Genomic DNA, 228,706 nt, shown 5'->3' with positions numbered 1-228,706 from the left:
CGGCCCTGGACGAGCTGAACACGTCCGGGCTGCACGACCCGGACGCCCTCGTACTCCTCTACACCGCGTCCATCGCCCCCTACATGGACATGGGCGCCCACGCGCGCGCCGCCCAGGCCGCCGAACTGGCCCTCTCGCTCGCCCCGCACGTCGGCGACCCGGCGCTCGTCGCGCAGATGCACCGCTCCGTGGCCCGCACCCTGCTCGCCGAGGGCAAGGTCGCCCAGGCCGACGCGTCCCTGGCGAAGGCGGCCGAGCTGTACCAACAGCTCCAGATCCGCACCGAGTTGGCGCACTGTCACTGGATGCGCGGATACGTCCACGCGCAGGCGGGCCGGCTCGACGACGCGGAGAGCGAACTGAGGACCGCGCGCGACATGCTCTCCGCCAAGCGGGCCGCCCTCTACACGCAGCAGGTCGAGGTCGAACTGGCCGATGTGCTGAGGCGGTTGGGCCGCGCCGAGGAGGCCGAGCGGATGCTCCGGGCGCTGCTCGGCGTGATCGGTCCCGAGCGCGGCGCCGTGCACGCGGCGGGCGCGCACCGCATGCTCGGCCTGATCGCCCAGGAGTCGGGCGGCACCGAGCGCGCCGAGGAGCACTACGTCACCGCCCTCAGCCTGCTCGAACGCGCGGGAGCGGCGGGGGACCTGGCCGACCTGTGCCGGCTGCTCGGCGACCTGTACCGCCGCGCGGGCCGCATCGAGGCCGCCCTGGACACCTACCGCACGGGCCTCGGGCACCGCGCGGCGCCCGGCACCACGACCCTGGGCCCGGCCCCGGCCCGGCCGCCGCTGTGATCCGGCCGCCGCTGTGATCCGGCCGCCGCTGTGATCCGGCCGCGCGGATAAAAGCGGACAGATATATGCGCCGGGTATTCCTGGGCGGGCCGCACGGGCGTACATTCCCTTCACCGTCGGCGTACTCCAGGGCACGGATGAACCGCGTCGGTGCTGTTCATCCCCCGCGCACCCGCGCGACGCCGATGGCTGACGGCAGGCGAAGATCCAGCGGGAGCACCTGCGAGAACCTGCCGCCCCTGGACGGGCCCGGCCGCTCCCCTCGACGCACCACACGGCCGGGCCCCGTCGGGGCCCCACCCGCCCGGGGACGAGCGGTCAGCGGTTGCCCTGCCTGCGGGCCTGCGCCTTCTGCTGCATGCCGCGCGACTTCGCCGACACGGAGTCGAGGTTCCTCCTGGCCTGCTGCGCGCGCTGCTCGGCCGACCCCGAGACGGACCTCTCCACTCTGCCCCTGCCCGTCGGGTTCGGCATCCGGGAGACTGGGCCCATGGGAATAGCCGTGATGGTGACGCTGCCGGGGCTGGTGATCGTGCTGACCGTGATCGCCTTCGTGGACCAGGGGCTGCGCCTGGCGGGCCGCCGCAGGAGGCGGAGCCAGATCTCGGCCACCGGGTTCGAGCAGCTGCACGCCACGTTCTCGCCGGGCAAGCAGAGCGAGCTCAAGGAGCGGCAGAGCGCGCTGGTGCTCCGCGACGACGAGGAGGACGGGGCGCCGCCGTCCCGGTCCCGCGTCGACCTCGACGGCGGTCGGGCCGTCATCCGGATCCGGGGCGTCTGAGCCCGGACCGCGGGGCTCCGCCGCCGGATCGCCGCGAGCGCCCGGCCGTCCCAGGCACTATGGGGCCATGACGAGTCAGAGCAACGGGTCCATGCCCGACTGGGAGAAGCGTTTCCGGGCGCCGCGGGTGTCGCTGCCCGACTGGGCTGAGGACGCGCCGGACCGCTCGCTGTTCGTGTCGAACGCGACAGGGACGTACGAGCTGTACGCGTGGGACAGGGCCACCGGCGAGCAGCGCCAGGCGACGGACCGGGCGAACGGGACGACGGACGGGGTGCTGTCCCCCGACGGCGCGTGGATCTGGTGGTTCAGCGACAAGGACGGCGACGAGTTCGGCGTCTGGCTGCGGCAGCCCTTCGCGGGCGGCCCCGACACCGAGGCCGTCCCCGGGCTCGCGCCCTCCTACCCGGCCGGGCTCGCCCTCGGCCGCGACGGGCACACCGCGGTCGTCGGCCGCTCCACGGACGAGGACGGGACGACGATCCACGTCGTGGCCCCCGGCTCCGACGGCCCCGTCGAGATCTACCGGCACCGTGAGTCCGCCGGCGTCGGCGACCTCAGCCACGACGGCACGCTGATCGCGATCGAGCACACCGAGCACGGCGACGCGATGCACTCGGCACTGCGTGTGGTCCGCCTCGACGGGTCGACGGTCGCCGAGCTCGACGACACCGAGGGCGGCGAGCGGGAGCTGGGCCTCGAAGTGCTCGGCTTCGCGCCCGTCGAGGGCGACACCCGGCTGCTCGTCGGGCACCAGCGGCGCGGCCGCTGGGAGCCGATGGTGTGGGACACCGCCTCCGGCGAGCAGACCGATCTCGCCCTCGACCTGCCGGGCGACGTGTCGGCGGAGTGGTACCCGGACGGGTCCGCGCTGCTGATCGTCCACGAGTTCGAGGCCCGCGGCGACCTGTGGCGCTACGAGTTCGCGACCGGCGCCCTCACCAAGGTCGACACCCCGCTCGGCACGGTCTCCGGCGCCTCGGCCCGCCCCGACGGCAGCGTCGAGTACCTGTGGTCGTCGGCCGCGCAGCCACCGGTCGTCCGCTCGACCAGCGGTGCGGTCGTCCTCGACCCGCCCGGCATGAAGGCTCCGGCGTCCGTGCCGGTGGAGGACGTGTGGGTGGAGGGTCCCGGCGGCCGCGTCCACGCCCTCGTACAGAAGCCGGCCGGCGCGACGGGACCGCTGCCCACCGTCTTCGAGATCCACGGCGGGCCCACCTGGCACGACTCGGACTCGTTCGCGGCGGGCCCGGCGGCCTGGCTCGACCACGGGTTCGCGGTGGTCCGGGTCAACTACCGGGGCTCGACCGGCTACGGCCGCGAGTGGACCGACGCCCTCAAGCACCGCGTCGGCCTGATCGAGCTGGAGGACATCGCGGCCGTCCGCGAGTGGGCCGTCACCTCCGGCCTCGCCGACCCGGACCGGCTCGTCCTCGCGGGCGGCTCCTGGGGCGGCTATCTGACCCTCCTCGGCCTCGGCACCCAGCCCGGCGCCTGGGCCGTGGGCCTCGCGGCGGTCCCGGTCGCGGACTACGTCACGGCGTACGAGGACGAGATGGAGGCCCTCAAGGCGCTGGACCGCACCCTGTTCGGCGGCTCCCCCGACGAGGTCCCGGACCGCTTCACGGCGTCGTCCCCGCTCACGTACGTGGACGACGTGAAGGCCCCGGTCTACATCTCGGCGGGGCTCAACGACCCGCGCTGCCCCATCCGCCAGATCGACCACTACGTGGACCGGCTCGCCGCCCGCGACGCCGTGCACGAGGTCTACCGGTACGACGCCGGGCACGGCTCGCTCGTCGTCGAGGAACGCATCAAGCAGGTCGCGCTCGAACTGGACTTCGCGAAGCGTCACTTGCCGAGCTGAGGCCCACGGGGCGGGGGGCGCGGAATCGGCCTTTACATCGGACCCGTACCTTTGAAGGCGTGTACCGGTTCCTGCTGACCCCCCGCTGGTGGGGGATCAACATCTTCGTCCTGCTGGCGATCCCCGTCTGCGTCTACATGGGCTCGTGGCAGCTCAGCCGTTTCGAGGACCGGGTGCAGGACCACCGGACCGCGAGCGAGCGCAGCACGGCCAACGAGAAGGCGGCCCCCGAGCCGCTCGCCTCGCTGCTGCCGGTCGACACGAACACCTCGGGCAAACGCGCCACGGCGACCGGCCGCTACGACAAGCAGCTCCTGGTCCCGGACCGCGACCTCGACGGACGAACCGGCTTCTACGTCGTGACGCTCCTGAAGGTCGACGGCACCGGCACGGCGCTCCCCGTCGTCCGCGGCTGGCTGCCCGGCGCCGCCACCGCAGCGAAGGCGCCCGCCCCGCCGAAGGGCGAGGTCACCGTGGTCGGTGCCCTCCAGGCGTCGGAGTCGGCGGGCTCGAACGGCGTGACGACGGCCGGTGGCCTGCCCTCCGGACAGGTCGGCATGATCAGCGCCGCGTCCCTGGTGAACGTCGTCCCGTACGACGTCTACGACGCGTGGGTCACCCTCGACCGGGCGGACGGGGCGATGACGGCGGTCCCGGCCACCACCCCGCAGGGCAGCGGCCTCGACCTGAAGGCGTTCCAGAACCTCGGCTACACCGGCGAGTGGTTCGTCTTCGCGGGCTTCGTCGTGTTCATGTGGTTCCGCCTGGTGCGCCGCGAGGCGGAGGCGCTGCGCGACGCCGAACTGGGCCTCACCGAGGCCGGGGAACAGCCCGCCTGATCACGACGCGGGCAGGATGCCCGTGCGGTACAGCGTGCCCGCGCACGCGTCCGGGATCTTCGCCGTGACGACGGGCGAGCCCGGCTCCGGCGTGTGCGAGACGACGATGCTGCCGTCGGCGGTGTCCTCGTGACCGAGCTGCGTCGACAGACCGGAGTCCGTGCTGTCGCCGGTGGACGTCGCCGTGTCCCCGGTCGGCGTCGGCGTCGGCGTGGGTGTGGGGGACGCGTCGCCGCCGGAGGAGCCGTCGCCGCCACCGCTGCCGCTGTCGCCGCCGCTCGAACCGCCACCCGTCGAGGGGCAGCTCGCGGACGGCACCCAGGCGAACTTCACCTCGTACGCCATGCCGGGCTCCAGGATGAGCTGGCTCGGCTCGGTGGACGGGTCGGGCAGGCCGGTCGCCGGGTCGCCCGACGTGTGGTCGATGACGCCGACCTTCGCCGGGTCGGCCGCGCCCTGCGCGATGGTGGAGACGCTGCCGGGGCTGTCGATCGTGCAGTTGGCGTTCGAGACGTTCGTGACGCGGAACGTGCCGTAGACCGTGCCCGAGCCGTCCGGGGCCGAGACGCTCGGCACGGGCTGGCCCAGTTCGTTCGCGGCGCAGACCGGGGAGCTGGCGGCGGCCGTCGACGCGGGATCCGTACCGGCGGTGGCACCGCCGGAGGCCTTCCCCTTGTCGCCCTTCTTGCCGTCCCCGTCCTTGCCCTGGGACGCGGACGGCGAGCCCGCGCCGGCACCGTCGGAGCCCTTGCCCGCGTCGACGCCGCCATGGGTCTTCGAGCTGCTGCCCGCCATCCACGGCCGGTCGCCCGCTGCGCCGGAGCTCGTCACGTGCAGTACCGCGGGCACCGCCATCGCGACGAACACCCCGGCGGCGACGGCGCCCACGGCGGCCTGCCGCTTACGGGCCCGGCGCGCCGGAACCGCCCGGCGCAGATGGTCGAGCACCTCGTCCGCCGGCTCGATCTCGCGCACCGCCTGGCGCATCATGCGCCGCAGTGCCAGCTCGTCGCTGCCGAGGCCGGTGGCTCCGAGGGTGTCGGGGCCGCTCGCGTCGTCGGCCGCCGCATCGGCCGGACGGCGGGGTCCGTCGTTCACAGTTGCGTTCCCAGCGTGCTCGTCCTGCTTGCCCTGCTCGTGTTGCTCATGTTGCTCGCCCTGTTCGCCCCGCTCGGACTTCTTGAACAGGTCGTCGGGGCCGCGGCCCGGGAGGCTCATACCGGCTCCTCCATGGCGACCCGCAGAGCCGCTATGCCGCGAGACCCGTACGCCTTCACCGAGCCCAGGGATATCCCCAGCGCGTCGGCGACCTGCGCCTCGGTCATGTCCGCGAAGTAGCGCAGCACGAGCACCTCGCGCTGGCGCCGCTGCAACCCCTTGAGCGCCTTCTTCAGGGCGTCCCGCTCCAGGAGGTCGTACGCCCCCTCCTCGGCGCTCGCCATGTCGGGCATCGGCTTGGTGAGGAGCTTCAGCCCGAGGATGCGGCGGCGCAGGGTGGACCGCGAGAGGTTCACGACGGTCTGGCGCAGGTACGCCAGCGTCTTCTCCGGCTCCCTGACCCGCTTGCGCGCCGAGTGGACGCGGATGAACGCCTCCTGGACCACGTCCTCGCAGGAGGCGGTGTCGTCGAGGAGGAGTGCCGCGAGCCCGAGGAGCGATCGGTAGTGGGCCCGGTAGGTCTCGGTCAGGTGGTCGACGGTGGTGCCTGCTGCCTCCATCGCCTCGTCAGCGCCCTGCGCCTGCGCCGGTACACGCGTCGGCCGCGTCGCTGGCATGGGGGCGATCACCGGCATGCCGCCGGCCGCGCCCCCACGGGGCCGACGCGTTCCGAGGGGAGCGAGGTGCGGACGAAGGGCCGCGCCCCTCGCCTGTACCGCTGTGAAGTCCAGTACCTCTGCCACGCCTGTTGGACACGCTTCCCCCCGTCAGGGTTGTACGCGTCCGGCGCCCCATTTGCGACAGACTTCGTCATCCCCACCGATGACGATGCGTCAGTTGCCGACATGCGTACCTGCTCTTCCCCTATGCCCCAATTAGTCCTTGTGGCCCGCGCCTCGAAGAGCCGGCACCCCCTGAAAGGCCACCGCCCCTCACAAGGGCTACCGCAATGACGCTCCCCGCCCTGCGTGCGGTTGCAGGACGGGGAGGGAATCTCCTGGGAATCTTCGAACATTCAAGGACCCGGGTTCAAGTGGTTCAGACCAACGCCGGAGAGACGTCACCCACACAGAACTCACACAGATCCTACGAGGGGATCCGGATATGTGAAGGGCCCGACCGCTAAGCGAACTCCCCCGCGACCAACTCGGCGATCTGCGCGGTGTTCAAAGCGGCGCCTTTACGGAGATTGTCCCCGCACACGAAGAGTTCGAGCCCGGTCGGATCGTCGAGCGAGCGCCGGACGCGCCCCACCCACGTCGGATCGGTGCCCACCGCGTCGGCCGGCGTGGGGAACTCACCGGCGGCCGGATTGTCGAAGAGCACGACACCGGGCGCGGTCGCGAGGATCTCGCGGGCCCGGTCCACGGTGACCTCGCTCTGGAAGCGGGCGTGGACGGTCAGGGAGTGCGTGGTGACCACCGGCACCCGTACGCAGGTGACGGCGACCGGCAGAGCGGGCAGGCCGAGGATCTTGCGGGACTCGTCCCGCACCTTCATCTCCTCCGACGACCAGCCGTCCTCCCGGAGCGATCCGGCCCACGGCACGACGTTCAGCGCGACCGGCTCGGGGAACGGCCCGGTCTGATCACCGACGGCCCGCCGCACATCACCCGGGCTGGTCCCCAGCTCCGTACCGGCGACGAGGGAGAGCTGCGCCCGCAGCGTCTCGACCCCGGCGCGCCCCGCGCCGCTCACGGCCTGGTAGCTCGACACCACCAGCTCGCGCAGCCCGAACTCGGCGTGCAGCGCGCCCACGGCCACGATCATCGACAGGGTCGTGCAGTTGGGGTTCGCGACGATGCCGCGCGGCCGCACGCGCGCGGCGTGCGGATTGACCTCGGGGACGACGAGCGGCACGTCCGGGTCCATCCGGAAGGCGGCCGAGTTGTCGACGACCACCACGCCCTTGGACGCGGCGACGGGCGCCCACTGGGCGGAGACGTCGTCGGGCACGTCGAACATCGCGACGTCGACCCCGTCGAAGACCGACTCCTCCAGGGCGACGACCTCGACCTCCTGGCCGCGCACGCTGAGCTTGCGGCCGGCCGAGCGCGCCGAGGCGACCAGGCGGATCTCACCCCAGATGTCCGCGTGCTGCGACAGGATCTGGAGCAGAACGGCACCGACGCTCCCGGTCGCTCCCACGACCGCGAGCGTCGGACGCCGCGCGGAGGACACAGCCATCAGCGGCCGGTGCCTCCGTAGACCACGGCCTCGTCGGAGTCCGAGTCGAGCCCGAAGGCGGAGTGCACGGCGCGCACCGCCTCGTTCACGTCGTCGGCCCGCGTGACCACGGAGATGCGGATCTCGGACGTCGAGATCAGCTCGATGTTGACGCCCGCGTCGGTGAGCGCCTCGAAGAACCCGGCCGTGACACCCGGGTTCGTCTTCATACCGGCGCCGACGAGGGAGATCTTGGCGATCTGGTCGTCGTAGCGCAGCGAGTCGAAGCCGACGTTCGCCTTCTGCTTCTCCAGGGCGTCGATGGCCTTGCGGCCCTCGCTCTTGGGGAGCGTGAAGGAGATGTCGGTCAGTCCGGTGGAGGCGGCCGAGACGTTCTGGACGATCATGTCCAGGTTGATCTCCGCGTCCGCGACGGCCCGGAAGATCTTGGCGGCCTCGCCCGGCTTGTCCGGGACGCCGACGACGGTGACCTTCGCCTCGGAGGTGTCGTGCGCGACACCGGAGATGATCGCCTGCTCCACGGGTTCGTCCCCTTGCTGCTTCACGAGCGGTTCGTTGCTGACCCACGTGCCCTGCAACCCGCTGAACGAGGACCGCACGTGGATCGGGATGTTGTAACGGCGGGCGTACTCCACGCACCGGTGGAGCAGCACCTTCGAGCCGGAGCTCGCGAGCTCCAGCATGTCCTCGAAGGAGATCCAGTCGATCTTCCGCGCCTTCTTCACGACGCGCGGGTCGGCGGTGAACACACCGTCGACGTCCGTGTAGATCTCACAGACCTCGGCGTCGAGCGCGGCGGCAAGAGCGACGGCGGTCGTGTCCGACCCACCACGGCCGAGCGTGGTGATGTCCTTCTTGTCCTGCGAGACGCCCTGGAACCCGGCGACGATCGCGATGTTGCCCTTGTCGAGGGACTCGCGGATACGCCCCGGCGTGACGTCGATGATCCGGGCTTTGTTGTGGACGGAGTCGGTGATGACGCCGGCCTGACTGCCCGTGAACGACTGCGCCTCGTGGCCCAGGTTTTTGATCGCCATGGCCAGCAGTGCCATGGAGATACGCTCTCCGGCGGTCAGCAGCATGTCGAACTCTCGTCCGGCAGGGATCGGGGATACCTGCTCGGCGAGATCGATCAACTCATCCGTCGTGTCACCCATCGCGGACACCACGACAACCACCTGGTTGCCGTTCTTCTTGGCGTCGACGATCCGCTTGGCGACCCGCTTGATGCCCTCGGCATCTGCAACGGAGGAGCCTCCGTACTTCTGCACGACAAGGCCCACGTGCGCTCCTCGCTCAGTCCGTCTGTCACCGCATGTACGTATGCGTACTGCGGTCGGCTCAGTCTAACGAGCGGCCGAAATCCACCCCGGCCATATCGCATCGTGAGATGTCCCGCTCACGACGTGATCACCGGGTTTTCGGGTACGGGGTCGGCCGCTCCGAACGAGCGCATGCCCACGCGCTCACGGGACAACCGGGAAAGTGGGCCAGGTCACTTCCTGGATCACTTCACGGATCACTTCGCGGATCACTTCACGGGGCGAAGGCCCAGCGGGCCCGCGATCTCCTCCGCCATGACCTTCCCGGCCTCCTCCTCCAGGGAGCCCTCGGCCGCCGAGAGGTCCTCGTCGGTGTCGAGGCCGTCGAGGTCGTCGAGCGGCTGGTTGAGGCGGACGTGCGCCACCAGGGACTGCAGGGCGCGCAACGTCGCCGAGGCCGTCGAGCCCCAGTTGGAGAAGTACGAGAACTGCCACCACCACAGCGCTTCCGTGACGCGGCCCGCGCGGTAGTGGGCCATGCCGTGGCGCAGATCGGTGACCACATCGGCCAGGTCGTCCGAGATGCGGGCCGCGACCGGCGCCTTGCGGGGCTCGTACGGGTCGAAGACCTCGGAGTAGACGTCGACCGGGTCGAGGAGCAGCGCCAGCCGCTCGCGCAGTTCGTCGGCCTCGTCGGCGGCGGCCTCCGGGCCCAGGTCGGGCTCGTAGCGCTCGTCCGGGACGATGTCCTCGTGCGCGCCCAGCCGGCCGCCCGCCAGCAGCAGCTGGGAGACCTCGAGGAGCAGGAAGGGCACGGCCGAGTCCGGCTCGTCACCCTTGGCGACCTCGGTCACGGCCACGATGAACGACGCGACCTGGTCCGAGATCTGGACCGCGAAGTCGTCGGGGTTCTGCGTCGTGGCGTGCAGGGTCGCGTCGCCGGACCCCTTGGCCGGGGACACGGCGGTCTCGGTGGCGGTGTTCGTCGTCTCAGACATCTAGCAGTCGTCTCCCCTCGAAGGCGCGGCCGAGAGTGACCTCGTCCGCGTACTCCAGGTCGCCCCCGACGGGGAGGCCGCTGGCCAGGCGGGTGACCTTCAGGCCCATGGGCTTGATCATCCGGGCGAGGTACGTCGCCGTGGCCTCGCCCTCCAGGTTCGGATCGGTGGCCAGGATCAGCTCCGTGACCGTCCCGTCGGCCAACCGCGCGAGAAGTTCTCGTATACGCAGGTCGTCGGGACCGACACCCTCGATCGGGCTGATCGCCCCGCCGAGCACGTGGTACTTCCCACGGAACTCACGGGTCCGCTCGATCGCCACGACGTCCTTGGGCTCCTCGACCACGCAGATGACGCTCAGGTCGCGGCGCGGGTCGCGGCAGATGTTGCAGAGCTCTTCCTGCGCCACGTTGCCGCACGTCGCGCAGAAGCGGACCTTCGCCTTGACCTCCATCAGGGCCTGCGCGAGACGCCGTACGTCCGTGGGCTCCGCCTGGAGGATGTGGAAGGCGATCCGCTGCGCGCTCTTGGGACCGACGCCGGGCAGCCTGCCCAACTCGTCGATGAGGTCCTGGACCACGCCTTCGTACACGGATTGCCTTCCCTGCTGCCTGCGGTTGTCGCTCGGTACGTACGGTAGTCGGCGCCGGGCCTAGAAGGGGAGGCCCGGGATGCCGCTGCCGCCGCCCAGTCCCTGGGCGAGCGGGCCGAGCTTCTGCTGCTGGAGCGCCTGCGCGTTCTCGTTGGCCGCCGCGACCGCCGCGACCACCAGGTCGGCGAGGGTCTCGGTGTCGTCCGGGTCGACCGCCTTGGGGTCGATGACGAGGCCGCGAAGCTCACCCGAGCCCGTCACCGTCGCCTTGACGAGGCCGCCGCCGGCCTGGCCGTCGACCTCGGTCTGCGCCAGCTCCTCCTGGGCCTGTGCGAGATCCTGCTGCATCTTCTGGGCCTGCTGGAGCAGCTGCTGCATGTTGGGCTGGCCACCACCGGGGATCACGATCAGCTCCTTTTCCGGTCCGTCTGAGGTCCGCTTCCGAGGGTCCTGAGGGGGGCCGTGGCCCCTCAAACGAGCCTACGTGGTCCAGGGGACGCCCGCCCCGGCACCTCACACTGCACTCTTTCGAGTGAGATACGCGGAAACAGCCCGCTTTCCTATACCTGATGAAGGCCCACTTCTGGGCGGAAAACCCGCGAAAACGGGTCCTTGGCCACCCATTGGGCGGTAGGAAGATGCTGCACATTCAGCCCCAGCCGTACCAGTCGAGGGAGTGCCGGGTGAGCCAGCCGGATATGCAGCCCGAAGGGCCGCCCCAGGAGGGGGCAGGCCCGGGTGAGAACGGCGACCGGGGCACGCGCGACCTCAGCGGGCGGGCGTTCCCGCTCGGCGACTGGGGCGAGCCCGCCGAGCGGCTCGACGAGCTGTACCGGTGGGTCGAGCAGGGCGCCCTGCGGACGGCGTCCTGGTACCTCGCCGACCGGCTGCGGAAGCGGCGGGGCGCGCGGGCGCTGCGCGGGGCGCGGCGCTCGGAGCGTTGTGCGGAGGCGTGCTGCCGCTGCTCGACCTGACGGACGCGATGCCCGGGGTGGCTCCCTGGGGGTACCTGGCGCTGCTGCTCGCCGTGGCCTGCGTCGCCTGCGACCGCTACTTCGGGCTGACCTCCGGCTGGATAAGGGACGTCGCCACCGCACAGGCCGTGCAGCGGCGGTTGCAGGTGCTCCAGTTCGACTGGGCGTCGGAGAGCGTGCGCGAGGTGCTCGGGCCGACGGAGGGGACGGCGAGCGAGGCCGCCGAGCGGTGCCTGGGCGTGCTGCGGCGGTTCACGGAGGACGTGACGGAGCTGGTGCGCTCCGAGACGGCGGACTGGATGGTGGAGTTCCGGTCCGGTCCCGCGCCGCTGGTCATGCAGTCCACGGTGCCCGGCGTCCCGCGCCCCGCGGAACCGCCGCACGGCCGCTTCCCGCTGCCGCCCGGGACGCGCCCGAACATGCCGCGCCAGCGCCCGCCCGAGCCCCGCTAGCTCTTCGAACGGCTTCGGGGCGGGGCGCGGCTAGGGTGGCCGGACGAACATCGCCCAGCCGAACCGGGGGAACCGACCCGTGCCGCCCGTTCCCGACGGTCCCGCCGTCACCCGCAACACCCTGCGCCGGCAGATCGCGGACGCGCTGCGCGACGAGATCCTCGGGGGGCGCCTCGACCCCGGCCAGGAGTTCACGGTCAAGGAGATCGCCGAGGGGTACGGGGTGTCGGCCACGCCGGTCCGCGAGGCCCTGGTCGACCTCACCGCGCAGGGCCTGCTCGATTCCGCCCAGCACCGCGGCTTCCGCGTCCACGAGTACTCGCTCGCCGACTACCGCGCCATGATCGAGGCCCGCAGCCTCGTCGCGGACGGCATCTTCCGCGGCCTCACCGAGAACCCGCCGGAGAACCCCGGCACCCCGGCCGCCCTGGCCGGCGTCCGGCGCCGCGGCGAGGAGGCCGCCCGCGCCGCGAGCGCCGGCGACCTGAACGTTCTCATCGGCTACGACCTGCGCTTCTGGCGCGAACTGTCCGCCCTGTTCGGCAATCCGTACCTCTCCGACTTCTTCCACCGGCTGCGCGTCCAGTCCTGGATGTGCGCCGTGCCGGTGCTCCGCCGGGCCGGCGACCTCCGGGGCCGCCTGTGGTCCGGGCACTGCGATCTGGTGGACGCGCTGAGCCACCGGGACGCCGCCGCCGCGCACGCGATCATCGCCTCGTACAACACGGACTCGCTCGCGCTGATCGAGCGCCTCTCGGACCGATAGCGCGGGCCGCTCAGCGGGTACCTGCAAGGCAGGGCTGTGCCGGGACACCGCGCATTACCCTGACGTACGCCGCGAACACGCCCGCGCAACCGACCGGACTCTAAGGAGCCCCCTTGGCCTGTGACCTGTGGCTCGTCCCCCTCGTCGACGTACTGTGCCACAGCCCCGACAACCCCTTCGCCGAAGAACTCGCCCTCTACGACAAGGCGTTGCACGAGGCAGGACTGCCGCCGGTGCCGGTCTACGCGTACATGCCGGGCCTGTCCGGCGACGTGGCGCCGGTCGCGGGGTTCGACTACGACGCGCTGCACTTCCTGCGCCGCGCGTATCTCCTGCAACTGTGCGGACTCGCGGTGACCCCGGTCGACGAACTGGGTGGCGACTACGAGCAGTTGCTGGAGATGTTCGAGTCGACGGCGCAGAGTTCGCACCTGGTGTGGCACTACGACCACGCGGGCGCCTACGTCCCCGTGGACTTCACCGAGCCACTGTCCAACGACGAACTCCTCGCCGGGGGCGGCCCGTTGGGCTCGTCCCACGCGCTGCTGCGCGAACTGGAGTACGTCGCCCCGTCGATCGGCATAGACGCGGCCAACCCCCCGCTGCCGCCGCCCGCACCCCCCGCGCCCACGTCCCTGGAGGAGCCGGCCGCGCCGGTCCCGCCGGGCGACAGCCCCTTCGCACGTGAGCGTCACGTCTGGCTGGGCCTGCACCAGGCGGCCACGCGCAGCCTGGCCCAGGGTTCGATGATCATCTTCAGCTGAGGCGGAGTTCCGTCACCCGGCGGCGGGGCCCCGCGGGCAGAGCACAGCCCCCGCCCCGCCGCCGACCTCGGCAGGCGTCACGCCACGACGTGCTCGTCCGCCACCGAGAGGGCCGCGTCCAGCGCCGCGAGACCCTCCTTGGCCTCCGCCTCGGTGACGTTCAGCGGCGGCACCACGTGGGTGCGGTTCATGTTGATGAAGGGCCACAGGCCGTGCGCCTTCGCCGCCGCGCCGAACGCGGCCATCGGGGCGTTCGCCTCACCGGTCGCGTTGTACGGCACCAGCGGCTCGCGCGTCTCCCGGTCCCGTACGAGGTCCAGGGCCCAGAACATGCCCACGCCGCGCACCTCGCCGACCGACGGGTGCCGCTCGGCGAGCTCGCGCAGGGCGGGCTCGATGATCTCGGCGCCCGTCCTCGCGGCCTGCTCGACGATGCCCTCCTCCTCCATCACGTTGATGGTGGCGACGGCGGCGGCGCAGGCCAGCGGGTGGCCGGAGTAGGTGAGACCGCCCGGGTAGGGCCGCTTCGCGAACGTCTCGGCGATCGCGGCGGAGATCGCGACACCGCCGAGCGGCACGTACCCCGAGTTCACGCCCTTCGCGAACGTCATCAGGTCCGGCGTCACGTCGTACAGGTCGGCGGCGAACCACTTGCCCGTACGGCCGAAGCCCGCCATGACCTCGTCGAGGACGAAGACGATGCCGTAGCGGTCGCACAGCTCACGGACCCCGGCGAGGTACCCGGCGGGCGGCAGCATGATGCCGGCCGTGCCCGGGACGGTCTCCAGGATGATCGCGGCGATCGTCGCCGGACCCTCGAACTGGATCGTCGCCTCCAGGTGCTCCAGGGCACGCGCGCACTCCTGCTCCTCCGTCTCGGCGTAGAAGCGCGAGCGGTACAGGAACGGCGCCCAGAAGCGGACGACGCCCGCGCTGCCGCTGTCGTTGGCCCAGCGGCGCGGGTCACCGGTGACGTTGATCGCCTGCTGGGTGCCGCCGTGGTACGAGCGGTACGCGGAGAGCACCTTCGGACGGCCCGTGTGCAGACGGGCCATGCGCAGGGCGTGCTCCACGGCGTCGGCGCCGCCGTTGGTGAAGAAGATCTTGTCGAGGTCGCCGGGGGTGCGCTCGGCGATGAGGCGTGCGGCCTCGGAGCGCGACTCGATGGCGAAGGCGGGCGCGAACGTCGTCATCGTCGCGGCCTGCTCCTGGATCGCTGCGACGACCTTCGGGTGCTGGTACCCGATGTTCGTGTAGACGAGCCCGGAGGTGAAGTCGAGGTAGCGGTTTCCGTCGTAGTCCCAGAAGTACGAGCCTTCGGCACCGGCGACGGCCAGCGGGTCGATGAGCTCCTGTGCGGACCAGGAGTGGAACACGTGCGCACGGTCCGCGGCCTTCACGGCGGCGCCGACCTGGGGATTCGGCTGAGGGGTCATGGGGCCGAGGGTAGATCTCCCGTGCCCCGGGAGACCATCGGCGTCCTGTCTGTGGGATGCGGACGAACGCGACAGTCTGTCGCCCCGGAGGCCGGGAACCGGGGACCGGGGCGACCGGGGACGTGGGACCGGGGATCGGCGGATACCGCCGGGGTGTCGCTGGAGTGCAGCCCGGGATACCCACGGGATGCCGGCGCGAGCGAGCCGACGGGCGCGCGCGGGAACCGGTGGGACGCCGTCTCGTCCGTTACGGAACCGTAGAGGCCGGAACCGCCCTCTCTGTCGTATGTCCGCACTATTCTCGGGTAGTTGCTCACACACGGGGGAGGGTGGCGCGACATGGAGAGACTGGAGGCGCTGGGGCCGGGAGACCCGCAGCGCATCGGTGCGTACCGGCTGCTGGGGCGGCTCGGCGCGGGCGGCATGGGGCAGGTGTACCTGGCGCGGTCGGAGCGGGGGCGCACCGTCGCCGTGAAACTGGTGCGCCAGGAGCTCGCGGAGCAGGAGGAATTCCGGAACCGCTTCCGGCAGGAGGTGCGGGCCGCGCGGCGGGTCGGCGGCGCGTGGACGGCGCCCGTCCTCGACGCGGACACGGAGGCCGACATCCCGTGGCTGGCCACGGGCTATGTGGCGGGTCCCGCCCTCCAGCAGGTCGTCTCGCACGACTACGGCGCGCTGCCGGAGCGTTCCGTGCGCATCCTGGCCGCCGGGCTCGCCCACGCCATCAAGGACATCCATGCCGCGGGCCTGATCCACCGCGACCTGAAGCCGTCGAACGTGCTGGTGACCATCGACGGCCCGCGCGTCATCGACTTCGGTATCGCGCGTGCCCTGGAGACCGTCACGGACGGCGGTCTGACGCGCACCGGAGCGCTCGTCGGATCGCCCGGCTTCATGGCCCCGGAGCAGGTGCGCGGCGACCGGATCACCCCGGCGTGCGACGTGTTCTGCCTGGGGTCCGTCCTCGCGTACGCGGCCACCGGCGCGCTGCCGTTCGGCACGTCCAACAGCGGGGTGCACGCCCTGATGTTCCGCATCGCCCAGGAGGAGCCCGACCTGTCGGAGCTCCCCGAGGGCCTTCAGGATCTCGTACGGGACTGCCTGCGCAAGCAGCCGGAGGACCGGCCCTCGCTCGACGAGCTCCTGGAGCGGACCGGCGCCGAGGACACCCTGGGCGACGGCGGCCGCACCCGCGACCCGTGGCTACCGGGCGCACTCGTGGCCCAACTCGGGCGTCACGCCGTGCAGTTGCTCGACTCGGAGGACCCGGAGCAGGCGTCCGCGCCCGCGCCTCCCCGCTCCCGCCCGCGCTACCCGTGCCTCCCGCGCCGCCCGCCGAGGAGCCCGGGAAGCAGCCCGGGAGAGCGTCCCGCCGCCGCCCGGAAAGCCCGGCGCGGCCCAGTTCGACCACCTGCCCACGATGGTCGTCGGCCCGGACACCCCGGCCCCGGCGCCCGCCCCGGCGGCCCCGGCCGCATCCGCGTACGGCTACCCGCACGCCCAGCCGCAGCCGCCCTCCTACGGCTATCCCCAAGGGAGTTGGGGCCATACCCCGCCCTACGGTCCGGGGGTGGCGCCCCTCGGCGCGCCGCAGCAGGAACCACCGCGCCGGGGCCGCTCCACCGCCGCGCTGATCGTGGTCGCCCTGATCGTGGCGATCGGCGCGGGCGGCTCGGTGTACGCCCTGATGAAGGGCGACGGCTCGTCGCCGAAGGCGTCCGACGACCCCAAGCAGTCGGTGTCGGCGCCGGTCCCGTCCTCCTCCGACCCGGGCGGCACCCAGGACGGCTCCCCGTCCACGCAGCCGGCGTCCTCCTCGCCGCAGGAGACCCCGCAGTCGGCCGCGGGGGACATCCCCACGAAGTTCCTCGGCCACTGGGCGGGCGCGATCGACAACGCCAGCGGCCACCACCCGCGCGAGATCACCATCCAGCAGGGCGGGCCGGGCGACACCGTCCTGTCCATGACGGCCGACGGCACGCAGAACAACGGCGTGCCCTATCACTGCGTCTTCCAGGGCACGCTGACCTCGGCCACGGAGTCCACCCTGCGCATCGGCGGCACGCAGCCGGTGGTCGCCGAGCCCGCGTCGGCCTGCACCCCCGGCAAGTCGAGCACGATCACGATCCTGCCGTCGGGCCAGTTGCGCCGCGTGATGCCGGGCCTGGACGGCAAGCAGCAGACGCTCACCTACGACAAGGAAGGCTGACCAGGCGCGGAACCGCCCTTGACGGGGCCTCAGCACTGCATCAGGCTGCCGCCACGGAACCGTGGTGCCTGCACGCACCACCGCCGTACACCAGACCTGCCGCACCTCGGGGGGACACCTTGGCACGCTCCAGCGACGACGCCGACGCGACGGCGCCCACGCCCGCGCCCGCGCCCGCGCGACGGCTGCGCCTCGGTCTGACACTGAGCGTGGCCGTGGCGGCCGTCGTCGGACTCGGTATCGGCGTCCCCGCGTTGGCCGGCTCGGCCGATTCCGCTGACACGGCGGGCTCGGCCGGGCGCTCGGTGGCGCCCACGCCCGAACTGCCCGGCAAGGAGCTTCCCGGCACCCCCGCGGGCACGCAGTTCGGGGGCGCATGGACGTCGTTGCTGGACGAAACCGATGCCCCGTCGATGATGCGTCTGGACATCCCCGCGACCGCCACGAAGGGCGACGCGGTCCGTGTCCTCGTCGGCAGGTCCGGCGCGTTCTGCACCGCCGAGGGGCGGATCACCTCGCGCAAGAAGCACCACATGACGGTCGACACCGCCCCGCGGAGCGACTGCCTGCCCGAGCCGGTCACCCTGGAGAACCTGGCGGGCACCGTCATGTGGCGTGCCTCCGCGGACCATTCGATCCAGATCGACCGGGCGAGCGGCCCCACGTCCCGCGTGCCCGCGGCCCTGGTGGGGACCTGGCGCGACGGCGACGACACCGTGCGCGTCACGAACGGCGGCATCGGCGACACGGTCGTCAGCGGTACCCGCACCGTCGACGGAACACGCTGCTCGTGGTCGGCGAGACTGATGGACACCGCACCGTTCCAGTCGTCCCCGACCACCCACCCGATCGCCCTCGCCCCCGCGATCTCCACGACCCCCGCCTGCAAGGCCCCGTACCAGGCCTACCGCCTCCAGGTGGAGGACGGGGAACTGACCCGCTGGAGCACGGCGACCACCCGCGAGGACCACTTCGCCCGCGTCGAGTGACTCCGGTCCTCAATTCCGCCGTCGTGCGCGCGAGGTGACGTCCTGCCTGAACCCTCAGCGCGGAAAAATGTCGCACCGACACGTGTCAGTGCGACATTGTTTTGACCTCACACCTTCGGGCGGCCTGCCGGGCAACCGGCCGACGGCGGTCACCACGTCGCGCGATGCTGCTCGCCATGACGCAGAACGAGAACCGGCGCCGAACAGGCCCGCCCAGCGCCTCGTCCGTGTACCGGGCCGTCATCGAGGTGGCGGGCCGCAACGGCCCCCGCCGCGTACAGCGCACCGAGGTCGCCGAACTCGCCCGCACGGACCGCCAGTTCCTGCGCAGGAACTGGCCCGACGTCGATGCCTTGACCCTGCTGTCCGCAGAGGTCGAACTGGACCGCGTACTGAACGGCGTGGCGGCTCGCGTCGGGTTCTCCGGCCCGTCGGATCCGGCGTGCCGGCTGTCGGAGACGCTGGTGCTCGCGGCCCGACGGGTGCGCGAGCACCCCGTGATCCGAGCGACCGCCCGTACCGACCCGGGGTTGTTGAGCTCCGCCTCGGTGCGCTGGGACAGCAAGCTGCACGCCAGAGCATGGGACTGGACGCGCACTCAGATCCAGTTCCTGGAGCCCGACCGGCGCAGGGCGACCGTGGCGCTCACCTACCAACTCTTCGCTGCCACACTGCAGTTCGCGCTCGGCCAGACTTCGGGCGGCGACGACGTACAGAGCCGGATCGACGCGCGCCTTCGCTCACTCACCCATGCCTGCCTGACCGGCACCACGGACTGCCCGTCACCCCACGAGCAGACCTACACCCGCCCATGAGCCGGCCCGGAAACGACGTTCCCCGCACAGGCATGCCTGCGCGGGGAACGTCGTCGTCCTACAGGAACGAGTTGATCTCGATCGTCTCGGTGCGGCCGGGGCCGACGCCGATCGCCGAGATCGGAGCGCCGGACATTTCCTCCAGCGCCTTCACGTACGCCTGCGCGTTCTTCGGGAGGTCGTCGAAGGTCTTCGCCTTCGTGATGTCCTCCGACCAGCCCGGCAGGGTCTCGTAGATCGGCTTCGCGTGGTGGAAGTCGGACTGCGAGTACGGGAGTTCCTCGACGCGCTTGCCGTCGATCTCGTACGCGACACACACCGGGATCTGCTCCCAGCCGGTGAGGACGTCGAGCTTGGTGAGGAAGAAGTCCGTCAGGCCGTTCACGCGGGTCGCGTAGCGGGCGATGACCGCGTCGAACCAGCCGCAGCGACGGTCACGGCCGGTGGTGACACCGCGCTCGCCACCGATGCGGCGCAGCGCCTCGCCGTCCTCGTCGAAGAGCTCCGTCGGGAACGGGCCCGCGCCGACACGGGTCGTGTACGCCTTCAGGATGCCGATGACGCGGCTGATCTTCGTCGGGCCGACACCCGTACCCGTGCAGGCGCCGCCCGCGGTCGGGTTCGACGACGTCACGAAGGGGTACGTGCCGTGGTCGATGTCGAGGAGCGTGCCCTGGCCGCCCTCGAAGAGGACGACCTTGTCCTCGTCCAGCGCGTTGTTCAGGATCAGGGTGGTGTCGGCGACGTAGCCCTTGATCTGGTCCGCGTAGCCGAGCAGCTCCTCGACGACCTGCTGCGCCTCGATGGCGCGGCGGTTGTAGAGCTTGGTCAGGAGCTGGTTCTTGACCTCGAGAGCCGCCTCGACCTTTTGGGTGAGGATCGACTCGTCGTAGAGGTCCTGGACGCGGATGCCGACCCGGTTGATCTTGTCCGCGTAGGTCGGGCCGATACCGCGGCCCGTGGTGCCGATCTTGCGCTTGCCGAGGAAGCGCTCGGTGACCTTGTCGACGGTCACGTTGTACGGCGTGATGATGTGCGCGTTACCGCTGAGCAGGAGCTTGGACGTGTCGACGCCGCGCTCGTTCAGACCGCTCAGCTCGGAGAGCAGGACCGACGGGTCGACGACGACTCCGTTGCCGATGACTGGCGTGCACTCCGGGGAGAGGATTCCGGAAGGGAGGAGATGCAGCGCGTACTTCTGGTCGCCTACGACGACCGTGTGACCGGCGTTGTTGCCGCCCTGGTAGCGCACCACATAGTCCACGGATCCACCGAGCAGGTCGGTGGCCTTTCCCTTGCCTTCGTCACCCCACTGAGCACCGAGCAGCACAAGTGCGGGCACAGGCGTACACCCCTTCCGGGCGGGGCATGTCCAAGGTCAGGGGCCGTAGCCGCGGCTGTGCGGCGAGCCTTCGTAAGCCTTGGGGTGCCCCGGAATAGACGAAGCCCCTGGCGCAATAGCGCAAGGGGCTCTTGCACAAAGATGCTACCCGAGGAAGCGAGGCAAGGCCGAGGTGGCGGCTTTGGACCATCCATCTGACCGTGCGGACGGCGCGGGAGCGCGGCTGTCACGGCAGCTTCTGGTGATCGTCGATCCGGTCGCCCGGCGTGCGGACGGGGAGTCCGTGCGGATCGCGAAGGACGTGCTGTGCGCCGGTGCCACGGCGAAGATCTGCCTGCCCGAAGGGCCTACGGAGTTCGCGAAAGCCCTGGCCAGGAGGGGTGCGCGGCGTCCGGTGGTGATCGGCGACGACCGGGCGCTGTTGCGAGCCGTGTCCCTGCTGCACCGGGAGCGCGAGCTGTCGGGGGCGGTGCTCTCGATGGTCCCGGTGGGCGGCGCGGTGTCGCTGGCGCACTCGCTCGGAATTCCCGCCGGAACCGTCGCCGCGGCGCGCGCCGCGCTCGACGGGACGGAGCGGCGGCTCGATCTCCTGGTCGACGACAGCGACGGAGTGGTGCTCGGGAACCTGCGCATCCCGCCCGTCGCGGAGACCGCCGGGGAGACGCCCGGGGAGCGGGACGCGGCGCGGCCGTGGCTGCGGACGTGCCGCTCGCTGGTGCGCACGCTGGACCCGAGGCCGTCGCGCGGCGCACCGGCGGACGCCGGGGTCCCCGCGCGGCTGCGGATCGAGGCGGACGGGGTGACCCTCGTCGACCTCGACCAGCCGCTGACCGGGGTCTCGGTGGGGCCCGCCACGGGGACGGGCCTGGCCCGGGTCGAGGTACGGCACGCGTCGGCCGACGGCCGGGCGGCGCCGGTGTGCACCCAGGCCCGCACGGTCACGGTGTCCGGGGCGGACTTCCGGTACCGGGCGGACACGGTGACGATCGGCGGGCCGGTGCGCCGACGCACGTGGACGGTCCGGGTGGGGGCGTGGGGTCTGGCGCTGCCCTGAGGCGGCGCCCGCGACGCCCGGTCAGCCCAGGTCGAGCGTCTTGCGGTGCTCGCGCCAGCGGTCCATCATCGCGCCCAGCTCCACCTCGACGAACTCGAAGAACGCGAGGGTCTCGGCGATGCGGCGGCCGGCGGGGCTGCCCACGCCCAGGGCGGCGACGCCCTCGCGCAGGGCGTCCTCCCAGCGCTTGAGGACGCTGTCGCGGTTGGTCAGCGTCTCGTACCACTGGTTGTCGTGGACCCGGAAGATGTCGCGCCGCGTCCCGGGCTCGCGCTCGCGGGTGACCATGTGCTGCTGGCTCAGGTAGCGCACCGCCCCGGAGACCGCCGCGGGGCTGACCTTCAGCTGCTCCCCCAGCTGGGCCGAGGTGAGCGCGCCGGAGTCGGAGGCGAGCAGGGCCGTGAAGATCCGGGCGGGCATGCGTGTCATGCCGGCCTCGACGAGCTGGGCCGCGAACCGCTCGACGAAACGGGAGCGCGCCGCCTCCGTCGAGTCGATGGCCGTCGCCGACTCGGTCTCGTCCGTACCCATGTCCCGATCATCTCCCCATGCGCCGCATGCCCGTTCCGCGCCATCGAGTTTATACGCTTCCTTAACTTCACAAGTTTGTGAATGCCGCGTAGTTTCAGAAGTATGACGAAGGCAATCACGGTCTCCGGACTGCACAAGTCGTTCGGCAGGACGCACGCCCTCGACGGTCTCGACCTCGACGTCGAGACCGGTGAGGTGCACGGCTTCCTCGGGCCCAACGGCTCCGGGAAGTCGACCACCATCCGGGTCCTGCTCGGACTCCTGCGCGCCGACTCAGGCGCCGTGCAGCTGCTCGGCCGCGACCCCTGGGCCGACGCGGTCGAGCTGCACAAGAAGGTCGCCTACGTCCCCGGGGACGTGACCCTGTGGCGCAACCTGAGCGGCGGCGAGGTCATCGACCTGTACGGACGCCTGCGCGGTGGCCTCGACAGGAAGCGCAGGGCCGAGCTCCTCGAACGGTTCGAGCTCGACCCCACCAAGAAGGGCCGCACCTACTCCAAGGGCAACCGGCAGAAGGTCGCGCTCGTCGCCGCCTTCGCCGCGTCCGACGTGGACCTGCTGATCCTCGACGAACCCACGTCCGGGCTCGACCCGCTGATGGAGGAGGTCTTCCAGTCGTACGTCGAGGAGGCCACCCGGGAGCGCGGCCAGACGGTGCTGCTGTCGTCGCACATCCTGAGCGAGGTCGAGGAGCTCTGCGACCGCGTCAGCATCATCCGCAAGGGGGCGACCGTCGAGAGCGGGTCGCTCGCCCAGCTGCGGCACCTCACACGGACCAGCGTCACCGCCGAACTCGCCGCAGCCCCCGACGGGCTGGCGTCCCTGCCCGGGGTGCACGACCTCGACGTCCAGGGACACCGGGTCAGGTTCCAGGTCGACACCGACAAGCTCGACGCCGTCCTGCGGTCCCTCACGGAGTCGGGCGTGCGGTCGCTCACCAGCACGCCGCCCACCCTGGAGGAGCTGTTCCTGCGGCACTACCAGGACGACGTCCGCGGGGCCGAGAAGGAAGCGGTGGCGCGATGACCACGCTCGGCGGCACCTACGCACCCCGGATCGGCGGCGGACGCCACCTCGCGGGCACCGGCGCCCTGCTGCGGCTCGCGCTGCGCCGCGACCGGGTCCTCATCCCCGTATGGATCGCCCTCGTCGCGATGATGGTCCTCTCCCTGCCGAACTCGCTGAGCAGCGTGTACGCCACGGACGCCGAGCGCGCCGACGTCATGCGCACCATGAACACCAACGGGTCGATGCGGGCCATGTACGGGCCGGTCTTCGCCGACTCGCTCGGCGCGCTGACGGCGTGGCGGATCGGGACGTTCGCGGCGGTGCTCGCCGCCGTGATGAGCCTGCTCGTCGTCGTGCGGCACACCCGCGACGAAGAGGAGAGCGGGCGGCAGGAACTGGTGTCGTCGGCCGTGGTGGGGCGGCGGGCGCCGCTGACCGCCGCGCTGCTCGCGGCGCTGGTCGCCAACGGTGTCCTCGCCCTGCTCATCGCGGGCGGGCTCGCGGCCCAAGGGGCGCGGGCGCGGTGGCGTTCGGGCTCGCGGTCGGCGGCGCCGGGACGGTGTTCGCGACGATGGCGGCGATCGTCGCGCAGTTCACGGAGAGCGCGCGGCTCGCGCGCGGGCTGACGTCGGCGGTGCTCGGCCTCGCGTTCGTGCTGCGGGCGGCCGGCGACTCCGGCACCGCCGACGGCTCGTCGCCGCTGACCTGGATCTCGCCGATCGGCTGGGTGGAGAACGTACGGGCCTTCGCGGGCGAACGCTGGTGGGTGCTGCTGCTCCTGGCGGGCGCGATCGCCGTGCAGGGTGCCGTCGCCTACGCGCTCGCCGGGCGGCGCGACATCGGCATGAGCTTCCTGCCGAGCCGGCCGGGGCCCGCGGACGGGCGCCTGGGCACGGCGTCCGGGCTCGCCTGGCGGTTGCAGCGCGGCAGTGTGCTCGGCTGGTCGATCGGGTTCCTCGCGGCCGGTGTCGTCTTCGGCGGCATGACCAAGGGGGCGACCGACCTCGTCGGCGACAACCGGAACACCATCGAGATCATCGAGCGGATGGGCGGCCGGTCCGGCATCACGAACGCCTTCCTGGCCTCCATGGTCGGCATGCTCGGGTTGGTCGCCGCGCTGTACGTCGTCCAGTCGGTGCTGCGGCTGAACGGCGAGGAGACCTCGCAGCGCGCCGAGCCGATCCTCGCGAACGCGGTGGGGCGGCTCGCCTGGGCGGGCGGCCACCTCGTGATCGCCTTCGCCGGTGCCGCGCTCATCATGCTGCTCGGCGGCCTCGGGCTCGCGGTCGGGTACGGGCACGACGCGGGGCCGATCCTGGGCGCGTCCCTGGTGCAGCTGCCGGCCGTGTGGACGCTCGGCGGGACGGCCGTGCTCCTGTACGGGCTCGTGCCGCGGGCCGCCGTCGCCGCGTGGGCCGTGGCGGGCGCGGCGCTGCTGCTCGGCTGGATCGGGCCCGCGCTGAAGGTGCCGCAGGCGGTGATGGACCTGTCGCCCTTCGGGCATCTGCCGAAGCTGCCGGGCGGGGACATGAACGCGGCGCCGGTGCTGGTCCTGACGGCGCTCGCGGTCGTCCTCGTGGCGGCGGGGCTGGCCGGGCTGCGGCGGCGGGACATGTCGAGCTGAGCCCGCGGCCGTCACAGTTCCACGGGCAGGCCCGCGAGGCCCCGGATGACGAAGGCGGGCTTGCGGACCGGTTCCGCCGCGAGCCGCAGACCGGGCGCCCGGGTGAGCAACGCCCGCAGGGAAGCGGCGAGTTCGATCCGGGCCAGCGGCGCCCCGATGCAGTAGTGGAGCCCGGCCGAGAAGGAGATGTGGGGGTTCTCGGCGCGGGTCAGGTCCAGGCGGGCCGGGTCGGTGAAGACCGCCGGGTCGTGGTTGGCCGAGCCGAACAGGAGGGCCACCTCGGAGCCCCGGGGGATGGTCGTGCCGTCGACCTCGATGTCGTCGAGCACCCAGCGTTCGAAGAGCTGGAGCGGGGTGTCGTAGCGCATCAGTTCCTCCACGGCGGACGGCACGAGGGAGTGGTCGGCACGCAGGGCCGCGAGCTGGTCGGGGTGGCGGAACAGGGCCCACCAGCCGTTGACGGTCGAGTTGACGGTGGCCTCGTGACCGGCGTTGAGGAGCAGGACGCAGGTCGAGATCATCTCCTGCTCGGTGAGCCGGTCGCCCTCGTCGTACGCGGCGATCAGGCCGGAGATCAGGTCGCCGCCGGGGGTCACGCGCCGCTCCGCCATCAACGCGCGCAGATAGTCGCTGAACTCGACCGACGCCCGCACGGCGGCGCGGGCCGTCTCCTCCGGCGGATTCAGCTCGTACATGCCGCAGATCGCCGCGGACCAGGGGCGCAGCAGCGGGCGGTCGGCCTCCGGGATGCCGAGCATCTCGGCGATGACCGCGACCGGGAGGGGTTCGGCGACGTCGGTGAGCAGGTCGCCGCCGCCGTCGGCGACCAGGCCCGCCACCAGCTCACCGGCCAGGTTCTCGACGTAGGGGCGCAGTCGCTCGACCGTGCGGGGCGTGAACGCCTTGGAGACGAGGCGGCGGATGCGGGTGTGGTCCGGCGGTTCGAGATCGAGCATGCCGTGGTCGTTGAGGGTGTGGAACGGCTCCTGCTCGGGCGGCGGCGCCGTGCGGCCGAAGTCCTCGTGGGCGTACCGGTGTCGGTAGGTGCGGCCGAGACGGCGGTCGCGCAGCAGCGCCGAGACGTCGGCGTGGTGCGGGATCAGGTACTGGTTCGTGGGCTCGAACCGGTGGACCCGGCCGGCGTCGCGCAGCGCGGCGTAGGCCGGGTACGGGTCGGCGAGGAAGGTCGGGGACCAGGGGTCGAAGGCTCCGGTGCGGGCGCTGCCGGGGGCGGTGGCTTCCATGCGGGGACGTTAGTCCTGGTCACCCCGGCGTGACCAGACGTGCCTCGTACGCGAAGACCGCCGCCTGCGTGCGGTCGCGCAGCCCCAGCTTCACCAGGACGCGGCTGACGTGGGTCTTGATCGTCGACTCGGCGACGACGAGCCGCTCGGCGATCTCGGCGTTCGACAGGCCCTGCGCGATGAGCACGAGGACCTCCGTCTCGCGCTCGGTCAGCTCGCCGTACGCGTCGGCGTGCCGGCCCGCGAGCGGCTTCGGGGCGTCGGCGAGCTTCGAGAACTCGGTGATCAGGCGGCGCGTCACCGTCGGCGCGAGCAGCGCCTCGCCGGACGCCACGATCCGTACGCCGTCCGCGAGTTGGCGGGCCGAGGCGTCCTTGAGGAGGAACCCGGAGGCGCCCGCGCGCAGCGCCTGGTACACGTACTCGTCGAGGTCGAACGTGGTCAGGACGAGGACCTTCGCGCCCTCGTCGGCGGCGACGATCGCACGGGTCGCCTCGATGCCGTTCAGCTCCGGCATGCGGATGTCCATCAGGACGACGTCGGGGCGCAGTTCGCGGACCTTGGTGATCGCCTCACTGCCGTTGACCGCCTCGCCGACGACCTCGATGTCGGGCATCGCGCCGAGCAGCACCGAGAAGCCCTCGCGGACCATCATCTGGTCGTCGGCGATCAGAACCTTGATCATGCGCCGGCCTCGTCGTGCTCGTCGTGCTCGTCACGGGCGATCTCGCGGGCGGCGACCGGCAGGAAGACGGTCACCTCGTACCCGCCGTCGGGCGTCGCCTCCGTCGTCATCTCGCCGCTCAGCATGGCGACGCGCTCGCGCATGCCGGTGATGCCGTGCCCGGCGCCGGGGCTGGGCTTGACCAGGCCGGTCGAGGGCCCGTTGACGACGCGCAGGCCGATGCCGCCGAGGACGTACGCCACCTCGACGGCGGCCGGCGCGCCCGGTGCGTGCCGCAGCGTGTTGCTCAGGGCCTCCTGCACGATCCGGTACGCGGACAGTTCGACCCCGGGCGGCAGTTCACGGACCGCGCCGGTGACGGTCCTGGTGACGGACAGGCCCGCGTCCCGCACGTTCTCCAGGAGCCGGTCGAGGTCGGCGAGCGTGGGCTGCGGGGCGTCGGGCGCCTCGTAGTCCTCGGCCCGTACGACGCCCAGGACGCGGCGCAGTTCGGTGAGGGCCGCCACCGCGTTCTCCCGGATCGTGACGAAGGCCCGCTCCAGCTCGGGCGGCGGGTTCTCGACGCGGTAGGGCGCGGCCTCCGCCTGGATGGCGACCACCGACATGTGGTGCGCGACGACGTCGTGCAGCTCGCGGGCGATGGTGGTGCGCTCTTCGAGGAGGGTGCGGCGGTCGCGCTCGACGGCGGTGGAGGTGCGCTCCTCGACGACCTGGCGCCTGGTGGTGCGGTTGGCCTGGCCGAGCGTGACGAGCGCGACCGCGACACCGGAGAAGAGCAGCATCGGCACGGCGTCGCTCCCGAACCACCCGCCGAAGGCGTTCGCCGCGAGGAACGAGTACACCGCGCTGAGGATCCACATCCAGGCCGCCGTACGCGGCCGGGTGCGGGCGGCGACGATCGTCATGACGGCCGTGTGCCCGGCGATGCTCCCGCCCGACCAGGGGTAGAGGTCGGCTCCGGCGAGCATGACGGCGATCGGCGCCGCGGCCAGCGACAGCCACCAGGCGAGCACCGGGCGGAGCAGCGTGAGTCCGACGGGCAGCGCCACGATCAGCCCGCCCATCAGCGCGACCGGGGCACTGTCGGTGGGCCCGGAGAGGCTGATGGCGAAAGTCACCAGCGCGAGGCCCAGGACGCCGAGGTGGGGCAGCAGCCCCGCTTCCTCGCGCGGCCCCGCCGGTATCAACTCCCACGCCGGCCCCTCGGTGCGCATCCGCGGCAGTGGCCGGTAGGCGGACACGTCCCGGAACAGGTCCGCGCGCAGGCCGCGCAGCGACTGTCGGGCGAAGCGCGACTCGGGGCCGCGCTCACGCGAACCCGGCACAGTGGTGGTCGTCTCGGTCATGGCACGACCGTACGGCTCGGGGCGGCCCGGGTCGTCCCTAGGAAGTCGGGTCTCGGGCCTCCGTCGTGAGTACTACATCGGGCCGTTCGCGGTCGCGACAAGCGTCGCGTGCGGGCCGCGTGCGCGGTCGCGTCAGGTTCCGCCGGAGCCTGCGCGCGGCGGTCACGGCCGCCCGGGCCGCGGGGCGGGGCCCCGGCGCCCCGTCCCGCCGGGCCGGTCGTGCTCACCAGGCCAGTTGCGCGATCTCCTCGGCCACCACCGCGCACGCGTCCGCCGCCGGGTCGATCAGCGGGAAGTGCCCGACCTCCTGGAGGAACGTGACGCCCACGACCTCTCCGGCCCTGGCCGCCGCGTCCGCGTACGCCTCGGCCATGGCGAACGGCACGGTCGTGTCCCTGCGCCCCTGGACGAGGGTCGTCGCGATGCCCGTCGGCAGCAGCAGCGCGGGGTCGGCCCACGGGCGTCGCTGCTCGCACAACGCGTCGTCGCCGCCGAGGAGTTGGTCCGCCGCGCCGCCGCACACCCCAGCTCCCGCGCCAGCGCGAAGTCGGCGATCGGCGCGAGCGCGACGACGCCGCGCAGGGCGGGCGGGGCCGGGGTGAACCAGGGCGCGTCCGCGGGCAGCACGTTCCGGGCCGCGAGCCACAGGGCGAGATGGCCGCCCGCCGAGTGCCCGGTGACGACGGTGCGGCGGGCGTCCGCCATGGGGAGCAGCTCGGCGACCAGGGCGGGCAGCGCGTCGAACGCGGCCGCCACGTCGTCGAACGTCTCCGGCCAGCGCCCGGCCACCGGCCCGTCGACGCCCTGGTGCGGCACGCCCCGGGCCCGCGCCGGTACTCGACGTTGGCGACGGCGAACCCGCGCCGCGCGAGGAAGTCGCAGAACGGGCTCAGGTGCGCGCGGTCGTACGGGGCCCGCCACGCGCCGCCGTGCAGGGCGACGACCAGCGGGGCCGCGGTCGAGCCGTCCCGGGGGGCGTAGAAGTCGACGACCTGATCCGGGTGATCTCCGTACGCCGCGGTGACGTCCGGCGGTACGGCGGGGTGCGAGAAGGCGGATGCCTCCTCCGCCTCGTCACGGGCAGCGGCGTCGTCCGGCATGCTCCAACCTCTCGAAGTCGCAGGTGAATTGGCCCGAAGGAATCAGAACCGCAGGGTAAGCGGACGCTACCAGTCCCATGACGTGCGCCGACACGCACAGTGACCGAATTAACGGTTCTCCCGTGCCGTTACCCTGGAGGGCATGACGGCCCCGAGCAGCGACCACCGCAGCGATCCCGGCAGCGACCCGGAACCCGGCACCCTCCGCCCCGGCGGCCGCACCGCCGGGTCCGCGCGGCGGTGCTGGCCGCCGCGGGTGACGTGCTGGCCGAGCAGGGCTTCGACCGGCTCGACCTCGCCGACATCGCGCGCCGCGCGGACGTCGGCAAGACCACGGTGTACCGGCGCTGGGCGTCACCGACCGGCCTGGTCGCCGACCTGCTCGCCGAGATGGCCGAGGAGTCGCTGCCCCGCTCGGCGACCGGCTCGCTGCGCGGAGACCTGACCGCCAACGCCGACCTCGTGCGGCGCACCCTCGCCGACCCGCGCCAGGGCCCGCTGTTCCGCGCGGTGATCGCCGCCGCGACCTGCGACGACCGGACGGCCCAGGCCCTCGCGCGCTTCTACGAGGTGCGGGTCGCGGAGTGGGCGCCGGTCGTCGAAGAGGCCGTCGCCCGGGGCGAGTTGCCGTCGGGCACGGACGCCGCGGACGTCGTACGGGCCGTCTCCGCGCCGCTCTACTACCGGCTCCTGACCACCGGGACCGCGCCCACCGAGGCGGACGCGGCCCGTGCCGTCGAGGCCGCCCTCGCGGCGGCGGCGGCCGGCGTCTACGTCAGCTGAGCTCGTCGGCCAGCACCCGCGCCGCCCGCTCCACCTCGGCGAAGCCCAGGTACAGCGGCGTGAACCCGAACCGCAGCACGTCCGGCGCCCGGAAGTCGCCGACCACGCCCGCCGCGATCAGCCGGCCCATCACCTCGCCCGCGTCCGCGCACCGCAGCGCCACCTGGCTGCCCCGCTCGGCGTGGGCACGCGGCGTCACGACCTCGACCCGGCCCTGCGGCACGTACGCGGCGACGCACTCCAGGAAGAAGTCCGTCAGCGCGAGGGACTTGGCGCGCACCGCGTCGACCGAGACGTCCGGGCGCCGCCACACGTCGAGCGCCGCCTCCAGGGCGAGCATGGACAGGATGTCGGGCGTGCCGACCCGGCCGCGCACGGCGCCGTCCGCGGCCTCGTACTCCGGGCGCATCCCGAACGGCTCGGCGTGCGAGTTCCACCCCGGCAGCGGCGAGTCGAACCGGTCCTGGAGCTCACGCCGCACGTACAGGTACGCGGGTGAACCCGGGCCGCCGTTCAGGAACTTGTACGTGCAGCCGACCGCGAGGTCGACGCCGTGCTCGTCGAGCCCGACCGGCAGCGCGCCCGCGCTGTGGCACAGGTCCCACACCGAGACGGCCCCCGCCGCGCGGACCGCAGCCGTCAGCGACGGCAGGTCGTGCAGCCGTCCGCTGCGGTAGTCGACGTGGTTCAACAGCACCGCCGCCGTACGGGAGTTGAGTGCGTCCGGCACCTCGCCCGGCTGCACGGCACGCACCTCGCAGCCGGTCAGCCGCGCGGCGGAGGCGGCGATGTAGCCGTCCGTGGGGAACGTGGCGGCGTCGACGAGGATCTCGTCGCGCCCCTCGTCCGCGAGCCGCGCGAGCCGCACCGCGCCCACAAGTGCCTTGAAGACATTGACACTTGTGGAGTCGCCGACGACGATCTGCCCGGCCGCCGCGCCGACCAGCGGGGCGATCAGGTCGCCGATCCGCTCGGGCGCGGTCCACCAGCCGGACTCGGTCCACGAGCGGATGCGCAGCTCGCCCCACTGGCGGCGGACGACGTCCTCGACCCGTCCGGGCACGTGCGCGGGCAGCGCGCCCAGCGAGTTCCCGTCGAGGTAGACGCCGTCGCCGAGGACGAAGTCGGCGCGGACAGCGGCGAGTGGGTCGTCGGCGTCGAGTTCCCGCGCCCGCTCGTACAGGTCAGACATGGGACCTCGCCGTCCACAGCTCGGGGAACACGTTCTTCTGCGCGCGCTTCTCCAGCCACGCCACACCGGCGGAGCCGCCCGTGCCGGTCTTGGCGCCCATCGCGCGGCGCGTGGCCACCAGGTGGTCGTTGCGCCAGCGCCACACCAGCTCGGCGACATCGGTCAACGCCTCGCCGAGCCGGGCGAGTTCGTCGCTCTCGTCACCGGCGTACAGGGCGGTCCACACGGCCTCGACCTCGGGGGACGGCTCGTACTTCCGCGACACGTCACGGTCGAGGACGGCGCGCGGTACGGCGTGGCCGCGCCGGGCGAGCAGCCGCAGCACCTCGTCGTAGAGGCTCGGCTCGTGCAGCGCCTTGTCGAGCTCGGCGTACACGCGCGGCGCGCCCCGGTGCGGCACCAGCATCGACGCGGACTTGTCGCCGAGCAGGAACTCCATGCGCCGGTACATCGCCGACTGGAAGCCGGAGCCCTCGCCGAGGGCCGAGCGGTAGGCGTTGAACTGGGCGGGGGTGAGCTGTGCCAGGGGCCGCCAGGAATCGTTGAGCGCCTGGAGCTCCCGTACGGACCGCTTGAGGGCGGCCACGGCGGTGGGCACGTCGTCGTCGGCGAGAGCCCGGGTCGCGGTCTCCCACTCGTGCACGATGACGGTGAACCACAGCTCCATCACCTGGGTCGTGACCAGGAAGACCATCTCGCCGGGGTCGTCCGAGCGAAGGTGCTGGAGGTGGGTGAGGACATCGGCCTGGACGTAGTCCTCGTAGGGCGTGGTGCCCGCGAAGTCGAGATGCGGGGTCGCTGGTGCTTCCGCGTCGTGGGACATCGCTGTCTCCTGTTGCGTACTCCGGGTAGCGGTCCGCCCTGCCGTTACCGGCACGGGGCCCCGGTCCCCACCGTGCATCCTCCGCAATCGTCCCCCGAAACAGCAAGGCCCGCCCGGTCACACCGGGCGGGCCGTACCGAAACCCCTGACAAAGGGGGACGAAAAGGGGACTAGCCGAGCGTCTGCGCGGCCGTCTCCGAGGAGTCCTTGAGGAACTGGCTGCAGCGCTCGTACTCCTCCTGCTCGCCGATGGACCCGGCGGCGCGGGCCAGCGCGTGCAGGGCGCGCAGGAAGCCGCGGTTCGGCTCGTGCTCCCACGGCACCGGGCCGTGGCCCTTCCAGCCGCTGCGCCGCAGGGCGTCCAGGCCCCGGTGGTAGCCGGTACGGGCGTACGCGTACGACTCGACGACGCTGCCCCGCTCGAACGCCTCGTCGGCGAGCTGCGCCCAGGCGAGCGAGGAAGTCGGGTACTTCGCGGCGACGTCGGCGGGGGCCGTGCCGTTCGCGAGCAGCTCACGCGGCTCCGGGTCGTCGGGCAGGTGGGTCGGGGGCGGTCCCCCGAGGAGGTTCTCGTGAAGGCTCATGGGTTCCAGTGTGCCGCGCCTACCCGGCGACCCGGCGCGCGGCCCTGATCAGCGCGCCCACCCCGGCCTCGGCCTTGGCCCGCGGACAGCCGACGTTCAGCCGCACGAAGCCCGGCGCCCCGTACGTGCCGCCGGGCATGACCGCCACCTTCTCCTGCTCGACGAGGACCCGCTGCATCTCCGCGTCCTCCTCGATGCCGAGCGGCCGCAGGTCGATCCAGGCGAGGTACCCGGCCTGCGGCGGCCGCCAGCCCAGCTCCGGCAGCCCCTCCGCGAGCCGCTCCTCGACCATCCGCAGATTCCCGTACGTGTACGCGCGCAGGGCGTCCAGCCACGCCCCGCCCTCGCGGTACGCGGCGATGTGCGCGGTCAGCGACAGCACGGCGGGCGACGCGAGACCCTCGCCGGTGTCCATCCTGCGGACGAACTCGGCGTGGTCGCCCGGATCGCCCACGAACCCGTAACTCCCGCTCAGCGCGGGGAAGTTGAAGGACTTGGTGGCCGAGGTGACGAGCGCCCAGCGGAGCCCGTCGGCGTACCGCGGGAACGGCAGGTGGACGTACCCGTCGTGTGTGAGATCGGCGTGGATCTCGTCGCTGACGACGGCGACGTCGTAGGTCCGCGCGAGGCCGGCGAGGCGACGCAGTTCGGCGTCCGTCCACACGTGCCCGGTCGGGTTGTGCGGCGAGCAGAGCACGAGCACCCGGCTGTCGGGGCGCGCCAGCTCCCGCTCCAGGCCGGCCCAGTCGTCGAGCCCGACGGCCCGCAGCTCGCGCCCGAGGCCGGTGACGGCCTTGCGGAACCCGTCGTACGTCGGCGCGTGCAGCACGACCCCGTCGCCCGGCGCGGTCCACATCCGCAGGAGCTGCGACACCTGGTTGAGCACCGACGGGGCGTACACCAGCCGGTCGAGGTCGACCTCGGTGGCGTACCGGCCGCGGAACCAGTCCCGTATCGCGCCCCGGAAGTCGTCGTTGCGCCAGTCCGTGTACCCGAAAACCCCGTGCGCGATACGGGAGTTCAGTGCGTCCAGCACCTCGGGCGCGCACGCGAAGTCCATGTCGGAGATCGTGAACGGCAGCAGATCGGGCACGGGGAAACGGTCGGTGATGCCGTCCCACTGCACGGACCAGGTGCCGTGCCGGTCGACGGGTATGTCGAAGTCGTACGTGGCTGAAGACATCGGAAGACCTCCGGGCACGGCACGGGCCCGGCGCCCCGAGGGGACGCCGGGCCCGTGCGCGACAGCTGCTTACTTGATGCGGGTACCCGTGGAGCGCAGGTTCGCGCAGGCCTCGACGATGCGGGCGGTCATGCTCGCCTCGGCCTTCTTGCCCCACACGCGCGGGTCGTACGTCTTCTTGTTGCCGACCTCGCCGTCGACCTTCAGGACGCCGTCGTAGTTCTCGAACATGTGGCCCGCGATCGGGCGGGTGAAGGCGTACTGGGTGTCGGTGTCGAGGTTCATCTTCACGACGCCGTTCTCCAGCGCGGTGGTGATCTCCTCGATCGTGGAGCCGGAGCCGCCGTGGAAGACGAAGTCGAACGGCTTGGAGCCGGCCGGCTTGCCGTACTTCGCGGCGATGCCCTCGTTCAGCTCGGCGAGCAGGTCGGGGCGGAGCACGACGTTGCCCGGCTTGTACACGCCGTGCACGTTGCCGAAGGAGGCGGCCAGCAGGTAGCGGCCCTTCTCGCCCAGGCCGAGGGCCTCGACGGTGCGCACCGCGTCGTCGACCGTGGTGTAGAGGTTGTCGTTGATCTCGTGCGAGACGCCGTCCTCCTCACCACCGGTCGGCGTGATCTCGATCTCCAGGATGATGTTCGCGGCCTTGGCCTTGGCGAGCAGCTCCTGGGCGATCTCCAGGTTGTCGGCGAGGGTCTCGGCCGAGCCGTCCCACATGTGCGACTGGAACAGCGGGTGCTGGCCCTTGGCGACGCGCGCGGCGGAGATCTCGAGCAGCGGGCGCACGTAGCCGTCCAGCTTGCCCTTGGGGCAGTGGTCGGTGTGCAGCGCGATCTTGTTCGGGTACCGCTCGGCGGCGACGTGCGCGAACTCGGCGAGCGCCTGGGCGCCGACGACCATGTCCTTCACGCCCTGGCCCGACAGGTACTCGGCGCCACCGGTGGAGATCTGGATGATGCCGTCGCTCTCGGCCTCGGCGAAGCCCTGGAGGGCCGCGTTGAGGGTCTGCGTCGACGAGACGTTGATGGCCGGGTAGGCGAACTTCCCCGCCTTGGCCCGGTCGAGCATCTCGTTGTACTGATCCGGGGTTGCGATGGGCATCTGCCGTCTCCTCGTAAAGCGCGTGATTGCGGGTTCGGGTTGCTGTTCTGGGTGACCCTCACCAAGGGGGTGACATCATCGTCGACCCCATCTTTCCAGACTTGTGCGAATGCTCCAGTCCGGCGAAAGTCCCGAGTTCACGGACGGGTCCCGGACAGGTCCCGTGCGGGCCCCGTCCGGGTCCCGGACGGAGCTCAGTCGAGACCGAGCTCGTCCTTCGAGAAGGCGAAGAGGTACGGCACGCCCGCACCCTCGGTGATCTTCTCGGCGGCGCCGGTCGCCCGGTCCACGATGGTGGCGACGCCGACGACCTCGGCCCCGGCCTCGCGCACCGCCTGGACGGCCTCCAGCGGGGAGCCGCCGGTGGTGGACGTGTCCTCGACGACCAGGACGCGGCGGCCCTTGATGTCCGGGCCCTCCACGCGGCGCTGCATGCCGTGCGCCTTGGCGGCCTTGCGGACGACGAACGCGTCGAGGCGCTCGCCGCGGGCGGCGGACGCGTGCAGCATCGCGCCGGCGACGGGGTCGGCGCCCATGGTGAGGCCACCGACCGCGTCGAAGTCCAGGTCACGGGTCAGGTCGAGCAGCGCCTGGCCGACGAGCGGGGCGGCCTCGCCGTCGAGGGTGACGCGGCGCAGGTCGACGTAGTAGTCGGCCTCCAGGCCGGAGGAGAGCGTCACCTTGCCGTGCACCACGGCCTTGTCCTTGATCTGCTGGAGCAGCGCGTCACGCACGTCGTTCGAAGTCATGGCTACGAGCTTAGAGCCTGTGTTTGCGGGGCCGGATCCTTCAGCCGCCGCCATGACCAGGTGGTGCTCGCCTCGATCGGCTCGACGGGGGTGACGAGGCGCGGCGCCGTGTTCAGCCCGTTCGGCGGTCCGGTCTGCGGCTCGACGCACACGGCCGCCTCCTGCTCGTCGTAGACGACGACCCACTGCTCACGGCTGGCGACCTTCACCTCGATCTCGCCGGGCCAGGTCAGCGTGACGTCGACGCCGTCGGGCATCCCGAAGCAGTCGTCCCACGGCTGCGGCTGTACGTCGATGCGCTTGCCGGTGGGCAGGTGGTCGGCGCCGCGCTCCTCCTGCCAGGCGGCGTCGAAGGCGATCTCGACCGAGGAGTCGCCCAGCCGCCGGTTGAACCAGGGGTGCCAGCCGGCCTGCGCCGGGAACGAGTCGCCGTACGTCTCGACGCCGAGCGTCAGGGTCAGCGCGTCCTCGGTGAGCGAGACGATCTGCGTGACCCGGCCGGGGTAGGGCCAGGGCTCGGTGAGGTCGTACGTGAACACGGCCTCGGTGTCCGTGACGCGCGCGGTGGTCCACTCGGCGCTGCGGGCGAAGCCGTGGATGGCGTGCGGCGGGGAGTTCAGCGGCATCTGGTGCGTGTGGCCGCCGTCCCGGAACCGTCCGTCGCGGATGCGCCCGCACCAGGGCACCATCGGGAAGCAGCCGTACTTCTCCCCCTGCCGCAGCAGTTCGGTACCGGCGATCTTCAGGCTGCTCACGCGGCAGCCGTTCGCCGGCGCCACGGTCACTTCCGCGTCGCCCGCGGTCAGCGTCGTTTCCTGTGTCGTCACGACCCCTGACCCTATGCGGCCCCGGACTACTGGCGCCTGCGCAGGGCCCTTCCGACGACGATCGCCGACGCGAGGGCGACCGCCGCGGCGGGGGCGGCCCAGCGCAGGGTGGCCCGCGCGGTGGGGCCGTCGGGTACCGGCACGGGGCGTAGCGGCCGCGCGGCGGCGCGTGGTCGACCTCTTCGGCGCTGCGGCCGATCATGGTGCGCCGGGCGTGCGCGGCGAGCGGCTCCGCCGGGAGGCCGGTGTCCTCGTCGAGGTCCTCGTCCACGTCCTCGTGCAGCGCGATGTGGACATCGACACCGTCCTCGACATCGGCTTCCGTGTCCGCATCGGCGTCCCCGTCGAGGTCTTCGTCGAGATCTCCGCCGAGGTCTCCGTCGAGGTCCTCGTCCGGGGCGAGGGACGGCGGCGGGACCTCGGTGTCGAACACGGAGACGGGCTCGGCCCGCTCGTCGTCGGCGTCCTCCGAGCCCGGCTCCTGGCCCGCCGCGCCGAGGTTCCCCGCGAAACGGTTCAGCAGTCGGTGGGCGGCCGATTCCACGGCTTCGTGCGGGAGCTCGGCGACCCGGCCGTCGCCGGACGCGGTGCCGGTGAACGTGAGCGTGGACCCGCCGTCGGCCGCGGCCACCCGGGCGGTGAGCGCGAACTTCACGCCTCCGGTGCCCCGGACCTCGGTGCCGTCGCCGGTCACGGCGAACGACCCGTCGCCCGCCTCGGCGACACGGACGCTGCCGCGGTACGTGATGGTGTGGCCGCCGACCCGCACCTTGAGGCGGCCTCCCTCACCGGCGGCGTCGCGCTGGAACCCGGGCAGCGCCCGGGCGACGCCAAGGGGGTCGCAGAGAACCGCCCGCAGGGACTCCGCCGGAACCGGAACGAACACCTCATGCTCCATGTCACCCGAGCGTAGCGACTCCGCCCGGAACGTGGACCCTCTTCGCCGGTGCGGTGTCGATTCACTTCGGCCGCCGGTCCGTGAGGGGGTGACCGCACGGTTCCCCTCCCCCGCACCCGGGTCAGTAGCGCGGATGCACCAGCGTCGACGGGGCGTACCCCGGTACCGGACCGGCGTTCCGCCACCCCGTGCCCGGGGTGAGACCCGGTCGGCCCCGGCCCGCGAGGACGAAGCCCGCACCCCCGTCGCCCCGGTACGCCACCACCCGCAGCCCCGCGGAGCGCACCGTCGAGGCGACCGTCCAGAAGCGGCGGCCCGACACCGCGCCGCCGTGCACCACGACCCGGCCCCGCTCCCCGAGCACCCGCCCCACGAGCCCGTAGAACTCCTGCGAGTACAGCTTCGTGCTCGCCGTGCGGCCCGGGTCGGGCAGATCGCAGATCACCACGTCGTACGGTCGCGCCGGCCCCCGGACGGCGCCGCGCAGCCAGCCGAAGACGTCCCCGTCGCGACCCGCACCCGCGCGTCGCTCAGCGCCCGTCCGTTCAGCCCGCTCAGCGCCGGGTCGGTCCTGGCGAGGCGGACCAGGCCGGGGTCGGGGTCGACGACGTCGACGGAGCGCACCCCGCGGTGGCGCAGCACCTCGCGCGCCGCGAGGCCGTCGCCGCCGCCGAGCACGAGGACCCGCCCGTGCGGCCCGGCGCCGAGCGCGGGGCGGACGAGCGCCGCGTCGTAGCGGCCCGCTCCGTGGCCGCCCACCCGCAGCTTCCCGTCCAGGTAGAGGCGCACGGGCCGCCCGCGCTCGCCGCCGGTGACGACGACCTCCTGGTCGCCGGTCTGTACGGCGGCCCGCACGTGCGGGCCGAACATGGCCTGGCGGGCCGCCCGCTCGAAGTCGTCGACGAGGACCCACGCGGTGGCGAGCAGCCCGAGCGCGAGCAGGTTGACGAACAGCAGCAGCCAGCGGCCGCGGGCGCTCAGGTCCCGCAGGAACAGGCCGAGGACGAGGGCGCCCCCGGCCACCGCGTTGACCGCGCCGGTCAGCAGCGCCCCGGTCAGCTGGCCGAGCAGGGGGAGCAGCAGGAAGGGGAAGGCCAGGCCGCCGACCAGCGCGCCCACGTAGTCCGCCGCGAAGAGGTCGGCGACGGCCCCGCCGGGGTCCTGACGGCGGATCCGCTGGATGAGCACCATGAGGAGCGGGACCTCGGCGCCGATCAGCACGCCGATGGCCAGGGAGAACGCGACGAGCAGGTAGCGCGGCCCCTCGGTCCAGGCGCCGCCGCGGTCGCCGGTCCACGCGAACACCGCGTACAGCGCCATCGCGCTGCATCCGCCGACCAGGGCGAGCGCCGCCTCGACCATGGCGAAGCCGACGGCGGCCCGGTAGCGCAGCCGCTTGGCGGCGAGCGAGCCGAGGCCCATCGCGAAGACCATGACGGAGAGCACGACGGAGGCCTGGGTGACCGAGTCGCCCATCAAGTACGAGGCGAGCGCCACGAGTTCGAGCTCGTACACCAGTCCACAGGCCGCGCAGACGAAGACGCCGACGAGGACCAGGAACCGGCCGGTGCCCGGTTTGACCGGGAGCGGAGCCCGGCCCGGTCCGCCGAAGTGCCGTGGGGCCCCTCCGGGCGGGGCGGGCGCGTGCGGTTCGATCACGCCTGGAACGCTACGTCACCGCCCGACTCCGCCCGGTCACCCACACGTGTGGAACCGGCGCACCGCACGCATACCCCGCCGGACGATGACCTGACGAAGACCTGACGAAGACCTACGGACAGGGGCTCAGAGCGCGGCACCGGCCGGCACCCGCACACCCACCCGGCTGCGGGTGGCGACGAGTTGACCGTCCTGCGGATAGGCGTGCCAGGTGCGCCAGTGCACCTGCCCGTCGTCGTGCCGCTGGGCCAGCATCGCCGTGAAGGCGTGCGGGCTGCCGGGAAAGACTCCGGCGAGTCCGTTCGGATGGTCGGCGACCAGAGCGAGCAACTCCTGAGCGCGCCCGGCGAATTGACCGGCTGTCAGTTGTTCGACGCGCGCGGCGAATTCGTACTCCCAGTCGCCGACGCGTTTCGCGACGCCGAGCGGGAGCGGGGTGCTGCTGCCGGGGATGCAGGCCACGGTCTCCGAACAGCTGCCGTGCTCCTCTTCGAGAAGCACCTGGTGAGAGGCGCCGAGGAGCCTCAACTGGAGAGTGGCGCCCGCGAGTTCGAGGTCGAGGGTGGCGAGCGCGGGCAAGGGCTCCCGGCCCAGAGCCCAGGCCAGATCGGCCGCGCTCGTATCGGTGTAGGCGGTGTTCAGGGTCGTGAGCATGGGTCGGCTCCGCTAGCACGCATAAGGAGGTGAGACCGGCTTATGTCCAAAAGGGACCGGCTCGCGCCCACGCGAACGTGTCGAGTACGTCAGGGTCAGGGTACGTAGGCCGAGTACGTCGAACGAGGGCTGTTTTTGACGGTTGAAAGGGAATCATGGGCGGTGTCTTCGCCACAGCGTTTTTACCCAACTTCGGAGGGTTTCCATCCCCCCGAGGGCTGCACAGCTCAACTGTTCAACTTCCACGGCCACCTTTCGCGCCCGGCGCACAACTTCCGGGGGGACACCCGGACATGCGTGCGGCCCGCGCGGACCGACTGCCCCGTGTCAGTCGCCTCCCCGCGGGCCGCACGCCTCAGGTGTCAGCTGCCGCCGCCGCAGCCGCCGCCGCCACCCCCGCACGACGAGCCGCCCCCGCAGGAGCTGCCGCCACCGCACGAGGAACTGCCCCCGCACGACGAGTGGTGGTGTCCGGACGACCCTCCGGAACAGGACACGCCGCCGGACGCGGCACCGCCCGCCCACCAGCTGCCGCTGCCGCCGCCGCTCTTCTTCGTGGACGTCCGCCGGTTGCTCCCGGCGTTCCGCGGCGCGAGCGGGTCGCCCCGCCCGCCGGAGGCCGCCATGACGACGACCACGACGACGACCACGATCCCTACGGCAATCGCTCCCACGATCACGGCACTCACCCGCTTTCCGGTTCCCCCGTGCCCCCGTGTCCCCCGAGGGGCGCCCCGAGCGGGGCGTGTGAGGGGGATGCCCGTGCCCGCACGCGGCCAAAGCAGAGTTGAGGAAGTCCAGAGGTTCGGCGCAGGATGGCCGGCATGACCTCCCCGAGCCCGTCCCGCGCGCGCCCTCTGCTCAACCGCCGACTCGCCGAGTTCGGCACGACGATCTTCGCCGAGATGTCCGCGCTCGCCACGGCCACCGGCTCGATCAACCTCGGCCAGGGGTTCCCCGACACCGACGGCCCCGAGTCGGTGCGCGAGGCGGCGGTGCGGGCGCTGCGCGACGGGCGCGGGAACCAGTACCCGCCGGGCCCCGGCGTCCCCGAGCTGCGCACCGCGATCGCCGCGCACCAGGAGCGGCGGTACGGCATCACGCTCGACCCGGACGCCGAGGTCCTGGTCACGGCGGGCGCGACGGAGGCCATCGCCGCGTCCCTGCTGGCCCTGGTCGAGCCCGGCGACGAGGTCATCGCGTTCGAGCCGTACTACGACTCGTACGCGGCGAGCATCGCGCTCGCGGGCGGCACCCGGGTCCCGGTGACGCTCCGGCCCGACGGCGCGGCCTTCCGGCTCGACCTCGACGAGCTGCGCGCCGCGGTCACCCCCCGCACCCGGCTGCTCCTCATCAACACCCCGCACAACCCGACGGGCACCGTCCTCACCCGTGCCGAGCTGACCGCCGTCGCCGAGCTCGCCGTCGAGCGCGACCTGCTCGTCGTCACCGACGAGGTCTACGAGCACCTGACCTACGGCGACGCCGAGCACATCCCGCTGGCCACCCTGCCGGGCATGCGCGAGCGCACGGTGACGATCTCCTCCAGCGGCAAGACCTTCTCGTTCACCGGCTGGAAGGTCGGCTGGGTGACGTCCACGCCGGAGCTGGTCTCGGCGGTCCGCTCGGCGAAGCAGTTCCTCACGTACGTCTCCGCGGGCCCCTTCCAGTACGCGATCGCGGAGGCGCTCGCCCTCCCCGACTCCTACTTCGACGACTTCCGCGCCGACATGACGGCCAAGCGGGACCTGCTCACGGCGGGCCTCAGGGACGCGGGCTTCACGGTGTTCGAGCCCGCGGGCACGTACTTCGTGACGACCGACATCCGCCCGCTCGACCCGGCGGGCGACGGCTTCGCGTTCTGCCGGGAGCTGCCCGAGCGGTGCGGGGTCGTCGCCATCCCGAACGCCGTGTTCTACGACGACCGGGCGGCCGGGGCGCCCTTCGTGCGGTTCGCGTTCTGCAAGCGGGAGTCCGTGCTCACGGAAGCGGTCGGCCGGCTCAAGCGGCGGTAACCCCCGGCCGTACGCCGGTCGGCGGCCCCCGTCTGGCCCCGCCCAACTCGCGGGCGCGGCACGGGCATCGCAGGGTTCGGATGTGACCGAGCCGACCGCCACCGTTCTTGACGGCCCCTCAGCCCCCGGTGCCCCCTCCTCCGGAGCCCGCGCCGCGTCCTCGCCGCGGGCTCTGCCGCGCCCGGCGGCCGGGGCCGCGAAGGCACTCGCGGTCTTCGCGGCGGCCCGGCTGACGGGCGTGCTCGCGGTCGCCGCGGGCGCCTGGCTCACCGGGCAGAAGCCGCTCGCGCTGCTCGGCCGCTCCTGGGACTCCCTGTGGTACGAGGGCATCGCCGCGCACGGCTACGGCGTGCGCACCCTGCACTTCGGCGACGGCGTCGTCCACAGCGACCTCGCGTTCTTCCCGCTCTACCCCGCGCTGATCCGGGCCGCGCACACGGTGCTGCCGCTGAGCACCGGGGTGTGCGCCCTGCTGATCGCCTGGGCGGCGACGCTCACCGCGGCCGTCGGCATCCACCGCATCGGCGCCCGTCTGCACGGCCCCGCCGTCGCGACGGCCCTGGTCGTCCTGTGGGGCCTGCTCCCGCACTCCGTGGTGCTGTCCATGGCGTACACGGAACCGGTGCTCACGGCGCTCGCCGCCTGGTCCCTGTACGCGGTCCTGACCGGGCGCTGGCTGTGGGCGGGTTCCCTCGCCGCGCTCGCCGGCCTGTCCCGCCCGAACGGCTTCGCGGTCGCGGCGGCCGTCCTGTCCACAGCCGTGTACGAGATCGTGCGGCACCGCGGCCGGGTTCCCCACAGGCTGTGGACGGGCGCGCTGCTCGCGCCGCTCGGCTGGGCCTCGTACGTCCTGTGGGTGGGACGGCACCAGGGCGATCCGCTCGGCGGCTACTTCGCGGTGCAGCGCGGCTGGGGCTCGACGTTCGACTTCGGGGTGGGTTCGGCCCGGTTCGTGAAGAAGATGCTGCTGCACGGCGACCGCTTCGTCTTCCCCATGACGCTGCTGATCGTGGCGGCGGCCGTGCTCCTGTACGCGTTCCTGCTCCTGGACCGGGCGCCGCTGCCGCTCGCCGTCTACACCGGCGTACTGCTCCTGATCGCCGTCGGCGGCTCCGGCTTCTTCGAGTCGAAGCCGCGCTTCCTGCTGCCCGCGTTCCCGCTGCTGCTGCCGCTGGCCTGCGCGCTCGCCCGTACGGCGAGAGCCCGGCCCGCACACGCCGTCCTGGTGACGGGCGTACTGGCCGGGCTCTCCCTTGCGTACGGGACGTATCTGATCGTCTACGCCCACACACCGCTGTGACGGGCGGAACTACTCCGCGTCGTCACCGGGCTTCTCGTCGGTCTCGGCGGAGTCGACGTCGGTCTCCAGACCGAGCTGCTCCACGAGCCAGCGGTCGAACTCGATCGCCGCGCGGACCCAGCTGACGGTCGACGACACGAAGTGCTCCAGCGAGACGCCGGTGCCGATCAGCATCTGGGCCTCGCCGATGAGGCGGACCGTGCCGTCGTCGTGGGTGTGGCTGTAGACCTTGGGCCACAGGGTGCGCCGGTTCCAGTCGTCGATGGACTCCAGGAGCTGCGGCTTCACCTCGATGGTGTGCGGCCGGTCGTAGAACGTCCGCACCGAGAAGACCTGCTGGTCGCCCTCGCCGCGGAACATGAAGTACGTACGGAACTCCTCCCACGGAGCCGCGAGGTCACCCTCCTCGTCGGTGACGTACTTGAGCTCCATCTGCTCGAGGAGCTGCTTGACCAGGTCCTGGTCGGGAATGACGGGGCCCGCCGGTCCCGCCCCCTGCTGCGGTTCGGGCTGTCCCCCGAAGTTGGGAATCGAGGACGGATCGATAGACAAGGTTCCTGCTCCTGACTGACTCTGGTTTCGGCCCATCGTACGGACCTCCCCGCGCTGCCAGGGTGCCCAGTGCGATGCATTGGCAGCCCCAGCCTCGCATCTTTGCGCCCCCGGGGAAACGCCCGTCCGCACGACCCCGCGAAAGCGCTGTCGCCCGCCCGCACGGCCGCATGCCGGAGGTCCCCCGCGCCGACGGCGCGGGGGACCCCTGACGCGGCGGTTACAGCGTCTTGCCCGTGGCCGCGCCCACGATCAGCCCGTCGCCGAAGGTGTCGACCTTGACCGTGTCCCCGTCCACGACCTCGCCGGACAGGATCTCCTTGGCGAGCCGGTCGCCGATCGCCGTCTGGACGAGCCGGCGCAGCGGCCGCGCCCCGTACGCCGGGTCGTTGCCCTCGGTCGCCAGCCAGTCCAGCGCCGCGTCGCTGACGTCGAGGGTCAGCCGGCGCTCGGCGAGCCGCTTCGCGAGGCGCCCGATCTGGAGCGAGGCGATCCGGCGCAGTTCGTCCTTCTCCAGCGCCGAGAAGACCACGAGGTCGTCGAGCCGGTTCAGGAACTCGGGCTTGAAGGACGCCCGTACGACGTCCAGGACCTGCTGCTTCTTCTCCTCCGCCGAGGTCAGCGGATCGACCAGGTACTGCGAGCCGAGGTTCGACGTGAGGACCAGGATCGTGTTGCGGAAGTCGACCGTGCGACCCTGGCCGTCGGTCAGCCGTCCGTCGTCGAGCACCTGGAGCAGGACGTCGAAGACCTCCGGGTGCGCCTTCTCGACCTCGTCGAGCAGCACCACGCTGTACGGGCGACGGCGCACCGCCTCCGTGAGCTGGCCGCCCTCCTCGTACCCGACGTAGCCGGGCGGCGCACCGACGAGCCGCGCGACGCTGTGCTTCTCGCCGTACTCGCTCATGTCGATGCGGATCATGGCCCGCTCGTCGTCGAAGAGGAAGTCGGCGAGCGCCTTGGCGAGTTCGGTCTTGCCGACACCCGTCGGACCGAGGAAGAGGAACGAACCGGTGGGCCGGTCCGGGTCGGCGATACCGGCGCGCGTACGGCGTACGGCGTCGGAGACGGCCTGGACGGCCTCGCTCTGCCCGATGAGCCGCTTGCCCAGCTCCTCCTCCATCCGGAGCAGCTTCTGCGTCTCGCCCTCCAGGAGGCGTCCGGCGGGGATGCCGGTCCAGGACGCGACGACGTCGGCGATGTCGTCGGGCCCGACCTCCTCCTTGACCATGGTGTCGCGCGCGACCTCCTCCTCGGCCTCGCTGGCCTCCTCCAAGTCCCTTTCCAGGGACGGGATCTCGCCGTAGAGGAGCTTGCTCGCGGTGTCGAAGTCGCCGTCGCGCTGGGCGCGCTCGGCCTGCCCGCGCAGCTCGTCGAGCTTCTCCTTCAGCTCACCGACGCGGTTGAGGGACTGCTTCTCCTTCTCCCAGCGGGCGGTGAGTCCGCGCAGCTCCTCCTCCTTGTCGGCGAGATCGCGCCGCAGCTTCTCCAGGCGCTGCTTGCTGGCGGGGTCGGTCTCCTTGCCGATCGCCAGCTCCTCCATCTTCAACCGGTCGACGGCGCGCTGGAGTTCGTCGATCTCGACGGGCGAGGAGTCGATCTCCATCCGCAGCCGCGACGCGGACTCGTCGACGAGGTCGATGGCCTTGTCGGGAAGGAAGCGGGAGGTGATGTACCGGTCGGACAGCGTGGCCGCGGCGACCAGCGCGCTGTCGGCGATCTGGACCTTGTGGTGGGCCTCGTAGCGTCCCTTGAGCCCGCGCAGGATCGCGATCGAGTCCTCGACGGACGGCTCGGCGACCAGCACCTGCTGGAACCGCCGCTCCAGCGCCGGGTCCTTCTCGATCCGCTCGCGGTACTCGTCGAGCGTCGTCGCGCCCACCATGCGCAGCTCACCGCGCGCGAGCATGGGCTTCAGCATGTTCCCCGCGTCCATGGCGGAGTCCCCGCCGGCGCCCGCGCCGACGACGGTGTGCAGCTCGTCGATGAACGTGATGATCTGCCCGTCGCTCTCCTTGATCTCGGAGAGGACGGTCTTCAGGCGCTCCTCGAACTCGCCGCGGTACTTCGCGCCCGCGACCATCGCACCGAGGTCGAGCGAGACGAGCCGCTTGTTCTTGAGGCTCTCCGGCACGTCCCCCTTCACGATGCGCTGCGCGAGACCCTCGACGACGGCGGTCTTGCCGACGCCGGGCTCGCCGATGAGCACGGGGTTGTTCTTGGTCCGCCGGGACAGCACCTGCACCACGCGCCGGATCTCCTGGTCCCGCCCGATGACGGGATCGAGCCGTCCCTCGCGCGCGGCGGCGGTGAAGTCGGTCCCGAACTTCTCCAGTGCCTTGTACGACCCCTCGGGGTCGGGTGTCGTCACCCGGCGCCCTCCCCTGATCTTCGCGAAGGCCTCGGCCAGCTTCTTCGCACTGGCCCCATTCTCGTTCAGTACCTCACCGGCGGCCCCGCCCTTGGCGGCAATGGCGATCAGCAGGTGCTCCGTGGAGAGGAACTCGTCGCCCAGTTCCTTCGCGCGCTCACCGGCGTCGGCGATGACCGCCAGCAGGTCGCGGCTCGGCTGCGGCGGTGCGACGGTCGACCCGGTGACACTGGGCAGGCCCGCGAGCACGCGCTCGGCGCCCTCCCGCACCCGTACCTGATCGGCGTCGACCGCGGCCAGCAGGTCGGTGATGTTCGCGGTCTCCTCGGCCCGCCCCTCCAACAGGGCGAGCAGCAGATGGGCCGGGGTCAGATCCGGGTGGCCCCCGGACACGGCCCGGCTGCTTGCCGCGTTGATCGCGTCGCGGCTCCGGTTCGTCAGCTCGGCGTCCACGTGCCTGTTCTCCTCCACGTACGTATGTCTGCGTCAATCCTGACCTGTCCAACGTACACAAAGTTGAGTCTATTCCACTCAAGGTGGCGTGAGCGGCCTGAGCGGCCCCTCACGGACAGGCCCCGGACGGACAGGTCCGATAAATTCGGCGCCATGGCCAAGCGGATCGACCTCCACCACCCCGACGCCGACTTCCTCACCTTCTGGCAGGAACGGCATCTGTGCACCCTGACGACCCTGCGCCCGGACGGCACACCGCATGTCGTGCCGGTCGGCGTGACGTACGACGCCGAGCAGCGGGTGGCCCGGGTGATCACGAACAAGGCCAGCCGGAAGATCGCCCACATCCTGGAGGGCGCGCCGTCGGCCCGGGTCGCCGTCTGCCAGGTCGACGGGCGGCGCTGGGCGACGCTGGAGGGCACGGCGACGGTCCGCACGTCACCGGACGACGTGTCCGACGCCGAGCGCCGCTACGCCGAGCGCTACACGCGCGCCCCGCGCCCCAACCCGGACCGGGTGGTCATCGAGATCGCGGTGGACCGGGCCACCGGCAACGGTGTCTTCACCGCCGGGTAGCCGCACCGGCTCGGCACAAACTGCAGCGGCGCCACCGTGTTTCAGGTCCACGGTGACGCCGCTGCGGGGGGAAGCACCTGCGCGATTTACAACGACGGGGGAATCGCGTCAGGCACTGCGGGGGGTGGCTGTGGTGCGGGACGGGACATCGGAGGCCTCGACCTCGGGTCCCGCGTCCCCGACCAGCTGGTGATCCCGCTGGTCGAGATTGACGAAGATCATTCCGTACCGGACGACGGTCCGCACCGGCTGCGGCGCCCCACGGGGCCGGCGCAGACACCGGTAGGCCCGGATGTCGTCCCCCTCGTCCCTCGCCACGATGATCGGCTCCCCGAAGAGGGTGACCATCAGCGAGTCGCCGGGGTTCGGGATCGCCGTCACGAGATCGATCGTGTGCCAGCCGGAGCGGTAGGCGATCGCGAGTTCGCGGCGGAGTGATCTGTCGTCGGGTGGGGTGATCATGCGGCTACGTCCGTCTTGCTCTCCGAATCGATCACCGGGGCGCCGCCCCAGTGCAGATCCGGGGGTGCGATGGCCTGCACACCCGTGGCGCTGCTGCCCCAGTGCAGGTCGAGCGTGCTGACAGCACCCAGCGCGACCCCGACAGAGAAGGCAAGAGCGAGCGCTGACCGAACCATCTTCTTGCACATAGCGGGCCTCGTCCTCACTTCCATGGCTACTCTCCCCCGGCACTCATGACGATGACTCATTCAGTCACGCAAACACCACAGAAGCGATGCATCATGTTCCTGCACGTTCAGGACCCTGGGGGGTGGAGGAATGAGACCAGAAGACGCAATTCAGACACATCCTCATCCGGTGACTGAACTGTGCGGGGAGGGACGACGCCTTTACGCCAGTGCACTCCAGTCTGGGCGCATCTCCCGCGAAGAGGCCACCACAGCACCATGCCTCATGGAGTTCGCCCTCCTGCACCCGGATCCGGACGACGCGGAGTGGCTGCGCCCGGTTCCCCCCACGGCGGCGCTGACCCGACGCCTGCAACCGCTCGAAAGAGAGATTCAGGAGCGCCGGACGCTAGCGGTCGAACTCGCCGATGCCTTTGAGCCATTCATGGCCATCAGCGCGCAGGGGCGTCCGACGGCTCACTCCATCACAGTGCTGGAGGGATTCAGCCGCATCAACGCGGCCATAGAACTCGCCACGACCGAGTGCGAGTCAGAGATCCTGACCGTGCAGCCCGGCGGCGGCCGCAGCGAGTACGCGCTGACCGAGGCCATGAAGCTCAGCAAAGGCGTCCTGGAACGCGGGATCACCATGCGCACCCTGTACCAGCACACAGCGCGCCACAGTCAAGGGACGTTGGCGTACGCGCAGGTCATGGCGGAGGGCAATGTCGAGATCCGCACGCTGGAAGAGCTCATCGAGCGGTTGATGATCTTCGACAGGACCGTGGCGTTCATCCCCGCGTCCGACGACCGCGACACCGGCCTCCAGGTCGCCCTGGAACTGCGCCATCCCGGTCTCGTCGCGTACTTGGCGAAGGTCTTCGAACAGCTCTGGCAACGCGCGGTGCCGATACTGGAGGACGCGGCCCCCTACGCCCCGCCCATCGACGGCGTCACCGGAGTCCAGCGCTCCATAGCCAAGCTCCTGGTCGAAGGGCACGTGGACGAGGCCATCGCCAGACGTCTCGGCATGAACGTACGCACCTGCCGCGCCCACATCGCCAAGATCGCAGCGACTCTCGGCAGCGGAAGCCGTGCTCAACTGGGCTATCTGATCGCACGATCGGGGATCCTCGACCAGGAGCCCGGGACGCCGAGCAAAGAGAGCCACACGTGATGGTCGAACCCCACACCCACGCAGCGGGAGAACTGTGCGACGCGGCCCTGAGCGTGTACTCGCGGGCACTACGAGAAGGAAGAGTCGCCGCCAGGGAGGCGGACCGAGCGCCGTGTCTCAGATCGTTCGGACTCCTCAAACAGGACGCCGACGATCCGCAGTGGATGCGCCCCGTCCCGCCGGCCGTGGCACTTCCCGGTCTACTGCGGGCGGTCGAGGAGAACATCACCCTTCAGCGCACCCGGGGTGAGAAGCTCGCGGCGTCGTTCGCCCCACTGATCGCTCTGGACGCGCAGCGCGCCGCCGTCCCCGACGGGCCGATGGTCAGCATCGTGCTGGGCCTCCACCGGATCAACGACGCCATCCAGGAAGCCTCCGAGGAGTCCTCCGAGGAACTCCTGACCATTCAGCCCGGCGGTCCGCGCCCCCCGGAGCTCCTGGCCAGTAATCGACCTCGCGAGCAGCGACTCCTGGACAGGGGCGCACGCATGCGGACGCTGTACCAACATCCCGCCCGCCACTACCCGTCGACCCTCGCCCACTTCGAGCGGCTCAGCGGCGACGTCCAGGTACGCACCCTCGACGAGGTGACGGAGCGGCTCATCATGCTGGACCGCAAGGTCGCCTTCATCCCGGCCAATTCCGACCGCACCGTCGCCATGGAGATCAGGCACCCGGCACTGATCTCCTATCTGGCGACGACCTTCGACCGGCTGTGGCGGCTGGCCACACCGCTGTTCCCTCAGGACGCGGGTGAGGAGTCGACGCCGGGGGAGATCACCACGCGGCAGCGGACCATCGCCACCCTGCTCATCGAGGGACACACAGACGCCGTCATCGCCGAGCGCCTCGGGATGAACATCCGCACGGTCCGCGTCCACATAGCCAAACTCGCCGCCACCCTGGGCAGCGACAGCCGGGCTCAACTGGGCTACCTCATCGGCCAGTCAGGGATTTTGGACGAGACGAACTGACGAATCGCACCAGCCCCGCCCGCACGGCGGCGGGCTGCCCCTCCGCCTCGTCCTCAGCCCTCCGTAACTACTTCGTCAGACCCGCCTCCGCGCACGCCGCCTCGTACTTCGGCGTGCAGATCTCCTTCACCGAGAAGATGCCGTCCTTGATCACGGTGCTCTTGATGTTCTTGCGGGTCAGCGCGACCACACTGACGCTCGCCGTGCGGATCTGCTTCGTCGTCGGGCTGTCCGTGGCGTTCATCGCGAGCGCCTCGAACTCGATCGAGCGGCCCTGCGCGATGCGCACCGCCATCTCGGCCGCGGTGGCCGCCTCCTCGGGGTACGGCTTGTAGACGCTCATGTACTGGTCGCCCACGAGAATCCGCTGCACCGCGGCGAGTTCGGCGTCCTGGCCGGTGATCGGGGGCAGGTCGGTGACGCCCGCGTTCTTGAGCGCGGTGATGATGCCGCCGGCCATGCCGTCGTTCGCGGAGTAGACACCGGCGATGTGGTCGGCGCCGATCGACGTGATGGCCTGTTCCATGGCCGTCTGCGCGTTCTTCGGCTTCCAGCCGACGATGTCGGACGACTTGGCGATCGTCACCGCGTCGCCGAGCTCCGCGCGGGCGGCCTCCTTGAAGACCGCCGCGTTCGGGTCGGTGGGCGCGCCGTTGATCATCACGATCTTGCTGCTCTTGGTGGCGCCGGAGCCGAGCGCCTCGAGAAGGGCCTTGCCCTGGGTCTGGCCGACGAGCTCGTTGTCGAAGCCGACGTACGCCTCGACCGGGCCCTGCGCGAGACGGTCGTACGCGATGACGTGGATGCCCGCGTCCTTCGCCTTCTGCACCGACGCGGCGATGACCTTGGAGTCGACGGCGTCCACGAGGATGGCGTCCACCTGGGCGTCGATCATGTCCTGCATCTGCCGCTTCTGCAGGAGCGCGTCTTCTTTCGCGTTCTTGTAGATCAGCGTGCCCTTGCCCGAGGTCAACTTGGCCACCGTCTTCATGATGATGGGGTAGTCGAACTTCTCGTAGCGGGCGGTCTCACGCTCCGGGAGGAGCAGACCTATCTTGACATCGTTGCCCTTGCGAGCAGGCGTGTCGGAGTCGCTGCCCCCGCCGGGCAGCACACCACCGCAGGCCGAGAGCGAGACCAGCAGGACGGATGCGGCGCCGACCATGGCGGCGGATCGCATTCGCGTGTTCATTACGGATACCTCCCTGACGTGGCCGCGACGATGCGACCGAGGTGGCTCGAAGCCAACTCGGCCGCCCACGCGGGGTCAAGAGATGAAGCCACACCGCAACGAAACCGGATCCGTTACTTCCCCACATGAAGCCAGATACAGCGGATTTCGGACATCCGGCTTCTGTCGTCACCAGTCCTTCACGCTTCGGACACCTCGGCGGCCTCGGATGCCTGCGCCGGCACCCGGTCGAGGAATCCGTGGACCGCACGGATCCGGCCGTCCTCGGCGAGCTCGACCACGTCGAACCCGGCGACGGGCGCCGACCCGTCCGCCCGCGACACCAGCTCCCAGCCGAACCGCGCCAGCCGGTGGTGCCCGTCCACCGCGCCGAGCCGCCGGAAGGCGAACCCCGGGAACTGCTCGTGCGCGGCTGCGACGACGGCCGCGATCCCCTCGTGCCCCGCGACCTCCGCCAGCGGGTCGGTGTAGCTGCCGTCCTCGGTCCAGGCGGCGGCGACCGCCTTGGCGCGCTCCTCGGACGTACGGGCGTTCCAGGCCTCGAAGTAGCGGGCGACGGCGGTGTCGTGAGCGTTCATGGCGAAAGCCTCCAGGGATTCCGTGTCCGGGACCCGGAGCCCGAGCGGAGTGCGCCGCCCGGGTTCCGGTGACTTCAGAGTGCCGGGGCGGCGTGCGGGGCGCGATTACGTGCCAGGTAATGCCCGGTGCGCGCAGGCCCGGCGCACGCACCGGCCGCCGCACAAGGGCCGTACCTGCCTCGTACAACCAACCCGCCCCGCCGCACGTCTTCTCCTCGCCCGGACCGAGATCCGGCTCACCTGCCTGGAGAACCATGCGCATCCGTACGGCCGCCACCGGTGCCCTCGCCGCGAGCGGCACCCTCGCACTGCTCACCCTCCTCGCCCCCGCCGCGCAGGCGGACACGCACAAGGGCGACACCACGTTCACGTCGGTGACGTTCAGCACGTCGACCGTGAACGTGGGCGTCAGCGCCGCGCGGTCGCTGACCGTCGTGGCGACCGCCAAGGACGACTCCGGGATCAAGGGCATCTACGGCGGCAAGCTGATCAGCCCCGACGACCACATCGCCTTCCCCCACGCGGCCACCTGCACCCGGCCCACGTCGACGACGATGAAGTGCACCTGGACGTACTCCTTCGACGCGAACGACAGCGACGACTACGCCGACCTCCAGAACACCCGGGCGGGCACCTGGCACCTCGACGCGGAGGCCGCGGCCTACGACACGGACTTCTACACGCTCGACAGCAGCAGGTCGGTGAAGGTGAAGCGGTACGCCAAGCTGACCACCACCCAGGCGAGCCCCGAGCCCGTCGCCAAGGGCCGCACCCTGACCGTGACCGGCGCCCTGACCCGCGCGAACTGGAACACGAACGTCTACGCCGGCTACACGTCCCAGTCCGTGGCCCTTCAGTTCAAGAAGTCCGGCTCGTCGACGTACGCCACCGTCAAGAACGTGACGACGGACAGCGCGGGCAAGCTGAGGACGACGGTCACGGCGAACGCGGCGGGCACCTGGCGCTGGAAGTTCGCGGGCACGAGCACCACGAGCCCGGTGACGGCCACCGGCGACAGCGTCGCCCTGAAGTAGCCCTCCCACGTCACACGGTCCTCGACGCGGCGGGGCCGGCCCCGGGAATCCCCCGCTGTCGGGCCCAGCCGCACCCCGCCCCTACTCCGGCGCCGGGCGCGCCTGGGGTCGGGCTGTCGGGCGGGGTGGGGGCGTGGTCCCGCGGGGCCAGGCGGGGCGGTGCGGCATGAGGTCGCGTACGTTCGCGTCGGGGACCGTCGGGAGCGGGGCAGGGCCGCCCGTTCCGGGTTCCACCGCGTCGTCGTAGCGGTCGTGGCGGGGCTCCTCGACTAAGTCGGGGGCGCGCTCCGGGAACGTCAACAGCCGTGCGGGGACGGCGTTCTGGGCGGGTGGGGCCGGGGGCTCGCCCGCCGCGTGGCGGGCGTGCTCCTCCCAGCCGAGGCGGAACCAGACGACCTGCTCGCGCTCCATCTCGTCGACCGTGACGATCCGTACCGCGCGTTCGCCGAACTCCGCTATCTTGCGGCCCAGTTCGACCAGCAGCTCCCCCGTGAGGCGTGCGGCCCCGTCCGTGGCGCCCGTGTCGGACGAGTCCCCCGTGCCGCGCGTGGACGCGTCCGTCCGTGCGTCGACTCTGTCGCGCCCCATATGTCCCCACCCTTCCACCCCTCCCCAGGGGCGGTCACCTGTTCATCGAGTCACCGCCCGGCAGGAACTGCTTCGCCACCCTGACGAACGTCTCCCGCAATTCGGGCGGTACGCCCATTCTGCGGGCAGCCTCCTCGGGCGTCAGACGCGTCCCTTCAGCGGACCCGTTCCCTGGATTCCCTTCCTGCGTCCCGCCAACCGGCAGATCCTCCTCGGAGAGCCGGCCGGAGCGGATCAGTACGTCGCGCAGCGGCACCCCGAGCGCCACGGCCAGGCGGCGCATGGTCTCCAGGTCGGGCATGCTCTGCCGCTGCAACAGCCTGCTGACGGCCGCCCGGTGCACCCCGGCGTCGTCGGCCAGGCGGGAACGGCCGCCGCCGCGCGGGCTGTCGATGGTGTAGCCGCGCTGCCGCATCAGGTCCTCGATCCAGCCCGCGAACGCGTCGAGCCCGGCGCGCGCCGCCTCCTCCGCGTCGTCCCGTTGATCCGGGTCGGTGTGGGCGCGTGCCCACGAACTGCTGCCCATGACGTTGATCTCCCCTCGTCGCGGGCACAGCGTACCGAGCGCGCACGCACGATAGGTGTGCGCACGCGCACGCAGAGGGAGACCTTGACACCAACTCCATTAGCGGAAGCCTCTTTTGGCGCTCACACCTCGCTCCTCTCCTTCGTCTCTCGACTCCCTGTAGTCGCTTGCGCACGCGCACGCATCATGCGACTCTGATCGCGCGTTCGCTTTTCTCGAACAAATGTTCCCATACGTGGGGAGGCGCTGCACGTGTTCAGCCCTGCAACTTCTTCGAAACCCCTATTGAGCAGGGGTTTTCCACTTCACGACGACGAGCTCGACTGGCGCAGATCCGCCGCCTGCGCGTCCCTCCCCTCCCACTACGTCTTCACTCGCGACCCCACCGACGCCGCCCATACGTTGCGAGCGTGCAACCAATGTGCGATCCGGGAGCTGTGCGAGGCCGTGGTCGACCCCGCGCACACCTGGTTCGACGGGGTCAGCGGGGGCCGGCTGTGGCGCAACGGACGCGAGGTGCCGGTACGGAGCGCAGAGGAGGATGTGCGATGAGTGGCTCCGCCGCGACGCTGTGGCTGCACACCCTGGCCGAGCGATTTCCGCTGCTGCTCGCCGAGTTGGCGCCCTCCAGCGGCCGCACCCTGCGCGAGCGGAGCGGCCCGGACTCCGGCGGCGGTCGCGCACCCGTCCGGCTCTACGTGTCCGACGCCCTGCGCGACATCACCGACGGGGTCGTCGAACTGGAGGAGGCCGTGCGCGAACGGCTCGGGCTGCGGCCCGCGCGGCCCGCACCCGTCGTCGTACGGCTGCGACGGCTCGCCGATCTCGCCGGGCGCGTCGCCGAACTCCCGGACCTGGACGCCCACTTGGTCAGCGAGGCACGGCGGATGGCCGCCCGCTGCGGACGCGCCGTCGGCGACCCGGAGCAGCTCGTGCGGATCGCCGGGCGCTGCCCCGCCTGCGATTCGGTGTCCCTGCGGGCCCTGCCGGAGCGGGCCGTGGTGATGTGCGTGAACCCCGTGTGCCGTCAGGAGGTCCGCGCGTGAGCTGCTTCATCACCGGCGAGCTCGCCGCCGCCGAAGCCGGCGTCGCGCCCGCCACCATCCGCAAGTGGGTGCAGCTCGGCCATCTCAAGGCCGCCGGGAGACAGGGGCGGCGGCTCATGTACCGGCTTGAGGACGTGTTCGCCGCTGAGCGGATCGCGCGCGGCAGAAACACCGACACCTCCGCCTGACACTCAACCCACCGCGACAAGAGGGCCCGCTGACGTCATTCGTCAGCGGGCCCACTCGCGTTCCCGGGCCCCCAACAAGGGCTCTGAGTAGGCGAGTTGCGGGATCCGGGGCCCCCGATCACACTGGGAGCAGCGGCAGAGCTGCGCCCGGAACCCCGGGCGGCGGACCTGCCGCTTCGTGTTGCCCGGACCCCTCGTCGCAGTCGCGGTCCGGAGCGTGCAGGCCTGCGCGTACACCGCCCAGCACACCTCGACTCCCCCTTTTGACGGGAGCTTTCATGTGTCCGTACTGAACTTTCCCGACGTCGAACGTCTCGTCGTCGACTTCCTCAAGACCCGGGCCGAACTGACGGGCACGACGGTCGACAACCGGCCGCCCGCCGGGTTCGACGGCACCCAGAAGGTCGTCCTCGTCTCCCGCACCGGCGGGACCTGGATCGACGACCTGTACCTCGACCACCCCGTGGTCGACCTGGAGGCGTACGCCGCCGACAAGACGGTCGCCCACACCATCGCCCTCGCCGCCCGCGCCTGCGTGCACGAGTTGCAGGGCACGGCCTACGGCACGGCGGTCGTCACCGACGTGACGGAGGTCGAGGGGCCGCGCTGGCTGCCCGACTACAACCGCCCGGCCGCCAGCCGCTACCTGACCCGCCTCCAGCTCTCGATCCGTCCCGCCTGACCTACGAAGGAGCCTTCCATGCCTTCTCCGAACACCAGCTCCCAGATCCGCGTCCCGGGCACCGGCAAGGTGCTCGTCGCCGCCTTCAACGCCGCCACCCCGATCGCCGCTCCGGCCGACACCAGCGTGGCCTGGCCGACCGGGTGGACCGAGCTGGGCTACACGTCCACCGACGGCGTCAAGCTCGCCAAGAAGGACAAGATCGACCAGGTGGACGGCTGGCAGTCGGTGAGCGCGCTGCGCTACATCTACTCCGACCGAGAGCTGACGCTGAAGTTCCAGCTGATGCAGTTCAACAAGAGCACCCTGCCGTTCTTCATGGGCGGCGGCTCCACGGCGACCGTGGGCACCCCGGCCGAGGCCGGCACGTACAAGTACGACCTCACCACCAACCCGGGCGCGGACGAGCGCTCGCTGGGCATCGAGTTCACCGACGTCCAGAACGGCACGGCGGTCGTCTACCGGCTGATCGTCCCGCGCGGCCAGGTCACCGAGACCGAGGAGATCTCGATGACCCGCACCGGGGCCATGAAGCTCGGCGTCACCTTCACCGCGTACGCCCAGGACGACACGTCGAAGCCGCTGGCGACCTGGCTGATGAAGGACGGCGCCTACGCGTAAGGGCGCGTAACGGCACCACCAGCACCACCAGTCGGACCGGCGCGCGCGGCTCGCGCGCGCCGGTCCGTCCCCTCCCACACTCCCCCGTCCTCCTCAACTTCCCCATCAGGAGCACCTCATGGCAGGTTTCAACGTCAACGCCGCCCGCGCCCAGCGCCTCGAAGCGCTCGGCCGGGCCTGGACCTTCCAGCTCGACGACGACACGTTCGAGCTGCCGACCGAACTCGGCCGCGGAGTCGCCCGCAAGCTGCGCGCCCTCGACGACAACGACGTGGACGGACTGCTCCACATCCTGCTCGGCGAGAGCCAGTTCGCACGGTTCGAGCGGCACGACGTCACCGTGCAGGACATCGCCGCGATCCTGGAGGCGTACGGCAAGGAGACGGGGCTGGGCCTGGGGGAAGACTGAGCCTCGGCGAGCTCGTGGAGGAGCACGCCGAGGCCATCGAGGCCGATCTGCTGCGCCATTACGGCGTGGACCTTCTCGACTGGCACCGGGGGCAGCTGTCGTCCCGGCGGCTCGCGATCCTCGTCCGGCACCTGCCGCGCGACGGCGCCTTCGCCCACGCTCTGCACGGCGAGGCCGCCACCTGGGGGGTGACGGACCATCTCCTGGCGCACATGATCGACCAACTGGCCGAGTCCAACTGGATGTTCGCCGTGGTGAATCAGGGCGAGGACGCCGATCCACCGGAGTTCCCGACCCCGCTGAAGCGGCCGGCCGACCGCCTCGCCGCGGAGAGCGAACCGGCCCCCGCGGACGCCGGCCGCGCCGGTCTCCCCGCCCCGGAGGAAGTACTCCGGTTCCTCTCGTGAGGAACGGCTAGGCGGTGATGAACATGAGAGCGGCCAGCGCGAGCAGCACGCAGGCGAATCCCATGAAACCAATGGCGAGTTTCCCGCTGGACATCTGTTCCGGCGTCTCGATATTGGTCGGGTCCTGCGGGTCGTAGACCACGGTGAGCGATTCCCCGCGCCGGGCCGGCGGAAAACTGAATGGGCCGACACTGGTCACCAGTTCCCGGTCCTCCACCGGGAATTGGACCTGTAGGAATGTGCCGCCCTTCGAGGAATTGTCTTCATTCACGCATGCCGCGGAGACCCTGATCCCGCGCGTGCGCAGCGCCCGCCCGCGCCGAAAGATTCGTACAGCGGCATAGAGCACGGCGAGCGCGAAGGCCGCCACCAAACCAGCTAATCCGTACATTTCCCCCACCCGAAGAAACACCGGCGATCAATCCGCGTATCACTATCCGGGCCGCCACACAAGCTGTCAAGAGAGCTTGAAGGGAACTCCATGCCCAGCCACACGATCGACGAGGTCTACACCGAAGTAGCCGCCATAAAGAAGAAATTGGAGGACAAGGGGACCGGGGCTTCCAAGGAATACATCGACCAGAAGTTCAAGGAGGCGAAGGAGGAACCGACCCAGGCGGAGAACTGGGCCAAGTCCCTCGGGTTCGGCCTGGACGAACTGGTGAAGTCCTTCAAGGACTTCAAGGGCAGCTCCGTCGTCGCCTGGTCCGCGCTCGGCGCCGTCATCACCGGCTTCATCGTGAGCAACTTCGTCGACACCGACAAGTCCAAGGCGAAGGTGATGGACAAGATGGGGCTCGCGCACGGCGAGACCGGTCTGCCGCGCCGGAAGAAGACGCTGGAGGCCAGGGCCACCGCGAACCGGCTTCCCCCCGTCCCCGTGACCAGCGTCGACCCCGAGCGTCTGAAGAGCATGCGCAAGGCGTCGATCGAACTGGCCCGGTCCCTCCACGACCTCACCTCCGATGTCAGCCGCGCGGCCCGCGCCATCGCCTGACGAGAACGGGAGTTGCCATGACACTCGCTCGCAGTTCGACCACCGCGGCCGGACACCTCGCCCGCTTCCGCAGCGCGGCGGCCCAGGCCTCTTCGGCCGCCCGCCAGCTGCGCGGCTCCGCGGCCAACGCCTCCTCGTCGGTCGGCAAGGTCGGCAGCGGCGCGGGCAGCGCCGGAACCGCACTCGGCCGGTCCCGAGCCTCCACCGACAAGTTCAAGTCCTCCCTCGACCACCTCAAGTCGTCCTCCGGCAAGGCGAACACGGCCCTGCGCGACGTGAAGCGGCAGTCCGACGCCGTCGAGAAGTCCGTCGGCAAGGCCGGGAAGACGGCCACCGGCGGAGGCAAGTCCATGGGCGGGCTCGGCAAGGGGCTCAAGGGCGCCACCCTCGCCCAGAAGGGCCTCAACACCGCGATGAAGGCCAACGCCCTCGGCCTCGTCATCTCGCTGCTCGCGCCGATCATCAGCCAGTTCATCAACATGGACAAGGTGTCCAAGGCGCTGGCCGCCGGCGTGAAGTGGGCCTGGAACGCGATCTCCGGGGCCATCCGCTCCCACGCCGGGCCCATCAAGAGCATCATGAAGGGCCTGGTCAACGGGTTCACGGCGCTGCCGCGCGCCTACATCGGCGGCATCAACGCGATGATCCGCGGGCTCAACTCCATCCACGTGAAGATCCCGGGCTGGGTCCCGGTCGTCGGTGGCAAGGAGTTCGGGATCCATCTGCCGCAGATCCCGAACATCCCCACCCTCGCCGAGGGCGGCGTCGTCCAGGCCCGCTCCGGCGGCCGGCTCGCGCTCATCGGCGAGGGCGGCGAGAACGAGGCCGTCATCCCGCTGTCCAAGCTCAGCCGCATGATGGGCCACCACCCGGGCAACGCCGCCACGCTCGCCCGGCTCGCCGCCGCCGTCGAGGCGATGGCCGCACGGCCCGTGCACGTCGCGGTGGACTCCCAGGTCATCGCCCGCGCCGTCCAGGTCGGACAGCGCCAGCTCGCTCGGAGGTGAGGAGCACCCCATGATCAGAAATCTGTGGATCGGAAAGCCCGGCCTGCTGCGCGAGATACCGCAGGCCGCCAAGAGCTGGGACCGCACCGCCGACCTGAACGTCACGGAGTTCAAGTCCCTGGAGGGCGCGGTCACCACCGTCGCCCCGCCGCGCACCCCCCGCCGGCTCAAGTTCTCCTGGGACCTGCTCCCGCCGGACGAGGCCCAGCATCTCGTCCGGCTCGCCCGCCGGGTCAACGGGCCGGGTCTGCAAGGGAGTTCGTCCCCGTCGTACGGGCCGCTCGCCCTGCTCGACCCGGCCTCACTGAACCTGCTCGACCCCTACCAGGCCGCCGCGCAGTCCAGCTCGCCCAGCGGCGGCGACCACTGGTTCACCATCGTGGGCACGATGGTCGTCAGCCCGGCCGTCGGCGACACCGTCGTCGCGCAGTTCCAGGACGTCACCCGGATCGGCTGGCGGCACGGCACCTGGCCGGGCTGGCCGGTCGCCCCCGGCATGCGCGTGTCCTGGCTGGTGCCGCCGGACTGGAGCGCGGCGACCGCCACCGCGCAGCTGGACTGGAAGGCCGCCGACGGGTCGTACCTGTCCACGTCCTCCGCCGCCGGGTCCACCGTGACCGGCACCGCACCGGCCGACGCCGCCTACGTCACCCCCGTCGGCGGCCCCGGAGCGACCGGCCTGTTCGGGCTGGCCGGCGCCTGTCTGACGATCGGCGACACCCCGGTCGCGTACGCACTGGGCGACGGCTGCCCCGCGATGAGCGTGACCGCGTACAGCGACGCGCCCGCGAACCCGCTGCCGTACCGCAACGTCAGCATCGATCTGGTGGAGGTGCGCGGTGCTGAACTCTGACGACACCGAGCTCGACGGCGCGCTCGCCGCGCCCGAGCGGGCGCCGGCCCACGCCACCCGCTTCGGAGGCAGGGACCTCGGCGAACAGGTGCAGTCCTGGAAGGTGGAGCGGGCCTACGCCACCGACCTGCCGGACGCGATGCGCGCGGTCTCCGGCAGCGCCTCCGCACAGCTGGAGGTGGAGCTCGGCGGCGCCGACGGCACACCCGCGCCGCGCCTGTACTCGGCCTGGGCGCCGCGCGCCACGTCCGACGCGGTGCGGCCGGGCCAGTCGGCGGTGCACGAGGCGGGCCTGTCCGGCCGTACCGTGCCCGCCTTCCGCGGCACCGTGCGCTCCCGGACCGCCGCGTCCGGCAGCGACACCGTCACCGTGCAGGCCCTGGACGGTGCGGAGCGGCTGCGCGGCCCGGCTCAACTGCCGCGCCCGTACCAGGGGTTGCTGTACGGCAAGCCCGTCGCGACGACCGCCTGGTGCGTGGACGAGCTGCTGCGCCAGGGCGGCATCCACACCTGCCCGCCGCCGCGCGCCCCCGCGGTCGCGGCGAGCCTCGACCAGCCGTTCACCGCGCTGTACGCATCGCTGCACGGCGGGTTCAACGCCACCTACGGCCAGCCCGAGACACTGCCCGACCCGTCCGCGTACTCCTGGATCAGGGACGGCGCCCCGTACGAGATGGCGCTGATGCCGGCCGCCGCGCGGCTCGGTGTCTCGTGGATGCCGCGCTCGCGGTTCGCCGTATCGGGGAAGGTGTTCCAGGCCGAGGCGTACGTCAACACGGCGCTGGCCAAGGACAGCATCGTGGAGCTGAAGCTGGTCTTCGACCGCAGCGCCGGCAAGTACGGCTACTACAACGCGGTCTTCGACATCTCCACCGGGCAGGTCAAGGTCGGCTCGGGCACGGTCGACGGTTCGGGCTGGCTGTTCATCTGGACCTTCAGCAAGCTCGCCTCGCTGCGCGGCGCCTGGCACCTCGGCTTCGCCGTGGACACCAGGGCGGGCGGCTCGCCGGTCATGGCGACGGTGAAGCCGCGCCTGACGGCACCGGACGGCGAGTACCTGGCGGGCGGCCCCGGCACCTATGTGGACGCCTCCGCCGGGCAGCCGCCGTCCGAGCTGCACCGCGTCGACCTGATCACCGACATGGCCGTCGAGTGCGTGCAGGTCACCGACCGCTCGTGGACCGACCTCGACTCGTACAACGCCAACGAGTGGGATATGAAAGGCCGTTGGCGCAAGGGAGCGGTCCTCGACGAGGCCGACATCCCGCTGTACGACGTCCCTCAGGTGTCGGGGTCGCAGTGGGACGCCCTCACCGAGATCGCGCGCGCCACCATGTCGACCGCCGAGTTCGACGAGCAGGGCGTCTTCCGGTGGCACGGGCCCGCCCGGTTCCGCACGGTCCCGCCGCGACCCGATCTGACGGTCACCACCCGCCGCTCGGTCTCCGCGCTCACCGTCTCCGAGGAGATCGACGCCTGCCGCAACTACTGCCAGCAGCCCTACGCCGACTGGACCGGCATCAAGAGCGTCAACGGCGAGACCGTCACCGACACCGTGGTCCGCAGGATCGACCCCGGCACCGTGGTGGAGGTCCGGTACGCCATCGCCGAGGACGAGAACGACATCGGCCCGCTCCAGATCGACGACGACGCCGCGCCGATCACCGGCCACAAGGTGCGCTTCGGCAGCGCCGCCACCGGCGGCACCTCGGTCAAGGGCAGCGTCACGGTCAGCTCGCTGCGGGACGGCCCGGACTACGTGGTGCGGTTCATCAACCACGGCACCGCCACCGTGTGGACCGTGACCAAGGACGGCAAGCCGTCGGTGCAGATCATCCCGCAGGTCCGCTCGGGACAGTCCCGCCAGCGCACCTTCGCCTGGTACAACACGACGAGCCAGGCGTACTACGGCAAGCAGGTCTACGAGGCCGCCGCCTCCGCCTGGGTGCAGTCCCGGCAGTCCGCCGACACCCTCTCGCACGCCATGCTCGACGCCGGACGCTTCCCCGTCCCGGTGCTCGGCGAGGTGGAGGTGCTGCACGATCCGCGCATCCAACTCGGCGACGTCGTACGGGTGGTGGACGTCACCGGCGCCGCGCTCGACACCCTCGCCTGGGTGGTCGGCATCCGCACCACCTGCCAGGCCGGCGCCGCACCGCAGCAGACGCTGACCCTGCGCGGCACGGCGTACAACGGCGTCCCGCTCGACCCCGGCCTCGTCCCCGACCCGCCGGTCGACCCGGAGTACGGCACACAGCGCACGTACGCGGAGATCACCGCCGGGTACCCGACGCTCGACGCGCTGACCACCGCCGGGTTCACCTACCGCGCCCTGCTGGCCTCGACGGGAGGCACGTCATGACGGAACCGCTCCCCGAGATCCCGCCGGTACCGGCCGAGGAGCCGGCGCCGGACGACGGGAACGTCGCGCTGCCCGTCCCGGTCGACAGCGCCGCCGGCACGGCCGGCGACGGAGGCTCGTCCGCCGACACCCTGCCGCCGTCCCTGCCCGGATAGCCCTGCCAACTGACCGTGTCGGCCCGGATCAGTACCGCCCGGATCGTCACGGCCCGGACAGCCCTGCCGGCTGATCGTCACGGCCCGGACAGCCCCTGGACAGTCCTGCCAACTGACCGTCACGGCCGGATGTCCCCTGCCCGCACCCGCACCGCCCGGACAGCCCCCGCCCGGATCGGCGCCGCCCCGTCAGGTCAGTCACCCCAGAACCGGAGGACCCCGCATGTCCCTGCTCACCCCGCTCGGCGGCCTGCCCTACCCGCAGCCCGCCGACGCCGCGAACATCCCCCTGCACCTCCAGTCCCTGGCCGAGGCGGTGGACGGCCGCACCGTCCTGCGCTTCGCCGACCAGGCCTCCCTCGACGCCAAGGTCCCCGCCCCGGTCGCCGGGATGCTCGCCTTCCTCACCACGCCGAAGCAGTACACGTACTACAACGGCACGAAGTGGGCGGTCCTCGCCCCGGGCCCGGTGCACGGCGCCAACACCGGCTCGGGCACCACGACGTCCACGGCCTACGTGGAGGCGCTGACCGGCTCCACGGCCACGACGGTGACCTTCACGGCGCCGCCGTCCGGCGCGGTCCTGCTCACGGTCGGCGCCCGCGGCGGCAGTTCCGCCGCGACCGCCGTGTACGTCTCCGCCAACGTCAAGAACGGCACGACGGTCGTCCTCGCCGCCGCCGACACCCGCGCCGCGATCGTCACCGGCACGAGCGCCTGCTCGGCGACGACCCAGTTCCAGGTCACGGGCCTGACCGCGAACACCGCGTACACCGCGACGCTCGCCTACAAGTCCGCGGCCACCACCAGCACCGCCACCTTCGCCAACCGCTTCGTCACGGTCACCCCCGTGTGACCCCCGCCCCGAGCACCTAGGGAACCGCCCATGGCCACACCCCTGACCGCGTACGCCCTCGCCCGCGCCCTGCGCGACGAGGGCGTACGCGTCTTCGAGCACCCCCGCTGGCAGACGCGCAACCGCAACCACAAGGGCCCCTGGGGCCCGGTCCACGGCGTGATGCTGCACCACACCGCGGGCCGCGACAGTCTCACCCTGTGCCGCGACGGCACCGCCACCCTGCCGGGACCGCTGTGCGTCGGCCTGATCGCCAAGGACGGCACGGTCCACCTCGTCGGCTGCGGCCGCACCAACCACGCGGGCGCCGGATCGTCGGCCGCGTACGACGCCGTACGCGCCGAACGGCCGGTGCCCGCGGCGCCGGGCCCCGACGCCGTCGACGGCAACACCCATTTCTACGGCTTCGAGATCGAGAACCTGGGCACGGGCAAGGACCCCTACCCGGCCGTCCAACTCGCCGCCGTGGAAAGGGTGTCCGCCGCCCTGTGCCGCGCCCACGGCTGGTCGGCGGCGAGCGTGATCGGGCACAAGGAGTGGACCCGACGCAAGATCGACCCGTCGTTCTCGATGGCCGGGATGCGCACCCGTGTCGAGGCCCGGCTCGGGGTGCGGCCGGTCCCGGCACCGGTCGGGTACGCGCCCTTCCCCGGCGCGGACTTCTTCGTGCCGGGCCGCCGCAGCGAGCTGTGCACCGCCGTGGGGCGGCGCCTGGTCGCGGAGGGCTGCGGCCGCTACCGCGTCGGGCCGGGACCGGTGTGGGGCGAGGCGGACGTGCTCTCGTACGCGGCCTGGCAGCGCCGGCTCGGGTACGTGGGCGCGGCGGCCGACGGAATCCCGGGACGCGCCAGCTGGGACCGGCTGCGCGTACCGCGCTCCTGAGGAGGTGATGACGATGAGCGAAGCCGCACGCAGAACCCTGCGCACCGCGGTCCAGACCGTCCTCGCGCTGCTGCCCCTGCTCGCCGACGGCGGCGCCGCGGACGTGCCCGCGCTCGCGGGGTCGTCGCCGTGGCGGCGGCCGTCACGCGGGTGATGGCGCTGCCGGAGGTGGACCGGCTGCTGCCGCGCTGGCTGCGCAAGGGGGACGGTTCATGACCGATATCGAACAGGCCGGTGTGGCGCTGGAGTTGGAGCGACTGCGGCGCTCCGTCGACGTCGGCTTCGCCACCACGCAGGGCAACCTCGCCCTGCTCCTGCAACGCGCCGACCAGACCGACAAGACCCTCGACGAGCACGAGGCGCGCCTGGACTCCCTGGAGCGGGCCCGCTGGCCGCTGCCCTCCCTGGCGGCGATCACCTCGTGCGCGGCGCTGGCCGTGGCGGTGTGGGAGTCGGCCACGCGCTGAGCCGCGCGGCCGGGCCCTACCCCTGGTACTCGGTGAGGTCGATGGCGTACAGCCGTGCGCCGTCGGCCTCGCCGGTGAGCTCCATGCCCAGCTTGTCGAGGACCTTCGCCGACGACGTGTCGCCGTGGGCCGTGACGGCCACGACCCGGTCGATGCCCCGGTCCTGGAGGGCGAACTCCAGCGTGGCCTGGGCGGCCTCGGAGGCGTAGCCCTGGCCCCAGAAGACGCGGCCGAGCCGCCACTGGATACCGATGTGGCCCGCGACCTGCGCCGGAGCGTCGGGGACGTAGAGGCCGATGGCGCCCACCAGTTCGCCGGAGCCGAGCAGTTCGACGGCGAAGAGGCCGAACCCCTCGTCGTCCCACTCCTCCTCCCAGCGCTCGATGTCCTCGGCACTCTCGTCGAGGGAGCGCGGCTCGCCGTCGCCGATGTGGCTCATCACCACCGGGTCGGACTGGATCTCGGCCAGCGGGCCCAGGTCGTCGTCGGGGTGCCAGCGGCGCAGCAGGAGTCGGGGGGTGCGGATCTCGGTCATGCGTCCATCCTGCGCCATGCGCGCGGGCCCCCGCGCCACAGCGCACCCACAGGTAACTCTCAGGTCAAGATCGCCGCACGGAGGGCAACCCCGCCCGTGTCCCAGCGGTCACCGTGGCGTCCGAGCAGACCTCCCTTCCTGTCCGAGGAGCCGCTGAACCCCATGCGCAGAACCATCGCCGTCCCCCCGCGCCGCACCCGCGCCGCGGCGACCCTCACCGCCCTCGCGGCCGCCGCCCTGCTGACCGCCGCCGCGGCGGCCCGGCCGTCGCCGACGACCCGGTCGCGAACGACGCCCTGTGGATATCGGCCCCCTACGACCTGGTCCTGCCCGGAGCCGACTCCGACGGCCACACCGCCACCCAGTCCGTGGACGTGCAGATCTCCCACGACAACACCGACAACTCGGTCTCCGGCGGCACGCTCACCGTCGACGCGGGCGAGCTGGCCGGTATCGCGGCCGTGACCTGGCCCGCCAACTGCACCGAGGACGCCGCGAGTGCGCTGAGGGCGACCTGCTCCTTCGGGACGCTCGACGGCAGCCCGTGGATCACCGCCGCCACGCTCGGCGTCCACGCCGAGGCGGGCGCCCCCGCCGACGCCTCCGCGTCCCTGCACTACTCGGCGACCGCCGACAGCGCCTTCGGCCCGCTCGACGCGTACCCCACCGACACCCGCATCACGGTCGCCAACGGCCCCGACCTGGGCCTGAGCGAGCTGCCCTTCAACACGAAGGTCGCCGTCGACAGCGACGTCGCCCAGCCGGTGCGGCTGACCAACTCCGGCAACCGGACGGCCGACCGCACGATCCTCACCCTCTTCGCCTCGCACGGCCTGAACCTGGCGCACCGCTACGGCAACTGCACGTACCTGGAGGCCGACCAGGTCTCCAACTCCACGGGCACCACCGCCGTCTGCGTCCTGGACCAGGCCGTCGCGCCGGGCCAGACGTACGACCTGTCGCCCGCGACCGCCGTGCGCACCACCGCCGCCGCGCTGTACGAGCGCTTCGACTACCAGGTGACCCCGTACACCGACGAGGCCTACGAGCAGGCCCTCGCCGGGCGCCCGTTCGTCCAGGGCACCGGGGACGCCTTCGTGCCGGCTCCGGTCGCGTCGCTGCGCGCGGCGTCGGGCACCGACGACCTCAACCTCGCGGACAACTACCGCATCGCGACGTACACCGCGGCCAACACCGCGGACCTGAAGGCGATCGGGAAGAGCGTGTCGGGCGTCGCCGTCGGTGACACAGTCACCGCCCGCGTCGGCGTCCGCAACAAGGGCCCGGCCTGGGTCGCGTCCCTCGGCGCCGGCGCGAGCGTCGCCACGATCGACGTCACCCTGCCCGTCGGGACGACCGTCACCAAGAAGCCCGAGATGTGCGACGAGGCGGACGGCCGGCACTACGTGTGCCGCACGCCGATCCTGCTGTGGGAGAACGCCCGTACGGTCTTCGACTTCAAGCTGCGCGTGGACAGCGTGAGCGCGGCCGGCGCGACCGGCACCGTGGCCACCCGCAACGAGGACCCGGAGCTGCGCATCAGCGCCTTCGACCCGAACCTGAGGAACAACAGCACCACGTTCACGATCAGCGGCTGACACGCGTGAGGGCCGGGTGGCCGACACGGATCGTGTCGGCCACCCGGCCCTCGGCGCGAACGGGCTCAGTCGTGGGGCCGCTTGGGCCGCCACACCACCAGCGCGCTGGTCTGCTGCACCTCCTGGTACGGGACCAGGTCGCGGCGGTACGAAGCGTGCACCGCCGCCTCACGTTGCTGCATGGTCGCGGCGGCTCCCTCCACGGCGGCGGAGAGCTCCGCCACACGGGACTGGAGCGCGGCGACCTGGTTCTCCAGCTCGATGATGCGCTTGATGCCGGCGAGGTTGATGCCCTCGTCCTGCGACAACTGCTGGACGGTGCGCAGCAGTTCGATGTCGCGGGCCGAGTAGCGCCGGCCCCGGCCGGCGGTGCGGTCGGGGGAGACCAGACCCAGACGGTCGTACTGACGCAGCGTCTGCGGGTGCAGGCCGGACAGCTGGGCCGCCACCGAGATGACGTACACCGGGGTCTCGTCGGTCAGTTCGTACGGGTTGCTCCGTCGACGGCCGTCCATGTGGCTCAGGCTCCCTTCGCGGCCTGGAACAGTTCTGCCCGTACATCGGTGTCCTCAGTCGCCTTGGCGTACGACTCCAGGGCCGAACGGGCCTCGTCGGTGAGGTCCTCGGGCACCGCCACCTCGACGGTGACGAGCAGGTCCCCGCGCGTGCCGTCCTTGCGGACCGCGCCCTTGCCGCGGGCCCGCATCGTCCGCCCGTTCGGCGTGCCCGGGGGCAGCTTCAGGGTGACGGCGGGACCGCCGAGCGTGGGCACCTTGACCTCGCCGCCGAGCGTCGCCTCGGGGAAGGTCACCGGGACGGTGACCGTGAGGTTGTCGCCCTTGCGGCCGAAGACCGGGTGCGCGTCGACGTGGACCACGACGTACAGGTCGCCCGCCGGACCGCCCCGCTCGCCCGGCGCGCCCTTGCCGCGGAGGCGGATGCGCTGGTTGTCGGAGACGCCCGCGGGGATGCGGACCTGCATCGTGCGCGAGGACTTCGCGCGGCCCGAGCCCTTGCAGACCTCGCAGGGGGTCTCGGCGATGAGGCCGCGGCCCTTGCAGTCGACGCACGGGTCGGTGAGGGAGAAGCCGCCACCGCCGCCCCGCGAGACCTGACCGGTTCCGACGCAGGTCGGGCACACGCGCGGCGTGCCGTTCTTGTCGCCGGTGCCGGAGCACGCCTTGCAGGGGGCCTGGGAGGACATCCGCAGCGGCACCGTCGCGCCGTCCACGGCCTCGGTGAAGCTCAGCGTCACCTCGGACTCGATGTCCTGGCCGCGGCGCGGCTGGGTACGGGTGCCCGTGCCCGCGCCGCCCCGGTTGAACAGGCCTCCGAAGACATCGCCGATGCCTCCGCCGAACCCGCCCTGGCCGCCCTGCCCCTGGGCTCCCCCGCCGAAGAGGTCACCCAGGTCGAAGTTGAACGAGCCGCCGCCCGCGCCGCCGGGACCGGGGCGGTAGCCGCCGTTCCCGAAGAGCGCGCGGGCCTCGTCGTACTCCTTGCGCTTCTTGGGGTCGCCGAGGACGTCGTTCGCCTCGGAGATCTCCTTGAAGCGGTCCTCCGCCTTGGGGTTGCCCTTGTTGGCGTCGGGGTGGTTCTCGCGGGCGAGCTTGCGGTACGCCTTCTTGATCTCGGCGTCGGTGGCGTCCTTGGGGACGCCGAGGACCTTGTAGTAGTCCTTCTCGATGAAGTCCTTGGTGCTCATCGGCCTCGACGTCCCTCCTCACTTGCCTCTGTCACGCGTATGCCGTCAGCCCTCGTCCGGGCCACCGCTCTCCTTCTCGGCGTCCTTCTCCGGAGCCTCGGCAGCACTCTCGGCCTTGCCCTGCGCGCCCGGCTGCGGCTCGGCCACGGCCACCCGCGCGGGGCGGATGGTGCGCTCGCCGATCCGGTAGCCCGGCTGAAGGATCGCCACGCAGGTCGTCTCGGTGACGTCCGGCGCGTAGCTGTGCATCAGGGCCTCGTGCACGGTCGGGTCGAAGGGCTCGCCCTCCTTGCCGAACTGCTGAAGACCCATCTTGGCTGCGACCGTCTCCAGCGACTCCGCGACGGACTTGAATCCGCCGACGAGTTCGCCGTGCTCACGGGCGCGGCCGATGTCGTCGAGGGTGGGAAGCAGCTCGGTCAGGAGGCTCGCGACGGCGATCTCCTTGACCGTGACGCGGTCCCGCTCCACCCGGCGACGGTAGTTCTGGTACTCGGCCTGAAGGCGCTGGAGGTCCGCGGTGCGCTCGCCGAGGGCGGTGCGCACCTGGTCCAGCTGTGCCGTCAGGGCCACATCCTGTGGGCTTGAGGCTGAGTCCCCGGCCGGGGCCGCCCCCTCGCCCTTGTCGGGCGAGGGAGCGGACTTCGGCTCGGCGGCGGCGTCAGCGGCGTCCGCCGGGGTGCCGGAGGGGACGTCAGGCTCTTCGCTCTCGCTGAAGCCCGGGGTCTCCTCCGTCACGCGGCACCGTCCTTACGGTCCTCGTCGACGATCTCGGCGTCGACCACGTCGTCGTCGGCGGCCTTCTCGGCGCCGGGGGCGTCGCCCTGCGGGGCGTCACCGGCGGCCTGCGCGCCCTGGGCGTCGGCGTACATGGCCTGGCCCAGCTTCTGCGAGACGGCGGCGACCTTCTCCGTGGCGGTGCGGATCTCGGCCGAGTCCTCGCCCTTGAGCTTCTCCTTCAGCTCGGAGACGGCTTCCTCGACCTCGGTCTTCACATCGCCGGGGACCTTGTCCGCGTTGTCGGCGAGGAACTTCTCCGTCTGGTAGACGAGCTGCTCGCCCTGGTTGCGGGACTCGGCGGCCTCGCGGCGGGCGTGGTCCTCCTCCGCGTACTTCTCGGCCTCTTCGCGCATCCGGTTGACCTCGTCCTTCGGCAGCGAGGAGCCACCGGTGACGGTCATCTTCTGCTCCTTGCCCGTGCCGAGGTCCTTCGCGGTCACGTGCATGATGCCGTTGGCGTCGATGTCGAAGGCGACCTCGATCTGCGGGACACCGCGCGGGGCCGGCGGCAGACCGGTCAGCTCGAACATACCGAGCTTCTTGTTGTACGCCGCGATCTCGCGCTCGCCCTGGTAGACCTGGATCTGCACGGACGGCTGGTTGTCCTCGGCCGTCGTGAAGATCTCGGAGCGCTTCGTCGGGATCGTGGTGTTGCGCTCGATGAGCTTCGTCATGATGCCGCCCTTGGTCTCGATACCAAGCGACAGCGGGGTGACGTCGAGGAGCAGGACGTCCTTGACCTCGCCCTTGAGGACACCGGCCTGGAGCGCGGCGCCGATGGCGACGACCTCGTCCGGGTTCACGCCCTTGTTGGCCTCGTTGCCGCCGGTGAGCTCCTTGACGAGCTCGGCCACGGCCGGCATACGGGTCGAGCCACCGACGAGAACGACGTGGTCGATCTCGGAGAGCTGGATGCCCGCGTCCTTGATGACGTTGTGGAACGGCGTCTTGCAGCGCTCCAGCAGGTCGGACGTGAGCTGCTGGAACTGGGCGCGCGTGAGCTTCTCGTCCAGGTGCAGCGGGCCCTCGGCGGAGGCCGTGATGTAGGGCAGGTTGATCGTGGTCTCGGTCGAGGACGAGAGCTCGATCTTCGCCTTCTCGGCGGCCTCGCGCAGGCGCTGGAGCGCCATCTTGTCCTTGGACAGGTCCACGCCGTGGCCGTTGTTGAACTGCTTGACCAGGTAGTCGACGACGCGCTGGTCCCAGTCGTCACCACCGAGGTGGTTGTCACCGTTGGTGGCCTTCACCTCGACGACGCCGTCGCCGATCTCCAGCAGCGAGACGTCGAAGGTGCCGCCACCGAGGTCGAAGACGAGGATCGTCTGGTCGTCCTTGTCGAGGCCGTACGCGAGAGCGGCGGCCGTCGGCTCGTTGACGATGCGCAGGACGTTCAGGCCCGCGATCTCGCCGGCCTCCTTCGTCGCCTGACGCTCCGAGTCGTTGAAGTACGCCGGGACGGTGATGACCGCGTCCGTGACCTTCTCGCCCAGGTAGGACTCGGCGTCGCGCTTCAGCTTCTGCAGGATGAAGGCGCTCATCTGCTGCGGGTTGAAGTCCTTGCCGTCCAGGTTGATCTTCCAGTCAGTGCCCATGTGGCGCTTGACCGAGCGGACCGTACGGTCCACGTTCGTGACCGCCTGGCGCTTGGCGACCTCGCCGACCAGCACCTCGCCGTTCTTCGCGAAGGCGACGACGGACGGCGTGGTCCTGGCGCCCTCGGCGTTGGTGATGACGGTGGGCTCGCCGCCTTCCAGAACGCTGACGACGGAGTTAGTCGTGCCCAGGTCGATGCCGACCGCACGTGCCATTTCAAATCCTCCAGCTAATACTTGAGTGGAACTGACTCAAGACTGCAACACCACCCCCCTCCCCGTCAACAGACCTGAGTCACCTGCACTCAACTTTTATCCTGCGCTTATGTGCAGTTTGATGATCAAAAGGCTCTGACCAGCTCTTTTACGAGGAAGGAGCCTCCCGTGGAGCCGCCGAGACCGCCCCGCATCGCCGTCCTGATGACCAGCCACAACCGGTGCGCGACCACGCTCGCCGCCCTCGACGCCCTCGCGGCGCAGCGCGGACTGCCGCGCGGCACGTCCGTCCGCGTCCATCTGGTCGACGCGGGCTCGACGGACGGCACCCCGGACGCGGTGCGCCGCGCCCACCCCGGCGCGCAGGTGACCGTCGTCGGACCCGACGTGTTCTGGGGCCACGGCATGCGCCTCGCGAGCCGCAACAGCCGGGCCGCCGGCATCCACGAGCCGACGCACCAGCTGTGGCTCGGCCACGACGTGCGGCTCGCGCCCGACGCGCTGGCCCACCTCCTGCGCGCGTCCCGCGGCTTCGAGGACACGGCCGTCGTCGTGGGCGCCGTCCGGCACGACGGCGTCACCACGCACTCCGGGCGCCGGCTGCGCGGCCGCGCCCTCGTCCTCGTCGAGCCGACCGGGCGGCCCGAGCCCTGCGACACGTACGACGGCCGCGTGGTGCTGCTGCCGTGGGCGGTGCGCGAGCGGGTCGGCGACATCGACAAGGTGTTCCGGCACGGCATGGGCGACCACGACCACGGGCTGCGGGCCCGCCACGCGGGCATCGCCGCGTACGTCGCGCCGCGGCACGTCGGCGACTGCCCGCCCGACCCGCTGCTGCGCGGCTCGCGGGAGCCCGGCATCGGGGTGCGCGAGGCGCTGCGCCGCAGGGTGTCGCAGCGCGAGCTGCCGGTGCGGCAGTGGTGGGTCTACTGCGGGCGGCACGCGGGGGTGCGGGCGCCGGTCCTGATGGTGTCCCCGTACGTGGTGACGGTGGCCCGCGCTCTCGCGGCGAGCCGCACGTCACCGTGAAGGACCGCCGACTCCCCTGTCACAGCTCGTCGTTGTCCGGGTCGTACGCGTTGTAGAGGTGCGCGGGCAGCGGCTCGTCCTCGCGCAGCGCGTCGAACAGCGCCTCGGCCTGGTCCTCGACCGGTGTGTAGCGCCCCCAGTAGTCGGGGTGCTCCACGCTCGGAACGGTGACGATGGCCGTCCGCCCCTCGGGCACCTGGCCCGCGCCCTCCGCGAGCCCGTACAGCTCGCTCAGCGAGTCGAGCCCCTTGTCGGCGGTGAGCGCCGACGTGACGGCGTGCAGGACGGGGTAGAGCCGGGTCGTGTGGTCGAGCAGCCCGGCCTCCCGCACCTGCCCGAGCAGATCCCGCACGAACTCCTTCTGCCGCTCGATGCGTTGCAGGTCGCTGCCGTCGCCGACGCCGGTACGGCCGCGTACGAAGACGAGGGCCTCGGCGCCGTTCAGGTGCTGCTCGCCCTTGTGCAGGACGAGGTCGCCGTGGGGCACCTTCATCCGTTCGGGCACCTTCACGTCGACGCCGCCGAGCGCGTCCACGACCGTCTTGAACCCGGTGAAGTCCAGGACCAGGTGGTGGTCGACGCGGACGTCCGTCAGGTCCTCGAAGGTACGGATCGCGCAGGCCGCGCCGCCGCGCTCGAACGCCCAGTTGAACTGGGCGTACTCGGGCTCGCTGCGCTCCCCGTCCGGCAGCCGGCAGGCCGGGATGTCGACCATCAGGTCGCGCGGCACGCTCACCAGGGCCGCCCGCTTCCGGTCGGCCGACAGGTGCAGCAGCATCGTCGTGTCGGAGCGCTGGCTGTCCTTCGTGGCCTCGATGTCCGAGCCCATGATCAGGATGTTCTGCGCACCGGACCTGAGCGCGGCGGGCCGTCTGCCGTGGTCGGCGTCGAGGGCCTGGTCGGTGGCCTCGTCGGTGCGGATGTTGCCGTCGAGGCGGGCGTAGGCCCAGGCGCCCGCGCCGAGCGCGACCGTCAGGAGCAGACAGACGCCGAGGAGGGTGCGCCGCACCCAGGGCCGGGACGGGACAAGATCACGTAGTGCCATGCAGGACCCCTTCCACGCCGTGCCCGGACCGAGCCGCCGCGTCCTCGGCCGGTAACCGCTGCGCGTCGGCGCGGCAGGCCCGGCGCAGACACGCCAACCGGCGTGGCCGGGTGAGGAGTTCGGCGACCGCGTCGGCGTAGGCGCCCCGGTCGTCGGGGGTGACGACGGCGTTGCGGCCGTCATCCAGACAGCCGAACTCGGGGGCGTGGACCGGCCACCGCGTCGTGACCAGCGGCGTGCGCAGCGCGAACGCGTCGGCCGCGCACGGCCCCACGAGGCCCGGCATCAGCATCACGTCGGCCGCCGCGCCGAGCAGCGCCTTGTCCGGCCCGTCGACCGGGCCCACGGACACGACGTGCGGCCCGTGCCGCTCGACCGCCGCGCGCCGCTCCCCGTCACCGGCGACGAGCAGCCGGAACCCGGGCAGCCGGTCCGCCACGGCGTCGGCGGCGGCCAGCAGGAACGGGACGCGCTGTGCGGCGTCGAGGCCGCCGACGTAGAGGCCGGTGAGGCCGGGGGTGAGCCCGTGCCGGGTCCGCAGCTCCCGCACCTGCTCGGCGGTGACGGCGTCGCGGGCGGCCGCCAGGGCGCGGGCGCCCAGGCGGTCGTGGGGGACGGTGCCCCGCGCGCCCCTCACGCGAACTCCCGCGCACCGGCCCGCACCACGGCGGCGTACAGCCGCTCGGTGCCGGTCACCCACTGGGTCTCGCCGTACGTCTCCTCGTACCGCGCACGGCAGTGCGCGCGCAGGGTGGGGAACACGAGGGACGCGGCGCGCAGGGCCGCGGGGAGCGAGGCGTCCCAGGAGGCGACCGTGCCGGTGCCCTCGGCGCGGACCGTGCGGGCCGTCGGGGAGCCGTCGAAGGCGAGGACGGGCAGGCCCGCGGCGAGCGCCTCGGAGTAGACGAGCGGGAGGCCGTCGTCGAAGCGGCCGGGCAGCACGAGGCCCTGGTAGCGGCCGAGGCGCCGGACGAGGCCGGCGTGCTCCACGACCCCGCGGAACGTCACGGAGTCCGGGGCCGCGGCCCGGCACTCGCGTTCCCGGGGCCCGCCGCCGAACACGTCGAGGCGCTGCCCGGCGGGCCAGCGCCGCAGGAGTTCGGTGATGCCCTGCTCCTGGGCCAGCCGCCCCGCGTAGACCCAGACCGGCTCGGGGCGCATGGCGCCGCGGGTGCCGTCGGGCACGAAGTGCGGCACGAGCGCGAGCCGCTCCGGCGCGACACCGGCCCGCGTGTACCGGGCGCGGCTCGTCTCGGACAGCACGATCAGCCGGTCGGCCCGTCGCAGCAGCGGGTCGTCGGCGGTCCCGCCCCGCGACGCCCACGCGAGGGGCAGTCTCGCGCCCCGTGAGCCGCCGTAGCGGCCGTCCCGGTGCAGGCCGGCGGAGGCGCACGGCGGGTGGTGGTCGTGCAGCGTGGCGACGAGCGGCCCGGTCCAGTCGGCGACCCAGGAGCGGCCGGGGTCGGCGGAGACGTGGTGGACGTGCACCACGTCGGGGCGCAGCGCGCGCAGCGCCGCCACCGGGTCTCCGCCGTGCCCGGTCGTCACGGTGACGGTACGGCGGGCGGTCGCGTATCCGGGCGTGCGGCGCAGGTCGTCGGCGTCGGCGGCGACGAGGTGCACGTCGTGGCCCGCGCGGCCGAGGGCGGCGGCCTGGCCGAGCACGGCCTCGTCGTCGCCGCCGCGACGGTGCACGAACGCGATCCTCACGCGAACACCTCCCCCGACCGTACGAGGGTCAGGTCGTCCCCGAACTCCCCTGCGCCGGCGAGGACTTCGGGCAGTTCCGGCACGTGGTCGACCTGGAGCAGCACCCGCTCGCCCGGCGCCACGACGTCCTCCCACACCCCGTCGAGCCGCCGGGTCCACTGGCGGTCCCGCTCGCCGAGCGCGTACGGGAGCACGCTCCACTCCAGGTCCCGCGCGGCGAGACGGCGCACTTTGGCGCGCGGCCCGCCGAACGGCTGGAAGGAGACGATCCGTCCCCGGTACCCGGCCCGGCGCAGGCCGCGCCCGAAGCGGCCGTGGTGCGCTCCGGAGTCGAGCACCAGGTCGATCTCGTAATGGGTGAGCTGGCGCACCAGTTCAGCGGTCCGGCCGATGCCGATCATCTTCGTTCTCCCTCGCGCGTACGACATGTGCGGCCGCCCGTGGCCGCTCACCGCGGTGCCGGCCACGGTCCGGGCCGTGGCGGTCACCTCTCTCAACCCCGCACCAGATCGACGGAGTGGGGCGCCTCGGCGGCGCGCACCCGTCGCCGCGCCGCGTACACCGGCACCCGCAGCAGCAGGCCCACCGCCACCGCGGCGGCCCCGCCCAGCCACCACACCACCGAGGCGCCGACCGTGCCCCGGTGCAGCAGCACGCCGGTGACCGTGCCGAGCCCGGCGGCGGCGCCGAGCACGACCGCGACCCCGGGCACGGTCAGGCCGAGCCGCCGCAGCCGGTGCGCGATGTGGTCCGAGCCGCCGCGCAGCAGCCCGCGCCCGGCCCTGCGCCGGGACACCAGGACGAGCACGGCGTCGGCGCTGACCACGACGGTCAGGGCGAACAGCGCGGCCGGTGAGGCGGGCGCGTCGTGCCCGGCGTTCACGAGCAGCGCCGCGCACGCGATCAGGAACCCGGTGGACAGCGCCCCGCAGCCGCCCAGGAGCATTCGCGCCGGATGCCAGTTGTACGTCAGGAACCCGGTCAGCGCGGCGGCGAGCAGCCCGAGGAGCACGGCGAGCGAGCCGGTCCCCTCCGCCCCCGCGCACACGCACAGGCCGAGCGAGGTGACGACGCCGACGGTGCCCACGGCCCCGTCGCAGGTGTCGAGCACGTGGAAGGCGTTCGTCACGAAGACGATCCACAGGACCGTCAACGCACCGACGAACAGGCCGAGTTGGGTGCCGTGCACGACGACGGTCGCCGCTCCCGCCTGCACGATGATCCGCGCCCGCGCGCCCACCGGCCGCAGGTCGTGCAGCAGCCCGAGCAGGGCGACGGCGCCGGTGGCGAGCAGCAGGGTGGCGGTGGTGGAGCCGAGCGGGGCGAGCCCGGTGAGGGCGCCGGCCGCCGAGACGCCGCCGGTCGTGAGCGTCACGGCGAGCCCGCCGAGGTGCGGGACGGGCCTGGTGTGCGGCGTGCGGGCGCCGGGCCGTACGACACCGAAGGACGTGCGCAGCGCGAGGACGCGCAGCGCGGCGGTGAGGGCGGCGGCGAGCAGCAGGGCGGTCGCGGCGGCCGCGATCCCGTACAGCACGCTCATACCCGGGCCGGGGCGGGCGGGAAGGACAGCGGGGCGCCGGGTCCGGGGAAGCCGCCTCCGGCGTCGACGAGCGCCGCGTCGACGATGTCGGTCAGTCCCGACCGGGGTTCCCATCCGGTGAGCGCGCGCAGCTTGCGGGTGTCGGGGACGCGCCGCTCCGGGTCCTCGAACCCGTGGCCGGCCGCGGCCACCTCCTCGTACGGGACGAACCGCAGCGGCGACGGTGAGCCCGCGCGCTCGACGATCAGGCCCGCGAGGTCGCCGACGCTGGTCTCCTCGGCGCTGCCGACGTCGAAGACCTCGCCGACGGCGCCGGGGTGGTCGAGCAGGCGCAGCAGCGCGTCGACGACGTCCGCGACGTGCGTGAGGCAGCGCCGCTGGGTGCCGTCGCCGTGGATCGTGAGCGGCAGGCCCGCGACGGCCTGCGCGGCGAGCCGCGGGACGAGCGCGCCGTGGGCGGGCGACTGGCGCGGGCCGGCGGTGTCGAAGAGGCGGGCGATCGTCACCGGCAGGCCGTGCTCGCGGTGGAAGCCGAGGGCGAGGATCTCGTCGGCGGCCTTCGCGGTGGCGTACGACCAGCGGGCGACCGTCGTCGGGCCGAGGACGCGGTCGGCGGCCTCGGCGACCGGGCCCGCGCCGTTGCCGCCGTAGATCTCGCAGGACGAGGCGAGCAGCAGCGGGCGGCCGTGCCGGTGCGCGGCCTCGACGACGGTCTCGGTGCCGCGCACGTTCGTGGTGAACGACTTCAGCGGCTGTTCGGCGACGAGCCGTGCGCCGACGGCGGCGGCCAGGTGCACGACCCGGTCGCAGCGGCCCATGAGTTCGTCGACGAGCCGCGCGTCGAGGACCGAGCCGCGCACGAAGCGGAGCTTCGGGTCGGGCCAGGCGGTGGCCAGGTTGGTGCGGTCGCCGGTGGAGAGGTCGTCGAGCACGACGGCGGTGTGGCCGTGCGCGAGCAGCGCGTCGGCGAGGTGCGAGCCGATGAAGCCCGCGCCTCCGGTGACCAGGTACGTCAGGGGTGCGGTCATCGTGGGCCCCTCGGTGAAGTTGCGGTATCGGGGTGACACCGGTGGGGCACGCCCGTCCGGAGCCCTACATAAGCTATTCCGTTATGTCCAAATATGGAGCGAATAACACGATCTGCTTTGGCGTCGGACCCACCGGACCGCACCCCGGAACGACCCTGATCAGCCGCGCGCGGCGCCGTGAGGGTTGCCTCAGCGACGCAGATCACGAACGCGACGACTACATTGCGTCTCCGTAAGTGGGTAGTCTCAGACGGACTACATAAGTTACCGCTTAGTAATCAGGCTGATGGGAATCCCGACCCCTCATCAGCCGTCCTCAAAGACTCCCCTCGCAGGCCCGAGGAGCCCTCAAATGCAACTCGCCGCGATCATCGTGTCGCTGGTTACGATCGTGGTCGGCGCGGCCCTGTTCGTCCGCGCCCTCCTTCAGATCTACAACTTCATGCGGCTCGGCCAGAACGTGCCCGCGGGCACCCGCACCGACGAGCCGGTGCAGCGCACCGTCACGGTGGCCAAGGAATTCCTCGGCCACACCCGGATGAACCGCTGGGGCATCGTCGGTGTCGCGCACTGGTTCGTGGCGGTGGGCTTCTTCTCGCTGCTGCTGACGATCGTCAACGCCATCGGCCAGCTCTTCCAGGCCGACTGGCTGCTGCCGATCGTCGGCGAGTGGGCCCCGTACAACATGTTCGTGGAGCTGATCGGCACCCTGACGGTCATCGGGATCGCGGTCCTGATCGTCGTCCGCCAGCTGTCCCACCCGCGCAAGCCGGGCCGCAAGTCCCGGTTCGCCGGCTCCAACTTCGGCCAGGCGTACTTCGTCGAGGCCGTCATCCTCATCGTCGGCGTCTGCATCTTCCTGCTGCACGCCCTCGAAGGCGCCCAGCACCACGTGGACAGCTACGAGGCGTCGTTCTTCATCTCGTACCCGGTGGTCTCCTGGTTCGAGGGCATGGACACCTCCACGCTCCAGAACCTCACGTACTTCTTCGCCGGCCTGAAGATCGCGACCTCCTTCATCTGGATGATCACGGTCGCCCTGAAGACCGACATGGGTGTCGCCTGGCACCGCTTCCTCGCCTTCCCGAACATCTGGTTCAAGCGGAACGCGCGGGGCGACGTGTCGCTGGGCGCCCTGCTGCCGATGACCTCGGGCGGCAAGGAGATCGACTTCGAGGACCCGGGCGAGGACGACACCTTCGGCGTCAGCCAGATCGAGCAGTTCAGCTGGAAGGGCCTGCTCGACTTCTCCACCTGCACCGAGTGCGGCCGCTGCCAGTCGCAGTGCCCCGCGTGGAACACCGGCAAGCCGCTCTCCCCGAAGCTCCTCATCATGTCGCTGCGCGACCACGCGCACGCCAAGGCCCCGTACCTGCTCGCCGGTGGCGGCAAGTCCATGGAGGGCGAGGAGAAGGCGACCGAGGAGCAGCTCAAGGACGTCCCCGCGGCGGCCCTCGCCGAGGCCGAGCGCCCCCTCATCGGCACCGCCGAGGAGAACGGCGTCATCGACCCCGACGTCCTGTGGTCCTGCACCACCTGCGGCGCCTGCGTCGAGCAGTGCCCGGTCGACATCGAGCACATCGACCACATCGTCGACATGCGCCGCTACCAGGTGATGATCGAGAGCGCGTTCCCGTCGGAGGCGGGCACGATGCTCAAGAACCTGGAGAAGAAGGGCAACCCCTGGGGCCTGGCGAAGAAGCAGCGCCTGGAGTGGCTCAAGGAGCTCGACTTCGAGGTGCCGGTCGTCGGCAAGGACATCGAGGACCTCACCGAGGTCGAGTACCTCTACTGGGTCGGCTGCGCCGGCGCCCTGGAGGACCGCGCGAAGAAGACCACCAAGGCCTTCGCCGAGCTGCTCAACATCGCGGGCGTCAAGTTCGCGATCATGGGCGGCGACGAGAAGTGCACCGGTGACTCCGCCCGCCGCCTCGGCAACGAGCCGCTGTTCCAGCAGCTCGGCCAGGAGAACGTCATGGCGCTCAACATGGCGTTCGGCGAGGAGCTCGACGACGACGGCAAGGTCGTCCCCGAGTCGGCCAAGCCGAAGTCGGCGAAGAAGATCGTCGCGACCTGCCCGCACTGCCTCAACACCATCGGCAACGAGTACCCGCAGCTCGGCGGTGATTACGAAGTAATCCACCACACCCAGCTGCTCCAGCACCTCGTCGACGAGGGCAAGCTCGTCCCCGTCACGCCGGTCGAGGGCATCATCACGTACCACGACCCGTGCTACCTGGGCCGCCACAACAAGATCTACACGCCGCCGCGCGAGATCATCGGCAAGGTCCCGGGCCTGCGCAACGAGGAGATGCACCGCCACAAGGAGCGGGGCTTCTGCTGCGGCGCCGGTGGCGCGCGGATGTGGATGGAGGAGCGGATCGGCAAGCGCATCAACAACGAGCGCGTCGACGAGGCCCTCTCCCTCAACCCGGACATCGTCTCCACCGCCTGCCCGTTCTGCCTCGTCATGCTGACCGACTCGGTCAACGGCAAGAAGAACGACGGCAAGGCCAAGGAGTCCATCCAGGTCGTCGACGTCGCGCAGCTGCTGCTCGACTCCGTCAGGACGCCGGTCGACCCGGCGGGCGACGAGGAGTCGGCGGACGCCCCGGAGCCGGAGCCGGTGAAGTAGTCCGGCCCCCGTCCCACCCACGGACCCCGTCCTCCGCACCGCGCGGAGGGCGGGGTCCGTCGTCCGCCACGGGGGAACCGGCCACGAATCGGCCACACAAAGCCGCGATCCCGTACGGAACACGCGGCTGCGCGCACGGTCGGCCTGGACCCCGGCGAGGACGGGCACGTCGCTCCGGAGTCCGCCACCACCGCCGACTTCGACGGGGACGGGCGCGCGGGTGTTCCTGTCGAACCACTGCGTCGACCACGAGGACGAGACGACGCCCCCGTGCGCCGCGCTGCTCAGCCGCGAGGAAACCGCCGAGGGACAGCTCGCCGAGGCGCCCGTCCCGGACACCCACGACTTCGCCAACGGGCCGATCACCGACGGCCGCCACTCCCCGGACGCGGGCGACGCCGACGGCGACGGCGACGGCCTGGCCGATCTCCTCGTCAAGGACAGCGACGGCGACGGCCGCGACGACGTGGCCCTCTTCCTGCCCCCGCACGAGCGCCGCACAGACATGTACCTGGTGCTGCACGGCGGCGCCGACGGCCCGTCCGCCTCCCGGACCGCCCCCTTCGCGACCACGGACGTGGGGGTGAGCCGCACCCCGGCCGACGGACGGTGAACTCGCGGCGTCCTGCGTACAACCACCAGCCCAGCCCCACGCGTCACACCAGTGAACCGACGCAACATCCGTTCTTCCCCCTGGAGTTGACCGTGCGCATCAGGAAGCTGGCCGTCGCCATAGGTGTGGCCGCCCTCGCCGCAGGCGGCCTCACCCTCCCCCTCGCGGGGACCGCGTCCGCCGCGAGCACCCTCAAGGACGACTACAACGGCGACGGGTACCGGGACCTCGCCATCGGCACGCCCAAGGCCAACTCCGTGACGATCACCTACGGTTCGGCCTCCGGCGCCGGTCCCGCCAGGTCCGTCACCGTCACGCAGGAGAGCGCCGGCGTCCCCGGTGTCACCGAGCCCGAGGACGAGTTCGGCGAGAACGTCTCCAGCGGCGACGTGAACCACGACGGCTACGCCGACCTGATCATCGGCGCCCCCGGCGAGCAGGTCGCCGACTGGGCGTCCGGCGCCGTCACCGTCATGTGGGGCGGCTCCGGCGGCCTCACCCACGGCGCGCAGGTCTACCACGCGCCGACCGCCGACGACGAACGGTTCGGCGAGGGCACCGTCTTCGTCGACCTCGACGGCGACGACTGGGCCCAGCTGTCCGTCGTGAGCGCCAAGAAGTGGTGGTGGTACGGGGACGGCACACCGGCGACCGCGTACGCGCCCGAGGTCGAGTTCGTCCCCGACGACGTGACCCTGGAGGGGCAGACGGCCGCGCAGTTCCACGGCGTCGGCGTCGGCGAGACGTACACGTACGTCCTCTACGGCAAACACGCCGACGGCAGCCCGTACACCGGCTGGGTCAACGGCGGCGCCGGCGACATCGGTTACTACTCCGGGCAGATCGACGGCAACTACACCGGCTCCACCACGGAGGCCGCCGCCACCGGCGACGTCAACTGCGACGGCTACCCCGACCTGGTCACCGGACAGGCCGACGAGAACTCGATCTGGGTGTTCTGGGGCGGCTCCACCATCTTCGGCGACGAGATGGAGGGCATGGACAAGGTCACCCAGGACAGCGGTGACGTGCCCGGCGCGACGGAGACCGAGGACCGCTTCGGCGCGTCCGTCGCCGTCGGCGACCTCGACAACGACGGCTGCGACGACGTCGCCGTCGGCGCGCCCGGCGAGACCGTCGACGGCATCAAGGGCACCGGCTCCGTCGTCGTCCTCAAGGGCAGGACCGGCTCCCTCACCACGGGCCGCGCCTACCACCAGGCGACCACCGGGGTACCCGGCACCGCCGAGACCGGCGACGCGTTCGGCTCGTCGCTGCGTTTCAAGGACATCAACGGCGGCGGCCGCGCGGAACTCGCGATCGGCGCGTCCGGCGAGGACATCGGCACCAAGGCCGACGCGGGCGCCGTCACCGTGCTGCGCGGCAGCTCCCCGTACCTGACGACGACGTCGGCGACGTCCTTCAACGGCGCGGACTTCGGACTCCCGAGCGCGGGCATCCGGTTCGGCACCACCCTGCGCTGAGCGGCCGGACCGGGCGGCGGGCGGTGAACGTGACCAACCCGGCACCTCCCGCCCCTTAACGATCCCCCGCCCCGTCGGCATCATGAACCGCAGGACACAGTTCGCATACGGAATACGGCTGACGGCGGGGCGGGGCGGGACATGGCGACAACGGGCACACACAGACACGGCTGCCGAGCCGGGGCACTGGGCGCCGCGCTGCTCGCCGCCACGCTCACCGCCTGCGGCGGCGCCTCCCCGCCGGACGCCGCCGCCTCGCACAGCCCCGTCGCACTGGCGAACAAGGACGCCGTCGCCGCCGCGCAGCCGATCCCGCGCGGCACCGGCGCCACGCCCCCGGCCGGCACCCCGGACTTCAACGGCGACGGCGCCCCCGACCTCGTCCTCGACGACCTCGCGCACGACGACGGCGGCGACGACCCCGGCATCGGCATCGTCTACGGGAAGAAGAAGCACGGACTGGTGCCCGCGGCACGGCAGTTGCTGTCCCCGGCGAAGTACGCGGCGCCGACGAAGGGGCAGACCCCGGCGGCGTTCGGCTCCGAGGCGGCCTGCGACCTGAACGCGGACGGCTTCTCCGACCTGGTCGTCTCCACGGACCCGCCCTACGACGGCCAGGGCATGCCCCCGGTCCCGCTCCAGCTCCTGTTCGGCTCGCCGAAGGGGATCGCCGGGCAGGGCGTGAAGCTCCGCATCCCCGCGCAGGCACGTTTCGGCAACGACTGGCCGGACCAGCCGGTGTGCGGCGACTTCGACGGCGACGGCAAGGACGACCTCGTCGTCCACGCGAGCGGCGGCCGACTGACGTACCTCCCGGGCCCGTTCACGCGCGCGGGCGCGTCGCGCGGGACGCCCCGCGTCGCACAGTCCTCAGGAAACGTTCCGGCAGTCGCCGCCGACGTGAACGCGGACGGCGCCGACGACGTCCTGGTCCGCGCCCACAACGGCACCGCCCGCTCGGCCGTCGTCCTCGGCGGCCCCACCGGACCCGGCCGCCCCGGCGCGGCCTACCCGGCGGGCACCGACGCGGCGTTCGGCGACTTCGGCACGGCCGTCCTGACCCCGAGCGGCCTCAAGGTCTACGCGGGCCAGGGCGCCGCCGCCCGCACGGTACGGGTCGACGGCAGCGCGCTCGACACGGGCGACCTCGACGGCGACGGCCGCACCGACCTCGTCGTCTCGGGCGACGGCACCGACATCCGCCTGGTCGGCGGCGGCACCCGCCCGGTCGCCGGATCACCGGGCACGGGCCGCGTCGTCGCGGTGGCGGACTTCGACGGCGACGGCCGGGACGACGTGGTCCTCCAGCGCACCTCCGACGCCTCACCCGGCAAGGACTCCGTGGTGGTCCTGCCCGGCAGCGCCACATCCACCCTGCTGGCAGCCGCCCCGCAACTCACCTTCAGCACCACGCAGTTCACACCCCGCTGACCCCATCACCAAGACCGCGCAAAACTCACCTGCCCCGTACAACCATCGCGTCACACCAGGTGTCTCCTGTTCGCCAACCGGCGGGCTGCGTCCGGGACAACTCCCGGCAAACGCGTGCCAAACGGCACTCCGCCGACGGGATGTCCGCCAGACATCCCCCTCTTCCCGCAGGAGCCACCACATGGGCAAGCACAGACGCCTCCCCACCCCCTCCCCGACCCGCATCCGCCTCGCCACCGCGACGGCCACCGCAGCCGCCGTCACCGGCGGCCTGCTCGCCGCCTCCGCGGGCAGCGCCGGCGCGGCCGACTCGATGACGCACCAGGAGGCCGACTTCAACGGGGACGGCTACGGCGACGTCGCCTTCTCCGCCGGGAACGCCACCGTGGCCGGACAGAAGGGCGCCGGCCAGATCGTCGCCCTCTACGGCTCGGCGAGCGGCATCACCTCCACCAAGCGCGCCACCATCAGCCAGAACACCACGGGCATCCCGGGCACCTCCGAGACCAACGACGCGTTCGGCTGGGTCAGCGCCTACGGCGACTTCAACCACGACGGCTACGACGACCTCGCCGTCTCCGCCGAGCACGAGAAGGTCGGCACCGACGCCGACGGCGGCACCGTCGCCATCCTGTGGGGCTCCGCCTCCGGCCTGACCAGCGGCACCACCCTCGCCGACCCGGCGGTCTCCTCGCACGACCGGTGGGGCCGGACCCTCGCCGCGGGCGACTTCGACGGCGACGGCGTCGAGGACCTCGCCGTCGGCTCGTCCGCCAGCACGGTCTACGTCTTCAAGGGCGGGATCTCCAAGTCCGGCACGGCGGGCGGCCGGTACACGATCAAGCCGAACATCCAGAGCGGCGTGCCCACCGGCCCCCTCATGCTGTTCGCCGGTGACGTCAACGGCGACAACAAGACCGACCTCGTCGTCGACGGCTACGAGACCGACAGCGACTACGGCTGGAACACGAACTACTACGTCCCCGGCTCCGCCTCCGGCCTGACCATGACCGGCGCCAAGGAGCTCAAGCGCGGCGTCATCACCGGCATCGGCGACATCAACGGCGACGGCTTCGGCGACATCGTCACCGGCCAGGACTGGGACCCCGCCAAGTCCGGCGACTCCGAGCCCTCCGTCCCCGAGTCCGTCATCGGCGGCCAGGTCCACGTCAGCTACGGCTCCACCACGGGCCCCGGCGCCTTCGCCAACGTCACCCAGAACACCGGGAACGTCCCCGGCGGCTCCGAGCGCGGCGACGGATTCGGCGGCGAACTCTCCCTCGGCGACATCAACGGCGACGGCTACGCCGACCTCGCCGTGGGCGCCATGGGCGAGGACCTGAACGGCATCAGCAACGCCGGTTCCGTCACCGTCCTCTACGGCTCCGCCACCGGCCTCAACACCACGTCCGGCACCCAGTTCCTGGCCCAGTCCACGCCCGGCGTCCCCGGCTCGGACGAGACGGACGACTCCTTCGGCAGCGAGGTCAAGCTCACCGACGTCAACAACGACGGCAAGGCCGACCTCACCGTCGCCGCGTACTACGAGAACACCGGGAACGGCGCGCTGACCTACCTGCCGTCCGACGGCACGCAGATCACCACCACCGGTTCCCGCGGCATCGCCCCGTCCGCCGTCGGCGTCGACACCGCGGGCCAGCCGATCTTCGGCGGCAACGCCGCCAACTGACGCTCCCCGAGCAGCAGTTCCCCCCGCACCACCGGTGCCGTGCCCGCTCCCCGGGCCCGGCACCGCCCCCTTCCTCGGGTGACTCGCCCCCTAAGGCCCACCCCGTAAGGGATGTCACAGCTCAGCCGCAATGCCGGGCCCGATCCCCCGGGCCCGGCATCGGCCCCCGTAAAACCAGGTACGTTCGAGTACGTGGCTGGATTCAGGAACGGACGCGGCCGGGACAACCGCGAAGCGCCCCCGCAGTACTACGGGGGCCAGCAGCAGTGGCCCCAGAACAACGGCGGCAACGCCCACGGCGCGTACGGGGCCCAGGGGGGACACGGCGGACACGGCGAGCCCGAGTACTTCGGCGACCCGCACACACCCCACCCCCAGGGCGGCTACGACCCGTACGCGGCGAACAACCCCGGCCACACCCAGGCGTTCTCGGTGAACCCCGACGACCCCGACCCCTACACCCAGGGCTCCACCTACCAGGCGGGCTCGGCCCCGGCCGGGCCGATCGGCCCCCGCCTGCACTGGAAGCAGCTCCTGAGCGGGATCGTGCTGCGCCCGGCGCCCACCTACCTCCAGATGCGCGACTACGCGATGTGGGCCCCGGCCCTCATCGTGACGTTCCTCTACGGACTGCTCGCGATCTTCGGCTTCGACGGCGCCCGCGAGGACGTGATCAACGCCACCCTGTCGTCGGCGATCCCGTACGTCCTGACGACCGGCGTCGCCGTCACGATCAGCTTCTTCATCCTCGGCGTGGTCACCCACACGCTGGCCCGCCAGCTCGGCGGCGACGGCGCGTGGCAGCCCACGGTCGGCATGTCGATGCTGATCGCGTGCCTGACGGACGCGCCCCGCCTGCTCGTCGGCATGTTCCTCGGCGGCGACGAGATGTTCGTGCAACTCCTCGGCTGGGCGACCTGGCTCGCGGCCGGCGCGCTGCTCACCACGATGGTCTCCAAGTCCCACGACCTGCCGTGGCCGAAGGCGCTGGCGGCATCGGCGATCCAGCTGATCGCGCTGCTCTCGATCATCAAGCTCGGCACGTTCTGACCCGCACGACCCGCACCGACGCGAAAGGGGCCCGGCACCGTTCGACAGTGTCGGGCCCCTTCCTTATCGGAATCGGACCGTCAGGCGCGCGCTCCCTCAAGACACCACCCGCAGCCTCGCCCTGAGCGAACCAGCCAGCGCACCCTCAAACGCGTCGCTGATCCGCGCCCCAGCCCCTTCCACCAGGTGCGCATACACCTCTCGGTCACCTTGGTGGAACTGTGTCCGAGCCATCGGGAGACCTCGTACAGCGGAACCCCCGCGGCAAGCGCCATCGAGGCGAAGTAGTGCCGCAGACTCTTCGGCGTATAGCCGCGCGCCACAAGCCCTGCTTTGTCCACCGCCGCCTGCCACTTGTCCGAGTAGTGGGTGCGCGACGGGTGCCTCCCCGCATAGACCGGAGACTCGTAGAACCACCCCTCCTCCCCCCAGGGCGTCCAGGTCTGGCGATGGAGATCCAGCACTTCGGCCACCGACGGCGGCACCGGAACCCAGCGGCCGCTGCGGCTCCACTTGGGCTCGTTCTTGATCTCAATGCTGCGGCCCGCGCCGTCGTTCAGACCAAAGGTCGTCAGTTGGTTCTGAATGAAGTACCAGCCTTCGCGCAGACCAGCGTGTGACTCCGAGAACGCGAGTGCTTCGCCGACCCGGTGTCCGCATCCCGCCTGAATCCACACCGTCGACTTGTAATGCGGCCACATCGCGCCGTAGATGGCCATCACCTCGGACGTGGTCGGCACCTCGGTGGGGCTCACGGCGCGATAGGCCGCGTCCTTCCGGCCACCCACCTTGGGGGACTTCCCTGGGTACGAGGTGATCGCTCCGGTCTCACAGCAGTATCGGAGGAAGGACTTCAGCACGACCGCTCTCCCCCTGATTCCCGACTCCGCGTAGCCCCGCCGCCGTTGGTCGTCCTCCCAGAGTCCGATGTCCTGCGCGGTGATGGCGGCGACGGGCTTCCAGCCGAACCATCCCGCGAAGTGATGCTTGTAGATGCTCCGGTACTGGATGAGTGAGGACTTTTCCCGGGTTCCGAACCCCATCCACTCCTCCCAGCAGTCCGCGAAGCTGCGCTCCGTCGGCAGCGCCCAACCGTTGTCGACCAGGGGGTTCACCGACGCCATCGAGCCGTCGTCCACCATGCGATCTCACCTCTCCATACCTGCGCGTACCCGCACGTACCCGCACGTACCCAGAGATTAGTAAGGGTGCGCGCAGCATGGAGGCCGATTAGGATTTCTGGCGTGACCTACGACATCGACCGGACCCACTTGGTGTGGCAGCAGGTGGCCGCGGCGGTCGCGCATCGGATCGCCCTGGGCCGGTACACCTCGGCAGACCGACTCCCGTCCGTGGCCGAACTCGCGGCAGAGTTCGGCATCGCAACGTCCACTGCCGACAAGGTCATGGCCCGCCTGAAGGAGGCGGGGCTGATCCGGCGCGTCAAGGGCCTGGGAACGTTCATCGCCGATGGCGGGGTCTCGTTGGCGAAGGAGCAGCCGTTCGGCCCTCCGCCGCGCCAGACTCGACGGTGAAGAGCCGCAAGAGAAACCCGAGGCCCCGCACGCCTGGCGCGTGCGGGGCCTCGTCCGTTTCACCGGCTTCAGGCGTCCAGGACCTGGCCGTCACGTCGCACGACGGGAGGCAGAACCGACCACGGGAAGTTGATCCAATCCTCTGTGCGCTTCCAGACGTACTCGCACTTCACGAGGGAGTGGGACTTCTCGTAGATGACTGCGGAGCGCACCTCCGCCACCTCGTCGAGGCAGAAGTCATGGACCAGCTTGAGCGTCTTGCCGGTGTCCGCGACGTCGTCCGTGATGAGGACTTTCTTGTCCTTGAAGTCGACGACATTCGGCACCGGCGCGAGCATCACCGGCATGGGCAGCGTCCGCCCGACACCTTCGTAGAACTCCACGTTGACAAGGTGAATGTTCTTGCAGTCCAGCGCATACGCGAGCCCGCCCGCGACGAACACACCGCCGCGCGCGATGCTCAGCACGATGTCGGGCTCGTAGCCGTCGTCGGCGATGGTCTGCGCGAGTTCGCGCACCGCGACCCCGAACTTCTCGTACGTAAGGTTCTCGCGCACGGGGCTGACGTCACTCATGTCGCTGCTGCTCACACCTGGGTCCGATGGAAATTGAGGAAGGAACGGGAGGCGGTCGGTCCGCGCTGCCCCTGGTACCGCGATCCGTAGCGCTCGCTGCCGTACGGGTGCTCGGCGGGCGAGGACAGCCGGAACATGCACAGCTGCCCGATCTTCATGCCCGGCCAGAGCTTGATGGGGAGCGTCGCGAGGTTCGACAGCTCCAGCGTGACGTGCCCGCTGAAGCCCGGGTCGATGAACCCGGCCGTGGAGTGCGTGACGAGCCCGAGGCGGCCCAGCGAGCTCTTGCCCTCCAGGCGCGAGGCGAGGTCGTCGGGCAGTGTGATGACCTCGTACGTAGAGGCGAGCACGAACTCCCCGGGGTGCAGGATGAACGGCTCGTCACCCTCCGGCTCCACCGTGCGCGTCAGGTCGGCCTGCTCCACGCTCGGGTCGATGTGCGGGTACTTGTGGTTCTCGAACACCCGGAAGTAGCGGTCGAGCCGCACATCGATGCTCGACGGCTGAACCATGGATTCGTCATAGGGATCGATCCGGACCCGCCCGGCGTCGATCTCGGCCCGGATGTCCTTGTCTGAGAGAAGCACGTAGCGAGGATACGCAGAGCGCGCGGGCCCACCACAATCGGCGGGCCCGCGCGCTTCACCTGGTCCGTACGACTACGGCTTATGCGATCCCACAGGAACGGCGTGCCGCAGTCGGGCGCACCGCGGACACCGAATGAGCCGGCCGGGACCGAGGCGGTCCGCCTGCTGCATCGGGAACGTAGCGGTGCTGAAAACGTGCCCTTCGGCACAACGGACGACGGTGCGTTCCATCGAGTCCATCAAGTCCCGGAGTCCCTTCCCCACGAAGCCATTGGGCCAGTTTCCTGACCGACGACGAGGGGTCACATTACGGGATGAAAGGGACGCCGAGCCAGGCGACTCCCCGACCCTGGACAGCCCTCTCGCGGTGCCCCCACCGTACGCCCCAACTCCCTTCACCCGCAGTCACTTCCGCCCCCACACAACGCAGCCGGGCCCCGGCGCTCCAGCGCTCGGGACCCGGCATGAGGTACAGTGTCCGGCAGTACGGATCGCTTCAACGGCCGTACCACGCGGGTGTAGTTTAATGGTAGAACATAAGCTTCCCAAGCTTAGAGCGCGAGTTCGATTCTCGTCACCCGCTCCAGAGTGTGTCGCACAGCCAAGGCCCCAGGTCATCGACCGGGGCCTTTTCGCTGTCCTCTTCCAGGTGCGTCGTGACGTGGCCGAGCCCCCGGGTCGGGGAGGACCGGGGGCTCGGGTGGGTGGGTGAGCGGGGTGCGGTTACGGCCTGCGGGACGCGCGGCGGGCGAAGGCTCCGCCGATCAGGGTCAGGGCCGCCATCAGGACCGCGAAGACCGTCCAGTTCCAGGAGGAGCCGGTGTCGGCCAGGTGGCCCTTGCCGTGGTCGGAGGGCTCGTCCGGGGTGGGGACGGGCTCGTCGAAGGTGTTGGTGATGTCGACCGAGGTGGCGCCGTCGACCGTGACCTCGCCGTCGTCACCGCCCTCGGACGTGGTGTACGTGACAGTGTCCCCGGTCGGGACGTCCGTCTCGGTCACCGTGCAGGCGGCTCCCTTCGGGACGCTGATCGTGCGGCTCTCGCCGTCGCTCAGCTCGAACGCGCTGTCCTCGGGGGCCAGCGGCACGTCGCCCTGCTCGGTGGTGCAGTTGAGGGCGAAGTCGTAGGGACCCGCGTCGCCGTTCACCACGTGCTTGGTGACGGTCAGTTCGGCGGCCGGGAAGGTGTTGGTGACGGAGATGGTCGCCGTGTCACCGCTGCCGTCGGCCGTGATCACCGCCGGGTTGTCCGCCGAGCCGTGGTCGACGACCGCCTTCTCGGCGCCGCCGGTGTCCACCTCCTCGGCCCAGCACTGGGAGTTGACCGGAAGCGGCTTGATGGTGACCGGCTCGTCCGCGGTGACCTGGTACGTCTTGCGCAGGATGCGGTCGGTGGGCTTGCCCGCGGCGTTCGGCAGGGCGCAGGAGACCTGGACGCCGAAGGCGCGGCCGTCCGCGTACTGCGCGGCATCGCCGTCCACCGACTTGACCAGCTGCAGGGCACCGAACTCGAAGGAGTTGGTGATCCGCGTCGTCTCCACGGTGTTCTTGCCGTAGCCCGGCTCGACGGTGAACTTCACCGGGTCGCTCTCGGGGTGGTCACTCGCCCCGCCGCGGGCCGAGGTCTCCCACACGGTGCACTCGGCGCCGGCCGGAATGCCCTCGACGGTGACGGGCTTGTCCACGGAGACCCGGTAGTCCTCGTTGACGACGACCTTCGGCGGCCGTCCCTGCGGGTGGATGACACAGGTGACGTGGAACGGGAACGGCACCTTCTTCAGCGCGCTGTCCAGCGCGTCGGGGTGGGCGCCGAGCCGCTTGACCAGCTTCAGGTCGCCGTAGGCCAGGGCGACACCGACCTGGATCGGCTCGTTGGGCTGGAGCACGCGCGGCGAACCGGCGCGTTCGGTGGTCTCGTTGTGGGCGTAGGAGTTCCAGGCGATGGTCGGGTCACCGTTCTTGGTGACGTCGAGCGGGGCGTCCATGGACCAGCCGATGTTCACCGTGCCGCCCGGCGCGAGCGCGGGGGCGAAGGTGAGCCGCAGCCGCATGCCGCGCGCGTCGTCGCTGAAGGCGTCGTCCCAGGTGCCGGAGCCGCACTCGGGGTCGCTGGATCCGGCGCCGCCCATGTCGAGGTCGTCGGTGCACAGCGGCTCGTCGTTCTCGTAGGCGACGTCCATCGTGCCGGGCCCGTCGAGGACCGGCGGCGTGGCGAGCGTGGGGCGCTTGTCCCAGGCGGTTCCGCGGTCCTGGTCGAGGATGACGCCCTTGTCGCCCTGGACGGGGAAGCGGTCGACGATGCGCATGGCCGTACCGGACTCGGTGCCGGCGTTCTGGATGCGCATCAGGTACTTGTAGCGGTCGCCCGGGTTGACCAGGGCGATGCACGGGTTGGTGGTGTACCGCTGCCCCGCCGCGTCCGTGGTGGACAGGCAGGAGTCGTCGCCCACGGGCACGACCTTGCCGCTGTTCTGGTTGTACCAGCCGAGGCTGTCGTTGCCCGAGACCCACTTACGGGCCTGGAAGGCGGCGCCGGACTTGGCCGTCAGCGTGGCCGGGTCGGTGCAGTAGAGACCGGAGCCGAAGCGGCCGCCCGTCTCCGGGGTGCCGCCGTCGCAGGCGAAGTCGGGGTCGGAGGAGGTCGCGCCCATGGTGTTGGTGACGACGTCGTCGGCGTTGATGCCGGGCTCCAGCGTCACGTGGATCTCGATGGTGAAGGTGGCGCCGGGCGCGAGCACCCAGGCCTTGCCGTCGGCGTCCTTGGAGAAGTCCCAGGTGAGGCCGGAGACCCGGTCACCGCTGTTGACCTGGTTGAAGACCGGGGTCGGTACGGCGGGTGTCCCGTTCGGCACGCTCTCGTCGATGATCTTGTACGGTCGGCCGTCGTCGCCCTGGAAGGTGTCGAGGAACTTGATGCCCTGGGGCAGTTCGTCCTTGACGACCAGGTTCGGGATGTTGGCGGTGCCGGTGTTGGTGACCTTCAGATAGAACGGGGCGTCCTCGCCGGGCGCCAGGGCGGTGTTCGGGGTCTTGTCCACGGCCAGCTTCGGGTCGCCCTTGACCAGGTCGAGGGTGGCGCTGACGGGGTCGATGGCCTTCGGCTTGTCCGGGTCCTCCAGCTTGGTGAGGAATTCGCCGCTGACCGTGTCCTCCAGATGGCTGGGCACGGGCTCGCCGTTGCTGCGCAGCGCCGGACGCGGGCTGACGTCGAGGACGAGGATGCCGTAGCAGCTCGACGTGGTGCACTCGGGCTTGATGACGTAGCCGTCGTTGGCGGTGTCGGTCGAGGAGTAGGTGACGCGGAGCCCGACGACGTCACCGGCGCTGACTCCCGAGGGGAGTGCGGCGCTGGAGGAGGGCGTGCCGTTCACCCAGGCCCCGTCGACGTAGGCGTCGATCTGTACGCGGTTGGCGCCGGCCGGCATCTGGTTGGACTTGATGGAGACGAGGTCGACGGCGTCGAAGAAGTCGTCGTCCTTGTCCGTCATCTGCAGGTACTTCGCCGACATGTTGCCGGTGTTGGCGACGGTCAGCGACATGTCGGCGTGCTGGCGCGGCAGCCCCGGCACGTACTCGGGCAGTGTGCCCGGGCTGATCGACTTGTTCAGCGACGCCGAGTCGGAGGCGGGGGCGGTGTCCATCGAGGGACCGCAGACCGGGGCGCCCGGCGTGTAGTCGCCGCCCGCGTCGATCGAGTAGCAGTTCTGCAGGGTCGTACCGTCGGGCACCCCGGGACGCCGCTCGGCGACGACCGTGATGGTGAACGAGGTCTGCGGGGACATCTCCCCGTCGTAGGAGCCGCGCACACCGGTGGCCCGCTCCAGCAGGGCGGCGTCGTTCGCGTCGTACGGCACCCAGGAACCGCTGCCGCCGTTCGCGTCCGGGTCCCACAGCTCCAGCTTCACCGGGGCGTCGGACGGACTGACGGTCACGGACGTGATCTGTACGACGTCGAACGGGTTGTTCGTCGTCGAGGGTGAGCCGTCCGGGTTGGCCGTCGGGTCGGTGATCACCGGGGACACCAGCGGCTTGTTGCCGTTGTTGGTGACCTTGAGGTTCATCGTGACCGGCTGGTCGGCCGGGATGTCGTTCTGCGAGGAGTCCTTCGTGCCGCTGCCCGAGGTGTTCGGTGCCTCGATCGGCAGGTTCTTGCAGGCGTTGCCGGAGGCGGTGCCGCTGCCGTCGGTGCGGCCCGCGTCACCCTTGTACCCGGCGCAGTTGTCGACGCCCGGGCTGGTGCCGCTGGGCAGGTCCTCCGCGGTGACATCGTCCGTCAGCGTGCCGTGCAGGTCGAGTCCCGCGGTGGCGCTCTCCGTGATGGTCGGGTTCCCGTCCGCGTCCATGCCCGTGTAGGTGACCTCGACCTTGGTGACCTGTTGGCAGGCCCCGGGAACGTCGTAGGTCGCGTTCTGCGTGTAGGTCTCTTCCTCGGTGGACCCGTCGGCGCAGGTGACGGTCAGCTTCGCCTCGGTGGCCCCCTCGGGGAAGCGCAGCCGCACCTTGGTGACGTCGAGCTTGTCGAACTCGCTGGTCGTCTCCGCGGACGGCTCCGTGATGGTGATCGACTTCACCGGGAACGGAGAGGCGTTCTTCACGTCGACCTCGGTGCTGACCGGCGAGTTCTCGTCGAGCACCGCGTGTTCACCGGTGTCCTGGCTGAAGTTGCCGTTGGTGTCCGGGTAGAACCGCTTGGTCGGCTGGAGCACCAGGATGTCCGGGAGGATGTCGTACGTGTCGCAGGCCTGGTCCCCGTCGACGTCGCCGTCCGTCTTCTCCTTGGCCGACGGCACAGCGCAGTTGTTGACGGTGATCTTGTCGGTGGGCTCCAGCTTGTCGCCGCTGGAGCGGTAGGTGTCGCGCAGCTTCATCGTGACTTCGACGGTGCCGCCGTCGCTGTCGTACGGCAGCGGATCACCGTTGCTGTTGGTGAAGACGACCTCGAACCCGACCACGTCGCCCGGGTCGACCCCGGCGGGCATCGGCAGCTCGCCCGGCGAGGTGATGTCCGCGCCGGTGTGCGTCTGCCCGTCCGCCGTGGTGACCACCAGGTGGGCCTGGTCGGCGCCCTTGGGGAACGCGGTCACCGTCGCCGACTCGAAGTCGAAGTGCTCGAAGGTGTCCTCGGTGGTGTCGGACACCGACAGCTCGGTGACCTCGGCCGACGACGAGGAGTTGTTCCGTACGTTCAGCGTGATCGTGGACTCCTCGTCGCTGAGCGCGACGGCGGAGCCGTCCTCCCACGTCTTGGTCGTCACCGGCTTGACCACACGGGGGATCTCGACGGTGACGTCGGTGGAGGAGTCCTTGGGATCGGCGTTCTCGGCGTCGACCGTGGCGGTGTTGGTGACGGTGGCGCCGTCCTCCAGCTGGGTGTCGGTCGGCACCCGCATCCCGATCTCCACGGAGCCGGCCTGCCCGGCCCGCAGACCGGTCTTGCCGGCCGGGTTCTGCAGGTTCTGCTTGTAGACGACCGTCAGCAGCCGTGTGCTCTCGTCGTACGTGACCGTTCGTGTGGTCGTGCTCTGCGGCAGGCTCGTGACCTCGAACTCGGCCGGCAGCGTGTCCGTGACGGTGAAGTCCACGCAGTCCACGGTCAGCCCCGAGCACTGGCCGGTGAGCGTGTAGATGAACTCGTCGCCCGGCTCCAGCGGCCCGCTCGCGTTGTTCGTCTTGGTGATACCGACCGAGCTCATGGGGTCGTCCGCGACCGGTGCCAGGGGGACCGCGGCCGCCTGTGAGCCGAACAGCAGGCTCATCGCGGCCGCGGCGGCCACCGGCCACCGCATGGGGCCGTACCGATGTCTGGACATGGGGCAGCCGTCCTTCGTCTCCGTCGTACGAGGTCACGGCGACCGTAGGAGGCGCGGCGCGGCCCGAGCGGCGGTCCACGCCGAAAAGCTGATGATCCGTCATACAGTTGGTTCGTTCGGCCCACACGGTGCGGCCGGACGTGGTCTCACGCCACGTCGGACGTCACCGGAGGCCGGACCGTGGCACCGCGTCCGGGCTGTCGCTGGGCCGGGACGGCTGGTGGGCGCAGGCGGGCGGCCGTGCGGAGGTAGGCGTGGATGACCGAGAGCATGGCCAGGATCAGGAGCGGTCCGGCGAGCCAGGGGTGGTGGGCCATCGGGACCGGCAGGTAGCGGTAGGTGAGCAGGAGGGCGGCGAAGACCATCGCGCCGTACGCGGTCGTGCGCAGGGCGGGGCGGTTCCAGCCGGCGTCGTAGGCGCGCAGGCCCGCCTCGACGGTGAGGGTGAAGACGACGCCGGCGATGAGGTCCACGCCGTAGTGGTAGCCGAAGCCGAGTGTCGCGGTGAGCGTGGCGATCAGCCAGAACGTGCCCGCCCAGCGCAGCGCGCGCGGGCCCCGCCGGGAGTGGATGAAGATCGCGGTGGCCCAGGCCGTGTGGAGGCTGGGCATGCAGTTGCGCGGGGTGACCCCGTCGAAGGGGATGGGGTGCGGGGTGGTGAGCGGGGGTGCGGTCGTCGGCCAGATGTCGGCCACCGCCCAGTTCCCGGCGGCGTGGATGTCCGGGGCCCACAGGGCGATCGGCGCCCAGTGCTCGGTGCCGGAGCCGAAGGCGAAGAGCGGCCCGACCACGGGGAAGATCATGTAGAAGGCCGGTCCGACGAGGCCGATCACCAGGAACGTACGCACCAGGTGGTGGCGCGGGAAGCGGCGCTCGGCCGCGACGTGGCGGAGTTGGTAGAGCGCCACGACGACCGCGGCGACGGCGAGCTGTCCGTAGACCGTGTCGAGGATGTTGAAACCGACGGAGCCGGTCGCGGTGACGAGACGGCCCACCAGCCAGGACGGGTTGCCGAGCGCGTGGTCGGCGGTGGCGACGTACTCGTCGAGCACGGTGGGGCGGGTCTGCGAGGTGAGGAAGAGCCAGGTGTCGCCCGTCTTGCGCCCGGCCATCAGGAGCAGGCCGAGGGCCACGCCCTTGAGCAGCAGCGTCCGCTCACCGCCGGTGCGGCGGGTGAGGGCGATGACCGCCCAGCCGATCAACGCCCACAGGGCGCCGTTGCCGAACGGGTGGCCGCCGTGCGTCCCGGTGCCGGCCGCCCAGCGGACGAGGAGGAACGCGAGGTCGATGCCGACCGCGGCGGCCAGCGTGAGCCACCGCTGCCGCCAGGTGAGGACCAGCATCGTCAGGGCCAGGGCCGCGTAGAGCATGCCGCCGGAGTCGGGCGGCATGACCAGCTCGCGCAGCTGGTTCGTGAGCGGCCCGGCCTGTCCGTGGCTGCGGGACGCGTATTCGAGGGCCGCGAGGAACCCGAGGGTGACGACGGCCGCCACGACCCCGAGCACCACCCGCGTCCGCCCGCTCACCGACGACCACGTTCCACCGTACTGACGCTGCTCCACCCCGCACGCCTCCCCCAGGCTCAGCTCCCGAGCGAAACACGGCGGATCTCAGCAGGTCAAGGGGTGTACGGACAGCGGTCCCGCCGCGCCGGTCACGGCACCGCGCGTCCCACCGCCCGCACGGGCGTCGTGGTGGTCCGGCGACTCGTCTCCGCAGGCGCCAAGTTCAGGTAAATGAACGTGTAACACATACGTGACTCTTGACGTGCTCTCCTCAAAGTCCCTACGGTCCCGGCAGACAGCGCTTTCCATCTCCCTCTCATGGTGCACGGATGACCGCGCGAGTTCACGTACCCGAATCGGCCATCCTGCGTACCGCCCGTCGGACGAGACCCTTCCTGACCCTCACCTGGAGCCGAACGAACGATGGAACTCAGACCCCCCGCCCTGAAGCCCCTCGTGGCGACCGCGTCCGCCACCGTCGTGGCCGGCGCCCTGATCGCCCTGACCGGCGCCCCCGCGCAGGCCGCGACCACCCGCTACGAGGCCGAGACCTCCCCCGCGGTCTGCACCGGAGTCGTCGAGACCGAATGGTCCGGCTACTCCGGCGGCGGCTACTGCAACGCCACCAACTCGACCTCCGGATACGCCCAGTTCACCGTGACCGCACCCGCATCGGGCACGGCGACCGTGGCCGTCCGCTTCGCCAACGGCACCACGACCGCCCGCCCCGCGACGGTCGTGGTGAACGGCTCGACCGTCACCACCGCCTCCTTCGAGGGCACGGGCGCCTGGACGACCTGGTCCACGAAGACGATCACCGTGCCGGTGACGGCGGGCAGCAACACCGTCCGGCTCACCCCGACCACCGCGAACGGCCTGCCCAACGTCGACTCCCTGGACGCCACGACGACCGGCGACACCACCACCCCGCCCGCCGGCGGCGCGATCTACGCCTCCCCGACGGGCACCGACTCCGCCGCGGGCACCCAGTCCGCCCCGACCACGCTCACCGCGGCGATCAGCCGCGTCACCGCCGGGGGCACGATCTACCTGCGCGGCGGCACCTACGCCCAGTCCTCGACCGTCACCATCCCGGACAGCGCCGACGGCACCGCCGCCGCCCGCACCACGCTCGCCGCCTACCCGGGCGAGAAGCCGGTCCTCAACTTCTCCGCGCAGAGCGAGGCTTCGACCAACCGCGGCATCCAGCTCTTCGCCTCGTACTGGCACATCAACGGCATCACCGTCGAGCGCGCGGGCGACAACGGCATCTACATCGGCGGCAGCGACAACATCGTCGAGAAGACCGTCACCCGCTACAACCGCGACACCGGCCTGCAACTCGGCCGCATCGCCTCCACCTCGCCCGCCTCCTCCTGGCCCGCCGACAACCTGATCGTGAGCGCCGAGTCGCACGACAACGCCGACTCGGACGGCGAGGACGCCGACGGCTTCGCCGCGAAGCTCACCACCGGCACCGGCAACGTCTTCCGCTACGCCGTCTCCCACCACAACATCGACGACGGCTGGGACCTGTACACGAAGACCGACACCGGGGCGATCGGCCCGGTCACCATCGAGGACTCGCTGTCGTACAACAACGGCACCCTCTCCGACGGCACCGTGAACACCAACGGCGACCGCAACGGCTACAAGCTCGGCGGCGACGACATCGCCGTCGACCACATCGTCAAGCGCTCCATCGCGTTCAAGAACGGCCACCACGGGTTCACGTACAACTCCAACCCGGGCTCGATGGCCCTCTCGAACAACCTGAGCGTCGACAACGCCGAGCGCAACTACTCGTTCGACGCGGGCACTTCGGTGTTCAGCGGCAACACGTCGTGCCGGTTCGCCGTCTCCGGTTCCAACGACAAGACCATCGGCACCGCGGACTCCACGAACCAGTTCTGGACCGGTACGAACGGGTCCCGCTGCGGCTCGTACAGCGGCGCCCTGGGCTGGTCGTTCGCCTCGGACGGCAAGCTCGTGGTGACCCTGGGCGGGAGGACCGTGACCCTCTAGCCCCGCACGCCGGTGGAGCCCCGGGCCCCGCGCCCGGGGCTCCACGCCGTCCGAGCGCCTCTCACCGCGCGCAGGCGGCCACCTCGACCGTCAGATGCTTCATCAGCGGCTGATCGCTCTGCGCGCTGTAATCACCCAGCGGACACAGGGAGTTGAGCTCCGGCATGTAGCCGATGGCGCAGCCGCGCGGCAGGTCGTAGGCGAGGACGCGGTAGTCGCGCACGGAGCGGCGCGTGCCGTCCTTGGCGAGGCTCGTGATGTCGACGTGGTCCAGGTCGGACAGGCCGCGCTCGCGCATGTCGTCGGCGTTGAGGAAGACCAGGGTGCGCAGGTTGCGCACACCGCGGTAGCGGTCGTCCGACGAGTAGATCGTGGTGTTCCACTGGTCGTGCGAGCGGACCGTGGCGAGGGTGAGCAGGCCCGCGCCCGGGGTCGGGTCGGGCAGCGCCGCGAGGCTGAACTCGGCGCGCCCCGACGGGGTCTGGAAGATGCGCTCGCGGGCCGGCTGGCGCAGCCGGAAGCCGTGCGGGCCGCGCACCCGCCGGTTGAACGCCTCGAACCCGGCGAGGGCGTGCTCCATCGTGTCGCGGATCCGGTCGTAGTCGCCGACGTACGACTCCCAGGGCGTCGCCGAGCCGGGGAGCGTGGCCCGCGCCATCGCGGCGATGATCGCGGGCTCGGAGAGCAGGTGCGGCGACGCGGGGCGCTTCATGCCGCGCGACAGGTGGACCATGCTCATCGAGTCCTCGACGGACACGGACTGCTCGCCCGCCTCCTGGAGGTCGCGTTCGGTGCGGCCGAGGCAGGGCAGGATGAGGGCGCGGCGGCCGTGGACGATGTGCGAGCGGTTCAGTTTCGTCGACACCTGGACCGTCAACGCGCAGTTCCGCATGGCCTGTTCGGTGAACTCGGTGTCGGGGGCCGCCCGCACGAAGTTGCCGCCCATGCCGACGAAGACCTTCGCCTCGCCGCTCGCCATCGCGGAGATGGCGTGCACGGTGTCGAGGCCGGGCTCGCGCGGCGGGTCGATGCCGCACGCCTCGGCGAGCCGGTCGAGGAACTCCTTGTTCGGGCGGTGGTCGACGCCGCAGGTGCGGTTACCCTGGACGTTGCTGTGGCCGCGGATGGGGCAGGGGCCCGCGCCCTCGCGGCCGATGTTGCCGCGCAGCAGGAGGACGTTGACGATCTCGCGGACCGTGTCGACGCCGTGCTCCTGCTGGGTGATGCCGAGGCACCAGCTGATGATCGTGCGGAAGGAGCCGAGATAGATGTCGCCGGCCGCGCGGATCTCCTCGCGGGTCAGTCCGCTCGCCGCCTCCAGGTCCTCCCACGGGGTCGCCGCGCACAGGTCGCGGTAGGCGTCGAAGCCCTCGGTGAAGCGGGCGAGGAACTCCTCGTCGATCGCCTTCGGGTCCTTCTCGGCCGCCTCCAGGACGTGCTTGGCGATACCGCGCAGCAGGGCGAGGTCGCCGCCGATGCGCGGCTGGAGGTTGAGGGTGCCGGTCGGGGTCGCCTTGAAGGTGGCCATCGCGCCGAACTCGTGCGGCACGATCGTGCGCCCGGCCGCGGCCTCGACCAGCGGGTTGACGTGCACGACCTGGGCGCCGCGGCGGTACGCGTCGGCGAGGGCGGTGATCATGCGCGGGGCGTTCGAAGCGGCGTTCACGCCCATGACGAAGAGGGCGTCGGCGGTGTCGATGTCGTTGAGGTCGACGGTGCCCTTGCCGGTGCCGATCGCGGCCGTCAGGGCGCGGCCGCTCGCCTCGTGGCACATGTTGGAGCAGTCGGGGAGGTTGTTCGTGCCGTATTCGCGGACGAAGAGCTGGTAGAGGAACGTCGCCTCGTTGCTGAGCCGCCCCGACGTGTAGAACAGCGCCTCGTGCGGGGAGCCGAGGCCGCGCAGGGTCTCGCCGACCAGGGCGAAGGCCCGCTGCCAGGAGACGGGCACGTAGTGGTCGGTCTCCGGGTCGTAGGAGAGCGGTCCGACGAGGCGGCCCGCGCGCTCCAGGTCGTGGTCCGGCCATGTCGCCAGCTCGGAGACGGTGTGCGCGGCGAAGAACTCCTTGCCGGCGCGGTCGGGCGTCATCTCCCAGGTGGCGTGCTTGATGCCGTTCTCGCACAGGTCGAGCTTCAGGCCGTGCAGATCGTCGGGCCAGGCGCATCCCGGGCAGTCGAAGCCGCCGTCCTCGTGGTTCATCACCGTCATCAGGCGGGTGCTGCTGACCGGCTCCTTGGCGCGGGCGAGCACCTTGCCGACGGACTTCGCCGCGCCCCAGCCCGCGGTGGGGTGCTCGTAGGGCTCCCGGGAGGGCTCGCCGCCGGAGGGGCCGTAGCCACCGGCGGGCGTGGGTGCGTCGGGGTCGTGGTCGCGGGGTGCGCTGGTCATCGTCGTCCGGACCTTTCACGCGGGGGCTCGTGCCGTGCCGTGTACCTCGTACGCCCCCTTTCGAACGTACGCGGGCGGGGGGCCGCGCGCGCGGCGGGCGGCGCCCAGGTGGCCGTTGTGCGGCATTCGTTCCTACGGTGAGCAGTGCAGGCGAGCGGTGCTCATGACGCAGAAGGGCGGCCCGTCCCATGACCGACATCCACGCCGAGCTCGACCGGCGCGCGGCCGACGTCGCCGACCAGGTCGTCGCCTGGCGCCGTCACCTCCACCGCAACCCGGAGCTCTCCAACCGGGAGGCACGGACGGCCGAGCTGATCGCCGACCACCTGCGCTCCCTCGGCCTGGACGAGGTGCGGACCGGCATCGCCGGGCACGGGGTCGTCGGGGTGCTGCACGGTGGGGCGCCGGACGAGGGCCGGGTCGTCGCCCTGCGCGCGGACATCGACGCGCTGCCCGTGCCGGACCGGTGCGGCGCCGACTTCGCCTCGACGGTGGTCGACGAGGACTATCCGGGCGGCCCGTTCCCCGTCTCGCACGCCTGCGGCCACGACTGCCACACGGCGATGCTGCTCGGCGCGGCGACGGTCCTGGCGGGGGCGCGCGACCGGCTGCCCGGCACCGTGCTGTTCGTGTTCCAGCCCGCCGAGGAGGGGCCGCCGGTCGACGAGTCGGGCGGCGCGCGGCAGATGCTGGCCGAGGGCGCGCTCGACCCGGTGCCGACCATGGCGTTCGGAATGCACGTGACGCCGTATCCGAAGGGCTGTGTCGGCTACCGCGTCGGCAACCAGTACGGCGCCTCCTGCCTGGTCAGGATCACGGTGCACGGCAAGCAGGTGCACGGTTCGACCCCCTGGCTCGGCGTGGACCCGATGCCCGCCGTCGGCGCCGTGCTCACCGGCATCGGCCAGCTCTACCGGCAGATCGACGCGTTCGCCCCGGTCACGGTCTCCATCGGGCACGTCGAGGACGTCGGCCGGTTCAACATCATCGGCGAGACGGTGACGCTGTGGGGCACCATCCGCTGCGCGGTCGAGGCCGACATGACCGACGCGCGCAAGCGGCTGGCCACGCTCGCCGAGCACTCGGCGCGGGCGTACGGCTGCACCGCGACGACCGACTTCCTCCAGGACGTGCCGGCCGTGCACAACTCCGAGGAGTGGGTGACGGCCGGGCTGCCGACCTTCCGCCGGGTCGTCGGCGACGACAAGGTGGTCCGCTCGGCCGCGACCCTCGGCTACGACGACGTCTCCGAGTTCGTGAACCGCTTCGGCGGCCTGTACGTGATGTTCGGCGTCCAGGACGCGGAGTTGACCGCGGACGGCGCTCCGGTCCCCACCCCCGGCGGGCGCGGCCTCGTCCCCAACCACAACCCGCGCTTCTACGCCGACGACGCGACCCTGGTCACGGGGGTGCGCCTGCACGCGCAGGTGGCGTACGACCATCTGAGCGGGGCGCTGCGACCGTAGCGGCCGGGGGCCGGTCCTTCGGGGACCGGCCCCCGGCCGCTCGCCGTGTCCCGCGCCGCTCAGGCCGCCGCGCGGGGCGCCAGCTCCGCCCGCCCGAACAACAGGGCGTAGCCGGTGGGGAGTCGGGCCAGGACGTCGTCCATGACGTCGTCCGGGACGGTCCGGGCCAGGGCCGTCAGGACGGTTCCCGCGTCCCAGCGGGCCGTCGCCGCGGTCGCTCCGGAGGATCGGGCGGCGAGATCCTCCACGAACTCGGCCCCGGTACGCGGTTGCCGGTGCGGGACGTCGGAGACGAACGCCACGGCCGCCTCCCGCGGCAGCGCACCCGCCAGCGCCACCCGCTCGGGTCCGGTGACCTGCCGTCCGAACTCCGCCAGGACCCGGCGGACGGTGGCGTCGGCCCGGGACCGGGACGGGTAGAGGCCGTCCACGCGGGCGGCTTCGACGAAGTCGCCGTAGGCCGGGCGGCTCACGCGGTGATCTGGCGCCGGTCGTCCCGGCCGCCGGTGATCGAGATCTTCCGCGGCTTGGCGTGCTCCGACACCGGCAGCCGCAGCGTCAGCACGCCCGCGTCGTACGAGGCGTCGATCCGCTCGGTGTCGAGGGTGTCGCCCAGCAGCAGCTGGCGTGAGAACGACCCCGTGGGCCGCTCGGACATGAGCACCTCGGCGCCGTCGGGCGCCGCGGCGGGCCGCTCGGCCCTGACGGTCAGCACGTTCCGCTCGATGTCCAGGTCGATGGTCTCCGGGTCGATCCCCGGCAGGTCGAACTGCACCACGAACTCGTCGCCCGTGCGGTAGGCGTCCATCGGCGCCATCGCGGGGCGGGCGGGGGTGCCCAGCATCTGCTGGGTCAGTCGGTCCAGTTCACGGAATGCGTCGGTACGCATGAGCATCACAGTCACTCCTTCCGTTCGGCTAGGTGCGATGCCCTGGGAGGTGTCTGCTTTCTTATATAGCTCGGGACCCAGAAAGTTGACAAGCTCGGGCTCAACTGAGGTCGGTACGCGCACCCTTGTCCCCCACCACCCCGTCTGCTTGACTCCGGGCGCGCCGGTCCCACCACCGATCACGCGGAGGCAGTCCGATGGAGAGCCACGAGATCACCCGCAGACGTCTGCTCACCGCCCTCGCCGCGACCGGCGTCCTGGCGACCGTCCCCACCGGGTGGGCGAGCGCCGCCGAGGTCGACGCGGGGGTCGCCCGGCTCGTCCGGAACACGGTGACGGTGTTCGCGGGGGACACCGCGTCCAACTCCCGGGCGGAGACGGCCGCCAAGATCGCCGCGATCGAGAGGACCGCCCGTACGAACCTGGCCGCGCTGGACGCGGCGAGCGGCGACGGCGAGCTGTTCGCGGGCGTGCCGCTCGGCACCAGCGACCCGAACCTCAGCGCCTCCTTCCAGCGCCTCTACGAGGTGGCGCTCGCGACGCGGACGCCGGGCGTCGCCCCCGATCTGTACGGGAGCGCGGCCGTGCAGGACCGGGTGTTCGACGGCCTGGCGTGGCTGCACGCGCAGTACTACGGGGACCAGGCGAAGGGCTACTACGGCAACTGGTTCACCTGGGAGATAGGCATATCGCAGTACGTCAGCAAGACGCTCGTGCTGCTCGCCGAGCGCGCGCCCGCCGAGCTGGTGCGCACGTACATCGCCTCCATGGACGCGTATCTGCGCAACGGCAGGGACGGTGACGTCGACCTCGACTCCCGGTTCCACACCGGCGCCAACCTCGCGGACATCACGACGAACCGCATCCTCCAGGGCGCCCTTACCGCCGACGAGCCGCGTATCCGCAAGGCGCTCACCGACCAGCTGACAGTGTTCGCGGCGGTCGACCCCTACCACCTGGTCCACGGCGTGACGGACGGGTACTACGCCGACGGTTCGTTCATCCAGCACGCCTCCGTCGCGTACACGGGCTCGTACGGGAAGGGGCTGCTGACGCGGGTCGTGCAGACGCTGAAGATCCTCGACGGGACCGGGTTCGCGCACGGCGGGGAGCTGGTGCCGACCGTGTTCGGGTGGGTGCGGGACGGGTTCGCGCCGCTGATCTTCGAGGGCTGGATGATGGAGGCGGTGAAGGGGCGGGCGGTGTCGCGCACCGGCACCGGGTACGCCGACGTCGCCGTCATCGTCGAAGCGGCCGTGGACCTCGCCTCCCTCGCCGACGCCGAACCGGCCACAAGAAAGGCGGCAGCCGCCCTCACGTCCTATGTGAAACACGTGCGTTCGACGTCACGGGCCGCGCTCGATCCGACCGCCTTCGTGTCGCCCGTCAGCATCGTCCGCTACGCCGACATCCTCGCCGACGCCTCCGTCCCGGCCGCCGACCTCAACCCGCCCGCCCGGTCCGTCGCCTTCAACGCGATGGAGCGCACCGTGCACCGGCGGCCCGGTTACGCGTTCACGCTGGCCCGCAGCTCGCGGCGGATCAGCCGGTACGAGTACATGAGCGGCGAGAATCTGCGGCCCTGGTTCCAGGGCGACGGCGCCCACTACCTCTACCTGTCGGGGCAGGACCAGACGCAGGCGTACGGCGTCGACTACTTCACCACGGTGTCGCCGTACGGGCTCGCCGGGGTCACCGCGCCGGTCGAACTCCGGCGCACCGTAACGGAGTTGTACGGACTCCCCTACTACGACAACCCCACCCACCCGCTGAACTTCACCGCGTCCTCCGAGTCGCAGAACACGTACGTGTACTTCCCGACCGCCACCCAGGCGTACTCGGGCGGCGCGGTGCTCGGCGCGTACGGGGCCGTCGGCTGGGTGGCCTCCGACGACGTGCCCTGGCGGGACAAGCGGGCCGGGGTCCTGCCGGACGACTTCGTCGCGTACCGGGGCGCCCGCGCCACCCGGTCGTGGTTCCTCCTCGACGACGAGATCGTGGTGCTCTCGGCCGGGGTCGGGGACGCTCCGGGCGGCGGCCGGGCCGTGACGACGACGGTGGACGCGCGCACGGCCGCCGCCGACGACCGGGTCGACGTCACCGAGGGCGAGGGCTGGGTGCGGTACGCGAACGTCACGCGCGGCGCCGCCGTCGGATACGTACGGCTCGACGGGCCCGCGCCGCAGGTGCGGCTCGACACGGTCACGCGCAGCCGCCGTTTCGTACGCACCGCGAACCCCGACACGTCCGTGACCCGGCAGGTGTTCTCGGTCACCGTCGAACAGGAGGCGGGAGCCGAACTCGCGGCGTTCGCCTGGGCGTTGCTGCCGAACGCGACGGACGCGGCCGTGCGCGCGCCCGCCGCCGTGCGCGTCCTCGTCAACACCCCGCGCCGTCAGGCCGTCCGGCACCAGGGCCTCGGCCTGACGGCCCTGAACACCTTCACGTCCGGCGACCACCACGTCGCGGGGCTCAGCGTCGACGGCCCGGCCTCCGCCCTCGTCCGCGAGCGCGACGGCGTCACGACGGTCGCGGTGTCCGATCCGACGACCGAACGGGACACCGTCTCCGTCGTGCTGCGCGGGCGGACCCTGCGCAGGGTGTCCGGCGACGACACGGTCCGGGTGAGCCCCGTCCCCGGCGGGACGCGGGTCGAGGTCGCCACGCGGCACGGTTACGGGCGCAGCCACCAGGTCAGCCTGCGGTAGCCGCGCCCGTCCGCTCAGTTCGTCGAGTACAGGTACTTCCAGCTGCCGTACTTCGTCGTGTTGACGTTGTCGCCGGAGGTGCCGTTGATGTAGTCGGCGCGGATGCGGAACTTGTAGCCCGCGCTGCCGATCGCCCCCATGTTCACCTTGGTCGTGCCGTCGCTCTCGAGCGTGAAGTACTGGCTGTCCGACGAGCGCCAGGCGCCGCCCGCGTAGACCTGGAGGTCGAGGCGGAACTTGCGGCCCTTGTAGTAGTTCATCGACCCGGTCGCGTAGACCGTCGAGCTCTTGTGGAAGTAGTAGTACGTGTGCGAGCCGATGGTCCCCGTCTTGTAGTGGTTCGAGGGTGCGATCGAGGCGCGCGCCCGGGTGTAGACGGTGTTGCTGACCGTCTTCGGCTTGTAGCGGGCGTCGCCCGCGAAAACGGCGGAGAGGTTGACGTCGCGGGTCAGGTCGAGGGTCACGGAGAGGTTGCCGCTGGAGTTGACCGTGCCGGACTTCACCAGCGTCTTCGGCTTGTCTCCCCCGTACGGGTCGGACCAGATCTCGACCTTGCGGTTCTTGTACGTGGTGCCCAGGTGGGCGGTGAACGTGACGTCGGAGCCGTAGTCGTAGACGCTCTTGTTCTTGTTGAGCGTCAGCGTGGTGCTGCTCCGGGAGACCTCGACGGTGTCGGTGGCACTGACGGCGGCGCGCTCGGCGTCTCCGGCGTAGGCGACCTTGTAGGCGACCTTGCCGCCGACGGCCGGGGTGTCGGTGAAGGAGTACGTGCCGTCGGCCGCGGTGGTGACGGTCTTGAGGACCTTGCCGTTGGGGTTCTCCAGGTCCGTCTTGCTGACGGTGAGCTGGACGGGGGCGGTCAGCGGCGCCACGGGGCTGCTGATTCTTCCGGTGACCTTGAGGGAGGCGGCGCGGGTCGCGGTGGACGGGGCGTTCACCGTGAGGACGGGGGCGACGAGGTTCGGTTCCGTGTAGGTGTGGAGCCGGAACTCCCCGTCGTAGTTCTTGGAGACCGCGAACAGCAGCGCGCCGTCCGGGGACCAGGCCAGCACCCCGTCGTCGAGCGTGTCGCCGGTGGTGGTGGAGGAGGTGTTGCCGAACTCGTAGGTACGGATCGGTTCGGTACCGCCCGGCCGGTAGAGAAACAGGTCGGCCCTGCTCCCCGAGGTGCCCGCGGCGACCGTGCCGGAGGAGGAAACGGCCACGCCCGCGCCGCCGTCGCCCGCCGTCGGATAGGTGTGCACCCGGCTGAGGTCGGTGGTCGAGTACACCGGGAGTTCGTACGGGGATCCGCTGGCCGTGACCAGTTGCGTGCCGTCGGGGGAGAAGGCGAGCTGGTCGTAGAGGCCGCCGACCTGCGGGTCGCCGAACACGCGCCGCGTAGCCGTCGTCCCCGACAGGTCGTACAGCATGAGGGCGGCGTTGGTGGTGACCATCTCGCCCGCAGCCAGCTGCTTGCCGTCCGGTGACACAGCGATCCTCGGCGCCGCGGAGAAGAAGCCGCCGGCCTGGCCGACGGCGGGCGTCGGCTGCTCCTGTGCGGGATCGATCGCACCGAGGTGGCCCCCGCTGTCGTTGTAGCTGAACCACACCGTGGAACCGGCGACCGCGAGGTCGAACGGGGCCTTGCCCTCGCCGAGATCGTAGGTGGCGACCTGAGCGTTGTTCGCGGTGTCGATCGCGACGATGCTGTCCTTCTCCGTGACAGCCGCGTACAGCCTGCTGGAGTCGGCGGACAGCGCGAGGCCGGTGACCCAGTCGAGACCGGTGATGCGCTGGACCTCGTTGCCCGAGTAGTCGGTGACGACGATCGCGTCGTTCTCCGGGTCCGAGAGGTAGACCCGCTGGTGCGCCCCGTCGACAGCCATGTCGGCGACGGACGTGACATGGAGCGCCGCGGCCGAGTCGGCCACGGCGGTGCCGGACACGGCGACGCTGAGCGCGGCCGACCCGGCGAAGACCGCGAAAGCGGTCGCGATGGTGAGAGCGCGTCTGCGCAAAGGTGTGGAACCCCCTGGGAGGACCGGCAGCCGGGCGGCCGGTACTGCGGTGGAAGCACGCGGACGTCCGGGCCCCGGAGGTACCCCCCACCGGGAAATCCCCTGGTCAACGCGGGCTGGAAGACGGCTGCATCGTAAGTCACGCAAGGGGCCCACGGGTAGGGAGTTGTGTCGCGGGAATCCCGCTCACGCGGGCGGGCGGCCGACCAGGACGAGCAGGGTGTCGTCGGCCGGTGCGCCGCCCGCGTGGGACCGCATCCGGTGGCCCAGTTCCGAGACGAGGGCGGCGCCCGTCAGGTCCGTGAGGGACGCCGCCTCCTCGGCCACCGGGAAGAAGCGGCCGGCCGGGTCCCTGCACTCGGTGACCCCGTCGGTCATCAGCAGGATCCGGGCGCCCGGCGGGAACGGCAGATACGTGGACTCCGCCCAGGAGCGGGCCAGTTGCCCGAGGCCGAGCGGCGGCTCGGGCGGGATGGCGTCCGCCCACGCGGCGCTGCCGGGGCCGAGGACCATCACCGGTGGATGGCCGCAGCGCACGATCTCGCAGCCGCCGTCATGACGGAACGTCAGGAGGACGGCGGAGACGAAGAGTTCGGGGTCCTCGGAGCCGGCGAGGTCGTCGACGCGGCGGTCGAGGCGCAGGGCGATGCCGCGCAGCGTGGACTCGCGGCGGCTGATCTGCCGCCAGTCCTCGACGACCCGCCGCGCGGTGCGCGCCGCCGCGGGGCCGCAGCCCCGTACGTCCCCGACGATCATCCGTACGCCGGTACGGGTCGGCACCGCGTCCCAGAAGTCGCCGCTGGGCGGGGCGCCGCCGTCGTCCGGCGCCGCCTGGTCCGCCGCCCGCGCGTACACGTCGATGCTCAGACCGGGGCACGACGGTGCGCTCCGCCCCGTCGTGCAGTGCCTGATCCGAGGGCCTTGCATGGCCTGGACCCCCTGGTGCCGATGCCCCGCCCGGCCCGGTGTCGACGGGAACGCGGGCGAGCGTAGCGAAGCGGGGGAGCGTGCACCGGCGGATGCACCCGCAAACCACTCGTACCGGTCAACCGGCCCTCATCGGCGCCGGTGACCGGGTCGGAGCGGCTACGCCTCCTCCTCCAGGTCGCCCTCGGTCTCCAGGTACACCTGGCGCAGGGCTTCCAGGACCTGCGGGTCCGGCTTCTCCCACATGCCGCGCGACTCGGCCTCCAGCAAGCGCTCCGCGATGCCGTGCAGGGCCCACGGGTTGGCCTCGGAGAGGAACTGCCGGTTCGTCTCGTCGAGCACGTACGTCTCGGTCAGCTTGTCGTACATCCAGTCGGCGATGACCCCGGTCGTCGCGTCGTAGCCGAACAGGTAGTCCACGGTGGCCGCCAGTTCGAAGGCCCCCTTGTAGCCGTGGCGGCGCATCGCCTCGATCCACTTGGGGTTGACGACGCGGGCGCGGAAGACGCGGGACGTCTCCTCGACGAGGGTGCGGGTGCGGACCGTCTCCGGGCGGGTGGAGTCGCCGATGTACGCCTCGGGGGCGGTGCCGCGCAGCGCGCGGACGGTCGCGACCATGCCGCCGTGGTACTGGAAGTAGTCGTCGGAGTCGGCGATGTCGTGCTCGCGGGTGTCCGTGTTCTTGGCGGCGACCGCGATGCGCTTGTAGGCCGTCTCCATCTCCGTACGGGCCTGGCGGCCGTCCAGACCGCGGCCGTACGCGTAGCCGCCCCACACCGTGTAGACCTCGGCGAGGTCGGCGTCGGTGCGCCAGTCCTTGGAGTCGATCAGCTGGAGCAGGCCCGCGCCGTACGTGCCCGGACGCGATCCGAAGATGCGGGTGGTGGCCCGGCGTTCGTCGCCGTGCTCGGCGAGGTCGGCCTGGGCGTGGGCCCGTACGTGGTTGACGTCGGCGGGCTCGTCGAGCGACGCGGCGAGCCGGACGGCGTCATCGAGCAGCCCGATGGTGTGCGGGAACGCGTCGCGGAAGAACCCGGAGATGCGCAGGGTGACGTCGATCCGGGGGCGGCCCAGCTCCTCGTACGGGATCGGCTCCAGGCCGGTGACGCGGCGCGAGGCGTCGTCCCAGACGGGGCGCACGCCGAGCAGCGCCATCGCCTCGGCGACGTCGTCGCCCGCCGTGCGCATGGCGCTGGTGCCCCACAGGGACAGGCCGACGGAGGTGGGGTAGTCGCCGTTGTCGTCCTTGTAGCGGGTCAGGAGGGACTCGGCGAGGGCCTGGCCGGTCTCCCACGCGAGGCGGGACGGGACGGCCTTCGGGTCGACCGAGTAGAAGTTCCGCCCGGTCGGCAGGACGTTGACGAGGCCGCGCAGCGGCGATCCGGACGGGCCGGCGGGCACGAAGCGTCCCTCCAACGCCCGTACGGCGTTGCCGAGTTCGTCGCCGGTGGCGTCGAGCCGCGGCACGACTTCACGAGCGGCGAAGTCAAGAATGGCGCGAACCGCCTCAAGCTCCTCCGGCGATTGAGGAGCGGGGTCCGGGGCAGAGCCCCGCGACGTGGAGTCGACGACTCCGCGCACCGCATCCGGGTCCCAGCCGGCCGCCTCCATCCCCTCGACCAGCGCCCGCGCCGCCGCCTCCGCCGCGTCCGCGTCCGTACGGGTGGCCGCCGACTCGTCCAGCCCCAGCGCCTCCCGCAGCCCCGGCAACGCCTGGTTGCCGCCCCAGATCTGCCGCGCCCGCAGAATCGCGAGGACCAGATTGACCCGGTCGGCGCCCGCCGGCGCCTGCCCGAGGACATGCAGGCCGTCCCGGATCTGGGCGTCCTTGACCTCGCACAGCCAGCCGTCGACGTGCAGCAGGAAGTCGTCGAAGCCGTCGTCGTCCGGGCGGTCCGCGAGCCCGAGGTCGTGGTCGAGCTTCGCGGCCTGGATCAGCGTCCAGATCTGGGCGCGGATCGCCGGGAGCTTCGCCGGGTCCATCGACGCGATCTGCGCGTACTCGTCGAGGAGCTGCTCCAGGCGCGCGATGTCGCCGTACGAGTCGGCGCGCGCCATCGGCGGCACGAGGTGGTCGACGAGCGTGGCGTGGACGCGCCGCTTGGCCTGGGTGCCCTCGCCCGGGTCGTTGACGAGGAACGGGTAGATCAGCGGCAGGTCGCCGAGCGCCGCGTCCGGCGCGCACGCCGCCGACAGGCCCGCGTTCTTGCCGGGCAGCCACTCCAGGTTGCCGTGCTTGCCGAGGTGGATCATCGCGTCGGCGCCGAAGCCCTGGTCGTCGGCGGCCGCGGCGATCCACCGGTAGGCCGCCAAGTAGTGGTGGGACGGCGGCAGATCGGGGTCGTGATAGATCGCGATCGGGTTCTCGCCGAAGCCGCGCGGCGGCTGGATGAGGATGAGGAGGTTCCCGCGGCGCAGGGCGGCGAGCACGATGTCGCCCTCCGGGTTGCGGGAGCGGTCCACGAACATCTCGCCGGGCGGCGGGCCCCAGTGCCGCTCGACGCTCTCCCGCAGCGCGGCGGGCAGCGTCGCGTACCAGCGGCGGTAGTCGGCGGCCGGGATGCGCACCGGGTTCCTGGCGAGCTGCTCCTCGGTCAGCCACTCCTGGTCGTGACCGCCGGCCTCGATGAGCGCGCGGATCAGCTCGTCGCCGTCCCCGGAGACAAGACCGGGGATGTCGGCGCGGTCGCCGAAGTCGTAGCCCTCGTCGATGAGGCGGTCGAGCAGCGCGACGGCGGAGGCGGGGGTGTCCAGGCCGACCGCGTTGCCGATGCGCGAGTGCTTGGTCGGGTACGCGGACAGGACGAGCGCGATCCTCTTCCCGGCGGCCGGGATGTGCCGCAGCCGCGCGTGCCGGACGGCGATCCCGGCGACGCGGGCGGCGCGCTCGGGGTCGGCGACGTACGCGGGCAGCCCGTCCTCGTCGATCTCCTTGAAGGAGAACGGGACGGTGATGAGCCGCCCGTCGAACTCGGGCACGGCGATCTGGCTCGCGGCGTCCAGCGGCGAGACGCCCTCGTCGTTCTCCTCCCAGGCGGCCCGCGACGACGTCAGGCACAGGGCCTGGAGGATCGGCACGTCGAGCTGGGTGAGGGCGCCCGCGTCCCACGACTCGTCGTCCCCGCCGGCGCTCGCCTCGGCCGGGCGGGTGCCGCCGGCCGCGAGCACGGTCGTGACGATGGCGTCGGCGGGCCGCAGCGCCTCGACCAGCTCGGGCTCGGGGCCCGCAGCGACGCCACGTACAGCGGGAGCGGGCGGGCCCCGGCGCGCTCGATCGCGTCGCACAGGGCGTGCACGAAGGCGGTGTTGCCGCTCATGTGGTGGGCGCGGTAGTAGAGCACGGCGACGGTCGGGCCCGCGGCCTCGACGGGTGTGCGCTCCAGGGCGCCCCAGCTCGGCGCGGGCGCCGGGGGCTCGAAGCCGTGGCCGGTGAGCAGCACGGTGTCGGAGAGGAAGCGGGCCAGCTGCTCCAGGTTGGCGGGGCCGCCGTGCGCGAGGTAGGCGTGCGCCTCGGCGGCGATACCGATCGGCACGGTCGACGTCGCCATCAGCTGGGCGTCGGGGGCCTGTTCACCGGTGAGGACGACCAGCGGGATCCCGGCGGCGGTCAGCCGGTCGATGCCGTCCTGCCAGGCGCGGACGCCGCCGAGGAGGCGGACGACGACGAGCGCGACGCCGTCGAGGAGCGCGGGAAGTTCGGTGTCGACGTCGATCCGGGAGGGGTTCGCGAAGCGGTAACCGACCTCGGCGCCCGCGGCGTTCGCGGCGCGGGCGCTCAGCAGGTCGGTGTCGGAGGTCGACAGGAGCAGGAGCTCACCGTGGGGCGTGGGCTGCGACTGCTGGGGCTGCTCAGGCATGCGTCGTCTGGCCTTCCTCGGGGTGTCCGCGCCCCGGGTGGTCTGGACGGCAGGAGTTCCTGACTCACCCCGTGGTGGTGTCCACGGAGTTCACAGTGGCGGGACCGCGCCGGATTCGCACCGGCTTCCTCCCCTGTCGCCGTCGCTGGCGATGTGGCGACCCGGGCTCGGGCCGCCGCGCGTTCATCGTACGGGTCGGGGTGCGAGGGCGGTACGGGACGGTGGCCGGGGTCACGGGGCCGGGCCCGCGCCCCGGCCCGGACCGTGGTCTGCGTCACGGAGGCCGGGCAGGCCCCCATGGGTATGCTCCCCGGCATGTCCCCCGCCCCCATATCCGACCGATCCCCTGGTCCGGCCGCCTCCGGCGACGCCTGTCCCGGTGCGCTGCGGCTGCACGCCGCCGACGACGGGGGACTTGCCCGGATCCGGGTCCCGGGCGGGGTGCTTCCGGTCGGCCGGGCGCGGGCGCTCGGTGCCGCGGCGGCCCGGTTCGGGGACGGCGTGGTGCGCATCACGTCGCGCGGCAACGTGGAGGTGCGCGGGCTCGACCCGGCGTGCGGCGGCGCGTTCGCGGCCGCGCTCCAGGAGGCGGGACTGCTGCCGTCGGCCGCGCACGAGCGCGTGCGCAACATCCTCGCGTCGCCCCTGTCGGGCCTCGACGACCGCGGCGCCGTGGACGTACGGCACTGGCTGCGCGACCTCGACCGGCTGCTGTGCGCGAGCCCGCGGACACCCGCGCTCAGCGGCAAGTTCCTCTTCGCCCTCGACGACGGCCGCGGCGACGTCGCGGCCCTCGGCGCCGATGTGCTCCTGCGCGGCGCGTCCGACGGCTCCGCGATGCTGCGGCTCGGCGCCGAACCGTACGCGCTGCGGATCGCGTACGAGGATGCCGCGCGGGCCGCGGTGAGCGCGGCGGAGGAGTTCGTCGAGGCGGCCGGGCACGACACGGGGCGTGGCTGGCGGGTCGCCGAACTCGACGCGCCGCCGGGCGAGTTGACGCGCCGGGTGGCGCACCGCCTGGGTCTCCCCGTCGAACCGTGCTCCACGTCCCCGATCACCGGGCCTCCTTCCCTCGGTCCCGTGACCGACGGCTCCGGCGCCGTGCGCGCCTGGTCCGTGCTGGCGCCGTTCGGTGCCGTGTCCGCCGACGCGTGGGCGGCGCTGCTCGCCGCGGCCGACGGGGAGTTGCGCCTCACCCCGTGGCGCGGGGTCGTCCTGCCCGGCGCGACCGCCGCGCGGCGGGGACAGCTCGCCCGCGCGGGCCTGGCCACCGACGACGCCTCGCCCTGGACGCGGGTGAGCGCCTGCGTCGGCAGCCCGGGGTGCGCCAAGTCCCGTACGGACGTGCGCGCTCACGCCGCCGACGCGGTCCGCACCGGCGAACTCCCCTCGTCCGGAAGCCCTTGGTACTGGTCGGGGTGCGAGCGCCGCTGCGGCCGCCCGAAGGGCCCGCACACCGACCTCGTGGCACGGGAGGACGGGACGTACGACGTGCGGCGGACCGACTGACGTACGACGGCGGGCCGTTGTCGTCTTCTTCGCCGACCCGGCCGCCGACCTCTGTGGAACCACACCAGACACCACCAGCCCCTGAGCACCCCGTGAGAGAGCCGATCCCCGTGTATGCATACGAGAAGGACGGCGCGGCGATCTACCGCGAGTCCTTTGCCACCATCCGCGCCGAGGCGGCGGACGGCCTCGCCGGTCTGCCGGCCGACGTCGCCCAGGTCGCGGTCCGCATGATCCACGCCTGCGGCCAGGTGGATCTCGTCCAGGACATCGGCCACTCGTCCGGCGTCGTGGCCGCGGCCCGCGCCGCCCTGCGCGCGGGCGCCCCGATCCTCTGCGACGCCCACATGGTCGCGAGCGGCGTCACGCGCAAGCGGCTGCCCGCCGACAACGACGTCGTGTGCACCCTGCGCGATCCCCATGTACCGGCGCTGGCAGCCGAGTTGGGGACGACCCGCAGTGCCGCCGCGCTCGAACTCTGGCGCGAGCGCCTCGACGGTTCCGTCGTCGCCATCGGCAACGCGCCCACCGCCCTGTTCCACCTCCTGGAGATGATCCGCAAGGGCGCCCCGCGTCCGGCGGCCGTCCTCGGCATACCCGTCGGCTTCGTCGGCGCGGCCGAGTCCAAGGACGCCCTGGCCGCGGACGCGGCCGAGCTGGGCCTGGAGTACCTCGTCGTACGGGGCCGGCGCGGCGGCAGCGCCATCACGGCGGCCGCCCTCAACGCCATCGCCACCGAGGCCGAGATCCTGGAGGACCGCGCATGAGCGGCAAGCTGTACGGGGTCGGGCTCGGCCCCGGCGACCCGAACCTGATGACGGTCGCCGCGGTGAAGGCCATCGCCGAGGCGGACGTGATCGCGTACCACTGCGCCCGGCACGGCCGGTCCATCGCCCGCTCGATCGCCGCGGAGCACATCCGCGAGGAGCAGATCGAGGAGCGGCTGATGTACCCGCTCACCGTCGAGACCACGGATCACCCCGGCGGCTACCGCGGGGCGCTCGACGACTTCTACGCCGAGGCCGCCGCGACGCTCGCCGCGCACCTCGACGCGGGCCGCACGGTCGCCGTCCTCGCCGAGGGCGACCCGCTGTTCTACGGCTCGTACCAGCACATGCACAAGCGCCTCGCGGACCGCTACGACACCACGGTCATCCCCGGCGTCACCTCGATCAGCGCGGCGGCGGCCCGGCTCGGAGAGCCGCTCTGCGAGGACAAGGAGACGCTGACGATCATCCCGGGCACGCTGCCCGAGGACGAGCTGACGGCGCGGATCGCCGCCGCCGACTCCGCGGTCGTCATGAAGATGGGCCGTACGTTCCCCAAGGTCCGCGCGGCGCTGGAGCGTTCGGGCCGGCTGGACGACGCGCGGTACGTCGAGCGGGCCTTCATGGCGGGCGAGCGCACCGGCGCTCTCGCCGACGTCGACCCGGACTCGGTCCCGTACTTCTCGGTCGCCGTCCTGCCGTCGCGGATCGACGCGGCACCGGCGCAGGCGCCCGGCCGCGGGGAGGTCGTGGTCGTCGGCACCGGGCCCGCGGGCGCGCCGTGGCTGACGCCGGAGTCGCGCGGCGCCCTCGCCAACGCCGACGTCCTCGTCGGCTACACCACCTACCTCGACCGGGTGCCGGTCCGGCCCGGCCAGGTGCGCCACGGCTCGGACAACAAGGTCGAGTCGGAGCGCGCCGAGTTCGCCCTCGACCTGGCCCGGCGCGGTCACCGCGTCGCGGTGGTCTCCGGCGGCGACCCGGGCGTCTTCGCGATGGCGACGGCCGTCCTCGAAGTGGCCTGCGAGGACCGGTACACGGACCTTCCCGTACGGGTCCTGCCGGGCGTGACCGCCGCCAACGCGGCGGCGGCGAAGGCGGGCGCCCCGCTCGGCCACGACTACGCCACGATCTCCCTCTCCGACCGGCTCAAGCCGTGGGAGGTCATCGCGGAGCGGCTGCGCGCGGCCGCGGCGGCGGACCTGGTCCTCGCGCTGTACAACCCGGGGTCGCGCAGCCGCACCTGGCAGGTCGGCAAGGCCCGCGAACTCCTCCTCGAACTGCGGCTGCCCGACACCCCGGTCGTCCTGGCCCGCGACGTCGGCGGGCCCGAGGAGTCGGTGCGTGTGGTGAAGCTGGCCGACCTCGACCCGGCCGTCGTCGACATGCGCACGCTCCTGATCGTGGGCTCGTCGCAGACGCGGGCCGTGGCGCGGGGCGACGGGCGGACGATCGCGTGGACGTCGCGCCGCTACCCGGAGACGACCGGCTCCTGAACCCAGGCCACCGCCTCCTCGACGGTGGCGGCCACGGGCACGCCCTCCGGCACCGGCGGCCGCCGCACCACGACCACCGGGAGGCCCGCCTCCCGGGCGGCGGTCAGCTTCGGGGCGGTGGCCGCGCCCCCGCTGTCCTTCGTCACCAGCACATCGATCCGGTGCCGGGCGATGACCTCCCGCTCTCCGTCCAGCGTGAACGGGCCCCGGTCGAGGAGCACCGCCATGCGCGGCGGGAACGGCGGCTCCGGCGCGTCGACGGACCGGACGAGGAAGAAGGCGTCGTCGACCCCGGCGAACGCGGCGAGGCCCATCCGCCCGGTCGTCAGGAAGACCCGCCCGGCGCCGGACACGGCCCGCGCCGCCTCGTCCAGGGACGCCACCTCCCGCCAGTCGTCGCCGTCCCCCGGCACCCAGCCGGGCCGGCGCAGCGCCAGCAGGGGAACATGGGCGGTGGCGGCGGCCCGCGCCGCGTTGAAACTGATCGTCTCCGCGAAGGGATGGGTGGCATCGATGACCGCGTCCACCGCGTGCTCACGCACCCACGCCGCCATCCCCTCGGCCCCGCCGAACCCGCCGATCCGCACCTCGCCGGGCGGCAGCCGGGGCGCGGCGACGCGGCCCGCGAGGGAACTCGTCACCCGGACGCGGGGATGCAGCACCTCGGCGAGCCGCCGGGCCTCGGTGGTACCGCCGAGAACGAGAACGTGCATCGGAGTGCTCCATGACTTCCACGAGTGAGCCGAAAGGGGGGCGCGGCGCCCAACTCAAGCACACCGGTCTGCGCCCCGGCTGGACGACCGGCGCCTGTGCGACGGCCGCGACGACGGCCGCGTACACGGCGCTCCTGACCGGCGACTTCCCCGACCCGGTGACCATCACGCTGCCCAAGGGGCAGACCCCGTCGTTCGCGCTCGCGGTCGAGTCGCGGGACGCGGGGTCCGCCACGGCCGGGGTGGTCAAGGACGCGGGCGACGACCCGGACGTCACGCACGGCGCGCTCGTCCGGTCCACGGTGCGCGCGCTGCCGCCCGGCTCGGGGGTGGTGTTCCGCGCGGGGCCCGGCGTCGGCACGGTCACCCGTCCGGGCCTGCCCCTCCCGGTCGGCGAACCGGCGATCAACCCGGTCCCGCGCGAGATGATCCGCGCACACGTGGCGCGGGTCGCGGCGGCGCACGGCGGCAGCGGCGACGTCGAGGTGACGCTCTCCATCGACCACGGCGAGGAGATCGCCCGCTCCACCTGGAACCCCCGCCTGGGCATCCTCGGCGGCCTCTCCGTCCTCGGCACGACGGGCATCGTCGTCCCCTATTCGTGCTCGGCGTGGATCGACTCGATCCGCCGGGGCGTCGACGTGGCACGGGCGGCGGGCCGCACCCATGTGGCGGGCTGCACCGGATCGACGTCCGAGAAGACGGTCGTGCGCGAACACGCCCTGCCCGAGGACGCGTTGCTCGACATGGGCGACTTCGCGGGGGCCGTCCTCAAGTACATCCGCCGCCACCCCGTCGACCGCCTCACGCTCTGCGGCGGCTTCGCGAAACTCTCCAAACTGGCGGCGGGCCACCTCGACCTCCACTCCGGCCGCTCCCAGGTCGACAAGACCTTCCTCGCCGAACTGGCCCGCAGGGGCGGTGCGTCGCGGGAGCTGGCTGCCGAGGTCGCGGCGGCCAACACGGGCCTCGCGGCACTCCAGTTGTGCACCGCGGCCGGTGTCCCCCTCGGCGACCTGGTGGCCGAGGAGGCCCGCGACCAGGCCCTCCTCGTCCTGCGCGGGGCGCCGGTGGCGGTGGACGTGATCTGCATCGACCGGGCGGGGGATGTGGTGGGGCGCAGCGGGATCCGGTGAGACGGCCTCAACATCCCCTGCGAGAACGCCACGGCTGAGGAGTACGGCGTGGCCCGGCGGACGGCCCGACGTGCCGCACAGGAGCTCCGCGAACGCGGCCTCATCGTCACCGTGCGCGGCAAGGGCTCCTTCGTCGCCGAGGAGTCATGTGGGTGGTGCACGCCGGACACCGGTCGACCGTCGACGACACCTGAGGACCGGTCGGTTCAACAGGCGTGCCGGTCCCGTTCCGTCGAGTACAAGTGACTGTCGCGGAACTGGGACGCCGCCAGGGTGCGGCCGACCAGGATCACCGCCGTGCGGAGCACCCCGGCCGCTTTGACCTGGTCCGCGATGTCGCCGAGCGTGCCGCGCAGGACGAGTTCGTCCTCGCGGCTGGCGTACGCGACGACCGCCGCCGGGCAGTCCGCGCCGTAGTGCGGGGTCAGCTCCGCCACGATCCGGTCGACGTAGCGCGCGCCGAGGTGCAGGACCAGGAGGGCGCCGCTCGCGCCGAGCGTGGCGAGGTCCTCGCCGGGCGGCATGGGCGTGGCCTGCTGGGCGATGCGGGTGAGGATGACCGTCTGGCCGACCGTCGGGATCGTCAGTTCGCGCTTGAGGGCCGCCGCCGCCGCCGCGAACGCGGGGACGCCGGGGACGACCTCGTACGGGATGCCGTGCGCGTCGAGGCGGCGCATCTGTTCCGCGACGGCGGAGAAGACGGACGGGTCGCCGGAGTGCAGGCGCGCCACGTCGAGACCCGCCTCGTGCGCCGCGACCAGCTCGCGCTCGATGGCGTCCAGGTCCAGGTTCGCCGTGTCGATCAGGCGGGCGTCCGGCGGGCACTCGGCGAGGAGCTCGCGCGGGACGAGCGAACCCGCGTAGAGGCACACCTGGCAGGACGCGAGGGTGCGCGCGCCGCGCACGGTGATCAGGTCGGCGGCGCCGGGGCCCGCTCCGATGAAGTGGACGGTCATCGTTCCTCAGCCTCAGTTCTCGTTACGGACCATTGCGTGACCGGCATCGCCTGCCGCCATCCCGTGAAGCCGCCGACCGGCACCGCGTGCGCGACGGAGAGCTTCGTCAGGTCGCCGCCGTGGCGGCGGTACCAGGTGGTGAGCAGCGCCTCGGATTCGAGCGTGACGGTGTTGGCGACCAGGCGGCCGCCCGGAGCCAGCGCGTCCCAGCAGGCGTCCAGGAGACCGGGGACCGTGAGCCCGCCGCCGATGAACACCGCGTCGGGGGAGGGGAGTCGGGCCAGTGCGGCGGGGGCCGCGCCGGTCACCACGGTGAGGCCGGGGACGCCGAGGCGCGCCGCGTTGCGCGCGATGCGGTCCGCGCGCTCCGGGGACCGCTCGACGGCAACGGCGCGGCACGACGGGTGCGTGCGCATCCACTCGACGCCGATCGAGCCCGAGCCGCCGCCCACGTCCCACAGGAGTTCGCCGGGGGCGGGTGCGAGCGCGGCGAGGGTCGCGGCGCGGATGTGACGCTTGGTGAGCTGGCCGTCGTGCTCGTACGCGGCGTCGGGCAGGCCGGGGACGGCGCCCAGGCGCAGGGCGTCGGGGGCGCGGCGGCAGTCGACCGCGACGACGTTCAGGGGGTCGCCGGGGGCGGCCTTCCAGTCCCGCGCCACCCCGTCGTACGCCGCTTCGGCCTCCGCGCCGAGCTGTTCGAGGACCGTCATCCGGCTGGGCCCGAAGCCGCGGTCGGTGAGCAGCGCCGCGATCTCGGCGGGGGTGTCCGCGCCCGCCGACAGGACGAGGACCCGGCGGCCGTCGTGCAGCGCGGCGGCGAGCCGGTCCACGGGCCGGCCGACCGCCGTGACGACCTCGGTGTCCTCCAGGGGCCAGCCGAGACGGGCGCAGGCGTAGGAGACGGAGGAGGGGTGGGGCAGGACGTGGACCACGTCGGCGCCCGCCGTCTCGACGAGGGTGCGGCCGATGCCGTAGAACATCGGGTCGCCGCTGGCCAGGACCGCGATCCGGCGTCCCGCGTGCGCGGCGAGCAGGCCCGGTACGGCGGGGCGCAGCGGCGTCGGCCACGGGACGCGTGCGCCCGCGCAGTCCGCGGGCAGCAGCGCGAGCTGGCGCGGTCCGCCGAGCACGACGTCCGCGGCGACGAGGACCGTACGGGAGGACTCCGGCAGCCCCGGCCAGCCGTCCGCGCCGATCCCGACGACGGACACCACGGGCGTGTTCTCGGGAGTCACTGCCTGGTACCTCGTACGTGGTGCGTCATGCTCGGGAGGGTTACGTGAAGTCACGGGAGCCGCACTCTATCGGGCGACATCGGCTCCCCCGCCGACGCCCCTGGAGCGCCGATGCCCCGCACCCCTCTCACCGGCCGCCTCGCCCCGATCATGCCGAGCCGCGACCTGGCGAGCACGATCTCCTTCTACGCCGGCCTCGGCTTCACCGTCGACGGTCACTATCCGGGCGACGGCTATCTGATCCTCGTACGCGACGAGGCCGAACTGCACTTCTTCCAGGCTCCCGGCACCGACCCCCTGAGCACCGCGCACGCCGTGTACCTGCACCTGGACGGCGGGGCGCACGTCGTCGACGCCGTGCACGCCGAGTGGCTCGGCACCGGCCTGAGCGAGGACCCGTACGCGACGCCGCGGCTCGTCGAACCCGACGACACGGTGTACGGGATGCGGGAGTTCGCGCTCGTCGACCCCGACGGGAACCTGCTGCGGGTCGGATCGGTCCTGGAGGCCGTCGAGGGGTGACGCCGACGCGCCGCCGGGCCGCGCGGTCCCCTCGGCGGCCGCCCGCACGGTGTTACCTCAAAGGCGGGTGACACCGATCGGATCGGAAGGTACGGGACGACATGACGGGATACAGGGCGGCGCGGGCCTGGGTCGTGTCCGCCATGGTGCTGGGGGCGTCGGCGCTGCCGGGCACGGGGGCTCGGGCGGCGGACGGCGACCCCGTGCACGCGGCCGTCGTGTGGCCGGTGACCGCGACCCCGCACATGACGGCGGCGGCCCTCGGCTCGGGGTCCGGCGCGCAGGCGGTCCTCGACGACGACACGCTCGCCGATCTGTTCGCGGACGGCGGGCGGCTGCGCGAGGTCGTCGACGCGGGCAAGGGCCGCGAGGTCAGCTGGGTCCTCGACCCGGATCTGGTGATCACCGCGCAGGCCATGGCGAACGGCTACCGCGTCGCCGGCGGCGACGGCTCCAGCAACCCGCAGAACAGCACCCAGGGCACCGGGCAGAGCGCGGCGCGGTCCTGGCTCGCCGCCCTCAAGGACGCCGTCGAGGGCCGTGACGTCTGGCTGCTCCCGTACGCGGACACGGACATCGCCTCGCTCGCCCACCACCCCTCCGGCGACACCGACGATCTGACGGAGGTCGTCGCGGGGCTCGCGGACGGGGCGAAGGAACGGGTCGACCGGATCCTCGGCACCGGCACCCGGACCGGGCTCGGCTGGCCGGCGGACGGCGCGCTCGACTCCCGGGTGACGGCGCTGGGAGCGAAGTTGGGCATGACGCGGGTCCTCGCCTCGGGGCCGGGGCTCACTCCGGCCGACGGCGACCCGGTGACGCTGGGCGGCGACGACGCGCCGCTGACCGCGCTGCCGTACGACGCGGACCTCACGACGGCGCTGGCCCGGATCGAGGACCCGGACGAGACGGCGTCCCCGTCGGCGTCGGCCTCCGCCACCGGGTCCGCCACGGCCTCCCCGTCGCCGTCCCCGAGCGGCTCCGGTGACGCGGACCCCGACGACACCCCCGACCCCGACACCGTGACCCGGCTCGCCACCCTCCTCAAGGACACCACCCGCCCCGTCCTCGTACCGCCCCGCGACCTGTCCGGCACCGCGGCGAACGCGCTCGGCGCCGCGCTCGACTCCGGCACCGAGGAGGGCTGGCTGGACCTGGAGGGCATCAGGACCGCCGACAACGACCCGGTGGCGGGCGAGGCCGGCGCGGCCTCCGCCTCTCCGGCGCGCCTGCGCTCCACGGAACTGACCTCCGCCCAGCTCACGGACGTGGCCGGGAGTCTGGACGGACTCGCGACCCTCTCGAAGGTGCTCGCCGACCCGAAGACGACCACGGCGTCCGTGCACGCGGCGATGGCGCGCGCCCTGTCGACGGCCTGGCGGAGCCGGGACGACGCGGCGCAGGAGGCGTTCCAGGAGCGCACGACCGACTTCCTGGACACGTCCATGGAGTCGCTGCGGCTCGTCCCGAAGACGACCGTCACCCTCACCTCGGGCGACGCGACGATCCCGGTGACCGTCGACAACGGCCTCCAGCAGCAGGTCTCCGGCCTCGAACTGCGGCTCACCTCCAGCGACTCGGAGCGCCTGAAGGTCAACGACCCGGAGCTCTCCGTGGAGGCGGCCGGGTCCGCGAGCCACACCGCCCCCATCGGCGTCACCGCCAAGGCCAACGGCAAGGCGGAGCTCACGGCGCAGCTCTACACGACGAGCGACGGGAAGCCGTGGGGCGACCCGATGACGTTCGAGGTCGACGTCACGTCGGTGTCGTCCGGGGCGATCGCGGTGGTGGCGGCGGGGGTCGGACTGATCGTGCTGGCGGCCGCGTTCCGGATGCGGCGGGTGCGCAGGCGGCGGGGGCCCGAGGAGCCCCCGCAGGAGTGACGTCGTTCAGTCGTCCTCGGCACCTCGGGCACCCTGGTCGTCTCGGCCGTCCTCGGGTGCCCTGGTCGTCTCGGCCGTCCTTGGGTGCCCTGGTCGTCTCGGCCGTCCTCGGCCGTCTCGACCGTCCTCCGCCGTCCTTGGTCGTCTCGGCCGTCTCGGCCGTCCTTGGTGGCCTAGTCGTCCTTGTCGTCCGCCTTCTTCACGGCCGCTTCGGCGTCCACGATGCCCAGGCCCAGCTTGGAGAGCTTCTTCGGGTTGGTGGCGGTCTCGCGGATCGTCGCCATGATGTCGTCCGGGTTCAGGCCCTCGTCGTGCAGGAGCGCGGCGAGCGCGGACACGTAGGGCGCGGCCATCGAGGTGCCGGACAGCTCGCCGTACCCGGAGGTGTCCTTCAGCGTCTCCTTCGTCCGGTACGTGGGGAGCGTCGAGAGGATGCCGTCGCCGGGGGCCGAGACCGCCTGCTCCGCACCGAAGTTGGAGAAGCTCGCCGCCGTGCCCTGCCGGGTGCTCGCGCCGACCACGAGGACCGGCGTCTCGACCTTGTACGGCTGGGTGTCGGCGCCGTCGTTGCCCGCGGCCGCGACGACGACCGCGCCCTTGTCGTGGGCGTGCTGGATGGCCTGGTTGAGGATGCCGCCCTGGAGCAGCTTCGTCATCAGTTCGCCCTCGCCGAGGGAGAGGTTGATGACGTCGGCGCCGTGGTCGGCGGCCCAGACGATGCCCTTGGTGATGTTGCCGTTGGAGCCCGAGCCGTCGGCGCCGAGCACGCGGACCGGCATGATCTTCGCGCCGGGGGCGCCGCCCGCGATGCCGACGCCGTTGTCGGTGTGGGCGGCGGCGATGCCGGAGACGTGCGTGCCGTGGCCGTTCAGGTCCTTGGGCTCGTCGTCGTTGTCCACGAAGTCGTAGCCGTCGACGAAGCGGCCCTTGAGGTCCGGGTGGTCGAGGTCGGCGCCGGTGTCGACGACCGCGATGACGGTGTCGTCGCCCTTCGACGTGTCCCAGGCGTCCGGCAACGCGATCGCGTCCAGGGCCCATTGGTCGTCCCGCATGGGATCGGGCTTGCTGTCGTCCCCGCAGGCGGTGGCGAGGAGGAGGGTGGCGACGGTCGCGGCGACGAACGGAGTACGGATGCGCATGGTTCGAGCCTGGGGGCGGGGACGGCGTCACGCATGTGGGGGCGGGCCGGGTGGGCTACCCGGGCGGCCCGCCCGGGTCCGCGCCACGACCCGCCGGACAGGCCCTAGTTGTATTGACCCGCAGGGTTGTTGACGCGGGTGATGGGTGGCTGGCCGCCGAGTGCGGTGTGGCTGCGGTGGTGGTTGTAGGTGTGCAGGAAGTCTGCCAGGGCCGCGGTGCGTTCGTCGTTTGAGGTGTAGAGCCGCAGGTAGGCCCATTCCTCGAGCAGGGTGCGGTTGAAGCGTTCGACCTTGCCGTTGGTCTGGGGCCGGTAGGCGCGGGTGAGCTTGCCACTCGCGCCGAGTTCGGCCAGGACGTTCTTCCAGGCCAGGCCCTTGCGGTAGGCCCAGGCGTTGTCCGTCAGCACGCGTTCGATGCGGGTGATGCCCATCTCGGCGAAGAACGCGGCCGCGCGGGTGAGGAAGGCCGCGCAGGTCGCGGCCTTCTCGTCCGGGTGGATCTCGCTGTAGGCGAGGCGGGAGTGGTCGTCGACGGCCGAGTGGATGTAGTCGTAACCCATGTTGTTGCGGGTGACGCGGCCGGCCTGGCGGCCCAGGGCCTTGTGGCCGCCGCCGTCGGGAATCCGGCCGAGTTTCTTCACGTCGATGTGGATCAGTTCGCCGGGCCGGTCGCGTTCGTAACGGCGGATCACGGTGCCGGTCGGCCGGTCGATCCAGGACAGCCGGTTCAGCCGGTGGCGGGTCAGAACGCGGTGCACGGTCGAGGCGGGCAGTCCCAGGATCGGGCCGATCCGGGCCGGCCCGAGCTTGCGGTCGGTCCGCAGCCGGCAGACGTCGGCCTCGATACTCGCCGGGGTCCGATGCGGTGTCGTCAAAGGCCTGCTGGAGCGGTCGGCCAGGCCCGCCCCGCCCTCGGCTCGCCACCGCCGGAGCCATTTATGGGCGGTCGCCCGCGAGATGCCCATCTCGGCGGCGACATGGGCGACGGGACGGCCGGACGCGACACGTTCGACCAGCAGGCGCCTGCCGTGCACGGTCAGCCGGGCATTACGGTGGGACACGAAGACCTCCGTGTGGTGCAGTCCTAGACAGCTCCACCACACCGGAGGTCTTCGCCATGATCAAGACCCGCCAGTGTCAACAACGCTCGTGATCAATACACCTAGTCCCAGGCCGGTGTCCAGCGGCTGTCGTCGCCCGGCCGGCCGTCGTACGCGTCCGTCAGATACGCGCGCAGCGCGGCCAGTCCCGGGTGCGGGTTGTCGTCGCGCCAGAGCAGGGAGTGCGGGTACACCGGCGTCGGGCCGTGCACCGGGACCGTACGCAGGTCCAGGCCCGCTGGGTACGCCGGCGGGGTGCGCGGCCCCATGAACGTGGCGGCCGTCGTGGACTCGGCCACCGTCCGCAACAGGTAGTCCGCGCCGAACGACGGACCCGACGTGTCGATGTCGAGGCGGAACACCCGCGCCAACTCGGCGTAGTAGGCAGCCCATTCGCTCCCCTCGGCGAGCCCCGGCATGAGGATGCGCCGCCCGGCGAGGTCCGCCGGGGTGACCGCGTCCGCGTCGGCCAGGGGATGCCCGGCCCCCGTGACCAGGAGCATCGGCTCGTCGTAGACGCGGGCGCTGCGCACGCCGGGCGGCAGCCGGTCCTCGGGCACGCGCCGCGCCCAGAATCCGGCGTCCACACCGCCCTCCCGCACGGCGGCGAGCACGGCCCGCCCGTCCCCCTTGGTCGCCACCACGTCGAGCGGGACGTCGGGGTGCTCCCGGTGGAAGTCCTGGACCAGGCCCGCGACGCTGACCCGGGTGCCCATCACGTCCACGCGCAGCGGCCGCCGGCCCGGCCGCACGGACGCGGCGGCCTTGTCCACGGCCCGCAGGACGGTCTTCGCGTGCGGCAGGAAGGCCTGGCCGTCGAGGGTGAGGCGGGCGCCGCGCGGGGTGCGCGTGAACAGCCGCACCCCGAGCCGCCGCTCCAGGGCGGCGATCCGCTTGGAGGCGGCCTGCTGGCTCACCCCGAGCTCCTGCGCGGCGATCTGTATCTGCCCGTGCTCGGCGACGGCGACAAAGGTGCGTACGGCCTCGACATCCACCTCGCCATACAACCACGGGTTGTATGGCGAGGGCGCGTCGGTTGTTTGATCGGACCCCGCCCGCACCGCTTGGATCGCAGGTCATGACGGGTAAGAGGGACGACGGTCCGGGGCGGGACTTCGGGTGGCTGTGGGCCGCGTACGCGGCGAGCACGGCCGGGTCGGCGCTCGCGCTCGGCGCGTTCCAGCTGATCGCCGTCCTCGCGCTCGACAGTTCACCGGCGCAGGTGTCGTTCCTGGCGGCGGCCGGGCTCGCGGTGGGGGCGGTGGCGGCGGTGCCGCTCGGCCCGTGGGTGGAGTTCCGGCACAAGCGGCCGGTGATGATCGGGGCGGATCTGGCGCGGTGCGCGGCGCTGCTCAGCCTGCCCGCCGCGTACGCGCTCGGTTCGCTCACGTTCGCGCAGCTCGTGCTCGTCTCCGTGGTGGTCGCGGGCGCCGACATCGTCTTCAAGGCGGCGAGCGGCGCGCACCTGAAGGCGCTCGTCCCGGCGGGGAGCCTGATGGCCGCCAACTCCCGCTTCGAGAGCACGATGTGGACGGCCACCGCGCTCGGCCCGCCGCTCGGCGGCGCGGCGATCGGCGTCTTCGGGCCGCTGACGACGGTCGTCGCGGACGCGGTCAGCTATCTGTTGTCGGCGCTCGGCGTCCGGGCCATCAGGGCGCCGGAACCCCCGCCGCCGCGCCGGGCGCGGGAGCGGATCGGCGCCGCGGACATCGCCGAGGGTGGCGCCGCATCTGGGGCGACGCGCGGCTGCGCGGACTGTTCCTCAATACCGTGCTGTTCAACGGGCTCGTCATGGCGGGCGCGCCGCTGCTCACCGTGCTCCTGGTGGGCGACCTGGGGTTCGCGCCGTGGCAGTACGGGCTCGCCTTCGGCGGTCTGCCGTGCCTCGGCGGCCTGCTCGGGGCCCGCCTGTCCCGGCCGCTGGCCGCGCGCTTCGGCGCACGCCGCCTGATCGTGGCCTCCGGGACCGCGCGCGCCGTCTGGCCCGTCGGCCTCGCCTTCATCGGTCCCGGTCCGGCGGGACTCACCGTCGCCGTGCTCGTCGAGTTCGGGCTCGTCACGTGCTGCGGCCTGTTCAACCCGGTCTACGCGACGTACCGGCTGCGGCGGACCGAGCCGGAGCGAGTGGCCCGGATGCTGTCCGCGTGGTCGGTCACCAACAGCGCGGTGACCGCCGCGACGACCGCGCTGTGGGGTGCCGTCGGCGTCCTCGCCGGGACCCGCGAGGCGATCGCCGCCGCCGGACTGCTGATCCTCGCGACGCCTCTCCTACTGCTGCCACTGCGCCGCGCGGAGCCGGTCGACGCCCAGGTCCCCGAGCCCCAACTCCCCGCCACCTGAACAGTCCTCAGCGGATGCCGCCCGCCCCCGCCCTGTGCAGAGTGACGGCATGGCCGCCTCCTCCTCCCCCTACGGCGCCGTCCCCCTGGTTCCCGGTGCCGAACCGCTGCCCGAGCTCGACGTGCCGCCGCCCGGACGGCAGAGCCGGTTCACCGTCCTCGTGCGGCTGCTCCTGCTGCTGCCGCACGCGGTGATCCTCGCGCTGCTGTCCGCCGCGATGCTCTTCGTGACGGCGGCCGCCTGGTGCACGGCGCTGCTGTTCGGCCGGGTCCCCGATCCGCTGGAGCGGCTGCTCGCCGAGTACCTGGGGTACGAGACCCGGGTCAACGCCGCCGCGATGCTCCTGACCGACCGCTACCCGCCGTTCCAGCTCACGGCGACGCCCGGCTACCCGGTGCAGGTGCGGCTCCGCTCGACCGCGCAGAACCGGCTCGCCGTCCTGTTCCGGCTGCCGCTCGCCCTGCCCGCCCTGGTGCTCGGCGCGCTGGCCCTCGCCGGATGGTGGGCGGTGTCGTGCGTGACGTGGCTGGTCGTGCTGGTCCTGGGCCGGATGCCGCAGCCGCTGTTCGAGGCGACGGCGGCGGTCCTGCGGTACCGGATGCGGGTCGCGGCGTACGTGCTGCTCCTGACGTCCTCGTACCCGAAGCGGCTCTTCGGCGACCAGGCGGCGCCGGACGCGGTCCTCGGCACGGTACGGGGCTCCTCCGCGACCCGGCCGCTGTTCCTCGGCGGGACGGCGAAGGTGCTTCTCGGGGCGTTCGTGGCGGCGGGGCTGCTGGGGTGGGGCGGCAACGCGCTGCTGGCGGACGACGCGACACCGACGGAGGCGACACCTTCCGTCTTCGGAACGCCTTGAGACGCCGCGAGACACTTGGCGACGCCGTGCGAATCCTTGAGGCGCCCTGAGATGTCTTGAGGTGTGTTCGAGAGGCCGGCCTCAGAAAGCCCGGTGCCCTTGAGGCGCCGTCGAGCGCGCCTCCTCACGACATCAGGCCCCGCAGCCCCGCGCTCGCCCCTTCCGCGTACGCCTGCGCCCTGCGCTCGGCGGTGAGGCCGGCCGCGAGGGCCGCCTCGCAGCGGCGGCGGACCGGCTCCACGTACGGGTCGAGCGTCCCCGTACCGGAGCGCGACGCGTCGGCCGCGCCGTGCAGCCGGGCCGCGAGAACCGGGTCGCCGGACAGGGCCGCCGCGTCGGCGAGGAGTTCCGCCGCGCACAGGGCGCCGACCACGCTGCCGTACGCGAGGTGCGTACGCAGCGCCGACGCCACCAGGGTGCGGGCCGTGGACACGTCGCCCTCCCAGCGCAGCACCTCGGCCCGCGCGTAGCGCAGCCAGGCGTCCGCCCATTCGTCCCTGGCGCGGCCGGGGCCGGGCGCCTCGGGCTGCGCCGCCTCCAGGGCGGCCTCCGGGTCGGTCCGGGCGAGGGCCAGGGCGAGGGCCGCCCGGCACAGGGCGGGTCCGGGGCCGAAGTCCGTCACGTCACCGATCAGTTCGAGCGCGGCGCGGTACTCGGCGACCGCCGCGTCCGTGCGCCCCTGCCGCAGCGCCAGCGACCCCGCAGGTGCGCGAGGAGGCCGAGGCAGTGGTCGTCGCCGGCCCGCACCGCCGCCGCCCACGCCGTGCCGAGCAGCGGGTCGGCGGCCTCGGGCGCGCCGAGGTCGAGCTCCAGCCACGCGGCGAGCCACAGCGCGCGGGCCGGCGGGGATCGCGGTGCAGGGCGAGGGCGTGGCGCAGCAGGCCGCGGCCCTCCGCGGCCCGGCCGCACGCGGTCCACAGGAACCACAGGGCGACCACGATCTCCAGGGAGGTGCCCGCTTCGGCGTGCGGGGACAGGGGTCCGGTCGCCGGGTCCATCGCGGCCCGCAGGTCGGGGAGTTCACGCAGGGCCAGCGCGCGGGCCTCGTCCTGGCGGCCCGCGCCCCACCACTCGCAGGCCTGCCGGGCGACGCCGAGCGCCCACCTGCGGTGGTGCAGGACGGCGATCCACCGCTCGCCGTTGAGGCCCAACTCCCTTGCTCCCAGAGCCTGTTGAGCGGGCGGCATGCGGTAGCGGTGACCGTCGGCCGCGCCGACGAGGAGCTGCGGCGCGAGCCGGTCGAACACCGCGAGCACCTCGGCCGCGGGCAGCGCCCCGGACCCGCAGACCTCGCGTACGGAAGGGCGGTCGAAGCCGTCGTCCGACGCCGCGAAGACGGCGAGCCTGCGCCACAGCAGCCGTTCCACCCGGGAGCAGCGCGCGTAGGCGTCGGCGGCGGCGCCGAGCTGGGCCTCCCCGGCGGGATGCCCTGCGGATCGGCGCCCACGGCCCACTCCCGGGCGGCTTCGAGGAGCGGGCCGGGCACCCCGGCGAACCGGCGGCACAGGGCCGCCACGCCCTGCGGGTCGCGGGCCACGGCCGCCTCCCCGAGCTCGCCCGCGACCAGTTGCACGGCCTCGTACCGGCCGATGTCCTCGACGGCGCATCCGGCGGGCGGCACCGTCAGGGGTGGCACGACCACCACGGACTCGCCGCGCAGATGGCGGGGGCGGTCGGCGACGACCAGGATCGTCAGCTCGGGCAGTTCGAGCAGCAGCGACGCGACGAACGCGGTGCCAGCGCCGCCGAGCAGTTCCCAGTCGTCGAGGACCAGGAGCGCGCCGGGCCGGTCCGCGAGCCGGTGCCGCAGCCGCCCGGCGACGCCGTCGAGCAGCTCGGGGTCGTGGTCGCGGCCCGACTCCGTGACCACGTCGCCCCGCGTCTGCGCGGCGGCCTCGCGGGCGAAACGGGTGCGGCCGACCCCCGGCAGTCCGGTCAGGGACACCAGGCGGGCGGTGGCGAGGCGGGCCAGGACGGCGGCCAGCTCTCGGCTCCGCCCGACGAGATGTCGGTGCACGGTTTCGTCCCGTTCCATGAAGCTGATCCCCCGATTCCGGATTTAAGGCACGCTTAATGGTCGGTGGGGCGGCGTGCCCTATTGAATGCATATGCCTGAGGCTCATGTTCGTACCGCGCAGCGGACTTGCCCGGCGTAGTCGGGACAACCACCGAGGAGAGTTCGTGCGCACACGGGAATCCGCCGTTTCGGAGGCGGACCTCACGCTGATCCACGCATTGCAGATCGCCCCGCGCGCCAGCTGGGCGCAGCTGGCGGCGACGCTGGGCCCCTCCGCCGAGACGCTCGCCCGGCGCTGGAGCCGCCTCACCGCGCGCGGCCACGCCTGGGCGGGGGTGCTCCCGGGGCGCTGATCAGCGGCAGCCCGGCGGTGACCAGCGCGTGGATACGGATCGAGTGCGCGGCCGGCACGGTCCTCGACACGGCGGCGGCGCTCGTCGGCGACCCGGGCGTCCTGACGGTGCAGCACATCACCGGCGGCGCCGACCTCGTCGCCTTCCTGGCCTGCCCGGACGCGACCGCCCTCGACCGCTACCTCGTCGAGCGGCTGCACCGGCTGCCCGGCGTCCGCGCCACCCGCACCCACGTCGTCACGGGGGTCTACGGCTCCGCGCACCCGCCGCCCCTCAACCAGCTCACCCCTCAACAGCTGCGCCGCGTAAGGGAGTTGCACCCTCGCGCCGCTCGCTCGGGCAGGGCCGCGCCGCCGTCCGGGCCGCCCGACGCGCTCGACCAGCGGCTGCTGCTCGCCCTCGGCGCCGACGGCCGCGCCGGCGTCGCGGCGCTCGCCAAGCAGGTCGGCTCCAGCGAGTCGACCGTGCGCCGGCGCCTGACCCGGATGGAGGCGACCGGCGCGCTGCTCTTCCGCACCGAGGTGGCGCCGCACACCTCGGGACGTCCCGTGTGGTGCCTGGTCTGCGCCGAGGTGCCGCCGGAGCAGGTGGCGTCGGCGGCGGCGTCCATCGCCCGGCTGCGCGAGACCCGGACGGTCACCGCGGTGACCGGGCCGCACAACCTGTTCATCAGCGGCCGGCTCGGCCGCGTCGAGCAACTCCCCGAGTACACGCAGAAGCTGACCCACAAGGCGCCCGGCCTGCGGGTCGCCGACACGGTGCTCGCGCTGCGCGTGCACAAGGTCAACGCGCACGTGCTGGGCGCGGACGGGCTGCGCGAGGGCTTCGTCCCGCCGGACATCTGGGGCATCTCCCCGGCCGCGTGACGGCGTGTACACCCCGCGTCGCCCCGGCGGCGCTGCCACAGTGACCACGAACACTCGCCCCAAACACCCCTTTACTCCTGTCAGGGAGCATTCGTGGCACACGTACACGTGATCCTCAATCAGAAGGGCGGCGTCGGAAAGTCCACGCTCGCCGTGAACCTCGCCGCCGTCACCGCGGACGTCCTCGGCGGGGGCCGACAGGACGGGGACGGACAACCGCCCGTCGTCGCCGTCTCCATCGACCCGCAGGGCTCCGCCGTGTGGTGGTCGGAGCGCGTCGGCGACGGCCTGCCCTTCGACTTCGTGCAGGCCCACGACGACCTCGCGGGCCTGGCCGCCCTGTCCCGCATCCCGTCCGCGCAGCACGTCTTCGTCGACACCCCGGGCTGGCTCGACCTCGCCGAGGACGACGGCGCGGACCCCCTCGGCAAGGGCGCGGCGGCCGACGCGCTGCGCGCCGTGCTCTCCAACGCCACCGACGTCATCGTCCCCGTCGAGCCGGAGCCGCTCGGCTTCCAGCCGACGCAGCGCACGGTGGAGCGGGTCGTGAAGCCGCGCGGGCTGCCCTTCCGCGTCGTCATCAACAACTGGGACCCGCGCGACGGCAAGTCCGACCTGGAACAGACCCGCGCGTTCGTCCAGGGCCAGGGCTGGCCGCTGGCCCGTACCGTCGTGCGCCACTACAAGCTGCACACCCGCGCCAGCGCCGACGGCCTCGTCGTCACGCAGTACGGCGCCAACAAGGTCGCCCTCCAGGCCCGCGAGGACTTCTTCCGGCTCGCCCTCGAGGTGGGGCTCGCGGCGATCCCGAAGCCCGCGCGCAAGCCGCGTACCAAGAAGGCCGCCGGGAGCAAGAAGAAGGTGACCGCCTGATGGGACGCCGTACCGACCTGTCGTCGCTGCTGTCCACCACCACGGACGGCCAGGAGACCGCACCGGCCCCGCGCGCGGCCCGCGACAGCAAGCCGCTGACCGTCCGCGTCGCCGACCTCACCGAGAACCCCGACAACCCGCGCCACGAGCTGCGCGACCTCGACGGGCTCGCCGAGACCGTGCGCGAGCGGGGCGTCCTCCAGGCCCTCGGCGTCGTCCCCGCCGCCGTCTTCCTCGCCGCCCACCCGCACCACGAGAAGGCCGTCGGCGCGGCCCCGTACGTCGTGCTGCACGGCCACCGGCGGCTCGCCGCCGCGAAGATGGCGGGCCTGGACGAGGTGCCCGTGCTCGTCCGGCAGGACGCGACGCGCTCCGACGAGGACGCGCTCATCGAGAACGTCCAGCGCGACGACCTCACCGAACTGGAGCAGGCCCAGGCCATCCAGGGCCTGATCACCGCGTACGGCTACTCGCAGCGGCAGGTCGCGGCCCGGATCGGCAAGACCCAGGGGTTCGTCTCGCAGCGCCTGTCCCTGATGAGGCTCCGCGACGACCTCCAGGAGGCGCTCGCCGACGGCCGTGTCTCCGTCGAGGACGCCCGCCGCATCGCACGCCTGCCCCGGGACGAGCAGTCGCTGCCCGGCGAGACGGACACCCCGACGGTCCCCTCCGCCCGCAAGGAGAAGCGCGGCCGTGATTACGGCGTAATCAGGATCGACAGCCGGGGCACCCCGGAGGAGGTCGTGGAGGCCCTGCGCCGCCACCTCGCCCCGGCGACGCTCGACCGCGTCCTGGAACTGCTCGGCCGCTGAGCGGGCCCGCCGTCGCTTACGGTGGCCCCGTGCTCGAAGTGTCGTCCGCGTCCGTGACCCCGCCGCCCGCCGAGGCCGTCGCCCCGCTGATGCGCGGCCTCGACGTCCTGCGGATCCTCACGGACGCCGAGAACGGGGCCGGCACCCTCGCCCTCGCCGAACTCGCCAGGGCCACCGGCCTGGCCCGCTCCACGGTCGACCGGATCTGCGCGACGCTGGCCCACCTCGGGTACGTACGCCTCGACGGGCGCGACGCGTCCCTCGCCCCGCCGCTGATGGCCGTCGCCAACGCCTGCCTGGACGCGCTGCGCGTCCCCGGGCTGCTGGGCCCGCTCGCCGACCGGCTCGCCGACGCGCTCGACGAGTCCGTCTCCCTCGCCGTCCCGGACGGGGACGACATCCGCTTCGTGCACCAGGTGCTGCGCCGCCGCGCCCTGTCCATCAGCTTCCGCGTGGGCGATCTGCTGCCGGGCGAGGGGTCCGCGCCGGGCCTGGTCTTCCGGCGTGGGCTCCCCTGGGCGGTCGACGACCAGTTGGTGGAGCGGGGGCTGATCGCGGTCGCGGTACCGGTGCACGGGCCCGACGGCGCCGTGGTCTGCGCGGTGAGCGTCGTCAGCCATACCAGCCGGCACTCGGCGCAGGGCCTCGGCGAGGCGGTACGAGAGCCCCTGGAGGCGTGCGTACGGGAGATGGAGCGGCTGCTGGCCCAGCCCGCCGCCGCGCCGCGGGAACCCGCCCCCGCCGCCTCGCCCGCCGGGGACGCGCCCGTCGTGTCCCTCGCGCGCGGCCTCAGCGTCCTCACCGCCTTCGACGCCGCGCACCCGTCGCTGTCGCTCAGCCGGATCGCCGACGCCACCGCCCTCCCCGCGCCACGGCCCGCCGCGCGCTCCTCACGTACGAGCACCTCGGCTACGTCACCCACCGGGACGGCGCGTACCGGCTCACCCCGCGCGTCCTCGGCCTGGGCTGCGCCCCGCTGTCGCGTACGACGCTGCCGCGCATCGCCGCGCCCCATCTCGCCGCGCTGTCCGAACGGCTCGGGGAGTCCGTGGGGCTCTCCGTGCGGGACGTGGACGCCGTGCGCTGCACCGCTCGGGTGACGCCGCGCCGGGTGATGAGCGTCGACATCGGCGTCGGCTCCCGGCTGCCCGCGGCGGTCACGGCCGCCGGACGGGTGCTGCGGGACGGCACGGACGGCACGAGCGGCGTCGCCCTGGCGGTCGTGGACGGACCCGAGGACGGGCTGCGGTCGATGGCGGTGCCGGTGCGGGACCGGGCCGGGCGCATCGTGTCGGCGCTCGACGTGACCGCCCACCAGGGGCGCGGCGGGGACGCCGGATGGCGGGACGCGCTGCGGGCGGCCGGGGCGCGGATCGAGGCCGACCTGCACGTGACGTCACGGTTCGTGACGGTGCCGGTCCTCTGAGACCTCCGGTGCCGGGCAACCGCACCGTGCGATGAGACGCGTCTCTCATCGCCGTGCGCGCGGGGACGGACCTTAGGCCCTACTCGGGGCGCCGAATGCCCCGCACTCTGCTTAGGTCATGCCTTTTCGCAGCTCCAGCAGCTACTACCAGCCCCCGACCCGTGGCGGACGGCCCGGAGCCGCCCGGCCCACGGGCGGCTGGCTCACGACCGTCGTGCTCGTCGCGTTCATGGTCATCGGCATCACCTCCCTCGACGTGGCCACGCCCACGGACTTCCGGGCCCGCGCGCTGTTCGGCCTGGTGCCGATCGTCGTGGGGCTGCTCGCGTCCGTCATGACGACGGCGACGGTCACCGGCCTGCTCTTCGCCTCGTACATCAGCCTCGCCGTGTGGCAGCCCGCTCCGTCGGGCGGTATCGCCGTGCTCGGCCCGTTGATGATGGGCACCGGCGGTCTGCTCGGCGTACTCGTCTCGCGCCGCAGGGAGAAGCAGCAGAGCCGGCTGCGGATCCTCACGGAGATCGCCGAGGCCACCCAGCGCGCGGTGATGCGGGTGCTGCCCGAGCGGATCGGGACCGTGCACATCGCCGACTTCTACCAGCCCGCCGCCCGGTCGGCCCGGGTCGGCGGCGACTGGTACGACTTCCAGCCCTCGCCGCACGGCCTGCGCGCGGTGCTCGGCGACGTCAGCGGCAAGGGGCTGAGCGCCGTCTCGGCGTCGTCGGCGCTGCTCGCCGCGTTCCGTGAGGCCGCGTACCACGAGGCGCCCCTGTCCGAGGTGGCCCGCCGCCTGGAGATCGCGATGCAGCGCTACAACGCGTGGAGCCGGATGACGACCCAGGACGCCGAGCGCTCCGACGCCTTCTCCACGGCGCTGCTGCTGCACTTCCCGACGGACCCGGCGGCGGAGTACGTCGACATCGTCGACTTCGGCCACGAGCCGCCGCTCGTCGTCACCCCCGACGGCCGGGTGCGCACCCCCGAGCTGTCGACCGCCCTGCCGCTCGGCATGGGGACGCTCGGCGTGGACGCGCCGGTGGCGACCCGGCTGCCGCTGCGGCCCGGGGACACCCTGGTGCTGTTCACCGACGGCGTCACCGAGTGCCGGGACGCGGACGGCGTGTTCTACCCCGTACGGGAACGGATGGCGGAGCTGGTCACGGCGCGGATCGCGCAGGAGCCGCCCGGTGAGCTGCTGCGGCTGATCGCCGAGGACCTGCACGCGCACCGGCACGGCTCGCCCGCCGACGACGCGGCGATCACCGTGATCCGGCGCACGGCGGTGCCCGCGAGCGCGTTCGTGGGCGGCGAGGACGCCGCGCTGTACGAGGCGCGTCCCGATCAGTACGCGACCGACATACGCCCCCTGGAGTGCGCGTCCCGCTCGATCTCGTCCACGAAGGCGACCGCGTAGTCCTCCGCGCTGATCCGGCTGTTGCCGTCCGCGTCCGTCATGAGCCGGTCGCCGCCGACGCGGAAGTCGCCGGTGCGCTCGCCCGGCCCGATGTCGGCCGCCGGGGAGATGTACGTCCAGTCCAGGTCGTCGACCGTGCGCAGGTACTCCAGGACGTCGCGCTGCGCGAGCGCCTCGCCGAGGAAGGCGTCCGGGAAGCCCGGCTGATCGGCGAGGGCCTGTCCGGGGGCGACCTCCAGGCTGCCCGCGCCGCCCACGACGACCAGCCGGGACACCTCCGACCCGCGGACACCGTCGACCAGGCACTCGTTCAGCGCGAGGAACGGGGCCCGGGGGTCGGAGCCGTCGCGCGGCGGGGAGACGGCGGAGCCCACGGCGTCGTGCCCCGGGACCAGTTCCGCGACCTTCGCCGGGTCGCGGAGGTCCGCGGCGACGGCGGTGGCACCCGGCGCGGGCACGGCCCCGGAACGGCTGACAGCGGTGACCTGGTGGCCACGGGCCAGGGCCTCGGCGGCGATACGGCTGCCGACCATGCCGGTGGCGCCGAAGAGCAGGATGTTCATGGGCTCAGCGAAACACGGCGGCCCCCGCCCCGCATGTTGCGGAACACGCGCCGTGAGCGGTCAATGGAAGGCGGGGCGGGGCACCCGAGAGCCGGGGGCGGGGGGCTTCAGGGGGGCCAGAGAAAGGAGCCGTCATGGCTCAGCACGCGGCACCCGCGCCCCGTCGGACCGGCGGCGCGACCCTCTCCCCGACCAGCGCGGCCGTCGTCGTCCCGGTCCTCACCGGCATCGCGTACGGCTTCTGGGCGGCGAACATCCAGCGCTACGGCGGCGAGGTCACCGGCGGCAACATCGCCCTGGGCTTCGTCACCGGCATCATCGTCGCGGCCCTGTGCCTCGGCATCCATCAGTGGTCGAGGCAGCAGGCGGGCCGGCACTTCGTCACGCGGGCCGGGGTCTGGGCGGTCTTCGCGGGCATCGCCGTCGGCTTCCTGCAGAGCCTCGCGAACGGCGCGATCCTGTGGTCGGTGGTGCTCGGCGGGATCGTCGCGGCGTCCACCTTCGTGGCGACCTACTACCGCTACTACTCGTCGAACGAGTACGCGTAGCCCGCGCTCAGTAGATGACCCCGAACTCCACGCGGTAGTCCGAGCGGAACCACCAGCCGCTCGGGCTGCCGCCCTGCTGCTGGTCGGGCGGGCACGGCACCGACGAGCCGTCGCAGCGCGGCACGGAATGGCCGCCGGTGTCGACATAGGCGGCGCTGGCCCAGCCGTGGGCGCCCGTGAACCAGTACCAGGTCGGGTCCCCATGGACGTACGAGCCGCTCGTCGCGCACTCGATGCGGTCCACGCTGCCCGGCGCGAGACGGTAGACGACCGGATCCGACGTGCTGGGCCCGGACCGGAGGTTGAGGTCGCCGTGCGAGACCACGGTGCCCCAGACGACGTCGCCGCCGCTGTTCGCGCTCGCTGGCGCGGCGGCTGTCACGGCGAGCACTCCGCCCGCGAGGACGGTCGCCGCGGCCACGGCGATCGGAGTCTTTCGGCTGGTCCGGCGCATGATCGGCCTCCTAGCTCCCCCTGTCCAGGAAACACCCGTTCGGCCCAGTGCTCCACCCGGGGCCCCGCGCGCCGATGAGTTCCCGAGGCGCCGCCGGTCTGCATCTGTGACGTACCGAGAGGGGCATCGACCATGAGCGACACGGGAACCCACGGCCTGGCCATCGAGACAGCGGGGCTCGTCAAGACCTTCGGCGACAACCGCGCCGTCGACGGGGTGGACCTGACCGTCCCGGCCGGCACGGTCTACGGCGTGCTCGGGCCGAACGGCGCGGGCAAGACCACCACCGTCAAAATGCTCGCCACGCTGCTGCGGCCCGACGCGGGCGAGGCGCACGTCTTCGGCCACGACGTGGTGCGCGAGGCCGACGCGGTCCGCTCGCGGGTGAGCCTGACCGGGCAGTACGCGTCCGTCGACGAGGACCTGACCGGCCACGAGAACCTGGTGCTGCTGGCCCGCCTCACCGGCCACGGCAGGAAGCCGGCGGCCGCGCGCGCCGATCAACTCCTCGGCGCCTTCGGCCTGTTGGAGGCGGCGGGCCGCCAGGTGAAGAACTACTCGGGCGGCATGCGGCGCCGCATCGACATCGCCGCGTCCATCCTCAACACCCCGGACCTGCTCTTCCTCGACGAGCCGACCACGGGTCTCGACCCGCGCAGCCGCAACCAGGTGTGGGAGATCGTGCGCGCCGTCGTCGCCCAGGGCACGACCGTGCTGCTCACCACCCAGTACCTGGACGAGGCCGACCAGTTGGCGAGCCGGATCGCCGTCATCGACAAGGGCCGGGTCATCGCCGAGGGCACCAAGGGCGAGCTGAAGGCGTCGGTCGGCGCGGGCGCCATCCACGTACGGCTGCGCGACGCGCACCGGCGGCCGGACGCCCAGCGGCTGCTGACGACCGTGCTCGACGCGCAGGTGCAGCTGGAGCCGGACCCGGTGGCGCTCACCGCGCGCGTCGCGGCCGGCGACCGCGACGCCGCCGAGCAGGCCTCGCGGGCCCTGGCCGAACTGGCCGCCGCGGGCATCACCGTCGACAACTTCGCCCTGGGCCAGCCCAGCCTCGACGAGGTGTTCCTGGCCCTGACCGACCAGCCCGCACCGTCTTTCGAGGAGGCGACGGCATGAGCACCGCGACCACCCCCACCGACGCCCAGGAACTCACGCCGGTCAGCGCCGACTCCCTGGCCGAACTGCTCGTCGCCACCGAGCGCCCGCCGCGCCCCGGCGCCGTGGCCGCGTCGCTCACCTTCGGCTGGCGCGCCGTCCTGCGGATCAAGCACGTGCCGGAGCAGCTCTTCGACGTCACGGCGTTCCCGATCATGATGGTGCTGATGTACACGTACCTGTTCGGGGGCGCGCTGGCCGGCTCGCCGTCCGCGTACATCCAGTACCTGCTGCCCGGCATCCTCGTGATGTCGGTCGTGATGATCACGATGTACACCGGTGTCTCGGTCAACACGGACATCGAGAAGGGCGTCTTCGACCGCTTCCGTACGCTGCCGATCTGGCGCCCGGCGGTCATGGTCGGCTATCTGCTCGGCGACGCCCTGCGCTACACGATCGCGTCCGCCGTGATGCTCGCCGTCGGCCTGATCATGGGCTTCCGGCCGGACGGCGGCGTCCTCGGGGTGCTCGCGGGCGTGGCCCTGCTGCTGGTCTTCTCGTTCGCGTTCTCGTGGATCTGGACGATGTTCGGGCTGCTGCTGCGCACCGAGAAGTCGGTGATGGGCGTCAGCATGATGGTGATCTTCCCGCTGACGTTCCTCAGCGACATCTTCGTGAAGCCCGAGACGATGCCGGGCTGGCTCCAGGCCTTCGTCAACAACAACCCGGTGACCCATGTCGCGTCCGCCGTGCGCGGCCTGATGGAGGGCGACTGGCCGGTCGACGAGGTGCTGTGGTCGCTCGGCTGGGCGGCGGTGCTCGTCGCGGTGTTCGGGCCGGTGACGATGCGGCTCTACAACCGCAAGTAGGTAGTCCGTATGCAGGCACCCCGGTCGCGCGCGGCGCGGCCGGGGCCTTGCCTGGAACGGTGATCCGAAGAACCGCCTCCGCCGTCCTGCTGGTCCTCGCCTGTCTGCTGGTCCCCCTCGGCACGCTCTCCACCTGGGCGAAGTACGAGATCGGGGACAGCGACCGGTACGTCGCCACGATGGCGCCGCTCGCCACGGACCCGGACGTACAGAGCGCCGTGGCGGACGCGGTGACCACCGGGATCATGGAGCAGATCCAGGTCGGCCCGCTCCAGTCGACGCTGGAGCAGTACCTGCACGACGCGGTCGTCTCGTTCACGGACACCGCCGCCTACCGGAAGGCCTGGGACACGGCGAACCGGGCCGCCCACGACGCCGTGCAGCAGGCGCTCGACGACGGCAGCACCGGCGACGTCACGCTCGATCTGGCGCCCGTCACCGAGCAGGTCAAGCGGCAACTGGAGTCCGACCACGTGCCGTTCGCCGGGCAGATCCCCGTCACCCACACCGAGATCACGATCCTGTCCGCCGGCGACCTCGACCAGTTGCGCAAGGGACTCCACATGCTCCAGGTCGCGGGCCTCTGGCTGCCCCTCGCCGCTCTCGTGTTCACGGTCGCGGGCCTGCTGCTCGCCGTCCGGCGCGGGCGCGCGCTCGCCGCGACCGGGATCGGCATGGCGCTGGGCGCGGCGGCCCTCCTGATCGCGCTGACCGTCGCCCGCTCCCTCACCCTCGGCGACCTCGCGAACGACGCGGACCGGGCGGCGGCCGGCGCGGTGTACGACGCGCTGACCTCGTCGATGCGGACGGTGTCGTGGGTGATCGTGGGGCTCGGCCTGGTGGTGGCGGCGGGCGCGTGGCTCGGCGGCCGGACCGGGCTCGGCGGACGGTTCGCCGGTCGGCGGCGCTCCGCGTCCCGCGCCGGACAGCCACCCGTTCAGCCGCGCACCGAGTGCCGCGCGGCGACACCGGGACGAGCATTCCCGTGACGCGACGCTAGGAGGGACCCTCATGAGCGAGACCCCGAACACCCCGCCCATCCCGCCCACCTCGAACACGGCGCCGCCGCCCCGCCGCCGCCTCCGCCGCACCACGAGCCCGACCCGACGCGCGGCGAGGGCACCGGCAACGCCTGGGCCGAGGGCGGAACCGTGTTCGCCGGCGTCCTGATGCTCGTCACCGGCGTCCTCGGCATCCTGAACGGCATCGCGGGTATCGCCGAGGACGACGTGTACGGGCGGATCGGCGACTACGTCTACGCCTTCGACCTCACCACGTGGGGCTGGATCCACCTGATCATCGGCGTCCTCGTGGCGCTGACCGGCTGGGGCATCCTGAAGGGCGCGGACTGGGCGCGCGGCGCGGGCATCGGCCTGGCCGCGCTGACCATCATCGAGTACTTCATGTTCCTGCCGTACGCGCCGATCTGGTCGATCATCGCGATCGGCCTCGCCGTCTTCGTCATCTGGGCGCTGGTGACGCGGCCCGGCCCGGTGGTCACGAAGTCCGACCCGCCCAGGGCGAAGGCCGCCTGACGGCAACCGCCCGGTCCGCCGTCCCGTCTTTCCAGGGGGATCTCCGCAAGGATCCAGCACGGGAGGCCGGGACGTGGACCAGGGGCACACCACCGACGAGGCGCCCGGCGCCGCGCGGTACGCACCGCGCGGCGCCGGGCGGAAGAAGGGGCGGCCAAGCTCCGTGGAGGGGCGGCGGGCCACGAGGAGGCGCGTGAGCAGGGCGGGCGCCTGGGCCGCGGGGCTGCTGCTGGCCGGGGTGAGCGCCGTCGTCGGCTGCCGCCTCGCCGACACCGACGGGTTCACGCCCGTACCGCAGCTCCTCGCGTTCCTGCCGTGGCTGGTCGCCCCGGCCGCGGCGGCGCTGCTGATCGCGCTCCTCGCCCGCTGGCGCACCGGCCTGGTGTGGGGCGCCGTCGCGCTCGGCGCCCTCGCCTGGTGCGTCCAGCCGTACGGGACGGACGACGAGGCGAGCGGGCCGCCCGTCTCCGGCGTCCGTGTCCTCGCGTCGAACGTGCAGTTCGGGCGGGGGACCGACGCGCTGATCGACGCGATCACCGCGCACGAGCCGGGCCTCGTCTTCGTGGAGGAGTGCGACTACGGCTGCCAGGACGCGCTGGGCCGCGACTCCCTGGAGACCGCGTACCCGTACCGGCGGGCCGTGCGCGCGGGCGGCTCCGAGGGGTCGACGATCCTCAGCAAGTTCCCGCTGAAGGCCGCGCCGGGCGTCACCGGGACCATGGGCATGCCGGGCGCGACGGCCGATGTGCTCGGGCATCCGGTGCGGCTCCAACTGGCGCATCCGATGCCGCCGTTGCCGCGGCAGGTCGGCGTGTGGCGGCGCGAGCTGGGGCGGCTCGCGGACGCCGCGGGCGCGGCGGACGGGCCGGCCATCATGGCCGGTGACTTCAACGCGACCCAGGACCACGCCGCGTTCCGCCGGATCCTCGACGCGGGGTCCCTGCGGGACGCGAGCCGGCTGACGGGGGACAGCCGCAGGGCCAGCTGGCCGTCGACGGCCCCCCGGCAACTGGGCACGCAGATCGACCATGTGCTGGTGAGCGCGGAGTTCTCGGTGCAGGACGTACGGTTCCTGACGCTCGCGGACACCGATCACCGGGCGGTGCTCGTGGATCTGACGCTGCACAGGACGCCGTGAGACCGGCCGCCCGAAGATCGCGTACGGCGTGCGCCGGCGGCGGGCACTGATCGCATACTGGGCCTATGCCGCCCCACCTGACGCCCCCGGACTGGCTGGTCAGAACCCTCAAGCCGCAGCGCGCGGCCGGTGTTCCGTGGGCGGCGGTGACCCGGGCCGCGATCGCGATGTCCGCCCCGCTGGCCGTGGGGCTCGCCACCGACCGGTTCGCGTACGGCGCGCTCGCCTCGATGGGCGCCCTGTCCGGCGTCATCGGCGACACGGCCGACGCGTACCGGATGCGGGTCTTCAACATCGCGGTGCCGCAACTGTTCGGCGCGGTCGGGGTGACGGTCGGCTCGCTGGTGTTCGGGCAGGGCTGGCTCGCGGTGATCGTCGTCACCGCCGTCGCGCTCGTCTCCGGGATGATCTCGACGATCGGCGCGGTCGCGTCCGTCTCCGGTCTGCTGCTCCTGCTCAACTGCGTGGTGGGCGCGGGCCTGCCGATGCCCGGCGACTGGTGGCTCGCGCCGCTCCTGATGACGAGCGGCGGCCTCCTCGTGCTGCTCCTCGCCCTGCTCGCCTGGCCGCTGCGCTCCAAGGTCCCCGAGCGGGCGGCGGTCGCGGCGACGTACCGCGCGGTCGCCAACCTCCTGGAGGCGGCGGGCACCGACGCCCTCACGTACGCGGAGACCCGCCTCGCCGTCACCCAGTCCCTCAACCAGGCCTACGACCTGGTGCTCGCCCGGCGCACCCTCGCGCACGGCCGCAACCCCGAACTGGTCCGCCTGGTGAGCCAGTTGAACGCGGTCACGCCGATCGTGGAGGCCGCCCCCGCCGCCCATCACGCCGGGGCCCCGCTGCCGCCGGGCGTCCCCGACGCCGTACGCCTCCTCGCCGACACCATCGCCTCGGGGCGGGTGCCGAAGGAGGCCGCGCTCGATCTGCCGGAGGCGCCGGACCCCGCCTCGCGCGCCGTCGACCACGCGCTGCGGCACGCCGCCGAGGTCGCGTCGCGGCGCGGGGACGCCGACTTCACCAACGTCGACGACCGGCTCGGCCGCCCGGCGGCGCTGCGCGTCCGCGCCCGCCGCGGCGCCCGCAACGTCCTGCTGTCCGGCGCCTCCTGGCGCTACGGCCTGCGCCTCGCGCTGTGCATCGGCATCGCGCAGGCGCTCGTCTCGATCGTGCCGGTGCCGCGCTCGTACTGGGTGGCGCTGACCATCACGTTCGTCATGAAGCCGGACTTCGGCTCGGTGTTCTCGCGGGCCGTGCTGCGCGCGCTCGGCACGGCGGCGGGCCTCGTCGTGGCGGCGGCCGTGCTCGCCGAGGTGCCCATGGGCTGGTGGGACGTGCCGGTGATGATGCTGCTCGCGCCGCTCATCCCCGCGCTCACCCCCCGCGGCTACGGCTTCCAGACGGCGGCCATCACACCGGTGATCCTGCTCCTGTCGGACATCCTCAACCACCAGGGCACGGCCCTGCTGTGGCCCCGGCTCCTGGACAGCCTGATGGGCTGCGCCATCGCGCTCGTCGCGGGCTATCTGCTGTGGCCGGAGAGCTGGCACACCCGGATCGGCGACCGGCTCGCGGACGCGGTCGCGGACACGGCGGGGTACGTGGAGTGCGCGTTCGGCGCCACGGAGGACCCCGCCGCGCGGGCCCGGATGCGGCGCCGCCTGTACCGGGACCTGTCCGTCATCCGCACCGAGTTCCAGCGGGCGCTGACCGAGCCGCCGCCCACCGGGAAGCGGGCGGCGGCGTGGTGGCCGCTGGTCGTCGCCGTCGAACGGATCGTGGACGCGACGACGGCGGCGCGGGTGCGGGTACGGCACGGGGCGGCCGCGCCGGACACCGTCGAGGTGACCCATGTCGCGGGCCAGCTGCGGGAGCTGGCGGACGGGCTGCGGGCCTCGGAGATCCTGGAGGAGGTCAGGGCGGACTTCGGCGGCGCCGGACCGCAGGACGGGGTCCTGGAACACGTACGGCAGGAGGTGGCGGCGGCGCGGGCGATCGCGGCGCCGCGGTGACAGGGGCAGCGGGGGCGGCCGGGGCACCCTGGTGGTGGGGGCGGCCGGGCACCCGGGCGGCGGGGCGGTCGGCCGGGCCGTGGCATTTGGTCCCGCCGCATTGGTGACCAAGGTCCACACGGCGTCTGACCTGGGCTTTTGGGCCGGTTACACGAGCGCGGGCGGCTGTGGGCACGGCTGTTACACGACGTACGGGCAACGCACACATCACGGCCCTAACTTCTTACTCGTCGCCGCCGCAAACGGGGCACACAGGGACAAACCCACAACCCCGACTGGCCGTAAGGCCGGCCCGAGCCACGAGGGAAGCACCACGATGCGAGCCACCCGAGCCACCTTCCGCACCGCCGCCGTCGCCACCGGCGCCATCGCCGCCCTGGCCGTCCCGGCCACCGCCGCCTTCGCGGACACCACGCCCGCGCCGCAGCAGGCGAACGGTGCGGACGACCAGAGTCAGGGCACCGGCACGGACGACCAGAACCAGAACGGCACCGACGGCCAGGACCAGAACCAGGGGCAGGACCAGGGGCAGGACCAAGGCGACCAGGACCAGAACGCCCGGCAGCTGATCAGCTCGCCGACCCTCGCCGAGGGCTTCTCCGCGAAGGTCTACAGCGTCGGCGGCAACGGCGCCGAGGCCGACATCTACAAGGACGGCGCCCTCGTCACCACCCTCAAGGCGAACGGCTCCACCGCGAAGACCACCACCGGCGGTTACGTCTTCCAGCTCACCCCGAGCGGCCAGCTCACCGCCGACCAGGACTCCAGCGGCGACAAGACCGACCCGCCGGTCCCCGGCGGCTGGGAGTCCAAGGGCACCACGAACCTCGGCGACGGCTGGTCCGCGAAGGTCGACGTCAACGCCTCGGCGCGGTCGGCCCGCGCGGAGATATCCCAGAACGGCACGTCCAAGGGGAAGGTCGAGGCGTACGACGGCAGCAAGACGACGCGCATCGGCGACCGCACGTTCACGCTGACCAGCGACGGCACGATCACGTCGAAGAAGGACGCCAAGGACCCGGTCGCCGGCGGCTGGGAGTCCAAGGGAGTGAAGAAGTTCGGCGACGGCTGGTCCGCCGCGGTCCAGGTGAACGCCTCCGCGCGCACCGCCAAGGCCGACATCTCGCACCACGGCGAGGTCAGGGGCCACCTCACCGCCTACAACGGCGCCAAGTCCCTGAAGATCGACAACTACACCTTCGCGCTGAGCAGCGACGGCACGATCACCGCCAAGAAGAGCGTGACGCCGAAGCCGGCCCCCGACCACAAGCGCCAGTACGTGAAGACGGTCGGGCTCGCCGACGGCGTCTCCACCGCCAAGGTCTACAAGCTGGACACCTGCCACTACCAGGCCGACGTCTACGCCCACGGCAAGAAGCTGGACACGCTCGACGCCCACGACAGGACGGCGTACGGGCAGCACAACGGCCTGCACGTCGCCCTGAAGTCCAACGGCACGGTCACGTCCTGGCTCGACGGCTCGGGCAAGCACGCCACGGCGCACGGCGCGAAGAAGGCCGCCCCGGTCGGTCCCGTCACCCCCGCCACGCCGCGGCACACGGACGGCGGCCGCACCCTGCCGCAGGGCGGCGTGAAGGCCGGCGCGGAGAACGTCGCCGCGCACACCTCGACCGGCTCCGACACGACACCGCTGATCGCGGCGGGCGCGGGGGCCGCGGCGCTCGGCGCGGCCGGTCTCGGCTTCTCGATCTTCCGCCGCAAGCACAACAACTGACGTAACTCGCCGGTCCGGGACGACGGTTGGGGCGCCTTCGGGGGACGCCCTGACCGTCGTACGCGCATAAGTGCCCATACCCGCGCGGGCATTGGTGGCGGGTTGCTCCCGTGCGCTCGGCCGATCGGGCCGACCCTTCCCAAGATCGCCCGCGACGGCGGCTAACCTTACGTGTCCGCCCTGGCCAGGGGTTCCAGGGATCTCGGGGACGAACTCATGCGGAAGGTTGCGCACATGGGCATTCTGGATCTGCTGCGGAACGCGTTCGGGCGGTCCCGCAAGAAGGACGAGACCGCCACCGCGCCGGAACCGTCCGCATCCACCTCCACGGAGGCTCCGGCGACGCCGGCCGCCACCGGGAAGCCGACGGTGCCCGGTCCGTCGAAGGGCGAGGCGGACGATCTGGTGGCCGCAGCCTTCGACAACGTGACGGTGCCGAAGCCGTCCCGGCCGGTCGGGTCGGAGCGCGTGGAACCGGCGACGGCGCCGGAGCCCCGGAGCACGCCGGATACGGAGACAGCCCCGGCGGCCGAGACGGCTCCGCAGGCCGAGGCACCGGTCGAGGACAAGGCTGAGGCTGAGGCTGAGGCGACCCCGCGGGTGGAGGCACCGGCCGAGGCTGAGACCCCTGCTGTCGCCGAGGCACCGGCCGAGGCGGAGGCGGAGGCCGAGGTCGAGGTCGAGGTCGAGGTCGAGGTCGAGGTCGAGGTCGAGGTCGAGGTCGAGGAGACCACCGAGGCGAGCCCCGCGGACAAGGCCGAGGCACCGGCTGTCACCGAGGCGCAGGCCCCGGCCGAGACCCCGGCCGTCGCCGAGGCCGAGCCGGAGACCGCAGTCGCTCCCGCCCCGACGGCCGACATCGAGGCGGCCCCGGAGGCCGAGGCGAACCCCGAACCGGCCGCCGAGCCCGAGCCCGAGACGGCGGCTGAGCCGAAGCCGGAGCCCACCGCCGCGAAGCCCGAACCCGAGGCCAAGCCGGAGCCCGCCGCCGACGCGAAGCCCGAGCCCGAAGCCAAGCCCGAGCCCACCGCCGACGCGAAGCCCGAGCCCGAAGCCAAGCCCGAGCCCACCGCCGACGCGAAGCCCGCAGCCGAAGCCAAGGCCAAGCCGGAGCCCGCCGCCGAGGCCAAGCCCGAGGCCGAGCCCACCGCCGACGCGAAGCCCGAGCCCGAAGCCAAGGCCGAGCCCAAGACCCCCGCCAAGGCCAAGCCGAAGACCGCCCGCGCCACCGCCACGAAAGCCGCCGCGAAGGCCCCGCGAAGGCTGAGCCCCAGGCCGAGGCCGAGCCGGAGGCCGAGCCCGTCGCCGCCGCGGCCGCCACCGAGACGCCCGCCGCCAAGGCGTCCGCGCTCACCCCCGCCAAGCTCAAGTCCCGCGCCCCCGGCCTCGTCGCCGCGCACAAGGCCGCCGGGGCCGCGCTCAAGGCGCGGGGGCTGGACGGGGTGCGGGCCACCGTGTACCTCGTGCTCGACCGGTCGGGGTCGATGCGGCCGTACTACAAGGACGGTTCCGCCGAGGCGCTCGCCGAGCAGGCGCTCGCGCTCGCCGCGCACCTCGACGCGGACGCCACCGTCCACACCGTGTTCTTCTCGACGGACATCGACGCCACCGGCGATCTGACCCTGGACGCGTACGAGGGCAAGGTCGACGCCTGGCACGGGGCGGCGGGCCGGATGGGCCGCACCAGCTACCACCGGGCGATCGAGGAGGTCGTCACCCATCACCGCAAGAGCGCGGACCCGAAGGCCCCGGCCCTGGTGATCTTCCAGACGGACGGCCCGCCGGACGTGCAGCGCCCGGCGAACGAGGCGCTCGCCGAGGCCGCCTCGCACCCGCTGTTCTTCCAGTTCGTGGCGTTCGGCGAGCACGACGCGAAGGGCTTCGACTACCTGCGCAAGCTCAAGGCCGACAACGCCGCGTTCTTCCACGCGGGCCCGGCCCCGCGCGAGCTGACCGACGCCGAGGTCTACGAGGGGCTCCTGGCGGCCTGGCGCCCGTAGGCCCACAGCCGGCACCACCCGACAGCCCGGAACACCGGTGGCCGTCCGCGCAGCGAAATACCGCGCGGGCGGCCTCCCCATGTCGGATACGATTTCTGGATTCCACCGGCGCCGAGAAACCACCCGCCGCCGAACGTCACAACCCGGGAGCAGCCCCCGATGGCTCGACACCTCATCACCAGCGCCCTTCCGTACATCAACGGGATCAAGCACCTGGGCAACATGGTGGGGTCCATGCTCCCGGCGGACGTGTACGCGCGGTACCTGCGCCAGCGCGGCCACGACGTCCTCTACATCTGCGCGACCGACGAGCACGGCACGCCCGCCGAGCTCGCCGCGAAGGAGCAGGGCATCCCGGTCGCCGAGTTCTGCGCGCAGGCGCACGACGCGCAGAAGGCGGTCTACGACGGCTTCGACCTGGCCTTCGACCACTTCGGCCGCTCGTCGTCGCCGCAGAACGCGGAGATCACCCAGCACTTCGCCCGCAAGCTGAACGAGAACGGGTTCATCGAGGAGCGCGCCATCCGTCAGGTGTACTCGCCTGCCGACGGCCGCTTCCTGCCGGACCGCTACGTCGAGGGCACCTGCCCGCACTGCGGCTACGACAAGGCCCGCGGCGACCAGTGCGAGAACTGCACGCGCGTCCTGGACCCGACCGACCTGATCAACCCGCGCTCGGCGATCTCCGGCTCCACCGAGCTGGAGGTCCGCGAGACCAAGCACCTGTTCCTGCTCCAGTCGAAGCTGCAGGTCGAGGTCGAGGCGTGGATCGACGAGGTCGCCGGCGAGTGGCCGCAGCTCGCCTCGTCGATCGCCCGCAAGTGGCTGACCGAGGGCCTGAACGACCGCGCGATCACCCGTGACCTGGACTGGGGCGTCCCCGTCCCGGCGGACACGTGGCCCGAGCTCGCGGCCGACGGCAAGGTCTTCTACGTATGGTTCGACGCCCCGATCGAGTACATCGGGTCGACGAAGGAGTGGGCCGACCAGGCCGCCGACGGCGAGGTCCGCGACTGGAAGTCGTGGTGGTACGAGCCCGAGGGCGCCGGCGACGTGCGCTACACGGAGTTCATGGCGAAGGACAACGTCCCGTTCCACTCCGTCATGTTCCCGGCGACGCAGATGGGCGTCCGCGAGCCGTGGAAGAAGGTCGACTACCTCAAGGCCTTCAACTGGCTGACGTACTACGGCGGGAAGTTCTCCACGTCGCAGAAGCGCGGTGTCTTCACCGACCAGGCCCTCGCGATCCTGCCGGCCGACTACTGGCGCTACTTCCTCATCGCGAACGCCCCGGAGTCGGACGACTCGTCGTTCACGTGGGAGCACTTCACGGCGACGGTGAACAAGGACCTGGCCGACACCCTCGGCAACTTCGTCAACCGCGTCCTGTCCTTCTCCCGCAAGCGCTTCGGCGACGAGGTCCCCGCGGGCGGCGAGCCGGGCGAGGCCGAGACGAAGCTGGGCGTCGAGATCTCCCGTCTCCTCGCCGAGTACGAGGAGCAGATGGAGGCCCTCCAGTTCCGCAAGGCCGCGGCCGCGCTGCGCGCCCTGTGGTCGGCGGGCAACTCCTACCTGGAGGAGAAGGCCCCCTGGCTGGAGATCAAGACGAACCCGGAGGGCGCCGCCCTGACCCTCCGTACGGCGATGAACCTGATCCACCTGTACTCGGTGGTCTCCGAGCCGTTCATCCCGTCGTCCGCGGCCGCGATGCGCGCCGCGTTCGAGCTGCCCGGCGACGAGGCCCGTACGTGGATCACCGGCGACGAGGCCCGCGCTCTGACGGCGGTTCCGGCGGGTACCGCCTTCACCGTGCCGCCGGTCCTCTTCGCGAAGATCACCGACGAGGACCTGGAGTCGTACAAGGAGCGCTTCGGCGGCGAGCCGGCCGCGTGACGCACCGCTGAACGTGAAGGTGGCCCGGGACCGGACGGTCCCGGGCCACCTTCGTGTCAGGGGCCTCAGGCGGACGGTGCCGCGGACGCGGACGCGGTCGACGTCACCTGGTCCTGGCCCTCGTTCGTCACGTCCGGGTCCACGCCCACCGTGATGGTGCCGGTCACGCCGCGCTCGACGCGGCCCTTGCGGTGGCGCAGCTTCAGCAGGCCGCCGGTGACACCGCCCCGGTCGTAGACGGTGTCCTCGGTGAGGTTCGTGCGCCCCGGCCGCCGGGGCGAGCGGCTCCCTCCTCAAGGACATGCAGGCGGAGCGCCTTTTCGAGGCGGTGCGGATCGTCGCGGCGTACGGGTCGGGGCTGGTCGTCCCGCGCTCGGGCTGAGCCCGCCCCTCGTACCGCATGCGGAAGGGCCCACAACCGTGCGGGACGGTTCCGGGCCCTTCCGTGGGTGCGGGCGGGTCGCTACTTCTTCTCGACCGGCTTGCGCAGCTGGATGTTGAGCTCGCGCAGGCGCGACTCGTCCAGCTCGGTGGGCGCGCCCATCATCAGGTCCTGCGCGTTGCCGTTCAGCGGGAAGCCGATGGTCTCCCGGATGTTCGGCTCGTCGGCGAGGAGCATGACGATGCGGTCGACGCCCGGGGCGATCCCGCCGTGCGGCGGGGCGCCGAAGCGGAATGCGCGGAGCATGCCCGCGAACTCGTGCTCGACGGTGTCACGGTCGTAGCCCGCGATCTCGAAGGCCTTGAGCATGATGTCGGGCTCGTGGTTCCGGATCGCGCCGGAGGACAGCTCGATGCCGTTGCAGACGATGTCGTACTGCCAGGCCAGGATGTCCAGCGGGTCCTTCTCCTCCAGGTCCTTCATGCCGCCCTGCGGCATGGAGAACGGGTTGTGGGAGAAGTCGATCTTGCCGGTCTCCTCGTCCTTCTCGTACATCGGGAAGTCGACGATCCAGCAGAAGCGGAACACGCCCTCCTCGAAGTGCCCGGCGCGCTTGGCGGCCTCGACACGGACGGCGCCCATGATCTTGGAGACCTCGTCGTACTCGCCGGCGCCGAAGAACACGGCGTGCCCGGCGGCCAGGCCCAGACGCTCGGTCAGGACCTTGACGTTCTCCTCGGTGAGGAACTTCGCGATCGGGCCCGCGAACGTGCCGTCCTCGCCGACGCGGATCCAGGCCAGGCCCTTGGCGCCCTGCTCGACCGCGTAGTCACCGAGGCCGTCGAAGAACTTGCGGGACTGCGAGGCGGTGTCCGGGACGGGCAGCGCGCGCACGTGCTTGCCGGCGAACGCCTTGAACTCGGAGCCCTCGAACACGTCGGTGATGTCGACGAGTTCGAGCTTGGCGCGCAGGTCGGGCTTGTCGTTGCCGTACTTCAGCATCGACTCGCGGAACGGGATCCGCGGGAACGGCGAGGTGACCTCACGGCCGCCGCCGTACTCCGTGAACAGCTCCGTCATGAGCTTCTCGATCGGCTGGAAGACGTCTTCCTGCTCGACGAAGCTCATCTCGATGTCGAGCTGGTAGAACTCGCCCGGCGAGCGGTCGGCGCGCGCGTCCTCGTCGCGGAAGCACGGCGCGATCTGGAAGTAGCGGTCGAAGCCGGAGATCATCAGCAGCTGCTTGAACTGCTGCGGCGCCTGCGGCAGGGCGTAGAACTTGCCCGGGTTCAGACGGGACGGGACGACGAAGTCACGGGCGCCCTCGGGGGAGGTCGCGGTGAGGATCGGCGTCGCCATCTCGTTGAAGCCGAGGGCGACCATCTTCGAGCGGATCGAGGCGATCACGGACGAGCGCAGCATGATGTTGCGGTGCATGCGCTCGCGGCGCAGGTCCAGGAAGCGGTACTCCAGGCGGCGCTCCTCGCCGACCCCGTCGTCCTGGTTGATCTGGAACGGCAGCTGCTGGGCGGCGCCGAGCACCTCGACCTCTGCGGCCTCGATCTCGATCTCGCCGGTAGGCAGCTCCGCGTTCACGTTGTCCGCGCCGCGGGAGACGACCTGGCCGTCGATGCGGACGACCGTCTCCTTGGTCAGCTTGTCGAGGACCTCGGCGGCCTTCGTGCCGGGGCGGGCGACGAGCTGCGTGATGCCGTAGTGGTCGCGCAGATCGATGAAGAGGATGCCGCCCAGGTCTCGGCGATTGTGCAGCCAGCCGCTCAGCCGGACGTCGGTGCCGACGTCAGAGGCGCGGAGCTCGCCGCAGGTGTGGGACCTGTACCGATGCATCGTCGTTCATCCAGCCTTTGCTTTGGGGGTTCCCGGGGAGACAACCCGGATCTCCCCAAGGGTACCGGCCGCCCCGTACCCGCTCTGCGAATAACCCGGCGGGCGCTCTCGGTGGCAGTACGCGATCACCTCTTCCTACAGTGGGGCCATGCGCACTGGTGAGCCCCTCCCTCCGGTGGAGGACGTCCTCGCCGCTCTCGCGACCGGCCTGTGGCGCTGGGACAACCGGGCGGGCCTCGTCACTTTCGACGCCGAGGCCGCCCGGCTCATCGGGGTGCCCTCGCCCGACGGAGGCCCGGTCACCCTCACGGAGGCCGGGGTCAGGTCCCGTTTCCACCCGGTCGACTGGAACGAGATCGACGGCGTCGTGCAGCTCGCCGTCGCCGAGGGGACCCTCGCCGAGGCCCGGCTGCGGATCATGGACGAGCAGGGCCACGTCGTACGGACCGTGCGCAGCCGCTCCAAGCCCGTGGTGCACGGGGACGCCCCGGGCTCGTACGAGCTGATCGGCACGCTCCAGGAGGTCACCGAGCCGTCGCCGGCGGCCGCGTCCCGCACCCCCGTGACCGGGGACTGGCGGCGCTCCCGCGAGGCGTTCCTGCTGGACGCGGGCCGGGCCCTCGCGGAGGCCGGTTCGACGGCGGAGGTGCTGCGGGTCGCCGCGGGCCTGTCGATGCCCGGGTTCTCGCCGAGCGGCCTCGCGGTCTTCGGGGTCGCGGGCGACCGGCTCACCGTCATCGGGCACCACGGGCAGCAGCCCGGCGACGAGGGCCCCTTCACCGACATGGACCTGGCCACCGACTATCCGGCGGCGGAGGTCTGCCGCACGGGGCGCGCGGTGTACCTGTCGTCGCCGGACGAGTACCGGAGCCGCTACCCGGCGGCCTGGCCCCTCGCGTCCCGGTTCGCGCGGCAGTCGTGGGCGTTCCTGCCGCTGATCGTCGCGGGGCGCACGATCGGCGCGTGGATGGCGGGCTTCGACTACCCGGTGTCGTTCTCGCCGGACGAGCGCTCGGTGCTCACGACGGTCGCGCGGATGCTGGCGCAGGCCCTGTCCCGGGCCGGGGTCGCCGAGTCCGAGCGGGAGCTGACGGACGGCCTCCAGAAGTCGATGCTGCCCAGCCTCGGCCCGCGGATCCCGGGCATGACCCTCGCCGCCCGCTATGTGCCGACCGGCGGCGGCCTCCAGGTCGGCGGCGACTGGTACGACATGATCCCGCTGCCCAACGGCCGCATCGCCCTGGTCATCGGCGACGTGCAGGGCCACGACGTGCGCGCGGCGGGCCTCATGGGCCAGCTGCGGATCGCCCTGCGCGCGTACGCCTCAGAGGGGCACCGCCCGGACGCGGTCCTCTCCCGCGCCTCCCGGTTCCTCTACGGCATCGGCGAGCCCGGCACGGACCCGCGGTTCGCGACCTGCCTGTACGTCGAGACCGACCCGGTCACCGGCGTCCTGGAGATGGCCCGCGCGGGCCATCCGGACCCCGCGATACGCATGCCGGACGGCACGGTCCTGATGCGGCCCACGGCCGGCGGCCTGCCGCTCGGCATCGACCCCGACGCGGACTACCCGACGACCCGGTTCGTCCTGGAGCCCGGCGAAACCCTGCTGCTGTGCACCGACGGCCTGATAGAGACCGGCGGGCACGACCTCGACACCGGCTGGGCCCGGCTGCGGGCGATCCTGGAGGAGTACCGCGGCGACGATCTGGAGGCGCTCGCCGACGCCCTGGTCCAGGGCGTCCACGGCCCCTCCTCGCACTACGCGACCGGCCCGCTCGCCGACCGCCGCGAGGACGACATCGCGGTGGTCCTGCTCTGCCGTACGGGCGTCGGCTGCGGCTGCGACGGCGGGGTGAGCGCCGCCCCTGTCGTCCGCCGCTCGGCCATGACGATCGCGCAGGCCGAGCCCGAGCGGATCGCCACCGCCCGCCAGCAGCTGCGCGAGCTGCTGCACGACTGGGCCGACGACGACCAGGTCGACTCGGCGGTGCTGCTCGTCTCCGAGATGGTCACGAACGTCCTGGTGCACACCGACGGGGACGCGCTGCTCGTCACCGAGATCACCGCCGAGAGCCCGCGCCGGCTGCGCGTCCAGGTCTCGGACGCCTCGGACGACCTCCCGCACCGGCGCCGGCCCGGCGAACTCGCCTCATCCGGGCGCGGCCTCGTCCTCATGGAGCTGCTGGCCCAGCGCTGGGGCGTCGACCCGCAGGGCGAGGGCAAGAGCATCTGGTTCGAACTGGACGAACCGGCGGCGCCGGAGCCGGTCGCGGCCGAGGGCTGAGCCGTTACGTTTCACGTGAAACAGCCGGGCCGTCCGCCCCGTCGGCGTCCTCGCTCCCGTACCGCTTCCTGAGCTCGCCGAGGATGCCGAACGCCGCCGCCACCAGGGGCACCGCGAGCAGCATGCCGAGGATGCCCGCGACGGACGCGCCCGCGGTGATCGCCAGCATCACCATCGCCGGGTGCATCTGGACGGTGCGGGACTGGATCATCGGCTGAAGGATGTGGCCCTCCAGCTGCTGCACGGCGAGGATCACGCCGAGCGCCCACAGGGCGATGATCAGGCCCCGGTCGGCGAGCGCGACGAGGACGGCGACGGCGCCGGAGATGGTGGCGCCGAGGTAGGGGATGTACGCGCCGACGAACACGAGCGCGCCGAGGCCCACCGCGCCGGGGACCTGGAGGATCAGCAGTCCGACGGTGATGCACAGGGCGTCGATGAGCGCGATGAACGTGGTGCCGCGCATGAAGCCCGAGATGGCCTCGAAGGCGCGGCGCCCCATGGCCTCCAGGACCTCGGCGTGGTGCGGCGCGACGGTGTGCGCGAGGCCGACGGCCCGGTCGGAGTCCTTGAGGAAGAAGAAGGTGAGCAGCAGCGCGAGCACGCTGGTGGCGAGCAGCGAGCCGAGCACGGAGAGCCCGGCGAGCAGCCCGCTGGCCACGTTGTCGCCCCACTTGCTGACGAGGTCCTTGGCGTTGTCGGCGGCGTCGCCGAGGTCGTCGGCGCCGGTGATGCCGACGTGCTCCCTGATCCAGTCGCCGGCCTGCCGCACCGATTCGACGATCTGGTCGCCGGTGTCGATGAGCGCGCTGACGACGATGTAACCGGCCCCGCCGACAACGGCGACGAGCGCGACGCAGGTGAGCCCGGCCGCGAGGGCGCGGGGCAGCTTCAGCTTGTCGTTGAGCCAGTCGAAGACCGGGGCGAGCAGCGCGCTGCCGAGCAGCGCGAGCAGCACAGGTGTGACCGCCGACTGGAAGATGATGACCAGCGCGATCGCGACGGCGGCCACGGCCGTGACGAGCAGTGCCACCGCGCTCCAGGCTGCGACGCGGCGGGCGGGTTCGGGGAGGAGCGGAGGGCGAGGCTGCACACCGCCATCCGATCATGGACGTACGGGCGAGCACCCGCCGGGCGGGTCCGGCCGGGTGACGGGCCGTCATATGGCGACGGCCCGTCAGCTCCCGGCAGGACACGGCCGGGTCACGTGTGCGGCAGGCGCTCCACGGTCGGGACGACGCCCAGGCGGCCGGCCTGGAAGTCGTCGAAGGCCTGCTGGAGCTCGGCCTTGGTGTTCATGACGAACGGGCCGTAGTGGGCCATGGGCTCACGGATCGGCTGCCCGCCCAGGATGACCACTTCGAGGTCCGGGGTGTTCGAGTCCTGGGACTCGTCGGCGCGCACGGTCAGGGACGAGCCGGCGCCGAACACGGCGGTCTGGCCCATGCGCACGGGACGCCGGTCGGCGCCCACGGTGCCCTTGCCCGCGAGCACGTACACGAGGCCGTTGTAGTCCTCGCGCCAGGGCAGCGTCGCCTCGGCGCCGGGCCGGATGGTGGCGTGCACCATCGTGATCGGCGTGTGCGTGATGCCGGGGCCCTCGTGGCCGTCGAACTCACCGGCGATGACGCGGAGCAGCGCGCCGCCGTCCTCGGTGGTGAGCAGCTTGACCTGGCCGCCGCGGATGTCCTGGTAGCGGGGGTCCTGCATCTTGTCCTTGGCGGGCAGGTTCACCCACAGCTGGAGGCCGTGGAAGAGGCCGCCCGACATGACGAGGGACTCCGGCGGCGCCTCGATGTGCAGCAGGCCCGAGCCCGCCGTCATCCACTGGGTGTCGCCGTTGGTGATGGTGCCGCCGCCACCGTTGCTGTCCTGGTGGATGAAGGTCCCGTCGATGATGTACGTGACGGTCTCGAAGCCGCGGTGCGGGTGCCAGGGCGTGCCCTTGGGCTCTCCCGGCGCGTACTCCACCTCACCCATCTGGTCCATCATGATGAACGGGTCGAGGTACTTGTAGTTGATCCCGGCGAACGCGCGGCGCACCGGGAATCCCTCCCCCTCGAAGCCGCTGGGCGCGGTCGTCACGGCGAGCACGGGGCGCGAGAGCGCGTCCACCGGCGCGGCCACACGGGGCAGGGTCAGCGGGTTCTCGACGGTCACAGCGGGCATTTTGGGGACCTCCTTGGCGTCCTCGTGCCTCAACTTTAGTTGAACGTAGAACTTTCTGCCACCTGGAACGCCGAACGCCCGGAGGGCATTCCCTCCGGGCGTCGACGGTGAGCTGTGTTCGGTTGTCCGCACGGGGAGCCGTACGGCCCTGGACAGCGGTGTCAGCCGTACATGCGGCGCATGGCGAAGTCGACCATCTGCTCGACCGCCTTGGCGTCGAAGACCATCCGGTGCTCGCCCTCCATGTCGAGGACGAAGCCGTACCCGGTGGGCAGCAGGTCGATCACCTCGGCGCCCGTGATGACGAAGTACTTGGACTCCTTGCCCGCGTACCGCCGCAGCTCCTTGAGCGTGGTGAACATCGGGATCACCGGCTGCTGGGTGTTGTGCAGCGCGAGGAAGCCCGGGTTGTCACCGCGCGGGCAGTAGACCTTCGACGACGCGAAGATCTGCTGGAAGTCCTCGGCGGACATCGAGCCCGTGGTGAACGCGCGGACCGCGTCGGCGAGCGACGGAGGCGACGGCTCCGGGTACAGCGGCGGCGCCTGCTGCCCGTACCCGCCCTGCATCCCCTGCTGCGGCGGCGCGTACTGCTGCCCGGCAGCAGCCCCTCCGGCGTGCTGCTCGTATCCGTACATGGGGGCAAGAGTACCGAGGGCCGGCGGACTGCCGGAGCCCTTGCGCGAGAAGGGGCGCGAGGGGACCGTGAAGCGCGGGGTTTGGTCACACTTGGCCCTGCGGGGTTGATTCTTATTACCGGCGGGTAGCATCCTGTTGTTACTAGTTGGTACGCGTACGAGGACGATCCCCCTCCCGGATACAGAATTAACGGAGCCGTCGCCATGGGGCATTACAAGTCGAATCTCCGCGACATCGAGTTCAACCTCTTCGAGGTGCTCGGCCGCGACAAGCTGTACGGCACCGGCCCGTTCGGGGAGATGGACGTCGACACCGCCAAGAGCATCCTCGAAGAGGTCGCCCGCCTCTCCGAGAACGACCTGGCCGAGTCCTTCGCGGACGCCGACCGCAACCCGCCGGTCTTCGACCCGCAGACGCACACGGCCCCGGTCCCGGCCTCCTTCAAGAAGAGCTACCAGGCCTTCATGGACGCCGAGTACTGGCGTCTGGGCCTGCCCGAGGAGATCGGCGGCACCACCGCGCCGCGCTCCCTGATCTGGGCCTTCGGCGAGCTGGTCCTCGGCGCGAACCCGGCCCTGTGGATGTACTCCTCGGGCCCGGCGTTCGCCGGCATCCTCTTCGACGAGGGCAACGAGGCGCAGAAGAAGATCGCCGAGATCGCCGTCGAGAAGCAGTGGGGCTCGACGATGGTCCTGACCGAGCCGGACGCCGGTTCGGACGTGGGCGCCGGCCGCACCAAGGCCGTGCAGCAGGAGGACGGCTCGTGGCACATCGAGGGCGTGAAGCGGTTCATCACGTCCGGTGAGCACGACATGTCGGAGAACATCCTCCACTACGTCCTCGCCCGCCCCGAGGGCCACGGCCCCGGCACCAAGGGCCTGTCCCTCTTCCTCGTCCCGAAGTTCGAGTTCGACTGGGAGACCGGCGAGCTGGGCGAGCGCAACGGCGTGTACGCGACCAACGTCGAGCACAAGATGGGCCTCAAGGCGTCCAACACGTGCGAGATGACGTTCGGCGACCAGCACCCCGCCAAGGGCTGGCTGATCGGCGACAAGCACGACGGCATCCGCCAGATGTTCCGCATCATCGAGTTCGCCCGCATGATGGTCGGCACGAAGGCGATCTCGACGCTGTCGACCGGCTACCTGAACGCCCTGGAGTACGCCAAGGAGCGCGTGCAGGGCCCGGACCTCGCCCAGTTCATGGACAAGGCCGCGCCGAAGGTCACCATCACGCACCACCCGGACGTGCGCCGCTCGCTCCTGACGCAGAAGTCGTACGCCGAGGGCATGCGCGCGCTCGTCCTCCACACGGCCGCGGTCCAGGACACGATCCAGGTCAAGGAGGCCGCGGGCGAGGACGCGAGCGCCGACCACGCGCTGAACGACCTGCTCCTGCCGATCGTGAAGGGCTACGGCTCGGAGAAGGGCTACGAGCAGCTGGCGCAGTCGCTCCAGACGTTCGGCGGCTCCGGGTTCCTCCAGGAGTACCCGATCGAGCAGTACATCCGTGACTCGAAGATCGACACGCTCTACGAGGGCACGACGGCGATCCAGGGCCAGGACTTCTTCTTCCGGAAGATCGTCCGCAACCAGGGCGCCGCGCTGAACGGCCTGGCCGAGGAGATCAAGAAGTTCCTCGCGATCGAGTCGGGCGGCGAGGAGCTGTCCGCGGCCCGCGAGCACCTGGCCAAGGCGGCCGTCGAGCTGGAGGCCATCGTCGGCATCATGCTGACGGACCTGGCCGCCACCGAACAGGATCCCAAGAACATCTACAAGGTGGGCCTGAACACGACCCGGCTGCTGATGGCCTCCGGTGACGTGGTCGTCGGCTACCTGCTCCTCAAGGGCGCCGCGGTGGCGGCCGAGAAGCTGGCGGCGGGCGCGTCCGCCAAGGACGTCCCCTTCTACCAGGGCAAGATCGCCGCGGCGAAGTTCTTCGCGGCGAACGTCCTGCCGGGCGTGACGGGCGAGCGCAAGCTGGCCCAGGGCACGAGCGCGTCCGGGCTCGACGTGATGGAGCTGGACGAGGCGGCCTTCTAGGCTCCGCCGCACCGGATCATGCCGTGAGGCCCGTCGCCCCTGCCGGGGGACGACGGGCCTCATCGGCGTGTGCGCCGGATGCGGCCCGGTGGGGGCTGGTCACACGCGGTTCCCCGCGCCCCTGGAGGCTCGCGGCTTCGCCGCTCGGCCTCCGTCGGGGAAGCACGGCGCGCAGCGACCGCATTTCAGGGGCGCGGGCAACCGCGCGAGCACCCCCACCGGCCCGCGGCCGCCGTCGCACCGCCCCCGGCACGCGCGCGCAGCCGCCCGGCGGCCCGCACTACTCTGGCCGCATGCGCACACCCTCCCGCCCCTTCGATCGTGGGCACACCGACGACCTGATGACCTTCCTCGCCGCGAGCCCCACGCCGTACCACGCCGTGGCGAACGTGGCGGCGCGCCTGGAGAAGGCGGGGTTCAAGCAGGTCGCGGAGACGGACGCCTGGGACGGGACCACCGGCGGGAAGTTCGTGACGCGCGGCGGCGCGATCATCGCCTGGTTCGTGCCGGAGGGCGCGCGCGCCCACACCCCGTTCCGGATCGTCGGCGCCCACACCGACTCCCCGAACCTGCGGGTGAAGCCGCAGCCCGACATGGGGAGCAACGGCTGGCGGCAGGTCGCCGTCGAGATCTACGGCGGCCCGCTCCTCAACTCCTGGCTCGACCGGGACCTCGGGCTCGCCGGCCGGATCTCGCTGCGCGACGGCGGCGAGCGGCTCGTGAACATCGACCGCGCCCTGCTGCGCGTCCCGCAGCTCGCCGTCCACCTGGACCGCTCCGTGAACGTGGACGGGCTCAAGCTCGACAAGCAGCGCCACATGCAGCCCATCTGGGGCCTGGGCAACGACGTCCACGAGGGCGACCTGCTCGGCTTCCTGGAGGACGAGTACGGGCTCGGCCGCGGTGACATCACCGGCTGGGACCTGATGACGTACGCCATCGAGGCGCCCGCCTACCTCGGCCGCGACCAGGAACTCCTGGCCGGGCCGCGGATGGACAACCTGCTGTCCGTGCACGCCTGTACGGCCGCGCTCGCCGAGGTGAGCCGGCAGGAGGAGCTGCCGTACATCCCCGTGCTCGCCGCCTTCGACCACGAGGAGAACGGCTCGCAGTCCGACACCGGCGCCGACGGGCCGCTGCTCGGCAGCGTCCTGGAGCGGTCCGTCTTCGCACGCGGCGGCGCGTACGAGGACCGGGCGCGGGCCTTCGCCGGGACGGTGTGCCTGTCGTCGGACACCGGTCACGCCGTGCACCCCAACTACGCCGAGCGGCACGACCCCACGCACCACCCGCGGGCCAACGGCGGACCGATCCTCAAGGTGAACGTCAACAACCGCTACGCGACGGACGGTTCGGGCCGGGCCGTGTTCGCGGCCGCGTGCGAGAAGGCGGGCGTGCCGTTCCAGTCGTTCGTCTCCAACAACGCGATGCCGTGCGGCACGACGATCGGTCCGATCACCGCGGCCCGGCACGGCATCAAGACCGTCGACATCGGCGCGGCGATCCTCTCCATGCACAGCGTGCGTGAACTGTGCGGCGCCGACGACCCGTTCCTGCTGGCGAACGCCCTGACGGCGTTCCTGGAGGGATGAGTTCCGCCAGTTCCCCCACGCGCGTGTGACGTCGAAGGCCCCGGGTACCCGGGGTCTTCGAGTATGCGTACGACACACACAGTCTGGGAGGCGAACCTCATGAGCATGGGGGGTTGCATCATTCTGATCGCCGTGGGGGCGATCCTGGCGTTCGCGACCGACTGGCACATGGAGAGCGTGAATCTCGATCTGGTCGGCTGGATCCTGATGATCGTCGGCCTGATCGGCCTCTTCGTGTTCCGCAGCGTCGGACGGCGGCGCCGCACCGTCGTCCCGCCGGCGCAGACGACCGTCGTGGAAGAGGAGCGGGACCGCCGTTTCTGAGGTCCCCGGCGGGGGCCGAGGGACGTCGTCCCCGGTAGCTACCGGCGCGTACCCTGATCACCTGGGATCACAGGGGATCACCTCGAATCGCATGTGAGGCTTTCGGGGCATACGGGGGGCGCTGTCGTGGAGTTCCGGCTGCTCGGCACGGTCGGTGTCGCGACGGAGAGCGGGGAACTCCCGCTCGGTCCGGCCAAGCGGCGCAGCCTGCTCGCCGCGCTGCTGCTGCGTCCCAACACCGCCGTGCCGCTGGAGCAGCTGATCGACGCGCTGTGGCCGGAGGGCCCGCCCGCGCGGGCCAGGACCGTGGCACAGGGGCATGTGTCCCGGCTGCGGGCCCTGCTCGCGCAGGGCGGGGCCGACGAGTGGGACGTGCGGCTCGTGACGCGCGGCGACGCGTACGTCCTGGAGATGCCCGAGTCGCTGCTCGACGCGCACCGCTTCGAGGAACTCGTCCGGCTCGCCCACGACCAGCGCTCCCCGAGGACGCGGCGTCCCTGCTGCGGGAGGCGCTCACGCTGTGGCGCGGGCCCGCCCTGGTCGGCGTCGCCACCGCCGGGCCGCTGCGGGCGGCCGCGGCCGGCCTGGAGGAGGCCCGGCTGTCGGCGGTGGAGCAACTGGCCCGCGCGTACGGGGAGTCCGGCAGCCATGTGCGGGCCGCCGCCCTGCTGCACACGGAAGCCGTCGCGCACCCCATGCGGGAGCCCCTCGCCGCCGCGCTGATGCGGGCCCTGTACCGCTCGGGCCGGCAGTCCGACGCCATCGACCAGTACCACCGCACCCGCACCCTGCTCGCGGAGGAGCTCGGCGTCGACCCGGGGCCCGCGCTGCGGGAGGCGTACGCGGAGATCCTGGCCGGCGCGGACCCGCAGGACCGCCCCGCGTCGGCGCCGCCCGCCGTCGTCACGCCCGACGTCACCGGCCCCGAGGCACCCGTCGTCCGCCCGGAGCCGGGCGACGCGGCCCGCCCCGATCTGCTGCCGCGGGCACCGCGCGGATTCGTGGGCCGCGCACGGGAGCTGGCCGCGCTGGACGAGGCCGCGTGCCGCGAGCAGGCCGTCGTCGTCCTCACCGGCCCCGCCGGGGTCGGCAAGACCGCCGCCGCCCTGCACTGGGCCCACACCGTCCAGGGCCGCTACGACGGCGTCCTCTTCGCCGACCTGCGCGGCTTCAGCGACGGCGACGGTGCCCCGCAGACCGCCGACGTGCTGCGCGAGTTCCTCATCGCGCTCGGGGTCCCGGCCCGCGAACTCCCCGAGACGCAGGGCGCGTTGGCCGCCGCGTACCGGGCGCGCACCGAGCGCCGCGGCCACCTCGTCGTCCTCGACGACGCCCGCACCGCCGACCAGGTCCGCCCGCTGCTCCCGGCGGGGCCCGGCAGCGCGGCCCTGGTCACCTCGCGGTTGCGCCTGGAGGGACTCGCGGTCAGCGAACTCGCCCGCACCGTCGGCATCGACGTCCTCGACGGCCGCGCGTCCACCGCCCTGCTGGCCGCCGCCACCGGCGCCGGGGACCGGCTCGCCGCCGAACCGGACGCCGCGGCCCGGCTGGCCGCGCTCTGCGACGGACTGCCGCTCGCGCTGCGCGTCGTCGCGGCCCGGGTCAACGCCCGGCCCGGCCGCACCCTGTCCGACCACGCCGACGACCTGGCCGACGAGCAGCGCAGGCTGGGGCTGCTCGACGCCGGCGACACCGGGGTCGCGGCAGCGCTCCGGCTCACCCTGCGCGCCCTGCCCGCCGACGCCCGCCTGCTCTTCGAGCACCTCGGCGCCGTGCCGGGGCCCGAGTTCGACCGGTACGCGGCCGCCGCCCTCACCGCGCTGCCGCCCGCCGACGCGGCCGCCGCCCTGTCCCGGCTCGCGGACGCCCACCTGGTCACCGAGCGGGCACCGGGCCGGTACGCGATGCACGATCTCGTCCGGCTCTACGCGCGCGGCCTGTGCCCGGACGCGGCCGCCCCGGCCGCCGAACGGCCCGCGCCACCCGAGCCGTTGGTCCGCCTCCTCGACCACTACCTGCACACCGCGCTGCGGGCCGCCGCCGCGGCCGAGCCCGACGACCGGCCCTGCTGCGTGCCGCCGTCCGACGTGCGGCCGGACCTCGGCGGGCCCGCTCCGGCCGACCGGGCGAGCGCCCTGGCCTGGTACGCGGCCGAGCGCGAGAACCTCGCTGCGGCCGCCGTCGCCGCCCACGACGCGGGGCTCGACGACCGGGCCTGGCGACTCGTGGTGCTCCAGTGGCCGTACATCGTCGGGTACGTGCGCGACGGCTGGGCGCCCCTGCTGGCCACGGGCCTCGCGGCCGCCGTCCGGCTCGACGACCCGGACGCCGAGTCACGGATCCGCGCCCTGTTCGGCTGGGTGCTCACCGAGGAGGGGCGGCTCGGCGAGGCCCTCGACCACCTCGAACTCGCGCCGCCGCTCGCCGCCCGCGCGGGCGACTCGTCCAGCGAGGCGACGGCCCTGGTCAATCTGGCCATCGCCATGGACCGGGGCGGCGCGTGCGGCACCGAGTCGCTGGCCCATGTGGCGCGTGCCGTCGCGCTCGCCCGCGCCGACGGCGACGTCCTGACCGAACTCCTCGCCCTGGAGCACCAGGCACGCCAGCTCGCCTCCCGCGCCGACCACCACGGCGTACTGGCCTGCACGGAGCGGGGTCTGTCGCTGCCCGGCGCGGCCGCCGACGAGGGTCTCGCCCCGCTGCGCCAGATCCTGCTGCGCGTCTCGCGGGGCGCCGCCCTGCACGCGCTGGGCGACGCCGAAGCGGCTCGCGCGTGCCTGCGCCGGGCGCACGAGGACGCCCTGGAGCGGGGTTTCGAGCGGGGGGTGCGCGAGGCGAAAGCCCAGCTCGCACGGGGCGACAGCGGAACGGCGACGGGGCGTTAGCGCGGGAACGACAGGACGGCGACGGCGGCGGGCACTGTAGTGATCACAGCGGCCGACGGACCAGCGGACGGCCGCGCAGAACGTCATCACAGCGGCCGACGCACCAGCGGACGGCCGCACAGAACCGGGGGAGAACCACCGTGACCCGCACGCGCAGCACCGCCCGCACCACCGTCCTCGCCACCGCCGTCGCCGTGCTCGGCCTCGCCCTGACCGCCTGCAACGGCGCCGACACCGACGGCGCCACCAAGGACGAGGGCGCCGCCTCCCCGGCCGCGGCGAGCGCGACCGCGAGCACCGGTACCGACAGCGGCACCACCACCAGCACCAGCGGCGGCGGCAGCGACAGCAAGGCGTCGCCCGCCTCGAACTCCTCGAAGGGCGGCGGCAGCGCCGCGTCCGCCCCCGAGTGCAAGGTCACCTCGCTCCGCTACACCCTGGAGCGCAAGAACCCCGAGCAGCAGGGCGACCACCTGCTGATCAAGGCCGTCAACACGTCCGGCGCCGCCTGCACCGTGCAGAAGTTCCCGGTCGTCACCCCCGGCGACGCCAACGGCGACGTCCCGGTGGCCAAGGACGACGAGCAGCCCGCGCAGCCGCTGCTCGTCGCGGCCGGTGCCACGGTCTACTCGGCGCTGCCCGTCTACCAGGAGGTCAAGGCCGAGGACGACTACTTCACGTCGCTGCGCCTGTCCCTGGTCATGAACGACGCCGACGCCTCGGGCGCGTCCGTCACGCTGAAGACGCCCGGCGAGGTCGAGTACGCGGGCAAGCGCGCCGACGGCATCGAGGTCCTGTCGTGGAACTCCCGTATGCCGTACGCCGGCTGACCGTTGCGCTCAGGCCCGCCACACGTGCCCCGTCGTCGAGTCCACCCGCTCCGGCACGGGGTCGTGGGCGTCGCCCGTCGACGACGTGCCGGTGGGCTCCAGGAGGAGGATCGCGGTGCCGGGGGCCGCGTGCGGCTTGTGCCAGGTGCCGCGGGGGACGGTGAAGACGCAGCCGCGCGGCAGGACCACCGCGCGCTCACCGGCCGGCTCCCGCAGATGGATCGTGAGCTCGCCCTCGACGACGAGGAAGAACTCGTCGGTGTCCTCGTGGACGTGCCAGACGTGCTCGCCCTCGGCCTTGGCGAGGCGGACGTCGTAGTCGTTGACGGTGGTGACGATGCGGGGGCTCCACATCGCGTCGAAGGTCTTCAGGACCGCGTCGAGCGCAACAGGTTCCATGCCGCTCATTCTGCTGCGGCACCGCGCGTCAGGGGCCCGTACGGCCCAACGGCCCGGCCTCGCTCCCGGGGAACGCCGGGTCCGGCAGCTCCGGCGCGTCCAGGAACTCGATGACCGCGAGCGCCAGCACCGCGCACACCGCGATCCAGGCGACGACCGCGCCCGTCGGGTAGTTCCAGGCGAGCAGCACGGCCGCGGCGACCGCGGCCACCGTCCAGTTCAGCCACGTACGCATCCGGTGCACCCACGGTCCGACCGGCCCGATCGTGCCCACGCCGGTGGCCTGCCGTACGGAGCCGATCGCGCCGCGCCAGCCGCCGCGCACCGCCCGCGCCCAGCGCCCGGGGCCGCCCAGCCAGGCCGCGAGGGCCACGACGACGCCGAGCACCGCGACGACGCGGACGCCGGTGCGCAGGAAGCGGACGAGGGTGTCGTAGACCGAACCGGCCGCGGGCCGTGAGACGTCGGGCGGCAGCGCGTCGAGGTAGAAGGAGCGCCCCAGCCAGAGGGCGAGGCCGAGGACGAGCGCGCCGACCGCGACGGCGAGGGCCGCCCCGACCAGGGCCCGGCGCCGCCGCCCGGCGAGCAGCACGCCGCCCACCACGAGCAGCGCGACGATCAACGGCAGCACCCAGGACAGGAGTTGGAGGAGGCGGAAGCCCTTCTTCGCCTTGGCGAGCGTGCCCGTGGACTGCATGAGGGTGATGGTGGTGTGGACCTCGGGGATCTTCGCCGCGACGGTCAGGCCGTTGTCGACGAGCGCCTGCTTGACCTTCTCGACGACCGGCGCGAGATCGAGGGTGACCTCGCCGTCCTCGACCTGGACGGCGCCGTCCCCGTTGCCGGTGAGCGCCTTGTCGACGGCGGCGTGGGCGGTGCGGTTGAGCTGCTTCCACACGGTGGCGAACGCGGGGCTGGAGACGAACTTCTCGGCCGTCGTGCGCACGAGCGACGTGAGGCCGCTGGTGATCGCGCCGCTCGCCGGTCCGATCGCCTTCTCCAGGAGGGGACGCTCGTCGGGGGCGACGTCGCTCAGCAGGTCGTCGACGTCGATCTGCCGCATGACCGCGGTGGTGACCCGGTTCGCGACGGCGTCCTGCACGTCCGGATCGGAGGCCAGGGGTTCCATCGTGGCGACGTACCGGTCCGTGTCGCCGATCATCGAGTCGGCCCAGACGGCCACGGCGCTCAGCGGCGTGAGCACCGCCGCGAGCACGATGAGGACGACCGCGAGCGCGGTCTTCCAGCGCGGGTGCCGGGGGACACGCGGCGCCGCGGCCTCGGCCTCCAGCTGGCTCACCCGGGCGCGCAGCGCGGCAAGTTCGTCGTCCCTGGTCATGTCCCAAGGAGACGGGCGAACCCCGTGCGCCGCGCGCCGGGCTACTGCAAACGGGCGCTACGGGCCGCTCAGCGCAGCGGGCTGCCCAGCAGCGCCTTGGTGGCCGGAGCGGCCAGATCGTGCGGGTTCACGGCGACGGAGCCGGTGGCGGTGATGCCGGTGGCGGTGGCGGGGAAGGTCCAGACGGCGCCCTCGGAGGCGTTCTCCGCGGTGGCGGAGACGGCCAGGTCGCGCCGGCCGTCGCCGTTCAGGTCGAGCAGCGCGCAGTCCGCGCCGAACCTGTCGCCGGTCTCGGCGACCCCGGGGACGCCCGCCGTGTTCTGGTTGAGGACCTGCGAGCCGGTGCCGGTGAGCCCGGTCGCGGTGCCGTGCAGCAGCGCGAAGCTGCCCGCGTCGGTCTTGCCGCCGAAGTCCTCGCCCGCGATGCCGAGCGCGACCTCCGCCTTCCCGTCGCCGGTGATGTCGGCGACGGCGACGCACGAGCCGAGCCGGTCGCCTTCCTCCTGGGCGCCGTAGAAGCCGGGCAGCGACTGGTCGAAGACCTGGACGCGCTCGCGGGACAGTCCGTCGGCCGCGCCGAGGGCGACGGTCACCGCGCCCGACTCGTCGCCGTCGGAGCCGTCGCCGTCGGCGCTGACCACGTCGTCGTAGCCGTCGCCGTTCACGTCGCCGACCGCGAGGGAACCGTGGGCGCCGAACGCGAAGCCCTTCTTGAAGCCCGAGGCACCGCCGTACAGCACGGAGTTCGCGTTCGTTCCGTCGCCGCCGTACGAGTAGATGGCGAGGTCGTCGCGGCCGTCGCCGTTGATGTCACCGACGGACTTGCCGACGGCGGGACCCGCGAGGGAGTGCGGGCCGTCGACGCACTCGTCGGTGGCGGCGCAGGACGCGTCCTCGGCGCCGTAGCCCCACCACTGGGACCTGTCGATGAAGTCGCCCTTGGCGGCGGGCACTCCGGCGCGCGAGAGGGGGCCCTTGAACAGGGCGGCCTGCTGGTCGACCGGGTCGTCGCCGAACGCGGTGATGCCCGCGAACAGGGCGAGGTCGGTCTTCCCGTCGCCGTCGAAGTCGCCGGCCTGCGGCGAGCGCCCGTACGTGGGGATCGCGGTGCCGCCGGTGAGCCCGGTCGCCGAGCCCCACACGACGACGCTGCCCGCGGTGGCGGCCCGGGAGCCGATGACGAGGTCGCTGTAGCCGTCGCCGTCCAGGTCGCCCTTGGTGACGTACTGGCCGAACGACTGCTTGGCGGTGGCCGCGCCGGGGATGCCGGTCGTGGAGCGGGACAGCAGCTTCTTGCGGGTCGGGGCGATGCCCTGCGCGGAGCCGTAGGTCACCGCGACATAGCCGGCGGCGGCCTGGCCGGAGACGGTGCCGCCGGGTGCGGCGGAGACGAGGTCGGCGTAGCCGTCGCCGTTGAAGTCGTCCACCGCGTCCGCCCTGCCCGCGGTGGCGGCCTGGGCCGGCGCGAGCGACAGGGCGGTGAGGCCGCTGCCGACGAGGACGGCGGCGGCCAGCGACGCGGCCATCCGGGTTCGTGCCTGAGCCATGGGGGGTTCCTTCGGTCGTTGGTTCACGTCCACCCCATGGGACCCACGGCTCACCCGAACGGTTGCACGAACCATCGAACCGGCCTATGTCCGCAGGGTGTTGAGCACGGAGCGCGCCTGGTGGTCGGCGCCGAGCCGGTTCGGGTGCAGCGGTACGGCGAGGAACGGCGGCTCGGAGCTCAGCGGCACGAACCCCTCGACCCACCGGGCGCCCGGCCCCTGGCACACGTCGTGCCCGACGCTGCCGCTGTACGTGTCGACGAAGCCGGCGCCCGCCTCCTTCGCGGCCGAACGCAGCATCGCGTTCAGCTCCTTGAGCTTCTCGCCGAGCCACATCAGGTCGCCGTCGTGGGCCTGCACGGACGGGTAGCAGCCGTGGTCGACGGGGACACCGGCCAGGTAGTCGACGACGAGCACCGTCGCGTCGTCGGCGGCCGCGCCCCGCACGTCCTCGATGGCCCGTACGAGCTGGGGTTCGGCCTCGGCGATCCGCCGGGTCATCAGATCGGTGCCGTCGGGCCGCACCCAGCCGGACCTGCAGTCCTTGCCGAGCGGCGCGGGCAGCTTCAGGGCGGCGAGCGGTTCCAGGGGCGGCAGCAGGTTGAAGCAGCCGAGGGCGGCGCCCGCGAGCCCGATGTCGTTGCCGCCGAACCCGAAGGTGACGAGGTCGGTGCTCTTCGAGACCCGCTTCAGCTGCGGCTCGTTCACGCCGTCGAGCAGACCGGGTACGTACGTGACGTCCTGCGCGGTCCGCAGGTGCGCGGAGGTCGCGGCGCCGCAGGTGGCGTCCTTGAAGCGCACCGTCTTCAGGGCCTTCGCGACCTGCCGCGGGTAGTTCCAGCCGGACTGGGCGCAGCCGCTGGGCGCCTGGTCGGTCCGGATGCCCACGGGTGTGACGTCGGCGCTCCACGAGTCGCCGAGCGCGACGTACTCCTGGTAGCGGGGCGCCGCGTCCGCGCCCGCCGGCTGCGCGCCGAGGAGCAGGGGCGCGGTGGCCAGGGCGAGGGCGAGCAGGCGGCGGGGACGGCGGTGTCTCACGGGGCGTTACCTCCGGGCACGGTGCGTGACGGTCCTGCGCATCCACTCACCCGGCGGGGCGTACGCGCATCGTGTTCGCGCCGAATTCACCCGGCCGGGCCCGAGCGGGGTCCGGGCGGCCGCTTCCGGGCACTCATCGACGTATGCGCTACGAAGTTCGAGAACGACTCTTCGCCGTGGGCGAGGACTACTGGATCGAGGACGAGAACGGCCGCAAGGCGTTCCTCGTCGACGGCAAGGCGATGCGCCTTCGGGACACCTTCGAGCTGAAGGGGCCCGACGGCCGCGTCCTCATCGACATCCACGAGAAAATGCTCTCCCTGCGCGACACGATGGTGATCGAGCGCGGGGACGAGCCGCTGGCCAAGGTGAAACGCAAGCGCCTGTCGCTGCTGCGCAACCACTACCGGGTCGAACTCGCCGACGGCAGCACGGAACTCGACGTCAGCGGAAAGATCCTGGACCGCGAGTTCGCCGTCGAGTACGAGGGCGAACTCCTCGCCGAGATCTCCCGGCGCTGGCTGCGGGTGCGCGACACGTACGGCGTGAACGTGGTCCGCGACGACGCCGACCCGGCGCTGCTCATCGCGGTGGCGGTATGCGTGATCCACCTGGCCGAGAAGGACAGAGGAGTCATCGACTGACCGACCCGCCACCCGCCGCCCCGGGCAGTCCGCCGCCGGGGGGCGGCAGGGTGGGCGAGGCGGCCCCGGCGCGGGGCGAGCGCTCCGACAGGGCCGCACCCCGGCCCCGCCCCGACCGGTCAGCACCCCGCCCGTCAAGAACGCCGCGGCACATCCATCCCCAGCAACCGGTCCTTCAGCGCCGGGAACTGCTCCCGCGTCACCCCGACCCGCCCCGGATCGAACGACACCCGCAGCACTTCCTCCCCGGCCCCCGCCTCCGCGAGCACCTCTCCCCACGGATCCACCACGATGCTGTGCCCCGCCTGCGGCACCCCCGCGTGCGTCCCGGCCCCCGCACACGCCACCACGTACGCCTGGTTCTCGACGGCCCGCGCCTGCGCGAGCAGCGTCCAGTGCGACCGCCGCCGCTCCGGCCACCCGGCCGACACGATCAGCGTCTCGGCCCCCCGGTCGACCAGCCCCCGGTACAGCTCGGGGAACCGCAGGTCGTAGCAGGTGCTCAGGCCGACGACCGTCTCCGGCAGCCGTACCGTGACCAGCTCACGCCCCGCGCTCATCAGCACGGCCTCACCCTTGTCGAAGCCGAACCGGTGGATCTTGCGGTAGGTGGCGGCGAGTTCGCCCTCGGGCGAGAAGACCAGCGCGGTGTTGTAGAGCGGCCCGTCCGGGTCGCGTTCCGGGATCGATCCGGCGTGCAGCCACACCCCGGCGTCCCGCGCGGCCTTCGCCATCGCCTCGAACGTCGGTCCCTCCAGCGGCTCGGCCTCCGCCGCGAACAACTCGTAGGCGAACGCCCCGGTCGTCCACAGCTCCGGCAGCACGACGAGGTCCGCGGACCCGGCCTGATCCCGTACCAGTGAACTGACGCGCTCACGCCGCGCGTCGACCGATTCGTCCTCGTTTACTGCGATCTGGATGAGGGAGGCGCGCACACTACCACCGTCCTGGCATTCGAGCCGTCAACACGGGCCTACGATCGTCACACGAAAGCACTGCCGGGGTGCCCCCAGGCAGCGTAACTTCTTAACCACCCATTGCCACTGCCGCCCATTTCATTGCCCGCACACCGCTCCTCGAGGGGTCCCCTTCCGTGAGTCTCCACCCCAGCCTTCAGACCTACGCCGACGCCTGGACCCACTCCGTGGAAGCGATATCCGAGCTGGTCACGCCGCTCGCTGAGGGTGAGTGGAGCCGCGCGACCCCGTGCCCGGGCTGGTCGGTCCGCGACATCGTGTCCCATGTCATCGGCGCGGACTGCGAGATGCTCGGCGACCCCCGCCCGATCCACACGCTGCCCCGCGACCTCTACCACGTACAGACCGAGACGCAGCGGTACCACGAGGTGCAGGTCGACGTCCGCCGCCACCACACGGCGCCGGAGATGGTCTCCGAGCTGGAGTACACGATCATCCGCCGCTCGCGGCAGATCAGGAACGAGACGCGGGCCCCCTCCGCCCTCGTGCGCGGGCCGCGCGCCGTCGAGGAGACCCTCGAATTCGCCATGCGCAGGCGGGCGTTCGACATCTGGGTGCACGAGCAGGACCTGCGCCGGGCCCTCGGCAAGCCGGGCAACCTGGACGCGCCGGGCGCGTACGTCACCCGCGACATGCTGCTCGCGGTGCTCCCGAAGGTCGTCGCGAAGGACGCGGGCGCCCCGGCCAACTCGGCGGTCGTCTTCGACATCCACGGCCCGGTCGAGTTCCTGCGCACGGTCCGCGTCGACGCGGACGGCAAGGGCACGATCGACGGCGCCCCCTCCCTCGGCCCGGCGGCGACGCTGGCCACGGACTGGGAGACGTACGTCCGGCTCTCCTGCGGCCGCGTCACCCCCGAGGCGGTGGCCGACCACATCAAGATCGAGGGCGACACGGACCTGGCGGCGGCGATCCTGCGCTCGATGGCGGTCACCCCGTAACACCGGCCCCCCGGCCGATCCGCCGCCCGCACCGGCTGCCGCCCCGCCGCTCCGGGCAGCCCGCCGCCACCTGGGCGGCAGGCGGGCAAGGCGGCTCCCCGGCACGGGACGAGCGCTCCGAAGAGGCCCGCGCTCCCGCCCGGCTGAGCACCCCGGTCCGGCCCGCCGCTCAGACAGGCACGTGCACGGACGCCACCCGCGACGCGACGAGCCGCTCCCGTTCCACCCGGGCCGCCCGCCCGCGCAGCCGCAGGATCTGGCTCACCCCGAGCGCCTGGAGCACGAACACCACCGAGAAGGCCACGCGGTAGTTGTCGCCGGTGGCGTCGAGCAGCACGCCCACCGCGAGCAGTGTCGTCATCGAGGCGACGAACCCGCCCATGTTCACGATCCCGGAGCCCGTGCCCTGGCGCTCCGGCGGATTCGCGGGCCGCGCGAAATCGAAGCCCAGCATCGACGCGGGGCCGCACGCCCCCAGCACCACGCACATCACCAGGAGCAGCCACATCGGCGACCGGCCCGGCCAGACGATCGGCGTCGCCCACACCACGGCGGTCGCCCCGACGGTGCCGAGCGCCAGCGGGAGCCGCGCCCTGTGGTGCCGCGCCACGATCTGCCCGTAGATCAGGCCCACGACCATGTTGGAGAGCACGACCAGCGTCAGCAGCTCGCCCGCGGTCCCCCGCGACAGGCCCTGCGCCTCCACGAGGAACGGCAGGCCCCACAGGAGCAGGAACACCATCGCCGGGAACTGCGTCGTGAAGTGCACCCACAGTCCGAGCCGCGTCCCGGGCTCCCGCCAGGACGCCGCGATCTGCGCCCGCACGAACGCGGCCCCCTTGTGCGCGGCCGGTACCGGCGGCGGCTCGTGCCCCTCGGGGTGGTCCTTCAGGAACAGCAGCATCAGGACGAGGACGAGGACGCCGAGCAGCGCGCTGCCCGCGAACGCGGCCTCCCAGCCGACGCCGTGCAGCAGCCGCGCCAGCACCAGCGTCGAGATCAGGTTGCCGGCCATGCCGACGAGCCCGGCCAGCTGCGCGACCAGCGGCCCGCGCCGCGCGGGGAACCAGCGCGTGCCGAGCCGCAGCACGCTGATGAACGTCATGGCGTCGCCGCAGCCGAGCAGCGCGCGCGAGGCGAGCGCCATCCCGTACGACGAGGAGAACGCGAAGCCCAGCTGTCCGACGGTGAACAGGACCACACCGAAGGTGAGGACGCGCTTCGTGCCGAGCCGGTCGACCATCAGGCCGACGGGTATCTGCATGCCCGCGTACACGAGCAGCTGGAGGATCGAGAACGTGGACAGCGCCGAGGCGTTGATGTGGAACCGCTCGACGGCGTCGAGGCCCGCGACACCGAGCGAGGTGCGGAAGATGACCGCGACGAAGTAGACGGCGACGCCGATCGACCACACGGCGACGGCCCGGCGGCCGCCAGGCGGATCGCCGGGCAGCCGCACGGCGGAGGACGAGGCGGTGGAACTCATCGCACGTCACCCCGCGCCAGGCTCTGGAACCAGCCCACGTGCCGGTGGACGACGGCGACGGCCGCGTCCGTGTCGCCGGAGCGCAGCGCGTCGAGGAGTTCGCCGTGCTCGGCGAGGGTCTTGGCGATGCGGTCGGGGTGGGAGTGCATCACGGCGACGCCCATCCGCAGCTGCCGGTCGCGCAGTTGGTCGTAGAGGCGGGACAGGATCGCGTTGCCGCCGCTGCGGACGATCTCCGCGTGGAAGCAGCGGTCGGTGGCGGCGGCCTCGGCGAAGTCCCCGGCGGCCGCCTGCCCGCGCTGGACCTCCAGGAGTTCCGCGAGGCGGGCCAGGAGCGCCGGTGAGGCGGGCACGGCCTTGCGGACCGCGTGCTCCTCGACGAGCAGCCGGGTCTCCACGACGTCCGTGATCTCCTGCGCGGAGACGGGCAGCACCAGGGCGCCCTTCTTCGGGTAGAGCCGCAGGAGCCCCTCGACCTCCAGCTTGAGCAGCGCCTCGCGCACGGGGGTGCGGGACACCCCGACGGCCTCGGCGAGCTCGCCCTCGGTGAGCAACGTCCCACCCTCGTAACGGCGTTCGAGCACACCGCTCTTGACGTGGTCGTAGACCCGCTCGGCGGCGGGCTGGCGCTTCTCGGTGATCTGTTTGTCGGTGACACGCTTGGCGACGGCTGGCGAGGGCATGCGCACATCATAGATACAACACGTACGCAACCCTGACCCGGTCCACGATGCGGGACACCGACCGGCAGTCGCGTCAGGAGTCGCATCCTGTGCGTTTTCTGGGCAACCACTCACCCGCCCCAGATGTCTCACTTACGCGCGGCCTCGCTCAAGAGCCCGCGCCCTAGGGGCATTTGGAGCGTTTAAGTTGAAAACTCGCATAGCGGGCATCTCCGTTCTCGTCGCGGGAACGATGCTCACCGGCGGAGCACTGACCACCTCCGCACAGGCCGCGACGCTGGCCACCCCCACGATCGCCGCCAAGGGCGGGTTCGTGATGAACAACGGGACGGGCACGACCCTGTTCACCAAGGCCGCGGACACGCGCCGGTCGACCGGCTCCACCACCAAGATCATGACGGCCAAGGTGGTGCTGGCCCAGAAGAACCTCAACCTGGACGCCAAGGTCACGATCTCGAAGGCGTACAGCGACTACATCGTCAGGAACAACGCCTCGTCCGCCCGGCTCATCGTCGGCGACAAGGTCTCCGTCCGCTCGCTCCTGTACGGCCTGATGCTGCCGTCGGGCTGTGACGCGGCGTACGCGCTCGCGGACAAGTTCGGCTCGGGCACCACGCGCGCCGCCCGCGTGAAGTCCTTCATCGGCAAGATGAACAAGTCGGCGGCCGACCTGGGCCTGAAGAACACGCACTTCGACTCGTTCGACGGCATCGGCCAGGGCTCGAACTACTCGACGCCGCGCGACCTCACCAAGATCGCGTCGTCGGCGATGAAGAACTCGACGTTCCGCACGGTCGTCAAGACCAAGTCGACGAAGCAGAAGGTCACGACGAAGTCCGGCGGCTACCGCTACATGTCGTGGTCCAACACGAACACCCTGCTCGGCACCTACACCGGCGCGATCGGCGTGAAGACGGGCTCCGGCCCCGAGGCCGGCTACTGCCTCGTCTTCGCGGCGACCCGCAACGGCAAGACGGTCATCGGCACGGTGCTCAAGTCGACGTCGGTCTCCGCCCGCACGTCGGACGCCAAGAAGCTGATGGACTACGGCTTCAAGAAGTAGGACCCGCTCACGTCGAAGGGCGCCCTCCCGGCGGGGTGGGCGCCCTTCTCCGTCACTTCCTCAGGCCCGAGGGCCCGGGCCCGGCAGGCCCTAGCTCCAGGTGATCAGGCGCTTGGGGCGCTCCAGGATCGCCGCGACGTCCGCGAGGACCTTGGAGCCCAGCTCCCCGTCCACCAGGCGGTGGTCGAAGGAGAGCGCGAGCGTCGTCACCTGACGCGGCTTGACCTTGCCCTTGTGGACCCACGGCTGCGGCTTGATCGCGCCGACGGCGAGGATCGCCGACTCGCCCGGGTTCAGGATCGGCGTACCGGTGTCGACGCCGAAGACGCCGACGTTGGTGATGGTCACCGTGCCGCCCTGCATGGCACCCGGCGACGTCTTGCCCTCACGGGCGGTCGCCACCAACTCGCCGAGCGCGGCGGCCAGTTCGGGCAGCGTCTTGGCGTGCGCGTCCTTGATGTTCGGCACGATCAGACCGCGCGGCGTGGCCGCGGCGATGCCCAGGTTCACGTAGTGCTTCTGGACGATCTCCTGGTGGGCCTCGTCCCAGGCCGCGCTGATCTCCGGGTTCCGCTTGATCGCGACGAGCAGCGCCTTGGCGATGAGCAGCAGCGGATTGACCCGCAGCCCGGCCATGTCCTTGTCGGCCTTCAGCTCCTCGACGAGCTTCATCGTGCGCGTCACGTCGACCGTCACGAACTCCGTGACGTGCGGCGCGGTGAACGCGGACCCGATCATCGCCTGCGCGGTCGCCTTGCGGACGCCCTTGATCGGGATCCGGGTCTCGCGCACGGTGTCGTACGACGCGACGGGCGCGGCCGGGACGGCGGCGGGCGCCGGAGCGGCCTGCTCCACCACCTCGGGTGCGGCGGCGGGCGCCGCGGGCGCGACGGCCGCGTGCACGTCCGCACGCGTGATGATCCCGTCCGGGTTCGACGGGATCACGGTGGCGAGGTCGACGCCGAGGTCCTTGGCGAGCTTGCGCACCGGCGGCTTGGCCAGCGGCCGGGTCAGCGTCGGCGTCCCGTTGGCCACGGTCTCCGGCGCGGCGCCCTTGCGGGCCCGCCGCTTCGTCGACGACTCGGCGACGCCGTAGCCGACGAGCACGGGCTGCCGCCCGGTCGGCGCGGCCTCCTCCACGGCCTCCACGGCCTCGGCCGCCACCGCGACCGGCTCGGGCGCGGGGGCCGGCGCCTCGCCCGCCACGTCCACAGAGATGATCACCTGGCCGACGTCGACCGTCGTGCCCTCGGGGAACAGCAGCTCCCGCACCACACCGTCGTACGGGATCGGCAGCTCGACGGCCGCCTTCGCCGTCTCGACCTCGCAGACGACCTGCCCGTCCTCGACGGTGTCGCCCGGCTGCACGTACCACTTGAGGATCTCGGCCTCGGTCAGGCCTTCGCCCACGTCCGGCATCTTGAATTCACGAGCCATGATTCAGCCCCCTCTCAGTACGCCAGCGAGCGGTCGACAGCATCGAGTACCCGGTCGAGCCCCGGCAGATACTCGTCCTCCAGACGCGCCGGCGGATACGGCGCGTGGTAGCCGCCGACCCGCAGCACGGGCGCCTCCAGGTGGTAGAAGCACCGCTCGGTGATCCGCGCCGCGAGCTCCGCGCCGGACCCGAGGAAGACGGGAGCCTCGTGCACGACGACGAGCCGCCGCGTCTTCTCCACCGACTTCTGTACGGAGTCGAAGTCCATCGGCGAGATCGAGCGCAGGTCGAGGACCTCCAGGGACTTGCCCTCCTCCTGCGCCGCCGCGGCCGCCTCCAGGCAGACCTTCACCATCGGCCCGTACGCGGCCAGCGTCAGGTCGCTGCCCTCGCGCGCCACGTGCGCCCCGTGCAGCGGGGCCGGGATCGCCTCGGTGTCGAGCTCGCCCTTGTCCCAGTAGCGCCGCTTCGGCTCGAAGAAGATCACCGGGTCGTCGCTCTGGATGGCCTGCTGCAACATCCAGTACGCGTCGCTGGAGTTGGACGGCGTGACCACCTTGAGGCCCGGGACGTGCGCGAACAGCGCCTCCGGCGACTCACTGTGGTGCTCGACCGCGCCGATGCCGCCGCCGTACGGGATACGGATGACGACCGGCGTCTTGACCTTGCCGAGCGCGCGGGCGTGCATCTTCGCGAGCTGCGTGACGATCTGGTCGTACGCGGGGAAGACGAAACCGTCGAACTGGATCTCCACGACGGGCCGGTAGCCGCGCAGCGCGAGGCCGATCGCGGTGCCGACGATGCCGGACTCCGCGAGCGGGGTGTCGATGACCCGCTCCTCGCCGAAGTCCTTCTGGAGTCCGTCCGTGACGCGGAAGACGCCGCCGAGCTTGCCGACGTCCTCGCCCATGACGAGGACCTTCGGGTCGTTCTCCAGCGCCGTGCGCAGGGACTCGTTGATCGCCTTGGCGATCGGAAGCTTCTGTACCGCCATGACCGTCAGGCCTCCCCGTCAGCGAACGACGCCTGGTAGGCGGCGAATTGGGCCCGCTCCTCGTCGACGAGCGCGTGCCCGTCCGCGTACACGTTCTCGAAGATGGCCAGGTGGCCCGGGTCCGGCATGGCCCGTACGACCTCACGGACGCGCTTGCCGAGCGCCTCGCTCTCGACGTCGAGGTCCGCGAAGAACGCCTCGTCCGTGTCGGTCCGCGTCTCCAGGTAGGAGCGCAGCCGCAGGATCGGGTCCTTCGCCTCCCACGCCTGGCGCTCCTCGTCGGCCCGGTACTTCGACGGGTCGTCGGAGGTGGTGTGCGCGCCCATCCGGTAGGTGAACGCCTCGACGAGGGTCGGGCCCTCGCCGTTGCGGGCACGCTCCAGGGCCCAGCGGGTCACCGCGAGGCACGCGAGGACGTCGTTGCCGTCGACGCGCACGCCCGGGAAGCCGAAGCCCTGCGCGCGCTGGTAGAGCGGAGCGCGCATCTGGCGCTCGGTGGGCTCGGAGATCGCCCACTGGTTGTTCTGGCAGAAGAACACGACCGGGGCGTTGTAGACCGCGCCGAAGTTGAAGGCCTCCAGGACGTCGCCCTGGCTGCTCGCGCCGTCACCGAAGTACGCGATCACGGCCGAGTCCGCGCCGTCCTTGGCGACGCCCATGGCGTAGCCGGTGGCGTGCAGCGTCTGCGAGCCGATGACGATCGTGTACAGGTGGAAGTTGTTGCTGTTCGGGTCCCAGCCGCCGTGGTTCACACCGCGGAACATGCCGAGCAGGTTCGTCGGGTCGACACCGCGGCACCAGGCGACGCCGTGCTCGCGGTAGGTCGGGAAGACGTAGTCGTCCTCGCGGGTGGCCCGCCCGGAGCCGATCTGGGCGGCCTCCTGGCCGAGCAGCGACGCCCACAGGCCCAGCTCGCCCTGGCGCTGGAGCGCGGTGGCCTCGGCGTCGAAGCGACGGGTCATCACCATGTCGCGGTACAGACCGCGCAGCTCGTCGTCGGTGACATCGGCGACGTACCGGTCGTACGTGGCGTTCTTGACGCGCTTGCCCTCGGGGGTCAGGAGCTGGATCAGCTCCGGCCCGCCGGGGGACTTCTTCGTCCCGGAAGACGTCCCGGAAGACTTCTTCGCAGCAGCCCGCTTGCGCGGCGGCCGTGCCTGCTGCGCAGCGGCAGTGCTGTCAGCACTGTCTACGGTCACGTGTGCTCCTCCGTCGGTCCGGCCCCCGGGATTGCCGGATGGCCAGTCGGCTCGGCTCGCCTGATCCGTCCACGCACGGGGTGGGTGCGCTGATAACGGGTACAGGCGTGACTGGAAAGAACTTGTTCGCGTCCCGGCATGCACCCTTCACCCAGCACGTTACCCAGTGGGCCACACATCTGCGAAACCCCATCTGACCTGCGATTTTGCTTGGATTTCCAACTAACTGGTTGATTGGATTTCCTAGTAATCGCACGCGGGACGGAGCGTCGCAGGTCACAGCATGTGCGACCGGCACCGGTCTCAGCCTGGCAGGGGGCCGGAACACCGGCACGTTATCCCGGTCACCCGGGGCGCGGGAAGACTTCGTGTGTGAGACTGAATCCGTGCGCGAAGACGGAAAAATCCATGTATTTCTGCTCGACGACCACGAAGTGGTCCGGCGCGGCGTCCACGAGCTGCTCTCCGTGGAGGACGACATCGAGGTCGTCGGCGAGGCCGGTACGGCCGCCGACGCCCTGGTGCGCATCCCCGCGACACGGCCCGACGTGGCCGTTCTCGACGTGCGCCTGCCCGACGGCAGCGGGGTCGAGGTATGCCGCGAGATCCGCTCCCAGGACGAGTCGATCAAGTGCCTGATGCTGACCTCCTTCGCGGACGACGAGGCCCTCTTCGACGCGATCATGGCCGGTGCCTCGGGCTATGTGCTCAAGGCGATCCGGGGCAACGAGCTGCTCACGGCGGTACGGGACGTCGCGGCCGGCAAGTCGCTGCTCGACCCCGTCGCCACCGCCCGCGTCCTGGAGCGGCTGCGCGACGGCGGCCGCAGCAAGGAGGACGACCGGCTGTCAGGCCTCACCGACCAGGAGCGCAAGATCCTCGACCTGATCGGCGAGGGCATGACCAACCGCGCGATCGGCGAGCGCCTCCATCTCGCAGAGAAGACGATCAAGAACTATGTCTCCAGTCTGCTGTCCAAGCTGGGCATGGAGCGCCGCTCGCAGGCCGCCGCGTACGTGGCGCGCATGCAGGCCGAGAAGCGCTGACCCGTCACCCGGACGCCACCGGACACGGGACCTACGTCCCCCGTGCTGGGGGCGGGGTCCCCTTTCCCGGCACCGCGTCGGCATCGCACAGTGGTGACATGCCCTCCGACACGCAGCCGGACGACCTCCAGCGCGGCTTCGAGCTCCTCGCCCGGGTGAACTACGGGCGGGTGGCCACCAGCATGCGCGCACTGCCCTTCCTCGCCTCCGCCCGCCACATCGTGGCCGACGGCCGGCTCCTGCTGCGCCTGCACCGGGGCTACGGCTACCACGTGGCCTGCATCGGCAGCGTCGTCGCGTACGGCGCGGACAACCTGGGCGGGGAGGACCCGCGCGGCGACGGCCAGTGGTCGGTGCAGTGCGTCGGCACCTGCGAGCAGATCGAGCCGACCACCGCCGAACTCGAACTCTTCGGCCCCGCCCCGCACTTCGCGGACGGCGAGCTGTTCGACCCGGTCTACCTGCGCGTCGCCCCGCAGTTCGTGACGGTGCACGAGCTGCGGGGCGGGTCGGCGCGGGTGGTCCCGCTCGGGTAGTCCGGCCCTAGTCGGCGCCGCCGTCGGTGCCGCCGACCGCCGCCGGGTCCTGGGTGTTGCTGCCGTCGTCCGTCGGCTGGCCCGTGTCCGTGGGCTCCTCCGTCGGGTCCTGCGTCGGCTCCTGCGTCTTGGACGGGGTCTGCTTCGTCGGCTGGTTCGTCGGCTGCGTCGCGGTCTGCGACGGGGTCGCCTGGCCCGTGCTCGGCGTGTACGACGGCGAGTAGTCGCTGTTGCCGCCCGTGCTGGTGCCCGGGTCCTCGGTCTCGCCCTGCGACGTGTTCTCGTCCGACGTCTCGGTGGGCTCGTCCGTCTTCTCGGACTGCGTGGCCGTCGGCGACTGCTTGGTGCCCGGTCCCTTGTTGTTGTCGTTCTGGCTGGTGAGCGCCCAGGCGACGCCCACCGCGATCGCGATCACGGCGAGCGCGGCGACGATCCACATCTTGCCGCGGCCACCGCCGCCGCCGTGTCCGTTGCCGTCGAAGCCGCCGTCGTCGCCGCCCGGCGGGCGCAGCATCGGCTGCGCGGCCGTGCCGCCGTCGCCGGGGTGCTGCAGCGCGGTGGTACCGGCCATCCCCATGCCCATGGCCGGGGTGCTGCCGCCCTCGTGCATGTCGACCGGGCCCGTGTTCCAGGTGCCGGTGTGGCCGCCCTGCTCGTACAGCATCTGAAGCCCGTACTGGACGAGCCCGCGCATCTCCTCGGCCGTCTGGAACCGGTCGTCCGGGTCCTTGGCGAGCGAGCGCATGACAAGGCCGTCCAGCTCCGGCGGCGTCGCGTCCGACGCCTCGGAGGGCGGTACGGGGATGTCCTGGACGTGCTGGTAGACGACGGACAGCGGCGTCTCACCGGTGAACGGGGGCCGCAGCGCGAGGAGTTCGTAGAGCAGACAGCCGGTCGCGTACAGGTCGGAGCGGTGGTCGACGGCCTTGCCGAGCGCCTGCTCCGGCGACAGGTACTGGGGCGTGCCCATGACCATGCCGGTCTGCGTCATCGTCGACTGGGCGCCGTGCAGGGCGCGCGCGATGCCGAAGTCCATCACCTTCACCGCGCCGGTGTTGGTGATGATGACGTTCGCGGGCTTGATGTCACGGTGCACGATGCCGTGCTGGTGCGAGTAGGCGAGCGCCTCGAGGACACCGGAGACGATGATCAGGGCCTGCTCGGGGCCCGGCGCCTCGGCGTTCAGGAGCAGGTCGCGGATGGTGCGGCCCTCGACGAGCTCCATGACGATGTACGGAACGGTCGAACCGTTCACGTAGTCCTCACCGGAGTCGTAGACCGCGACGACGGCGTGGTGGTTCAGGCCGGCGACGGACTGCGCCTCGCGCGTGAAGCGGGCCTTGGAGACCGGGTCCTCGGCGAGGTCGGAGCGGAGCAGCTTGACGGCGACGGTGCGCCCGAGACGTACGTCCTCGGCCGCGAACACCTCGGCCATGCCGCCCCGGCCGAGTCTGTGCGTCAGCCGGTACCGGCCGTCGCCGACGAGCCCGCCGTTACCCCACATCTCCGGCGCATCTGACATACCGCCGCCAGTCGCCTCGGGGTCGGACGGGCCCTGAGCGCGCTGCTGCTGTGCCATCAGTCCTCGCCGTCGTTTCTGTCCGTGCTGCCGGATCCCTGCAAGCGGAGTACGCGCGGTTGTGAAATACGGTCTCCGTCGGGCCACGCTACAGGCTTGAGCCGGGCCCCTGTTCCGAGATGGACCGGACATCAAACCCGTTGCCGTGCACGCCTTGCAAATCGTGCGCGCAATTTCTGTGCCGGATCCATGACCGCTCCATGACTGTTCCGTCGGACTTATCCGGTAACGCTTGCGCGACTCTTCTTGCCCGTACGGTCACGGAACGGGCATCGAGCTTGACGTGTCGGTGCCCTCGGGCAGACTTGGCCGGGAATAGCTGAATTCGATCACCGGCCGCGCCGACGTCGGGGCGCCTATGGGGGACACAGAAACATGACCGAGGGCAGCGCCGGCGGCGCGCAGAACGGGCGGTACGCGGGGCGTGCCCTGGCGAACGACCGGTACCGGCTGCACGACCTGCTCGGCGAGGGCGGCATGGCTTCCGTGCATCTCGCGCACGACACCCGGCTCGACCGTCCGGTCGCCATCAAGACTTTGCACACGGAACTCGGCCGCGAGCCGGCCTTCCGTGAGCGGTTCCGGCGCGAGGCCCAGTCGGTGGCCAAGCTCACGCACACGAACATCGTCTCGGTCTTCGACTCCGGCGAGGACGATCTCGACGGGACCATCACCCCGTACATCGTCATGGAGTACGTGGAGGGCCGCCCGCTCGGCTCCGTACTCGACGAGGACGTACGGCAGTTGGGCGCGATGCCCACCGACAAGGCCCTGAAGATCACGGCCGATGTCCTCGCCGCGCTGGAGATCAGCCACGAGATGGGCCTGGTCCACCGGGACATCAAGCCGGGCAACGTGATGATGACGAAGCGCAACGTCGTCAAGGTCATGGACTTCGGCATCGCCCGCGCCATGCAGTCGGGCGTCACGTCGATGACGCAGACCGGCATGGTCGTCGGCACTCCGCAGTACCTGTCGCCGGAGCAGGCGCTCGGGCGGGGCGTGGACGCCCGCTCCGACCTCTACTCCGTCGGCATCATGCTGTTCCAACTGGTCACCGGGCGGCTCCCGTTCGAGGCGGACTCGCCGCTGGCCATAGCGTATGCGCACGTCCAGGAGGAGCCGGTGGCTCCGTCCTCGATCAACCGGGCGCTGCCGCCGGCCATCGACGCGCTCGTCGCCCGCGCCCTGAAGAAGAACCCGAACGAGCGCTTCCCGAGCGCCGAGGCAATGCGGGACGAGTGCCTGCGGGTCGCCCAGTCACTCTCGGCCGGCCCGTCCGCGGCGCCGAGCATCGTGCCGGGCGCGCAGACGTCGAGCGGCGCGGGTGTCGGCTCGGCCGTCTTCCCGCCGGTCGACCAGAACGGGGCACCGACGCCGGGCCCGGTCCAGACGCCGTACCAGCCGCAGCATCTGACGCCGAACCCGTACGGGGCGGCGACGCCGCCGCCCACCCCGCAGCCGCAGGCCGGGTACGGCTACCCGCAGCAGAGCATGCAGACCGGTTACCAGACGCCCCCGCCGGCGTCCCCGTACACGCAGCAGGGCCAGCAGACCCCGCCGCCGTACACCATCTCGCCCCAGACGGTGTCGACCACGGGCGGCTCGGGCGGCGGCGGCAAGCGCAACACCACGGTGATCGTGGCCTCGATCGTCGTCGCGCTGATCGCCATCGGCGGCCTGGTCACGGCGCTGATGATGAACGGCGACGACAGCGACGGCGGCGACGCCAAGCCGACGAAGTCGGCGGTCGCCGGGCACAAGGGCCCGGACGAGACGAAGACGATCGAGACGGACGCCTGCACCGACCCCGACATCGGCTACAACGACGAGAACAAGATCAAGGTCCCGGACTTCTACCTGAAGAACATCGACTCGGTGAAGGCGTGCTTCCGGGCGGCGGGCTGGATCCTCGAGGAGAAGTCGGTCGACGAGAACACCTATGGCGAGGGCACGGTCAAGAACCAGTGGCCCGCGCCCGACACGGAGATCGACCCGAAGGGCAAGGTCAAGATCACACTCGAGGTCTCGACGGGCAACCCGCCCAGCTGACCGGCGAACTGTGGTTGCCGGACCCGGCTGACCGGCAACCACGCGGCGTCATCGGACGATGCGCCGGGGCGCCGACTGTCAGTAGGGGTTGTACGAGAAGCTGCTGGTGCAGAGGCTCAGCAGGTCGTCCCCCTCGAACACGGCGGCCTGGATCCCCATGGCGTCTATGCCCGCCGAGTCCGTCGCACTCGTGTCCCACGACTGCTCGCCGCCGCTGCCACCCTTGTAGTGGTGCCACGACCACGCTTTTTCGCCACCGCTGTTCGTCCGCGTGACGAGGCGAATCGCCACCCCGTGGCCGTCCGCCTTGGTGTCAAGAACGCGCAGCCGCAAGGGATTCACCGTGTTTCCCCCCGTGTAGAAACCCGTGTACGCGCCGTATACAGCGCTGTAGCTGCAGTTTCCCGACGCCATCTGGGACGCCGCCGCCGGCGACGCCACCAGCGGTACCGCCAGACAGGCCAACCCTCCGGCGGTGACCACGACGGACCGTCGAACGTTCATGCAAAGCTCCCCTGGTCGGTGACGGGTGCACCGCACAGTAGATCTTCGCTCGCACCGCCTGGGGCACAGCAATCAATGTGTGCCCCAGGTCACGGCCGAACAGGCGTATACGTCGCAGACCGGCTTGGTCGCCCTATAGGTACGGGCCGCCCGAGCGGCCGCCCGCCCTCGGGTCCTCGTCCTCCTCGCCGCCGCCGACGCCGGGGGGCAGCGCGCGGCGCATCTGCTCCAGTTGGGCCCGCGCCGCCATCTGCTGCGCGAACAGGGTCGTCTGGATCCCGTGGAACAGGCCCTCGAGCCAGCCCACCAACTGGGCCTGCGCGATGCGCAGTTCCGCGTCCGTCGGGGTCGCGTCGTCCGTGAAGGGCAGGGAGAGCCGCTCCAGTTCCTCGACGAGTTCCGGCGCGAGGCCGTCCTCGAGCTCCTTGACCGAGCTGGAGTGGATCTCCTTGAGCCGCTGCCGGCTCGCCTCGTCCAGGGGCGCCACACGCACTTCTTCCAGCAGCTGCTTGATCATGCTGCCGATGCGCATCACCTTGGCCGGCTGTTCCACCATCTCCGTCACCGGGACCTCGCGGGATTCGTCGTCTCCGCCGCCGCCCAGAGCCATTCCGTCCTGGCCCACGACCAGGATCTGGGGGTTCTCCGGCGACCGTTCGTTCCTCGGCATCTCCATGCCGCCATTCTCTCGCACCGTGCTGTCACATCACCGTGGTGCCCCCGTTCTGCTCTGATCCACCGCGCTGGGGAGGCCCGAAATCCGGCGTGCCCCTTTTATTGCGTTATGTGAGGCTTGCCGTAAGCGTCATGCGGAAGCGGGCGGAAGGGGCGTGCATGCGGCGGGGACGGTGGGTGGCCGGGCTGTCGGTCGCGGCTGTGCTGCTGGTGCTGTGGGCCGGGGCCGGGGCGCCGCTCGCGCTCGCGGCCGAGCCCTCCCCGCACGGCTCCCTCGCGGGCAGCCGGGCGGGCGTGGGCCGGACACCGCCGGGGCGGACCCTGCCCTCGCCGGCGGTCACCGAGGACGCGCTGCCCCCGCCGCCCGCGGCGAGGACCAGCGCCCCCGCCTCGCCCACGCCCCGCGCCGAGCAGCCGAACGCCGCCCGGCAGACGGTGCTGCCGGACGGCGGACGGTTCGTGGACGTCCTGCCACTGGGGGCGGGGCTGCTCCTGACGGGGCTCGGCCTCGGCTTCCTGGCGCTGCGGCTGCGACGCTGAGCCCGCCGGGTCTTTCCTGACCCCTCTTGGTCCTTTTGGACCCTCCTGGCTCCTCTTAGACCCTCTTGGCTCCTCTTGGAGCCTGCACCTTCTGGCTCCTCTTGGAGCCTGGCACCTTCTGGCTTGGCGCCTTGGGCCCGGCGCCTTGCGGCCCGGCGTCTTCTGGCCTGGCGGCTTCCGGCCCGGCGTCTTCCGGCCCGGCGCCGGAGACCGCTCAGGAGCGCGTGAGCAGCACCTTGCCGATGTGGCCCGACTCCTCCAGGACGCGGTGGCCCTGCGCGGCGTCGTCCATCGGGAGCGCGCGGTCCACGATCGGCCGAACATGACCCGCCTCGACCAGCGGCCAGACGTGCTCGCGCACCGCCGCGACGACCGCGGTCTTCTCGGCGAGCGGGCGGGCCCGCAGCGTGGTGGCGGTGATGGCGCCGCGCTTGCCGAGCAACGTACCGATGTTGAGCTCGCCCTTGACGCCGCCCTGCATGCCGATGATGGCCAGGCGGCCGTTGACGGCGAGGGCGTCGACGTTGCGGTTGAGGTACTTGGCGCCCATGTTGTCGAGGATGACGTCGGCGCCCGCGCCGTCCGTCGCGGCCTTGATCTCCTCGACGAAGTCCTGCTCGCGGTAGTTGATCAGGATGTCCGCGCCGAGGCTCGCGCAGAAGTCGAGCTTCTCCTGGGTGCCCGCGGTGACCGCGACCGTCGCGCCGACCGCCTTCGCGAGCTGGATCGCCATCGTGCCGATGCCGCTGGAGCCACCGTGCACGAGGAAGACCTCGGTCGGCCGCAGGTGGGCGATCATGAAGACGTTGGACCAGACGGTGCACGTCACCTCGGGCAGCGCGGCCGCCGTGGCCAGGTCGACGCCCTTCGGCACGGGCAGCAGCTGCCCGGCGGGCACGGCGACCTTCTCGGCGTAACCGCCGCCCACGAGCAGCGCGCACACCTCGTCACCGACGGACCAGCCGGAGACCCCGGAGCCGATCTCGACGATCCGGCCCGCGCACTCCAGGCCCGGATACGGGGACGAGCCGGGCGGCGGGCTGTAGAAGCCCTGCCGCTGGAGCAGATCGGCGCGGTTGACGGCGCTGGACACCACCTCGACCAGGACTTCGCCCTCGCCGGGTACGGGATCGGGGACCTCCGTCCAGACGAGCGCCTCGGGGCCACCGGGTTCCGGAATCGTGATCGCATACATGCTCGCGAGGCTACTCCGGGGGCTTCACGGAGGCCCGGTCAGTCCTGGGGCAGCGGCTTCGCGTCGGGGGCCACCCGTCGCGTGGGCGTGACCCGCACGATCGTGATCAGCCGGTCCGTCAGTTGCAGCACCCCGACGGCCGAGTCGTCGTACCCGAGCACGCGATGCCCTCGTACGACGCTGACGACGAGGTCGTCCGTCTCCTTCGGCTTCAGGCCCACCTCGGCCTTTATCACCGGGCGCTCCACCAGATCGAGGCCGCTGCCCTGCTGGATGAGGTCCTCCATGACCATGCCCGCGTGCGGGCTGAGCACGGACAGGCCGAGCAGGCGGCCCGCCGCGCTGGCGCTGGTGATGACGGCGTCGGCGCCGGACTGGCGCAGCAGCGGCGCGTTCTCCTCCTCGCGCACACAGGCGACGATCTTCGCGCCGCGGTTCAGCTGCCGTGCGGTGAGCGTCACCAGGACGGCGGTGTCGTCGCGCTGCGTCGCGATGATGATCTTCCGGGCCTTCTGCACCTCGGCGCGGAGCAGGACGTCGCTGCGGGTCGCGTCGCCCAGGACTCCCGCGTATCCCAGGGCGTTGGCGGCGTCGATGACCTTGGCACTGGGGTCGACGACCACGATCTGCTCCGGCTTCAGGCCGGTCGTGCGCACGGTCTCCACGGCGCTGCGGCCCTTGGTTCCGAAGCCGACGACGACGACGTGGTCACGCAAGGTGGACCTCCAGCGGTTCAGGCGCCATTCCTCCCGGGTCCGTTCGGTGAGGACTTCGAGCGTGGTGCCGACCAGGATGATCAGGAAGAGCACACGCAGCGGAGTGATGACGAAGATATTGGTCAGGCGGGCCCCGTCGCTGACGGGGGTGATGTCGCCGTATCCGGTGGTGGAGAGGGTGACGGTCGCGTAGTAGAACGCGTCGAGCAGGTCGACGCTTCCGTCGGAGTTGTCGTTGTAGCCCCCGCGGTCGACCCACACGAGGAGCGCGGTGAGGACCAGCACGGCCAGGGCCATCACGACCCGCCGGGCGACCTGGAGCAGCGGACGCTCCACCACCCGCCGGGGCAGCTTCACCCGGTAGGTCGCGGTCCGCTCGTCCGCTTGGCGTGCCATGGCGTCATGGCCGGCCAGTTTCACGTGAAACACCCTTCGTTTCCCGGAGCGTCGAAGCCGGGGCCCGCCGTGTCCGTCGCGCTCCAGGACCACGGCAGATCCAGGATCTCCACCTCCTGGCCGTCCTCGGCGCCGCCGGGCGGAACCACCGCGAGGGCGTCGGCGGCGGCGATGCCGCGCAGCATGGCGGGCCCGTTGTAGTGCAGCGGAACCGCCCACTCGTGCCCGCTTCCGGTGTCGTGCCGCAGGACGACGGGAACGAGCCGGGTGTCGTACGGGTGCCCGTGGACGGGGGTGTGGAGAGGCGCGGTGTACGGGGCGTCGGGCGCCGCTCCGGCACGGCCCGCCAAGGCGCGCAGCAGCGGTTCGGCGAGGGTGAGCAGGCCGGAGACCGCGGCGAGCGGGTTGCCGGGAAGGCCGACGAGGTACTGCCCGTCGTGGAGGCGGGCGAGCAGCATGGGGTGGCCGGGCCGGACCGCGACGCCGTTCACGAGGAGTTCGGCGTCGAGGGCGCGCAGCGTGGGGTGGACGTGGTCGACGGGCCCGGACGCGGTGCCGCCGGTCGTCACGACGAGGTCGGCCGTCGACTCACGGACCGCCGCGAGCAGGGCCTTCGCGTCGTCGCCGAGCCGGCGGACGGCGCTGACCTCGACGCCGAGCGCGCGCAGCCAGTGCGGCAGCATCGGGCCGAGCGCGTCCCGGATGAGGCCGTCCCGGGGGAGGCCCGAGGTCAGCAACTCGTCGCCCAGGACGAGGATGTCGACCCGGGGGCGGGGGACGACGACCAGCTCGTCGTAGCCGGCCGCCGCCGCGAGACCGAGGACGGCGGGGGTGACCAGGGCGCCGGTGGGCAGCAGCAGGTCACCGCTGCGGCACTCCTGGCCGCGCGGCCGGATGTCCTGCCCGTGCACGACGTCGCGCAGCGGGTGCAACCGGCCCTTGGCGTCGGTACGCCCGTGCTCGCTGCGGATGACGGCCGTGGTCTCCGGGGGGATACGGGCGCCGGTGGCGATCGCGGCGGCCTCCCCGTCGGCCAGCGGCGGGGGCGGCGCGTGTCCGGCGAGGATCCCCTCGTCCCGGACGTCCCAGGGGCCCGGACCCGCGACGATCCAGCCGTCCATCGCGGACGTGTCGAAGGAGGGCAGGTCGGTGAGGGCGGTCAGCGGCGCGGCGAGGACGAGCCCGAGGGCCTGGTCGAGGGCGACACGGGTCGCTCCGCGAGGGTCGGGGGCTGAGCCGTACGGGTGCGGTGCTCGGCAGCGCGCCGTCCCGCCCGCGCGGCCGTACGGCGGGCGGCGGGCCAGTCCGTCGCACGGTGGCGCTGCTCGGGCCGCCCCCGGCGGCCGACTCCCGGCTCTGGGCGGGCTGTTCACGGCCGGGTGCGGGGACGTCGGTGCCGGACGGAGGGCCGGGCTGATGCCCCGGCTGGTGTCCTGGCTGATGCCCCGGCTGATGCCCCGGATGATGGCTGGCCTGGTGACCGGACCGGTGGCTCGACCGGTGACCGGCCGGGGGGTTGGTCGGTGCCGTGCCCCGGTGGTCGTTGGCCAGGGCGAGGGCTTCGTCCACGTCCATGACGCCGTCGATACCGGTGTCGGTACCTGAGCCTGTGCCGGTGTCGGTACCGCTGTCGGTACCTGAGCCTGTGCCGGTGTCGGTACCGCTGTCGGTACCTGAGCCGGTGTCGGTGTCGGTGTCGGTACTGGTACGGATACCCGTGTCGATACCGGTACGGGTTCCGGTATCGATGCCGGTGTTGATGGCGCCGTCCGTCGTGGTGGCCTGCGCCGCCCGCCCGCTCGGCGCGGTCATCCCGCGTCCGGCGCGGAATCGCCCGGCGCGGCGGTCGTACCGGGCCCGGTCCTGACGTCGGCGTCGGCTTCGGCGTCGGCTTCGGCGTCGGCCTTGGCCTCGGCTTCGGCCTCGCGCGCCCAGCGGTCGGCGAGCGCGGCCGCCTTCGCCGCGGCGGCCGCGACGGCTTCGGGGCCGCCCCGGCCTGCGCCGCCGCGTATCCGACGAGGAACGTCGTCAGCGGGGCCGCGGGGCGCGCGACCCCGTGTGCGGCGTCCCGGGCGAGGTCGAGCAGGACGCCGGTGTCGACGTCCAGGTCGAGGCCCAGTTCGTCCTTGGCTGCGGAGATCCATTCATCCAACACGTGCCCATGCTCCCTGATGCGTGACCGGGCGGCGGCGATGTCGTCCCAGGTGTCGCAGTCGAACGACGCGACGGGATCGGTGATGCGGGTGAGTCTCAGGTTCCGGATGAGCAGCCGTAGCGGCAGCCCGGCGAGCGAGCCGTGCTCGGCGTCGAGATCGGCGAGCACCTGGCGCAGCGCGGCGGCCCGATAGACGGCGACCAGCGGCTGATCGCGCCCGTCACCATCGGTGAACAGGACACCGTCGGGGGGCTGAACGCCATCGGGGCGCGGAACGCCGCCGGAGCGCCGGGGCAGGGTGCCGTCGGAATGCTGAACGCCATCCGACGCGGGCAGGGCGACGCCCTCACCGAGCGCGGCGCCGTCGCTCGCGTCCGGCGCGGCCGGCCCCGCCAGCGCGTCGAGCAACACCCGTACGGTGCGCGCCTCCAGGAACGGCAGGTCGGCGGAGAGCACGACGACGCTCTCCGCCCCGCCGCCCAGCGCCCGCACCCCCGCGTCGAGCGCGGCGAGCGGGCCGCCACCGGCCGGTTCCTCACGCGCCCAGAGGACGGGGCGCACGGTCGGCCGGGGCGCGGCGACCACGACCGTGGCGCGGGCGTCGGCGCAGGCCGCGAGCACCCGGTCGAGCAGCGCGCGGCCCCGACCCGCACCCCGGGCTTGTCCGCGCCACCGAGGCGCCGCGCGGCGCCCCCGGCGAGGACGATGGCCTCGTACGCGTTCATCCCCCGAGTATGGACGTACGGGCGATCAATGCCACCCCTGGGACGGGGTGGCCCACGATGTGGTCACAACGAGCGCAGCAGCACCGCCGGTTGCTCCACGCAATCCGCCACGTACCGCAGGAATCCGCCCGCCGTGCTGCCGTCGCACACCCGGTGGTCGAAGGTGAGCGAGAGCTGGACGACCTGACGGACCGCCAACTCCCCTTCGTGCACCCACGGCTTGGCCGCGATGCGGCCGACGCCGAGCATGGCCGCCTCGGGGTGGTTGATGATCGGCGTGGACCCGTCGACCCCGAACACCCCGTAGTTGTTCAGGGTGAAGGTGCCGCCCGTGAGGTCCCCCGGCGTCAGCTTCCCGGTGCGCGCCGCGTCGGTGAGCCGGGCGAACTCGCCGCTCAGCGCCTCGGTGCCGCGCCGGTGGGCGTCCCGTACGACGGGGACGACCAGCCCGCGCTCGGTCTGCGCGGCGAACCCGAGGTGCACCTCGTCGAGGCGGACGATCTCGCGGCGCTCCAGGTCGACCGTCGCGTTCAGCTCCGGGTAGCGGGCCAGGGCCGCCGTGCAGATGCGGGCGAGCAGCGCCAGGACGGAGATCTTCGGGCCGGCGGAGGCGCCGGTCGCGGCGTTCATCGCCGCACGCGCGGCGAGGAGCTCCGTGGCGTCGGCGTCCACCCAGCAGGTCGCGTCGGGTATCTCGCGCCGGCTGCGCGAGAGCTTGTCGGCGACGGCGCCGCGGATGCCGCGCAGAGGCGTGCGATGCCCCTGCGGGGCGGGTTCGGCGACGGGTTCAGCAACGGGCTCGGGCGCTGCCGGGGTGTCCGTGCGGGCCGTGGCGGCGCGCTCCACGTCCGCGCGCAGGATGAGCCCGTCGGGCCCGGAACCGGCCACTTCGCGCAGGTCGAGGCCGTGGTCGCGGGCGAGCTTGCGGACCAGCGGGGAGATCACGGGGACGGGGCCCGCGGGACGCACCGGCGCGACGGGCGCGACCGGCGCGGGCGCCGCCACGGCCGCCCGGGGTGCGGCCGGGCGCGCGGGCGCCGGTGCCGACAGCCCGGAGGCGGGCCGTACCCGCCTGCGCCGCGCGGGCGCGGCGGCGGTGCCGTAGCCCACCAACACGTTCCCCGACCCTTCGGCCTTCTGAGCACCGTTCTTCCGGTCGCTCAGGGGCGGCTCGGCGGCAGTCGTGCCGGACGTGCCGACCGTGCCCGATGTCGCGTCCGCCCCGACGGCCACCGTCAGCAGCGGCGCCCCCACCGGCAGTTCGGACCCCTCGTCCCCGTACCGGGCCGTGACGACCCCTCCGTACGGGCACGGCACCTCGACCAGTGCCTTGGCGGTCTCCACCTCGACGACGGGCTGGTCGATGGCGACCACGTCGCCGACCGCCACCAGCCACTGCACGATGGATGCCTCGGTGAGCCCCTCCCCGAGGTCGGGCAGCTTGAACTCCAGAACCTGCGCCATCAGCCCGCTCCCCTCACTGGTCCCACTGAAGGCGTGCGACCGCGTCCAACACCCGGTCCACCCCCGGGAGATGGTGCCGCTCCAGCATCGGCGGCGGGTACGGAATGTCGAATCCGGCCACTCTCAGGACCGGTGCCTGAAGGTGGTGGAAGCACCGCTCGGTCACCCGCGCGGCGATCTCCCCGCCCGGACCGCCGAAGCCGCCGGACTCGTGCACGACGACCGCGCGCCCGGTGCGGCGCACGGAGGCCGCGACCGTCGCGTCGTCGAACGGCACCAGCGAGCGCAGATCGACCACTTCGAGGTCCCAGCCCTCACCACGGGCCGCCTCCGCCGCCTCCAGGCAGACGGGCAGCGACGGGCCGTACGTGATCAGCGTGGCACTGGTCCCAGGGCGGCGGACCACTGCCGTACCTATGGGCTCAACGTCCACCGGCTGCTCGGGGTTCCAGGAATCCTTCGCCCAGTAGAGCCGCTTGGGTTCCAGGAAGACGACGGGGTCGTCGGAGGCGATGGACTGCCGCAGCAGCCCGTACGCGTCCGCGACGGTGGCCGGTGTGACGACGGTGAGGCCGGGCGTCGCCATGTAGTACGCCTCGGACGAGTCGCTGTGGTGCTCGACGCCGCCGATGCCGCCCCCGTAGGGCACGCGCACGGTGATGGGCAGCGGCATGGCACCGCGCGTGCGGTTGCGCATCCGCGCGACGTGCGAGATCAGCTGCTCGAACGCGGGGTACGCGAACGCGTCGAACTGCATCTCCACGACCGGCCGCAGCCCGTACATCGCCATGCCCACGGCCGCGCCGAGGATGCCCGCCTCGGCGAGCGGCGTGTCCGTGCACCGGTCCTCGCCGAACTCCTTCGCGAGCCCGTCGGTGACGCGGAAGACGCCGCCCAGGGTGCCCACGTCCTCGCCCATGACGTGCACCGCCGGGTCGGCGGCCATGGAGTCGCGCAGGGCGCGCCCCAGGGCCTGCGCCATGGTGGCGGGCTTGGCCGCGGTCGCTTTCTCGGCGACGGTGGTCATGCGGGGCTCCCTTCGGCGCCGGGCGTCTCGGCCTCGGCGTCGAGTTCGGCCCGCAACTGGGCCGCCTGCTCCCGCAGCTGTGAGGTCTGCTCGGCGTACACGTCGGTGAACAGGTCCATCGGGTCGAGGACCGGGTCCTGGTTCATGTGGGCGCGCAGGTCGGCCGCCATCGTCTCGGCGTCGTCGCGCACCGCCTGGATGCCGGCCTCGTCGATCAGGCCGCGCCGGGTCAACTCCCGTTCCAGGAGCAGGATCGGGTCGTGGTCGCGCCACGCCTCGACCTCGGCGTCGGTGCGGTAGCGGGTCGCGTCGTCGGCGTTCGTGTGCGCGTCCATCCGGTACGTGATCGCCTCGATCAGCGTCGGACCGCCGCCCTCGCGCGCGCGTGTCACGGCCTCGGTGAGCACCTCGTGCATCGCCACGGCGTCGTTCCCGTCGACCAGGCGGCCCGGCATCCCGTATCCGACGGCCTTGTGGGCCAGGGACGGGGCCGCGGTCTGCTTGGCCAGCGGCACGGAGATGGCGAAGCCGTTGTTCTGGACGAGGAAGACGACCGGTGCCTGCCACACGGCCGCGAAGTTCAGCGCCTCGTGGAAGTCGCCCTCGCTGGTGCCGCCGTCGCCGACCATGGCGAGCGCCACCACGTCGTCGCCCTTGAGGCGGGCGGCGTGGGCGAGGCCCACCGCGTGCGGGAGTTGCGTCGCGAGGGGGGTGCACAGCGGCGCGATGCGGTGCTCGTGCGGGTCGTACCCGGTGTGCCAGTCGCCGCGCAGCAGGGTCAGGGCCTGGACGGGGTCGAGTCCGCGGGCGACGGCGGCGAGGGTGTCGCGGTAGCTGGGGAAGAGCCAGTCGCGGTCCTCCAGGGCGAGCGCGGCGGCGATCTCACCGGCCTCCTGGCCGGTCGTCGACGGGTAGACGGCGAGGCGTCCCTGCTTGGTCAGGGCGGTCGCCTGCGCGTTGTAGCGGCGGCCGCGCACCACCTCCGCGTACAGCCGGCGCAGCAGTTCCGGGTCGGTCTGCGCGGCTGCGTCGGTGCCCAGGACCCGGTACGGCTCCGCGTCGGGCAGCAGCGGCGCGGGGTCCGTGCGGGGCTGCCAGGCGGGCGGCGGGGTCGGTGCCCCGGTGCGGCGGGTGTCCCGCTGCTCCATGACCGTCATGACGACACCTCCTCGTGGGAGCGGCTTCGAGGGCGCGTCGGGTGTGACCCGCCTCACCTACCGATTGTTCGGTCGTCGGCACATTTTGGCTACAGGCACCTCCAGGCTGTGGACAAACGGTTCTCCACAGCCTGAGATGAACGCAGTACGTCCATGGTAAGGAGGCGGGGGCACATGGCATCTGAACAAATGGCCGACGGCTCCGGCGGGCATGTTCCCGAGGGGCCCGAGGGACCCGATCCCGCCGCGCGCCCGCTGGACGCCATCGACCGCGACATCCTCCAGATGCTCCAGAGGGACGGCCGGGCGTCGATACGCTCCGTCGCCGAGCGCGTCCATGTGTCACGGGCGAACGCCTACGCCCGGATCAACCGCCTCATCGAGGACGGCGTGATCCGTGGGTTCGGCGCCCGCATCAACCACGAACGGGCAGGTCAGGGCGCCTCCGCCTACATCACTTTGAAGATCGTCCAGAACTCCTGGCGGACGGTCCGCGACCAGTTGCGCCGGATGCCCGAGGCCTCGCACATCGCGCTGGTCAGCGGCGACTTCGACGTCCTGATCCTGGTCCACACACGGGACAACCGCGCCCTGCGCGAACTGGTCCTCACCAAGCTCCAGGCCATCCCCGAGGTGCTCAGCACCCGGACCCTGCTGGTCTTCGAGGAGGAGGACCTGGAGCCGGACGCGTGACGCCCGCGGCGGCCCTTGTGCGGCTCAACCGGCCTTGCGCAGCCCCTGGAAGACCAACTCGACGACCGCGTCGGCCACTTCGCGTTCGGTCAGGCTTCCGCTGCCCGGCCGGTACCACTCGACGATCGAGTTGATCATTCCGAAGACGAGACGGGTGGCGAGGCGTACTTCTATGTCGCCCCGTACGTCGCCGTCGGCGGCGGCCGCCTTCAGGAGCGCGGCGACCTGGTGGTCGAACTCCCTGCGCCGCTCCATGGCCCACCGCTCGGTGTCGGTGTTGCCGCGTACGCGCAACAGAAGCGTCACGTAGGGCAGTTCGCCGGTCAGTACCTCGACCATGCGGCGCGTGACGTACTCCAGGCGCTCCATCGCGCGTCCCACGCGCGCGGGTTCCTCGTCGAGGATCCCGAAGAGGCCGTCGAGCGCGCGGCTGACGGCCCGGCGCAGCAGCTCCTCCTTGCCCGTCACATGGTGGTAGATCGACGACTTGGAGATGCCGGCCGCCTTGGAGAGGTGCTCCATGGAGGTGCCGTCGTAGCCGCGTTCGTTGAAGACGGTGACCGCGACCGCGAGCAGGCTGTCGGGCGTGTAGGTGTCGCGGCGCGCGGCCGGGTCGCGGCGTGCGGTGGTCATGCGGAGCCCTCCCACTTCTTGGGGGTGTACGAGTGGCGCAGGAGCGCGAGGGAGGGCGCGTACCGGCCCGAGGGATCCCGCTCGTGCAGCTCCTCCAGCACGCCGCAGGCCCAGCTCCTGCCGAGCTTGCGGTCCCATTCGAGCGGCCCCAGCGGGTAGTTGACGCCGAGCCGCATCGCGGTGTCGATGTCCTCCTCGGTGGCCACTCCGCGGGTGAGCGCCTCATGGGCGAGGTCGATGATCCGGGCCACCGTGCGCGCCACGATCATGCCGGGCACGTCACCGATGACGCTGACCTTCTTGCCGAGCGCCTGGAAGAGGCCGACGGCTTCCTTCAGGGTGCGTGGGTTGCCGTCCTGGCAGGTCGCCAGGGCGATCCGGGTCGCCGCGCGGTAGTCGAGCGCGAGGTCGAAGTAGACGACGTCCCGGAACTCGATGGACGTCTGGCCGTCGGCCTGCACGAGCTGGCCGCCGCTGGGCAGAACGATGCGCGTGCCCTTGTCCTCGTCCTCCTGGGTCACCGCGATGCCCGCCTCGCGCATCATCGCGATCAGCTCGCCGGCCGACTCCAGGTCGCCCTCGACGGTCACGTGGGCGGGCGGTTCGGCCGGGGCCGCGGTGTGCGGTTCGGGACGGTCCTCGCCGTCGCCGTACGTGTACCAGCCCTGGCCCGTCTTGCGGCCGAGGCGGCCCGCCTCCACGAGGCGGCGCTGGGCCAGGGAGGGCCGGAACCGCACGTCCTGGAAGAAGCCCTCCCACACGGAGCGGGTGACGGCCTCGTTGACGTCCTGTCCGATCAGGTCGGTCAGCTCGAAGGCGCCCATCTTGAAGCCACCGCTCTCGCGCAGCACGGCGTCGATGGTGGCGGGGTCGGCGCCCTGGTCCTCGTGGACCGCGAACGCCTCCGCGTAGAAGGGCCGCGCGATCCGGTTGACCAGGAAGCCCGGGGTGTCGGCGCAGGCCACGGGTGTCTTGCCCCAGGCGCGGGCGGTCTCGTACGCGCGCGTGGCCGCGGTGACGTCGGTGGCGGAGCCGGAGACGACCTCCACCAGGGGCATCAGGGGGGCGGGGTTGAAGAAGTGCAGCCCGACGAAGCGCTCCGGCCTGCGCAGCGCGCCACCGATCGCGGTCACCGAGAGCGACGAGGTGTTGGTGGCGAGCAGGCAGTCGTCCGCGACGATGTCCTCCAGGTCGCGGAACAGCTTCTGCTTGGCGTCCAGTTGCTCCAGGACGGCCTCGACGACGAGGGAGGCGTCCGCCAGCTCACCGAGCGTGCCCGCGGCCGTCAGGCGGGCGGCTGCCGCCGTGCGCTCCTCGGCGCCCATGCGGCCCTTCTCGACGAGCCGGTCGAGCCGGGCGGCGATCGCCGCGGCGGCCGACTCCGCACGGCCGGGCACGGCGTCGTACAGCCGGACCGGGTGTCCCGCGACCAGGGCGACCTGGGCAATGCCCTGGCCCATGGTGCCGGTGCCCACCACGCCTACGAGGCGGTCAGTTGCTGTCATGCGCCGATCCTTCCGCATGCAGCCGCGCCGCGGGGATCCGGGGCCCGCCGGGTCGGTTGTCCACAGGTTCCACGCACCCTCTTGTCCCGACCGATCGTTCGGTTACTCTAACTCTGACGTACAGCACCTGCCCAGTCCCGCCCACTCGCCGGCTCGACGAGGAGCCGCAGCCGAGGAGGAGTTGGTCCGCCATGGCCGCCGAAATCACCGCGCACGACCTGATCGCCAAGCACCGGCCGACCCTCGACCAGGCGCTGGAAGCGATCCGCACGCGCGCGTACTGGTCCCCGCACCCCGAGCACCCCAAGGCGTACGGGGAGAACGGGAGCCTGAGCATGCCCGAGGGCAAGGCCGCCTTCGACGCGCTGCTCGGCACCCGGCTCGACCTCGGCCAGCCCGGCACGGACGACTTCGTGGGCGGTGAAGTGTCGCCGTACGGAATCGAGTTGGGGATCACCTATCCGCACGCGGACGCCGACGTGCTGCTGCCGGCCATGCGCGCGGGCATGCGCGCGTGGCGCGAGGCCGGCGCCGAGGTGCGCGCGGTGACGTGCCTGGAGATCCTGGCCCGGATCAGCGCGCGCACGCACGAGTTCGCGCACGCGGTCATGCACACCAGCGGCCAGGCCTTCATGATGGCGTTCCAGGCGGGCGGCCCGCACGCGCAGGACCGCGGCCTGGAGGCGGTGGCGTACGCGTACGTGGAGCAGGTACGCACCCCGGACACCGCGGAGTGGTCCAAGCCCCAGGGCAAGCGCGATCCGCTGAACCTGACGAAGCGGTTCACCCCGGTCGGCCGCGGCATCGCGCTGCTCATCGGCTGCAACACGTTCCCGACGTGGAACGGCTATCCGGGCCTGTTCGCCTCCCTGGCGACCGGCAACCCGGTCCTGGTGAAGCCGCACCCGCGCGCGGTGCTGCCCCTCGCGCTCACCGTCCAGGTGGCCCGCGAGGTCCTCGCCGAGGCGGGCTTCGACCCGAACCTGGTGGCCCTCGCGGCCGAGCGGCCCGGCGAGGGCATCGCCAAGACCCTGGCCGTGCGCCCCGAGATCAAGATCATCGACTACACGGGTTCGACGGCCTTCGGCGACTGGCTGGAGGCGAACGCCCGGCAGGCGCAGGTCTACACGGAGAAGGCCGGCGTCAACACGGTCGTGATCGACGGCACGGACGACTACAAGGGCATGCTGGCGAACCTCGCGTTCTCGCTGTCCCTGTACAGCGGCCAGATGTGCACCACCCCGCAGAACCTCCTGGTGCCGCGCGAGGGCATCACCACGGACGAGGGCCCCAAGTCGTACGACGAGGTCGTCGCGGACCTCGCGACGTCGGTCGGCGGCCTGCTCGGCGACGACGCCCGCGCCAACGGGCTGCTCGGTGCCCTGGTCAACCCGGACGTGAAGGCGCGCCTGGAGGCCGCCGCCGGACTCGGCGAGGTCGCGCTGCCCTCACGGAAGGTCGGCAACCCGGACTTCCCCGACGCGGTCGTGCGCACCCCGGTCATCGTCAAGCTCGACGGCGCGCGCAAGTACTGGGAGGGCCCGGACGCGGAGGCCGCCTACATGAGCGAGTGCTTCGGCCCGGTCTCCTTCGCCGTCGCCGTCGACTCCGCGCAGGACGCGGTGGAGCTGCTGCGGCGCACGGTGCGCGAGAAGGGCGCCATGACGGTCGGCGCGTACACCACCTCCGAAGAGGTCGCGCGGGCCGTCGAGGAGGTCTGCCTGGAGGAGTGCGCCCAGCTCTCCCTCAACCTCACGGGTGGCGTGTACGTGAACCAGACGGCGGCGTTCTCCGACTTCCACGGCTCGGGCGGCAACCCCGCGGCGAACGCGGCCCTGTGCGACGGCGCCTTCGTGGCGAACCGCTTCCGGGTGGTGGAGGTCCGCCGCGAGACGGTCTGAGGCGCGACGTTCTGCTGGGGCGCGACGTTCTACTCAGGCGCGACGTTCTGCTGGGGCGCGTGCGTGCTGTGCGCGCTCCAGTGGAACAGCGTCATGCCGACGCTCGTGGCCAGGTTGTAGCTGGAGACCTGGGGCCGCATCGGCAGCGACACCAACTGGTCGGCACGCGCGCGTAGGTCCGCGGAGAGGCCGCTGCGCTCGGACCCGAAGGCGAGCAGCGCGTCGTCCGGCAGCTTCAGGCCACGGATGTCGGCGCCCTCGGGGTCGAGCGCGTACAGCGGTCCCGCGGGCAGTTCGTCGACCGCGAGCCGCTCGACGGCGGTCGCGAAGTGCAGCCCGGCCCCGCCCCGGACGACCGTGGGGTGCCAGGGGTCGAGGCTGCCCGTCGTGACGACACCGGCCGCCCCGAAACCGGCGGCGAGCCGGATGACGGCGCCCGCGTTGCCGAGGTTGCGCGGGTTGTCGAGGACGACGACGGGCGTGGTCCGCCCGGTCCTGCCGAGCGCCGCGAGGTGGTCGGCGCGCGCGGGGCGTCCGGCGAGCGCGGCGACGCCGGTGGGGTGCAGCCGCGGCACGAGCCCCCGCAAGGTGGCGTCCGGGACCTCCACGAGCAGCGCGTCCAGGTCCCGTACGACATCGGGGGCCAGGTCCGCGGCCAGGGCGAGCGCGGCCGCCCGGTCGGTGGCGAGCGCGACGGGGACGTCGGCGCCGAAGCGCAGCGCGTGCTTGAGGGCGTGGAAACCGTCCAGGAGCACCGCGGCGTCGGCCAGCCGCCGCCAGGCGCGTACGGCGCCTTCAGGACCCTCGTGCCGCGTCCCGTCCTCCGTGCTCGCCTCGCTCATGGCAGGAAGCCTACGTGCGCGCCGCGGACGTCTCCTCCACGGCCGGTTCGGCGCCGTCCGCCGTGCGCTGACCGGGCACGGCCGCACTCTTCGTACGGTCGAGCACGCGACCACGCGCGCGTGCCGCCCATCCGCCGACGCGTCGCAAGAAGGACGTCGGCAGGAACACCGCGTCGGCGGTGATCATCGCGAGCGAGAAGAACGGCAGCCCGAGCGCGACGGCGATGAACAGGTGCTCCGTGATCATCAGCACCAGCAGGACGTTCTTGACGCGCCGGTTGAAGACCGTGAACGGGAAGGCGACCTGGACGGCGACCGTCCCGTACGTCACGAGGAGCACCATCGGGCCGTACGCCGTCAGCAGGTCGCCCAGGGCGGGCCACGGCGAGAAGTAGTCCAGGTGCAGCGGGTAGTAGACGGCCGTGCCGTCCTGCCAGCGGCTTCCCTGGATCTTGTACCAGCCCGCCGTCGCGTAGATCAGACACGCCTCGACCATGATCACCAACAGTGCCGCGTTGTGCGCGAGGTTGGCGACGACGTCGCACAGCAGCCGCGGATCCCCGTGCGGGGCACGGCGGTCGAGGTACCACCACACGCCCTGCACGGCCCACAGCGCCCAGAAGAGGCTCAGCCAGCCGCCGCTCACCTCGCCCGTGAAGGTGAGCGCGGAGAGCGCGAGACCGACGGCCCACCACAGGACGGGCCCGACCCGGTCCTCGGCGATCCGGTCCGCCCCGCGCGCGCGGCGCCGTGCGTCCAGCGACCAGACCTGCCCGCAGCGCGTGAAGATCAGGTAGATCGACATGAGGTGGATGACGTTGTCGCCGCCGTCGCCCACGAAGACGCTGCGGTTCTGGAGCGACAGCACGCCGATCATGAACAGCACCGACATGGTGCGGGTGCGCCAGCCCACCATCAGCAGGGCGGCGACCAGCATCGCGCCCACGTAGACGCACGCGAACCAGACCTGGCTGTCGGACCACATCAATGCGGTGAACGCGTGGTTGTCCGCGACGAGTTGCTGCGCCATGTCCCAGCCCCAGGGCCCGTCGGGCCCGTAGAGCTCCTGGCGGTGCGGGAACTCGCGCAGCAGGAACAGCAGCCAGGTGCCGGCGAACCCGATGCGGATCACGGCGCTCTGGTACGGGCCGAGCGCGGTCGCGGTGATCTTCTGCGCCGCGGCGCCGATCCTCGACTCGACCGTCCGGGCGGGGGCGCTCATCGGCCCTCACCCGTTCCCGCCGCGCCGGAGCCCGCGCGCACGCGCGTGCCGCTGTCGAGCGGTACGTCGCGCGACGTCACCGTCCACCAGGGGACCTCCCGGTAGAACGGTTTCTGGTTCACCTTCTCGTTGCTCCACTTCGGTGGCTGGACCGTGGTCGCCTGCGAACGGACCTGGACGCGCTCGACGACGTCCTTCTCGCCCGCGACACCGAGCCGGTCCAGACGCAGTACGAGGATGCGGCGCAGATACTGCTCGGACAGGGTCCCGCGCAGCCCGGTGGGGCGGTTCTGGGCGTCGTGCGTGCCCACGTAGACGTCCCAGGCGCGGCGCAGTTCGTTCTGCTGGGTGTGGCTGGGGATCAGGTTGCCCCGGATGGCGGCGCCGTCCCGCGCGGACAGGTCGTACCAGCCCGTCGTGCGCAGCGTTCCGTCGTCGGCGCGCAGCTCGGCGCGGGTCTGCACCGCCACGTTCTGCTGGAGCGGGTTGGGCGCGAACAGCTTCCAGTTCTGCTCGAACTCCGGGTAGATCCACTCGTCGACCAGCGCGCCGTGCTGCTTGGAGAGCGTGTTCGACGGTGCGACGTGCAGGAACACCATCAGGACGTGGACGCAGGCGACGAGGGCCACCCCGGCCAGGGCCAGGCCGGCGACCACCTGGTAGCCGGGGGAGAGCGCCGCGATGCCCCGCCGCTCGGGCGGTACAGCCTCGTCGCACGGCTCGGGGCGCGGGGCCTCCGGCGGCTCGGACGGCCGCGTGACCGGCTCCGGCGTGTGCCGGGCGGCCTCGTCCGCCGCGGCTGCTTCCGTGTCCATCGGTGCTCCCCGTCCCCGTCCCGTCGGCCCCTGGTTCGTCCGATTCGCCCGGCCGTCCACCGCCGAACCGATTCGGCGTCGCAGGCCCGCGGGCGTGCGACGCACCGGCACCGTACTGGGGAGCGGCCGTCCAGCACAGGCGCCCGAGGTTATCCACAGGCCCGGCTGTTCAGGGTTGACACCCTACGGCGCCGCGTCCCACCATTGAATCCAACGAACCGAACGATCGGTCGGGAGCGTGGCGAGGGCCATGGCCACCCGGCACCGGAACCGGCACCGCACCCGAGGTCGAGGGGGACCTGGAATGGCGACAGCAGCCCCACAGCAGGCGGTACAGCAGGACGGCACCGCCGGATTCCAGTCCGCGTTCGACGCGGCCGTGGCGGCGGACGAGCGCATCGAGCCCCGCGACTGGATGCCCGACGCCTACCGCGCGACGCTGGTGCGCCAGATCGCCCAGCACGCCCACTCCGAGATCATCGGCATGCAGCCCGAGGCGAACTGGATCACGCGCGCGCCCTCCCTGCGCCGCAAGGCGATCCTGATGGCCAAGGTGCAGGACGAGGCGGGCCACGGCCTGTACCTGTACAGCGCGGCGGAGACCCTCGGCACCGGCCGCGACGAACTGCTCGACAAGCTGCACACCGGCCGCCAGAAGTACTCCTCGATCTTCAACTACCCGACGCTGACCTGGGCCGACGTCGGAGCGATCGGCTGGCTGGTGGACGGCGCCGCGATCACGAACCAGGTGCCGCTGTGCCGCTGCTCCTACGGGCCGTACGCGCGCGCGATGGTCCGTATCTGCAAGGAGGAGTCCTTCCACCAGCGCCAGGGGTACGAGCTGCTCCTCGCCCTCAGCCGCGGCACCGAGGCGCAGCACGCGATGGCGCAGGACGCGGTGGACCGCTGGTGGTGGCCGTCCCTGATGATGTTCGGCCCGCCCGACGACGAGTCGGCGCACTCCGCGCAGTCCATGGAGTGGAAGATCAAGCGCCACTCGAACGACGAGCTGCGGCAGCGCTTCGTCGACATCTGCGTCCCCCAGGCCGCCTCCCTCGGACTGACGCTCCCCGACCCGGAGTTGAGGTGGAACGAGGAGAAGGGCCGGCACGACTTCGGCGCGATCGACTGGTCCGAGTTCAAGGAAGTCCTCAAGGGCAACGGCCCGTGCAACGAACAGCGCATCACCCAGCGCAGGCGCGCCCACGACGAGGGCGCCTGGGTGCGCGAGGCCGCCGCGGCCCACGCGGCCAAGCACTCCACCGGTTCCACGCGAGAAGGCAGGGCGGCATGACCCAGACGCCGAGCACACCGTCCAGCGGCGCCGACTGGCCCCTGTGGGAGGTCTTCGTACGCTCCCGCCGCGGCCTCGCCCACACCCACGCCGGCAGCCTGCACGCCCCGGACGCGGAGCTCGCCCTGCGCAACGCCCGGGACCTGTACACCCGCCGCGGCGAAGGCGTCTCCCTCTGGGTCGTGCCGTCCACCGCGATCACCGCCTCGTCGCCCGACGAGAAGGACCCGTTCTTCGAACCGGCCGCCGACAAGCCCTACCGGCACCCGACGTTCTACGAGATCCCCGAAGGGGTGAAGCACCTGTGACCCGGCCCCTGACGTACACCGTCCCCGCCGCCCTCGCCCTCGGCGACGACGCCCTCGTCCTCTCGCACCGCCTGGGGGAGTGGGCGGGCCACGCCCCGGTCCTGGAGGAGGAGGTCGCCCTGGCGAACATCGCCCTCGACCTGCTCGGCCAGGCCCGCGTCCTGCTGAGCACGGTGGGCGACGAGGACGAGCTGGCGTACCTCCGCGAGGAGCGCGCCTTCCGCAACCTCCAGCTGGTCGAGCAGCCGAACGGGGACTTCACCCACACCATCGCCCGCCAGCTGTACTTCTCCACCTACCAGCACCTCCTCTACGGCCAACTGACGGACAGCACCTCGCAGTTCGCGCCGCTCGCCGCCAAGGCGGTCAAGGAGGTCGCCTACCACCAGGACCACGCACGGCAGTGGACCCTGCGCCTGGGCGACGGCACGGACGAGAGCCGTACGCGGATGCAGCGCGCCGTCGACGCCCTGTGGCGGTTCACCGGCGAGATGTTCGAGCCCATACCGGGCCTGGACATCAACTGGCAGGAGATGCGGACCAGTTGGACGGCGACCGTCTCCGCCGTCCTGCGACAGGCCACGCTCACCGTCCCCGAAGGACCGCAGACCGGCGCCTGGCGCGCCGGAGCGGGCCGTCAGGGCCTGCACACCGAGCCCTTCGGCCGGATGCTCGCCGAGATGCAGCACCTGCACCGCAGCCACCCGGGGGCGTCATGGTGACCACCCGGGAAACCCCACGGGAGACCCGACGGGACACCCCGCGGGAGACCCCGCTCGAAGCCGAGCTGCGCCGGCTGGCCGGGTCCGTGCCCGACCCCGAACTGCCCGTCCTCACCCTGGCGGAGCTGGGCGTCCTGCGCGCCGTGCACACCCGGGGCCCCGGCAGCGTCGAGGTCGAGCTGAGCCCCACGTACACCGGGTGCCCCGCGATCGAGGCCATGGCGAGCGACATCGAGCGCGTCCTGCACGAGCACGGCATCCCCGAGGTCACCGTCCGCACGGTCCTCGCCCCCGCCTGGTCGACGGACCACATCACCCCCGAAGGCCGCCGCAAGCTGCGGGAGTTCGGCATAGCGCCGCCCCGCCCCACCCGCGAGGCCGGACCGGTCACCGTCAGCCTCGGCCCGACCCGGCACACCGCGGACGACACCGATCTCACCTGCCCGCACTGCGGCTCCCCCGACACCGAGCTGCTCAGCCGGTTCTCGTCCACCGCCTGCAAGGCGCTGCGCCGCTGCCTGTCCTGCCGCGAACCCTTCGACCACTTCAAGGAGTTGTGATGGCAGCAGCTGCCAGGGCCCGCTTCCACCGGCTCCGGGTCGCCGCGGTCGACCGGCTCACCGACGACTCCGTGGCCCTCACCTTCACGGTCCCGCAGGAGCTCCGCGAGGCGTACCGCCACGCGCCGGGCCAGCACCTGGCCCTGCGCCGCACCGTGGACGGCACGGAGATCCGCCGCACCTACTCGATCTGCTCCGCCGCCCCGGCCGACGAGGCGCCGCGCACCCTGCGGGTCGGTGTCCGCCTCGTCGAGGACGGCGCGTTCTCCACGTACGCCCACAAGGAGATCGCCGTCGGCGACGAGCTGGAGGTGATGACCCCCGCCGGCCGCTTCACCCTCGACCCGGCCCCCGGGCACTACGCGGCGGTGGTCGGCGGCAGTGGCATCACCCCGGTCCTGTCCATCGCCACCACACTCCTGGAGCGCGCGCCGGAGGCCCGGTTCTGCCTGATCCGCAGCGACCGCACCATCGCCTCGACGATGTTCCTGGAGGAGGTCGCCGACCTGAAGGACCGCTACCCGGACCGGTTCCAGCTGGTCACGGTGGTCTCCCGGGAGGAACAGCAGGCGGGCCTCGCCTCCGGCCGCCTCGACGAGGAGCGCCTGACGACCCTGCTCCCCGCGCTGCTTCCCGTGGACCGGATCGCGGGCTGGTTCCTGTGCGGGCCGCTCGGCCTGGTGCAGGGCGCCGAGCGGGCCCTGCGCACCCTCGGCGTACGGCGCGGACGCGTCCACGAGGAGATCTTCCACGTGGACGAGGCTCCCGCCCCGGCCCGCACCGCCCCGGCCCCCGACCACAGCACGCTGACCGCCCAGCTCGACGGCCGCGCGGGCACCTGGCCGGTCCAGGACGGCGAGTCGCTCCTGGAGACGGTGCTGCGCAACCGCGCGGACGCGCCGTACGCCTGCAAGGGCGGCGTGTGCGGGACCTGCCGGGCGTTCCTCGTCTCGGGCTCGATCCGGATGGACCGGAACTTCGCGCTCGAACCGGAGGAGACCGAGGCGGGCTATGTGCTGGCCTGCCAGTCCCACCCGACCACGGAGAAGGTGGAGCTGGACTTCGACCGCTGACACCGGGCCGCCGACGGTTCGCCACTCACCACGCCCGCTCACCGTCGGCCACTCACCACCGACCACTCACCACCGCCCGCTCACCGTCGGCCACTCACCATCGACCACTCACCACCGACCGCACACCGTCGGCGACTCACCACCAGCCGGGGAGCCCCTGCCCCCCGCCCCGTCCCCGCTCCTCGGAACCCGTCCCCTCCGCCTGTTCCCTTCTCCTAGAACCTGTTCTATCTTGACGCCTCGTCAGATTCCGATGCCCCCGAACCCGGCCGAGCGGCCAAGGGATCCCCAGGGGACGGCGAGCGTCTCAGGGAACGGAAGGACAGGCCCGTGGACTTCACCTTCTCCGAGGAGCAGCAGGCGGCGGCCGAGGCGGCCCGCGCGGTGTTCGCGCCGGTCGCACCCGATCGCGTGCCGAGCCCTTCACTCACCTCCGGCGCCGTGGCCGACGACCTCGACCGCGCGCTGTGGACCCAGGCCGCCGACGCGGGCCTGCTGAGCCTGCTGATCGCGCCGGAGCACGACGGGGCGGGCCTCGACGCCATCGCGCTCTGCCTCGTCCTGCGCGAGGCGGCGAAGGTCCTGGCCCGGATCCCGCTCCTCGAACACAGCGCGGCCGCGGCGATCCTCCAGGCTTATGGGCACGGGGAGATGAAGGGCGAGATCCTCCCCCGGGCCGGCCGGGGCGAGAGCGTCCTGACCGTCGCCTCCGCGGGCCGCAGCGGCCACGACCCGGCCGAACTCGCGGTCACCGCACACCAGGATCCCGCCGGCCCGACAGGCGGCTGGGTCCTGGACGGCGTCCAGACGGCGGTGCCCTGGGGGCTCAACGCCGATCACGTCCTCGTCCCCGCCCACACGGCGCAGGGGGCGGCGGTGGTGGCGGTGCTGCCGACCGGCCCCGGCACGGAGGGCCTCACGCTCGCCGAGCAGATCTCGACCACCGGCGAGCGCCTGGCAGAACTACGTCTGGACGGCGTGCGCCTGGCGCCCCGGCAGCTCATCGAGGACACCGACGCCTGGCCCCGGCTGCACGCCCTGCTCGCCACCGGCACCTGCGCGCTCGCGCTCGGCCTCGGCGAAGGCGTACTGAAGATGACCAGCGACTACGCGAGCAAGCGCGAACAGTTCGGGCATCCGATCGCCACGTTCCAGGCCGTCGCCGTACAGGCCGCCGACCGCTACATCGACCTGCGCGCCATGGAGGTCACCCTGTGGCAGGCGGCCTGGCGCCTCAGCAGCGGGGCGGGCGGGGCGCTCCCGGTCGCCGGTGACGTGGCCGTCGCCAAGACCTGGGCGTCCGACGGCGTCCGCCGCATCGTGCAGACCGCCCAGCATCTGCACGGCGGCTTCGGCGCGGACACGGACTACCCGCTGCACCGCTACCACGCCTGGGCCAAACACCTGGAGCTGTCCCTCGGCCCGGCCGCCGCCCACGAGGAGTTGCTCGGCGACCTCCTGGCCGCCCATCCTCTGGGCTGAGACCTCGCCGACGGGTCGCCGGGAGTCGTCAGATGACGGTGCCCGGCTGCCCCTTCTCGTCCGTGACGGGGCGGCCGGCCGCCTCCCACGCCTGCATGCCGCCCGCGACGTTCACCGCGTCGACGCCCTGCTGCACCAGGTAGGCGGTCACCTGCGCGGACCGTCCGCCGACCCGGCAGAGCACGTTGACCCGCCCGTCCTGCGGCGCCGCCTCCGTCAACTCACCGAACCGCGCCACGAACTCGCTCATCGGGATGTGCAGCGCACCGTCGGCGTGACCCGCCTGCCACTCGTCGTCCTCACGGACGTCGAGGAGGAAGTCATCCGCCTTGAGCTCGTCGACACCGACCGTGGGCACACCAGAACCGAAAACCATGCCCCCGACGCTACCCGACCGCACCCACACCCCGACCCGCCCCGGGCCCCCGCCCACGACCGGCGACGCACCCCGCACACGGGCAGACGCGCTCAGGACGCGGTAAGTCGCTCCAGCTCGGCCTCGCGCTCGGCGACCTGCGCCAGCAACTGCTCCGCGATCTCGTCGAGCAGCGCGTCCGGGTCCTGCGGCGCCATCCGCAGCATCGAGCCGATCGCGCCCTCCTCCAGCTCGCGCGCCACGACCGTGAGCAGCTCCTTGCGCTGCGACAGCCACTCCAGGCGCGCGTACAGCTCCTCACTGGCGGTGAGCGGCTGCTCGACCGGTGCGGGCCCCGCGGCCCACTCCTCGGCCAGCTCGCGCAGCAGCACCTCGTCGCCCCGCCCGTACGCGGCGTTGACCCGCGCGATGAACTCGTCGCGCCGCCCGCGCTCCTGCTCGTCCTGCGCCAGGTCCGGGTGCGCCTTGCGGGCCAGCTCCCGGTAGAGCTTGCGGGCCTGCTCGCTGGGGCGGACGCGCTGCGGCGGCCGCACCGGCTGCTCGTTCAGCATCGAGGCGGCCTCCGGGAACAGCCCGTCCCCGTCCATCCACCCGTGGAAGAGCTCCTCGACGCCCGGCATCGGCATCACCCGGGCCCGCGCCTCGTCGGCCTTGCGCCGGTCCTCGGCGTCCCCGGTACGGGCCGCCGTGGCCTCCGCGATCAACGCTTCCAGCTCGTCGAGCCGCGTGTACATCGGCCCGAGCTTCTGGTGGTGGAGGCGGGAGAAGTTCTCCACCTCGACCCGGAACGTCTCCACCGCGATCTCGAACTCGATCAGCGCCTGCTCGGCAGCGCGCACCGCCCGCTCGAGGCGCTCCTCGGGCCGCGCCCGAGGCGGCTCCTCCGGCTGTCCTGCCACATCGGTCTCCGGGGTCGTCACCCGCCCAGCCTAGGGCACGCGCACCCCCCGGGCCGGGGGGCGGCCATACCCGGACCCGGCCGCGACGGGCAACGTCACGGCGTCACCCCTCGGGCCGGGGGGGGCGGCCAAACCCGGACCCAACCACGGCAGGCGACGTCACGGCGCCACGGCGTCCGGCGTCACGGCGTCACACCCCGGTCTCCGCCTCCACCCTCCCGTCCCGCACGGCGCGCACCAGCTCCGCGTGGTCCGCCTCGGTGCGGTCCGCGTACGTCACGGCGAATCCGGCGACCGCTTCGTCCAGCTCCTCGTTCTTGCCGCAGTAGCCGGCTATCAGCTGCGGGTCGGCGCTGTGCGCGTGGGCGCGGGCGAGCAGCGCGCCGGTCATCCGCGCGTAGTCGTCGATCTGGTCGGCGGCGAGCGCGGCCGGGTCGACACTGCCCTTGCGGTTCCTGAACTGCCGTACCTGGAAGGGCCGTTCCTCGACCGAGGTCCAGCCGAGCAGGATGTCGCTGACGACCTGCATCCGCTTCTGCCCGAGCACCACGCGCCGCCCCTCATGATCGACGGGCGGGGCGTCGAACCCGAGGGCCGGAAGATGCGGGAGCAGCGCCGAGGGCCGCGCCTCCTTCACCTGCAACACGAGCGGTTCGCCCCGGTGGTCGAGGAGCAGCACCACGTACGACCGCGTTCCCACGCTTCCGGTGCCGACCACGCGGAACGCCACGTCGTGGATCGTGTACCGCCCGAGGAGCGGCAGCCGGTCCGCGGAGAGGGTCTTCAGATACGCGCCGAGCGATCCGGCGACGGCCGCGGCCTCCGCGTCCGGTATCGAGCGCAGCACGGGCGGCGCGTCCACGAACCGCCGTCCGCCGCCCTCGACGGCCACCGTGGACTTGGCGGCGAACCGGCCGCTGGTGTTGTTCCGCGCCTTCTCGGAGACCCGCTCCAACGTTCCGAGCAGGTCGTGGGCGTCAGCGTGGGAGACCAACTCCTCGTCGGCGATGGCGTTCCACGCGTCGAGCGCCGGCAGTTTGGCGAGCAGCCGCATGGTGCGCCGGTACGCGCCGGCCACGTCGTGCGCCGCCTTGCGGCAGGTGTCCTCGTCGGCTCCGGCCTCCCGCCCGGCGAGGACGAGCGAGGTGGCGAGCCGCTTCACGTCCCATTCCCAGGGGCCGTGCACGGTCTCGTCGAAGTCGTTCAGGTCGATGACGAGGCCGCCGCGCGCATCGCCGTAGAGGCCGAAGTTGGCCGCGTGGGCGTCTCCGCATATCTGGGCGCCGATGCCGGTCAGGGGCGTGCGCACCAGGTCGTACGCCATCAGTCCGGCGGACCCGCGCAGGAAGGCGAAGGGGGTAGCGGCCATCCGCCCGACGCGTATCGGGGTCAGCTCCTCGATCCGCCCGCGGTTGGACTCCTGGACGGCGGTGAGGGCGTCCGGCCGGTCGGGGCCCAGCCTGAACTCGGCGTGCGAGGACCTCGGAACGCGCTGCCTCAGCGCCTTTCCGGCCGCCTTGGGCGACTCCGCGGCCGGCCCGCCGCTCCCGCGAGCGCTCGCGAACCCCGCGACCCGCGGCAACCGCCGCGCCCCGGCGCCCCCGCCCTGCCGCGGCACCTCCACCACAGCACCCGTACCGGTATCCGTACCCGTACCCGTATCCGTACCCGCGACAGCGATCCCGTCATCGTGCACGCCCATGGACGACCGCCTCCCCCTGGCCCTGCGCCTGCCGGGCCCTTCCGCGCCTGCTCAGTGATCGGTCACGACCGTACCGCCGCGCGGAAAACCTCGTCAGAGCCTGTGGAAAACCCGCCGCCTATGCACAACCCCGAGACCCCACAGCTCCCATGAGCCGCAACTTGCGAACCCTCTCCCGCAAGCCGCCACGTCCGAACCCGCTCCCCCGAGCCGCCACGTCCGAACCCGCCCCCGCGAGCCGCCAGGTCCGCCCCTGCTCCCGCCCTACTCCCGCGAGCCGCTACTTCCGGAACTCCTCCGGGCAGGTCCCGCCCTCGGCCCCCAGGTACTTCTCGGCCCACTCGCCCAGTTCGTTCAGCGCGGGCCGCAGCGCCGCGCCCGCCTCGGTCAGCCGGTAGGAGACGCGCAGCGGCGGCCCTTCGTCGACCTCGCGCACGACGAGTCCGGCCGCGCCGAGTTCGGTGAGCCGGTCGGACAGCATGCGTTCGCTGATGCCGGGGATGGACCTGCGCAGGTCGGAGAAGTGGACGGGCCCGGACACCAGGACGGTGACGATCAGCCCGGTCCAGCGCTTGCCGAGGAGCGCGAAGACGCGCGTCATCCCGATGTCGACCGTGGAGCAGGGCCCGGCGCCGTGCGCCAGGGCAGCTCCCGCCCCCGGTCCGTTCCTGTCGTCCCCGTTGCGCGCCATGCCTCCAGAGTACTGGTCTCCCGTACGGGGATGAAAAAAAGTAAGCCCCTGTGTTATTACTAGTTACCTACTCGCTTTCACCAGGCTTTCACCAGACCCCACGGGAGTAACGCCATGGCCACGCTGCTGCACATCGATTCCTCGGTCCTGCCGGGCTCCGCCTCGGCCTCGCGCACCGTCACCGACGCCTTCCGCACGGCATGGGAGGCGCAGCATCCGCAGGGCACCGTCGTCTACCGCGACCTGAGCGCGAACCCGGTGCCGCACATCACCGCCGACACGCACCTCGCCGGCTTCTCCGACCCGTCGACGCACACCCCCGAGCAGGCCGCGGCCTTCGCCGAGCGGGTGCGGCTCATCGAGGAACTGGAGCAGGCGGACGCGATCCTGATCGGCGCCCCCATGTACAACTACTCGATCCCGTCGACGCTCAAGGCGTGGCTGGACAACGTGATCCTGTTCGGCCGCACCGCCGGCGTCGACGCCCCGGCCGCCAAGGGCACCCCGGTCACCGTCGTCGCCAGCCGCGGCGGCTCCTACGCGCCGGGCACCCCGCGCGAGGGCATGGAGTACGTGCAGAACTACCTGGAGGCGACCCTGCGCGACACCCTCGCCCTGGACATCGACTTCATCGTTCCGGAGCTGACGATGGCCCCGCAGAACCCGGCCATGGCCGAGCTCGTCCCGCTCTACGAGGCCTCCCGCGAGCAGGCCCTCGTCGCCGCCGAGCGGAAGGGCAAGGAGATCGCCGCACGCCTCGCCGCGTGAAGGTGACATACCCCACAGGGCGTCGCGGGCCATCGGTCGCGGCGCCCTGATCGCCGTCCACGGGCAACCCGCCACCCCCCGGCGGACAAGCACCCCTAGGCAACGCAAAAGCCCCGCAGATCCGAAGATCTACGGGGCTTTTCGCTGTGCGCGAGGGGGGAGTTGAACCCCCACGCCCTTTCGGGCACTGGAACCTGAATCCAGCGCGTCTGCCTATTCCGCCACCCGCGCATTGGGTGTGTCTTCCGGCTCCCTCGCCCTTGCGGGCCGGGCGCCTTTCGACATCTGAAGATTAGCACGCTGGAGAGGGTGGATTCACATCCGTTTCCGAGGCCGCCCGCCGGGCACCTGACACGACGGACCTCCCGCACGGCACCGTCCGCGGCACCGCCTCCGGCACAACTCCCGTACCGCCCCCGCTCCGGCACGTACCGGACGCGTACCGGTCTCGTACCGGAGTCGGCCGGACCCCGACAGCTCCACAGCCGCGTACGGGACACTGTCCGGAGGCCACCTCTACGATCCCTCTCAAGAGGAGCCGCAGAGGAGCCGCAGAGAAGAGCCGCAAGAGGAGCTGTGAGCGTCGACACTCATCGACCGGGCGGACAGGGGGAACCAGCCGATTTCCCGACGCGTGGATACGATCAGTAAGCAGTACCAAGAAGGTCGCCGCGGACACGGCGACAACGGCACGCAGGACGGCTACGAAGGAGGAGGTGCCCCATGGGAGTCCTGAAGAAGTTCGAGCAGCGCCTCGAGGGTCTGGTCAACGGCACCTTCGCCAAGGTCTTCAAGTCCGAGGTCCAGCCCGTCGAGATCGCGGGCGCACTGCAACGCGAGTGCGACAACAACGCGACGATCTGGAACCGCGAGCGGACCGTCGTCCCCAATGACTTCATCGTGGAGCTGAGCGCGCCCGACTACGAGCGCCTCAGCCCCTACTCGGGCCAGCTCGGCGACGAGCTGTCCGGGATGGTGCGCGACTACGCGAAGCAGCAGCGCTACACCTTCATGGGCCCGATCAAGGTGCACCTGGAGAAGGCGGAGGACCTGGACACGGGTCTGTACCGAGTACGCAGCCGCACCCTCGCGTCGTCCACCAGCCAGCAGCAGGGCGACCGGCCCGCCGCGGCCCGGCCCCCTCAGGCGCCGGGAGGCTACGGATACCCGCAGCCCGCCGCCGCCGCGCCCCCGATGCCGTCCGCGCCGCCCCGGGCCGCCCGGCCCAGACCCCGTCGCCGCAGCGTCCCGCCGGAGGCCCGGCAGGACCGCTGCCCGGGGCCCGGGTACGCCACTGGATCGAGATCAACGGCACCCGCCACCAGATCTCCCGGCCCACGCTCGTCCTCGGCCGTTCCACCGAAGCGGACGTCCGCGTCGACGACCCCGGCGTCTCCCGCCGGCACTGCGAGATCCGGACCGGAACACCCTCGACGATCCAGGATCTGGGGTCCACCAACGGGATCGTGGTGGACGGGCAGCACACCACCCGCGCTACGCTCCGCGACGGCTCGCGGATCGTCGTGGGCCAAACCACCATCGTTTACAGGCAAGCCGAAGGGTGAAGCGGGGGCAATGTCAGAGCTGACCCTGACGGTCATGCGGTTGGGTTTCCTGGCCGTTCTGTGGCTGTTCGTGATCGTGGCCGTCCAGGTCATCCGCAGCGACCTGTTCGGCACACGTGTCACACAGCGCGGTGCGCGCCGTGACAGCGGCCGCCAGCAGCAGGCCGCACGGCAGGCCGCCGCGCCTCCGCAACAGCGCCAGCAGCAGTCGGGCGGCGGCCGCCAGCGCCGCGGCGCCCCGACGAAGCTGGTCGTCTCCGAGGGCACCCTCACGGGTACGACGGTGGCACTGCAGGGGCAGACGATCACGCTCGGCCGCGCACACGACAGCACGATCGTCCTGGACGACGACTACGCGTCCAGCAGGCACGCCAGGATCTACCCGGACCGGGACGGTCAGTGGATCGTCGAGGATCTCGGGTCCACCAACGGCACGTATCTCGACCGGACCCGGCTCACGACGCCCCAGCCGATCCCGCTGGGCGCACCGATCCGCATCGGCAAGACCGTCATCGAGCTGCGGAAGTAGTGCGACATCATGATTGAGCGGAGCGAGCGAGCCGACGCGGCAGTCCCGGCACCGGGCACCGGCGCGCTCCCGACCGGAGGGTGGGCACCGTGCGGATGTACCCGGAGCCGACGGGCGAGGTGCGCATGAGTCTGTCACTGCGCTTCGCCGCCGGATCGCACAAAGGCATGATCCGCGAGGGCAACGAGGACTCCGGCTACGCCGGCCCCCGGCTGCTCGCGATCGCCGACGGCATGGGCGGCCAGGCCGCCGGCGAGGTCGCCTCGTCCGAGGTGATCTCCACCATCGTCGCCCTCGACGACGACGTGCCCGGGTCGGACATCCTGACCTCACTCGGCACGGCCGTACAGCGGGCCAACGACCAGCTCCGCATGATGGTCGAGGAGGACCCCCAGCTCGAAGGCATGGGGACCACCCTGACCGCACTCCTGTGGACAGGACAGCGACTCGGACTCGTCCACGTCGGCGACTCGCGCGCCTACCTGCTGCGCGACGGCGTACTCACGCAGATCACCCAGGACCACACGTGGGTGCAGCGCCTCGTCGACGAGGGCCGCATCACCGAGGAAGAAGCCACCACGCACCCGCAGAGGTCCCTCCTCATGCGGGCGCTCGGCAGCGGCGACCACGTCGAACCCGACCTCTCCATCCGAGAGGTACGCGCCGGCGACCGGTACCTGATCTGCTCCGACGGCCTCTCCGGCGTCGTCTCCCACCAGACGATGGAGGAGACCCTCGCCAGCTACCAGGGCCCGCAGGAAACGGTCCAGGACCTGATCCAGCTCGCCCTGCGCGGCGGCGGCCCCGACAACATCACCGTGATCATCGCGGACGTCCTCGACATGGACAGCGGCGACACCCTCGCCGGCCAGATGTCGGACGCGCCCGTCATCGTCGGCGCGGTCGCCGAGAACCAGCACCAGCTCCAGGACGGCAGCGCCATGGAGACCCCGGCGGGCCGCGCCTCCGGACTCGGACGGCCCGTCCCCGGCCAGGGCGGCGGCGAATTCGGCCCGCCCGGCAGCGGAGACCCCGCCGGCTACGCACCCGAGGGGGGCTTCGGCGCGTACTCCGACGAGGACTTCGTCAAGCCGCGCCGCGGCCGCAAGTGGTTCAAGAGATCGATCTACATCGTGCTCGCGCTCGCCGTCATCGGCGGCGGCCTCTACGGCGGATACCGCTGGACGCAGACCCAGTACTACGTCGGCACGAACGACGACAACGTGGCGCTCTACCGCGGCATCAACCAGGACCTCGCCTGGGTGAGCCTGTCCAAGGTGGAGAAGAACCACCCCGAGATCGAGCTCAAGTACCTGCCGCCGTACCAGCGCAAGCAGGTCGAGGCGACGATCGCCGAAGGCGACCTCGCCGCCGCCCAGGACAAGATCGACGAACTGTCGGCCCAGGCCACCGCCTGCGAGAAGCAGGCCAAGCGCCAGCAGGCCGAGAACGACAAGAACGCGAAGACGGGCGAAGGCGAAGCCGGCGGAACGACGACGGGCGGCACCGCCTCCAAGGCGTCGTACCGCACCGCGACCACCGCACCCACGCCGACCCCGTCCGACCCCTCGTCGTCGCCGTCCGGCAAGTCCAAGACCTCTCCCACGCCCACCCCTGGCCCCACTCTCTCCGAGGAAGAGCAGCAGCTGGCCAAGGCGTGCGCCAAGTAGTAAGAGCCGTTGGGGGCCTTTGCACGCCATGAGCAGTCTCAGCAGCAGTTCCACGACCCATACGTCGACCATCGGAGCGATCGGAGCACCGAGCCGGCGCAACACCGAGCTGGCCTTGCTCGTGTTCGCCGTGGTCATCCCGGTGTTCGCGTACGCCAATGTCGGCCTCGCCCTCAACGGCGAGCTGCCCACCGGCATCCTCGGCTACGGCCTGGGGCTCGGCCTGCTCGCAGGCGTCGCCCACATCGTCGTCCGCAGATTCGCCGCGTACGCGGACCCGCTGCTGCTGCCGCTGGCCACCCTCCTCAACGGCCTCGGCCTCGTCGTCATCTGGCGGCTCGACCAGTCCGAACTGCTCCAGTCGATCGGCCAGGCCGGCAGCGCCGCACCCAAGCAGCTGCTCTACACCGCCATCGGCATCGCGCTGTTCATCATCGTGCTGCTGTTCCTCAAGGACCACCGCGTCCTCCAGCGCTACACCTACATCTCCATGCTCGGCGCGATCGTCCTGCTGCTCCTGCCGCTGGTCCCCGGCCTCGGCGTGAACCTGTACGGCGCCAAGATCTGGATCCACATCGGCTCGTTCTCCATCCAGCCCGGCGAGTTCGCGAAGATCGTTCTCGCGATCTTCTTCGCCGGCTACCTGATGGTGAAGCGGGACGCCCTCGCGCTCGCCTCGCGCCGCTTCATGGGCCTCTACCTGCCGCGCGGCCGCGACCTCGGACCGATCCTCGTCGTCTGGGCGATCTCGATCCTCATCCTCGTCTTCGAGACCGACCTCGGTACGTCGCTGCTGTTCTTCGGAATGTTCGTCATCATGCTGTACGTCGCCACCGAGCGGACCAGCTGGATCGTCTTCGGTCTGCTGATGTCCGCGGTCGGCGCCGTCGGCGTGGCCAGCTTCGAACCGCACATCCAGCAGCGCGTCGACGCCTGGCTCGACCCGATGAAGGAGTACACGCTCTCCCGCGCGGGCGTCGCCGGCCACTCCGAGCAGGCCATGCAGGCCCTGTGGGCGTTCGGCTCCGGCGGCACCCTCGGCACCGGCTGGGGCCAGGGCCACTCCGAACTCATCCGCTTCGCCGCCAACTCCGACTTCATCCTCGCCACCTTCGGCGAAGAGCTCGGCCTGGCCGGCCTGATGGCACTGCTGCTGATCTACGCGTTGATCGTCGAGCGCGGCGTACGCACCGCCCTCGCCGCCCGCGACCCCTTCGGCAAGCTCCTCGCCATCGGCCTGTCCGGCGCCTTCGCCCTCCAGGTCTTCGTCGTCGCCGGCGGCGTCATGGGGCTCATCCCGCTCACCGGTATGACGATGCCCTTCCTCGCGTACGGCGGATCCTCCGTCATCGCCAACTGGGCGCTCATCGGCATCCTGATCAGGATCAGCGACACCGCGCGCCGACCCGCGCCCAGCCCCACGCCCAGCCCCGACGCCGAGATGACCCAGGTGGTCCGACCGTGAACAAGCCCCTGCGCCGCATCGCGATCTTCTGCGGACTCCTGGTCCTGACCCTCCTGATCCGCGACAACTGGCTCCAGTACGTCAAGGCCGACGACCTCGCCTCCGACGACAACAACCGCCGCGTCACCATCGCCCGGTACTCCACACCGCGCGGCGACATCATCGTCGACGGCAAGTCGATCACCGGCTCCAAGGCGACCTCCGGCACCGACCTCAAGTACAAGCGGACCTGGAAGAACGGGCCCATGTGGTCGCCCGTCACCGGCTACGCCTCACAGACCGTCGGCGCCAGCCAGATCGAGTCCATCGAGGACGGCATCCTCACCGGCAACGACGACCGGCTCTTCTTCCGCAACACCCTGGACATGGTCACGGGCAAGAAGAAGGAGGGCGGCAACGTCGTCACCACCCTCAACGCCAAGGCACAGCAGGCCGCCTACGACGGCCTGAAGAACCGCGGCAAGGGTGCCGTCGCCGCCATCGAGCCGTCCACCGGCAAGATCCTCGCGCTCGCCTCCACCCCCTCGTACGACCCCTCGGTCTTCGCCGGCAACTCCACCAAGGAAGGCGAGACGTTCGCGAAGCTCGACAAGGACAAGGACAAGCCGCTCCTCAACCGGGCGCTGCGCGAGACCTATCCGCCGGGCTCCACCTTCAAGCTGGTCACCGCCGCGGCCGCCCTGGAGAGCGGGAAGGTCACCGACCCGGACGCCAAGACGGACTCCCCGGTGCCGTTCATCATGAAGAACACCAGGACGGAGCTGAAGAACGAGGGCGCCATCCAGTGCGAGAACGTGTCCCTGCGTGAGGCGCTGCGCGTCTCCTGCAACTCCGTGTTCGGCAAGCTCGGCCAGGACATGGGCGTGGACACGATGCGCGAGGAGGCCGAGAAGTTCGGCTTCAACGAGGAACAGTTCGTCCCGGTCCGCGCCAACGCCTCCGTGTTCTCCAAGGACATGGACCCCTCGCAGACCGCCCTCTCCTCCATCGGCCAGTACAACACCGCGGCCACCCCGCTCCAGATGGCCATGGTCGCCTCCGCGATCGCCAACGACGGCACCCTCATGAAGCCGTACATGGTCGACGAGCTCAAGGCCTCGAACCTCGACACGATCGAGAAGACCAAGCCCGAGGAACTGAGCAAGCCGCTCTCCGAGGAGAACGCACAGCGGCTCCAGTCGATGATGGAGACCGTCGTCAACGACGGCACCGGCCAGAACGCCCGCATCCCCAACGTCACCGTCGGCGGCAAGACCGGTACCGCCCAGCACGGCGTCGACAACAGCGAGAAGCCCTACGCCTGGTTCGTCTCCTACGCGAAGACGACCTCCGGGTCCCCGGTCGCCGTCGCCGTCGTCGTCGAGGACGGCAGCGCCAACCGTGACGACATCTCCGGTGGCGGCCTCGCCGCCCCGATCGCCAAGAGCGTGATGCAGGCGGTCATCAACAGCAAGTAGGGACGGACGGGGACCGGGTTCATCGCTTCTTGTGAGCCCGGTCACCCGTTCTTCACATAGACGCACGTGGCGATACCGGTCCTGTCACGGCTCCCGGTGGTGGCCAGGTCACGCTGGGCAAGGCGGGTACGGTATGCCCGGACAGCACACCGCCCGACCCCGCACGGGACGGTCGGGACCGACGGAGAGGGCTGGTAGGTAACCATGGAAGAGCCGCGTCGCCTCGGCGGCCGGTACGAGCTGGGCCAGGTGCTCGGCCGTGGTGGCATGGCCGAGGTCTACCTCGCGCACGACACCCGGCTCGGCCGCACCGTGGCGGTGAAGACGCTGCGCGTCGACCTCGCGCGCGACCCGTCGTTCCAGGCCCGGTTCCGCCGGGAGGCCCAGTCGGCCGCCTCGCTCAACCATCCCGCGATCGTGGCGGTCTACGACACGGGCGAGGACTACGTCGACCAGGTCTCCATCCCGTACATCGTGATGGAGTACGTCGACGGCTCCACACTCCGCGAGCTCCTGCACAGCGGCCGCAAACTGCTGCCCGAGCGCGCCATGGAGATGACCGTCGGCATCCTCCAGGCCCTCGAATACTCGCACCGCGCCGGCATCGTCCACCGCGACATCAAGCCCGCCAACGTCATGCTGACCCGCACCGGCCAGGTCAAGGTCATGGACTTCGGCATCGCCCGCGCCATGGGCGACGCCGGCATGACCATGACGCAGACCGCCGCGGTCATCGGCACCGCCCAGTACCTCTCGCCCGAGCAGGCCAAGGGCGAACAGGTCGACGCCCGCTCCGACCTGTACTCCACGGGCTGCCTGCTCTACGAACTCCTCACCGTCCGGCCGCCGTTCGTCGGCGACTCCCCGGTCGCGGTCGCCTACCAGCACGTACGGGAAGAGGCCCAGCCTCCCTCGGTCTTCGACCAGGAGATCACGCCCGAGATGGACGCCATCGTCCTCAAGGCGCTCACCAAGGACCCCGACTACCGCTACCAGTCGGCCGACGAGATGCGCGCCGACATCGAGGCCTGCCTCGACGGCCAGCCCGTCGCCGCCACCGCCGCCATGGGCGCGGTCGGCTACGGCGGCCAGCCCGGCTACGACGCCGACCAGCAGACAGCGATGCTGCGCCCCCAGAACGGCGCCCAGCAGACCTCGATGCTGCCCCCGGTCAACCCCGACGACGGCGGCTACGGCTACGACGACCGCCTCGACCGGCGCCGCCAGGGCAAGAACAACACCTCGACGATCCTGCTCGTCGTCGCCGGCGTCCTCGTCCTCGTCGGAGCGATCCTGATCGGCAAGTGGGTCTTCAGCGGCAACAACAGCGACGACGACAAGGTCACCGTGCCGAGCCTGGCCGGCCTGACGTTCGAAGCCGCCCAGCAGAAAGCCGACAACGTCGACCTGAAGGTCGTACGCGGCGAGAGCATGCCCTGCGAGGACCAGCCCGCCAAGCACGTCTGCGAGCAGGACCCCGAGAACGGCAAGATCGACAAGAACGACACGATCACCGTCCGCATGTCCACCGGCGCCCCCAAGGTCGCCATCCCCGACGTGACGGGCCTCTCCTACGACGCCGCCGTCTCGGAGCTCAACGACAAGGGCTTCAAGAACATCACCAAGAAGACCGAGGAGTCGGACCGCAGCGCGGGCAAGGTCATCGACCAGGACCCCGAGGGCGACACCAAGGTCGAGACCGGCACCGAGATCACCCTGACCGTCGCCAAGAAGAAGGCGACCGTCGACGTCCCCGACGTCTCCGGCGGCAACCTCACCTGCGAACAGGCCACACAGCAACTCCAGGCGAGCAACCTGAAGGCCAGCTGCACCGAGGTGGAGAACGCCGACGCCACCGCCGGAATGGTCTTCGAGCAGAACCTCGAAGCGGGCAGCCAGGCCGACCCCGGCTCCACCGTCCAGCTCAAGGTCGCCAAGGCAGCCGCGCAGACGCCCGTACCGAGCGTCGTCGGCCAGACCGTGAAGGACGCGAAGAAGATCCTTCAGCAAGCCGGCTTCAAGAACGTCCAGTTCGCCGACGGCAGCGACCAGAGCGACCAGGCCCGAGTCCTCACCCAGGACCCGGCCGCCAACACCCCGTCCGACCCGGCGGGGACCACGGTCACCCTGACCACCGTCAACACCGGCGGGAACAACAACGGCGGCAACGACAACGGCGGCCTCTTCGGAGGCCTCGGCGGCTGACGCCACAGCACCACCGCACATGAAGGAGCCCCGGCCCCCGCAAGGGACCGGGGCTCCCCGCTTGTCCGGACGCCCGTACGGACATCGCACGTAACTTCATATAACCCGATCCGTTATCCGGACACGACACGTTCCCCAGCGGAAGGAACTCCCGTGATCGACGAATCGGCCCTCCTCGAATCGAAGACCCTGCGCCACGGCGTACTCGACCGCACCGACGCACTCGACAAGGTCAAAGCCCTGTCACTGCTCCCCGACGGCATGCACGTGACGACGGCGATGGTGGCGTCGTACTTCGAGGTCACCGAGCGCGCCATCAACCGACTCTCACAACGCCACCGGACCGAACTGGCGGCCAACGGCCTGCGCATCCTGCGCGGCGACGACCTCGCTCGCTTCAAGGGAGACACCCTGTCTCCCTGTCCCGACACTTATCCACAGCCCCGGACCAGCCTCGCCGTATGGTCCCGCCGCGCCGTCCTCAACGTCGCCATGCTGCTCCGCGACAGCCCCGTGGCCCGCCAGATCCGTACCTACCTCCTCGACATGGAATACGCGGCACGCACCCAGCCGCCCGTCCCCGCCCCGGCACCCGCACCCGACCTCCAGGCAATCGACGACCGCATCGGCCACATCCTCGGCAAGACCGTCGTCCCCCTCTTCAACACCCTCATCGCGACCGCCGGCGAACACCGCCAGGAACTCATCGCCCTCCGCGCGGACATCGAGAACGTCGAACGACGACTGAGCTGGCACCACCGACGCGTCAGCGCCCTCGAAGGCGAGACATCCACCGACGCCGTACGCACCTCACTCCAGGCCCTCACCTGGCAGGCCTTCGAACGCCACGTCGCCGACCTGCTGCGCCGCGACGGCTGCACCGACGTCACCGTCCGCAAGGCCCGCACGGACCGCGGCATCGACATCACCGCAACCACCACGAGCGGACGCACCGTCGCCGTCCAGTGCAAGAACCACACCGGCCGGGCCCGCGTCTCCAGCGCCGACCTGCAGAAGTTCGCCGGAGCCGCCAAAGCGGTCGACACCGCCGACATCGCCCTGTTCGTCGCCACCTGCCCCTTCACCCTCGAAGCCCAGGCCATCGCCCGGCTGAGCGGCATCATCCTCATCGACCGCGACGAACTCGAGGCATGGACCGCCGGAGCCCGCCTCAAAAACCTGCGCTGACCCCGCCCGCACACGACAAGGCCCGAAGTCGCAAGAGCAAGTTGCGGCTTCGGGCCTCACGCAGTCTACGGGCGACAGCCCACGCCCTACCGGAGTTCCTTCGGAAGCGTGCGCTCGCTGTCCACCTTCTCGACCCGCTCCAGCTCGCCCCACACCACATACCGGTAGCGCGAGGTGTAGACAGGCGTACAGGTCGTCAGGGTGATGTACTTCCCGGCCTTCTTGACCCCCGACTCCTTCGGAATCCGGTCCAGGACGTCCACGTTGTACTTCGAGGTCTCCGGGAGGATGTCGTAGACCTTGTAGACGTACCAGTCGTCCTTCGACTCGAAGACGATCGGATCGCCCTTCTTGATCTTGTCGATGTTGTGGAACTTGGCACCGTGCCCGTCCCGGTGCGCGGCCAGCGTGAAGTTGCCGTCCTTGCCGGTGGTCGGCAGCGTCGCCTTCACCGGATCCGTGTAATAGCCGGCCACACCGTCGTTGAGGATCTTCGACGACGTGCCCTTCTCCACCAGGACCTCGCCCTTGCTCATCGCCGGCACGTGCAGGAACCCGATGCCGTCCTTCGTGTCCAGCGCGCCGGGACCGTCGTCCTGCGTCCAGTGGTCACGCACCTTGTCGCCCTGCTTGTCCGCCGCACGATCGGCGACCACATTCGTCCACCACAGCGAATACACGACGAACAGACCGAGGATCAGACCCGCGGTGATGAGCAGCTCACCGAAGACACTGACAGCCGTCGCGATCTTCCCGCGACGGGGCGGAGGCGAGGGGGCCTTCGGTGCGGCCTCTTCCTCGTGGTCGGTCGTCGCTGCCACTGCGTGTTGCCCCGTCCCTGTGCCGTACTGCCCGCTGCCGGTGGTCGCTTACTCGACGAGCGCGTCCGGCTTCCCCTTGCTGCGCGGCCGCTCCTCGACCATCTTGCCCCAGACGATCATTCGATACGTACTGGTGAATTCCGGCGTACAGGTCGTCAGAGTGATGTAACGACCCGCCTTGGCGAATCCGGAACCCGCGGGAACCGGGTTGATCACCGAGGTGTTCGACGGCGACGTCTGCGGCAGGATGCTCGACATCTTGTACACGTAGTACGTGTCCTGCGTCTCGACGACGATCGGATCGCCCGGCGCGAGGCGATTGATGTAACGGAACGGCTCACCATGGGTGTTGCGATGCCCCGCGAGCGCGAAGTTCCCCTTCTTCGCATCCGGCATCGCGGTCGGAATGCTGTCCTTGTCGTAGTGCCCGACCATCCCCTTGTCGAGCACCTTCGTCTTGCTGATGCCCTCGGCGATCGGCACGACGACATCCAGCTTCGGAATGTAGAGAATCGCGAAGCCCTGACCGGGCTCGAACGTCCCGGGCTTGCCCTTGCCGCTCGCCCAGTCGTCCTCAAGATGGTGCCGGGCACTGCCCGCCAGATTGTGGGCCCGTATGTTCGACCACCAGAGCTGGTAGGTCACGAACAACAGCATCAACACCCCGATGCTGATGAAGACTTCACCGACCGCGCGACTCGCGACCACCCCCGCGGACGGCTTCGCCGCACGCGCCGCCCGCCGCGCCTCGACCCGCGACAGCGGCCGCCCGTCACCACTCCCGCTCCCGGCCTGCGCGGACTCCGCATGCCGCCCCCACCGCCCCGCTTGGCGGCCCTACGACGCTCCGCCCTGCCCCCGGTGACCACCGCCGCCACGGGCTCGCCGCCCGGCTCGACACCGGCTATTCGACGGGTGTCCGCGGTCCGCAGCGCGACCGTCTCGTCGTCCCGCACCGGCACATTGGGCCGAACGGGCTGCCCCGCCCGCGCAGACTCCCGCACCGGCTGCTCCACAGGCTCCTGAAGGGCCTGCCGCGCGGACTCCCGCCCCGACCCCGCACCCCCCGCGTACCAGTCCTGCGCGTAGCCCTCCGGGTCGTACCACTCAGGCTCCGGCTCGACCCGCCCCGGCGGCTCAGGAACCGCACCCTCCGCCCGGAACCACGGAGAAGGATGCTGCCCCGGCAACGGATCGTTCAACGGATCGTCGAGCCGGCCCACAGCCTCCTCGAACCCCCCGGCGCCATCCTGTTCGGGGCGCAGCGCGGTCACGCCGAGGCCCTGCCCACGACCGGCGCCAGCCCCGCCGATCTGGCCACCGCACCCGCGTCACCACACTCCACGAGCCAGTTCGCCAACATCAGATGCCCATGCTCCGTGAGCACCGACTCCGGATGGAACTGAACACCCTCCACCGGCAACTCCCGATGCCGCAGCCCCATGATGATCCCGTCCTCGGTCCGCGCCGTGACCTCCAACGCATCCGGAACGGTCCCCGGCTCCGCCGCCAACGAGTGATAGCGCGTCGCGGTGAACGGATCGGGCAACCCCGCGAAGACACCCTTGCCCTCATGCCGCACCAACGACGTCTTGCCGTGCAGCAACTCCGGCGCCCGGTCCACCACACCCCCGTACGCGACCTGCATCGACTGCATACCGAGACACACGCCGAAGACCGGCACACCCGTCGCAGCACAGTGCCGCACCATCTCGATACAGACACCCGCCTGCTCCGGAGCCCCCGGCCCCGGGCTGAGCAGCGCCCCGTCGAAACCGTCCTGCGCATGCGAGGTCGTCACCTCGTCATTGCGCAACACCTCACACTCCGCACCCAGCTGATACAGGTACTGAACGAGGTTGAAAACGAAGCTGTCGTAGTTGTCGACAACAAGAATGCGCGCGCTCACTGGCCGTCCACCGTCACATCGTTGAAGGGGAGCAGCGGCTCGGCCCACGGAAAGACGTACTGGAAGAGGACGTACACGACAGCAAGGACCAGCAGCAGCGAAATCAGTGCCCTCACCCACGCGTTCCCCGGCAGATGCCGCCAGATCCAGCCGTACATGCCGGTCGCTCCCTCCACACTGTCTGCGTACGCCACCAGACTAACGGCGCAACGCCTCCGGTTTCCCGGCCTCCACAGGCTGAGTGGAATCAAGGTGCGCCCAGACGATCAACCGATGACTGTGCCCCCACTCCGGCTCACACGTCGTCAGCGTCAAATAGCGGCCCGGCCCCGCGTACCCGGACTTGCGCGGCACCGGATCGATGACCGCCACATCACTCGGCACCGTCCTGTACGGCTTCGTGTCGATGACGTACGTGAACCAGCTCGTCCCATCCGTCAGCACCACCGGATCACCCGGCCGCAGCCTCGGAAAGTCCTTGAACGGATCGCCGTACGTCCGCCGGTGCCCCGCCACCGCGAAGTTCCCCCTCTGCCCGAGCTGCGCCGTACCGGCGTAATGCCCGAGCCCCTTCTTCAGGGTCCCGACCTTCGTGCCCTCCAGCACCGGCTTGTTCCACGTGAAACCAAGCCGCGGGATGTACATCACGGCGAAGGGCTTCCCGTCCTCGTACACGGGCGGCTTCGGCGGCGACGTCCGCATCTCGTCCGGCCCGTCCGGCCCGTCCGGCCCGGCACTGGCCACCGGCCGCTTCGCCCACTGCTCCTGAAGGGCATCGATCTGACGGTCCATCGCACCGTCGGCCTTCACCCCGGTCCAGAACAGCACGTACACGACGAACAACACGATCAGGGCGCCGACGGTGATGCACAGCTCGCTGAACGTCCGGACGACGACTCGCACCGACACCCCCCGGTGTCCACGGGTGACTTCTGGCGGCTACTGCGTGGGCTTCGCGTAGTGGAGATCCACTGTGCCCGAGTAACCGGGAAGAGTCACCGCCCCGTCCTCCTCGACTTTCCAGCCGAGCCCGTACGCGTTCACGTACAGCATGTAGTTCTGGATCTCCGGCGACGCCGCGACGGCCTTCTGCAACGCCTCCGGATCCCCGACCGCGGTGATCTTGTACGGCGGCGAGTAGACCCGGCCCTGAAGGATCAGGGTGTTGCCCACACAGCGCACGGCGGACGTGGAGATCAGCCGCTGGTCCATGACCTTGATGCCCTTGGCACCGCCCTGCCACAGAGCGTTCACCACCGCCTGGAGGTCCTGCTGGTGGATGACGAGGTCATTGGGCTGCGGCTCCGGATAGCCGGGCAGCTTCGCCACGGCGTTCGGCGGAGCGTCGTCCAGCGTCACCGAGACGCCCTGCCCCTTGAGCTTCTTCGTCCCCGACGCCTCTTCGAGCCGGTCGAGCTTCTCGTCCTCGGCCTTCGTCGACCCGTCGTCCCGCTCGGCGAACGCCTCGACATCACCGCGGACCCCGCTGTTCGCCTCTTCCAGTTCCTTGTTCTTGTGGCTCCGCTCCTGAATGAGGTCGGAGAGCTTCAGAAGAGACGCATCCGTACGGATATTGGTGCCCTTGGCCGTATTGAAACTGGTGAAGAAGATGAGCCCCGCGAGGGCGAAAACGCCCACAGTGAGCAGGCGCACAGGCCGGAAGCGCCCGCTCTTGTCAGGGTCGGCAGAATTGCTCAACGTACCCTTATCTCCTTCGACGCCGCGGAAGCACTACGCTAACGGACGCCCGGGGGAGCACCAGGTTTCCCCAGAACTTCCCCTTGTACGCTGCTCCGGAGCCAGCCCACGTTCCCCTGCGCGGCCACGCAGCGCATCGACAGGAGAGACCCTCGTGCCGAAGTCACGTATCCGCAAGAAGGCCGATTACACGCCGCCGCCCGCCTCGAAGCAGGCAGCCAATATCAAGCTGACCAACCGCGGCTGGGTGGCCCCGGTGATGCTCGCGATGTTCCTCATCGGGCTCGCCTGGATCGTGGTCTTCTACGTGACGGACGGATCCCTGCCGCTCGACTCCCTCGGCAACTGGAACATCGTGGTGGGCTTCGGCTTCATCGCCGCCGGCTTCGGTGTCTCCACGCAGTGGAAGTGACCCGGAAAGCAGCCGGGTCAGCAGCTCTGCCCCAAGCTATCCACTGAGTTATCCACAGCACTTTCCACAGTGTGCAAAAGGTCGCATGATCTGTGGATAACCCACTCGGTGTTGACGCCGGTGTGACCGGTCAGGTCACGCTCGACCATCTGTTCGCCCCTTGCCCTTCCTGGGAAAACCCAGGTCAGCGACAAGGGGCACAGTTGTTCCCGACAGCATGCACAAGATCCGGCACCCTCTGTGGACAACGTCGGTCGACATCGGTGGAGAACCGGGCTCAAGTGAGCTGCGCGGTCCGCACGACGACCATGACGATCACGGCGAGCAGCACCACGGCACAGGTCCCGTACTGCACGAGGGCGCGGCGCTCGCGGGGGGCGTGGACCATGGCGTACCCGACGACGAGCCCGGCGACCAGGCCGCCGATGTGGGCCTCCCACGCGATGTTGGACCAGCCGAACGTGAAGATCAGGTTGATCACGAGCAGGGCGATGACCGGTCGCATGTCGTAGTTGAGGCGGCGCAGCAGGACGGCCGTCGCGCCGAAGAGTCCGAAGATCGCGCCGGAGGCGCCGAGCGAGGGCTGGTTCGGTGCGGCGAGCAGGTAGGTCAGGGCGCTGCCCGCGAGTCCGGAGACGAAGTAGAGCGCGAGGTAGCGGGCGCGGCCGAGGGCGGCTTCCAGTGGGCCGCCGATCCACCACAGGCTGAGCATGTTGAAGGCGAGGTGGATGTAGCCGCCGTGCAGGAACATGGCGGTGATCAGGCGGTACCACTGGCCTTCGGCGACGCCTTGGGGTCCGCCGAGTTGGGGGACCCAGGCCAGGCCCAGCATGTCGAAGCGGTCGGTGAAGCGGTCGCCGATCGAGAGCTGTACCAGGAAGGCGGCCAGGCACAGGCCGATGAGGGTCTTGGTGACGAGCCGGGGGTCGGCCGCGACGGTTCCTCCGGCGAGGGTCCGCGGCTGGTTGGCGGTGGGTGCGTGTCCCGTTCCCGAACCGCCCCGCACGCAGTCCGGGCATTGGAATCCGACGGACGCGCTGACCATGCATTCGGGGCAGATGGGCCGCTCGCAGCGGGTGCAGCGGACGCCGGTCGGCCGGTCGGGGTGCCGGTGGCAGCCGGGCAGGCCCTGGGCGTCCTGTGGTTCCTGCGGGTTGCCGGGCGCCTGGTCCATGACGGTCGTCCCCTCGGGTGGAGCGGTGTCGTACGTCTGTGTACGCGGTGGTCGGCGCCGCGTGGACAACGCGTCGCCCCGCCCATCCTTACGGACGAGCGGGGCGAAATGGTTCCCTCGGGCCCTCGACGGGTCCGGTCTAGCGGGTCTGGACGATCACGGACTCGATGACCACGTCGTTGACGGGGCGGTCGGTGCGCGGGTTGGTGGGTGCGGTCGCGATGGCGTCGACGACCTTCTGGCTGGCGTCGTCGACGACCTCGCCGAAGATGGTGTGCTTGCGGGTCAGCCAGGCGGTGGGCGAGACGGTGATGAAGAACTGGGAGCCGTTCGTGCCCGGGCCGGCGTTGGCCATGGCCAGGAGGTACGGCTTGGTGAAGGCGAGGTCGGGGTGGAACTCGTCCTCGAACTGGTAGCCGGGGCCGCCGGTGCCGTTTCCGAGCGGGTCGCCGCCCTGGATCATGAAGCCGCCGATGACCCGGTGGAAGACCGTGCCGTCGTAGAGGGGGGTCGTGGTCTTCTCGCCGGACTCCGGGTTGGTCCACTCACGTTCGCCCTTGGCGAGCTCCACGAAGTTCTTGACCGTCTTGGGCGCGTGGTTCGGCAGCAGCCGGACCTCGATGTCTCCCTGGTTGGTCCTGAGAGTGGCGTACAGCTGCTCGGCCACGATCTGCCTTCCGTTGTCTTCTGTGCTCTCTCGATCCTCGCACGGTCCCGGGAGGGTCCAGGGGTTTCAGCAGCCGAAATCCGGTCTACTCGGTACCGAAGAGGCGCGCGCCGCCACGATCCGTGGCATTGTCGTCGCCAAGTCCCTTACCACCTGTTAGCCCCCTATTGAGGCCTACCGAGTCTTACTGAGTCTTAACACCGCATTGGCGCTTCCGGCAGGCATGATCCGTAAAAGGGTGGAAAGGTGAAAAACCTGTACGCCACCGAGGAGGAGGATCCCGTGACCCGCATCGACAGCGTGCGCGCCGCGACCAGCTCGGCGAAGGACAGCGTGCTGCACGCCGCGGAAGTGGTGGCGCCCTACGCCGAGACGGCCAAGGACCGGGCAGCTCTGTACGCGCATGAGGCTCGGGTCGCCCTCGGCCCGAAGGTCTCGCAGGCTGCCCAGCAGGCGCGCGTCCAGTACGGCGCTCATCTCGCTCCGCGTCTTGAGCAGGCACGCTCGCACGTTCCGCCGAAGGTCGATCACGCCGCGCACGAGGCGGCGGTCCGTACCCGTAAGGCC

197 protein-coding genes, 2 tRNA genes, 16 pseudogenes and 1 riboswitch (2 of these 216 cut by a window edge) are annotated in these 228,706 nt (G+C 71.8%); of the genes and pseudogenes, 106 read left to right on the top strand and 109 right to left on the bottom strand.

The window, feature by feature from the left end:
• Window positions 1-797 carry the 3' portion of a helix-turn-helix transcriptional regulator gene (locus tag V2W30_RS21270; protein ID WP_338698747.1) on the top strand. The gene continues 565 nt to the left of window position 1, outside the view, so only the last 797 of its 1,362 coding nucleotides appear in the window; the start codon falls outside the window, past its left edge; the stop codon is at window positions 795-797.
• 318 nt (window positions 798-1,115) lie between these two features.
• On the opposite strand, the gene V2W30_RS21265 is transcribed toward V2W30_RS21270, so the two are convergent.
• The gene (locus V2W30_RS21265; protein WP_338698745.1) at window positions 1,116-1,244 is read right to left on the bottom strand and encodes a hypothetical protein; all 129 of its coding nucleotides are present in this window, start codon (window positions 1,242-1,244) and stop codon (window positions 1,116-1,118) included.
• Between the two features lie 43 nt (window positions 1,245-1,287).
• Between V2W30_RS21265 and V2W30_RS21260 the strand changes: the two genes are divergently transcribed.
• From V2W30_RS21260 to V2W30_RS21250, 3 genes are all read left to right on the top strand, one after another.
• A complete protein-coding gene (locus V2W30_RS21260; protein WP_338698743.1) occupies window positions 1,288-1,578 on the top strand; it encodes a DUF6191 domain-containing protein in 291 nt (96 codons plus the stop codon).
• 67 nt (window positions 1,579-1,645) lie between these two features.
• Window positions 1,646-3,445: a S9 family peptidase gene (locus V2W30_RS21255; protein WP_338698741.1), complete on the top strand. Its 1,800-nt coding sequence runs from the start codon at window positions 1,646-1,648 to the stop codon at window positions 3,443-3,445.
• Between the two features lie 59 nt (window positions 3,446-3,504).
• Window positions 3,505-4,284, top strand: coding sequence for an SURF1 family protein (locus tag V2W30_RS21250; RefSeq protein ID WP_338698739.1), 780 nt, complete (start codon window positions 3,505-3,507; stop codon window positions 4,282-4,284).
• Here the strand turns inward: V2W30_RS21250 and V2W30_RS21245 are convergent, their stop codons facing one another.
• The 7 genes from V2W30_RS21245 to V2W30_RS21215 all read right to left on the bottom strand — a co-directional run bounded on the left by V2W30_RS21245 (window position 4,285) and on the right by V2W30_RS21215 (window position 10,886).
• Window positions 4,285-5,502: a hypothetical protein gene (locus V2W30_RS21245; protein WP_338698737.1), complete on the bottom strand. Its 1,218-nt coding sequence runs from the start codon at window positions 5,500-5,502 to the stop codon at window positions 4,285-4,287.
• The gene (locus V2W30_RS21240; protein ID WP_338698735.1) at window positions 5,499-6,185 is read right to left on the bottom strand and encodes a SigE family RNA polymerase sigma factor; all 687 of its coding nucleotides are present in this window, start codon (window positions 6,183-6,185) and stop codon (window positions 5,499-5,501) included. The genes V2W30_RS21245 and V2W30_RS21240 overlap by 4 nt, the downstream gene beginning before the upstream one ends.
• A gap of 379 nt (window positions 6,186-6,564) precedes the next feature.
• Window positions 6,565-7,629, bottom strand: coding sequence for an aspartate-semialdehyde dehydrogenase (locus tag V2W30_RS21235; protein WP_338698733.1), 1,065 nt, complete (start codon window positions 7,627-7,629; stop codon window positions 6,565-6,567).
• Window positions 7,629-8,912 carry an aspartate kinase gene (locus V2W30_RS21230; RefSeq protein ID WP_338698732.1) on the bottom strand — a complete coding sequence of 428 codons (1,284 nt, stop codon included), beginning with the start codon at window positions 8,910-8,912 and terminating at the stop codon, window positions 7,629-7,631. The genes V2W30_RS21235 and V2W30_RS21230 overlap by 1 nt, the downstream gene beginning before the upstream one ends.
• 248 nt (window positions 8,913-9,160) lie before the next feature.
• Window positions 9,161-9,889 carry a DUF5063 domain-containing protein gene (locus V2W30_RS21225; RefSeq protein ID WP_338698731.1) on the bottom strand — a complete coding sequence of 243 codons (729 nt, stop codon included), beginning with the start codon at window positions 9,887-9,889 and terminating at the stop codon, window positions 9,161-9,163.
• Window positions 9,882-10,481, bottom strand: a complete 600-nt coding sequence (gene recR / locus V2W30_RS21220) for a recombination mediator RecR (RefSeq protein WP_018529216.1) — start codon at window positions 10,479-10,481, stop codon at window positions 9,882-9,884. Before recR ends, V2W30_RS21225 begins: the two co-directional genes overlap by 8 nt.
• A gap of 60 nt (window positions 10,482-10,541) precedes the next feature.
• A complete protein-coding gene (locus tag V2W30_RS21215) occupies window positions 10,542-10,886 on the bottom strand; it encodes a YbaB/EbfC family nucleoid-associated protein (RefSeq protein ID WP_338698723.1) in 345 nt (114 codons plus the stop codon).
• Window positions 10,887-11,164: 278 nt separating this feature from the next.
• On the opposite strand from V2W30_RS21215, the pseudogene V2W30_RS21210 reads away from it, so the two are divergent.
• The 3 genes and pseudogenes from V2W30_RS21210 to V2W30_RS21200 all read left to right on the top strand — a co-directional run bounded on the left by V2W30_RS21210 (window position 11,165) and on the right by V2W30_RS21200 (window position 13,437).
• Window positions 11,165-11,907: pseudogene (locus V2W30_RS21210) on the top strand (SLATT domain-containing protein).
• A 79-nt stretch (window positions 11,908-11,986) separates the two neighbouring features.
• Window positions 11,987-12,673, top strand: coding sequence for a GntR family transcriptional regulator (locus tag V2W30_RS21205; protein WP_338698721.1), 687 nt, complete (start codon window positions 11,987-11,989; stop codon window positions 12,671-12,673).
• Between the two features lie 113 nt (window positions 12,674-12,786).
• The gene (locus tag V2W30_RS21200) at window positions 12,787-13,437 is read left to right on the top strand and encodes a hypothetical protein (protein WP_338698719.1); all 651 of its coding nucleotides are present in this window, start codon (window positions 12,787-12,789) and stop codon (window positions 13,435-13,437) included.
• A gap of 77 nt (window positions 13,438-13,514) precedes the next feature.
• Here V2W30_RS21200 and V2W30_RS21195 read toward each other — a convergent pair whose 3' ends face one another.
• Entirely contained in the window at window positions 13,515-14,873 is a 1,359-nt protein-coding gene (locus V2W30_RS21195) for an aspartate aminotransferase family protein (protein WP_338698717.1), read from the bottom strand.
• A gap of 348 nt (window positions 14,874-15,221) precedes the next feature.
• Here V2W30_RS21195 and V2W30_RS21190 point away from each other — a divergent pair.
• From V2W30_RS21190 to V2W30_RS21180, 3 genes and pseudogenes are all read left to right on the top strand, one after another.
• Window positions 15,222-17,082 (top strand): annotated as a pseudogene (locus tag V2W30_RS21190) (serine/threonine-protein kinase).
• Between the two features lie 119 nt (window positions 17,083-17,201).
• Complete coding sequence (locus V2W30_RS21185; protein WP_338698715.1) at window positions 17,202-18,071, top strand: hypothetical protein; 870 nt, start codon at window positions 17,202-17,204, stop codon at window positions 18,069-18,071.
• A gap of 176 nt (window positions 18,072-18,247) precedes the next feature.
• The gene (locus V2W30_RS21180; RefSeq protein WP_338698713.1) at window positions 18,248-18,886 is read left to right on the top strand and encodes a hypothetical protein; all 639 of its coding nucleotides are present in this window, start codon (window positions 18,248-18,250) and stop codon (window positions 18,884-18,886) included.
• 58 nt (window positions 18,887-18,944) lie between these two features.
• Here V2W30_RS21180 and V2W30_RS21175 read toward each other — a convergent pair whose 3' ends face one another.
• Window positions 18,945-20,228 carry an adenylosuccinate synthase gene (locus tag V2W30_RS21175; protein ID WP_338698711.1) on the bottom strand — a complete coding sequence of 428 codons (1,284 nt, stop codon included), beginning with the start codon at window positions 20,226-20,228 and terminating at the stop codon, window positions 18,945-18,947.
• A gap of 172 nt (window positions 20,229-20,400) precedes the next feature.
• Between V2W30_RS21175 and V2W30_RS21170 the strand changes: the two genes are divergently transcribed.
• Window positions 20,401-21,282, top strand: a complete 882-nt coding sequence (locus tag V2W30_RS21170) for a diacylglycerol kinase (protein ID WP_425244571.1) — start codon at window positions 20,401-20,403, stop codon at window positions 21,280-21,282.
• A 21-nt stretch (window positions 21,283-21,303) separates the two neighbouring features.
• On the opposite strand, the gene V2W30_RS21165 is transcribed toward V2W30_RS21170, so the two are convergent.
• Window positions 21,304-21,813, bottom strand: coding sequence for a GbsR/MarR family transcriptional regulator (locus V2W30_RS21165; RefSeq protein WP_338698707.1), 510 nt, complete (start codon window positions 21,811-21,813; stop codon window positions 21,304-21,306).
• A gap of 102 nt (window positions 21,814-21,915) precedes the next feature.
• Between V2W30_RS21165 and V2W30_RS21160 the strand changes: the two genes are divergently transcribed.
• Together V2W30_RS21160 and V2W30_RS21155 are read left to right on the top strand one after the other, a co-directional pair.
• The gene (locus V2W30_RS21160; protein WP_338698706.1) at window positions 21,916-22,839 is read left to right on the top strand and encodes an ABC transporter ATP-binding protein; all 924 of its coding nucleotides are present in this window, start codon (window positions 21,916-21,918) and stop codon (window positions 22,837-22,839) included.
• Window positions 22,836-24,445: pseudogene (locus V2W30_RS21155) on the top strand (ABC transporter permease). The gene V2W30_RS21160 and the pseudogene V2W30_RS21155 overlap by 4 nt, the downstream one beginning before the upstream one ends.
• Window positions 24,446-24,456: 11 nt before the next feature.
• On the opposite strand, the gene V2W30_RS21150 reads toward V2W30_RS21155, so the two are convergent.
• The 4 genes and pseudogenes from V2W30_RS21150 to V2W30_RS21135 all read right to left on the bottom strand — a co-directional run bounded on the left by V2W30_RS21150 (window position 24,457) and on the right by V2W30_RS21135 (window position 28,820).
• Window positions 24,457-25,689, bottom strand: coding sequence for a cytochrome P450 (locus V2W30_RS21150; protein ID WP_338698705.1), 1,233 nt, complete (start codon window positions 25,687-25,689; stop codon window positions 24,457-24,459).
• Window positions 25,690-25,708: 19 nt separating this feature from the next.
• On the bottom strand, window positions 25,709-26,374 hold the full coding sequence (locus V2W30_RS21145) for a response regulator transcription factor (RefSeq protein WP_338698703.1): 666 nt from the start codon (window positions 26,372-26,374) through the stop codon (window positions 25,709-25,711).
• Window positions 26,371-27,720, bottom strand: a complete 1,350-nt coding sequence (locus V2W30_RS21140; protein WP_338698701.1) for a sensor histidine kinase — start codon at window positions 27,718-27,720, stop codon at window positions 26,371-26,373. Before V2W30_RS21140 ends, V2W30_RS21145 begins: the two co-directional genes overlap by 4 nt.
• A 223-nt stretch (window positions 27,721-27,943) precedes the next feature.
• A pseudogene (locus V2W30_RS21135) lies at window positions 27,944-28,820 on the bottom strand (alpha/beta hydrolase).
• A gap of 142 nt (window positions 28,821-28,962) precedes the next feature.
• On the opposite strand from V2W30_RS21135, the pseudogene V2W30_RS21130 reads away from it, so the two are divergent.
• A pseudogene (locus tag V2W30_RS21130) lies at window positions 28,963-29,603 on the top strand (TetR/AcrR family transcriptional regulator).
• Here V2W30_RS21130 and kynU read toward each other — a convergent pair.
• From kynU to V2W30_RS21075, 11 genes and pseudogenes are all read right to left on the bottom strand, one after another.
• Complete coding sequence (kynU, locus tag V2W30_RS21125; protein WP_338698699.1) at window positions 29,596-30,795, bottom strand: kynureninase; 1,200 nt, start codon at window positions 30,793-30,795, stop codon at window positions 29,596-29,598. The pseudogene V2W30_RS21130 and the gene kynU sit on opposite strands and share 8 nt — an antisense overlap.
• On the bottom strand, window positions 30,788-31,618 hold the full coding sequence (locus V2W30_RS21120) for a tryptophan 2,3-dioxygenase family protein (RefSeq protein WP_338698697.1): 831 nt from the start codon (window positions 31,616-31,618) through the stop codon (window positions 30,788-30,790). Before V2W30_RS21120 ends, kynU begins: the two co-directional genes overlap by 8 nt.
• Window positions 31,619-31,788: 170 nt before the next feature.
• Entirely contained in the window at window positions 31,789-32,202 is a 414-nt protein-coding gene (locus tag V2W30_RS21115; protein WP_338698695.1) for a DUF3151 domain-containing protein, read from the bottom strand.
• Window positions 32,203-32,221: 19 nt separating this feature from the next.
• Window positions 32,222-33,385 carry a MalY/PatB family protein gene (locus V2W30_RS21110; RefSeq protein WP_338698692.1) on the bottom strand — a complete coding sequence of 388 codons (1,164 nt, stop codon included), beginning with the start codon at window positions 33,383-33,385 and terminating at the stop codon, window positions 32,222-32,224.
• Window positions 33,386-33,454: 69 nt separating this feature from the next.
• Complete coding sequence (fbaA, locus tag V2W30_RS21105) at window positions 33,455-34,486, bottom strand: class II fructose-bisphosphate aldolase (protein WP_338698691.1); 1,032 nt, start codon at window positions 34,484-34,486, stop codon at window positions 33,455-33,457.
• 194 nt (window positions 34,487-34,680) lie between these two features.
• Window positions 34,681-35,235 (bottom strand): orotate phosphoribosyltransferase, encoded by a 555-nt coding sequence (pyrE, locus tag V2W30_RS21100; RefSeq protein WP_338698690.1) that lies wholly within the window; start codon window positions 35,233-35,235, stop codon window positions 34,681-34,683.
• 2 nt (window positions 35,236-35,237) lie between these two features.
• Window positions 35,238-36,062 (bottom strand): aldose 1-epimerase, encoded by an 825-nt coding sequence (locus V2W30_RS21095; RefSeq protein ID WP_338698689.1) that lies wholly within the window; start codon window positions 36,060-36,062, stop codon window positions 35,238-35,240.
• A 26-nt stretch (window positions 36,063-36,088) separates the two neighbouring features.
• Window positions 36,089-36,960: pseudogene (locus tag V2W30_RS21090) on the bottom strand (SRPBCC family protein).
• 121 nt (window positions 36,961-37,081) lie between these two features.
• A pseudogene (locus V2W30_RS21085) lies at window positions 37,082-38,619 on the bottom strand (polyamine aminopropyltransferase).
• A 126-nt stretch (window positions 38,620-38,745) separates the two neighbouring features.
• Entirely contained in the window at window positions 38,746-39,273 is a 528-nt protein-coding gene (locus tag V2W30_RS21080) for a DUF2617 family protein (RefSeq protein WP_338698688.1), read from the bottom strand.
• A 362-nt stretch (window positions 39,274-39,635) separates the two neighbouring features.
• On the bottom strand, window positions 39,636-39,953 hold the full coding sequence (locus V2W30_RS21075) for a hypothetical protein (RefSeq protein WP_338698687.1): 318 nt from the start codon (window positions 39,951-39,953) through the stop codon (window positions 39,636-39,638).
• A 135-nt stretch (window positions 39,954-40,088) separates the two neighbouring features.
• On the opposite strand from V2W30_RS21075, the gene V2W30_RS21070 reads away from it, so the two are divergent.
• Window positions 40,089-41,288, top strand: coding sequence for a pyridoxal phosphate-dependent aminotransferase (locus V2W30_RS21070; RefSeq protein WP_338698686.1), 1,200 nt, complete (start codon window positions 40,089-40,091; stop codon window positions 41,286-41,288).
• A gap of 82 nt (window positions 41,289-41,370) precedes the next feature.
• Window positions 41,371-42,588, top strand: a complete 1,218-nt coding sequence (locus V2W30_RS21065) for a hypothetical protein (protein WP_425244570.1) — start codon at window positions 41,371-41,373, stop codon at window positions 42,586-42,588.
• Between the two features lie 9 nt (window positions 42,589-42,597).
• Here the strand turns inward: V2W30_RS21065 and V2W30_RS21060 are convergent, their stop codons facing one another.
• Window positions 42,598-43,140 carry a YbjN domain-containing protein gene (locus tag V2W30_RS21060; protein WP_338698684.1) on the bottom strand — a complete coding sequence of 181 codons (543 nt, stop codon included), beginning with the start codon at window positions 43,138-43,140 and terminating at the stop codon, window positions 42,598-42,600.
• 220 nt (window positions 43,141-43,360) lie between these two features.
• Window positions 43,361-45,964, bottom strand: a complete 2,604-nt coding sequence (gene clpB, locus V2W30_RS21055; protein WP_338698682.1) for an ATP-dependent chaperone ClpB — start codon at window positions 45,962-45,964, stop codon at window positions 43,361-43,363.
• A gap of 153 nt (window positions 45,965-46,117) precedes the next feature.
• On the opposite strand from clpB, the gene V2W30_RS21050 reads away from it, so the two are divergent.
• Complete coding sequence (locus V2W30_RS21050; protein WP_338698680.1) at window positions 46,118-46,540, top strand: pyridoxamine 5'-phosphate oxidase family protein; 423 nt, start codon at window positions 46,118-46,120, stop codon at window positions 46,538-46,540.
• A 108-nt stretch (window positions 46,541-46,648) separates the two neighbouring features.
• On the opposite strand, the gene V2W30_RS21045 is transcribed toward V2W30_RS21050, so the two are convergent.
• Together V2W30_RS21045 and V2W30_RS21040 are read right to left on the bottom strand one after the other, a co-directional pair.
• Entirely contained in the window at window positions 46,649-47,002 is a 354-nt protein-coding gene (locus V2W30_RS21045) for a hypothetical protein (protein WP_338698678.1), read from the bottom strand.
• Window positions 46,999-47,190 carry a hypothetical protein gene (locus tag V2W30_RS21040; RefSeq protein ID WP_338698676.1) on the bottom strand — a complete coding sequence of 64 codons (192 nt, stop codon included), beginning with the start codon at window positions 47,188-47,190 and terminating at the stop codon, window positions 46,999-47,001. The genes V2W30_RS21045 and V2W30_RS21040 overlap by 4 nt, the downstream gene beginning before the upstream one ends.
• Before the next feature lie 130 nt (window positions 47,191-47,320).
• On the opposite strand from V2W30_RS21040, the gene V2W30_RS21035 reads away from it, so the two are divergent.
• Both V2W30_RS21035 and V2W30_RS21030 read left to right on the top strand, forming a co-directional pair.
• Entirely contained in the window at window positions 47,321-48,346 is a 1,026-nt protein-coding gene (locus tag V2W30_RS21035; protein ID WP_338698674.1) for a helix-turn-helix transcriptional regulator, read from the top strand.
• The gene (locus tag V2W30_RS21030; RefSeq protein ID WP_338703711.1) at window positions 48,346-49,320 is read left to right on the top strand and encodes a LuxR C-terminal-related transcriptional regulator; all 975 of its coding nucleotides are present in this window, start codon (window positions 48,346-48,348) and stop codon (window positions 49,318-49,320) included. Before V2W30_RS21035 ends, V2W30_RS21030 begins: the two co-directional genes overlap by 1 nt.
• A 67-nt stretch (window positions 49,321-49,387) precedes the next feature.
• Here V2W30_RS21030 and V2W30_RS21025 read toward each other — a convergent pair whose 3' ends face one another.
• Together V2W30_RS21025 and V2W30_RS21020 are read right to left on the bottom strand one after the other, a co-directional pair.
• Entirely contained in the window at window positions 49,388-50,512 is a 1,125-nt protein-coding gene (locus V2W30_RS21025) for a substrate-binding domain-containing protein (protein WP_338698673.1), read from the bottom strand.
• A 179-nt stretch (window positions 50,513-50,691) separates the two neighbouring features.
• Window positions 50,692-51,090 (bottom strand): nuclear transport factor 2 family protein, encoded by a 399-nt coding sequence (locus V2W30_RS21020; RefSeq protein ID WP_338698672.1) that lies wholly within the window; start codon window positions 51,088-51,090, stop codon window positions 50,692-50,694.
• 254 nt (window positions 51,091-51,344) lie between these two features.
• Here V2W30_RS21020 and V2W30_RS21015 point away from each other — a divergent pair, with 254 nt between their 5' ends.
• Window positions 51,345-52,124 (top strand): calcium-binding protein, encoded by a 780-nt coding sequence (locus V2W30_RS21015; protein WP_338698671.1) that lies wholly within the window; start codon window positions 51,345-51,347, stop codon window positions 52,122-52,124.
• A gap of 81 nt (window positions 52,125-52,205) precedes the next feature.
• Here the strand turns inward: V2W30_RS21015 and V2W30_RS21010 are convergent, their stop codons facing one another.
• Both V2W30_RS21010 and V2W30_RS21005 read right to left on the bottom strand, forming a co-directional pair.
• Entirely contained in the window at window positions 52,206-52,712 is a 507-nt protein-coding gene (locus V2W30_RS21010) for a hypothetical protein (protein ID WP_338698669.1), read from the bottom strand.
• 34 nt (window positions 52,713-52,746) lie between these two features.
• Window positions 52,747-53,127, bottom strand: coding sequence for a helix-turn-helix transcriptional regulator (locus V2W30_RS21005; RefSeq protein ID WP_338703710.1), 381 nt, complete (start codon window positions 53,125-53,127; stop codon window positions 52,747-52,749).
• Window positions 53,128-53,786: 659 nt separating this feature from the next.
• Here V2W30_RS21005 and V2W30_RS21000 point away from each other — a divergent pair.
• The 6 genes from V2W30_RS21000 (at window position 53,787) to V2W30_RS20975 (ending at window position 56,591) form a co-directional block, all read left to right on the top strand.
• Complete coding sequence (locus tag V2W30_RS21000; protein WP_338698667.1) at window positions 53,787-54,284, top strand: hypothetical protein; 498 nt, start codon at window positions 53,787-53,789, stop codon at window positions 54,282-54,284.
• A complete protein-coding gene (locus V2W30_RS20995; protein WP_338698665.1) occupies window positions 54,281-54,472 on the top strand; it encodes a helix-turn-helix domain-containing protein in 192 nt (63 codons plus the stop codon). The genes V2W30_RS21000 and V2W30_RS20995 overlap by 4 nt, the downstream gene beginning before the upstream one ends.
• A gap of 280 nt (window positions 54,473-54,752) precedes the next feature.
• Window positions 54,753-55,154 (top strand): hypothetical protein, encoded by a 402-nt coding sequence (locus V2W30_RS20990; RefSeq protein WP_338698663.1) that lies wholly within the window; start codon window positions 54,753-54,755, stop codon window positions 55,152-55,154.
• Window positions 55,155-55,172: 18 nt separating this feature from the next.
• Window positions 55,173-55,775 (top strand): phage tail protein, encoded by a 603-nt coding sequence (locus tag V2W30_RS20985; protein ID WP_338698661.1) that lies wholly within the window; start codon window positions 55,173-55,175, stop codon window positions 55,773-55,775.
• Between the two features lie 118 nt (window positions 55,776-55,893).
• Window positions 55,894-56,184, top strand: coding sequence for a hypothetical protein (locus V2W30_RS20980; protein ID WP_338698659.1), 291 nt, complete (start codon window positions 55,894-55,896; stop codon window positions 56,182-56,184).
• A gap of 14 nt (window positions 56,185-56,198) precedes the next feature.
• Entirely contained in the window at window positions 56,199-56,591 is a 393-nt protein-coding gene (locus V2W30_RS20975; RefSeq protein ID WP_425244569.1) for a hypothetical protein, read from the top strand.
• A gap of 7 nt (window positions 56,592-56,598) precedes the next feature.
• Here V2W30_RS20975 and V2W30_RS20970 read toward each other — a convergent pair whose 3' ends face one another.
• Window positions 56,599-56,961: a DUF3592 domain-containing protein gene (locus V2W30_RS20970; RefSeq protein WP_338698657.1), complete on the bottom strand. Its 363-nt coding sequence runs from the start codon at window positions 56,959-56,961 to the stop codon at window positions 56,599-56,601.
• 111 nt (window positions 56,962-57,072) lie between these two features.
• Here V2W30_RS20970 and V2W30_RS20965 point away from each other — a divergent pair, with 111 nt between their 5' ends.
• The 9 genes from V2W30_RS20965 (at window position 57,073) to V2W30_RS20925 (ending at window position 64,170) form a co-directional block, all read left to right on the top strand.
• Complete coding sequence (locus V2W30_RS20965) at window positions 57,073-57,588, top strand: hypothetical protein (RefSeq protein ID WP_338698655.1); 516 nt, start codon at window positions 57,073-57,075, stop codon at window positions 57,586-57,588.
• 17 nt (window positions 57,589-57,605) lie between these two features.
• Window positions 57,606-58,595 carry a hypothetical protein gene (locus tag V2W30_RS20960; protein ID WP_338698654.1) on the top strand — a complete coding sequence of 330 codons (990 nt, stop codon included), beginning with the start codon at window positions 57,606-57,608 and terminating at the stop codon, window positions 58,593-58,595.
• Window positions 58,596-58,605: 10 nt separating this feature from the next.
• Window positions 58,606-59,448: a hypothetical protein gene (locus tag V2W30_RS20955; RefSeq protein ID WP_338698652.1), complete on the top strand. Its 843-nt coding sequence runs from the start codon at window positions 58,606-58,608 to the stop codon at window positions 59,446-59,448.
• Window positions 59,435-61,810 (top strand): hypothetical protein, encoded by a 2,376-nt coding sequence (locus tag V2W30_RS20950; protein ID WP_338698650.1) that lies wholly within the window; start codon window positions 59,435-59,437, stop codon window positions 61,808-61,810. The genes V2W30_RS20955 and V2W30_RS20950 overlap by 14 nt, the downstream gene beginning before the upstream one ends.
• Window positions 61,807-61,965: a hypothetical protein gene (locus V2W30_RS20945; protein ID WP_338698648.1), complete on the top strand. Its 159-nt coding sequence runs from the start codon at window positions 61,807-61,809 to the stop codon at window positions 61,963-61,965. Before V2W30_RS20950 ends, V2W30_RS20945 begins: the two co-directional genes overlap by 4 nt.
• A 223-nt stretch (window positions 61,966-62,188) precedes the next feature.
• Window positions 62,189-62,821 carry a hypothetical protein gene (locus V2W30_RS20940; RefSeq protein ID WP_338698646.1) on the top strand — a complete coding sequence of 211 codons (633 nt, stop codon included), beginning with the start codon at window positions 62,189-62,191 and terminating at the stop codon, window positions 62,819-62,821.
• Between the two features lie 30 nt (window positions 62,822-62,851).
• Complete coding sequence (locus tag V2W30_RS20935) at window positions 62,852-63,703, top strand: peptidoglycan-binding protein (protein ID WP_338698645.1); 852 nt, start codon at window positions 62,852-62,854, stop codon at window positions 63,701-63,703.
• A gap of 13 nt (window positions 63,704-63,716) precedes the next feature.
• Window positions 63,717-63,857 carry a hypothetical protein gene (locus V2W30_RS20930; protein WP_338698643.1) on the top strand — a complete coding sequence of 47 codons (141 nt, stop codon included), beginning with the start codon at window positions 63,717-63,719 and terminating at the stop codon, window positions 63,855-63,857.
• A 58-nt stretch (window positions 63,858-63,915) separates the two neighbouring features.
• On the top strand, window positions 63,916-64,170 hold the full coding sequence (locus V2W30_RS20925) for a hypothetical protein (protein ID WP_338698641.1): 255 nt from the start codon (window positions 63,916-63,918) through the stop codon (window positions 64,168-64,170).
• Between the two features lie 16 nt (window positions 64,171-64,186).
• Here V2W30_RS20925 and V2W30_RS20920 read toward each other — a convergent pair whose 3' ends face one another.
• Complete coding sequence (locus V2W30_RS20920) at window positions 64,187-64,705, bottom strand: GNAT family N-acetyltransferase (RefSeq protein WP_338698640.1); 519 nt, start codon at window positions 64,703-64,705, stop codon at window positions 64,187-64,189.
• Window positions 64,706-64,818: 113 nt separating this feature from the next.
• Between V2W30_RS20920 and V2W30_RS20915 the strand changes: the two genes are divergently transcribed.
• Complete coding sequence (locus V2W30_RS20915; protein ID WP_338698638.1) at window positions 64,819-66,303, top strand: hypothetical protein; 1,485 nt, start codon at window positions 64,819-64,821, stop codon at window positions 66,301-66,303.
• A 65-nt stretch (window positions 66,304-66,368) separates the two neighbouring features.
• On the opposite strand, the gene V2W30_RS20910 is transcribed toward V2W30_RS20915, so the two are convergent.
• From V2W30_RS20910 to dnaK, 4 genes are read right to left on the bottom strand one after another with little or no spacing between them, the layout of a single operon-like run.
• A complete protein-coding gene (locus tag V2W30_RS20910) occupies window positions 66,369-66,818 on the bottom strand; it encodes a heat shock protein transcriptional repressor HspR (protein ID WP_338698636.1) in 450 nt (149 codons plus the stop codon).
• A 5-nt stretch (window positions 66,819-66,823) separates the two neighbouring features.
• The gene (gene dnaJ / locus V2W30_RS20905) at window positions 66,824-68,008 is read right to left on the bottom strand and encodes a molecular chaperone DnaJ (RefSeq protein WP_338698634.1); all 1,185 of its coding nucleotides are present in this window, start codon (window positions 68,006-68,008) and stop codon (window positions 66,824-66,826) included.
• A 45-nt stretch (window positions 68,009-68,053) separates the two neighbouring features.
• On the bottom strand, window positions 68,054-68,746 hold the full coding sequence (gene grpE, locus V2W30_RS20900) for a nucleotide exchange factor GrpE (RefSeq protein WP_338698632.1): 693 nt from the start codon (window positions 68,744-68,746) through the stop codon (window positions 68,054-68,056).
• On the bottom strand, window positions 68,743-70,596 hold the full coding sequence (gene dnaK, locus V2W30_RS20895) for a molecular chaperone DnaK (protein WP_338698630.1): 1,854 nt from the start codon (window positions 70,594-70,596) through the stop codon (window positions 68,743-68,745). The genes grpE and dnaK overlap by 4 nt, the downstream gene beginning before the upstream one ends.
• Window positions 70,597-70,800: 204 nt before the next feature.
• On the opposite strand from dnaK, the gene V2W30_RS20890 reads away from it, so the two are divergent.
• On the top strand, window positions 70,801-71,625 hold the full coding sequence (locus tag V2W30_RS20890) for a glycosyltransferase family 2 protein (RefSeq protein WP_338703708.1): 825 nt from the start codon (window positions 70,801-70,803) through the stop codon (window positions 71,623-71,625).
• A gap of 19 nt (window positions 71,626-71,644) precedes the next feature.
• Here the strand turns inward: V2W30_RS20890 and V2W30_RS20885 are convergent, their stop codons facing one another.
• From V2W30_RS20885 to V2W30_RS20860, 6 genes are read right to left on the bottom strand one after another with little or no spacing between them, the layout of a single operon-like run.
• Window positions 71,645-72,670: an LCP family protein gene (locus V2W30_RS20885; RefSeq protein WP_338698628.1), complete on the bottom strand. Its 1,026-nt coding sequence runs from the start codon at window positions 72,668-72,670 to the stop codon at window positions 71,645-71,647.
• Window positions 72,657-73,307: a glycosyltransferase gene (locus V2W30_RS20880; RefSeq protein ID WP_338698626.1), complete on the bottom strand. Its 651-nt coding sequence runs from the start codon at window positions 73,305-73,307 to the stop codon at window positions 72,657-72,659. The genes V2W30_RS20885 and V2W30_RS20880 overlap by 14 nt, the downstream gene beginning before the upstream one ends.
• Window positions 73,304-74,380: a glycosyltransferase family 4 protein gene (locus V2W30_RS20875; RefSeq protein ID WP_338698624.1), complete on the bottom strand. Its 1,077-nt coding sequence runs from the start codon at window positions 74,378-74,380 to the stop codon at window positions 73,304-73,306. Before V2W30_RS20875 ends, V2W30_RS20880 begins: the two co-directional genes overlap by 4 nt.
• The gene (locus tag V2W30_RS20870) at window positions 74,377-74,868 is read right to left on the bottom strand and encodes a hypothetical protein (protein WP_338698622.1); all 492 of its coding nucleotides are present in this window, start codon (window positions 74,866-74,868) and stop codon (window positions 74,377-74,379) included. The genes V2W30_RS20875 and V2W30_RS20870 overlap by 4 nt, the downstream gene beginning before the upstream one ends.
• Window positions 74,869-74,873: 5 nt before the next feature.
• The gene (locus V2W30_RS20865; RefSeq protein WP_338698620.1) at window positions 74,874-75,920 is read right to left on the bottom strand and encodes an MraY family glycosyltransferase; all 1,047 of its coding nucleotides are present in this window, start codon (window positions 75,918-75,920) and stop codon (window positions 74,874-74,876) included.
• Window positions 75,917-76,948, bottom strand: coding sequence for an NAD-dependent epimerase/dehydratase family protein (locus V2W30_RS20860; protein ID WP_338698618.1), 1,032 nt, complete (start codon window positions 76,946-76,948; stop codon window positions 75,917-75,919). The genes V2W30_RS20865 and V2W30_RS20860 overlap by 4 nt, the downstream gene beginning before the upstream one ends.
• Window positions 76,949-77,300: 352 nt before the next feature.
• Here V2W30_RS20860 and V2W30_RS20855 point away from each other — a divergent pair, with 352 nt between their 5' ends.
• The 6 genes from V2W30_RS20855 to V2W30_RS20830 all read left to right on the top strand — a co-directional run bounded on the left by V2W30_RS20855 (window position 77,301) and on the right by V2W30_RS20830 (window position 85,851).
• Window positions 77,301-79,583, top strand: coding sequence for a 4Fe-4S dicluster domain-containing protein (locus tag V2W30_RS20855; protein WP_338698616.1), 2,283 nt, complete (start codon window positions 77,301-77,303; stop codon window positions 79,581-79,583).
• Window positions 79,584-79,803: 220 nt separating this feature from the next.
• Window positions 79,804-80,196, top strand: coding sequence for a hypothetical protein (locus tag V2W30_RS20850; RefSeq protein WP_338698614.1), 393 nt, complete (start codon window positions 79,804-79,806; stop codon window positions 80,194-80,196).
• Window positions 80,197-80,288: 92 nt separating this feature from the next.
• A complete protein-coding gene (locus tag V2W30_RS20845; protein ID WP_338698612.1) occupies window positions 80,289-81,680 on the top strand; it encodes an FG-GAP repeat protein in 1,392 nt (463 codons plus the stop codon).
• A 141-nt stretch (window positions 81,681-81,821) separates the two neighbouring features.
• Window positions 81,822-83,111, top strand: a complete 1,290-nt coding sequence (locus V2W30_RS20840; RefSeq protein WP_338698610.1) for a VCBS repeat-containing protein — start codon at window positions 81,822-81,824, stop codon at window positions 83,109-83,111.
• Window positions 83,112-83,292: 181 nt separating this feature from the next.
• Window positions 83,293-84,801: an FG-GAP and VCBS repeat-containing protein gene (locus tag V2W30_RS20835; RefSeq protein WP_338698608.1), complete on the top strand. Its 1,509-nt coding sequence runs from the start codon at window positions 83,293-83,295 to the stop codon at window positions 84,799-84,801.
• Window positions 84,802-84,912: 111 nt separating this feature from the next.
• Window positions 84,913-85,851 carry a Yip1 family protein gene (locus tag V2W30_RS20830; RefSeq protein ID WP_338698606.1) on the top strand — a complete coding sequence of 313 codons (939 nt, stop codon included), beginning with the start codon at window positions 84,913-84,915 and terminating at the stop codon, window positions 85,849-85,851.
• Between the two features lie 80 nt (window positions 85,852-85,931).
• Here the strand turns inward: V2W30_RS20830 and V2W30_RS20825 are convergent, their stop codons facing one another.
• Window positions 85,932-86,993, bottom strand: coding sequence for a site-specific integrase (locus tag V2W30_RS20825; protein WP_338698604.1), 1,062 nt, complete (start codon window positions 86,991-86,993; stop codon window positions 85,932-85,934).
• A gap of 102 nt (window positions 86,994-87,095) precedes the next feature.
• On the opposite strand from V2W30_RS20825, the gene V2W30_RS20820 reads away from it, so the two are divergent.
• A complete protein-coding gene (locus tag V2W30_RS20820) occupies window positions 87,096-87,386 on the top strand; it encodes a winged helix-turn-helix domain-containing protein (RefSeq protein WP_338698602.1) in 291 nt (96 codons plus the stop codon).
• A 68-nt stretch (window positions 87,387-87,454) separates the two neighbouring features.
• Here V2W30_RS20820 and V2W30_RS20815 read toward each other — a convergent pair whose 3' ends face one another.
• The gene (locus tag V2W30_RS20815) at window positions 87,455-87,961 is read right to left on the bottom strand and encodes a phosphoribosyltransferase (protein ID WP_338698601.1); all 507 of its coding nucleotides are present in this window, start codon (window positions 87,959-87,961) and stop codon (window positions 87,455-87,457) included.
• A gap of 11 nt (window positions 87,962-87,972) precedes the next feature.
• The gene (dcd, locus tag V2W30_RS20810; protein ID WP_338698600.1) at window positions 87,973-88,548 is read right to left on the bottom strand and encodes a dCTP deaminase; all 576 of its coding nucleotides are present in this window, start codon (window positions 88,546-88,548) and stop codon (window positions 87,973-87,975) included.
• Between the two features lie 512 nt (window positions 88,549-89,060).
• On the opposite strand from dcd, the gene V2W30_RS20805 reads away from it, so the two are divergent.
• Window positions 89,061-89,134: transfer RNA gene (locus tag V2W30_RS20805), tRNA-Gly, on the top strand.
• Between the two features lie 137 nt (window positions 89,135-89,271).
• On the opposite strand, the gene V2W30_RS20800 is transcribed toward V2W30_RS20805, so the two are convergent.
• Both V2W30_RS20800 and V2W30_RS20795 read right to left on the bottom strand, forming a co-directional pair.
• A complete protein-coding gene (locus V2W30_RS20800) occupies window positions 89,272-94,356 on the bottom strand; it encodes a DUF5979 domain-containing protein (protein WP_338698599.1) in 5,085 nt (1,694 codons plus the stop codon).
• Window positions 94,357-94,502: 146 nt separating this feature from the next.
• Window positions 94,503-95,849, bottom strand: a complete 1,347-nt coding sequence (locus V2W30_RS20795) for a phosphatase PAP2 family protein (protein ID WP_338703707.1) — start codon at window positions 95,847-95,849, stop codon at window positions 94,503-94,505.
• A 435-nt stretch (window positions 95,850-96,284) separates the two neighbouring features.
• Here V2W30_RS20795 and V2W30_RS20790 point away from each other — a divergent pair, with 435 nt between their 5' ends.
• Window positions 96,285-97,886 (top strand): carbohydrate-binding protein, encoded by a 1,602-nt coding sequence (locus tag V2W30_RS20790; protein ID WP_338698597.1) that lies wholly within the window; start codon window positions 96,285-96,287, stop codon window positions 97,884-97,886.
• Between the two features lie 61 nt (window positions 97,887-97,947).
• Here the strand turns inward: V2W30_RS20790 and V2W30_RS20785 are convergent, their stop codons facing one another.
• Complete coding sequence (locus V2W30_RS20785; RefSeq protein ID WP_338698596.1) at window positions 97,948-100,272, bottom strand: FdhF/YdeP family oxidoreductase; 2,325 nt, start codon at window positions 100,270-100,272, stop codon at window positions 97,948-97,950.
• Window positions 100,273-100,460: 188 nt separating this feature from the next.
• On the opposite strand from V2W30_RS20785, the gene V2W30_RS20780 reads away from it, so the two are divergent.
• A complete protein-coding gene (locus V2W30_RS20780; RefSeq protein WP_338698594.1) occupies window positions 100,461-101,738 on the top strand; it encodes an amidohydrolase in 1,278 nt (425 codons plus the stop codon).
• Between the two features lie 59 nt (window positions 101,739-101,797).
• On the opposite strand, the gene V2W30_RS20775 is transcribed toward V2W30_RS20780, so the two are convergent.
• Both V2W30_RS20775 and V2W30_RS20770 read right to left on the bottom strand, forming a co-directional pair.
• Window positions 101,798-102,211, bottom strand: coding sequence for a DUF2267 domain-containing protein (locus V2W30_RS20775; protein WP_338698592.1), 414 nt, complete (start codon window positions 102,209-102,211; stop codon window positions 101,798-101,800).
• Window positions 102,208-102,633 carry an Hsp20/alpha crystallin family protein gene (locus V2W30_RS20770; protein WP_338698591.1) on the bottom strand — a complete coding sequence of 142 codons (426 nt, stop codon included), beginning with the start codon at window positions 102,631-102,633 and terminating at the stop codon, window positions 102,208-102,210. Before V2W30_RS20770 ends, V2W30_RS20775 begins: the two co-directional genes overlap by 4 nt.
• Window positions 102,634-102,824: 191 nt before the next feature.
• On the opposite strand from V2W30_RS20770, the gene V2W30_RS20765 reads away from it, so the two are divergent.
• On the top strand, window positions 102,825-105,335 hold the full coding sequence (locus V2W30_RS20765) for a polysaccharide lyase family 8 super-sandwich domain-containing protein (protein ID WP_338698590.1): 2,511 nt from the start codon (window positions 102,825-102,827) through the stop codon (window positions 105,333-105,335).
• A 14-nt stretch (window positions 105,336-105,349) separates the two neighbouring features.
• On the opposite strand, the gene V2W30_RS20760 is transcribed toward V2W30_RS20765, so the two are convergent.
• From V2W30_RS20760 to cobN, 3 genes and pseudogenes are all read right to left on the bottom strand, one after another.
• Entirely contained in the window at window positions 105,350-107,335 is a 1,986-nt protein-coding gene (locus V2W30_RS20760) for an Ig-like domain repeat protein (protein ID WP_338698588.1), read from the bottom strand.
• Between the two features lie 186 nt (window positions 107,336-107,521).
• Window positions 107,522-108,262 (bottom strand): PP2C family protein-serine/threonine phosphatase, encoded by a 741-nt coding sequence (locus V2W30_RS20755; protein WP_338698587.1) that lies wholly within the window; start codon window positions 108,260-108,262, stop codon window positions 107,522-107,524.
• A gap of 159 nt (window positions 108,263-108,421) precedes the next feature.
• Window positions 108,422-112,119, bottom strand: a pseudogene (gene cobN / locus V2W30_RS20750) (cobaltochelatase subunit CobN).
• Window positions 112,120-112,172: 53 nt separating this feature from the next.
• Window positions 112,173-112,271, bottom strand: a riboswitch (cobalamin riboswitch).
• Window positions 112,272-112,434: 163 nt separating this feature from the next.
• Between cobN and V2W30_RS20745 the strand changes: the two are divergent.
• The 3 genes from V2W30_RS20745 (at window position 112,435) to V2W30_RS20735 (ending at window position 115,891) form a co-directional block, all read left to right on the top strand.
• A complete protein-coding gene (locus V2W30_RS20745; RefSeq protein WP_338698586.1) occupies window positions 112,435-113,628 on the top strand; it encodes a cobalamin biosynthesis protein CobG in 1,194 nt (397 codons plus the stop codon).
• A gap of 110 nt (window positions 113,629-113,738) precedes the next feature.
• On the top strand, window positions 113,739-114,395 hold the full coding sequence (locus V2W30_RS20740; protein ID WP_338698584.1) for a precorrin-8X methylmutase: 657 nt from the start codon (window positions 113,739-113,741) through the stop codon (window positions 114,393-114,395).
• Complete coding sequence (locus V2W30_RS20735; protein ID WP_338698582.1) at window positions 114,392-115,891, top strand: precorrin-2 C(20)-methyltransferase; 1,500 nt, start codon at window positions 114,392-114,394, stop codon at window positions 115,889-115,891. Before V2W30_RS20740 ends, V2W30_RS20735 begins: the two co-directional genes overlap by 4 nt.
• On the opposite strand, the gene V2W30_RS20730 is transcribed toward V2W30_RS20735, so the two are convergent.
• Window positions 115,867-116,604, bottom strand: coding sequence for a cobalt-precorrin-6A reductase (locus V2W30_RS20730; protein WP_338698581.1), 738 nt, complete (start codon window positions 116,602-116,604; stop codon window positions 115,867-115,869). The two genes, V2W30_RS20735 and V2W30_RS20730, sit on opposite strands and share 25 nt — an antisense overlap.
• An 11-nt stretch (window positions 116,605-116,615) precedes the next feature.
• On the opposite strand from V2W30_RS20730, the gene V2W30_RS20725 reads away from it, so the two are divergent.
• Window positions 116,616-117,740: a cobalt-precorrin-5B (C(1))-methyltransferase gene (locus V2W30_RS20725; RefSeq protein WP_338698579.1), complete on the top strand. Its 1,125-nt coding sequence runs from the start codon at window positions 116,616-116,618 to the stop codon at window positions 117,738-117,740.
• Window positions 117,741-117,752: 12 nt separating this feature from the next.
• Window positions 117,753-117,986: pseudogene (locus tag V2W30_RS20720) on the top strand (GntR family transcriptional regulator); the annotation flags it as partial.
• On the opposite strand, the gene cobM reads toward V2W30_RS20720, so the two are convergent.
• Together cobM and cbiE are read right to left on the bottom strand one after the other, a co-directional pair.
• The gene (gene cobM, locus V2W30_RS20715; protein WP_338698577.1) at window positions 117,947-118,696 is read right to left on the bottom strand and encodes a precorrin-4 C(11)-methyltransferase; all 750 of its coding nucleotides are present in this window, start codon (window positions 118,694-118,696) and stop codon (window positions 117,947-117,949) included. The pseudogene V2W30_RS20720 and the gene cobM overlap by 40 nt on opposite strands.
• Window positions 118,693-119,931, bottom strand: a complete 1,239-nt coding sequence (gene cbiE / locus V2W30_RS20710; protein WP_338698575.1) for a precorrin-6y C5,15-methyltransferase (decarboxylating) subunit CbiE — start codon at window positions 119,929-119,931, stop codon at window positions 118,693-118,695. The genes cobM and cbiE overlap by 4 nt, the downstream gene beginning before the upstream one ends.
• Window positions 119,932-120,042: 111 nt before the next feature.
• Here cbiE and V2W30_RS20705 point away from each other — a divergent pair, with 111 nt between their 5' ends.
• Together V2W30_RS20705 and V2W30_RS20700 are read left to right on the top strand one after the other, a co-directional pair.
• Window positions 120,043-120,453: a VOC family protein gene (locus tag V2W30_RS20705; protein ID WP_338698573.1), complete on the top strand. Its 411-nt coding sequence runs from the start codon at window positions 120,043-120,045 to the stop codon at window positions 120,451-120,453.
• 101 nt (window positions 120,454-120,554) lie between these two features.
• Window positions 120,555-122,336 (top strand): DUF6049 family protein, encoded by a 1,782-nt coding sequence (locus V2W30_RS20700; RefSeq protein ID WP_338698571.1) that lies wholly within the window; start codon window positions 120,555-120,557, stop codon window positions 122,334-122,336.
• Between the two features lie 173 nt (window positions 122,337-122,509).
• On the opposite strand, the gene V2W30_RS20695 is transcribed toward V2W30_RS20700, so the two are convergent.
• The 3 genes from V2W30_RS20695 to V2W30_RS20685 all read right to left on the bottom strand — a co-directional run bounded on the left by V2W30_RS20695 (window position 122,510) and on the right by V2W30_RS20685 (window position 125,570).
• The gene (locus V2W30_RS20695; protein WP_338698570.1) at window positions 122,510-123,475 is read right to left on the bottom strand and encodes a S8 family peptidase; all 966 of its coding nucleotides are present in this window, start codon (window positions 123,473-123,475) and stop codon (window positions 122,510-122,512) included.
• 104 nt (window positions 123,476-123,579) lie between these two features.
• Window positions 123,580-124,536 carry an IS481 family transposase gene (locus V2W30_RS20690; RefSeq protein WP_338698569.1) on the bottom strand — a complete coding sequence of 319 codons (957 nt, stop codon included), beginning with the start codon at window positions 124,534-124,536 and terminating at the stop codon, window positions 123,580-123,582.
• Between the two features lie 101 nt (window positions 124,537-124,637).
• A complete protein-coding gene (locus V2W30_RS20685; RefSeq protein WP_338703706.1) occupies window positions 124,638-125,570 on the bottom strand; it encodes a LysR family transcriptional regulator in 933 nt (310 codons plus the stop codon).
• An 83-nt stretch (window positions 125,571-125,653) separates the two neighbouring features.
• Between V2W30_RS20685 and V2W30_RS20680 the strand changes: the two are divergent.
• Together V2W30_RS20680 and V2W30_RS20675 are read left to right on the top strand one after the other, a co-directional pair.
• Window positions 125,654-126,915, top strand: a pseudogene (locus tag V2W30_RS20680) (MFS transporter).
• Between the two features lie 49 nt (window positions 126,916-126,964).
• Window positions 126,965-127,771 (top strand): DUF4389 domain-containing protein, encoded by an 807-nt coding sequence (locus V2W30_RS20675; protein WP_338698568.1) that lies wholly within the window; start codon window positions 126,965-126,967, stop codon window positions 127,769-127,771.
• Window positions 127,772-127,895: 124 nt separating this feature from the next.
• Here V2W30_RS20675 and V2W30_RS20670 read toward each other — a convergent pair whose 3' ends face one another.
• Both V2W30_RS20670 and V2W30_RS20665 read right to left on the bottom strand, forming a co-directional pair.
• A complete protein-coding gene (locus V2W30_RS20670) occupies window positions 127,896-128,393 on the bottom strand; it encodes a hypothetical protein (protein WP_338698567.1) in 498 nt (165 codons plus the stop codon).
• 1 nt (window position 128,394) lies between these two features.
• Window positions 128,395-129,225 carry a hypothetical protein gene (locus V2W30_RS20665; protein ID WP_338698566.1) on the bottom strand — a complete coding sequence of 277 codons (831 nt, stop codon included), beginning with the start codon at window positions 129,223-129,225 and terminating at the stop codon, window positions 128,395-128,397.
• A 113-nt stretch (window positions 129,226-129,338) separates the two neighbouring features.
• Here V2W30_RS20665 and V2W30_RS20660 point away from each other — a divergent pair, with 113 nt between their 5' ends.
• From V2W30_RS20660 to V2W30_RS20625, 7 genes and pseudogenes are all read left to right on the top strand, one after another.
• Entirely contained in the window at window positions 129,339-129,845 is a 507-nt protein-coding gene (locus V2W30_RS20660; protein WP_338698564.1) for a hypothetical protein, read from the top strand.
• Between the two features lie 107 nt (window positions 129,846-129,952).
• Window positions 129,953-130,141, top strand: a complete 189-nt coding sequence (locus V2W30_RS20655) for an AsnC family protein (RefSeq protein WP_338698562.1) — start codon at window positions 129,953-129,955, stop codon at window positions 130,139-130,141.
• Between the two features lie 17 nt (window positions 130,142-130,158).
• On the top strand, window positions 130,159-131,007 hold the full coding sequence (locus tag V2W30_RS20650) for an Lrp/AsnC ligand binding domain-containing protein (RefSeq protein ID WP_338698561.1): 849 nt from the start codon (window positions 130,159-130,161) through the stop codon (window positions 131,005-131,007).
• A gap of 93 nt (window positions 131,008-131,100) precedes the next feature.
• Window positions 131,101-131,880 carry a ParA family protein gene (locus V2W30_RS20645; protein ID WP_338698560.1) on the top strand — a complete coding sequence of 260 codons (780 nt, stop codon included), beginning with the start codon at window positions 131,101-131,103 and terminating at the stop codon, window positions 131,878-131,880.
• Window positions 131,880-132,692 carry a ParB/RepB/Spo0J family partition protein gene (locus tag V2W30_RS20640; protein ID WP_338698559.1) on the top strand — a complete coding sequence of 271 codons (813 nt, stop codon included), beginning with the start codon at window positions 131,880-131,882 and terminating at the stop codon, window positions 132,690-132,692. Before V2W30_RS20645 ends, V2W30_RS20640 begins: the two co-directional genes overlap by 1 nt.
• Window positions 132,693-132,781: 89 nt before the next feature.
• Window positions 132,782-134,118: pseudogene (locus V2W30_RS20635) on the top strand (IclR family transcriptional regulator domain-containing protein).
• Window positions 134,119-134,236: 118 nt separating this feature from the next.
• Complete coding sequence (locus V2W30_RS20625) at window positions 134,237-135,532, top strand: PP2C family protein-serine/threonine phosphatase (protein WP_338698555.1); 1,296 nt, start codon at window positions 134,237-134,239, stop codon at window positions 135,530-135,532.
• Here the strand turns inward: V2W30_RS20625 and V2W30_RS20620 are convergent.
• The gene (locus V2W30_RS20620) at window positions 135,460-136,095 is read right to left on the bottom strand and encodes an NAD(P)-dependent oxidoreductase (protein WP_338698553.1); all 636 of its coding nucleotides are present in this window, start codon (window positions 136,093-136,095) and stop codon (window positions 135,460-135,462) included. The genes V2W30_RS20625 and V2W30_RS20620 overlap by 73 nt on opposite strands.
• Before the next feature lie 134 nt (window positions 136,096-136,229).
• Between V2W30_RS20620 and V2W30_RS20615 the strand changes: the two genes are divergently transcribed.
• Window positions 136,230-136,643 carry a hypothetical protein gene (locus V2W30_RS20615; protein WP_338698551.1) on the top strand — a complete coding sequence of 138 codons (414 nt, stop codon included), beginning with the start codon at window positions 136,230-136,232 and terminating at the stop codon, window positions 136,641-136,643.
• Between the two features lie 7 nt (window positions 136,644-136,650).
• Here the strand turns inward: V2W30_RS20615 and V2W30_RS20610 are convergent, their stop codons facing one another.
• On the bottom strand, window positions 136,651-137,097 hold the full coding sequence (locus V2W30_RS20610; protein ID WP_338698550.1) for an SH3 domain-containing protein: 447 nt from the start codon (window positions 137,095-137,097) through the stop codon (window positions 136,651-136,653).
• A gap of 132 nt (window positions 137,098-137,229) precedes the next feature.
• Between V2W30_RS20610 and V2W30_RS20605 the strand changes: the two genes are divergently transcribed.
• From V2W30_RS20605 to metG, 9 genes are all read left to right on the top strand, one after another.
• Window positions 137,230-138,222 (top strand): ATP-binding cassette domain-containing protein, encoded by a 993-nt coding sequence (locus tag V2W30_RS20605; protein WP_338698549.1) that lies wholly within the window; start codon window positions 137,230-137,232, stop codon window positions 138,220-138,222.
• Window positions 138,219-139,070 carry an ABC transporter permease gene (locus V2W30_RS20600; protein WP_338698548.1) on the top strand — a complete coding sequence of 284 codons (852 nt, stop codon included), beginning with the start codon at window positions 138,219-138,221 and terminating at the stop codon, window positions 139,068-139,070. The genes V2W30_RS20605 and V2W30_RS20600 overlap by 4 nt, the downstream gene beginning before the upstream one ends.
• A 59-nt stretch (window positions 139,071-139,129) precedes the next feature.
• Window positions 139,130-140,059, top strand: coding sequence for a hypothetical protein (locus V2W30_RS20595; RefSeq protein WP_338698547.1), 930 nt, complete (start codon window positions 139,130-139,132; stop codon window positions 140,057-140,059).
• Window positions 140,060-140,221: 162 nt separating this feature from the next.
• Entirely contained in the window at window positions 140,222-140,605 is a 384-nt protein-coding gene (locus V2W30_RS20590; protein ID WP_338698545.1) for a DUF7144 family membrane protein, read from the top strand.
• Between the two features lie 163 nt (window positions 140,606-140,768).
• A complete protein-coding gene (locus V2W30_RS20585) occupies window positions 140,769-141,743 on the top strand; it encodes an endonuclease/exonuclease/phosphatase family protein (RefSeq protein WP_338703705.1) in 975 nt (324 codons plus the stop codon).
• A 65-nt stretch (window positions 141,744-141,808) separates the two neighbouring features.
• Window positions 141,809-143,752, top strand: a complete 1,944-nt coding sequence (locus V2W30_RS20580; RefSeq protein WP_338698543.1) for an FUSC family protein — start codon at window positions 141,809-141,811, stop codon at window positions 143,750-143,752.
• Between the two features lie 316 nt (window positions 143,753-144,068).
• A complete protein-coding gene (locus V2W30_RS20575) occupies window positions 144,069-145,487 on the top strand; it encodes a hypothetical protein (protein WP_338698540.1) in 1,419 nt (472 codons plus the stop codon).
• Between the two features lie 1,484 nt (window positions 145,488-146,971).
• Window positions 146,972-147,487 (top strand): VWA domain-containing protein, encoded by a 516-nt coding sequence (locus V2W30_RS20570; protein ID WP_338698539.1) that lies wholly within the window; start codon window positions 146,972-146,974, stop codon window positions 147,485-147,487.
• Between the two features lie 159 nt (window positions 147,488-147,646).
• Window positions 147,647-149,380 (top strand): methionine--tRNA ligase, encoded by a 1,734-nt coding sequence (metG, locus tag V2W30_RS20565; RefSeq protein ID WP_338698537.1) that lies wholly within the window; start codon window positions 147,647-147,649, stop codon window positions 149,378-149,380.
• Between the two features lie 463 nt (window positions 149,381-149,843).
• Here the strand turns inward: metG and aspS are convergent, their stop codons facing one another.
• Window positions 149,844-151,610, bottom strand: a complete 1,767-nt coding sequence (gene aspS, locus V2W30_RS20555; protein WP_338698535.1) for an aspartate--tRNA ligase — start codon at window positions 151,608-151,610, stop codon at window positions 149,844-149,846.
• A gap of 148 nt (window positions 151,611-151,758) precedes the next feature.
• Between aspS and V2W30_RS20550 the strand changes: the two genes are divergently transcribed.
• Window positions 151,759-153,897 (top strand): SpoIIE family protein phosphatase, encoded by a 2,139-nt coding sequence (locus V2W30_RS20550; protein WP_338698533.1) that lies wholly within the window; start codon window positions 151,759-151,761, stop codon window positions 153,895-153,897.
• 4 nt (window positions 153,898-153,901) lie between these two features.
• On the opposite strand, the gene V2W30_RS20545 is transcribed toward V2W30_RS20550, so the two are convergent.
• The 3 genes from V2W30_RS20545 to V2W30_RS20535 form a co-directional block, all read right to left on the bottom strand.
• Window positions 153,902-154,990 carry an AI-2E family transporter gene (locus V2W30_RS20545; RefSeq protein WP_338698532.1) on the bottom strand — a complete coding sequence of 363 codons (1,089 nt, stop codon included), beginning with the start codon at window positions 154,988-154,990 and terminating at the stop codon, window positions 153,902-153,904.
• Between the two features lie 110 nt (window positions 154,991-155,100).
• On the bottom strand, window positions 155,101-156,066 hold the full coding sequence (locus tag V2W30_RS20540) for a pirin family protein (protein WP_338698530.1): 966 nt from the start codon (window positions 156,064-156,066) through the stop codon (window positions 155,101-155,103).
• 161 nt (window positions 156,067-156,227) lie between these two features.
• The gene (locus V2W30_RS20535; protein WP_338698528.1) at window positions 156,228-156,704 is read right to left on the bottom strand and encodes an SseB family protein; all 477 of its coding nucleotides are present in this window, start codon (window positions 156,702-156,704) and stop codon (window positions 156,228-156,230) included.
• A gap of 204 nt (window positions 156,705-156,908) precedes the next feature.
• Here V2W30_RS20535 and V2W30_RS20530 point away from each other — a divergent pair, with 204 nt between their 5' ends.
• The 6 genes and pseudogenes from V2W30_RS20530 to V2W30_RS20505 all read left to right on the top strand — a co-directional run bounded on the left by V2W30_RS20530 (window position 156,909) and on the right by V2W30_RS20505 (window position 164,378).
• Complete coding sequence (locus tag V2W30_RS20530; protein WP_338698526.1) at window positions 156,909-158,747, top strand: acyl-CoA dehydrogenase; 1,839 nt, start codon at window positions 156,909-156,911, stop codon at window positions 158,745-158,747.
• Between the two features lie 293 nt (window positions 158,748-159,040).
• The gene (locus V2W30_RS20525) at window positions 159,041-160,339 is read left to right on the top strand and encodes a M18 family aminopeptidase (protein WP_338698524.1); all 1,299 of its coding nucleotides are present in this window, start codon (window positions 159,041-159,043) and stop codon (window positions 160,337-160,339) included.
• Between the two features lie 99 nt (window positions 160,340-160,438).
• The gene (locus V2W30_RS20520; protein WP_338698523.1) at window positions 160,439-160,663 is read left to right on the top strand and encodes a DUF6458 family protein; all 225 of its coding nucleotides are present in this window, start codon (window positions 160,439-160,441) and stop codon (window positions 160,661-160,663) included.
• Window positions 160,664-160,756: 93 nt separating this feature from the next.
• A pseudogene (locus V2W30_RS20515) lies at window positions 160,757-160,978 on the top strand (transcriptional regulator); the annotation flags it as partial.
• Window positions 160,936-163,548, top strand: a complete 2,613-nt coding sequence (locus tag V2W30_RS20510; RefSeq protein ID WP_338698522.1) for an AfsR/SARP family transcriptional regulator — start codon at window positions 160,936-160,938, stop codon at window positions 163,546-163,548. The pseudogene V2W30_RS20515 and the gene V2W30_RS20510, both read left to right, overlap by 43 nt.
• Before the next feature lie 140 nt (window positions 163,549-163,688).
• Complete coding sequence (locus tag V2W30_RS20505) at window positions 163,689-164,378, top strand: DUF4232 domain-containing protein (protein WP_338698521.1); 690 nt, start codon at window positions 163,689-163,691, stop codon at window positions 164,376-164,378.
• 9 nt (window positions 164,379-164,387) lie between these two features.
• Here V2W30_RS20505 and V2W30_RS20500 read toward each other — a convergent pair whose 3' ends face one another.
• From V2W30_RS20500 to V2W30_RS20485, 4 genes are all read right to left on the bottom strand, one after another.
• Window positions 164,388-164,777 carry a cupin domain-containing protein gene (locus V2W30_RS20500; protein ID WP_338698520.1) on the bottom strand — a complete coding sequence of 130 codons (390 nt, stop codon included), beginning with the start codon at window positions 164,775-164,777 and terminating at the stop codon, window positions 164,388-164,390.
• Window positions 164,778-164,805: 28 nt separating this feature from the next.
• The gene (locus V2W30_RS20495; RefSeq protein ID WP_338698519.1) at window positions 164,806-166,116 is read right to left on the bottom strand and encodes a hypothetical protein; all 1,311 of its coding nucleotides are present in this window, start codon (window positions 166,114-166,116) and stop codon (window positions 164,806-164,808) included.
• A gap of 68 nt (window positions 166,117-166,184) precedes the next feature.
• The gene (locus tag V2W30_RS20490) at window positions 166,185-167,663 is read right to left on the bottom strand and encodes an FG-GAP-like repeat-containing protein (protein WP_338698517.1); all 1,479 of its coding nucleotides are present in this window, start codon (window positions 167,661-167,663) and stop codon (window positions 166,185-166,187) included.
• An 84-nt stretch (window positions 167,664-167,747) separates the two neighbouring features.
• Complete coding sequence (locus tag V2W30_RS20485; RefSeq protein WP_338698515.1) at window positions 167,748-168,701, bottom strand: SGNH/GDSL hydrolase family protein; 954 nt, start codon at window positions 168,699-168,701, stop codon at window positions 167,748-167,750.
• A gap of 143 nt (window positions 168,702-168,844) precedes the next feature.
• Between V2W30_RS20485 and V2W30_RS20480 the strand changes: the two genes are divergently transcribed.
• Window positions 168,845-169,345 (top strand): LURP-one-related/scramblase family protein, encoded by a 501-nt coding sequence (locus tag V2W30_RS20480; RefSeq protein WP_338698513.1) that lies wholly within the window; start codon window positions 168,845-168,847, stop codon window positions 169,343-169,345.
• A gap of 134 nt (window positions 169,346-169,479) precedes the next feature.
• Here the strand turns inward: V2W30_RS20480 and V2W30_RS20475 are convergent, their stop codons facing one another.
• Window positions 169,480-170,280 (bottom strand): carbon-nitrogen family hydrolase, encoded by an 801-nt coding sequence (locus V2W30_RS20475; protein WP_338698511.1) that lies wholly within the window; start codon window positions 170,278-170,280, stop codon window positions 169,480-169,482.
• A 158-nt stretch (window positions 170,281-170,438) separates the two neighbouring features.
• Here V2W30_RS20475 and V2W30_RS20470 point away from each other — a divergent pair, with 158 nt between their 5' ends.
• Window positions 170,439-171,263: a maleylpyruvate isomerase family mycothiol-dependent enzyme gene (locus V2W30_RS20470; RefSeq protein ID WP_338698509.1), complete on the top strand. Its 825-nt coding sequence runs from the start codon at window positions 170,439-170,441 to the stop codon at window positions 171,261-171,263.
• A gap of 169 nt (window positions 171,264-171,432) precedes the next feature.
• Here V2W30_RS20470 and V2W30_RS20465 read toward each other — a convergent pair whose 3' ends face one another.
• Entirely contained in the window at window positions 171,433-172,749 is a 1,317-nt protein-coding gene (locus V2W30_RS20465; protein WP_338698507.1) for an MFS transporter, read from the bottom strand.
• The gene (locus V2W30_RS20460) at window positions 172,746-173,432 is read right to left on the bottom strand and encodes a GntR family transcriptional regulator (protein ID WP_338698505.1); all 687 of its coding nucleotides are present in this window, start codon (window positions 173,430-173,432) and stop codon (window positions 172,746-172,748) included. The genes V2W30_RS20465 and V2W30_RS20460 overlap by 4 nt, the downstream gene beginning before the upstream one ends.
• Before the next feature lie 232 nt (window positions 173,433-173,664).
• Here V2W30_RS20460 and V2W30_RS20455 point away from each other — a divergent pair, with 232 nt between their 5' ends.
• Window positions 173,665-174,495: a D-alanyl-D-alanine carboxypeptidase gene (locus V2W30_RS20455; RefSeq protein WP_338703704.1), complete on the top strand. Its 831-nt coding sequence runs from the start codon at window positions 173,665-173,667 to the stop codon at window positions 174,493-174,495.
• A gap of 90 nt (window positions 174,496-174,585) precedes the next feature.
• Here the strand turns inward: V2W30_RS20455 and V2W30_RS20450 are convergent, their stop codons facing one another.
• From V2W30_RS20450 to pdhA (V2W30_RS20440), 3 genes are read right to left on the bottom strand one after another with little or no spacing between them, the layout of a single operon-like run.
• Complete coding sequence (locus V2W30_RS20450) at window positions 174,586-175,932, bottom strand: dihydrolipoamide acetyltransferase family protein (protein WP_338698503.1); 1,347 nt, start codon at window positions 175,930-175,932, stop codon at window positions 174,586-174,588.
• 14 nt (window positions 175,933-175,946) lie between these two features.
• Window positions 175,947-176,927, bottom strand: coding sequence for an alpha-ketoacid dehydrogenase subunit beta (locus V2W30_RS20445; protein ID WP_338698501.1), 981 nt, complete (start codon window positions 176,925-176,927; stop codon window positions 175,947-175,949).
• 5 nt (window positions 176,928-176,932) lie between these two features.
• On the bottom strand, window positions 176,933-178,126 hold the full coding sequence (pdhA, locus tag V2W30_RS20440; RefSeq protein ID WP_338698499.1) for a pyruvate dehydrogenase (acetyl-transferring) E1 component subunit alpha: 1,194 nt from the start codon (window positions 178,124-178,126) through the stop codon (window positions 176,933-176,935).
• A 386-nt stretch (window positions 178,127-178,512) separates the two neighbouring features.
• Between pdhA (V2W30_RS20440) and V2W30_RS20435 the strand changes: the two genes are divergently transcribed.
• Complete coding sequence (locus tag V2W30_RS20435) at window positions 178,513-179,172, top strand: response regulator transcription factor (protein WP_338698497.1); 660 nt, start codon at window positions 178,513-178,515, stop codon at window positions 179,170-179,172.
• Between the two features lie 98 nt (window positions 179,173-179,270).
• Window positions 179,271-179,708, top strand: a complete 438-nt coding sequence (locus V2W30_RS20430) for a pyridoxamine 5'-phosphate oxidase family protein (RefSeq protein ID WP_338698495.1) — start codon at window positions 179,271-179,273, stop codon at window positions 179,706-179,708.
• 7 nt (window positions 179,709-179,715) lie between these two features.
• Here the strand turns inward: V2W30_RS20430 and V2W30_RS20425 are convergent, their stop codons facing one another.
• Entirely contained in the window at window positions 179,716-181,287 is a 1,572-nt protein-coding gene (locus V2W30_RS20425; RefSeq protein ID WP_338698494.1) for a protein kinase domain-containing protein, read from the bottom strand.
• Window positions 181,288-181,662: 375 nt separating this feature from the next.
• Here V2W30_RS20425 and V2W30_RS20420 point away from each other — a divergent pair, with 375 nt between their 5' ends.
• A complete protein-coding gene (locus V2W30_RS20420; RefSeq protein ID WP_338698493.1) occupies window positions 181,663-183,339 on the top strand; it encodes a protein kinase domain-containing protein in 1,677 nt (558 codons plus the stop codon).
• Between the two features lie 78 nt (window positions 183,340-183,417).
• Here V2W30_RS20420 and V2W30_RS20415 read toward each other — a convergent pair whose 3' ends face one another.
• Both V2W30_RS20415 and V2W30_RS20410 read right to left on the bottom strand, forming a co-directional pair.
• Entirely contained in the window at window positions 183,418-183,843 is a 426-nt protein-coding gene (locus V2W30_RS20415) for a hypothetical protein (RefSeq protein WP_338698492.1), read from the bottom strand.
• 133 nt (window positions 183,844-183,976) lie between these two features.
• Window positions 183,977-184,519 (bottom strand): bacterial proteasome activator family protein, encoded by a 543-nt coding sequence (locus tag V2W30_RS20410; protein WP_338698491.1) that lies wholly within the window; start codon window positions 184,517-184,519, stop codon window positions 183,977-183,979.
• 158 nt (window positions 184,520-184,677) lie between these two features.
• Here V2W30_RS20410 and V2W30_RS20405 point away from each other — a divergent pair, with 158 nt between their 5' ends.
• Entirely contained in the window at window positions 184,678-185,058 is a 381-nt protein-coding gene (locus tag V2W30_RS20405) for a hypothetical protein (RefSeq protein ID WP_338698489.1), read from the top strand.
• 214 nt (window positions 185,059-185,272) lie between these two features.
• Here V2W30_RS20405 and V2W30_RS20400 read toward each other — a convergent pair whose 3' ends face one another.
• From V2W30_RS20400 to pdhA (V2W30_RS20370), 7 genes and pseudogenes are all read right to left on the bottom strand, one after another.
• A complete protein-coding gene (locus tag V2W30_RS20400) occupies window positions 185,273-186,253 on the bottom strand; it encodes an NAD(P)H-quinone oxidoreductase (protein ID WP_338698487.1) in 981 nt (326 codons plus the stop codon).
• A gap of 38 nt (window positions 186,254-186,291) precedes the next feature.
• Window positions 186,292-187,389: a potassium channel family protein gene (locus tag V2W30_RS20395; protein ID WP_338698485.1), complete on the bottom strand. Its 1,098-nt coding sequence runs from the start codon at window positions 187,387-187,389 to the stop codon at window positions 186,292-186,294.
• Window positions 187,386-188,692, bottom strand: a pseudogene (locus V2W30_RS20390) (molybdopterin molybdotransferase MoeA); the annotation flags it as partial. The pseudogene V2W30_RS20390 and the gene V2W30_RS20395, both read right to left, overlap by 4 nt.
• A gap of 481 nt (window positions 188,693-189,173) precedes the next feature.
• Window positions 189,174-190,245 (bottom strand): annotated as a pseudogene (locus V2W30_RS20385) (DUF6457 domain-containing protein).
• 63 nt (window positions 190,246-190,308) lie between these two features.
• Complete coding sequence (locus V2W30_RS20380) at window positions 190,309-191,709, bottom strand: dihydrolipoamide acetyltransferase family protein (RefSeq protein WP_338698483.1); 1,401 nt, start codon at window positions 191,707-191,709, stop codon at window positions 190,309-190,311.
• A 13-nt stretch (window positions 191,710-191,722) separates the two neighbouring features.
• On the bottom strand, window positions 191,723-192,736 hold the full coding sequence (locus V2W30_RS20375; protein ID WP_338698481.1) for an alpha-ketoacid dehydrogenase subunit beta: 1,014 nt from the start codon (window positions 192,734-192,736) through the stop codon (window positions 191,723-191,725).
• Window positions 192,733-193,893 carry a pyruvate dehydrogenase (acetyl-transferring) E1 component subunit alpha gene (pdhA, locus tag V2W30_RS20370; RefSeq protein ID WP_338698479.1) on the bottom strand — a complete coding sequence of 387 codons (1,161 nt, stop codon included), beginning with the start codon at window positions 193,891-193,893 and terminating at the stop codon, window positions 192,733-192,735. Before pdhA (V2W30_RS20370) ends, V2W30_RS20375 begins: the two co-directional genes overlap by 4 nt.
• Window positions 193,894-194,067: 174 nt before the next feature.
• Here pdhA (V2W30_RS20370) and V2W30_RS20365 point away from each other — a divergent pair, with 174 nt between their 5' ends.
• Complete coding sequence (locus V2W30_RS20365) at window positions 194,068-194,586, top strand: Lrp/AsnC family transcriptional regulator (protein ID WP_425244568.1); 519 nt, start codon at window positions 194,068-194,070, stop codon at window positions 194,584-194,586.
• Between the two features lie 24 nt (window positions 194,587-194,610).
• Here the strand turns inward: V2W30_RS20365 and V2W30_RS20360 are convergent, their stop codons facing one another.
• Entirely contained in the window at window positions 194,611-195,219 is a 609-nt protein-coding gene (locus V2W30_RS20360) for a TetR/AcrR family transcriptional regulator (RefSeq protein ID WP_338698477.1), read from the bottom strand.
• Complete coding sequence (locus tag V2W30_RS20355) at window positions 195,216-196,724, bottom strand: 3-hydroxyacyl-CoA dehydrogenase (protein WP_338698475.1); 1,509 nt, start codon at window positions 196,722-196,724, stop codon at window positions 195,216-195,218. Before V2W30_RS20355 ends, V2W30_RS20360 begins: the two co-directional genes overlap by 4 nt.
• A gap of 191 nt (window positions 196,725-196,915) precedes the next feature.
• Between V2W30_RS20355 and paaN the strand changes: the two genes are divergently transcribed.
• Entirely contained in the window at window positions 196,916-198,625 is a 1,710-nt protein-coding gene (paaN, locus tag V2W30_RS20350) for a phenylacetic acid degradation protein PaaN (RefSeq protein WP_338698474.1), read from the top strand.
• Between the two features lie 29 nt (window positions 198,626-198,654).
• On the opposite strand, the gene V2W30_RS20345 is transcribed toward paaN, so the two are convergent.
• The 3 genes from V2W30_RS20345 to V2W30_RS20335 are packed head-to-tail and all read right to left on the bottom strand — an operon-like array spanning window position 198,655 to window position 201,504.
• The gene (locus V2W30_RS20345; RefSeq protein ID WP_338698472.1) at window positions 198,655-199,467 is read right to left on the bottom strand and encodes a TrmH family RNA methyltransferase; all 813 of its coding nucleotides are present in this window, start codon (window positions 199,465-199,467) and stop codon (window positions 198,655-198,657) included.
• Window positions 199,468-199,477: 10 nt separating this feature from the next.
• Window positions 199,478-200,689 (bottom strand): HTTM domain-containing protein, encoded by a 1,212-nt coding sequence (locus V2W30_RS20340; protein WP_338698470.1) that lies wholly within the window; start codon window positions 200,687-200,689, stop codon window positions 199,478-199,480.
• Window positions 200,686-201,504, bottom strand: a complete 819-nt coding sequence (locus V2W30_RS20335) for a DUF5819 family protein (protein WP_338698468.1) — start codon at window positions 201,502-201,504, stop codon at window positions 200,686-200,688. Before V2W30_RS20335 ends, V2W30_RS20340 begins: the two co-directional genes overlap by 4 nt.
• 304 nt (window positions 201,505-201,808) lie before the next feature.
• Here V2W30_RS20335 and paaA point away from each other — a divergent pair, with 304 nt between their 5' ends.
• From paaA to V2W30_RS20305, 6 genes are all read left to right on the top strand, one after another.
• Window positions 201,809-202,798, top strand: coding sequence for a 1,2-phenylacetyl-CoA epoxidase subunit PaaA (gene paaA / locus V2W30_RS20330; protein ID WP_338698466.1), 990 nt, complete (start codon window positions 201,809-201,811; stop codon window positions 202,796-202,798).
• Complete coding sequence (gene paaB, locus V2W30_RS20325) at window positions 202,795-203,106, top strand: 1,2-phenylacetyl-CoA epoxidase subunit PaaB (RefSeq protein WP_338698464.1); 312 nt, start codon at window positions 202,795-202,797, stop codon at window positions 203,104-203,106. Before paaA ends, paaB begins: the two co-directional genes overlap by 4 nt.
• A complete protein-coding gene (gene paaC, locus V2W30_RS20320; RefSeq protein WP_338698462.1) occupies window positions 203,103-203,828 on the top strand; it encodes a 1,2-phenylacetyl-CoA epoxidase subunit PaaC in 726 nt (241 codons plus the stop codon). Before paaB ends, paaC begins: the two co-directional genes overlap by 4 nt.
• Complete coding sequence (paaD, locus tag V2W30_RS20315; RefSeq protein WP_338698460.1) at window positions 203,822-204,388, top strand: 1,2-phenylacetyl-CoA epoxidase subunit PaaD; 567 nt, start codon at window positions 203,822-203,824, stop codon at window positions 204,386-204,388. Before paaC ends, paaD begins: the two co-directional genes overlap by 7 nt.
• On the top strand, window positions 204,388-205,461 hold the full coding sequence (gene paaE / locus V2W30_RS20310; RefSeq protein WP_338698458.1) for a 1,2-phenylacetyl-CoA epoxidase subunit PaaE: 1,074 nt from the start codon (window positions 204,388-204,390) through the stop codon (window positions 205,459-205,461). Before paaD ends, paaE begins: the two co-directional genes overlap by 1 nt.
• Before the next feature lie 330 nt (window positions 205,462-205,791).
• Complete coding sequence (locus V2W30_RS20305; RefSeq protein ID WP_338698456.1) at window positions 205,792-206,943, top strand: acyl-CoA dehydrogenase family protein; 1,152 nt, start codon at window positions 205,792-205,794, stop codon at window positions 206,941-206,943.
• 28 nt (window positions 206,944-206,971) lie between these two features.
• Here V2W30_RS20305 and V2W30_RS20300 read toward each other — a convergent pair whose 3' ends face one another.
• The 4 genes from V2W30_RS20300 to V2W30_RS20285 all read right to left on the bottom strand — a co-directional run bounded on the left by V2W30_RS20300 (window position 206,972) and on the right by V2W30_RS20285 (window position 210,521).
• Window positions 206,972-207,319, bottom strand: coding sequence for a rhodanese-like domain-containing protein (locus V2W30_RS20300; RefSeq protein WP_338698454.1), 348 nt, complete (start codon window positions 207,317-207,319; stop codon window positions 206,972-206,974).
• A gap of 92 nt (window positions 207,320-207,411) precedes the next feature.
• Window positions 207,412-208,239, bottom strand: coding sequence for a J domain-containing protein (locus tag V2W30_RS20295; RefSeq protein WP_338698452.1), 828 nt, complete (start codon window positions 208,237-208,239; stop codon window positions 207,412-207,414).
• A gap of 169 nt (window positions 208,240-208,408) precedes the next feature.
• Entirely contained in the window at window positions 208,409-209,920 is a 1,512-nt protein-coding gene (locus tag V2W30_RS20290) for a DUF2252 domain-containing protein (RefSeq protein WP_338698450.1), read from the bottom strand.
• A gap of 280 nt (window positions 209,921-210,200) precedes the next feature.
• Entirely contained in the window at window positions 210,201-210,521 is a 321-nt protein-coding gene (locus tag V2W30_RS20285; protein ID WP_338703702.1) for a helix-turn-helix domain-containing protein, read from the bottom strand.
• A 204-nt stretch (window positions 210,522-210,725) separates the two neighbouring features.
• Between V2W30_RS20285 and V2W30_RS20280 the strand changes: the two genes are divergently transcribed.
• Complete coding sequence (locus V2W30_RS20280) at window positions 210,726-211,379, top strand: FMN-dependent NADH-azoreductase (protein ID WP_338698449.1); 654 nt, start codon at window positions 210,726-210,728, stop codon at window positions 211,377-211,379.
• Between the two features lie 147 nt (window positions 211,380-211,526).
• Here V2W30_RS20280 and V2W30_RS20275 read toward each other — a convergent pair.
• A tRNA-Leu gene (locus tag V2W30_RS20275) sits at window positions 211,527-211,610 on the bottom strand.
• Window positions 211,611-212,102: 492 nt separating this feature from the next.
• On the opposite strand from V2W30_RS20275, the pseudogene V2W30_RS20270 reads away from it, so the two are divergent.
• The 7 genes and pseudogenes from V2W30_RS20270 to V2W30_RS20240 all read left to right on the top strand — a co-directional run bounded on the left by V2W30_RS20270 (window position 212,103) and on the right by V2W30_RS20240 (window position 221,458).
• Window positions 212,103-212,944: pseudogene (locus V2W30_RS20270) on the top strand (FhaA domain-containing protein).
• Between the two features lie 10 nt (window positions 212,945-212,954).
• On the top strand, window positions 212,955-213,473 hold the full coding sequence (locus V2W30_RS20265) for an FHA domain-containing protein FhaB/FipA (RefSeq protein WP_338698447.1): 519 nt from the start codon (window positions 212,955-212,957) through the stop codon (window positions 213,471-213,473).
• Between the two features lie 125 nt (window positions 213,474-213,598).
• Entirely contained in the window at window positions 213,599-215,143 is a 1,545-nt protein-coding gene (locus tag V2W30_RS20260; RefSeq protein WP_338698446.1) for a Stp1/IreP family PP2C-type Ser/Thr phosphatase, read from the top strand.
• A 28-nt stretch (window positions 215,144-215,171) separates the two neighbouring features.
• Complete coding sequence (locus tag V2W30_RS20255) at window positions 215,172-216,608, top strand: FtsW/RodA/SpoVE family cell cycle protein (RefSeq protein ID WP_338698445.1); 1,437 nt, start codon at window positions 215,172-215,174, stop codon at window positions 216,606-216,608.
• Window positions 216,605-218,065, top strand: coding sequence for a penicillin-binding protein 2 (locus V2W30_RS20250; protein ID WP_338698443.1), 1,461 nt, complete (start codon window positions 216,605-216,607; stop codon window positions 218,063-218,065). Before V2W30_RS20255 ends, V2W30_RS20250 begins: the two co-directional genes overlap by 4 nt.
• Window positions 218,066-218,269: 204 nt before the next feature.
• A complete protein-coding gene (gene pknB / locus V2W30_RS20245) occupies window positions 218,270-220,270 on the top strand; it encodes a Stk1 family PASTA domain-containing Ser/Thr kinase (protein ID WP_338698441.1) in 2,001 nt (666 codons plus the stop codon).
• A 153-nt stretch (window positions 220,271-220,423) separates the two neighbouring features.
• Window positions 220,424-221,458: a restriction endonuclease gene (locus V2W30_RS20240; protein ID WP_338698439.1), complete on the top strand. Its 1,035-nt coding sequence runs from the start codon at window positions 220,424-220,426 to the stop codon at window positions 221,456-221,458.
• Between the two features lie 86 nt (window positions 221,459-221,544).
• Here the strand turns inward: V2W30_RS20240 and V2W30_RS20235 are convergent, their stop codons facing one another.
• From V2W30_RS20235 to V2W30_RS20210, 6 genes and pseudogenes are all read right to left on the bottom strand, one after another.
• On the bottom strand, window positions 221,545-222,279 hold the full coding sequence (locus V2W30_RS20235) for a class E sortase (RefSeq protein WP_338698437.1): 735 nt from the start codon (window positions 222,277-222,279) through the stop codon (window positions 221,545-221,547).
• A 48-nt stretch (window positions 222,280-222,327) separates the two neighbouring features.
• Window positions 222,328-223,553 (bottom strand): annotated as a pseudogene (locus V2W30_RS20230) (class E sortase).
• Window positions 223,550-224,188 (bottom strand): aminodeoxychorismate/anthranilate synthase component II, encoded by a 639-nt coding sequence (locus V2W30_RS20225; protein ID WP_338698435.1) that lies wholly within the window; start codon window positions 224,186-224,188, stop codon window positions 223,550-223,552. Before V2W30_RS20225 ends, V2W30_RS20230 begins: the two are co-directional and overlap by 4 nt.
• The gene (locus V2W30_RS20220; protein ID WP_338703953.1) at window positions 224,185-224,364 is read right to left on the bottom strand and encodes a hypothetical protein; all 180 of its coding nucleotides are present in this window, start codon (window positions 224,362-224,364) and stop codon (window positions 224,185-224,187) included. The genes V2W30_RS20225 and V2W30_RS20220 overlap by 4 nt, the downstream gene beginning before the upstream one ends.
• 22 nt (window positions 224,365-224,386) lie before the next feature.
• Window positions 224,387-225,091, bottom strand: a complete 705-nt coding sequence (locus V2W30_RS20215) for a class E sortase (RefSeq protein ID WP_338698433.1) — start codon at window positions 225,089-225,091, stop codon at window positions 224,387-224,389.
• 36 nt (window positions 225,092-225,127) lie between these two features.
• Window positions 225,128-225,886, bottom strand: coding sequence for a DUF881 domain-containing protein (locus V2W30_RS20210; protein WP_338698432.1), 759 nt, complete (start codon window positions 225,884-225,886; stop codon window positions 225,128-225,130).
• A 154-nt stretch (window positions 225,887-226,040) separates the two neighbouring features.
• On the opposite strand from V2W30_RS20210, the gene crgA reads away from it, so the two are divergent.
• A complete protein-coding gene (gene crgA, locus V2W30_RS20205) occupies window positions 226,041-226,298 on the top strand; it encodes a cell division protein CrgA (protein WP_338698430.1) in 258 nt (85 codons plus the stop codon).
• 277 nt (window positions 226,299-226,575) lie between these two features.
• Here crgA and V2W30_RS20200 read toward each other — a convergent pair whose 3' ends face one another.
• Both V2W30_RS20200 and V2W30_RS20195 read right to left on the bottom strand, forming a co-directional pair.
• Window positions 226,576-227,472: a rhomboid family intramembrane serine protease gene (locus tag V2W30_RS20200; RefSeq protein WP_338698428.1), complete on the bottom strand. Its 897-nt coding sequence runs from the start codon at window positions 227,470-227,472 to the stop codon at window positions 226,576-226,578.
• Window positions 227,473-227,611: 139 nt separating this feature from the next.
• A complete protein-coding gene (locus tag V2W30_RS20195) occupies window positions 227,612-228,139 on the bottom strand; it encodes a peptidylprolyl isomerase (RefSeq protein WP_338698427.1) in 528 nt (175 codons plus the stop codon).
• Window positions 228,140-228,421: 282 nt separating this feature from the next.
• Here V2W30_RS20195 and V2W30_RS20190 point away from each other — a divergent pair, with 282 nt between their 5' ends.
• On the top strand, window positions 228,422-228,706 hold the 5' portion of the coding sequence (locus V2W30_RS20190; protein WP_338703701.1) for a DUF5324 family protein. Its footprint extends 420 nt past the window's final position; 285 of the gene's 705 nt are visible here — the first part of the coding sequence; the start codon lies at window positions 228,422-228,424; its stop codon lies beyond the right edge, outside the window.

Source organism: Streptomyces sp. Q6 (assembly GCF_036967205.1).
Classification (GTDB): domain Bacteria; phylum Actinomycetota; class Actinomycetes; order Streptomycetales; family Streptomycetaceae; genus Streptomyces; species Streptomyces citrinus.
This window is presented reverse-complemented; position numbering and strand designations above follow the sequence as displayed.

What these genes read in the sequence shown, in the direction of transcription:
- V2W30_RS20625 (WP_338698555.1), top strand. Translation starts at nt 134,237, where the DNA reads ATGCCTTTTCGCAGCTCCAGCAGCTACTACCAGCCCCCGACCCGTGGC.
- paaA (WP_338698466.1), top strand. Translation starts at nt 201,809, where the DNA reads ATGGCGACAGCAGCCCCACAGCAGGCGGTACAGCAGGACGGCACCGCC.
- V2W30_RS20340 (WP_338698470.1), bottom strand. Translation starts at nt 200,689, where the DNA reads ATGAGCGCCCCCGCCCGGACGGTCGAGTCGAGGATCGGCGCCGCGGCG.
- V2W30_RS20450 (WP_338698503.1), bottom strand. Translation starts at nt 175,932, where the DNA reads ATGGCTCGTGAATTCAAGATGCCGGACGTGGGCGAAGGCCTGACCGAG.
- V2W30_RS21165 (WP_338698707.1), bottom strand. Translation starts at nt 21,813, where the DNA reads ATGGGTACGGACGAGACCGAGTCGGCGACGGCCATCGACTCGACGGAG.
- V2W30_RS20530 (WP_338698526.1), top strand. Translation starts at nt 156,909, where the DNA reads ATGGGGCATTACAAGTCGAATCTCCGCGACATCGAGTTCAACCTCTTC.
- V2W30_RS20790 (WP_338698597.1), top strand. Translation starts at nt 96,285, where the DNA reads ATGGAACTCAGACCCCCCGCCCTGAAGCCCCTCGTGGCGACCGCGTCC.
- V2W30_RS21045 (WP_338698678.1), bottom strand. Translation starts at nt 47,002, where the DNA reads ATGATCACCCCACCCGACGACAGATCACTCCGCCGCGAACTCGCGATC.
- V2W30_RS20765 (WP_338698590.1), top strand. Translation starts at nt 102,825, where the DNA reads ATGGAGAGCCACGAGATCACCCGCAGACGTCTGCTCACCGCCCTCGCC.
- pyrE (WP_338698690.1), bottom strand. Translation starts at nt 35,235, where the DNA reads ATGACTTCGAACGACGTGCGTGACGCGCTGCTCCAGCAGATCAAGGAC.
- V2W30_RS21120 (WP_338698697.1), bottom strand. Translation starts at nt 31,618, where the DNA reads ATGTCCCACGACGCGGAAGCACCAGCGACCCCGCATCTCGACTTCGCG.
- V2W30_RS21110 (WP_338698692.1), bottom strand. Translation starts at nt 33,385, where the DNA reads ATGTCTTCAGCCACGTACGACTTCGACATACCCGTCGACCGGCACGGC.
- V2W30_RS20735 (WP_338698582.1), top strand. Translation starts at nt 114,392, where the DNA reads ATGAGCGGCAAGCTGTACGGGGTCGGGCTCGGCCCCGGCGACCCGAAC.
- V2W30_RS21260 (WP_338698743.1), top strand. Translation starts at nt 1,288, where the DNA reads ATGGGAATAGCCGTGATGGTGACGCTGCCGGGGCTGGTGATCGTGCTG.
- V2W30_RS20410 (WP_338698491.1), bottom strand. Translation starts at nt 184,519, where the DNA reads ATGGAGATGCCGAGGAACGAACGGTCGCCGGAGAACCCCCAGATCCTG.
- V2W30_RS20490 (WP_338698517.1), bottom strand. Translation starts at nt 167,663, where the DNA reads ATGGCTCAGGCACGAACCCGGATGGCCGCGTCGCTGGCCGCCGCCGTC.
- paaD (WP_338698460.1), top strand. Translation starts at nt 203,822, where the DNA reads ATGGTGACCACCCGGGAAACCCCACGGGAGACCCGACGGGACACCCCG.
- V2W30_RS20455 (WP_338703704.1), top strand. Translation starts at nt 173,665, where the DNA reads ATGCTCACCGGCGGAGCACTGACCACCTCCGCACAGGCCGCGACGCTG.
- paaB (WP_338698464.1), top strand. Translation starts at nt 202,795, where the DNA reads ATGACCCAGACGCCGAGCACACCGTCCAGCGGCGCCGACTGGCCCCTG.
- V2W30_RS20945 (WP_338698648.1), top strand. Translation starts at nt 61,807, where the DNA reads ATGACGGAACCGCTCCCCGAGATCCCGCCGGTACCGGCCGAGGAGCCG.
- V2W30_RS20965 (WP_338698655.1), top strand. Translation starts at nt 57,073, where the DNA reads ATGCCCAGCCACACGATCGACGAGGTCTACACCGAAGTAGCCGCCATA.
- V2W30_RS20770 (WP_338698591.1), bottom strand. Translation starts at nt 102,633, where the DNA reads ATGCTCATGCGTACCGACGCATTCCGTGAACTGGACCGACTGACCCAG.
- V2W30_RS20860 (WP_338698618.1), bottom strand. Translation starts at nt 76,948, where the DNA reads ATGACCGCACCCCTGACGTACCTGGTCACCGGAGGCGCGGGCTTCATC.
- V2W30_RS20785 (WP_338698596.1), bottom strand. Translation starts at nt 100,272, where the DNA reads ATGACCAGCGCACCCCGCGACCACGACCCCGACGCACCCACGCCCGCC.
- V2W30_RS20480 (WP_338698513.1), top strand. Translation starts at nt 168,845, where the DNA reads ATGCGCTACGAAGTTCGAGAACGACTCTTCGCCGTGGGCGAGGACTAC.
- V2W30_RS21150 (WP_338698705.1), bottom strand. Translation starts at nt 25,689, where the DNA reads ATGGAAGCCACCGCCCCCGGCAGCGCCCGCACCGGAGCCTTCGACCCC.
- V2W30_RS20380 (WP_338698483.1), bottom strand. Translation starts at nt 191,709, where the DNA reads ATGGCGCAGGTTCTGGAGTTCAAGCTGCCCGACCTCGGGGAGGGGCTC.
- V2W30_RS20800 (WP_338698599.1), bottom strand. Translation starts at nt 94,356, where the DNA reads ATGTCCAGACATCGGTACGGCCCCATGCGGTGGCCGGTGGCCGCCGCG.
- V2W30_RS20980 (WP_338698659.1), top strand. Translation starts at nt 55,894, where the DNA reads ATGGCAGGTTTCAACGTCAACGCCGCCCGCGCCCAGCGCCTCGAAGCG.
- V2W30_RS20960 (WP_338698654.1), top strand. Translation starts at nt 57,606, where the DNA reads ATGACACTCGCTCGCAGTTCGACCACCGCGGCCGGACACCTCGCCCGC.
- V2W30_RS21025 (WP_338698673.1), bottom strand. Translation starts at nt 50,512, where the DNA reads ATGAACACGCGAATGCGATCCGCCGCCATGGTCGGCGCCGCATCCGTC.
- V2W30_RS21160 (WP_338698706.1), top strand. Translation starts at nt 21,916, where the DNA reads ATGACGAAGGCAATCACGGTCTCCGGACTGCACAAGTCGTTCGGCAGG.
- V2W30_RS20570 (WP_338698539.1), top strand. Translation starts at nt 146,972, where the DNA reads ATGCGGCCGTACTACAAGGACGGTTCCGCCGAGGCGCTCGCCGAGCAG.
- V2W30_RS20815 (WP_338698601.1), bottom strand. Translation starts at nt 87,961, where the DNA reads ATGAGTGACGTCAGCCCCGTGCGCGAGAACCTTACGTACGAGAAGTTC.
- V2W30_RS20255 (WP_338698445.1), top strand. Translation starts at nt 215,172, where the DNA reads ATGAGCAGTCTCAGCAGCAGTTCCACGACCCATACGTCGACCATCGGA.
- fbaA (WP_338698691.1), bottom strand. Translation starts at nt 34,486, where the DNA reads ATGCCCATCGCAACCCCGGATCAGTACAACGAGATGCTCGACCGGGCC.
- metG (WP_338698537.1), top strand. Translation starts at nt 147,647, where the DNA reads ATGGCTCGACACCTCATCACCAGCGCCCTTCCGTACATCAACGGGATC.
- V2W30_RS20430 (WP_338698495.1), top strand. Translation starts at nt 179,271, where the DNA reads ATGCCCTCCGACACGCAGCCGGACGACCTCCAGCGCGGCTTCGAGCTC.
- V2W30_RS21145 (WP_338698703.1), bottom strand. Translation starts at nt 26,374, where the DNA reads ATGATCAAGGTTCTGATCGCCGACGACCAGATGATGGTCCGCGAGGGC.
- V2W30_RS20375 (WP_338698481.1), bottom strand. Translation starts at nt 192,736, where the DNA reads ATGACCACCGTCGCCGAGAAAGCGACCGCGGCCAAGCCCGCCACCATG.
- V2W30_RS20725 (WP_338698579.1), top strand. Translation starts at nt 116,616, where the DNA reads ATGACTTCCACGAGTGAGCCGAAAGGGGGGCGCGGCGCCCAACTCAAG.
- V2W30_RS20290 (WP_338698450.1), bottom strand. Translation starts at nt 209,920, where the DNA reads ATGGGCGTGCACGATGACGGGATCGCTGTCGCGGGTACGGATACGGGT.
- V2W30_RS20420 (WP_338698493.1), top strand. Translation starts at nt 181,663, where the DNA reads ATGACCGAGGGCAGCGCCGGCGGCGCGCAGAACGGGCGGTACGCGGGG.
- V2W30_RS21140 (WP_338698701.1), bottom strand. Translation starts at nt 27,720, where the DNA reads ATGACCGAGACGACCACCACTGTGCCGGGTTCGCGTGAGCGCGGCCCC.
- V2W30_RS20675 (WP_338698568.1), top strand. Translation starts at nt 126,965, where the DNA reads ATGGCCGCCTCCTCCTCCCCCTACGGCGCCGTCCCCCTGGTTCCCGGT.
- V2W30_RS20425 (WP_338698494.1), bottom strand. Translation starts at nt 181,287, where the DNA reads ATGGCACAGCAGCAGCGCGCTCAGGGCCCGTCCGACCCCGAGGCGACT.
- V2W30_RS20520 (WP_338698523.1), top strand. Translation starts at nt 160,439, where the DNA reads ATGAGCATGGGGGGTTGCATCATTCTGATCGCCGTGGGGGCGATCCTG.
- V2W30_RS20835 (WP_338698608.1), top strand. Translation starts at nt 83,293, where the DNA reads ATGGGCAAGCACAGACGCCTCCCCACCCCCTCCCCGACCCGCATCCGC.
- V2W30_RS20605 (WP_338698549.1), top strand. Translation starts at nt 137,230, where the DNA reads ATGAGCGACACGGGAACCCACGGCCTGGCCATCGAGACAGCGGGGCTC.
- V2W30_RS20700 (WP_338698571.1), top strand. Translation starts at nt 120,555, where the DNA reads ATGACGGGATACAGGGCGGCGCGGGCCTGGGTCGTGTCCGCCATGGTG.
- V2W30_RS20910 (WP_338698636.1), bottom strand. Translation starts at nt 66,818, where the DNA reads ATGGACGGCCGTCGACGGAGCAACCCGTACGAACTGACCGACGAGACC.
- V2W30_RS20550 (WP_338698533.1), top strand. Translation starts at nt 151,759, where the DNA reads ATGCGCACTGGTGAGCCCCTCCCTCCGGTGGAGGACGTCCTCGCCGCT.
- V2W30_RS21000 (WP_338698667.1), top strand. Translation starts at nt 53,787, where the DNA reads ATGAGTGGCTCCGCCGCGACGCTGTGGCTGCACACCCTGGCCGAGCGA.
- V2W30_RS21040 (WP_338698676.1), bottom strand. Translation starts at nt 47,190, where the DNA reads ATGTGCAAGAAGATGGTTCGGTCAGCGCTCGCTCTTGCCTTCTCTGTC.
- V2W30_RS21080 (WP_338698688.1), bottom strand. Translation starts at nt 39,273, where the DNA reads ATGCTCACGACCCTGAACACCGCCTACACCGATACGAGCGCGGCCGAT.
- dnaJ (WP_338698634.1), bottom strand. Translation starts at nt 68,008, where the DNA reads ATGAGCACCAAGGACTTCATCGAGAAGGACTACTACAAGGTCCTCGGC.
- V2W30_RS20415 (WP_338698492.1), bottom strand. Translation starts at nt 183,843, where the DNA reads ATGAACGTTCGACGGTCCGTCGTGGTCACCGCCGGAGGGTTGGCCTGT.
- V2W30_RS20985 (WP_338698661.1), top strand. Translation starts at nt 55,173, where the DNA reads ATGCCTTCTCCGAACACCAGCTCCCAGATCCGCGTCCCGGGCACCGGC.
- V2W30_RS20345 (WP_338698472.1), bottom strand. Translation starts at nt 199,467, where the DNA reads ATGAGCGAGGCGAGCACGGAGGACGGGACGCGGCACGAGGGTCCTGAA.
- V2W30_RS20365 (WP_425244568.1), top strand. Translation starts at nt 194,068, where the DNA reads ATGGCATCTGAACAAATGGCCGACGGCTCCGGCGGGCATGTTCCCGAG.
- V2W30_RS20445 (WP_338698501.1), bottom strand. Translation starts at nt 176,927, where the DNA reads ATGGCGGTACAGAAGCTTCCGATCGCCAAGGCGATCAACGAGTCCCTG.
- V2W30_RS20540 (WP_338698530.1), bottom strand. Translation starts at nt 156,066, where the DNA reads ATGCCCGCTGTGACCGTCGAGAACCCGCTGACCCTGCCCCGTGTGGCC.
- V2W30_RS21035 (WP_338698674.1), top strand. Translation starts at nt 47,321, where the DNA reads ATGAGACCAGAAGACGCAATTCAGACACATCCTCATCCGGTGACTGAA.
- V2W30_RS20495 (WP_338698519.1), bottom strand. Translation starts at nt 166,116, where the DNA reads ATGACCAGGGACGACGAACTTGCCGCGCTGCGCGCCCGGGTGAGCCAG.
- V2W30_RS20280 (WP_338698449.1), top strand. Translation starts at nt 210,726, where the DNA reads ATGGCCACGCTGCTGCACATCGATTCCTCGGTCCTGCCGGGCTCCGCC.
- V2W30_RS21180 (WP_338698713.1), top strand. Translation starts at nt 18,248, where the DNA reads ATGACGCAGAACGAGAACCGGCGCCGAACAGGCCCGCCCAGCGCCTCG.
- V2W30_RS20610 (WP_338698550.1), bottom strand. Translation starts at nt 137,097, where the DNA reads ATGCGCCGGACCAGCCGAAAGACTCCGATCGCCGTGGCCGCGGCGACC.
- V2W30_RS20640 (WP_338698559.1), top strand. Translation starts at nt 131,880, where the DNA reads ATGGGACGCCGTACCGACCTGTCGTCGCTGCTGTCCACCACCACGGAC.
- V2W30_RS21115 (WP_338698695.1), bottom strand. Translation starts at nt 32,202, where the DNA reads ATGAGCCTTCACGAGAACCTCCTCGGGGGACCGCCCCCGACCCACCTG.
- V2W30_RS20755 (WP_338698587.1), bottom strand. Translation starts at nt 108,262, where the DNA reads ATGCAAGGCCCTCGGATCAGGCACTGCACGACGGGGCGGAGCGCACCG.
- V2W30_RS21050 (WP_338698680.1), top strand. Translation starts at nt 46,118, where the DNA reads ATGGCCAAGCGGATCGACCTCCACCACCCCGACGCCGACTTCCTCACC.
- V2W30_RS21235 (WP_338698733.1), bottom strand. Translation starts at nt 7,629, where the DNA reads ATGGCTGTGTCCTCCGCGCGGCGTCCGACGCTCGCGGTCGTGGGAGCG.
- V2W30_RS21015 (WP_338698671.1), top strand. Translation starts at nt 51,345, where the DNA reads ATGCGCATCCGTACGGCCGCCACCGGTGCCCTCGCCGCGAGCGGCACC.
- V2W30_RS20955 (WP_338698652.1), top strand. Translation starts at nt 58,606, where the DNA reads ATGATCAGAAATCTGTGGATCGGAAAGCCCGGCCTGCTGCGCGAGATA.
- V2W30_RS20840 (WP_338698610.1), top strand. Translation starts at nt 81,822, where the DNA reads ATGGCGACAACGGGCACACACAGACACGGCTGCCGAGCCGGGGCACTG.
- V2W30_RS20580 (WP_338698543.1), top strand. Translation starts at nt 141,809, where the DNA reads ATGCCGCCCCACCTGACGCCCCCGGACTGGCTGGTCAGAACCCTCAAG.
- dnaK (WP_338698630.1), bottom strand. Translation starts at nt 70,596, where the DNA reads ATGGCACGTGCGGTCGGCATCGACCTGGGCACGACTAACTCCGTCGTC.
- V2W30_RS20925 (WP_338698641.1), top strand. Translation starts at nt 63,916, where the DNA reads ATGACCGATATCGAACAGGCCGGTGTGGCGCTGGAGTTGGAGCGACTG.
- V2W30_RS20465 (WP_338698507.1), bottom strand. Translation starts at nt 172,749, where the DNA reads ATGAGTTCCACCGCCTCGTCCTCCGCCGTGCGGCTGCCCGGCGATCCG.
- V2W30_RS20500 (WP_338698520.1), bottom strand. Translation starts at nt 164,777, where the DNA reads ATGGAACCTGTTGCGCTCGACGCGGTCCTGAAGACCTTCGACGCGATG.
- V2W30_RS20930 (WP_338698643.1), top strand. Translation starts at nt 63,717, where the DNA reads ATGAGCGAAGCCGCACGCAGAACCCTGCGCACCGCGGTCCAGACCGTC.
- V2W30_RS20885 (WP_338698628.1), bottom strand. Translation starts at nt 72,670, where the DNA reads ATGGCACTACGTGATCTTGTCCCGTCCCGGCCCTGGGTGCGGCGCACC.
- V2W30_RS20525 (WP_338698524.1), top strand. Translation starts at nt 159,041, where the DNA reads ATGCGCACACCCTCCCGCCCCTTCGATCGTGGGCACACCGACGACCTG.
- V2W30_RS20355 (WP_338698475.1), bottom strand. Translation starts at nt 196,724, where the DNA reads ATGACAGCAACTGACCGCCTCGTAGGCGTGGTGGGCACCGGCACCATG.
- V2W30_RS20400 (WP_338698487.1), bottom strand. Translation starts at nt 186,253, where the DNA reads ATGTATGCGATCACGATTCCGGAACCCGGTGGCCCCGAGGCGCTCGTC.
- V2W30_RS21070 (WP_338698686.1), top strand. Translation starts at nt 40,089, where the DNA reads ATGGCCGGCATGACCTCCCCGAGCCCGTCCCGCGCGCGCCCTCTGCTC.
- V2W30_RS20300 (WP_338698454.1), bottom strand. Translation starts at nt 207,319, where the DNA reads ATGGTTTTCGGTTCTGGTGTGCCCACGGTCGGTGTCGACGAGCTCAAG.
- V2W30_RS20615 (WP_338698551.1), top strand. Translation starts at nt 136,230, where the DNA reads ATGGCTCAGCACGCGGCACCCGCGCCCCGTCGGACCGGCGGCGCGACC.
- V2W30_RS21195 (WP_338698717.1), bottom strand. Translation starts at nt 14,873, where the DNA reads ATGACCCCTCAGCCGAATCCCCAGGTCGGCGCCGCCGTGAAGGCCGCG.
- pknB (WP_338698441.1), top strand. Translation starts at nt 218,270, where the DNA reads ATGGAAGAGCCGCGTCGCCTCGGCGGCCGGTACGAGCTGGGCCAGGTG.
- V2W30_RS20890 (WP_338703708.1), top strand. Translation starts at nt 70,801, where the DNA reads ATGACCAGCCACAACCGGTGCGCGACCACGCTCGCCGCCCTCGACGCC.
- V2W30_RS20830 (WP_338698606.1), top strand. Translation starts at nt 84,913, where the DNA reads ATGTCACAGCTCAGCCGCAATGCCGGGCCCGATCCCCCGGGCCCGGCA.
- V2W30_RS20825 (WP_338698604.1), bottom strand. Translation starts at nt 86,993, where the DNA reads ATGGTGGACGACGGCTCGATGGCGTCGGTGAACCCCCTGGTCGACAAC.
- V2W30_RS20940 (WP_338698646.1), top strand. Translation starts at nt 62,189, where the DNA reads ATGTCCCTGCTCACCCCGCTCGGCGGCCTGCCCTACCCGCAGCCCGCC.
- paaN (WP_338698474.1), top strand. Translation starts at nt 196,916, where the DNA reads ATGGCCGCCGAAATCACCGCGCACGACCTGATCGCCAAGCACCGGCCG.
- V2W30_RS20335 (WP_338698468.1), bottom strand. Translation starts at nt 201,504, where the DNA reads ATGGACACGGAAGCAGCCGCGGCGGACGAGGCCGCCCGGCACACGCCG.
- V2W30_RS20620 (WP_338698553.1), bottom strand. Translation starts at nt 136,095, where the DNA reads ATGAACATCCTGCTCTTCGGCGCCACCGGCATGGTCGGCAGCCGTATC.
- V2W30_RS20745 (WP_338698586.1), top strand. Translation starts at nt 112,435, where the DNA reads ATGTCCCCCGCCCCCATATCCGACCGATCCCCTGGTCCGGCCGCCTCC.
- V2W30_RS20460 (WP_338698505.1), bottom strand. Translation starts at nt 173,432, where the DNA reads ATGCCCTCGCCAGCCGTCGCCAAGCGTGTCACCGACAAACAGATCACC.
- pdhA (WP_338698479.1), bottom strand. Translation starts at nt 193,893, where the DNA reads ATGACGGTCATGGAGCAGCGGGACACCCGCCGCACCGGGGCACCGACC.
- V2W30_RS21030 (WP_338703711.1), top strand. Translation starts at nt 48,346, where the DNA reads ATGGTCGAACCCCACACCCACGCAGCGGGAGAACTGTGCGACGCGGCC.
- V2W30_RS21005 (WP_338703710.1), bottom strand. Translation starts at nt 53,127, where the DNA reads ATGCGGCAGCGCGGCTACACCATCGACAGCCCGCGCGGCGGCGGCCGT.
- V2W30_RS20730 (WP_338698581.1), bottom strand. Translation starts at nt 116,604, where the DNA reads ATGCACGTTCTCGTTCTCGGCGGTACCACCGAGGCCCGGCGGCTCGCC.
- V2W30_RS21255 (WP_338698741.1), top strand. Translation starts at nt 1,646, where the DNA reads ATGACGAGTCAGAGCAACGGGTCCATGCCCGACTGGGAGAAGCGTTTC.
- V2W30_RS20405 (WP_338698489.1), top strand. Translation starts at nt 184,678, where the DNA reads ATGCGGCGGGGACGGTGGGTGGCCGGGCTGTCGGTCGCGGCTGTGCTG.
- V2W30_RS20200 (WP_338698428.1), bottom strand. Translation starts at nt 227,472, where the DNA reads ATGGACCAGGCGCCCGGCAACCCGCAGGAACCACAGGACGCCCAGGGC.
- V2W30_RS20695 (WP_338698570.1), bottom strand. Translation starts at nt 123,475, where the DNA reads ATGCGCATCCGTACTCCGTTCGTCGCCGCGACCGTCGCCACCCTCCTC.
- V2W30_RS20855 (WP_338698616.1), top strand. Translation starts at nt 77,301, where the DNA reads ATGCAACTCGCCGCGATCATCGTGTCGCTGGTTACGATCGTGGTCGGC.
- V2W30_RS21020 (WP_338698672.1), bottom strand. Translation starts at nt 51,090, where the DNA reads ATGAACGCTCACGACACCGCCGTCGCCCGCTACTTCGAGGCCTGGAAC.
- V2W30_RS20780 (WP_338698594.1), top strand. Translation starts at nt 100,461, where the DNA reads ATGACCGACATCCACGCCGAGCTCGACCGGCGCGCGGCCGACGTCGCC.
- aspS (WP_338698535.1), bottom strand. Translation starts at nt 151,610, where the DNA reads ATGCATCGGTACAGGTCCCACACCTGCGGCGAGCTCCGCGCCTCTGAC.
- V2W30_RS20285 (WP_338703702.1), bottom strand. Translation starts at nt 210,521, where the DNA reads ATGACGCGCGTCTTCGCGCTCCTCGGCAAGCGCTGGACCGGGCTGATC.
- V2W30_RS21225 (WP_338698731.1), bottom strand. Translation starts at nt 9,889, where the DNA reads ATGTCTGAGACGACGAACACCGCCACCGAGACCGCCGTGTCCCCGGCC.
- V2W30_RS20575 (WP_338698540.1), top strand. Translation starts at nt 144,069, where the DNA reads ATGCGAGCCACCCGAGCCACCTTCCGCACCGCCGCCGTCGCCACCGGC.
- V2W30_RS20935 (WP_338698645.1), top strand. Translation starts at nt 62,852, where the DNA reads ATGGCCACACCCCTGACCGCGTACGCCCTCGCCCGCGCCCTGCGCGAC.
- V2W30_RS21010 (WP_338698669.1), bottom strand. Translation starts at nt 52,712, where the DNA reads ATGGGGCGCGACAGAGTCGACGCACGGACGGACGCGTCCACGCGCGGC.
- V2W30_RS20260 (WP_338698446.1), top strand. Translation starts at nt 213,599, where the DNA reads ATGAGTCTGTCACTGCGCTTCGCCGCCGGATCGCACAAAGGCATGATC.
- paaE (WP_338698458.1), top strand. Translation starts at nt 204,388, where the DNA reads ATGGCAGCAGCTGCCAGGGCCCGCTTCCACCGGCTCCGGGTCGCCGCG.
- V2W30_RS20600 (WP_338698548.1), top strand. Translation starts at nt 138,219, where the DNA reads ATGAGCACCGCGACCACCCCCACCGACGCCCAGGAACTCACGCCGGTC.
- V2W30_RS20535 (WP_338698528.1), bottom strand. Translation starts at nt 156,704, where the DNA reads ATGTACGGATACGAGCAGCACGCCGGAGGGGCTGCTGCCGGGCAGCAG.
- V2W30_RS20865 (WP_338698620.1), bottom strand. Translation starts at nt 75,920, where the DNA reads ATGAGCGTGCTGTACGGGATCGCGGCCGCCGCGACCGCCCTGCTGCTC.
- V2W30_RS20360 (WP_338698477.1), bottom strand. Translation starts at nt 195,219, where the DNA reads ATGACCACCGCACGCCGCGACCCGGCCGCGCGCCGCGACACCTACACG.
- V2W30_RS20920 (WP_338698640.1), bottom strand. Translation starts at nt 64,705, where the DNA reads ATGACCGAGATCCGCACCCCCCGACTCCTGCTGCGCCGCTGGCACCCC.
- V2W30_RS20265 (WP_338698447.1), top strand. Translation starts at nt 212,955, where the DNA reads ATGTCAGAGCTGACCCTGACGGTCATGCGGTTGGGTTTCCTGGCCGTT.
- cobM (WP_338698577.1), bottom strand. Translation starts at nt 118,696, where the DNA reads ATGACCGTCCACTTCATCGGAGCGGGCCCCGGCGCCGCCGACCTGATC.
- V2W30_RS21245 (WP_338698737.1), bottom strand. Translation starts at nt 5,502, where the DNA reads ATGAGCCTCCCGGGCCGCGGCCCCGACGACCTGTTCAAGAAGTCCGAG.
- V2W30_RS20705 (WP_338698573.1), top strand. Translation starts at nt 120,043, where the DNA reads ATGCCCCGCACCCCTCTCACCGGCCGCCTCGCCCCGATCATGCCGAGC.
- kynU (WP_338698699.1), bottom strand. Translation starts at nt 30,795, where the DNA reads ATGTCTGACCTGTACGAGCGGGCGCGGGAACTCGACGCCGACGACCCA.